This window comes from Brevundimonas sp. BR2-1 (assembly GCF_037626195.1).
GTDB lineage: Bacteria > Pseudomonadota > Alphaproteobacteria > Caulobacterales > Caulobacteraceae > Brevundimonas.
This window is the reverse complement of the sequence record NZ_JARKMV010000001.1, coordinates 1,224,429-1,444,383: the sequence shown is the minus strand read 5'-3', so window position 1 is coordinate 1,444,383 and position 219,955 is coordinate 1,224,429. Positions and strand designations below refer to the sequence as shown.

The 219,955-nt window shown below is 68.4% G+C and carries 225 protein-coding genes, 3 tRNA genes and 1 other annotated feature (1 of these 229 running past the window's edge); of the genes, 124 read left to right on the top strand and 104 right to left on the bottom strand.

Features of this window, described 5'->3' with window-relative positions:
- Nucleotides 1-111: 111 nt before the first annotated feature.
- On the top strand, nt 112-585 hold the full coding sequence (locus tag BrevBR_RS07200) for a peptidase S1 (protein ID WP_340000444.1): 474 nt from the start codon (nt 112-114) through the stop codon (nt 583-585).
- A gap of 150 nt (nt 586-735) precedes the next feature.
- On the top strand, nt 736-1,353 hold the full coding sequence (locus BrevBR_RS07195; protein ID WP_340000443.1) for a hypothetical protein: 618 nt from the start codon (nt 736-738) through the stop codon (nt 1,351-1,353).
- A 55-nt stretch (nt 1,354-1,408) separates the two neighbouring features.
- On the opposite strand, the gene BrevBR_RS07190 is transcribed toward BrevBR_RS07195, so the two are convergent.
- Nucleotides 1,409-2,743 carry a PQQ-dependent sugar dehydrogenase gene (locus BrevBR_RS07190; protein ID WP_340000442.1) on the bottom strand — a complete coding sequence of 445 codons (1,335 nt, stop codon included), beginning with the start codon at nt 2,741-2,743 and terminating at the stop codon, nt 1,409-1,411.
- A gap of 125 nt (nt 2,744-2,868) precedes the next feature.
- Nucleotides 2,869-3,768 (bottom strand): DUF1206 domain-containing protein, encoded by a 900-nt coding sequence (locus BrevBR_RS07185; protein ID WP_340000441.1) that lies wholly within the window; start codon nt 3,766-3,768, stop codon nt 2,869-2,871.
- Nucleotides 3,769-3,869: 101 nt separating this feature from the next.
- On the opposite strand from BrevBR_RS07185, the gene BrevBR_RS07180 reads away from it, so the two are divergent.
- From BrevBR_RS07180 to BrevBR_RS07170, 3 genes are all read left to right on the top strand, one after another.
- Complete coding sequence (locus tag BrevBR_RS07180; RefSeq protein ID WP_340000440.1) at nt 3,870-4,826, top strand: ABC transporter ATP-binding protein; 957 nt, start codon at nt 3,870-3,872, stop codon at nt 4,824-4,826.
- A 2-nt stretch (nt 4,827-4,828) separates the two neighbouring features.
- Nucleotides 4,829-5,596 carry an ABC transporter permease gene (locus BrevBR_RS07175; RefSeq protein ID WP_332640709.1) on the top strand — a complete coding sequence of 256 codons (768 nt, stop codon included), beginning with the start codon at nt 4,829-4,831 and terminating at the stop codon, nt 5,594-5,596.
- 98 nt (nt 5,597-5,694) lie between these two features.
- Entirely contained in the window at nt 5,695-6,645 is a 951-nt protein-coding gene (locus BrevBR_RS07170; protein ID WP_340000439.1) for a hypothetical protein, read from the top strand.
- A gap of 27 nt (nt 6,646-6,672) precedes the next feature.
- Here BrevBR_RS07170 and BrevBR_RS07165 read toward each other — a convergent pair whose 3' ends face one another.
- Entirely contained in the window at nt 6,673-7,050 is a 378-nt protein-coding gene (locus BrevBR_RS07165) for a hypothetical protein (RefSeq protein ID WP_332641118.1), read from the bottom strand.
- A 108-nt stretch (nt 7,051-7,158) separates the two neighbouring features.
- Here BrevBR_RS07165 and BrevBR_RS07160 point away from each other — a divergent pair, with 108 nt between their 5' ends.
- The 5 genes from BrevBR_RS07160 to BrevBR_RS07140 are packed head-to-tail and all read left to right on the top strand — an operon-like array spanning nt 7,159 to nt 9,776.
- On the top strand, nt 7,159-7,506 hold the full coding sequence (locus tag BrevBR_RS07160) for an ArsR/SmtB family transcription factor (RefSeq protein ID WP_332641119.1): 348 nt from the start codon (nt 7,159-7,161) through the stop codon (nt 7,504-7,506).
- A complete protein-coding gene (locus BrevBR_RS07155; RefSeq protein WP_332641120.1) occupies nt 7,503-7,994 on the top strand; it encodes an SRPBCC family protein in 492 nt (163 codons plus the stop codon). The genes BrevBR_RS07160 and BrevBR_RS07155 overlap by 4 nt, the downstream gene beginning before the upstream one ends.
- The gene (locus BrevBR_RS07150; protein ID WP_340000438.1) at nt 7,991-8,653 is read left to right on the top strand and encodes a dihydrofolate reductase family protein; all 663 of its coding nucleotides are present in this window, start codon (nt 7,991-7,993) and stop codon (nt 8,651-8,653) included. The genes BrevBR_RS07155 and BrevBR_RS07150 overlap by 4 nt, the downstream gene beginning before the upstream one ends.
- Complete coding sequence (locus BrevBR_RS07145; protein WP_340000437.1) at nt 8,650-9,120, top strand: SRPBCC family protein; 471 nt, start codon at nt 8,650-8,652, stop codon at nt 9,118-9,120. Before BrevBR_RS07150 ends, BrevBR_RS07145 begins: the two co-directional genes overlap by 4 nt.
- On the top strand, nt 9,117-9,776 hold the full coding sequence (locus BrevBR_RS07140) for a glutathione S-transferase family protein (RefSeq protein WP_340000436.1): 660 nt from the start codon (nt 9,117-9,119) through the stop codon (nt 9,774-9,776). Before BrevBR_RS07145 ends, BrevBR_RS07140 begins: the two co-directional genes overlap by 4 nt.
- Nucleotides 9,777-9,779: 3 nt before the next feature.
- On the opposite strand, the gene BrevBR_RS07135 is transcribed toward BrevBR_RS07140, so the two are convergent.
- Both BrevBR_RS07135 and BrevBR_RS07130 read right to left on the bottom strand, forming a co-directional pair.
- Entirely contained in the window at nt 9,780-10,019 is a 240-nt protein-coding gene (locus BrevBR_RS07135) for a zinc-finger domain-containing protein (protein WP_340000435.1), read from the bottom strand.
- A 173-nt stretch (nt 10,020-10,192) separates the two neighbouring features.
- On the bottom strand, nt 10,193-10,447 hold the full coding sequence (locus tag BrevBR_RS07130) for a hypothetical protein (protein WP_332641125.1): 255 nt from the start codon (nt 10,445-10,447) through the stop codon (nt 10,193-10,195).
- A 164-nt stretch (nt 10,448-10,611) separates the two neighbouring features.
- On the opposite strand from BrevBR_RS07130, the gene BrevBR_RS07125 reads away from it, so the two are divergent.
- A complete protein-coding gene (locus BrevBR_RS07125) occupies nt 10,612-11,586 on the top strand; it encodes an ABC transporter ATP-binding protein (RefSeq protein WP_340000434.1) in 975 nt (324 codons plus the stop codon).
- Here the strand turns inward: BrevBR_RS07125 and BrevBR_RS07120 are convergent.
- From BrevBR_RS07120 to BrevBR_RS07105, 4 genes are read right to left on the bottom strand one after another with little or no spacing between them, the layout of a single operon-like run.
- Nucleotides 11,583-11,957 carry a Tat pathway signal protein gene (locus tag BrevBR_RS07120; RefSeq protein ID WP_340000433.1) on the bottom strand — a complete coding sequence of 125 codons (375 nt, stop codon included), beginning with the start codon at nt 11,955-11,957 and terminating at the stop codon, nt 11,583-11,585. The two genes, BrevBR_RS07125 and BrevBR_RS07120, sit on opposite strands and share 4 nt — an antisense overlap.
- 34 nt (nt 11,958-11,991) lie before the next feature.
- Nucleotides 11,992-12,984, bottom strand: coding sequence for a biotin synthase BioB (bioB, locus tag BrevBR_RS07115; protein ID WP_340000432.1), 993 nt, complete (start codon nt 12,982-12,984; stop codon nt 11,992-11,994).
- 42 nt (nt 12,985-13,026) lie between these two features.
- Entirely contained in the window at nt 13,027-14,352 is a 1,326-nt protein-coding gene (locus tag BrevBR_RS07110; RefSeq protein ID WP_340000431.1) for an amidohydrolase family protein, read from the bottom strand.
- Nucleotides 14,353-14,395: 43 nt separating this feature from the next.
- On the bottom strand, nt 14,396-15,319 hold the full coding sequence (locus BrevBR_RS07105; RefSeq protein WP_340000430.1) for an aspartyl protease family protein: 924 nt from the start codon (nt 15,317-15,319) through the stop codon (nt 14,396-14,398).
- A 144-nt stretch (nt 15,320-15,463) separates the two neighbouring features.
- Here BrevBR_RS07105 and ahcY point away from each other — a divergent pair, with 144 nt between their 5' ends.
- The 3 genes from ahcY to BrevBR_RS07090 all read left to right on the top strand — a co-directional run bounded on the left by ahcY (nt 15,464) and on the right by BrevBR_RS07090 (nt 17,751).
- Nucleotides 15,464-16,855 carry an adenosylhomocysteinase gene (gene ahcY, locus BrevBR_RS07100; RefSeq protein ID WP_340000429.1) on the top strand — a complete coding sequence of 464 codons (1,392 nt, stop codon included), beginning with the start codon at nt 15,464-15,466 and terminating at the stop codon, nt 16,853-16,855.
- A 111-nt stretch (nt 16,856-16,966) separates the two neighbouring features.
- On the top strand, nt 16,967-17,173 hold the full coding sequence (locus BrevBR_RS07095) for a twin transmembrane helix small protein (RefSeq protein WP_332641132.1): 207 nt from the start codon (nt 16,967-16,969) through the stop codon (nt 17,171-17,173).
- Between the two features lie 5 nt (nt 17,174-17,178).
- Nucleotides 17,179-17,751: a cob(I)yrinic acid a,c-diamide adenosyltransferase gene (locus BrevBR_RS07090; RefSeq protein ID WP_340000769.1), complete on the top strand. Its 573-nt coding sequence runs from the start codon at nt 17,179-17,181 to the stop codon at nt 17,749-17,751.
- A gap of 274 nt (nt 17,752-18,025) precedes the next feature.
- Here the strand turns inward: BrevBR_RS07090 and BrevBR_RS07085 are convergent, their stop codons facing one another.
- Nucleotides 18,026-18,358 (bottom strand): hypothetical protein, encoded by a 333-nt coding sequence (locus BrevBR_RS07085; RefSeq protein WP_332641133.1) that lies wholly within the window; start codon nt 18,356-18,358, stop codon nt 18,026-18,028.
- A 122-nt stretch (nt 18,359-18,480) separates the two neighbouring features.
- On the opposite strand from BrevBR_RS07085, the gene BrevBR_RS07080 reads away from it, so the two are divergent.
- The 8 genes from BrevBR_RS07080 to arfB all read left to right on the top strand — a co-directional run bounded on the left by BrevBR_RS07080 (nt 18,481) and on the right by arfB (nt 24,761).
- Nucleotides 18,481-19,245 (top strand): electron transfer flavoprotein subunit beta/FixA family protein, encoded by a 765-nt coding sequence (locus tag BrevBR_RS07080; RefSeq protein WP_332641134.1) that lies wholly within the window; start codon nt 18,481-18,483, stop codon nt 19,243-19,245.
- Nucleotides 19,245-20,174, top strand: a complete 930-nt coding sequence (locus BrevBR_RS07075) for an electron transfer flavoprotein subunit alpha/FixB family protein (RefSeq protein WP_340000428.1) — start codon at nt 19,245-19,247, stop codon at nt 20,172-20,174. Before BrevBR_RS07080 ends, BrevBR_RS07075 begins: the two co-directional genes overlap by 1 nt.
- A gap of 25 nt (nt 20,175-20,199) precedes the next feature.
- On the top strand, nt 20,200-20,493 hold the full coding sequence (locus BrevBR_RS07070; protein ID WP_332641136.1) for a hypothetical protein: 294 nt from the start codon (nt 20,200-20,202) through the stop codon (nt 20,491-20,493).
- Nucleotides 20,465-20,773: a DUF167 domain-containing protein gene (locus BrevBR_RS07065; protein ID WP_340000427.1), complete on the top strand. Its 309-nt coding sequence runs from the start codon at nt 20,465-20,467 to the stop codon at nt 20,771-20,773. Before BrevBR_RS07070 ends, BrevBR_RS07065 begins: the two co-directional genes overlap by 29 nt.
- A 94-nt stretch (nt 20,774-20,867) precedes the next feature.
- The gene (locus BrevBR_RS07060) at nt 20,868-22,364 is read left to right on the top strand and encodes an amidohydrolase (RefSeq protein WP_340000426.1); all 1,497 of its coding nucleotides are present in this window, start codon (nt 20,868-20,870) and stop codon (nt 22,362-22,364) included.
- Nucleotides 22,364-23,719 (top strand): amidohydrolase family protein, encoded by a 1,356-nt coding sequence (locus BrevBR_RS07055; protein ID WP_340000425.1) that lies wholly within the window; start codon nt 22,364-22,366, stop codon nt 23,717-23,719. The genes BrevBR_RS07060 and BrevBR_RS07055 overlap by 1 nt, the downstream gene beginning before the upstream one ends.
- A 164-nt stretch (nt 23,720-23,883) precedes the next feature.
- The gene (locus tag BrevBR_RS07050) at nt 23,884-24,360 is read left to right on the top strand and encodes a YaiI/YqxD family protein (protein WP_340000424.1); all 477 of its coding nucleotides are present in this window, start codon (nt 23,884-23,886) and stop codon (nt 24,358-24,360) included.
- On the top strand, nt 24,357-24,761 hold the full coding sequence (arfB, locus tag BrevBR_RS07045) for an alternative ribosome rescue aminoacyl-tRNA hydrolase ArfB (RefSeq protein ID WP_340000423.1): 405 nt from the start codon (nt 24,357-24,359) through the stop codon (nt 24,759-24,761). The genes BrevBR_RS07050 and arfB overlap by 4 nt, the downstream gene beginning before the upstream one ends.
- A gap of 2 nt (nt 24,762-24,763) precedes the next feature.
- Here arfB and BrevBR_RS07040 read toward each other — a convergent pair whose 3' ends face one another.
- The 4 genes from BrevBR_RS07040 to BrevBR_RS07025 form a co-directional block, all read right to left on the bottom strand.
- Nucleotides 24,764-25,234, bottom strand: coding sequence for a hypothetical protein (locus BrevBR_RS07040; RefSeq protein ID WP_340000422.1), 471 nt, complete (start codon nt 25,232-25,234; stop codon nt 24,764-24,766).
- A 22-nt stretch (nt 25,235-25,256) separates the two neighbouring features.
- Nucleotides 25,257-26,855 carry a 2-polyprenylphenol 6-hydroxylase gene (ubiB, locus tag BrevBR_RS07035; protein ID WP_340000421.1) on the bottom strand — a complete coding sequence of 533 codons (1,599 nt, stop codon included), beginning with the start codon at nt 26,853-26,855 and terminating at the stop codon, nt 25,257-25,259.
- Nucleotides 26,843-27,631, bottom strand: a complete 789-nt coding sequence (locus tag BrevBR_RS07030) for a class I SAM-dependent methyltransferase (RefSeq protein WP_340000420.1) — start codon at nt 27,629-27,631, stop codon at nt 26,843-26,845. Before BrevBR_RS07030 ends, ubiB begins: the two co-directional genes overlap by 13 nt.
- Nucleotides 27,632-27,699: 68 nt before the next feature.
- Nucleotides 27,700-28,410 (bottom strand): Crp/Fnr family transcriptional regulator, encoded by a 711-nt coding sequence (locus tag BrevBR_RS07025; RefSeq protein WP_332641145.1) that lies wholly within the window; start codon nt 28,408-28,410, stop codon nt 27,700-27,702.
- A 117-nt stretch (nt 28,411-28,527) separates the two neighbouring features.
- Between BrevBR_RS07025 and BrevBR_RS07020 the strand changes: the two genes are divergently transcribed.
- Nucleotides 28,528-28,827, top strand: a complete 300-nt coding sequence (locus tag BrevBR_RS07020) for a 4a-hydroxytetrahydrobiopterin dehydratase (protein ID WP_340000419.1) — start codon at nt 28,528-28,530, stop codon at nt 28,825-28,827.
- Nucleotides 28,827-29,624 (top strand): SDR family oxidoreductase, encoded by a 798-nt coding sequence (locus BrevBR_RS07015; RefSeq protein WP_340000418.1) that lies wholly within the window; start codon nt 28,827-28,829, stop codon nt 29,622-29,624. The genes BrevBR_RS07020 and BrevBR_RS07015 overlap by 1 nt, the downstream gene beginning before the upstream one ends.
- A gap of 7 nt (nt 29,625-29,631) precedes the next feature.
- Here the strand turns inward: BrevBR_RS07015 and BrevBR_RS07010 are convergent, their stop codons facing one another.
- Nucleotides 29,632-30,090, bottom strand: coding sequence for a cytochrome c (locus tag BrevBR_RS07010; protein WP_340000417.1), 459 nt, complete (start codon nt 30,088-30,090; stop codon nt 29,632-29,634).
- Between the two features lie 143 nt (nt 30,091-30,233).
- On the opposite strand from BrevBR_RS07010, the gene BrevBR_RS07005 reads away from it, so the two are divergent.
- A complete protein-coding gene (locus BrevBR_RS07005) occupies nt 30,234-32,288 on the top strand; it encodes an OPT family oligopeptide transporter (RefSeq protein WP_340000416.1) in 2,055 nt (684 codons plus the stop codon).
- On the opposite strand, the gene BrevBR_RS07000 is transcribed toward BrevBR_RS07005, so the two are convergent.
- A complete protein-coding gene (locus tag BrevBR_RS07000; RefSeq protein ID WP_340000415.1) occupies nt 32,285-33,295 on the bottom strand; it encodes a glycosyltransferase family 2 protein in 1,011 nt (336 codons plus the stop codon). The two genes, BrevBR_RS07005 and BrevBR_RS07000, sit on opposite strands and share 4 nt — an antisense overlap.
- 217 nt (nt 33,296-33,512) lie before the next feature.
- Between BrevBR_RS07000 and typA the strand changes: the two genes are divergently transcribed.
- On the top strand, nt 33,513-35,342 hold the full coding sequence (typA, locus tag BrevBR_RS06995) for a translational GTPase TypA (RefSeq protein WP_332641150.1): 1,830 nt from the start codon (nt 33,513-33,515) through the stop codon (nt 35,340-35,342).
- A gap of 46 nt (nt 35,343-35,388) precedes the next feature.
- Here the strand turns inward: typA and BrevBR_RS06990 are convergent, their stop codons facing one another.
- Complete coding sequence (locus BrevBR_RS06990) at nt 35,389-35,865, bottom strand: hypothetical protein (RefSeq protein WP_332641151.1); 477 nt, start codon at nt 35,863-35,865, stop codon at nt 35,389-35,391.
- Between the two features lie 104 nt (nt 35,866-35,969).
- Between BrevBR_RS06990 and pgi the strand changes: the two genes are divergently transcribed.
- Complete coding sequence (pgi, locus tag BrevBR_RS06985; protein ID WP_340000414.1) at nt 35,970-37,595, top strand: glucose-6-phosphate isomerase; 1,626 nt, start codon at nt 35,970-35,972, stop codon at nt 37,593-37,595.
- Between the two features lie 79 nt (nt 37,596-37,674).
- On the opposite strand, the gene BrevBR_RS06980 is transcribed toward pgi, so the two are convergent.
- On the bottom strand, nt 37,675-38,109 hold the full coding sequence (locus BrevBR_RS06980; RefSeq protein WP_340000413.1) for a hypothetical protein: 435 nt from the start codon (nt 38,107-38,109) through the stop codon (nt 37,675-37,677).
- A 251-nt stretch (nt 38,110-38,360) separates the two neighbouring features.
- Between BrevBR_RS06980 and groES the strand changes: the two genes are divergently transcribed.
- Both groES and groL read left to right on the top strand, forming a co-directional pair.
- The gene (gene groES, locus BrevBR_RS06975) at nt 38,361-38,648 is read left to right on the top strand and encodes a co-chaperone GroES (RefSeq protein WP_332641154.1); all 288 of its coding nucleotides are present in this window, start codon (nt 38,361-38,363) and stop codon (nt 38,646-38,648) included.
- 50 nt (nt 38,649-38,698) lie between these two features.
- Entirely contained in the window at nt 38,699-40,351 is a 1,653-nt protein-coding gene (gene groL / locus BrevBR_RS06970) for a chaperonin GroEL (RefSeq protein WP_340000411.1), read from the top strand.
- A 123-nt stretch (nt 40,352-40,474) separates the two neighbouring features.
- Here the strand turns inward: groL and BrevBR_RS06965 are convergent, their stop codons facing one another.
- The 3 genes from BrevBR_RS06965 to BrevBR_RS06955 all read right to left on the bottom strand — a co-directional run bounded on the left by BrevBR_RS06965 (nt 40,475) and on the right by BrevBR_RS06955 (nt 44,466).
- A complete protein-coding gene (locus BrevBR_RS06965; RefSeq protein ID WP_340000410.1) occupies nt 40,475-41,860 on the bottom strand; it encodes a hypothetical protein in 1,386 nt (461 codons plus the stop codon).
- 39 nt (nt 41,861-41,899) lie between these two features.
- Nucleotides 41,900-43,159, bottom strand: a complete 1,260-nt coding sequence (locus BrevBR_RS06960; protein WP_340000409.1) for a DUF4062 domain-containing protein — start codon at nt 43,157-43,159, stop codon at nt 41,900-41,902.
- Between the two features lie 209 nt (nt 43,160-43,368).
- Nucleotides 43,369-44,466, bottom strand: coding sequence for a hypothetical protein (locus tag BrevBR_RS06955; RefSeq protein WP_340000408.1), 1,098 nt, complete (start codon nt 44,464-44,466; stop codon nt 43,369-43,371).
- Between the two features lie 755 nt (nt 44,467-45,221).
- Between BrevBR_RS06955 and BrevBR_RS06950 the strand changes: the two genes are divergently transcribed.
- The gene (locus BrevBR_RS06950; RefSeq protein ID WP_340000407.1) at nt 45,222-45,860 is read left to right on the top strand and encodes a hypothetical protein; all 639 of its coding nucleotides are present in this window, start codon (nt 45,222-45,224) and stop codon (nt 45,858-45,860) included.
- Nucleotides 45,861-45,946: 86 nt separating this feature from the next.
- The gene (locus BrevBR_RS06945; protein ID WP_340000406.1) at nt 45,947-47,293 is read left to right on the top strand and encodes a phage terminase large subunit family protein; all 1,347 of its coding nucleotides are present in this window, start codon (nt 45,947-45,949) and stop codon (nt 47,291-47,293) included.
- A 10-nt stretch (nt 47,294-47,303) separates the two neighbouring features.
- Here the strand turns inward: BrevBR_RS06945 and BrevBR_RS06940 are convergent, their stop codons facing one another.
- Together BrevBR_RS06940 and greA are read right to left on the bottom strand one after the other, a co-directional pair.
- On the bottom strand, nt 47,304-47,453 hold the full coding sequence (locus BrevBR_RS06940; RefSeq protein ID WP_332641165.1) for a hypothetical protein: 150 nt from the start codon (nt 47,451-47,453) through the stop codon (nt 47,304-47,306).
- Between the two features lie 151 nt (nt 47,454-47,604).
- On the bottom strand, nt 47,605-48,081 hold the full coding sequence (greA, locus tag BrevBR_RS06935) for a transcription elongation factor GreA (RefSeq protein ID WP_332641166.1): 477 nt from the start codon (nt 48,079-48,081) through the stop codon (nt 47,605-47,607).
- Between the two features lie 49 nt (nt 48,082-48,130).
- On the opposite strand from greA, the gene BrevBR_RS06930 reads away from it, so the two are divergent.
- On the top strand, nt 48,131-49,336 hold the full coding sequence (locus BrevBR_RS06930) for a TIGR03862 family flavoprotein (RefSeq protein WP_340000405.1): 1,206 nt from the start codon (nt 48,131-48,133) through the stop codon (nt 49,334-49,336).
- A 58-nt stretch (nt 49,337-49,394) separates the two neighbouring features.
- On the opposite strand, the gene BrevBR_RS06925 is transcribed toward BrevBR_RS06930, so the two are convergent.
- Together BrevBR_RS06925 and BrevBR_RS06920 are read right to left on the bottom strand one after the other, a co-directional pair.
- Nucleotides 49,395-50,609 carry a serine hydrolase domain-containing protein gene (locus BrevBR_RS06925; RefSeq protein ID WP_340000404.1) on the bottom strand — a complete coding sequence of 405 codons (1,215 nt, stop codon included), beginning with the start codon at nt 50,607-50,609 and terminating at the stop codon, nt 49,395-49,397.
- A 110-nt stretch (nt 50,610-50,719) separates the two neighbouring features.
- Entirely contained in the window at nt 50,720-51,568 is an 849-nt protein-coding gene (locus tag BrevBR_RS06920; RefSeq protein WP_340000403.1) for a LytTR family DNA-binding domain-containing protein, read from the bottom strand.
- Between the two features lie 408 nt (nt 51,569-51,976).
- On the opposite strand from BrevBR_RS06920, the gene BrevBR_RS06915 reads away from it, so the two are divergent.
- Nucleotides 51,977-53,611 (top strand): M28 family metallopeptidase, encoded by a 1,635-nt coding sequence (locus tag BrevBR_RS06915; protein ID WP_340000402.1) that lies wholly within the window; start codon nt 51,977-51,979, stop codon nt 53,609-53,611.
- Nucleotides 53,612-53,617: 6 nt separating this feature from the next.
- On the opposite strand, the gene BrevBR_RS06910 is transcribed toward BrevBR_RS06915, so the two are convergent.
- Complete coding sequence (locus tag BrevBR_RS06910; RefSeq protein WP_340000401.1) at nt 53,618-54,319, bottom strand: SIMPL domain-containing protein; 702 nt, start codon at nt 54,317-54,319, stop codon at nt 53,618-53,620.
- Nucleotides 54,320-54,470: 151 nt separating this feature from the next.
- Between BrevBR_RS06910 and BrevBR_RS06905 the strand changes: the two genes are divergently transcribed.
- Nucleotides 54,471-54,935 carry a hypothetical protein gene (locus tag BrevBR_RS06905; RefSeq protein ID WP_332641172.1) on the top strand — a complete coding sequence of 155 codons (465 nt, stop codon included), beginning with the start codon at nt 54,471-54,473 and terminating at the stop codon, nt 54,933-54,935.
- A 59-nt stretch (nt 54,936-54,994) separates the two neighbouring features.
- On the opposite strand, the gene BrevBR_RS06900 is transcribed toward BrevBR_RS06905, so the two are convergent.
- Complete coding sequence (locus BrevBR_RS06900; protein ID WP_332641173.1) at nt 54,995-55,216, bottom strand: hypothetical protein; 222 nt, start codon at nt 55,214-55,216, stop codon at nt 54,995-54,997.
- A 131-nt stretch (nt 55,217-55,347) separates the two neighbouring features.
- On the opposite strand from BrevBR_RS06900, the gene BrevBR_RS06895 reads away from it, so the two are divergent.
- On the top strand, nt 55,348-56,493 hold the full coding sequence (locus tag BrevBR_RS06895; RefSeq protein WP_340000400.1) for a serine hydrolase domain-containing protein: 1,146 nt from the start codon (nt 55,348-55,350) through the stop codon (nt 56,491-56,493).
- 207 nt (nt 56,494-56,700) lie between these two features.
- On the opposite strand, the gene BrevBR_RS06890 is transcribed toward BrevBR_RS06895, so the two are convergent.
- The 4 genes from BrevBR_RS06890 to BrevBR_RS06875 all read right to left on the bottom strand — a co-directional run bounded on the left by BrevBR_RS06890 (nt 56,701) and on the right by BrevBR_RS06875 (nt 61,410).
- A complete protein-coding gene (locus tag BrevBR_RS06890) occupies nt 56,701-58,158 on the bottom strand; it encodes an MFS transporter (RefSeq protein ID WP_340000399.1) in 1,458 nt (485 codons plus the stop codon).
- A 24-nt stretch (nt 58,159-58,182) separates the two neighbouring features.
- Nucleotides 58,183-59,103: an EamA family transporter RarD gene (gene rarD / locus BrevBR_RS06885; RefSeq protein ID WP_340000398.1), complete on the bottom strand. Its 921-nt coding sequence runs from the start codon at nt 59,101-59,103 to the stop codon at nt 58,183-58,185.
- Between the two features lie 174 nt (nt 59,104-59,277).
- Complete coding sequence (locus tag BrevBR_RS06880; protein ID WP_340000397.1) at nt 59,278-60,324, bottom strand: aspartate-semialdehyde dehydrogenase; 1,047 nt, start codon at nt 60,322-60,324, stop codon at nt 59,278-59,280.
- A gap of 162 nt (nt 60,325-60,486) precedes the next feature.
- Nucleotides 60,487-61,410: a hypothetical protein gene (locus BrevBR_RS06875; protein ID WP_340000396.1), complete on the bottom strand. Its 924-nt coding sequence runs from the start codon at nt 61,408-61,410 to the stop codon at nt 60,487-60,489.
- Between the two features lie 64 nt (nt 61,411-61,474).
- On the opposite strand from BrevBR_RS06875, the gene zapE reads away from it, so the two are divergent.
- A complete protein-coding gene (zapE, locus tag BrevBR_RS06870; RefSeq protein WP_340000395.1) occupies nt 61,475-62,587 on the top strand; it encodes a cell division protein ZapE in 1,113 nt (370 codons plus the stop codon).
- 61 nt (nt 62,588-62,648) lie between these two features.
- Nucleotides 62,649-63,173 carry a YbjN domain-containing protein gene (locus tag BrevBR_RS06865; RefSeq protein ID WP_340000393.1) on the top strand — a complete coding sequence of 175 codons (525 nt, stop codon included), beginning with the start codon at nt 62,649-62,651 and terminating at the stop codon, nt 63,171-63,173.
- A 48-nt stretch (nt 63,174-63,221) separates the two neighbouring features.
- On the opposite strand, the gene BrevBR_RS06860 is transcribed toward BrevBR_RS06865, so the two are convergent.
- The 3 genes from BrevBR_RS06860 to mdh form a co-directional block, all read right to left on the bottom strand.
- Nucleotides 63,222-63,695: an SRPBCC family protein gene (locus BrevBR_RS06860; RefSeq protein WP_340000391.1), complete on the bottom strand. Its 474-nt coding sequence runs from the start codon at nt 63,693-63,695 to the stop codon at nt 63,222-63,224.
- Nucleotides 63,695-64,036 carry an ArsR/SmtB family transcription factor gene (locus BrevBR_RS06855; RefSeq protein ID WP_340000390.1) on the bottom strand — a complete coding sequence of 114 codons (342 nt, stop codon included), beginning with the start codon at nt 64,034-64,036 and terminating at the stop codon, nt 63,695-63,697. Before BrevBR_RS06855 ends, BrevBR_RS06860 begins: the two co-directional genes overlap by 1 nt.
- Before the next feature lie 108 nt (nt 64,037-64,144).
- Nucleotides 64,145-65,107 (bottom strand): malate dehydrogenase, encoded by a 963-nt coding sequence (mdh, locus tag BrevBR_RS06850; protein WP_340000389.1) that lies wholly within the window; start codon nt 65,105-65,107, stop codon nt 64,145-64,147.
- 176 nt (nt 65,108-65,283) lie between these two features.
- On the opposite strand from mdh, the gene BrevBR_RS06845 reads away from it, so the two are divergent.
- Nucleotides 65,284-66,063, top strand: coding sequence for an EcsC family protein (locus BrevBR_RS06845; RefSeq protein ID WP_340000388.1), 780 nt, complete (start codon nt 65,284-65,286; stop codon nt 66,061-66,063).
- On the opposite strand, the gene BrevBR_RS06840 is transcribed toward BrevBR_RS06845, so the two are convergent.
- Together BrevBR_RS06840 and BrevBR_RS06835 are read right to left on the bottom strand one after the other, a co-directional pair.
- Nucleotides 66,060-67,274, bottom strand: coding sequence for a glycosyltransferase (locus tag BrevBR_RS06840; protein ID WP_340000387.1), 1,215 nt, complete (start codon nt 67,272-67,274; stop codon nt 66,060-66,062). The two genes, BrevBR_RS06845 and BrevBR_RS06840, sit on opposite strands and share 4 nt — an antisense overlap.
- A gap of 100 nt (nt 67,275-67,374) precedes the next feature.
- On the bottom strand, nt 67,375-70,818 hold the full coding sequence (locus BrevBR_RS06835; protein WP_340000386.1) for a DUF2339 domain-containing protein: 3,444 nt from the start codon (nt 70,816-70,818) through the stop codon (nt 67,375-67,377).
- Between the two features lie 220 nt (nt 70,819-71,038).
- On the opposite strand from BrevBR_RS06835, the gene katG reads away from it, so the two are divergent.
- The 3 genes from katG to BrevBR_RS06820 all read left to right on the top strand — a co-directional run bounded on the left by katG (nt 71,039) and on the right by BrevBR_RS06820 (nt 77,169).
- On the top strand, nt 71,039-73,282 hold the full coding sequence (katG, locus tag BrevBR_RS06830; RefSeq protein WP_340000385.1) for a catalase/peroxidase HPI: 2,244 nt from the start codon (nt 71,039-71,041) through the stop codon (nt 73,280-73,282).
- A gap of 64 nt (nt 73,283-73,346) precedes the next feature.
- Nucleotides 73,347-74,234, top strand: a complete 888-nt coding sequence (locus BrevBR_RS06825; RefSeq protein WP_332641356.1) for a hydrogen peroxide-inducible genes activator — start codon at nt 73,347-73,349, stop codon at nt 74,232-74,234.
- A gap of 91 nt (nt 74,235-74,325) precedes the next feature.
- The gene (locus BrevBR_RS06820; RefSeq protein WP_340000384.1) at nt 74,326-77,169 is read left to right on the top strand and encodes a M16 family metallopeptidase; all 2,844 of its coding nucleotides are present in this window, start codon (nt 74,326-74,328) and stop codon (nt 77,167-77,169) included.
- On the opposite strand, the gene BrevBR_RS06815 is transcribed toward BrevBR_RS06820, so the two are convergent.
- The 4 genes from BrevBR_RS06815 to BrevBR_RS06800 all read right to left on the bottom strand — a co-directional run bounded on the left by BrevBR_RS06815 (nt 77,170) and on the right by BrevBR_RS06800 (nt 80,359).
- Nucleotides 77,170-78,000, bottom strand: a complete 831-nt coding sequence (locus tag BrevBR_RS06815) for a S1 family peptidase (protein WP_332641190.1) — start codon at nt 77,998-78,000, stop codon at nt 77,170-77,172.
- Nucleotides 78,001-78,004: 4 nt separating this feature from the next.
- Nucleotides 78,005-78,448 (bottom strand): DUF350 domain-containing protein, encoded by a 444-nt coding sequence (locus BrevBR_RS06810; RefSeq protein ID WP_332641191.1) that lies wholly within the window; start codon nt 78,446-78,448, stop codon nt 78,005-78,007.
- 109 nt (nt 78,449-78,557) lie between these two features.
- On the bottom strand, nt 78,558-79,751 hold the full coding sequence (rlmN, locus tag BrevBR_RS06805) for a 23S rRNA (adenine(2503)-C(2))-methyltransferase RlmN (protein WP_340000383.1): 1,194 nt from the start codon (nt 79,749-79,751) through the stop codon (nt 78,558-78,560).
- A 200-nt stretch (nt 79,752-79,951) separates the two neighbouring features.
- Complete coding sequence (locus BrevBR_RS06800) at nt 79,952-80,359, bottom strand: metallopeptidase family protein (protein WP_340000382.1); 408 nt, start codon at nt 80,357-80,359, stop codon at nt 79,952-79,954.
- 140 nt (nt 80,360-80,499) lie between these two features.
- Here BrevBR_RS06800 and BrevBR_RS06795 point away from each other — a divergent pair, with 140 nt between their 5' ends.
- The 7 genes from BrevBR_RS06795 to BrevBR_RS06765 all read left to right on the top strand — a co-directional run bounded on the left by BrevBR_RS06795 (nt 80,500) and on the right by BrevBR_RS06765 (nt 87,508).
- Nucleotides 80,500-82,824 carry a PAS domain-containing sensor histidine kinase gene (locus BrevBR_RS06795; RefSeq protein ID WP_332641194.1) on the top strand — a complete coding sequence of 775 codons (2,325 nt, stop codon included), beginning with the start codon at nt 80,500-80,502 and terminating at the stop codon, nt 82,822-82,824.
- Nucleotides 82,825-82,861: 37 nt separating this feature from the next.
- Nucleotides 82,862-83,716 carry an HAD family hydrolase gene (locus BrevBR_RS06790; protein WP_332641195.1) on the top strand — a complete coding sequence of 285 codons (855 nt, stop codon included), beginning with the start codon at nt 82,862-82,864 and terminating at the stop codon, nt 83,714-83,716.
- Nucleotides 83,717-83,853: 137 nt separating this feature from the next.
- Nucleotides 83,854-84,135: a hypothetical protein gene (locus BrevBR_RS06785; protein ID WP_340000381.1), complete on the top strand. Its 282-nt coding sequence runs from the start codon at nt 83,854-83,856 to the stop codon at nt 84,133-84,135.
- A 169-nt stretch (nt 84,136-84,304) separates the two neighbouring features.
- On the top strand, nt 84,305-84,574 hold the full coding sequence (locus tag BrevBR_RS06780; protein WP_292098468.1) for a hypothetical protein: 270 nt from the start codon (nt 84,305-84,307) through the stop codon (nt 84,572-84,574).
- Nucleotides 84,575-84,775: 201 nt separating this feature from the next.
- Complete coding sequence (locus BrevBR_RS06775; RefSeq protein ID WP_332641197.1) at nt 84,776-85,138, top strand: hypothetical protein; 363 nt, start codon at nt 84,776-84,778, stop codon at nt 85,136-85,138.
- 101 nt (nt 85,139-85,239) lie between these two features.
- Nucleotides 85,240-87,051, top strand: coding sequence for an FAD-dependent 5-carboxymethylaminomethyl-2-thiouridine(34) oxidoreductase MnmC (mnmC, locus tag BrevBR_RS06770; protein ID WP_340000380.1), 1,812 nt, complete (start codon nt 85,240-85,242; stop codon nt 87,049-87,051).
- 34 nt (nt 87,052-87,085) lie between these two features.
- Nucleotides 87,086-87,508, top strand: coding sequence for a DUF6491 family protein (locus BrevBR_RS06765; protein WP_340000379.1), 423 nt, complete (start codon nt 87,086-87,088; stop codon nt 87,506-87,508).
- A 3-nt stretch (nt 87,509-87,511) separates the two neighbouring features.
- Here BrevBR_RS06765 and scpA read toward each other — a convergent pair whose 3' ends face one another.
- Together scpA and BrevBR_RS06755 are read right to left on the bottom strand one after the other, a co-directional pair.
- On the bottom strand, nt 87,512-89,659 hold the full coding sequence (gene scpA, locus BrevBR_RS06760; RefSeq protein WP_445214746.1) for a methylmalonyl-CoA mutase: 2,148 nt from the start codon (nt 89,657-89,659) through the stop codon (nt 87,512-87,514).
- Nucleotides 89,656-91,056 carry a methylmalonyl-CoA mutase family protein gene (locus BrevBR_RS06755; RefSeq protein ID WP_340000378.1) on the bottom strand — a complete coding sequence of 467 codons (1,401 nt, stop codon included), beginning with the start codon at nt 91,054-91,056 and terminating at the stop codon, nt 89,656-89,658. The genes scpA and BrevBR_RS06755 overlap by 4 nt, the downstream gene beginning before the upstream one ends.
- 125 nt (nt 91,057-91,181) lie before the next feature.
- On the opposite strand from BrevBR_RS06755, the gene BrevBR_RS06750 reads away from it, so the two are divergent.
- Nucleotides 91,182-91,883 (top strand): glutathione S-transferase N-terminal domain-containing protein, encoded by a 702-nt coding sequence (locus BrevBR_RS06750; protein ID WP_332641201.1) that lies wholly within the window; start codon nt 91,182-91,184, stop codon nt 91,881-91,883.
- Between the two features lie 6 nt (nt 91,884-91,889).
- Here the strand turns inward: BrevBR_RS06750 and BrevBR_RS06745 are convergent, their stop codons facing one another.
- The 5 genes from BrevBR_RS06745 to cpdR form a co-directional block, all read right to left on the bottom strand.
- Entirely contained in the window at nt 91,890-92,660 is a 771-nt protein-coding gene (locus BrevBR_RS06745; protein ID WP_340000766.1) for a DoxX family membrane protein, read from the bottom strand.
- Nucleotides 92,661-92,808: 148 nt separating this feature from the next.
- The gene (locus BrevBR_RS06740; protein WP_332641202.1) at nt 92,809-93,237 is read right to left on the bottom strand and encodes a hypothetical protein; all 429 of its coding nucleotides are present in this window, start codon (nt 93,235-93,237) and stop codon (nt 92,809-92,811) included.
- 42 nt (nt 93,238-93,279) lie between these two features.
- Nucleotides 93,280-93,522 carry a hypothetical protein gene (locus BrevBR_RS06735; RefSeq protein ID WP_332641203.1) on the bottom strand — a complete coding sequence of 81 codons (243 nt, stop codon included), beginning with the start codon at nt 93,520-93,522 and terminating at the stop codon, nt 93,280-93,282.
- Nucleotides 93,523-93,610: 88 nt separating this feature from the next.
- Nucleotides 93,611-93,685, bottom strand: a tRNA-Val gene (locus BrevBR_RS06730).
- A gap of 91 nt (nt 93,686-93,776) precedes the next feature.
- Nucleotides 93,777-94,136, bottom strand: coding sequence for a cell cycle two-component system response regulator CpdR (cpdR, locus tag BrevBR_RS06725; protein WP_055826880.1), 360 nt, complete (start codon nt 94,134-94,136; stop codon nt 93,777-93,779).
- A gap of 125 nt (nt 94,137-94,261) precedes the next feature.
- On the opposite strand from cpdR, the gene BrevBR_RS06720 reads away from it, so the two are divergent.
- On the top strand, nt 94,262-95,110 hold the full coding sequence (locus BrevBR_RS06720) for an N-formylglutamate amidohydrolase (protein ID WP_340000377.1): 849 nt from the start codon (nt 94,262-94,264) through the stop codon (nt 95,108-95,110).
- A 246-nt stretch (nt 95,111-95,356) separates the two neighbouring features.
- Here the strand turns inward: BrevBR_RS06720 and BrevBR_RS06715 are convergent, their stop codons facing one another.
- Nucleotides 95,357-96,040, bottom strand: a complete 684-nt coding sequence (locus BrevBR_RS06715) for a DUF599 domain-containing protein (protein ID WP_332641205.1) — start codon at nt 96,038-96,040, stop codon at nt 95,357-95,359.
- A gap of 143 nt (nt 96,041-96,183) precedes the next feature.
- Between BrevBR_RS06715 and ppa the strand changes: the two genes are divergently transcribed.
- From ppa to BrevBR_RS06700, 3 genes are all read left to right on the top strand, one after another.
- Nucleotides 96,184-96,750 (top strand): inorganic diphosphatase, encoded by a 567-nt coding sequence (gene ppa / locus BrevBR_RS06710; protein WP_056616489.1) that lies wholly within the window; start codon nt 96,184-96,186, stop codon nt 96,748-96,750.
- An 87-nt stretch (nt 96,751-96,837) separates the two neighbouring features.
- Complete coding sequence (gene cobT / locus BrevBR_RS06705; protein ID WP_340000376.1) at nt 96,838-98,709, top strand: cobaltochelatase subunit CobT; 1,872 nt, start codon at nt 96,838-96,840, stop codon at nt 98,707-98,709.
- Complete coding sequence (locus tag BrevBR_RS06700; RefSeq protein WP_340000375.1) at nt 98,706-99,677, top strand: esterase-like activity of phytase family protein; 972 nt, start codon at nt 98,706-98,708, stop codon at nt 99,675-99,677. Before cobT ends, BrevBR_RS06700 begins: the two co-directional genes overlap by 4 nt.
- A 5-nt stretch (nt 99,678-99,682) precedes the next feature.
- Here BrevBR_RS06700 and BrevBR_RS06695 read toward each other — a convergent pair whose 3' ends face one another.
- The 4 genes from BrevBR_RS06695 to BrevBR_RS06680 all read right to left on the bottom strand — a co-directional run bounded on the left by BrevBR_RS06695 (nt 99,683) and on the right by BrevBR_RS06680 (nt 101,826).
- Nucleotides 99,683-100,009, bottom strand: a complete 327-nt coding sequence (locus BrevBR_RS06695; RefSeq protein ID WP_340000374.1) for a hypothetical protein — start codon at nt 100,007-100,009, stop codon at nt 99,683-99,685.
- 70 nt (nt 100,010-100,079) lie between these two features.
- Complete coding sequence (locus BrevBR_RS06690; protein WP_332641210.1) at nt 100,080-100,688, bottom strand: demethoxyubiquinone hydroxylase family protein; 609 nt, start codon at nt 100,686-100,688, stop codon at nt 100,080-100,082.
- A complete protein-coding gene (locus tag BrevBR_RS06685; protein WP_332641211.1) occupies nt 100,666-101,199 on the bottom strand; it encodes a disulfide bond formation protein B in 534 nt (177 codons plus the stop codon). The genes BrevBR_RS06690 and BrevBR_RS06685 overlap by 23 nt, the downstream gene beginning before the upstream one ends.
- Before the next feature lie 51 nt (nt 101,200-101,250).
- Nucleotides 101,251-101,826: a YqaA family protein gene (locus tag BrevBR_RS06680; RefSeq protein WP_332641212.1), complete on the bottom strand. Its 576-nt coding sequence runs from the start codon at nt 101,824-101,826 to the stop codon at nt 101,251-101,253.
- 146 nt (nt 101,827-101,972) lie between these two features.
- Between BrevBR_RS06680 and BrevBR_RS06675 the strand changes: the two genes are divergently transcribed.
- The 4 genes from BrevBR_RS06675 to BrevBR_RS06660 all read left to right on the top strand — a co-directional run bounded on the left by BrevBR_RS06675 (nt 101,973) and on the right by BrevBR_RS06660 (nt 105,367).
- On the top strand, nt 101,973-102,413 hold the full coding sequence (locus BrevBR_RS06675) for a VOC family protein (RefSeq protein ID WP_340000373.1): 441 nt from the start codon (nt 101,973-101,975) through the stop codon (nt 102,411-102,413).
- Between the two features lie 2 nt (nt 102,414-102,415).
- On the top strand, nt 102,416-103,027 hold the full coding sequence (locus BrevBR_RS06670) for a DUF6655 family protein (RefSeq protein ID WP_340000372.1): 612 nt from the start codon (nt 102,416-102,418) through the stop codon (nt 103,025-103,027).
- Nucleotides 103,028-103,091: 64 nt separating this feature from the next.
- Nucleotides 103,092-104,942, top strand: coding sequence for a DUF885 domain-containing protein (locus BrevBR_RS06665; RefSeq protein ID WP_340000371.1), 1,851 nt, complete (start codon nt 103,092-103,094; stop codon nt 104,940-104,942).
- 83 nt (nt 104,943-105,025) lie between these two features.
- A complete protein-coding gene (locus tag BrevBR_RS06660; RefSeq protein WP_340000370.1) occupies nt 105,026-105,367 on the top strand; it encodes a TFIIB-type zinc ribbon-containing protein in 342 nt (113 codons plus the stop codon).
- Between the two features lie 3 nt (nt 105,368-105,370).
- Here the strand turns inward: BrevBR_RS06660 and BrevBR_RS06655 are convergent, their stop codons facing one another.
- The gene (locus BrevBR_RS06655) at nt 105,371-107,089 is read right to left on the bottom strand and encodes a hypothetical protein (protein ID WP_332641218.1); all 1,719 of its coding nucleotides are present in this window, start codon (nt 107,087-107,089) and stop codon (nt 105,371-105,373) included.
- A 207-nt stretch (nt 107,090-107,296) separates the two neighbouring features.
- On the opposite strand from BrevBR_RS06655, the gene BrevBR_RS06650 reads away from it, so the two are divergent.
- From BrevBR_RS06650 to BrevBR_RS06630, 5 genes are all read left to right on the top strand, one after another.
- Nucleotides 107,297-108,001 (top strand): response regulator transcription factor, encoded by a 705-nt coding sequence (locus BrevBR_RS06650; protein WP_332641219.1) that lies wholly within the window; start codon nt 107,297-107,299, stop codon nt 107,999-108,001.
- Nucleotides 107,970-109,610 carry an ATP-binding protein gene (locus tag BrevBR_RS06645; RefSeq protein ID WP_340000369.1) on the top strand — a complete coding sequence of 547 codons (1,641 nt, stop codon included), beginning with the start codon at nt 107,970-107,972 and terminating at the stop codon, nt 109,608-109,610. The genes BrevBR_RS06650 and BrevBR_RS06645 overlap by 32 nt, the downstream gene beginning before the upstream one ends.
- The gene (locus tag BrevBR_RS06640; protein WP_340000368.1) at nt 109,607-110,035 is read left to right on the top strand and encodes an HPr kinase/phosphorylase; all 429 of its coding nucleotides are present in this window, start codon (nt 109,607-109,609) and stop codon (nt 110,033-110,035) included. Before BrevBR_RS06645 ends, BrevBR_RS06640 begins: the two co-directional genes overlap by 4 nt.
- A gap of 86 nt (nt 110,036-110,121) precedes the next feature.
- On the top strand, nt 110,122-110,526 hold the full coding sequence (locus tag BrevBR_RS06635; RefSeq protein WP_056616976.1) for a PTS sugar transporter subunit IIA: 405 nt from the start codon (nt 110,122-110,124) through the stop codon (nt 110,524-110,526).
- Nucleotides 110,523-110,795 carry an HPr family phosphocarrier protein gene (locus BrevBR_RS06630; RefSeq protein ID WP_332641222.1) on the top strand — a complete coding sequence of 91 codons (273 nt, stop codon included), beginning with the start codon at nt 110,523-110,525 and terminating at the stop codon, nt 110,793-110,795. Before BrevBR_RS06635 ends, BrevBR_RS06630 begins: the two co-directional genes overlap by 4 nt.
- A gap of 1 nt (nt 110,796) precedes the next feature.
- Here the strand turns inward: BrevBR_RS06630 and trhO are convergent, their stop codons facing one another.
- Both trhO and BrevBR_RS06620 read right to left on the bottom strand, forming a co-directional pair.
- Nucleotides 110,797-111,768, bottom strand: a complete 972-nt coding sequence (trhO, locus tag BrevBR_RS06625; RefSeq protein WP_340000367.1) for an oxygen-dependent tRNA uridine(34) hydroxylase TrhO — start codon at nt 111,766-111,768, stop codon at nt 110,797-110,799.
- Nucleotides 111,769-111,786: 18 nt separating this feature from the next.
- Nucleotides 111,787-111,862, bottom strand: a tRNA-Ala gene (locus BrevBR_RS06620).
- 152 nt (nt 111,863-112,014) lie between these two features.
- On the opposite strand from BrevBR_RS06620, the gene BrevBR_RS06615 reads away from it, so the two are divergent.
- From BrevBR_RS06615 to hisS, 5 genes are all read left to right on the top strand, one after another.
- On the top strand, nt 112,015-112,320 hold the full coding sequence (locus tag BrevBR_RS06615; RefSeq protein ID WP_332641224.1) for a YggT family protein: 306 nt from the start codon (nt 112,015-112,017) through the stop codon (nt 112,318-112,320).
- Nucleotides 112,321-112,446: 126 nt separating this feature from the next.
- Nucleotides 112,447-113,325, top strand: coding sequence for a 3-hydroxybutyryl-CoA dehydrogenase (locus BrevBR_RS06610; RefSeq protein WP_332641225.1), 879 nt, complete (start codon nt 112,447-112,449; stop codon nt 113,323-113,325).
- Complete coding sequence (locus tag BrevBR_RS06605) at nt 113,322-113,891, top strand: phthalate transporter (protein WP_332641226.1); 570 nt, start codon at nt 113,322-113,324, stop codon at nt 113,889-113,891. The genes BrevBR_RS06610 and BrevBR_RS06605 overlap by 4 nt, the downstream gene beginning before the upstream one ends.
- Nucleotides 113,892-113,970: 79 nt before the next feature.
- A complete protein-coding gene (locus BrevBR_RS06600) occupies nt 113,971-115,239 on the top strand; it encodes a DUF418 domain-containing protein (protein WP_340000366.1) in 1,269 nt (422 codons plus the stop codon).
- A 51-nt stretch (nt 115,240-115,290) separates the two neighbouring features.
- Nucleotides 115,291-116,784, top strand: coding sequence for a histidine--tRNA ligase (hisS, locus tag BrevBR_RS06595; protein WP_340000365.1), 1,494 nt, complete (start codon nt 115,291-115,293; stop codon nt 116,782-116,784).
- A 485-nt stretch (nt 116,785-117,269) separates the two neighbouring features.
- On the opposite strand, the gene BrevBR_RS06590 is transcribed toward hisS, so the two are convergent.
- Complete coding sequence (locus BrevBR_RS06590) at nt 117,270-119,396, bottom strand: M13 family metallopeptidase (RefSeq protein ID WP_332641229.1); 2,127 nt, start codon at nt 119,394-119,396, stop codon at nt 117,270-117,272.
- A 150-nt stretch (nt 119,397-119,546) separates the two neighbouring features.
- Between BrevBR_RS06590 and BrevBR_RS06585 the strand changes: the two genes are divergently transcribed.
- A complete protein-coding gene (locus BrevBR_RS06585) occupies nt 119,547-121,379 on the top strand; it encodes a cation:proton antiporter domain-containing protein (RefSeq protein ID WP_340000364.1) in 1,833 nt (610 codons plus the stop codon).
- A gap of 231 nt (nt 121,380-121,610) precedes the next feature.
- Nucleotides 121,611-122,261: a TetR/AcrR family transcriptional regulator gene (locus BrevBR_RS06580; RefSeq protein WP_332641231.1), complete on the top strand. Its 651-nt coding sequence runs from the start codon at nt 121,611-121,613 to the stop codon at nt 122,259-122,261.
- Nucleotides 122,262-122,379: 118 nt separating this feature from the next.
- Here BrevBR_RS06580 and BrevBR_RS06575 read toward each other — a convergent pair whose 3' ends face one another.
- Complete coding sequence (locus tag BrevBR_RS06575; protein WP_340000363.1) at nt 122,380-123,501, bottom strand: aromatic ring-hydroxylating dioxygenase subunit alpha; 1,122 nt, start codon at nt 123,499-123,501, stop codon at nt 122,380-122,382.
- Between the two features lie 117 nt (nt 123,502-123,618).
- On the opposite strand from BrevBR_RS06575, the gene BrevBR_RS06570 reads away from it, so the two are divergent.
- Nucleotides 123,619-124,575 carry an alpha/beta fold hydrolase gene (locus BrevBR_RS06570; protein ID WP_340000362.1) on the top strand — a complete coding sequence of 319 codons (957 nt, stop codon included), beginning with the start codon at nt 123,619-123,621 and terminating at the stop codon, nt 124,573-124,575.
- A 117-nt stretch (nt 124,576-124,692) separates the two neighbouring features.
- Nucleotides 124,693-126,798 carry a transglycosylase domain-containing protein gene (locus tag BrevBR_RS06565; protein WP_332641234.1) on the top strand — a complete coding sequence of 702 codons (2,106 nt, stop codon included), beginning with the start codon at nt 124,693-124,695 and terminating at the stop codon, nt 126,796-126,798.
- A 198-nt stretch (nt 126,799-126,996) separates the two neighbouring features.
- On the opposite strand, the gene BrevBR_RS06560 is transcribed toward BrevBR_RS06565, so the two are convergent.
- Together BrevBR_RS06560 and BrevBR_RS06555 are read right to left on the bottom strand one after the other, a co-directional pair.
- A complete protein-coding gene (locus tag BrevBR_RS06560; protein WP_340000361.1) occupies nt 126,997-127,722 on the bottom strand; it encodes a M48 family metallopeptidase in 726 nt (241 codons plus the stop codon).
- Nucleotides 127,688-128,968, bottom strand: a complete 1,281-nt coding sequence (locus tag BrevBR_RS06555; protein WP_340000360.1) for a polyhydroxyalkanoate depolymerase — start codon at nt 128,966-128,968, stop codon at nt 127,688-127,690. Before BrevBR_RS06555 ends, BrevBR_RS06560 begins: the two co-directional genes overlap by 35 nt.
- 183 nt (nt 128,969-129,151) lie before the next feature.
- Here BrevBR_RS06555 and BrevBR_RS06550 point away from each other — a divergent pair, with 183 nt between their 5' ends.
- Nucleotides 129,152-129,706 (top strand): RNA polymerase sigma factor, encoded by a 555-nt coding sequence (locus BrevBR_RS06550; protein WP_340000359.1) that lies wholly within the window; start codon nt 129,152-129,154, stop codon nt 129,704-129,706.
- On the top strand, nt 129,703-130,071 hold the full coding sequence (locus tag BrevBR_RS06545) for a DUF6768 family protein (RefSeq protein ID WP_340000358.1): 369 nt from the start codon (nt 129,703-129,705) through the stop codon (nt 130,069-130,071). Before BrevBR_RS06550 ends, BrevBR_RS06545 begins: the two co-directional genes overlap by 4 nt.
- Before the next feature lie 23 nt (nt 130,072-130,094).
- Here the strand turns inward: BrevBR_RS06545 and BrevBR_RS06540 are convergent, their stop codons facing one another.
- A complete protein-coding gene (locus tag BrevBR_RS06540; protein ID WP_340000357.1) occupies nt 130,095-130,715 on the bottom strand; it encodes an SCO family protein in 621 nt (206 codons plus the stop codon).
- A gap of 53 nt (nt 130,716-130,768) precedes the next feature.
- Here BrevBR_RS06540 and BrevBR_RS06535 point away from each other — a divergent pair, with 53 nt between their 5' ends.
- Together BrevBR_RS06535 and BrevBR_RS06530 are read left to right on the top strand one after the other, a co-directional pair.
- The gene (locus tag BrevBR_RS06535; RefSeq protein WP_340000356.1) at nt 130,769-132,241 is read left to right on the top strand and encodes an ActS/PrrB/RegB family redox-sensitive histidine kinase; all 1,473 of its coding nucleotides are present in this window, start codon (nt 130,769-130,771) and stop codon (nt 132,239-132,241) included.
- Between the two features lie 69 nt (nt 132,242-132,310).
- Nucleotides 132,311-132,865, top strand: a complete 555-nt coding sequence (locus BrevBR_RS06530) for an ActR/PrrA/RegA family redox response regulator transcription factor (RefSeq protein ID WP_332641241.1) — start codon at nt 132,311-132,313, stop codon at nt 132,863-132,865.
- On the opposite strand, the gene BrevBR_RS06525 is transcribed toward BrevBR_RS06530, so the two are convergent.
- Complete coding sequence (locus tag BrevBR_RS06525; RefSeq protein WP_340000355.1) at nt 132,862-134,361, bottom strand: phosphomannomutase/phosphoglucomutase; 1,500 nt, start codon at nt 134,359-134,361, stop codon at nt 132,862-132,864. The genes BrevBR_RS06530 and BrevBR_RS06525 overlap by 4 nt on opposite strands.
- Nucleotides 134,362-134,604: 243 nt before the next feature.
- On the opposite strand from BrevBR_RS06525, the gene gpmA reads away from it, so the two are divergent.
- The 3 genes from gpmA to BrevBR_RS06510 all read left to right on the top strand — a co-directional run bounded on the left by gpmA (nt 134,605) and on the right by BrevBR_RS06510 (nt 137,326).
- A complete protein-coding gene (gpmA, locus tag BrevBR_RS06520) occupies nt 134,605-135,321 on the top strand; it encodes a 2,3-diphosphoglycerate-dependent phosphoglycerate mutase (protein ID WP_340000354.1) in 717 nt (238 codons plus the stop codon).
- On the top strand, nt 135,318-135,956 hold the full coding sequence (ribD, locus tag BrevBR_RS06515; protein WP_332641244.1) for a bifunctional diaminohydroxyphosphoribosylaminopyrimidine deaminase/5-amino-6-(5-phosphoribosylamino)uracil reductase RibD: 639 nt from the start codon (nt 135,318-135,320) through the stop codon (nt 135,954-135,956). The genes gpmA and ribD overlap by 4 nt, the downstream gene beginning before the upstream one ends.
- Nucleotides 135,957-136,051: 95 nt before the next feature.
- Nucleotides 136,052-137,326 (top strand): pentapeptide repeat-containing protein, encoded by a 1,275-nt coding sequence (locus BrevBR_RS06510; RefSeq protein WP_332641245.1) that lies wholly within the window; start codon nt 136,052-136,054, stop codon nt 137,324-137,326.
- A 166-nt stretch (nt 137,327-137,492) separates the two neighbouring features.
- On the opposite strand, the gene BrevBR_RS06505 is transcribed toward BrevBR_RS06510, so the two are convergent.
- The gene (locus BrevBR_RS06505; RefSeq protein WP_332641246.1) at nt 137,493-137,960 is read right to left on the bottom strand and encodes an Hsp20 family protein; all 468 of its coding nucleotides are present in this window, start codon (nt 137,958-137,960) and stop codon (nt 137,493-137,495) included.
- A 258-nt stretch (nt 137,961-138,218) separates the two neighbouring features.
- Here BrevBR_RS06505 and BrevBR_RS06500 point away from each other — a divergent pair, with 258 nt between their 5' ends.
- The 3 genes from BrevBR_RS06500 (at nt 138,219) to BrevBR_RS06490 (ending at nt 141,113) form a co-directional block, all read left to right on the top strand.
- Nucleotides 138,219-139,046 (top strand): class I SAM-dependent methyltransferase, encoded by an 828-nt coding sequence (locus BrevBR_RS06500; RefSeq protein ID WP_332641247.1) that lies wholly within the window; start codon nt 138,219-138,221, stop codon nt 139,044-139,046.
- A gap of 106 nt (nt 139,047-139,152) precedes the next feature.
- Complete coding sequence (locus tag BrevBR_RS06495) at nt 139,153-140,076, top strand: class I SAM-dependent methyltransferase (RefSeq protein WP_332641248.1); 924 nt, start codon at nt 139,153-139,155, stop codon at nt 140,074-140,076.
- A complete protein-coding gene (locus BrevBR_RS06490) occupies nt 140,073-141,113 on the top strand; it encodes an alpha/beta hydrolase (RefSeq protein ID WP_332641249.1) in 1,041 nt (346 codons plus the stop codon). The genes BrevBR_RS06495 and BrevBR_RS06490 overlap by 4 nt, the downstream gene beginning before the upstream one ends.
- Here BrevBR_RS06490 and hisN read toward each other — a convergent pair.
- Nucleotides 141,110-141,895: a histidinol-phosphatase gene (gene hisN / locus BrevBR_RS06485; RefSeq protein WP_332641250.1), complete on the bottom strand. Its 786-nt coding sequence runs from the start codon at nt 141,893-141,895 to the stop codon at nt 141,110-141,112. The two genes, BrevBR_RS06490 and hisN, sit on opposite strands and share 4 nt — an antisense overlap.
- Nucleotides 141,896-141,939: 44 nt before the next feature.
- Entirely contained in the window at nt 141,940-142,317 is a 378-nt protein-coding gene (locus BrevBR_RS06480) for a helix-turn-helix domain-containing protein (RefSeq protein ID WP_442880919.1), read from the bottom strand.
- A 184-nt stretch (nt 142,318-142,501) separates the two neighbouring features.
- Between BrevBR_RS06480 and BrevBR_RS06475 the strand changes: the two genes are divergently transcribed.
- Together BrevBR_RS06475 and BrevBR_RS06470 are read left to right on the top strand one after the other, a co-directional pair.
- Nucleotides 142,502-142,756 (top strand): GlsB/YeaQ/YmgE family stress response membrane protein, encoded by a 255-nt coding sequence (locus BrevBR_RS06475; protein ID WP_340000353.1) that lies wholly within the window; start codon nt 142,502-142,504, stop codon nt 142,754-142,756.
- Nucleotides 142,757-142,921: 165 nt separating this feature from the next.
- Nucleotides 142,922-142,982: a sequence feature (sul1 is cis-regulatory element that is thought to sense ions involved in sulfur or methionine metabolism; They are found in Alphaproteobacteria), on the top strand.
- Between the two features lie 33 nt (nt 142,983-143,015).
- On the top strand, nt 143,016-144,503 hold the full coding sequence (locus tag BrevBR_RS06470; protein WP_445214745.1) for a SulP family inorganic anion transporter: 1,488 nt from the start codon (nt 143,016-143,018) through the stop codon (nt 144,501-144,503).
- Nucleotides 144,504-144,600: 97 nt separating this feature from the next.
- Here BrevBR_RS06470 and BrevBR_RS06465 read toward each other — a convergent pair whose 3' ends face one another.
- From BrevBR_RS06465 to BrevBR_RS06450, 4 genes are all read right to left on the bottom strand, one after another.
- Nucleotides 144,601-145,218, bottom strand: a complete 618-nt coding sequence (locus BrevBR_RS06465; protein ID WP_340000352.1) for a superoxide dismutase — start codon at nt 145,216-145,218, stop codon at nt 144,601-144,603.
- A gap of 149 nt (nt 145,219-145,367) precedes the next feature.
- Nucleotides 145,368-147,542 (bottom strand): protein-disulfide reductase DsbD family protein, encoded by a 2,175-nt coding sequence (locus BrevBR_RS06460; protein ID WP_340000351.1) that lies wholly within the window; start codon nt 147,540-147,542, stop codon nt 145,368-145,370.
- A 58-nt stretch (nt 147,543-147,600) separates the two neighbouring features.
- Nucleotides 147,601-148,044: an OmpA family protein gene (locus BrevBR_RS06455; RefSeq protein ID WP_332641255.1), complete on the bottom strand. Its 444-nt coding sequence runs from the start codon at nt 148,042-148,044 to the stop codon at nt 147,601-147,603.
- Between the two features lie 77 nt (nt 148,045-148,121).
- On the bottom strand, nt 148,122-148,463 hold the full coding sequence (locus tag BrevBR_RS06450) for a YMGG-like glycine zipper-containing protein (RefSeq protein WP_332641256.1): 342 nt from the start codon (nt 148,461-148,463) through the stop codon (nt 148,122-148,124).
- Between the two features lie 159 nt (nt 148,464-148,622).
- On the opposite strand from BrevBR_RS06450, the gene BrevBR_RS06445 reads away from it, so the two are divergent.
- Genes BrevBR_RS06445 through BrevBR_RS06435 form a run of 3 tightly spaced genes read left to right on the top strand, consistent with a single transcriptional unit; the run spans nt 148,623 to nt 150,842 of the window.
- A complete protein-coding gene (locus tag BrevBR_RS06445; protein WP_332641257.1) occupies nt 148,623-148,964 on the top strand; it encodes a hypothetical protein in 342 nt (113 codons plus the stop codon).
- Between the two features lie 55 nt (nt 148,965-149,019).
- On the top strand, nt 149,020-149,991 hold the full coding sequence (locus BrevBR_RS06440) for a diacylglycerol/lipid kinase family protein (RefSeq protein WP_332641258.1): 972 nt from the start codon (nt 149,020-149,022) through the stop codon (nt 149,989-149,991).
- Nucleotides 149,991-150,842 carry a metallophosphoesterase family protein gene (locus BrevBR_RS06435; protein WP_332641259.1) on the top strand — a complete coding sequence of 284 codons (852 nt, stop codon included), beginning with the start codon at nt 149,991-149,993 and terminating at the stop codon, nt 150,840-150,842. Before BrevBR_RS06440 ends, BrevBR_RS06435 begins: the two co-directional genes overlap by 1 nt.
- 51 nt (nt 150,843-150,893) lie before the next feature.
- On the opposite strand, the gene BrevBR_RS06430 is transcribed toward BrevBR_RS06435, so the two are convergent.
- From BrevBR_RS06430 to BrevBR_RS06420, 3 genes are all read right to left on the bottom strand, one after another.
- Complete coding sequence (locus BrevBR_RS06430; RefSeq protein ID WP_332641260.1) at nt 150,894-151,058, bottom strand: DUF1328 family protein; 165 nt, start codon at nt 151,056-151,058, stop codon at nt 150,894-150,896.
- A gap of 85 nt (nt 151,059-151,143) precedes the next feature.
- Nucleotides 151,144-151,536, bottom strand: a complete 393-nt coding sequence (locus BrevBR_RS06425; RefSeq protein ID WP_340000348.1) for a hypothetical protein — start codon at nt 151,534-151,536, stop codon at nt 151,144-151,146.
- Between the two features lie 14 nt (nt 151,537-151,550).
- On the bottom strand, nt 151,551-151,931 hold the full coding sequence (locus BrevBR_RS06420; RefSeq protein WP_332641262.1) for a glycine zipper domain-containing protein: 381 nt from the start codon (nt 151,929-151,931) through the stop codon (nt 151,551-151,553).
- A 136-nt stretch (nt 151,932-152,067) separates the two neighbouring features.
- On the opposite strand from BrevBR_RS06420, the gene BrevBR_RS06415 reads away from it, so the two are divergent.
- Together BrevBR_RS06415 and maiA are read left to right on the top strand one after the other, a co-directional pair.
- Nucleotides 152,068-152,721: a fumarylacetoacetate hydrolase family protein gene (locus tag BrevBR_RS06415; RefSeq protein ID WP_340000347.1), complete on the top strand. Its 654-nt coding sequence runs from the start codon at nt 152,068-152,070 to the stop codon at nt 152,719-152,721.
- Complete coding sequence (maiA, locus tag BrevBR_RS06410; protein WP_332641264.1) at nt 152,718-153,365, top strand: maleylacetoacetate isomerase; 648 nt, start codon at nt 152,718-152,720, stop codon at nt 153,363-153,365. The genes BrevBR_RS06415 and maiA overlap by 4 nt, the downstream gene beginning before the upstream one ends.
- Before the next feature lie 9 nt (nt 153,366-153,374).
- Here maiA and BrevBR_RS06405 read toward each other — a convergent pair whose 3' ends face one another.
- Complete coding sequence (locus BrevBR_RS06405) at nt 153,375-154,265, bottom strand: alpha/beta fold hydrolase (protein ID WP_340000346.1); 891 nt, start codon at nt 154,263-154,265, stop codon at nt 153,375-153,377.
- Between the two features lie 75 nt (nt 154,266-154,340).
- Nucleotides 154,341-155,687 (bottom strand): M23 family metallopeptidase, encoded by a 1,347-nt coding sequence (locus BrevBR_RS06400; protein ID WP_340000345.1) that lies wholly within the window; start codon nt 155,685-155,687, stop codon nt 154,341-154,343.
- A 424-nt stretch (nt 155,688-156,111) separates the two neighbouring features.
- Between BrevBR_RS06400 and BrevBR_RS06395 the strand changes: the two genes are divergently transcribed.
- From BrevBR_RS06395 to BrevBR_RS06360, 8 genes are all read left to right on the top strand, one after another.
- On the top strand, nt 156,112-159,297 hold the full coding sequence (locus BrevBR_RS06395; protein WP_340000344.1) for an intermembrane phospholipid transport protein YdbH family protein: 3,186 nt from the start codon (nt 156,112-156,114) through the stop codon (nt 159,295-159,297).
- 83 nt (nt 159,298-159,380) lie between these two features.
- A complete protein-coding gene (locus tag BrevBR_RS06390; RefSeq protein ID WP_340000343.1) occupies nt 159,381-159,569 on the top strand; it encodes a YnbE family lipoprotein in 189 nt (62 codons plus the stop codon).
- Nucleotides 159,570-159,586: 17 nt separating this feature from the next.
- Nucleotides 159,587-159,949 (top strand): YdbL family protein, encoded by a 363-nt coding sequence (locus tag BrevBR_RS06385; RefSeq protein ID WP_332641359.1) that lies wholly within the window; start codon nt 159,587-159,589, stop codon nt 159,947-159,949.
- Between the two features lie 76 nt (nt 159,950-160,025).
- Nucleotides 160,026-160,211, top strand: coding sequence for a hypothetical protein (locus BrevBR_RS06380; protein ID WP_332641269.1), 186 nt, complete (start codon nt 160,026-160,028; stop codon nt 160,209-160,211).
- 30 nt (nt 160,212-160,241) lie between these two features.
- On the top strand, nt 160,242-161,336 hold the full coding sequence (locus BrevBR_RS06375; protein ID WP_340000342.1) for a sensor histidine kinase: 1,095 nt from the start codon (nt 160,242-160,244) through the stop codon (nt 161,334-161,336).
- A gap of 43 nt (nt 161,337-161,379) precedes the next feature.
- The gene (locus BrevBR_RS06370) at nt 161,380-161,643 is read left to right on the top strand and encodes a hypothetical protein (protein ID WP_332641271.1); all 264 of its coding nucleotides are present in this window, start codon (nt 161,380-161,382) and stop codon (nt 161,641-161,643) included.
- Nucleotides 161,644-161,674: 31 nt separating this feature from the next.
- Nucleotides 161,675-162,484, top strand: coding sequence for a tryptophan 2,3-dioxygenase (locus tag BrevBR_RS06365; RefSeq protein WP_340000341.1), 810 nt, complete (start codon nt 161,675-161,677; stop codon nt 162,482-162,484).
- A 73-nt stretch (nt 162,485-162,557) separates the two neighbouring features.
- Nucleotides 162,558-163,043 carry a PA2169 family four-helix-bundle protein gene (locus BrevBR_RS06360; protein WP_332641273.1) on the top strand — a complete coding sequence of 162 codons (486 nt, stop codon included), beginning with the start codon at nt 162,558-162,560 and terminating at the stop codon, nt 163,041-163,043.
- A 70-nt stretch (nt 163,044-163,113) separates the two neighbouring features.
- On the opposite strand, the gene BrevBR_RS06355 is transcribed toward BrevBR_RS06360, so the two are convergent.
- The gene (locus BrevBR_RS06355; RefSeq protein WP_340000339.1) at nt 163,114-165,447 is read right to left on the bottom strand and encodes a TonB-dependent receptor plug domain-containing protein; all 2,334 of its coding nucleotides are present in this window, start codon (nt 165,445-165,447) and stop codon (nt 163,114-163,116) included.
- 247 nt (nt 165,448-165,694) lie between these two features.
- Between BrevBR_RS06355 and BrevBR_RS06350 the strand changes: the two genes are divergently transcribed.
- From BrevBR_RS06350 to BrevBR_RS06335, 4 genes are all read left to right on the top strand, one after another.
- Complete coding sequence (locus tag BrevBR_RS06350; RefSeq protein ID WP_340000338.1) at nt 165,695-166,789, top strand: phytase; 1,095 nt, start codon at nt 165,695-165,697, stop codon at nt 166,787-166,789.
- 142 nt (nt 166,790-166,931) lie between these two features.
- On the top strand, nt 166,932-167,333 hold the full coding sequence (locus BrevBR_RS06345; RefSeq protein WP_332641276.1) for a DUF6766 family protein: 402 nt from the start codon (nt 166,932-166,934) through the stop codon (nt 167,331-167,333).
- Between the two features lie 116 nt (nt 167,334-167,449).
- Nucleotides 167,450-167,746 carry a hypothetical protein gene (locus BrevBR_RS06340; protein WP_340000337.1) on the top strand — a complete coding sequence of 99 codons (297 nt, stop codon included), beginning with the start codon at nt 167,450-167,452 and terminating at the stop codon, nt 167,744-167,746.
- Nucleotides 167,743-168,330: a DUF4142 domain-containing protein gene (locus BrevBR_RS06335; RefSeq protein WP_332641278.1), complete on the top strand. Its 588-nt coding sequence runs from the start codon at nt 167,743-167,745 to the stop codon at nt 168,328-168,330. The genes BrevBR_RS06340 and BrevBR_RS06335 overlap by 4 nt, the downstream gene beginning before the upstream one ends.
- Before the next feature lie 76 nt (nt 168,331-168,406).
- Here the strand turns inward: BrevBR_RS06335 and rplS are convergent, their stop codons facing one another.
- The 4 genes from rplS to BrevBR_RS06315 are packed head-to-tail and all read right to left on the bottom strand — an operon-like array spanning nt 168,407 to nt 171,479.
- Complete coding sequence (gene rplS / locus BrevBR_RS06330) at nt 168,407-168,835, bottom strand: 50S ribosomal protein L19 (protein WP_332641279.1); 429 nt, start codon at nt 168,833-168,835, stop codon at nt 168,407-168,409.
- Nucleotide 168,836: 1 nt separating this feature from the next.
- Entirely contained in the window at nt 168,837-169,589 is a 753-nt protein-coding gene (gene trmD, locus BrevBR_RS06325) for a tRNA (guanosine(37)-N1)-methyltransferase TrmD (RefSeq protein ID WP_332641280.1), read from the bottom strand.
- Nucleotides 169,590-169,599: 10 nt separating this feature from the next.
- A complete protein-coding gene (locus tag BrevBR_RS06320) occupies nt 169,600-170,820 on the bottom strand; it encodes an NAD(P)/FAD-dependent oxidoreductase (RefSeq protein ID WP_340000336.1) in 1,221 nt (406 codons plus the stop codon).
- Between the two features lie 41 nt (nt 170,821-170,861).
- On the bottom strand, nt 170,862-171,479 hold the full coding sequence (locus BrevBR_RS06315; RefSeq protein WP_340000335.1) for a hypothetical protein: 618 nt from the start codon (nt 171,477-171,479) through the stop codon (nt 170,862-170,864).
- A 454-nt stretch (nt 171,480-171,933) separates the two neighbouring features.
- On the opposite strand from BrevBR_RS06315, the gene BrevBR_RS06310 reads away from it, so the two are divergent.
- Complete coding sequence (locus tag BrevBR_RS06310) at nt 171,934-172,122, top strand: hypothetical protein (RefSeq protein WP_340000334.1); 189 nt, start codon at nt 171,934-171,936, stop codon at nt 172,120-172,122.
- Between the two features lie 29 nt (nt 172,123-172,151).
- On the opposite strand, the gene BrevBR_RS06305 is transcribed toward BrevBR_RS06310, so the two are convergent.
- Both BrevBR_RS06305 and BrevBR_RS06300 read right to left on the bottom strand, forming a co-directional pair.
- On the bottom strand, nt 172,152-173,549 hold the full coding sequence (locus BrevBR_RS06305) for a CBASS cGAMP synthase (RefSeq protein WP_340000333.1): 1,398 nt from the start codon (nt 173,547-173,549) through the stop codon (nt 172,152-172,154).
- A gap of 5 nt (nt 173,550-173,554) precedes the next feature.
- Nucleotides 173,555-174,541 (bottom strand): CBASS cGAMP-activated phospholipase, encoded by a 987-nt coding sequence (locus BrevBR_RS06300; RefSeq protein WP_340000332.1) that lies wholly within the window; start codon nt 174,539-174,541, stop codon nt 173,555-173,557.
- A 159-nt stretch (nt 174,542-174,700) separates the two neighbouring features.
- On the opposite strand from BrevBR_RS06300, the gene BrevBR_RS06295 reads away from it, so the two are divergent.
- Nucleotides 174,701-175,636 (top strand): pPIWI-associating nuclease domain-containing protein, encoded by a 936-nt coding sequence (locus BrevBR_RS06295; RefSeq protein ID WP_340000331.1) that lies wholly within the window; start codon nt 174,701-174,703, stop codon nt 175,634-175,636.
- A gap of 16 nt (nt 175,637-175,652) precedes the next feature.
- Here BrevBR_RS06295 and polA read toward each other — a convergent pair whose 3' ends face one another.
- The 3 genes from polA to BrevBR_RS06280 are packed head-to-tail and all read right to left on the bottom strand — an operon-like array spanning nt 175,653 to nt 180,723.
- A complete protein-coding gene (gene polA, locus BrevBR_RS06290) occupies nt 175,653-178,559 on the bottom strand; it encodes a DNA polymerase I (RefSeq protein ID WP_340000329.1) in 2,907 nt (968 codons plus the stop codon).
- A gap of 59 nt (nt 178,560-178,618) precedes the next feature.
- Nucleotides 178,619-179,053, bottom strand: coding sequence for a hypothetical protein (locus BrevBR_RS06285; protein WP_340000328.1), 435 nt, complete (start codon nt 179,051-179,053; stop codon nt 178,619-178,621).
- 11 nt (nt 179,054-179,064) lie between these two features.
- Nucleotides 179,065-180,723, bottom strand: coding sequence for a thiamine pyrophosphate-binding protein (locus BrevBR_RS06280; protein ID WP_340000327.1), 1,659 nt, complete (start codon nt 180,721-180,723; stop codon nt 179,065-179,067).
- Between the two features lie 99 nt (nt 180,724-180,822).
- Here BrevBR_RS06280 and BrevBR_RS06275 point away from each other — a divergent pair, with 99 nt between their 5' ends.
- Nucleotides 180,823-180,960, top strand: coding sequence for an entericidin A/B family lipoprotein (locus tag BrevBR_RS06275; protein WP_332641289.1), 138 nt, complete (start codon nt 180,823-180,825; stop codon nt 180,958-180,960).
- Between the two features lie 55 nt (nt 180,961-181,015).
- Here the strand turns inward: BrevBR_RS06275 and truA are convergent, their stop codons facing one another.
- The 5 genes from truA to BrevBR_RS06250 form a co-directional block, all read right to left on the bottom strand.
- Nucleotides 181,016-181,753, bottom strand: coding sequence for a tRNA pseudouridine(38-40) synthase TruA (truA, locus tag BrevBR_RS06270; RefSeq protein WP_340000326.1), 738 nt, complete (start codon nt 181,751-181,753; stop codon nt 181,016-181,018).
- 11 nt (nt 181,754-181,764) lie between these two features.
- Nucleotides 181,765-182,724 (bottom strand): methionyl-tRNA formyltransferase, encoded by a 960-nt coding sequence (fmt, locus tag BrevBR_RS06265; protein WP_340000325.1) that lies wholly within the window; start codon nt 182,722-182,724, stop codon nt 181,765-181,767.
- Between the two features lie 69 nt (nt 182,725-182,793).
- Complete coding sequence (locus BrevBR_RS06260; protein WP_332641292.1) at nt 182,794-183,021, bottom strand: hypothetical protein; 228 nt, start codon at nt 183,019-183,021, stop codon at nt 182,794-182,796.
- Complete coding sequence (locus BrevBR_RS06255; RefSeq protein WP_340000324.1) at nt 183,021-183,626, bottom strand: peptide deformylase; 606 nt, start codon at nt 183,624-183,626, stop codon at nt 183,021-183,023. The genes BrevBR_RS06260 and BrevBR_RS06255 overlap by 1 nt, the downstream gene beginning before the upstream one ends.
- A gap of 57 nt (nt 183,627-183,683) precedes the next feature.
- Complete coding sequence (locus tag BrevBR_RS06250; RefSeq protein ID WP_332641360.1) at nt 183,684-184,031, bottom strand: acyl-CoA thioesterase; 348 nt, start codon at nt 184,029-184,031, stop codon at nt 183,684-183,686.
- Between the two features lie 182 nt (nt 184,032-184,213).
- On the opposite strand from BrevBR_RS06250, the gene BrevBR_RS06245 reads away from it, so the two are divergent.
- On the top strand, nt 184,214-184,810 hold the full coding sequence (locus BrevBR_RS06245; RefSeq protein ID WP_340000322.1) for a hypothetical protein: 597 nt from the start codon (nt 184,214-184,216) through the stop codon (nt 184,808-184,810).
- Between the two features lie 305 nt (nt 184,811-185,115).
- Here the strand turns inward: BrevBR_RS06245 and BrevBR_RS06240 are convergent, their stop codons facing one another.
- Together BrevBR_RS06240 and BrevBR_RS06235 are read right to left on the bottom strand one after the other, a co-directional pair.
- A complete protein-coding gene (locus BrevBR_RS06240; RefSeq protein WP_340000321.1) occupies nt 185,116-185,670 on the bottom strand; it encodes a hypothetical protein in 555 nt (184 codons plus the stop codon).
- Nucleotides 185,671-186,926: 1,256 nt separating this feature from the next.
- Nucleotides 186,927-188,468: an SH3 domain-containing protein gene (locus BrevBR_RS06235; RefSeq protein WP_340000320.1), complete on the bottom strand. Its 1,542-nt coding sequence runs from the start codon at nt 188,466-188,468 to the stop codon at nt 186,927-186,929.
- Between the two features lie 101 nt (nt 188,469-188,569).
- Here BrevBR_RS06235 and BrevBR_RS06230 point away from each other — a divergent pair, with 101 nt between their 5' ends.
- The 3 genes from BrevBR_RS06230 to BrevBR_RS06220 all read left to right on the top strand — a co-directional run bounded on the left by BrevBR_RS06230 (nt 188,570) and on the right by BrevBR_RS06220 (nt 193,505).
- Nucleotides 188,570-189,937: a hypothetical protein gene (locus BrevBR_RS06230; RefSeq protein ID WP_340000319.1), complete on the top strand. Its 1,368-nt coding sequence runs from the start codon at nt 188,570-188,572 to the stop codon at nt 189,935-189,937.
- On the top strand, nt 189,930-192,641 hold the full coding sequence (locus BrevBR_RS06225; protein WP_340000318.1) for a hypothetical protein: 2,712 nt from the start codon (nt 189,930-189,932) through the stop codon (nt 192,639-192,641). Before BrevBR_RS06230 ends, BrevBR_RS06225 begins: the two co-directional genes overlap by 8 nt.
- Nucleotides 192,642-192,734: 93 nt before the next feature.
- Nucleotides 192,735-193,505 carry a hypothetical protein gene (locus tag BrevBR_RS06220; RefSeq protein ID WP_340000317.1) on the top strand — a complete coding sequence of 257 codons (771 nt, stop codon included), beginning with the start codon at nt 192,735-192,737 and terminating at the stop codon, nt 193,503-193,505.
- On the opposite strand, the gene BrevBR_RS06215 is transcribed toward BrevBR_RS06220, so the two are convergent.
- From BrevBR_RS06215 to BrevBR_RS06205, 3 genes are read right to left on the bottom strand one after another with little or no spacing between them, the layout of a single operon-like run.
- On the bottom strand, nt 193,457-193,807 hold the full coding sequence (locus BrevBR_RS06215) for a hypothetical protein (RefSeq protein WP_340000316.1): 351 nt from the start codon (nt 193,805-193,807) through the stop codon (nt 193,457-193,459). The genes BrevBR_RS06220 and BrevBR_RS06215 overlap by 49 nt on opposite strands.
- Nucleotides 193,808-193,867: 60 nt before the next feature.
- A complete protein-coding gene (locus tag BrevBR_RS06210) occupies nt 193,868-194,158 on the bottom strand; it encodes a hypothetical protein (protein WP_340000315.1) in 291 nt (96 codons plus the stop codon).
- Nucleotides 194,159-194,175: 17 nt separating this feature from the next.
- Nucleotides 194,176-194,646, bottom strand: a complete 471-nt coding sequence (locus BrevBR_RS06205; protein WP_340000314.1) for a hypothetical protein — start codon at nt 194,644-194,646, stop codon at nt 194,176-194,178.
- A 57-nt stretch (nt 194,647-194,703) separates the two neighbouring features.
- On the opposite strand from BrevBR_RS06205, the gene BrevBR_RS06200 reads away from it, so the two are divergent.
- On the top strand, nt 194,704-195,408 hold the full coding sequence (locus tag BrevBR_RS06200) for a GIY-YIG nuclease family protein (RefSeq protein WP_340000313.1): 705 nt from the start codon (nt 194,704-194,706) through the stop codon (nt 195,406-195,408).
- Nucleotides 195,409-196,357: 949 nt separating this feature from the next.
- Here the strand turns inward: BrevBR_RS06200 and BrevBR_RS06195 are convergent.
- From BrevBR_RS06195 to BrevBR_RS06185, 3 genes are all read right to left on the bottom strand, one after another.
- The gene (locus BrevBR_RS06195; RefSeq protein ID WP_135062348.1) at nt 196,358-196,678 is read right to left on the bottom strand and encodes a HigA family addiction module antitoxin; all 321 of its coding nucleotides are present in this window, start codon (nt 196,676-196,678) and stop codon (nt 196,358-196,360) included.
- Between the two features lie 54 nt (nt 196,679-196,732).
- Complete coding sequence (locus tag BrevBR_RS06190) at nt 196,733-197,014, bottom strand: type II toxin-antitoxin system RelE/ParE family toxin (protein ID WP_135062347.1); 282 nt, start codon at nt 197,012-197,014, stop codon at nt 196,733-196,735.
- Between the two features lie 120 nt (nt 197,015-197,134).
- Nucleotides 197,135-197,371, bottom strand: a complete 237-nt coding sequence (locus tag BrevBR_RS06185; RefSeq protein WP_340000312.1) for a helix-turn-helix domain-containing protein — start codon at nt 197,369-197,371, stop codon at nt 197,135-197,137.
- A 239-nt stretch (nt 197,372-197,610) separates the two neighbouring features.
- On the opposite strand from BrevBR_RS06185, the gene BrevBR_RS06180 reads away from it, so the two are divergent.
- From BrevBR_RS06180 to BrevBR_RS06165, 4 genes are all read left to right on the top strand, one after another.
- A complete protein-coding gene (locus BrevBR_RS06180) occupies nt 197,611-197,976 on the top strand; it encodes a hypothetical protein (RefSeq protein WP_340000311.1) in 366 nt (121 codons plus the stop codon).
- Complete coding sequence (locus tag BrevBR_RS06175) at nt 197,973-198,245, top strand: RNA polymerase sigma factor (RefSeq protein WP_340000310.1); 273 nt, start codon at nt 197,973-197,975, stop codon at nt 198,243-198,245. The genes BrevBR_RS06180 and BrevBR_RS06175 overlap by 4 nt, the downstream gene beginning before the upstream one ends.
- A gap of 264 nt (nt 198,246-198,509) precedes the next feature.
- The gene (locus BrevBR_RS06170; protein WP_340000309.1) at nt 198,510-198,722 is read left to right on the top strand and encodes a hypothetical protein; all 213 of its coding nucleotides are present in this window, start codon (nt 198,510-198,512) and stop codon (nt 198,720-198,722) included.
- 12 nt (nt 198,723-198,734) lie between these two features.
- Nucleotides 198,735-200,402 (top strand): recombinase family protein, encoded by a 1,668-nt coding sequence (locus tag BrevBR_RS06165; protein WP_340000308.1) that lies wholly within the window; start codon nt 198,735-198,737, stop codon nt 200,400-200,402.
- On the opposite strand, the gene BrevBR_RS06160 is transcribed toward BrevBR_RS06165, so the two are convergent.
- Nucleotides 200,373-200,449, bottom strand: a tRNA-Arg gene (locus tag BrevBR_RS06160). The two genes, BrevBR_RS06165 and BrevBR_RS06160, sit on opposite strands and share 30 nt — an antisense overlap.
- 163 nt (nt 200,450-200,612) lie before the next feature.
- Between BrevBR_RS06160 and BrevBR_RS06155 the strand changes: the two genes are divergently transcribed.
- From BrevBR_RS06155 to BrevBR_RS06130, 6 genes are all read left to right on the top strand, one after another.
- Nucleotides 200,613-201,902: a hypothetical protein gene (locus tag BrevBR_RS06155; RefSeq protein WP_340000307.1), complete on the top strand. Its 1,290-nt coding sequence runs from the start codon at nt 200,613-200,615 to the stop codon at nt 201,900-201,902.
- A 3-nt stretch (nt 201,903-201,905) separates the two neighbouring features.
- Nucleotides 201,906-202,769 (top strand): bifunctional DNA-formamidopyrimidine glycosylase/DNA-(apurinic or apyrimidinic site) lyase, encoded by an 864-nt coding sequence (mutM, locus tag BrevBR_RS06150; RefSeq protein WP_332641295.1) that lies wholly within the window; start codon nt 201,906-201,908, stop codon nt 202,767-202,769.
- Nucleotides 202,770-202,781: 12 nt separating this feature from the next.
- The gene (locus BrevBR_RS06145; protein WP_340000306.1) at nt 202,782-203,336 is read left to right on the top strand and encodes a DUF1697 domain-containing protein; all 555 of its coding nucleotides are present in this window, start codon (nt 202,782-202,784) and stop codon (nt 203,334-203,336) included.
- On the top strand, nt 203,333-203,887 hold the full coding sequence (locus BrevBR_RS06140) for a DUF1697 domain-containing protein (protein ID WP_332641297.1): 555 nt from the start codon (nt 203,333-203,335) through the stop codon (nt 203,885-203,887). The genes BrevBR_RS06145 and BrevBR_RS06140 overlap by 4 nt, the downstream gene beginning before the upstream one ends.
- Entirely contained in the window at nt 203,884-204,333 is a 450-nt protein-coding gene (locus BrevBR_RS06135) for a hypothetical protein (RefSeq protein WP_340000305.1), read from the top strand. Before BrevBR_RS06140 ends, BrevBR_RS06135 begins: the two co-directional genes overlap by 4 nt.
- A gap of 143 nt (nt 204,334-204,476) precedes the next feature.
- Nucleotides 204,477-205,265 (top strand): enoyl-CoA hydratase-related protein, encoded by a 789-nt coding sequence (locus BrevBR_RS06130; RefSeq protein ID WP_340000304.1) that lies wholly within the window; start codon nt 204,477-204,479, stop codon nt 205,263-205,265.
- A 6-nt stretch (nt 205,266-205,271) separates the two neighbouring features.
- Here BrevBR_RS06130 and BrevBR_RS06125 read toward each other — a convergent pair whose 3' ends face one another.
- Both BrevBR_RS06125 and BrevBR_RS06120 read right to left on the bottom strand, forming a co-directional pair.
- Nucleotides 205,272-207,161 carry a M56 family metallopeptidase gene (locus BrevBR_RS06125; protein ID WP_340000303.1) on the bottom strand — a complete coding sequence of 630 codons (1,890 nt, stop codon included), beginning with the start codon at nt 207,159-207,161 and terminating at the stop codon, nt 205,272-205,274.
- Entirely contained in the window at nt 207,161-207,547 is a 387-nt protein-coding gene (locus tag BrevBR_RS06120) for a BlaI/MecI/CopY family transcriptional regulator (RefSeq protein WP_332641301.1), read from the bottom strand. Before BrevBR_RS06120 ends, BrevBR_RS06125 begins: the two co-directional genes overlap by 1 nt.
- 211 nt (nt 207,548-207,758) lie before the next feature.
- On the opposite strand from BrevBR_RS06120, the gene rpsT reads away from it, so the two are divergent.
- The 5 genes from rpsT (at nt 207,759) to gyrB (ending at nt 215,073) form a co-directional block, all read left to right on the top strand.
- The gene (gene rpsT, locus BrevBR_RS06115; protein ID WP_055827132.1) at nt 207,759-208,028 is read left to right on the top strand and encodes a 30S ribosomal protein S20; all 270 of its coding nucleotides are present in this window, start codon (nt 207,759-207,761) and stop codon (nt 208,026-208,028) included.
- 462 nt (nt 208,029-208,490) lie between these two features.
- On the top strand, nt 208,491-209,936 hold the full coding sequence (gene dnaA / locus BrevBR_RS06110; RefSeq protein WP_340000302.1) for a chromosomal replication initiator protein DnaA: 1,446 nt from the start codon (nt 208,491-208,493) through the stop codon (nt 209,934-209,936).
- 117 nt (nt 209,937-210,053) lie between these two features.
- Nucleotides 210,054-211,172 carry a DNA polymerase III subunit beta gene (gene dnaN, locus BrevBR_RS06105; RefSeq protein WP_332641304.1) on the top strand — a complete coding sequence of 373 codons (1,119 nt, stop codon included), beginning with the start codon at nt 210,054-210,056 and terminating at the stop codon, nt 211,170-211,172.
- Nucleotides 211,173-211,302: 130 nt separating this feature from the next.
- Entirely contained in the window at nt 211,303-212,433 is a 1,131-nt protein-coding gene (gene recF, locus BrevBR_RS06100; RefSeq protein WP_340000301.1) for a DNA replication/repair protein RecF, read from the top strand.
- A gap of 189 nt (nt 212,434-212,622) precedes the next feature.
- Nucleotides 212,623-215,073, top strand: coding sequence for a DNA topoisomerase (ATP-hydrolyzing) subunit B (gene gyrB / locus BrevBR_RS06095; RefSeq protein WP_340000300.1), 2,451 nt, complete (start codon nt 212,623-212,625; stop codon nt 215,071-215,073).
- 6 nt (nt 215,074-215,079) lie between these two features.
- On the opposite strand, the gene BrevBR_RS06090 is transcribed toward gyrB, so the two are convergent.
- The 5 genes from BrevBR_RS06090 to BrevBR_RS06070 form a co-directional block, all read right to left on the bottom strand.
- Nucleotides 215,080-215,517, bottom strand: coding sequence for a surface-adhesin E family protein (locus BrevBR_RS06090; protein WP_332641307.1), 438 nt, complete (start codon nt 215,515-215,517; stop codon nt 215,080-215,082).
- A gap of 70 nt (nt 215,518-215,587) precedes the next feature.
- Complete coding sequence (locus tag BrevBR_RS06085) at nt 215,588-216,763, bottom strand: DNA cytosine methyltransferase (protein WP_340000299.1); 1,176 nt, start codon at nt 216,761-216,763, stop codon at nt 215,588-215,590.
- Between the two features lie 53 nt (nt 216,764-216,816).
- A complete protein-coding gene (locus BrevBR_RS06080) occupies nt 216,817-217,098 on the bottom strand; it encodes a DUF5985 family protein (RefSeq protein WP_332641309.1) in 282 nt (93 codons plus the stop codon).
- On the bottom strand, nt 217,095-217,367 hold the full coding sequence (locus tag BrevBR_RS06075; RefSeq protein ID WP_332641310.1) for a DUF5985 family protein: 273 nt from the start codon (nt 217,365-217,367) through the stop codon (nt 217,095-217,097). Before BrevBR_RS06075 ends, BrevBR_RS06080 begins: the two co-directional genes overlap by 4 nt.
- Nucleotides 217,364-217,720 carry a hypothetical protein gene (locus BrevBR_RS06070; RefSeq protein ID WP_332641311.1) on the bottom strand — a complete coding sequence of 119 codons (357 nt, stop codon included), beginning with the start codon at nt 217,718-217,720 and terminating at the stop codon, nt 217,364-217,366. Before BrevBR_RS06070 ends, BrevBR_RS06075 begins: the two co-directional genes overlap by 4 nt.
- A 285-nt stretch (nt 217,721-218,005) precedes the next feature.
- Between BrevBR_RS06070 and BrevBR_RS06065 the strand changes: the two genes are divergently transcribed.
- Nucleotides 218,006-219,955, top strand: the start of a protein-coding gene (locus tag BrevBR_RS06065) for a HAMP domain-containing protein (RefSeq protein ID WP_340000298.1). It continues 3,855 nt past the right edge of the window; only the first 1,950 of its 5,805 coding nucleotides appear in the window; the start codon lies at nt 218,006-218,008; the stop codon falls past the right edge of the window.

The following is a 219,955-nucleotide window of genomic DNA, read 5'->3' as shown; positions in this document are numbered from 1 at the left end:
GTCAGCGTTCTGAATTGAGACGCCCGCTTGAAGATTGCCGAAAGCTTGGGCTTAATCGGCGAACAGGGGTTGGCGGCGTGGGGCCGTGGGGGCCCCGGGGGGACTTGAACCATGCGACTTCTCATCGCCGCCACGGCTTGCGCCTTCACTCTGGCCGCGGCCGTCACAGGGGCCGCGTCGGCCCAGGACTACAACGCCGATCCCAACTACGGCGACATCACCCTGGCGCCGGGCTTCACGCCCGATCCGCATCTGGTCAGCCTGCGGGCCGGCGGCAGCGTCAGCGCCACCAATGCCGGCAGCGGCTGCTCGGGCTACATCACCAGCTCCCCCGACTTCCGCCTGAACTGGAACGGCAAGGGGTCGCTGAACATCAAGATTTCGGTCCTGTCGAAGGCCGACACCACCCTGGTGGTCAACGGTCCGAACGGCGAATGGTACTGTGACGACGACACCGGCGAGGACAACAACCCGCTCATCACCCTTGGTTCGATAGCCGGACGGTATGAAATCTGGGTCGGGACCTATTCGAGCGGCGATCCTCAGCCCGCCGTCCTGTCGATTTCAGAACTCAACAACTTCTGACGCTCTGACGCCAAGTAAAGCGCCGACCTGACAGCTTCGCCGTTGTCGCCGTAATTGTGGCGACAACGGTGTTTCTTCGCGGCCGCAACAAGATCGCGGAACCGTGGTCTGACAAGACTGTTCCTTATCCACCTATTTGGAGGAACAGACATGACCGTGACTTATCCTGCCGACCCGTTGAAGCCCTATGGCGACCGCGTCGAGGTAAAGCCGCTGCCGGGCGACCGGATGGACGTGAATCCGCGCCTCGGGACCGCCGAAGAGCCCTTCGTTCCCGTCTACGCCCGCCGCGGCAAGGCGGCGCGCGGCGCCAACAACGGAAAGATCAAGACCTGGATGATCCTGGCGCCTCTTGGCGTGATCGTTCTCGGCGGGATCGTCGCCATGACGATGCTGGACACGGGGGGCGATACGGCCGCGCCGCTCGCCGAACCGGCCGCGACCGCCCCGGTCGTCTCCGCCACGCCCCTCATTGAGGCTGCTCCGGCGACCAGCGCCTCGACGCCGGCTCCGGTGCAGGCCGCCCCGGCCCCGGCCCCCGCTGCGGTCCTGCGTGAGGCGACTCCGGTCCGCAGGGCGGCGACGCCGACGGCTCCGCGCGCCGCGACCACCACAGTCGCCCCGCGTACGGCCACTCCCGCTCCGACCTCGCCCGCGACTTCGACGCTGAACACCGCGCCCACGACGCCGGCTCCGGCCCCGGCGATCACGCCGGCCCAGGAGCCCGCGCCCCCGGCCCCGGTCATCGTGGTCGAACCGCTCAACTGATCGGGCGCGCAGAACCGAAAGCCCCGGCGGAGCGATCCGCCGGGGCTTTTGTCTGTCAGAGGACCGGCTGGGCGGGCGACACCCGCCAGATGACATTGCCCACGTCGTCGGCGACCAGCAGGGCCCCCAGACGGTCGAACTGCACCCCGACCGGCCGGCCCATGGCCTGGTCCTGGTCGTTGAGGAAGCCGGTCAGTATGTCCTGCGGCGGCCCCGCAGGCGCGCCGTTGGCGAACGGCACGAAGATCACGCGATAGCCGTTGCGCGGTTTGCGGTTCCACGATCCGTGCTGGCCCACGAAGGCCCCGTCGCGATACTGCGCCGGGAACAGCGGCCCCTCGCCGAACGTCAACCCCAGCGAGGCGGTGTGTGCGCCCAGCGCATAGTCGGGCTTCAGCGCCCGGGCCACCATGCCGGGGTTGGCCGGTTCGACCCGGGTGTCGACGATCTGGCCATAGTAGCTCCATGGCCAGCCGTAGAAGCCGCCGGGCGTGACCGAGGTCATGTAGTCGGGCACCAGATCGTTGCCGAGCTCGTCCCGTTCATTGACCGAGACCCACAGCTTGCCGCTGTCCGGCTGCCAGGCCATGCCGACCGGATTGCGCAGGCCTGAAGCGTAGATGCGGTGCGTCCCCGTCGCCGGATCGATCTCCCACACCGCCGCACGGCCCTGCTCCTCGTCCAGTCCGTTCTCGCCGATATTGGAGTTGGACCCGACGCCGACGTACAGCCGCGACCCGTCCGCGCTGGCGACCATGCTCTTGGTCCAGTGGTGGTTTCGCTGTGCGGGCAGATCGGCGATCTTGCGCGGCGCGGCGGTGATCTGCGTCTGGCCGGTCTGATAGGGGAAGGCGACCACCGCGTCGGCGTTGGCGACATAGAGGGTGTCGCCGACCAGGGTCATGCCGAAGGGCGACATCAGGTTGGTGAGGAAGGCGGTCTTGGTCTCGGCGGTCCCGTCTCCATCCGCGTCGCGCAGCAGGGTGATGCGGTTGGCGCTGGGGACCCTGGCTCCCGCCTTCTTCATGAACAGGCCCTGGACCCAGCCGCGGAGGCCGCCGCCGGCAGGGGCGTCGAGCCCCTCCGGCTTGGGCGGCGCATTGCTCTCGGCCACCAGGATGTCGCCATTGGGGAGGCGGTACAGCCAGCGCGGATGATCCAGTCCTGTAGCAAAGGCCTGGACCTGGAAGCCCGGCGCGGCGATCGGCGTGCGTCCGGCCGGCCAGCCGACGGCGTCGGCGACGTTGACCGTCGGGAACAACGAACGGCTCGGCGGCGGCAGCGTCGGATCGGGGCCGAAGCCGGCGGAGGGGTCCAGCGCCTCATTGCCCCCGCAGGCGGCGAGGGTCAGGGCGGCGGTTGAGACGGCGAGCAGGGTCAGGCGGGACATGGGACAGCCTTCCGGGTGGAGTCAGGACGCACGGTGCGCGTGGCGAACAGTCTCCGGCAACGGTTGAATAGCCCAGACCGGGCGCGGGTTCCGCGACCCTGTTGGAGATCACGTCGGCGGGGGGCTCAGAGCGACAGGTCGCGGGGCGGTTTGATGCGGCGGAAGCGCGCCTCGATGAAGGAAAAGGCCCCGAAGGCGATGAAGCCCAGCGAGGCCAGCGCCAGGATCCACGGTCCGCCCGGCTGGCGCTCCACCACCTCGAGCGCCGAGCCGAAGGTGGTCACGTCCGACGCCCTGGACCGCAGCCCTGCCAGGATGATCAGCACCGCCAGCGGCACATAGGCCAGGCCGCGCGCCACCACCCCGGTCCGGGCCAGCGGCGCCACGCGGCGGCAGGTCTTCTCCGAGCAGGCCAGATACTCGGTGAAGTCCTCACGCCACGCCCGGCTGACGTTGGCGACGCCGATGCACAGCAGGACCAGACCGGCGCCGGCCAGCAGCCAGTTGCCCCACGGAAGCGCCAGCACCGTTTCCGCCTGATCCCGGCTTCTCGCCACGTCGGCGGCGGCGGGATTCCTCGGTGTGTGCACCAGCAGGGCGAAGGCGCTGAACGCCATCAAGCCGTAGCTCATCCCGCTGAAACCCTGGCTCATCCGGGTCATCAGGCCGTGCCGGCTCGTGCCCTCATGGTCCGCGTCGAACACCGCCTGCAGCACCCGCCACATGACGAAGGCCGACAGGCCCAGACCGACCAGAAGGAGCCACAGCCGTCCGAACGGCCGCAGCGCCATCCAGGCGACGGCGCCCTTGGGCCCGACAGCGTCGCCGATCAGGTCGGCGCTGGCCAGCAGGGTCAGCAGGCCGACCGACAGATAGACGAAGCCCCGCGCGCCGTAGCCGACCCGCGCCGCCAGTTCGAGCAGGTCTTTCATCGGGGGCACGCGGCGCAGCAGCGGCGACTTCTTCCGTCCGAAGTCGCCGGCGCGGGCCAGACGGGATCGGAGGGAGGTCAGAGGGCTGGGCACGGCGACGGTAACTCGCGGCGAGGAATATGGCTCCGCTGGCGCCTGCCGGTCTTGAGGTGCGACGTCCGGACGCATATCTGCGGGCGCCACGGAGGGCGTGCATGCAACCGGTTATCTCGATCCAGGGTCTGACCAAGACCTACAAGTCAGGGCTGCAGGCCCTCAAACCCATCGATCTGACAATCAACAAGGGCGAGATATTCGCCCTTCTGGGTCCCAACGGCGCCGGCAAGACGACCCTGATCTCGGTCGTCTGCGGCATCGTCACGCCCAGCACGGGAACGATCATCGCCGACGGCCACGACATCCAGACGGAGTACCGCGCCGCGCGCTCGAAGATCGGCCTGGTGCCGCAGGAGCTGACCACCGACGCCTTCGAGACCGTGCTGGCGACGGTGTCCTTCAGCCGGGGCCTGTTCGGCAAGGCGCCCAACCCGGCCTTCATCGAACAGGTGCTGCGCGACCTCAGCCTGTGGGACAAGAAGGACGCGAAGATCATGACCCTGTCGGGCGGCATGAAGCGCCGGGTCATGATCGCCAAGGCCCTGAGCCACGAGCCAGACATCCTGTTCCTCGACGAGCCGACGGCCGGTGTGGACGTCGAACTGCGCCGCGACATGTGGAACCTGGTCCGGCGTCTGCGCGAGACCGGCGTCACCATCATCCTGACCACCCACTATATCGAGGAGGCCGAGGAGATGGCCGATCGGGTGGGCGTCATCCTCAAGGGCGAGCTGATCCTGGTCGAGGAGACCTCGGCCCTGATGAAGAAGCTGGGCAAGAAGACCCTGACGTTGAATCTGCAGGAGCCGCTGGCCGCCGTGCCGCCGGAACTGGCCGAATGGTCGCCGTCGCTGAACGACGACGGCAACGAGCTGGAATACGTCTTCGATTCCAATCTCGAGAAGACCGGCGTGCCGTCCCTGCTGCGCAAGCTGTCGGACCTGGGCATCGCCTTCAAGGATCTGCACACGAGCCAGAGCTCGCTGGAGGACATCTTCGTCAGCCTGGTTCACCGCGACAAGGCGGGCGACAAGACGACGGGAGCTGCGGCATGAGCATGACCTTCAACGGCCACGGCGTCTGGGCCATCTACAAATTCGAGATGGCGCGCGCCATCCGCACGGTCTGGCAGTCGGTCGTCACCCCGGTGATCACCACGGCCCTGTATTTCGTCGTCTTCGGCTCGGCCATCGGCAGCCGCATGACCGAGATCGACGGCGTCCCCTACGGCGCCTTCATCGTGCCCGGCCTGATCATGCTGAGCCTGTTCACCCAGTCGATCTTCAACGCCTCGTTCGGCATCTACTTCCCCAAATTCACCGGCACCATCTACGAGCTGCTGTCCGCGCCCGTGTCTCCGCTCGAGATCGTCATCGCCTATGTCGGGGCGGCGGCGACCAAGTCGGCGGTGCTGGGGCTGATCATCCTCGCCACGGCGGCCTTCTTCGTGCCGCTGCAGATCCTGCACCCGATCGAGATGCTGGCCTTCCTGATCCTGATCTCGACGACCTTCAGCGTGTTCGGCTTCATCATCGGCATCTGGGCCAACGGCTTCGAACAGCTGCAGATGATCCCGATGCTGGTGGTCACGCCCCTGACCTTCCTGGGCGGGTCCTTCTATTCGATCGACATGCTGCCGCCGGCCTGGCGGACCGTGACCCTGTTCAATCCGGTGGTCTATCTGATCTCGGGCTTCCGCTGGACCTTCTACGGGTCGGGAGACGTCGGCATCTGGGCCAGTCTGGCGGCGACGCTGGGCTTCCTGGCCGTCTGCCTCGCCATCGTGGGCTGGATGTTCAAAACGGGCTACAGGCTCAAGAACTAGGCCCCGACGCAGCGCGTCACGAAACGGGCCATTTCAGCGGACACCCTGACCGCCGTAAGCGTTTGAAGAAGCGCGCCCGACGGGGCGCGGGAGCCTGAATGTCCACCGAGTCCGACAAGCCCCTGAATGGAACGCCCGAGCCGTTCCGCCGTCCCGTGGTCTGGGGTCGCCCGCCGGCGACCGTGTTCCGCGCCGGCCCCCTGCCGAAGGGCGCCGGCCTGCCGCCGCTGCCGGAGCCCCCGCGCGCGTCGCAGCCCCGTCCCGCTCCCGGCATCTTCAGCGGCTCGATGATCCCCCGCGCCGCGCCCCGGCCCGCTCCCGCCCCCGCCGCGCCGGCGGCGGCGGCGGCGGCGGTCGAGGAAGCTCCCGTTGTCGTCGAGCCCGCCCCCACACCCGCGCCCGACCTTACGGTCCGTCCGCTGCCGCCGGTCGAGCCGGTTGCGGTCCCGCCTGTTCCCGAGCCGCCGCGGACCGCCACTCCCGCAGCCGCGCACACGGTCGCCCCGTCCCCTGTCGCCTTCGAGCCCACGGCTGCCGGCTCGACGCTTCAGCAAGCCAGCGCCTGCGGGAAGTCCTCGGCCCGCACCCTCCTGTACGGCGGCGTCGCGGCCGCCGCGGTCGCGGTCGTCGCCCTGGCCGGCTGGCTGTACACGCGCGCGCCGGCGAACGCGCCGCTCCCCGCCGCCGCGGAGGCGCCGGTCCTCGCCGCCCCGGTCGACGCCGCGCCTGCCTTGCCTGCGGTCGTGACGGCGCCCGCGTCCCCGCCCGAGCCGGTCGCCGCCGCGATCGCGCCGGAAGCTTCGCCTGTCCGGCCTGCGACGCCCGCGCCGACGCCGCCCCGTCCCGCGACCGCCACCCCGCGCCCCGCAGCCACGGCTCCGGCCCGCGCGGCGCCGCCGCCCGCCGCCGCTCCGCCGCCCGCGATCACCACCGCCCCGCTGATCGAGATAGCGCCGGTCGAGCCCGCCGGCCCGCCCCCGACCGAGGCCGAACGGCCGCCGGCCGATCCCGACGCCCCGATCGCGACCCGGCCCCAGCCCGTCGGCTAGGGACCGCGCCTGCGTCGCCGTCCCGCGCTAGCGGATGGCGACGTAGCCGCGCTCGACCATCCGGCGCAGGCCCTCATAGGCCTCGGCCAGTTCCTCATAGGCGATACGCGCCGAGGTCAGGCGGGCGATCTGGTCCGCGGTCGACGGGGCGCCGGATTCCGACTGGCGCAGGCTTTCGGCCACCCATTTGCCCCGCGCCGTCGCCGTCATGATCGCCAGTTTCTGGAAGGTGGGCGCATCCACCTTGGGCAGCATCTGGCCGATGATCTCGCGGTTGGCGATGAAGGCCGAATAGTCGATCTTCTCCAGCAGGCCGCGCACCCGCCGCTGTTCCGCGGGATCGGCGTCCTGGGGCTCGAAATGATCGCGCTGGCGGCGATAGCCGCCGGTCTGGATCGTGGACATGACGCCCTCCGGAAAGGTCTGCAGTCAGCCTGCGCCGCGTCGATTAACGCCCCGTTAGCCCTGTTTCGACCGGCTTGCATCGCCTGCCGGGATTTGATACTTAAGTGAATGCTTCAGCATCAATCCTCGCTCGACATGGCCTTTCAGGCGCTGTCCGACCCCACCCGTCGGGCCATGGTCGAACGCCTGTCGCGGGGCCCGGCCTCGGTCAGCGAACTGGCCGCGCCCTTCCCGATGTCGATGTCGGCCGTGGTGCAGCATCTGAAGATTCTGGAGACGGCCGGCCTGGTCGCTTCCGAGAAGACCGGGCGAGTCCGCACCTGCCGCGTGGACGCCCAGGCCCTCAGCGCCGCCGAACGCTGGATCAACGAACGCCGAAAGTCGGTCGAACGCAGTCTCGATCGGCTCGGCGTCTTTCTGGACGAGACGAAGAACGAAGAGGAGATTCCGAAATGACCGCCGCCGCCCGCCCCTCCGTCGCGCACGGGACCTTCACGATCGAGCGCCGCTACGACGCCTCGCCCGCGCGCGTGTTCCGCGCCCATTCGGACCCCGCCTCCTTCCGCCGCTGGTTCGCCGATGGCGAGGGCTGGACCATTCACGAATGGACCCAGGACTTCCGCGTCGGCGGCGGCCTCACCGGCCGCTTCCGCTTCGGCGACGAGAGCAACGACACCTGGTTCAACGACACCGAATATCTCGACATCGTGCCGGACCAGCGGATCATCCTCTCCTACGTCATGGGCCGTGTGGCGGGCGACGAGAAGCGCCGCGCCTCGGCCTCGCTCGCGACGACCGAGCTGGTCGCCGACGGTTCCGGCACCCGCCTGATCTACACTGAACAGGGGGCATTCCTGGAAGGGGCCGACGACATCGCCGGACGCGAACAGGGCTGCGGCGAGATGCTGGACGCCCTGGGCCGCGAACTGGAGGCGAACGCATGACCGGCAAGGTGCGCGTCGACGCCTATGGCGTCTCGGTCGACGGGTTCGGCGCCGGGCCCGCCCAGAGCCTCGATCATCCTCTCGGCGAGGGGGGCGAGGGCCTGCATCACTGGTTCTACCCGACCGAAACCTTCCGGACGCTCTTCGGCCAGTCCGCCGGCGAGACGGGCGTGGACGACGGTTTCGCGCGCCGCAGCATGGAGGGGATGGGCGCCTGGATCATGGGCCGCAACATGTTCACCCCCGGTCGGGGCGACTGGCCGGACGACGGCTGGAAGGGCTGGTGGGGCCCCAATCCGCCCTATCACGTACCCGTCTTCGTCCTGACCCATCACGCCCGCGACCCGATCGAGATGGAGGGCGGCACGGTTTTCCATTTCGAGACGGGCGGCATAGAGGCGGCGCTGGAGAAGGCGCGAGCCGTGGCGGGCGACAAGGACATCCGCATCGGCGGCGGCGCCGCAACGGTCCGGCAATATCTCAGGGCCGGGCTGATCGACCGGATGCATGTGGCCATTTCCCCCGTGGTTCTGGGCCGGGGCGAGCCGCTGTGGGACGGGCTGGACCTGCCGGCCCTCGGCTATGAGACCGCCTCCAGCACGGCAGGCGAAAGGGCCACCCATCTGATCCTGTCCCGGACGGCGGAGGGGCGGCCATGAGCGAACTGTTCTTCGGCGCCTTCACCGTTGCCCGGCGGTATCCGGCGCGCCCGGCGCGGGTCTTCGCCGCCTTCTCGGATCGCGAGATCAAGCAGCGCTGGATGGGCTGCGAAGAAGTCAGCGCGCCGATGATCGAACGGCTCGACTTCCGTGTCGGCGGCCGCGAGATCAGCCGCGGCGGCGGACAGGACGGCGCCGAACATCTGTTCGAGGGCAGATATCTGGACATCGTCCCCGAGCGCCGGATCGTCGTCGCCTTCGTCATGCACGTCGGCGGCCGCAAGATCTCGGCTTCGCTGGCCACGGTGGAGTTCACACCGGATGGCGCGGGCACGCTTCTGACCTTCAACGAGCAGGGCGTCTATTTCGGCGAGGACGGCTGGGCCGAGCGCGAGGAGGGCACGGCGGCCGGGCTGGATCAACTGGACGCCTGGCTGGCGTCGCAACAAGAGGCTGCCTCCGCATGACCCTGCGTCTCTATTCCCATCCCTACTCCGGCTATGGCCAGAAGGCGGCGACGGCCCTGTACGAACTGGGCCTGCCGTTCGAGCTCAGGCTGATCCAGCACGACGATGAGGCCGTCATGGCCGAATTCCGCGCCGTCTCACCCTTCGCCAAGATGCCGGCGCTGGTCGATACGGAGGCGGACCGGACCCTGTTCGAATCCAGCGTGGTGATCGAATATCTCGACCGGCTGGCAGGCGGCGGTCGATTGATCCCCGTCGACCCGGAGGCGGCGCTGGAGGCGCGCTTCATGGACCGGATCATCGACACCTATGTGGGCGGGCCGATGAACCGGATCGTGCTCAACAAATTCCGCCCCGAGGGTCAGGCCGACGACTACGGCGCGGCGCAGGACGCGGAGGTAGTCGCCACCGCCTGGGATCTGCTGGAAACGCGGCTGGCCGACGGCCGGACCTGGGGCGCGGGCGACAGCTTCACCCTGGCGGACTGCTGCGCGGCGCCGATCCTGACCTACGCCCGGCGGTTGGTCCCGTTCGGCGACCGGCCGCTGCTGAAAGCCTGGCACGGGCGGCTGATGGCGCGGCCGTCGTTCGTCCGGGCGCTGGAAGACGCGGCGCCGTTCGGCGACCTGATGCCTGCGCCGCCCCCCGAGGACTGAGGGTCAGTGCGCCTCGGGCGGCCGGGCGGCGGGGCTGAAGTATTCGTTCTCGGGCTGCGGATGTGCGCTCAGGACGAAGCGGCGGTCGCAATAGGCGCATTCGACGAAGTCTTCGCCGCCCATGTCCATATAGACGAGGGGGTGGCCCAGGGCGCCGCCGCCGCCGTCGCAGGCGACCCGTTTGGTGGGGACCACGATGTCTTCCGGCGGCGGGATGATGGCGTCGGGGTGACGGGGCGGCATGGCGCGATCTCGGAACTGCAGAAGCGGCGGGACCGATTCCCTAGACCATTTTTGCTTCGGATCGAAACGATCCGAATCCAAAAAATGGTCCAGATCAAACTGGAGCGAAATCTGAGCCTTGATGGATGGCGTCCATCAAGGCCGATTTCGCTTCAGCGGACGGGGGTCCGGCGTCAAACCGTCCGGGCGGCTTTGCGGAAGACCCGATCGAACAGCGCCTTGCGCCGTTTGAACAGGGACCAGCCCAGACAGCCTGCGGCGACCCATAGACCGATCTCGCCTGCGACGGCGGCCGGCCCGCCGAAGAGCAGGGTCTCACGCATCTCCAGCTCGCCCATCCGGTTCAGGACGACGATCGCCGTAAAGGCGCCGTAGCCAAGGATACAGACCGCGAAAGCCGTCCAGCCGATCATTTTCGTGCGGGTCATGAAGTTGGTTCCGTCAAGCAAGCTGTTCATAATGACAAGGACACTAGACATTCAAGCACATCGTGTCAAGCGTCATTGACATCAATCGCAGGGACATGGCCCCCGGTCTTGGCGACGGCGGCCGGCGAGCCTACCTAGGCCGGCCAGTCCAACGGAAAGCCTGCATGCCCGAAGCGAACGCCCTGCCCGTCAACGCGATCGAGGTGCGCGGACTGGAAAAGACCTACGCCGGCACGAAGAAGGCTCCGCCGAAGACGGCGCTGCGCGGCGTCGATCTGGTCATTCCCCGCGGTTCGATGTTCGGGCTGCTGGGCCCCAATGGCGCCGGCAAGTCGACCCTGATCAACATCCTCGCGGGAGTGGTGAACAAGACCGGCGGCACGGTCTCGATCTGGGACCGCGATATCGACAAACAGCCGCGCGACGCCCGCGCCGCTCTCGGCGTGGTGCCGCAGGAGATCGTCGCCGACGTCTTCTTCACCCCGCGCGAGGCGCTGGAGGTGCAGGCCGGCTTCTATGGCGTGCCGGCCAACGAGCGACGCTCCGACGAGTTGCTGGCGGCCCTGGGGCTGTCGGACAAGGCGCACGCTTATGTCCGCGCCCTGTCAGGCGGGATGAAGCGGCGTCTGATGGTGGCCAAGGCCCTGGTTCACAATCCGCCGATCCTGATCCTCGACGAGCCGACGGCGGGCGTGGACGTCGAGCTGCGCCGCCAGCTGTGGGACTACGTCCGGCGCATCAACGCCGAGGGCGTAACGGTGCTGCTGACTACCCACTATCTGGAGGAGGCGCAGGAACTCTGCGACACCATCGCCATCATGAACCGCGGCGAGGTGGTGGCCTGCGAGCCGACGCCGCAGCTGCTGCGCCGTCTGGACACCCGCAATGTCGTGGTCACGCCCGAGGGCGAGTTGAACGGCCTGCCCGAGCTCAAGGGGTTCGAGGCCGTGGCGCGCCCGAACGGCGCCTTCGTGGTCACCTACCGCAAGGGCCAGTCGTCGGTGGAACAGGTGCTGGCGGCCGTGCGGGCGGCGGGCGTCACCATCGCCGACATCACCACCGAGGATCCGGATCTGGAGGACGTCTTCCTGGCCCTGACCTATGGTGATGCCAGTCAGGTCAGTCCGACGAAGGACTAGACCACCATCACCGTGCCGATGAGCAGGCGTGCGCCGGCCCGGCCCATGGTGGCGTTGGTCGCCGCCTGAAGCTGGGCGACCAGGCGTTCGACATCGGGCGGGGCGCCGGGCAGCAGCGCCGCGGCTGCCTGCTGCACCACGACGGCGTAGGCGGCGCGCAATCGGGGCGCGGACTGGGCGACGCGGGTTCGCAAGGCGGCGTCGGCGGTGTCGATCCCGGTTTCGACCGTCATCACGCCGCGCCGGCCGCCGGGGCGGATGACGTTGGCGGTGATGGTCGGCAGGCGCAGGTAGCTGGCTTGTGGCGCGCTTGAGCCGCCACTGGTCTTCAGCGTCTGTGACTTCAGTCCGAGGAGGGCGCGGCGTTCCATGCGCCGACCCTGACACAGGCCGCTTAAGGCGTGGTTACGCCGCCTCCACGGCTCTGGGTTCCATCGGCTTCAGGTCCAGCAGGGCGAACAGGGTCGCATCCTCGTCCTGTTCGGGATTGGGCGTGGTCAGGAGCTTGCCGCCGACGAAGATGGAATTGGCTCCTGCGAGGAAGCACAGCGCCTGCATTTCGGCGCTCATCGTCTCGCGGCCCGCGGACAGACGCACCATCGCCCTGGGGCAGACGATGCGCGCCACGGCGACGGTGCGGACGAACTCGATCGGATCGATCTGACCCTCGGCCAGCATCCGCTCGCCCAGCGGCGTGCCCGTCACCGGCACCAGGGCATTGACCGGCAGGCTGTCGGGATGCTCGGGCAGGGTCGCCAGCGCGTGCAGCAGGCTGGCCCGGTCGCGCCGCGCCTCGCCCATGCCGACAATGCCGCCGCAGCAGGTGCTCATGCCCGCGTCCCGGACGTGCTGCAGCGTGTCGAGCCGGTCCTGATAGGTCCGGGTGGTCACGACCTGGGCGTAATACTCCGGACCCGTATCCAGATTGTGATTGTAGAAATCGAGGCCCGCGGCCTTCAGCTGGCGCGCCTGATCCGCGGTCAGCATGCCGAGGGTGGCGCAGGTCTCGAGCCCCAACGCCTTCACCCCCGCGATCATGGTCGCCAGTTTCGGCGTGTCGCGGTCCTTCAGTTCGCGCCAGGCCGCGCCCATGCAGAAACGGCTGGCTCCGCCGGCCCTGGCCGCCATGGCCTCGGCCAGCACGGCGGTCGCGTCCATCAGTTTTTCGGCCTTCAGACCGGTCTGGAAACTGGCCGACTGGGAGCAGTAGCCGCAGTTTTCGGCGCAGCCGCCGGTCTTGATCGACAGCAGTTGGCTCTTCTGCACTTCGGACGGATCGAACCAGCGCCGGTGAACGGTCGCCGCCTCGAACACCAGTTCCATGAAGGGGCGGGCGAACAGGGCCTCGACGTCCTGCAGGGTCCAGTCGTGGCGGGGGATGGCGAGGTCCTGGGTCATGCGAGCCTGCTTAGCCGCGCCCCACGCCCTCGCCAAGCCGCCTTACTCCTCGTCGCGATAGACACGGCCGTCGCGCATGACGAAATCCATCGAGGTCAGGACTGTGACGTCGGTCAGCGGATCGCCGTCAACGGCGATGATGTCGGCCCGCTTGCCCGCCTCCAGGGTGCCAATCTCGGTCGACAGGCCCAGCAGGTCGGCGGCGTTGACGGTGGCGGCCTGGATGGCGCTCATCGGCGTCATGCCATGCTGGACCATCAGGGCGAATTCGTCGGCGTTTCGGCCATGTTTCGACACGCCCGCGTCGGTGCCGAAAGCGATCCTCACACCCGCCGGAACCGCTCTTTGCAGCGACTGGCCGGTGATGGAGATACGCCAGCGGATCTTGGGCAGGACCTCGGGCGAATAGGCGTTCGGATCGGCGGCCAGCCGCTCGATATAGCCGTTCACAGTCGACAGGGTCGGCACATAATAGGCGCCGGACTGCCGGAAGAGGCGGATCGTCTCGTCGTCGAATATGGTGCCGTGCTCGATCGAGTCCGCGCCCATCCGCAGCGCCATGTTGATGCCGTCCGCCCCGTGGGCGTGGACCGCCACCTTGAGGCCGTACAGGTGCGCCGTTTCGACCAGGGCGCGGGCCTCGTCGTCGAACATCTGGGCGCCCAGACCGGCGCCGATGCGGCTGTTCACGCCGCCGGTGGTGGCGATCTTGATGACGTTGGCGCCCCGCCCGACCTGGATGCGCACCGCCTCCCGGCAGCTTTCCGGACCATTGCAGACGTTGTCGTGCGGGATGTCGTCGCGAAGCTCGTCGCTGAAGCCCAGCCGTCCGTCCATGTGGCCCGAAGTGGTCGAGATGCTGTTGCCGGCGTCGATGATGCGCGGGCCGGGCAGGCGATGGGCCGCTGTGGCGTCGCGCAGGGCCAGGGTGACGCCGCCGTCGTCGCCCAGATTCCGCACGGTGGTGAAGCCGGCCATCAGGGTCTTTTCGGCGTTCTCGGCCGCGCGATAGGCATGGGTCGGCAGGTTTTCGGTGATCCCGGACAGGAAGCCCGCCTGGCCGCCGAGGTCCGAGACCAGATGCACATGGCTGTCGATCAGGCCGGGCAGGACGAAACGGTCGCGCTGGTCGATCACCGTGGCGCCGGGGAAGGCCGAGGCGTCGATGAAGCCGTCGCGGATCTCCACGATCCGCCCGTCGCGCACCACCACGGTCGAGGGGCCGCGCGGCGCCTGGCCCGGGCGGTCCAGCAGCCGACCGGCCTGGATCAGGGTGACCGGACCAGCCTGCGCCGAAGCCGCGTCCTGGGCCGCGCCCGCGCCGCCCATCGTCAGCGCCGCGAGGACGCCCGCCATCATCGTCTTCATAAGAACCTCTCCAACACCACCGCCAGATAGACACCAGCCCGGCTCATGGGTCCAGAACCAGCTCGCCTCGCTTCAGGTCGATGATCACGGTCCGGAACAGCCCAAGCAGATCGACCCCCAGAAGGGCGGCCGGCTGATCGGCCAGGCCCCAGATCGCGAAGGTATGGAAATCGCCCACCAGAACGGGAACGCGGGTCAGGCTGACGCCACCCAGCCGAAGCTCGGGCAGCAGCATCGCCTCCGCTACCGCGTCCCGGCCGGTCGGCGACAGGACCCGGCCCAGGGTCGTGCCGTCCGGGAGGGTCAGCGGCTGCGCGCCGGCCTGACGGGCGAGCGCGGTGTTGATGACGGTCATCCTGGCCCCGGTGTCGATGATCACCTTGCAGGGAACCGTCCGGGCCGTGGCGTCGATCATCAACAGGCCATTGAAGCGCTGCTCGCCCGCCGACGCGTTCTGTGCATTCAGCCGCTGGCCGTCGCCGGCATTGTCGCGCCATCGCCGCGGACGCGTAATATCGACCCGGGTCCGCCTCCCGAAATGCAGCACCAGTCTGAGACCGGCCAGCAGGTCCGTGCCCAGCAGGCCATCCAGCCCCAGCAGCCCCTGCCGGCCGGTGACCACCAGCCGGACGTCGCGGGCGTTCAGCGCCCCGGTCCGAACCCGGTCCGCCCGCACGGTCGGCGCGCGTTCGCCGGCGACCAGGGTGTGCATCGTCACTTCTCCCGCGTCGGCCAGCTCCAGGCTGACGGCGAGGTCACGGGCGATGACCGAGGTGTTGGCGGCGCTGTCGATGGCGAAGGCGTAGGGGCCGCGATCGTTGATGGTCACGGGGGCGGTCAGAAGTCCTTGCCGCTGGTCGCTGGTCGAGAAGGACGGTGCGTCCTGCGCCCGCGAAAGTCCCGGGAAGGCCAGACCGAACAGTCCGGCGGCGGCCATCGTGCGGCGGGTCAGCGTCAGGCCAGACATGTTCCGCTCCTTTCCACCGAGGTGGCGCGAAGGGTCCGGCGGACCTTTCACAGGAAACACATAAAGATATCCTTATGTGTTTCTTGCCCCCGGGCCGGGACCGGTCTATAGGCCGCCCAAACAGTCTCCCCGGAAAGCCCTTTCATGACCGACTATATCGTCCGCGACATTTCGCTTGCCCCGTTCGGCAACAAGGAAATCGCCATCGCCGAAACCGAAATGCCCGGCCTGATGGCCCTGCGCGAGGAATTCGGCGGCCAGCAGATCCTGAAGGGCGCCCGCATCGCGGGCAGCCTGCACATGACCATCCAGACCGCCGTGCTGATCCAGACGCTGGAGGCCCTGGGCGCCGAGGTGCGCTGGGCCTCGTGCAATATCTTCTCGACCCAGGATCATGCCGCAGCCGCCATCGCCGCCAACGGCACCCCGGTGTTCGCCACCAAGGGCGAGACGCTGGAGGAGTACTGGGACTACGCCCACAAGATCTTCGAATGGGCCGACGGCGGCTATCCGAACCTGATCCTCGACGACGGCGGCGACGCGACCCTGCTGTGCGTACTCGGCCCCAAGGCCGAGAAGGACCTGTCCCTGCTGGCCAATCCGCAGAACGAGGAAGAGGAGGCCCTCTTCAAGGTCATGAAACGCTACATCGCCGAGAAGCCCGGCTTCTATTCGGCGATCCGCGACGCCATCGGCGGCGTGTCGGAAGAGACGACCACGGGCGTTCACCGCCTGTACGAAATGGCGAAGAAGGGCGATCTGCCGTTCCCCGCCATCAACGTCAACGACAGCGTCACCAAGTCCAAGTTCGACAACCTGTACGGCTGCCGTGAATCGCTGGTCGACGCGATCCGCCGCGGCACCGACGTCATGCTGTCGGGCAAGGTCGCCGTGGTCTGCGGCTATGGCGACGTGGGCAAGGGCTCGGCCGCCTCGCTGCGCCAGGGCGGCGCCCGGGTGAAGGTCACCGAGGTCGATCCGATCTGCGCCCTGCAGGCGGCGATGGAAGGCTATGAGGTCGTGACCGTCGAGGACGTGGCCGGCGAGGCCGACATCTTCGTCACCGCCACGGGCAACAAGGACGTCCTGACGGTCGAGCACATGCGGGCGATGAAGAACAACGCCATCGTCTGCAACATCGGCCACTTCGACTCGGAGATTCAGGTCGCGGGCCTGAAGAACTTCAAGTGGGACGAGATCAAGCCGCAGGTCCACCATGTGGAATTCCCGGACGGCAAGAAGATCATCCTGCTGTCGGAAGGCCGTCTGGTGAACCTGGGCAATGCGACGGGCCACCCCTCGTTCGTGATGTCGGCGTCCTTCACCAACCAGACGCTGGCCCAGATCGAGCTGTGGACCAACGCCAAGTCCTATGAGAACCAAGTCTACACCCTGCCCAAGCATCTCGACGAGAAGGTCGCCATGCTGCACCTGGGCAAGCTGGGCGCGAAGCTGACGACGCTGTCCAAGGAACAGGCCGACTATATCTCGGTCCCGGCCCAAGGCCCGTTCAAGCCGGACCACTACCGCTACTAAAACCGGCAGAATCGAAACACGGGGGCCCGCGCCAACTGGACGCGGGCCCTTTTCGTTGCAGGACGAGCCGGCGCGCTGGCCTCGCCGCCCGGGGTCGCCTAGGTTGCCGCCATGGGCGACGTTCTCAACATCCTGATCCTGCTGGCCATCGCGGCGGTGGCCATCACCCTCGGCTTCGGCATCTATTCGCTGTACCGGGGCGGCGATTTCGCGCGGTCCCATTCCAACAAGCTGATGCGGCTGCGGGTGGCGCTGCAGGCGCTGGCGATCGTGCTGCTGGTCATCGGGATGTGGTGGAAATCCACGCACGGGGCCTAGGCGTCGTGGTCGTCCTGAACCGCATCTATACGAAGACCGGCGACGGCGGCCAGACGCGGCTGGCCTCGGGCGCGACGGTGTCCAAGAGCGATCCGCGGGTCGAGGCCTACGGGGCGGTGGACGAGCTGAACGCCGTCATCGGCGCGGCCCGGCTGCATTCCGGCCAGCACGACCGCATCGACGCCATGCTGGGCCGCATCCAGAACGAGCTGTTCGATCTCGGCGCCGATCTGGCCACGCCGCTGGAGCCGCCGCCCAAATGGGAGGCGCTGCGCATCCTCGACAGCCAGGTCGAGCGGCTGGAGGCCGAGATCGACTGGATGAACGAGAGCCTGAAGCCGCTGGACAGCTTCATCCTGCCGGGCGGATCGCCGCTGTCGGCGCATCTGCATCTGGCCCGCACCGTGGCGCGCCGCGCCGAGCGCGAGGCGGTGCGGCTGGTCGAGGCGGGCGAGACGGTCACGCCGGCCTCGATCCGCTATCTGAACCGGCTGTCCGACCATCTGTTCGTCGCCGCCCGCCGGGCCAACGCCAACGGGGCGGACGACGTGAAGTGGAAGCCCGGCGCGACGCGCTGATTTGCAGTCTTTGCGGCGATGGCGAAAAACACGGTCCGGATAGTCCGGATGGTCCGGATAGCGGGCTCCGACTCCCTGCGATCGCCCCGGAATTCCGGCGGTTGGCCGCGCCCACCTGGCAGTGATTGCCGGATTGGCGGAAAACACCGTCCGGATAGTCCGGATGGTCCGCCTGGAGCGGTTCTGTTTCTTCGTTTTCGATTGTCAAAGACCGGCCTCCCGGAGAGGTCCGGTCAGTAAGGCACGAGCGTGCGTCAGAAACGGACGTAGGCGCCTATTGGGCGGCCAGGGCGGCGCGCTGGCGGTCGGCCTCCGCGTCGCGGGCGTGCTTCTGCGCGGTGAGGGAATCCTCGATCGCCACGAGCTCGCGGTTCTTTGCGTCCGAGGCGGCGGCGCGCTGGCCCGGGAGGGGGCGGCCGGTGATCTCGGCGATGGAGATCGGCTGCGCGCAGGTGCGGCCTTCCGGATCCCACCATTTGCCGCCGGCCTCGCAGCGGTCGCCCGGCGCCACGACCAGGGATTCATAGGCGAACATGCCCGCGATCAGGACGGCGAAGGTCGAGAGAAACAGGATGCTCAGCCGTTTCATGGTCAGGAGGCGGTTCATCTACGGATTCCCGTGGCTTTGAGGTCGACCGATCCCGGTCGTTGACGCGGCGTTACGTTGACAGGCCCGATGCGGCGTACCATTCCCTGACGCAACATTCCGGCGCTTTCGTGGATAGCACAATGAAGGTTCTCGTCCCCGTCAAACGGGTGATCGACTATAACGTCAAGGCTCGCGTCAAGGCGGACCAGACCGGCGTCGATCTGGCCAACGTCAAGATGAGCATGAATCCGTTCGACGAGATCGCCGTCGAGGAAGCCGTCCGCATGAAGGAGGGCAAGGAGCATCACGCCGCCGGGACGGTGAGCGAGATCGTGGTCGTCTCCATCGGCGTCACCCAGGCGCAGGAAACCATCCGCACGGCCCTGGCCATGGGCGCGGACCGGGGCCTGCTGATCCAGTCGGACGCCGATCTGGAGCCGCTGGCCGTGGCCAAGCTGCTGAAGGCGGTGGTTGACGAGGAGAAGCCGGATCTGGTCCTGCTGGGCAAGCAGTCGATCGACGGCGACAACAATGCGGTCGGCCAGATGCTGGCCGCCCTGCTGGACTGGCCCCAGGCCACCTTCGCCGGCAAGATCGTGCTGGCCGACGGCAAGGCGACCGTGACGCGCGAGGTCGACGGCGGCCTGCAGACCCTGTCGGCGACCCTGCCGGCGGTGGTTTCGGTTGACCTGCGCCTGAACACCCCTCGCTACGCCTCCCTGCCCAACATCATGAAGGCCAAGAAGAAGGAGATCGCGGTCAAGGCGGTCGCCGACTACGGCGTCGATACGGCCCCACGCCTGACGGTGAAGAAGGTCACGGCCCCGCCGCAGCGCTCGGCGGGCATCAAGGTGGCCGACGCCGCCGAACTGGTTTCCAAGCTCAAGACCGCGGGGGTCCTGTAATGGCCGTTCTCGTTATCGCCGACCGCGACGGGGATGCCGTCCGCGACACCACCCACAAGACCGTCACCGCCGCCCTGAAGCTGTCGGGCGACGTGGACGTCCTGGTCATCGGCCAGGGCTCGAAGGCCGCGGCCGACGCCGCCGCGAAGATCGCCGGCGTGCGCAAGGTGCTGCTGGCCGAAAGCGCCGGCCTAGGCCACCAGCTGGCCGAGGCCGTCGAGGCGACCGTTCTGGGTCTGGCCGGCGGCTATGACGCCATCCTTTCGCCGGCCACCACCGACGGCAAGAATTTCATGCCGCGCATCGCCGCCAAGCTGGATGTCGCCCCGATCTCGGACATCATCGAGGTCGTGTCGAACGACACCTTCGTGCGCCCGATCTATGCCGGCAATGCGCTGGAGACGATCCAGTCGGGCGACGGCAAGAAGGTCATCACCGTCCGCCCGACCAGCTTCGACGCCGCCGCCGAGGGCGGTTCGGCCAGCGTCGAAACCGTCGCGGGCGCCGACGCCGGCAAGGCGGCCTTCGTCAGCGAGGAGATGGTCAAGTCGGACCGTCCGGAACTGGGCGCGGCGAAGATCGTCGTCTCGGGCGGCCGGGCGCTCGGTTCGGCCGAGGAGTTCCACGCCGTCATGGACCCGCTGGCCGACAAGCTGGGCGCCGCCGTGGGCGCCTCGCGCGCCGCCGTGGACGCCGGCTATGCGCCGAACGACTATCAGGTCGGCCAGACCGGCAAGGTCGTGGCCCCGGCCCTGTACATCGCCATCGGCATCTCGGGCGCCATCCAGCACCTCGCCGGGATGAAAGACTCCAAGGTCATCGTCGCCATCAACAAGGACGCCGACGCGCCGATCTTCCAGGTCGCGGACTACGGCATCGTCGGGGACTACAAGGTGGTGGTGCCGGAGCTGATGAAGGCGCTGGGCTGACGGTTCGCCGATGTTCTGGAGGCCGATGTTCTGGAGACTGGCCGGCGACGTCCGGGCGCGAATTGATCGGGACTTCCGCGATCCGGCCGACCGGAAGGCCGTTCGCGCCCGCCTGGGGTCGTTGTGGGATATGAATCTTACGGTCGGCCCCCAGCAGCTGGCGCGATCGATCCTGATCCTTGCAGAGGGTGACCGGTCCGAGCTGGAGCAGCTGTTCACGAGCGGCTTCCGGGGCGATCCCCGGGATGTGATCATGGCCGCGATGGCGGTCTCGGGGGGGCAGACGGCCTATGGCTCGAAGCCATTCCGGACCCCCTGAGTCCGCCCATCTCCCCGTCCGTCTGACGCCCGGCGCTTCCGCCGACCGCATCGACGGCTGGGACGTGGATTCAGAGGGGCGGCCCGTCCTCAAGGTCCGGGTGCGCGCGCGGCCGGTCGAGGGCGAGGCGAACGAGGCCCTGATCAGGCTGCTGGCGAAGGCGCTGCGCGTGCCGAAATCGGCGGTGTCGATCCCGCGCGGGAGCCAGTCGCGGACCAAGATGATCGATGTCGCCGGCCTGTCGAACGACGAGATGCGAACGCGCCTTACCGGTTTGTAATGTTTCCGGCTTTGACGGATCGCGCCGGAGCCTTTTGTAATCCGCCCCGACGTACGCCCCCGCTTTCGGGTCGGGCGTATCAGGGGAGCGTTCGATGAGACTTCACGCCTTGCGGGGTTCCAGCCTCGCCGTCCTCGCCTGCGTGCTGGCAGGCTCTCTGGCCCTGACGGCCTGCGCCACCACCGGGGGCGACGACACGCCCGCCGCGGACGGTTCGTCCGACGCCGAAGTGCGCGAGCCGTTGGCCCGGGGCCTCGACTATGCGGCCAACCCCGACCCCTTCCCCTCGACCTATCGCGGCCTGCCGCGCGAGAACATGGCCATCGTCGGCGGTACGGTCTTCGACGGCGCGGGGCGCAGGATCGAGAACGGCGTGGTCGTCGTCACCGACGGCAAGGTGGCCGCGGTCGGCGACGCCTCGACCCCGGTCCCCGGCGGTCACCGCGTCGTCGATGCGCGCGGCCGGTTCGTGACCCCGGGCATCATCGACGTGCACAGCCACCTCGGCGTCTATCCCTCGCCCGGCGTGCAGGGGATGAGCGACGGCAATGAGGCGACCAATCCGAACACCGCCCAGGTCTGGGCCGAGCATTCGCTGTGGCCGCAGGACCCCGGTTTCAATCAGGCCCGCGCGGGCGGGGTGACGACGCTCCAGATCCTGCCCGGCTCGGCCAATCTGTTCGGCGGCCGCGGCGTGACGGTGCGCAATGTGCCGTCGGTGACCATGCAGGGCATGAAGATGCCCGGCGCCCCCTACGGCCTGAAGATGGCCTGCGGCGAGAACCCTTCGCGCGTCTATGGCGGCCGCAACACCTCGCCGGCCACGGGCATGGGCAATGTCGCCGGCTATCGCGCCGCCTTCATCGCGGCCCGCGAATACAAGGCCAAATGGGACAAGTGGCGCGAGGACGGCGAGGGCACGCCCCCGACCCGCAACCTGCAGCTGGAAACCCTGGCCGGGGTGCTGGACGGTTCGGTTCTGGTGCAGAACCACTGCTACCGCGCCGACGAGATGGCGGTGATGATCGATATCGCCAAGGAGTTCGGCTACCGGATCACCGCCTTCCACCATGCCATCGAGGCCTACAAGGTCGCGCCGCTGCTGGCTCGCGAGGGCATCTGCGCCGACATGTGGACCGGCTGGTGGGGCTTCAAGATGGAGGCGCTCGACGCGGTCGAGGCCAACGCCGCCCTGGTCGACGCGCCGCAGGGATCGTGCGCGGTCATCCATTCGGACGACGCCGAACTGACCCAGCGCCTCAATCAGGAAGCCGCCGCGGGTCTGGCCGCCGGCCGCCGCATGGGGATGAACATCTCCGAGGAGCGGGCCATCAGCTGGATCACGCTGAACCCGGCCCGTTCGCTGGGCATCGCCGACCAGACCGGATCGCTGGAGGCCGGCAAGCGCGCCGATGTGGTGATCTGGAGCGCCAATCCGTTCAGCGTCTACGCCCGGGCCGATCAGGTCTTCATCGACGGCGGCCTCAGTTTCGACCGCATGAACCCGGCCTATCAGCCGCTGTCCGACTTCGAGCTGGGCCAGCCCGGCTATGGTCTGTCCGCCGCCAACGTCCCGCAGGGAGCCCGCTGATGCGCCTCAGGAACCTCATCCTCGGCGCCGTCTGCGCCGCAGCCCTGACCACCCCCGCTCTCGCCCAGTCCCTGACCGCCATCACCGGCGGACGGGTGCTGACCGGAACCTCGGTCATCGAGAACGGGACGGTGGTGATCCAGAACGGCCGGGTCGTCTCGGTCGGAACCGGCGCCGCCCCCTCGGGCGCGCGCGTCATCGACGCCCGCGGCAAGGTGGTCGCCCCCGGCTTCGTCGCCGTGGACAGCGGCCTCGGCGCCTCGGAAATCTCGTCGGTCGGAGGGTCGGACGACCAGACCAACGGCGCCAATACGATCAGCGCCTCGTTCGACGTCAGCTACGGCCTCGATCCCTGGTCCTTCACCCTGCCGGTCGCGCGTCTGGGCGGCATCACCCGCGCCATCGTCGTGCCCGGTCATCCGGGCGGCGGCGGCGGCAATCACCGGGACGACGGCGACGCGGACTTCGCCGGCGTGGGCGCGGCGGGCCTGCAGGCGCCCAGCCTGTTCGCCGGACAGGCCGCCGTCATCCATCTGGCGCAGGGGACCGACATCCTGGTCAAGCCGCGGGTGGCCATGGTCGCGCCGTTCGGCGAGGCGGGAGCCGGCGTCGCCGGCGGCGCGCGCGGCGCCGAGTTCACCCAGTTCAAGGAAACCCTCGCCGAGGTGCGTCTGTATGCGCGCAACCGGGCCGCCTACGACCGCGCTGGCCTGCGCGAGCTCAGCCTGTCGCGGGCCGATCTGGAGGCGCTGATCCCGGTCGCGAACGGGACCATGCCGCTGATCGTCACCGTGCACCGCGCGGCCGACATCCAGCAGGTGCTGCGGCTGGCGCGCGAGGAGGGGGTGAAGGTGATCCTCGACGGCGCCGAGGAGGGCTGGCTGGTCGCCGACCAGATCGTGGCGGCGGGCGTGCCCGTGCTGCTGAACCCGATCTCCAACCTGCCGGGCAATCTGGAGACTCGCGCCGTGCGGATGGAGAACGCCGCGGCGCTGGACGCCGCCGGCGTGGTGATCGCCATCAAGGGCAATGAGGGCTCGATCCATCGCGCCCGCGAGACCCGCTACAATGCGGGCAACGCCGTTTCGCATGGCCTGCCTTACGAGGCGGCGATCGAGGCGATCACGGTCAATCCGGCGAAGATCTTCGGCATGGCCGGCCAGATCGGCGAACTGCGCGCGGGCGCGGCGGCCGATGTGGTCGTCTGGTCCGGCGATCCGCTGGAGCCGCTGAGCAACGCCGAGGTCATCTTCATCGGCGGGGCCGAACAGGCGCCGACCAGCCGGCAGTTCCTGCTGCGCGACCGGTATCGCGCGGGCGGCGAAGGGGCGATGCCGCCAGCTTATACGCGCTGAATCTTCCTTCTCCCCTCCGGGGGAGAAGGTGGCTCGCGGAGCGAGACGGATGAGGGGGATGCCGATGGCGTCTCCCTCTCCATCGCATTCCAACCTGACAGCCCCCTCATCCGGCCCTGACGGGCCACCTTCTCCCCCGAGGGGAGAAGGGTAAGATGCCGCCCATGAGTCTTCCCCGCATCTTCATCGACGCCGACGCCTGTCCGGTGAAGGACGAGGTCTATCGCGTGGCGGCGCGGTACGGCCTGCATGTGTTCGTGGTGTCGAACACATGGATCAACACGCCGCGTGAAACCTGGATCGAACAGGTCGTGGTCGACGCGGGGCCCGACATCGCCGACGACTGGATCGCCGAGCGGGCCGGGCCGGGCGACATCGTCATCACCGCCGACATTCCGCTGGCCGACCGCTGTCTGAAGGCGGGGGCGCAGGCGCTGAAGTCCAATGGCCAGCCGTTCACCCCGGACTCGATCGGCTCGGCCCTGGCGGGGCGGATGGTGGGCGAGCACCTGCGTTCGATGGGGGTGGCGACCTCGGGTCCGCCGCCGTTCGGGCCGAAGGACCGGTCGGCCTTCCTGCAGGCGCTGGATCAGGCCGTGGTGCGGGCGAAGCGGGTCATTCTGGCGGGGCCGGGGCGTTGACCGTCATCCCCGAGAGCGAGCTGGAGTTCCGCTTCTTCCGCGCCGGCGGGCCGGGCGGGCAGAACGTCAACAAGGTCTCGACCGCGGTGCAGATGCGGTTCGACGCGCGCAATTCGCCATCGCTGACGGAGCCGGTGCGGGCGCGGCTGATGAAGCTGGCGGGCAGCCGGCTGACGCTGGATGGAGTGATCCTGATCACCGCCGTGCGGTATCGCACCCAGGAGCGGAACCGGGCCGACGCCATGGAACGGCTGCAGGACCTGGTCGACAAGGCCTCGGTGGCTCCGGTCTATCGCGTGCCGACGAAGCCGACGCGCGCCTCGAAGGAGCGGCGGCTGGAGGGCAAGGCCAAACGGTCGACGATCAAGAGCGGGCGCGGACGGCCCGGCGCCGACGACTGAGGTCAGGCGGCCGGGCGGAACAGCAGGGCGGCGACCTTGCCGCCTTCGTCGAAGCCGATGATCCACTGGGTCGCGGCGGTGGCGAAGGTGACGGCGAACAGGTCGGCGCCGTCCTGGCTGCCGACGAAGTCCAGGGCCTGGATCGCGCCGAAGCCTCGCAGAAGGGGCAGGACGGTGGCTTCCTGCGCGCGGACCTTGCCGGCGAGGTCGTCGGTCATCAGGGCATAGGGAAGGGTTCCCGCCTGACCGCCGGCGATGATTTCGCGCAGGACTTCCTCGGAGCGGGGATTGGCGGGCGTGGCCGCCAACGCAGGGGCGGGGGTCGCCACGGCCGCCGGGGCGGGTGCGCGGGTCTGCGCGGTCGGCCGGTCGAAGCTGTTGGGCACGGTAGCGGCGGCGACCTGGGCCAGAGCCGCCGTGGGGGCCGCGACGGGGACGAGCAACAGGGCGGCGGCGATCAGAAGCGGCTTCATGGGGTCGTCTCCAGTGCGGACCTCAGACGATGACGGGCCAAAGCGACAGAACGAGGGCGGCCGCCGAGGCCGCCACGGCCAGGGTCATTCCAACGATCACCCAGCCGGGGGTCCGGGTCTCGCGGACAACCAACGTCTGAGGCTGCGGCGGGTTCTGCGCCAGTCTGGCGAGGGCCTTCAGCGTGTCGCGGAGTTCCTCCAGGGCGTCGCGCACCTGGGCGTGGGGGCCCAGTTCGCGGCGGATCCAGCGTTCGACCACGGGCCGGGCCGCCTCCCACAGGTCGTGGTCGGGATTGAGTCGCCGGGCCACGCCCTCGACCGAGACCATGGTCTTCTGCAGCAGGATCAGTTCGGGCCGCAGATGCATGTCGAACAGGGCGGTGATCTCGAACAGCTGGCCCAGCAGCCGGCCCATCGACACCTGAGACGCCTGTTTGCCGATCACCGGCTCGCCGACGGCGCGCAGGGCCTGGGCGAAGGCCTCCACCGAATGTTCGGGCGGCACGTATCCGGCCTCGAAATGCACCCGGCTGATGCGGTCGTAGTCGCGGCTGAGGAAACCCCAGAGGATTTCCGCCAGATAGCGGCGCTCGCCATGGCCCAGCCGGCCGACGATGCCGAAGTCGATGGCGGTCAGTTCGGCGGGGGCGTGGCAGAACAGATTGCCCTCGTGCAGGTCGGCGTGGAAGGTCCCGTAGTCCAGCGCCTGGGTCAGGAAGGCCCGCACCAGATTGTCGGCCAGTCCGTTGCGGTCCAGTCCCGGCTGCTCCGCCGCCGCCGGATCGGTCATGGCCACGCCGGTCGCCCATTCCAGCGTGAGCACCCGCTTGCCGACCCCGTCCCAGACCACGGCGGGGGCGGACATGTGGCCGCCGCCGCCGTCGCGGACCTTGTCCATGATGTCCTTCAGCTCGGAAGCGGCGGCGGCTTCCAGCCGCATGTCGAGTTCGAGCTGAAGCGCGCGGGCGATGGTCTCGACGAAGGCCGAGGGCTCGAGCCTGCGCGCCGGGGCGACGAAGCGGACGGCCAGCCGGGCGGCCAGCCGCATGGAGTCGAGGCCTTGCGCCACGCGGCGCTCGACGCCGGGCCGCAGCACCTTGACCGCCACCTTGCGGCCGTCGGCCAGCCAGGCCGGATGCGCCTGGGCGAGCGAGGCGGCTGCGACCGGCGGGCCAAAATCGGTGAACAGGCTCTCGACCGGACGGCCCAGCGAGCGTTCGATCTCGCGCCGCGCCTGATCGACGGGGAAGGGTTCCAGCGCATCCTTGAGCCGGCCCAGGTCGCGGGCGAATTCGACGCCGAAGATGTCGGCGCGGGTGGCCAGCACCTGACCCAGTTTGATGGCCACGGGCCCCAGATGTTCGAACGCCTTGCCCAGTCGCTGGCCCGGACGGCCCTCGCGGCCTTCCCGCCCGGCGAAGGCGTGCAGAAGATGGGCCAGCCAGCGGATCCAGACCGGCAGCAGGTGGGTGATCTCGCGCGGCGTCAGGGCGTCGTGACGGATCAGCACCCAGCCCCAGCCCATCAGGCGCAGCCAGGCCTCGACCGGATGGCGCACCGGCACGGTCGCCGGCGGGGGCGGCGGGGTCGCGGGATCGATCCGGCTGGTCAGATCGCCCACCCGTGATGGATGGCGGCCACGCCGCCCGACAGATTGGTGACCGTCACCCGGCTGAAGCCGGCCGCTTCAATCATTGATTTGAAGGTCGCCTGGTCCGGAAAGCGGCGGATGCTCTCGACCAGATACTGGTAGCTGTCGCGGTCGCCCGCGACCCAGCCGCCGATGCGCGGGATGGCGTGGAAGGACCAGGCGTCATAGGCCTTGCGGATCGCCGAGGCGGTCGGCCGTGAGAACTCCAGGCACAGGAAGCGGCCGCCCGGCTTCAGCACCCGCCGGGCCTCGGCGAGGGCGACGGGAATATCGGCCACGTTGCGGATGCCGAAGCTGATCGAATATGCGTCGACCGAAGCGTCCGGCAGCGGCAGGGCCATGGCGTCGCCGACGCTCCACGACATCTCGGGCTCGCCGCCCTTGTGGACCCCGGCCATGATCATTTCGGCGTTGTAGTCGAGGACGATCACCGAGGCGTCCTCGCCCCCTCGCCGCTGCTGCGCCGCCCGCGCCATCTTCGCATAGCGCCGCGCCATGTCTCCGGTGCCGCCCGCGACATCGAGGATGGTCTCGCCCGGACGCGGGTTCAGTTTCGCCGCCGCCGCGTCCTTCCACAGCCGGTGCACGCCCGCGCTCATCAGGTCGTTCATCAGGTCGTAGTTCGACGCCACGCTGTCGAACACGCCGCGCACCATCCGCACCTTCTCCTTCGCGTCGACGTCGCGAAAGCCGAAGGACGAGGTCTTGCCTGAAGGATTGTCGGTGGGCGGGGCCGTATCGGTCATGCTGGCGGTCTAGCGCGTCGCCGCGCCGCCGTCACCGGGCCGCGTGGTCGCGGTGCGGGACGCGCGGCTCAGGCGCCGGCTCCGGCCCGGGGGCGGGGCACGCCGAGGTCCTTCATCAACCCGCGCATGGCGCCGTAGCAACCGCAGGCCGCGCGTTCGAGAGCGGCCCGGTCGGTGACCTCGACCCAGCCCCGGCCGCGCCGGATCAGTCCTTTTTCCTCAAGTTCCGCCCCGACCTCGGACACGGTGGCGCGGCGCACGCCGAGCATGCCGGCGATATCGGCCTGGGTCAGGCCGAAGCGGTCGCTGTCGGCGCGGTCGTGGATGGTCAGCAGCCAGCGGGCCAGCCGCTCGTCGAGCCGGTGCTGGGCGTTGCAGGCGGCGGCCTGCTGGACCTGGGCGAACAGGCTTTCGGTGAATTTGGCCAGGGCCGTGCGCATGGACTCGCTCTTGCCCAGTGCGTCGGCGAAGACCTCGGACGGGCAGCAGGCCGAGACGCCGTCGACCTGGGCGATGGCCCGGCTGGCGGCGCGGGCGTTCAGCGGGCCGCAGGTGACGCCGACCAGCCCCTCGCGCCCGATGGCGGCGGTTTCGATCATGCGGTCGCCGTCGAGGATGGTCATCAGCGAGACCACGCCGCTCATCGGGAACCAGACCTCCTGGACCGCCTCTCCGGCGTCATAAAGCATCTGGCCCTGGGCGAAGGGCCGCTCGTTGAGGTGCGGCTCGATCCGTTTGCGGTCCGCGGGATCCAGCGCGGCGATCCACATATTGTCCATGGCGTGCTCCTGTTCCCTCGAATAGCGACGCTCGGTAACGCCGAAGCTTCGCCGTGTGTTCCGCGCCCTTGTGACAGTCCGTCGGGCGGGATAGGCGAAGAGGACGCGGAGGATGAGATGACCGACCGGATTGACGTTGCGGAAGCCCTGAATGGCCTGCCCCTGTGGCGCGAGGACGTCGGCGACAGGCCCGCGATCACACGCAAGCTGGTCTTCGCCGACTTCAACGCCGCCTTCGGTTTCATGACCCGCGTGGCCCTGAAGGCGGACAAGGTCGACCACCATCCGGAATGGTCGAACGTCTACAATCGCGTGGACATCCTGCTGACGACGCATGATGCGGGCGGGGTGACGAACAAGGACGTCGACATGGCGCGGTTCATCGACGAAGCCGCCGCCGCGATGGGAGGCAAGTGATGGCCGGGCGGGTCGCGGGCAAGAAGGCGCTGATCACGGGCGCGGCCGGGGGGCTGGGCGAGGCCATGGCCTGGATGCTGGCGCGCGAGGGGGCGACGGTCGCGGTCACCGACATCGACGGACCACGCGCGCAGGCGCTGGCCGCCGCCATCAACGCCGACCATCCCGGCGCCGCCTTCGCCTTCTCCCACGACGTGGCCGAAGAGGGGCAATGGGTCTCGGTGATCGAGGCCGCCGTCGCCGCGATGGGCGGCCTGTCCATCCTCGTCAACAACGCCGGCGTCGGCGGGCCGCTGGCCTTTGTCGAGGCCGACACGGTCGAGAACTGGCAGCGTCAGTATGACATCAATCTCAAGTCGGTGATGCTGGGGTGCAAGCACGCCATGCCGCATCTACGCGACGGGGCCGCCAAGGGACCGGGCGGGGCCTCGATCATCAACATCTCCTCGATCGCGGGCTTGGCGGCGGCGCCCGGCATGGGGGCCTATAACGCCACCAAGGCGGCGGTTTGGATGTACACCAAGACCATCGCCCTGGAGGCCGCCAAGCAGGACTGGAACGTGCGCTGCAACTCGGTGCATCCGGTCTTCATCAAGACGCCGATCCTCGATCCCTTCATCGCCATGGCGGGCGGGGACGAGGCCAAGGCGCACGAACGGCTGTCGCGCGGCATCCCGCTGAAGCGGATCGGCGAGCCCGACGACGTGGCGTATTGCGTCCTCTACCTGGCCTCGGACGAGTCGAAATTCATCACCGGGACCGAGTTCAGGATCGACGGCGGCATGACGGCCCAATAGGGCGGGTTCAGTCGGCCTTGTAGGTCGTGTGGCAGGCGTTGCAGCTCTGGCGGACCACGGCCCACTGGGCGGCGAAGGCGGCGGCGTCCTCGCCGGCGGCCAGTTCGGCCAGACGGTCGGCGGCGGCGGCGTAGTCGGCGGCCCGGGCCTCGAAGCCGGCGCGGTCGCTCCAGACCTCGGGTTTGGCCTTGGTCGGGACGCCGGCGTCGCCGCCGGCCGGGAACATGCCCGGGACGGCGTGGGCCCAGCGCGCCAGGGCGCGGGTGTTGAAGCGCTGGGAGGCCGGAGCCTGTCCGGCGTCGATGGAAGCCTTGATCGAGCCCATGGCCACGCCCGACAGCATCATCGCCGCCTGACGGCCCCGAATGACGCCCGCCGCGCCGTCTCCCGATCCCTGACCCCGGGCATTGGCCGCGCCGCCGGCGCACAACAGGCCCAGCACCGCCGCCGTGATCCATTTCCGCATCATGGTCCTCCCGTTGCGGCGAAGCTCCGCCGGACGGGGACGGGTGTCAATGGATCGCGGTCGCCGTCCCGTTCCGCACCACGTCCCCCTCGACGACCGGCGCATTTCCGGCTTAGGTCCCGGCAAAGAGGGAGAGGAACCCCATGACCGACACACCCGCGAGCGCGCCCGTCAGCGGCGGCAAGCGTATCGAGTTGACGCTGCGCGCCCTGGTTCTGGGCTGCGTCCTGGCGGTGATCTTCACCGCCGCGAACACCTATCTGGGCTTGCGGGTCGGTCTGACCTTCGCCTCGGCCATCCCGGCGGCGGTCATCTCCATGGCCATACTGAGGGCGTTCAGGACCTCGACCATCTGGGAGAATATGACCGTCCAGACCGTGGCCTCGGTCGGCGGGGCCATGAGTTCGATCATCTTCGTCCTGCCCGGTCTGGTCATGATCGGCTGGTGGCTGGAGTTTCCGATCTGGGAATCGGTGGCGATCTGCGTCCTGGGCGGCGTGCTGGGGGTGACCTTCTCGATCCCGCTGCGCCGGGCCCTGGTGGTCAATGGCGGGCTGCCCTATCCCGAAGGCGTGGCCGCAGCCGAGGTGCTGAAGGTCGGCTCGCGCGGAGCCGAACAGACCGAGAGCGCGGTCCGCGAGAACAAGTCGGGACTGTGGATCGTGGTCCTGGGCTCGATCGTCTCGGGCGGGTTCGCCTATCTGGCCTCGGCGCGGGTGTTCGCGGGCGAGGCCGCGCGGTTCTTCAAGCTTCCTGTCGCCCTCGGCGGCGGCGCGACGGGCCTGGGCTTCGGCATGCAGTTCGCCCTGCTGGGCGCCGGGCATCTGATCGGCCTGACCGTGGGTCTGGCGCAGCTGTTCGGCCTGCTGGTGGCCTGGTTCATCGCCGTGCCGATCATGACCTCGCCGGAATATGTGACCTGGCTGAACGGTTTCGGCATCGACTCCGTCGCAGCCGCCCTGGGCAGCGCGCCGGCTGAGGAACTGGCGACGACGGTGTGGCGCAACGAGGTCCGCTTCATGGGCGCGGGCGTCATCGGCGTGGCCGCGATCTGGACGCTGATGAAGCTGGCCGGACCGCTGATCGGCGGCCTGACCTCGGCCCTGGCCGCCAACCGCCGCCGCAACGCCGGCGAGGTCATGGCTCTGACCGAGCAGGACATTCCCATCAATCTGGTCGCCGGCCTGTCGGTCGCGGCCCTGGTCGGCATCGCCGGCCTGCTGGCCTGGTTCGCCCAGGCTTCGCCGGCCCTGGCCGGCGCGACGCCGATGCTGGTGGCGGGAGGCCTGATCTATGTCGTCCTGATCGGCTTCGCCGTCGCCGCCGTCTGCGGCTACATGGCCGGGCTGATCGGCTCGTCCAACAGTCCTGTGTCGGGCGTGGGCATTCTGGCCATTGTGGCGGCCTCGCTGCTGATGCTGGGCGTCATGGCCGTGGCGGGGGTCCCGGCGGATCCGTCGATCATCGCCTACGCCCTGATCGTGACCGCGGTGGTGTTCGCCGTCGCGGTGATCGCCAACGACAACCTCCAGGACCTGAAGACCGCCCAGCTGGTCGAGGCCACCCCGTGGCGCCAGCAGGCGGCCCTGATCGTCGGCGTCGTCGCCGGCGCCATCGTCATTCCGTTCGTGCTGAACGCCCTGAACCGCGCCTTCGGCTTCGAGGGCGGCCCTCCGGGCATCGCCGCCGAGCCCCTGGCCGCGCCCCAGGCGACCCTGATCTCGGCGCTGGCGCGGGGCGTCATCGGCGGCGACCTGCGCTGGGACCTGATCGGCCTCGGCGCGGTCATCGGCGCCGTGATCATCGTTCTGGACATCGCGCTCAGCACCGCGACCAGGGGGCGGATCAAGCTGCCGCCGCTGGCGGTGGGCATCGGCTTCTACCTGCCGGCGGCGGTGACGACCATGCTGGTGATCGGCGCCGTCTGCGGCTGGCTGTATGAGCGGGGCCTGAAGAAGACCTCCTTCGCCGACGTCGGCCGCCGCATGGGCGTTCTGCTGGCGTCGGGCCTGATCGTCGGCGAGAGCCTGTTCGGCGTGTTCAACGCCGGCGTCATCGGCGCCACAGAGAACGAGGCGCCGTTCGCCCTGCTGCCCGCAGGCTCGACCTGGCCGGCCATGCTGGCGGGGATCGTGGTCTTCGCCGTGGTCACCTTCGCCCTGTACCAGTGGGTCCGGAGCCGGGCCGCAAGGGTCTAGGACGCGCCCAGCAATCGGGAGGGACCGGGCAGGCGTCGCAGCAGGCCCGGTCGTTCCCAGAAAGCGGCCTCGGCGGGATCGGTCATGGCGATCCGGGCGCGGTAGAAGTCGGCGATGGCCTGTTCATCGCCGCCCATGACGACGTCGCGCGCCTGCAGGTGGAAGGGCCCGATGGCGGCGGCGATGTCGTAGCGGTTCCACCAGCGGTCCGGGAACCGTCCCAGCAGGGCATACTTGGCCCTGAAGGTCTCAAGGCCGCAGCAGGCATAATGAAGAACGACCGCCTCCGTGGTGCGCAGATGGCGGGCGCTTCCGTCTGGCCGGTCGAAATCATGCACGCCAAACGGCTGGAGTCCCGGCGCCGCCAGGCGGACGGCCGACTTGCCGTTGGAATACAGGTTGAAGAAGCCCGCCCCGAACCTCGGAGAGCGTCGCAAGACGTCGGCCAGGGCGGAATCGACGGACGCGATCCGGCGCATGTGCTCGACCGGAACCTTGAACAGGGTGACGGCCGCGAACGGGCGATCGGTCGTCTCATGCTCGGGAACCGCTTCCATATTCGGGAAGGCGATGACCTCCACATCCCGCAACAGCAAGGCGTCGAACAGCGCCCGCGCGTTCCCTCCGGGAGCATGAAACAGCTCGTCGATATCGATGTGCAGCAGCCAGTCGAAACCGTCGCGCCGCGCCATGTCCGCGACCAGACTGGCGTTGAGCAACTGGCGGGCCATGACTTCCATCTCGACCGAGGATCCCAGATCGGGGAAGAGCGGGGAACCCCGCCACCGGGCCCGCCAGTCGTCGTCGCAGGCGATCGCCTCAACTCCCGGCAGGCCGACCGCCCGCCCGCGATCGGGATCATCCGGATCGTCGAACACCAGATAGAGCCGCCCGAAACCCGTGGCCGTGTGCCAGGCGATGAAGTCGTCGAGAAACGACCCGGCGCCGCGCAGGGTGGTGACGATCGCTGGCCCGCCGTTCGGCGGTATCGGTGTCCGGTCTTCCATCAGCGATGCTTGTAGCGGCTGCGGCGGCGGGCCGCACGGGTCTGACCGCCTTCGCGCCGCCGTTTTCCTGAGCGATAGAGCGGCGGTTACGCCGGTGCGTGTTCGTCGCGCACTGGCGTTTCCGCGTGCGCCCCTGTATGAGGCGCGCGCTCCCCGCACCGTCGCCAAAATCCAGCGGCCCGCTCTCGCACGGCCGCCTTGCACGTCTGATAGTCAAATGAATCTGCGCAACGTCGCCATCATCGCCCACGTCGACCACGGCAAGACCACGCTGGTGGACCAGCTTCTGGCCCAGTCGGGCGTGTTCCGAGCCAATGAGGCGACGACCGAGCGCGCCATGGACTCCAACGACCAGGAGCGCGAGCGCGGCATCACCATCCTGGCCAAATGCACCAGCGTGCTGTGGAACGGCAAGGCGGGCGAGACCCGCATCAACATCATCGACACGCCCGGCCACGCCGACTTCGGCGGCGAGGTCGAGCGCATCCTGGGCATGGTGGACGGCTGCGTCCTGCTGGTCGACGCCGAGGAAGGCGTCATGCCCCAGACCAAATTCGTGCTGACCAAGGCGCTGAAGATGGGCCTGCGTCCGATCCTGTGCATCAACAAGGTCGACCGCGCCCACGCCGATCCGGACCGGGTGCACAACGCCGCCTTCGACCTGTTCGCCGCCATCGGCGCGACGGACGAGCAGCTGGACTTCCCGCACATCTACGCCTCGGGCCGGGCCGGCTGGGCGACGCTGGACCTGAACCAGCCGTCCGACAATCTGGGCCCGCTGTTCGACCTGATCGTCGACCATGTGCCGCCGCCGAAACAGGTCGAGGCCGCGGACAAGCCGTTCCAGATCCTGAACGTGCTGATCGAGAGCGACCCCTTCCTCGGCCGCCTGCTGACCGGCCGGATCGAGAGCGGCAAGGCCGTTCCCGGCATGGCCATCAAGGCCCTGTCGCGCGACGGCAAGATCCTCGAACAGGGCCGGATCACCAAGGTGCTGGCCTTCCGCGGCCTGAAGCGCCAGCCGGTCGACAGCGCCGAGGCGGGCGACATCGTCGCCATCGCCGGCATGTCCAAGGCCACCGTCGCCGACACCCTGTGCGCCCTGGAAGTCACCGAGGCCCTGCCGGCCCAACCGATCGACCCGCCGACCATCTCCATGACCGTCTCGGTCAACGACAGCCCCCTGGCCGGCCGCGAAGGCGACAAGGTCCAGTCGCGCGTCATCCGCGACCGCCTGCTCAGGGAGGCCGAGGCCAACGTCGCCATCCGCGTCACCGAGACCGGCGGCAAGGACGCCTTCGAGGTCGCCGGCCGCGGCGAACTGCAGCTGGGCGTGCTGATAGAGAACATGCGCCGCGAGGGCTTCGAGCTGTCGATCTCGCGTCCGCGCGTGGTCTATCAGACCGGTGAGAACGGCGAGCGTCTGGAGCCGATCGAGGACGTCGTCATCGACGTCGACGACGAATACACCGGCGTGGTCATCGAGAAGCTGTCGGCCCGCAAGGCCGAGCTGAAGGACATGGGCCCGTCGGGCGCCGGCAAGACGCGCCTGACGCTGAAGTCGCCGTCGCGCTCGCTGATCGGCTACCAGGGCGAGTTCCTGACCGACACGCGCGGTTCGGGCGTGCTGAACCGCGTGTTCAGCCACTATGAGCCGCACAAGGGCGCCATCGAAGGCCGTCTGAAGGGCGTGCTGGTCTCGAACGGCGACGGCGAAACCGCCGCCTTCGCCTTGTGGAACCTCGAGGACCGCGGCGTCATGTTCGTCGGCGGCGGCGAGAAGACCTATCAGGGCATGATCATCGGCGAGAACGCCCGTTGGGACGACCTGGACGTCAATCCGATGAAGGCCAAGCAGCTGAACAACATCCGCGCCGCCGGCAAGGATGAGGCCGTTCGCCTGACCCCGCCGCGCCGTCCCTCGCTGGAACAGGCCATCGCCTACATCGAGGAAGACGAGCTGGTGGAAGTGACGCCGAAGTCGATCCGGCTGCGCAAGGCCGTGCTGAACCCCTCGTTCCGCAAGAAGCGCGTCCGCGAGGAATAGACCGGGCGGGGCTTTCGCCCCGGCCTTTTCCGCTCAGCCTGCGCCGTCAGACCTCGGGCTGCGGCGGGGCGGTGATGACCTCGACATTGTCGTTCAGCAGATAGGCCAGTTCGTCCAGCGCCACGCGGCGCTCGGCGGGGTTTGCGGCGGCTTCGACGGCCGCGACCTTCTTCGGCATGTCTTCCGAAATGCCGCGCAGGATGCATTTCAGATCGCCGTCGGTGCCGCGTTCCTTGAGGATCAGATGGCCCTGCATGTCGCTGGCTGCCAGATCTGCGGCCTGCGCCTTGAAGCCGGCGAAGGCCGGGCTGGCGGCGAAATCGGCCTGATTCATCACCCCGGCCTCGATCCAGCCCTGGACCACGCTCTTCAGCGCGCCCGAGCGGGCCACGATATCGGCGAACAGGGGCTCTGCGGCGACCGAAACAGGCGCGGCGACGGGCGCCGGCGGCTGGGCCGCGGCCAGGGCCACATTGGGATCGGAGAGCAGCAGGGAAACCGCCAGGGCGACGCCGCAGGACATGGCGAACCTCTTTTATATGGGCCGAATCACGGATTCAGCGTTGAACCGGCTTACGCCACACCCGTAAACGGGGACTTACCCCGCCGCTCAGCGAGTCCCGCCGAATGACCGCCCGCTCCCAGGCCCTGAACATGCTCCGCGCCGTGGCGCGCAAGGACGCGGGCGAACGCATCGTGCACCGGTTCGCCACGGATCCCGGCCGGATGGAGCGGATGGGGGTCGAGGCGGCGGGTCTGTATCTGGATCTGTCCAAACAATCCTGGAGCGCCGAAGGGTTTGAGGCTGCGCTGGACCTGGCGCGGACCTGCGACGTCGAGGGCCGCCGCGACGCCCTGTTCGCCGGCGAGGCGGTCAACAACACCGAGGGCCGCGCGGTGCTGCATCCGGCCCTGCGCGCGTCCGAGGGAGCCGACTTCAAGGCCCTGGGGAAGGCGGTTTCGGCCGAGGTCGATCAGACGCGGCAGGCGATGGCGGAGTTCGCCGGCGACATCCGCTCGGGGGCCGAGACCGGCGGGACCAAACAGCCGTTCACCGCCATCGTCCACATCGGCATCGGCGGCTCTGATCTGGGGCCCCGCCTGCTGTGGGACGCCCTGCGGCCGCTTGAACCAGCCATCGACCTGAGATTCGTCGCCAACATCGATCCGCGCGACATGGCCGAGGCCCTGTCCGGGCTGGAGCCCGAGACGACGCTGGTGGTGGTCGTATCCAAGACCTTCACGACGCAGGAGACGCTGGCCAATGCCGATCTGGCCAAGGCCTGGCTGGCCGAAAGCCTGTCGCCTCGCCGTATGACCGGGCACCTGGTCGGCGTCACGGCGGCGCCGGACAAGGCCGAGGCCTGGGGATGCGGCCGCACCTTCGGCTTCCGTGACTGGGTCGGCGGACGGTATTCGCTGTGGTCGGCGGTCAGCCTGTCGGTCGCCGTGGCGCTGGGCTGGGACGTGTTCGAGCGGGTGCTGGACGGCGCCCGGGCGATGGACGAGCATTTCCGCGAGGCGGCGCTGGAGATGAACGCGCCGATCCTGCTGGCCATGGCCCAGGTGTTCAATGTCGAGGGTCTGGGACGTCCGGCGCGGACGGTCGCCCCCTACGCCCACGGCCTGCGCCGGTTGCCGGCCTTCCTGCAGCAGCTGGAGATGGAGTCGAACGGCAAGCGGGTGAAGCGCGACGGTTCGGCCGTCGATACGGCGACAGGGCCGGTGGTGTTCGGCGAGCCCGGCACCAACGGCCAGCACGCCTTCTTCCAGCAGATCCATCAGGGACCGCAGGTGGTGCCGGCCGAGTTCGTGGTCGTGGGCCATACCTCGCAGGGCGCCATGGATGCGCGCGAGGGCGATGCGCCCCTGTGGTCCAACGCCCTGGCCCAGGCCCAGGCGCTGATGATCGGCAAGACGGAGGCCGAGGCGCGGACGGAGCTGCTGGCGGCCGGCGCGAGCGCCGAGGAGGCTGACCGGCTGGCTCCGCACAAGACCTTCCCCGGCGATCGCCCCTCGACCACCATATTGATGGACGCCCTGACGCCCGAGGCGGTCGGCGCCCTGCTGGCCCTCTATGAGCACAAGACCTTCGTGGAGGGCGTGGTCTGGGACATCAACAGCTTCGACCAGTGGGGCGTGGAGCTGGGCAAGGTGCTGGCCAGGGCGATCCTCAAGGATGTCGCTGATGGCGAGCCGTCGCCGGGGCTGGATCCCTCGACCGCCGAGCTGATGAAGCGGCTGATGGTCTGACGCGAAAAAGGCGGGCGTCGAAACGCCCGCCTTCCTCGCCCTCATCCGGCCTTGCTACGCGTCCGGATGAAACCTTTCACTACCAGCGCCGGTCGTAGCGGTAGTCGCGATCGCGATGGTTCTGGTAGCTGCGCCACTGGCCGTGGTTCCGCCAGAAGCGACCGTCACGGTAGTAGCCGCGACCGGCATAGGTCCGGCCTTCCACCCAGGCGCCGTAGCCGTTGTTGTAGCGGTAGCGATCGGTGCGGCTGTTGATGCCGTGCTCGCGTTCCCAGTGGCCCAGGTTCCGGTAACAGCGACCGTCGCGATAGTACTGGCAGTCGGGGCCGCGATAGGTCCCCCGATCATAGTAGCGGCTGTCCTGGGTCGACACGCCCAGAACCGCGCGCACCGCGGCGTCGATCAGCGGGTCGCCGTACGCCTGGGCCGCGGCGGGGCTGGCCGAAGCGAGGCCCATGGCGAGGGCGGCGGCCGCACCCGCGCCGGCGGTCTTCAGCTCAATGAATTTACGCATCGGATTGCTCCTTGCTGCACGCCGATCGGTCGGCATTGGGGGCATTCTGGCAGCGTGCGCCTGTACGGAGCCGGAGCAGGCTGTTCAGCTTCCAGTCAGGTCCGCGCCACGCGGCGGCCGGAATTGGATCGCACCCCGCTTGACGGAACCTTCGCGCAACCCTACTTGCCGCTCGCGTTAGCACTCGGACGTCATGGCTGCCAAACGGCGCCCGCGTCCGGGGTTCAATCGAAGATGTTGGAGACAATCAGATGGCGTTTCGTCCGCTCGGCGACCGCGTGCTCGTGAAGCGCGTGGAAGAGGAATCCAAGACCAAGGGCGGGATCATCATCCCCGACTCGGCCAAGGAAAAGCCCCAGGAAGGCGAAGTCGTCTCGGTCGGGCCGGGCGCCCGCGATGAAGACGGCAAACACATCGCCATGGACCTGAAGGCCGGCGACCGCATCCTGTTCGGAAAATGGTCAGGAACAGAAGTGAAGATCGACGGTAACGATTTGATTATTATGAAGGAATCGGACGTGCTGGGCGTGCTGTCGTAAGCACCCGCGTCTGAATTCCGTTTCCGAAACATCGTTCAAGGAGCTGCCAGATGGCTGCCAAACAAGTTCAATTTTCTACTGAAGCCCGCGAGAAGATGCTGCGCGGGGTCAATATCCTGGCCAATGCGGTCAAGGTGACCCTGGGTCCCAAGGGCCGCAACGTCGTGATCCAGAAGTCCTTCGGCGCCCCGCGCTCGACCAAGGACGGCGTCTCGGTCGCAAAAGAGATCGAGCTGGAAGACGCCTTCGAGAACATGGGCGCCCAGATGATCCGCGAGGTCGCCTCCAAGACCAATGACAAGGCGGGCGACGGCACCACCACCGCCACCGTCCTGGCCCAGTCGATCGTCCAGGAAGGCCTCAAGGCCGTGGCCGCCGGCATGAACCCGATGGATCTGAAGCGCGGCATCGACAAGGCCGTGACCGCGGTTCTGGCCGACATCAAGGCCTCCAGCCGCAAGGTCAGCGCCAACTCCGAGATCGCCCAGGTCGGCACCATCTCGGCCAACGGCGACAGCGAAGTCGGCGACATGATCGCCAAGGCCATGGAAAAGGTCGGCAACGAAGGCGTCATTACAGTTGAGGAAGCGAAAACCGCTGAGACTGAACTTGACGTTGTCGAAGGCATGCAGTTCGACCGGGGTTACCTGAGCCCTTACTTCATCACCAATGCTGACAAGATGGAGGTCCAGCTCGAAGAGCCCCTCATCATGCTGCACGAGAAGAAACTCTCGTCGCTGCAGTCGATGCTGCCGATCCTGGAAGCCGTGGTCCAGTCGGGCCGCCCGCTGGTCATCATCGCCGAGGACATCGAGGGCGAGGCCCTGGCCACCCTGGTCGTCAACAAGCTGCGCGGCGGCCTGCGCGTCGCCGCCGTCAAGGCCCCGGGCTTCGGCGACCGCCGCAAGGCCATGCTGGAGGACATCGCCGTCCTGACCGGCGGCCAGGTCATCTCGGAAGACCTCGGCATCAAGCTGGAAAACGTCACCCTCGACATGCTGGGCAAGGCCAAGAAGGTCACCATCACCAAGGACGACACCACCATCGTGGACGGCGTCGGTGAGAAGGACGCGATCGAGGCCCGCATCGGCCAGATCAAGAAGCAGATCGAGGACACCACCTCGGACTACGACAAGGAGAAGCTGCAGGAACGTCTGGCCAAGCTGGCCGGCGGCGTCGCGGTCATCCGCGTCGGCGGCTCGACCGAGGTCGAGGTCAAGGAGAAGAAGGACCGCGTCGACGACGCCCTGAACGCCACCCGCGCGGCGGTCGAGGAAGGCATCGTCCCCGGCGGCGGCATCGCCCTGCTGAAGGCGACCAAGGCCCTCGAGGGTCTGAAGGGCGACAACGCCGACCAGACGGCCGGCATCGCCATCATCCGCCGCGCCATCCAGGCCCCGATCCGTCAGATCGTCGAGAACGCGGGCGTCGAAGGCTCCATCGTCGTCGGCAAGGTGCTGGAAAACAAATCCGCCACCTGGGGCTTCAACGCCCAGACGGAAGAGTATGTCGACATGATCCAGGCCGGCGTCATCGACCCCGCCAAGGTCGTGCGCACCGCCCTGCAGGACGCCGCCTCGGTGGCCGGCATCCTGATCACGACGGAAGCGGCCGTGGCCGACGCGCCGAAGAAGGCCTCGGCCGGCGGCGCCGGCGGCGGCATGGGCGGCGGCATGGGCGGCATGGGCGACATGGACTTCTGATCCGGAACGGGGCGGGCGCGAGCCCGCCTCGGGACGGCTCCGGCGCGAGCCGGGGTCCGGTCGCTCGGCGGCTCAGCTGAGACAGAAGAGGGCGGGTCCGGAGACGGGCCCGCCCTTTTTTGTTTAACTACCGCTTCGGCCGGGAACGGCTGTGCTCGCTGCGCCCGCATCGCTCAGGATAGCTTCAGCGATGACGTCATCTGGGTCGCGATGCAGCGGATGGGTGATCACCAACTTCGTCCCCTCATCCTCGATGAACTGGACGGTGACGCCGTCAAGCACAGCGCGACGCGGGCCTTCCGTCAGATCGCCAGACACCTCCGCAAAGCGGGTGCCAAAGACCTTCGTCAGAAGCGCTGTTGATGCGTTGCCCAGTGCCTTGATTGAAGCGTCCGGTGTCTCCTCGTCATCCTTGCGAAGGCGATCTGCATAGAACGACAGGACCAGCTGCGTTGCGATCTCATCCGTGCCTGAGATAGAATAGGAGAGCCCGTCTCCGAGCGAGCTTTTCGTCAGCAGGCGCGATTGCGAAAGCGCTGACCATTCGCCGTAGCTTGGATCGTAGGTTCCAGTCTTCAATCCCTGTCCTGACAGGAATTTCGCGGCGCGATACGGCGACCACCCGAACTCGGGGGGCACGTGCGGTTTCAAGAGTTCCCGGCGTCGCGCCGACTTCATCACCAGGACGGCGCGGCGGACGTCTGCGAGCGTTCCTGTTTCGACCTTGAACAACGTCCGGGCCCAACGGCGCATCAATGAGACGTCCAGACCGAACCACAGAAGGAGCCGTCGCTTAACGGACGCCAAAACCTCCGGGTCCTTGATCGGGAACGCGAGGCGTCGGCTGACCTCGCCATATCCATTCCAGACCCCGACGCCGTACATGAAGGGGATGAACAGCAGCGACAGCAGAGCAGGGACTGCGAATTCACGGCCCGTCTCAGGCGTCGCAAAACCCCTCAGATCGCCGAATAGGCGCCAAACCGCATAGGCCAGCAGGCTCAGGCCAATGATCGAGATCAGAGCGCCGAAGAATTTGGCGACGACCTCGTGGCCCTCACGCCCTTGGGCGAACGTGCCCATCAAGACGATGAAACTGGCCATCGGAACTAGGATCAATTCACCCCAGATGTTGAAGGTGTAGGTCTCCGCAAGGAAGGTGACGACGGTCGTCACGCCGAGGATCTCTCGCGCTGCGGCCTTCGCCATATCGCCCGGATCACCTTCCCAGCGCTTGACGTCGAACATCCAACCCAGCGCGAAGGCGACGAACCATATCAACGTCGTCTTCAAGTTGGCGATGTCCCAAAAACCGAGGCGCGCGAGAACCCAAGCTGAGGCGGCAACCCAAAGCGCCATCAGGCCAACGACTGTCAGGAGGAGCGGTTTGAAGAAGGACCGGAACAGGCCCATCAGCGCGCCCCAAGCCTTAGCCTTCCAGATCAGCCAACCGAAAACAGCGATGAACCAGATCAGGGAGGCCTGCTCGCGGGGGTTCAGAATCTCCATGAGGTCCTACATGGGCGTGCAGCGCAGGTTGTTGTCAGATCAACGCGATTTCCACTGTCGCCGAAGCGGGACAAGAATGTCTTCCACCAAAGCTGATGTGTTCAAGCGGAGGGCCGGTCGTGCTTGGTTTATGACTACCGCAACCCTGGCATCAGACTGCCCCATGTGGACAACGCTCGAACCGGAACCTGAAGCCGCCTCGGCTCTGGTCTTCCAGCCCAAATAGTCACCACCGTCGATCCGAGAAGCGATGGCGACCTGAAGGAGGCGTTGGGTAGGATCAACGCGCTCAAGGGCGACGCCCGCAAAAGACAAGGCCACGCCGATCTGGTGTTGAACGACTTCCTCGACCAACGCGGGAAATCCTCCAAACCGATCTTCTGAGGTGGCGGGGTCGCGGAGCGGCAAGCCCAGCAGTATCGATCCGTCCTCATCGATCTGGAAACGAGCGCCTGAATCCTGCTCCAGTACGAATGCGCCACCACGGATTTCCCGCTTAACGCCCTTCGCCCCATCAAAGATGGGGGCGTCACCAAACAGGCCCGCTTGATGGAGGAACGTGTGCAAGTCACTCGCCTCGATCTGGACCGGGCGTAGAACCTTTTGATGGGGACCCCCGGCCAGTGCTACGAAGAGCATGGGGCCGCTGTTGTATCCGCCGTTCCGTTCGGCGGGCGGAAGAAGCGCCTCAGCGCGAGCCCGCATTTCGGCCAAGTCGACCGGAGCCACGGCGGTTGCAAGTTCGTAGTCATGCAGCGCCCGCGTGACGCTCGCCTGGAAACTGGCTGGGTCGGCGAACGACCCCCGGAACAATCCGCCTTCCCAGCCCTGAACCTCTGAAATGAAGTCGGCTTGAGCGGGTTCCGGCGTAATGCCCTGCTGGACAAAAGCGATGACTGGCTTCTTTCCTCGCGCCTCGCGGTATTCCTCATGCGTCGCCGACAAGCCGGAGCCTGATTGAACAGGCCCGTAGGCGTCACCGAGCGCCAGGATAACCAGATCGGCGTCTCTAAGGCCTTGAAGGCAAGCCACCTGTGGAGATCGCGCCGAGGCGCCGAAGTCTTCGGCCATGATTGGCTCGTGGCGCAACGTCTCCACCGCAGTTCGAGCAGCCGACCGGAACGGCTCAAATCCGTAAATAACCGAGCTGACGAACACTTTCACCGGATCACTCCCAGCCAGACCGAACATCTTGGCGATGGCATTCAGGGCACGCGATTGGGAAGAGGGGCTGACGCCGCCTTTCGGCTTCCCGGCGTTCTTCAGCGCTGAGAACGGTGACCTCGAAGCGGTGGCCACAGTTCCGGCAACGATACTGAGCTACGCTTGGCATAGTCATCTCCGGTGAGAACCGAAGGTGAACATATAGCGATTCCCCAAAGTTGAACTAGGCGACCATTGGGGTGACGTGCAGGGACGGCCTGTCCTTGACCCGCGCCGGGACAGACGACCGGGGGCGGGCGTACCGGGCGCGCGGGCGCGCGCCGATGGAGTGCGGTCTTGGAGGGCTAGTACTCCACCAAGGAATACTTGATCAGGTGAGCTGAGGGCAGGATTGAGCACACGGCCGTTGGATAACCGGAAGCAGCGTTGACCTCAAAGCCGTAGGTGAAGCTGAGCGGGGTTATTTGCTCGAAGCTGACACAATGACTGTATTGAGCCTTGCCGATCGTAAACAAGGCAATGGCTCGCGTGGTCGCCGGATCAAAGCGCCAACCCAAAGCTGCGTCCTCCGGAGAAACCATCAGGGGATATGCGGCCACCGCACGCGTACCCGGCCGAGCGAAGGTGAAAATGCGGGCAGGACAGATTTGATTCAGCGCTGCCGTCCACACCTCGACGTCCCCCACGATAGCGGTCGGCGTGTCATGGCACGCGGGGAACAGCGGGTAGTTCTTGTGAGTTTCTGCAATCCGCAGCCGCGGCGGGATATACGCGTCTGCGCCGCCTTGGTCCGAGCTGATCGTGATCGTCGCGTCTGATCTCGCATCCGCAAGCCGAATCTGGATTGGGCAAGAGACGTTCGTCTCGAATTTGAAGCCGCGACGCGTGCAGCGCGGGCGGCCCAGTATCTCACCCCCGGTCACCAAAACCACCTCGGTCAGTTTGGCTTCGGTCACATTCGTCGCGCCGTTGCGCCAGACAATGGAAATGGTCGCGCTGGTGGCGCTGTCCCGTCGCGCTGTCACGGCGAAGTGGCCAACCTGGCTCGCCGTGCACGCGGACCAGGCGGACAGGATCCCGGGATCGCCTGAGATCGTGGCGAAGTCGGTTTCGCTGCCGGTGGAAACCTGTCCCTCCAGCGTGTGGCGAACCGCAGATTGTCTGGATTCGAACTCAGACCTTGAGTAGTCACCGCGCCCGAAAATCAGTTGGGCGTAGTTCCCTGCGCCGCTAGCGCTGCTCTGGTCCTGGGCCTGCTCCCACGTCATTCTTGAAAACTCGCGGAACACGAAGAGCTTGTAATACTCGGAGCGGTTATAGGTCGTGGTTCTCAGCGTGCCGTCGCGAAGTACGTCGGAACATTCGCTGGCCGAGGAGGGACCTGCGACACAGAAGACGGCCAAGAAGAGCAGGCCGACAAGCACAGCTTCGAACTGTTTCATGACCTTCTCCGGAGCAGTCGAATTTGCTTTGAGGCGCGGCCTCACTGCCAGAACGCCGTTTGCTGAGTGTATCGCAGCGCGACCGAAGACTTGCAAGCAAAACGAGAATCGTTCGCCTGCGCACCCAGAGCTTGGTGAACGGCCGCCGGAGACGGGGCTGACGTCGGTCGAGGCTGGACAGGACCGGGTCCCGGCCTTGGCTGCTGCGCGCCGCCCTTCGCGTCGCCAGGATGAGCGGTCAGGGATTGGGGGGACTGACGAAGCGGGGCCACCCGCCCCGGCGCGCCTCAAGGACGCTGCGCGCCGCTCGCGCGGCAGGCCGGGACGGCCTGTCCTTGACCCGCGCCGGGTCGGGCGACCGGGGCTGGGCGTGTCGGGCGCGCGGCACGCGCCGACTTTATGGAAGAGGGTGGGGCTGTGCGGGCGTTGGCCCCCTCCACCACGCTGCGCGTGGTCCCGTCGTCCGGTCGTCTCCGACGACCGTTCCTCCACCCCCGATGGGGGAGGATTGCGGTCTTCGCCGTCCCGCCCTCTCCCCGAACCGCCGACCGCATGAACCGCAACGGCCCGACCGCACTCCGCGCCGTCGCCGCCGTCCTGGCTGAAATGCTGACAGTTCGCCGCCAGCCAGACGATTGCGGCGGCGCAAGCCGCTGACGGGGAAGGGCTTCCCGGCGCGGGCAGCGTCATTTTCAAGCCGCAGGAGCGGATGGCGCCAGACTCTGGGGTCCATGAAGGGGATCAGGAGCGGCAAGGTGACGGACGAAATCAGGGGCGGGATCGGGAACGGGGCGGACGACGGGGTCGTGCGGCGGCCGCGGCTGCGGGGGCATGTGAAGCTGGGGACGCGGATGTGGGCGCGGATCCAGCGGGAGTTCGCGGCGGGGGCCTCGGTCCCATGGCTGTCGGCGCGGTACGGGGCGGGCGAGCGGACCATCGCCATGCGGGCGAAGACGGAGGGCTGGCGGCGCAAGGACCTGGCCGAGGCGGCCGACGCCGAGCTGGAGGCGGCCGAGGCGCGCGGGGATGCGGACCCGGTCGCGGGGCCGGCGATCGGGGCGGGACTGGGGCTGGACGGCTCGGCGCGGAAGGAGGCCGAGGCGTTCGAGGCGGCGCTGGCCGGGGTGGACCAAGAGGCGCGGGATGGGGCGGCGCGCGAGGCGATGAACCGGGCGGTGGCCTGCATGCGGCGCGAGGATGCGCCGGCGGCGATGGGCTGGGCGAAGCTGGCGGCGGCGCTGGACGGGATGGGGCGGACGGACGGGGCGGCGGACGAGGGCGCGGATGAGGCGATGCAGGATGCGGCGATGGCGGTGCTGTGCGAGCGGCTCGGGCTTTCCCCTTCTCCGTGCACCCCGGCGACTGCCGGGGTCCAGATCACGGGCGCCGATTGATGGGGTCGGGCGCGGGGGAGTCTGATCCGGGCGCCGAGCCATCCCATCTGGATCCCATTCGCCGGGATGCACGGCGGTTGGTGGGGATGCTGGGGCGGGACCGGCGGGCGGCGCTGATGTGGCGGGTCGTGGCGCATGAGGGCCAGCTGCCGGAGACCGACGACTGGCGCACCTGGGTCTTCCTCGGCGGGCGCGGGGCGGGGAAGACGCGGGCGGGGGCCGAATGGGTGTGGGAGACGGCGCAGAGGCTGGGGGCGGGCGGACGCATCGCCCTGGTCGGGCCGACGATCCGGGATGCGCGGACGGTGATGGTAGAGGGGCCGTCAGGGGTGCTGAACCTGCCGTTCCGGACGGGGGCTGCGTTCGCCTCGTCGCTGCGACAGGTGACGTTTCCGGGCGGGGCCGTGGGGCTGCTGTTCTCGGCCGAGGAGCCGGAGCGGCTGCGCGGGCCGCAGTTCCATGCGGCGTGGGGAGATGAGTTCTGCGCCTGGGGGCGGGCGGAAGAGACGCTCGCCATGTTGAGGCTGGGGCTAAGGCTTTCTTGTGGGGCCGCGGTCGTCGGCCCTTCGGGACCTCCCGACCCGACGCGGCCTGGCGCTTCGCGCGACGACTGGACTCCCAAGCTGGTGCTGACCTCGACGCCGAAGCCGGGGCGGGTGTTGCGCGGGGTGCTGGCGGAGGACGGGTGTGAGCGCACGGATGCGCCGACGGCGGCCAATGCGCAGAACCTCGCGCCGGGATTCCTGGCGGCGATGGAGGGGCTGTACGGCGGGACGCGACGGGCGGCGCAGGAGCTGGAAGGACGGGTGCTGGAGGGGGACGGGGCGCTTTTCACTCTCGCGGAGATCGCGAAAGCGAAAAGCTTGTTTGAAGGGCGCTACCGCCCTTCGGGCTACTTGAGCGCGGAGGGGGTGTTGCTGCCTTGGGAAAGGGTCGTCGTCGCCGTCGATCCGCCGGCGGGGACGCTGTCGGGGCGGGCGCGGGATGCGTGCGGGATCGTGGTCGCGGGCCGGCGCGGGGACCGGGTCGCGGTGCTGGCGGACTGGACGGCGAGGGGGCTGTCGCCGGAAGGCTGGGCGGAGCGGGTCAGGCGGGCGGTGGAGGCGTATGGGGCCCAGCGGGTGGTGGTCGAGAGCAACAACGGCGGGGCGATGGCGCAGGCGGTGCTGAAGGCCTCGGGCCTGTCGGTTCCGGTCAGGCGGGTGCACGCCTCGGTCGGCAAGGTCGCGCGGGCGGAGCCGGTGGCGGCGCTGTACGAACAGGGGCGGGTGGCGCACGCGCCGGGGCTGGAGGCGCTGGAGGAGGAGCTGATGGGGCTGGGCGGCGAGGATGCGGGCGGGACCAGCCCGGACCGGGCGGACGCGCTGGTCTGGGCGGTGACGGAGCTGGCGCCGGCGCCGGGGACGCGGGGGCCGCGGGTGACCCGGCTGTGACCCGCCGGCCTCAGTCTTCGAGCGGAGGCAGGCCGGCTTCCTTGCGGGCGGCGGCGGCGGCCTTCTTTTCGGCCTTGGCGGCGGCCTTTTCGGCGGCCTTCTTGGCGTCGGCGCGCTCGCGTTCCTGACGCTCGAAACTGTAGTTGGGCTTACGGGCCATGAGGGGCTTCTTTCTCTTTTCTTGGCGCTATCGCGCTTCGCTCTGCCTGAGCGCAGGAATTGTCAGCGCCGCCTGGGCGCAGAAAGCGCCGCGGGAGCGCCTTGTGTTCCCCAAGGTGGGGCAAGCGGGGGGCCGGGGCAACCGCTGACGGTCAATCGACGGCGACGATCTCCACCGTCTGGCCGGCGACGACGGCCTCGTCGCCGACGGTCTTGCCGATCAGGGCGACGGCGAGCGGCGAGACGTGGCTGACCGAACCGGCGGCGGGATCGGCCTCGTCCTCGCCGGTGATGCGCCAGGTCTGGCGGCGGCCGTCCTCGCGCTCGATGGCGACCGAGCCGCCGAAGCGGACGCGGCCGTCGGCCCCGGTCTCGACCAGCTGGGCGGTGGCCCGGCGGGCGGACCAGTAGCGCAGGTCGCGGGTGGCGCGGGCCATGGCGGTGCGGTCGGCCTCGATGTCGCCCTTCGACTGGGCGGCGGACCAGGCGGCGCGGGCCGAGGCCAGGGCGGCCTCGATCGCGGCCAGGCCGGAGGGCGTGACGAGGTTCGGGTGCGGGGAGATCGGACGGTCGGGAAGATCGGCGGCCGTGGCCTCCAGATCCTCCTCGCGGGTGAAGGCGACGCTCATGGGGGATGAGCGTATGGCGGCTTGCGGCGTTCCGGTCCATCAGGGAGCGATGAGCGACGTGAAGACAGTCCATGTGATCGGGGCCGGACCGGCCGGGCTGACGGCGGCCGAGCGGCTGGCGCAGGCCGGGGTGAAGGTGGTGGTCCATGAGGCCATGCCGTCGGTCGCGCGCAAATTCCTGATGGCCGGGCGCGGCGGGCTGAATCTGACCCATTCGGAGGGGATGGAGGGGTTCGTCGGGCGGTACGGCCCTGCCGGCGCGACGGTCGCGGCCTGGCTGGAGCGGTTCTCGCCGACGCATCTGATCGGCTGGGCCGAGGGGCTGGGACAGGCGACGTTCACGGGGTCGTCGGGGCGGGTGTTCCCGCGGGCGATGAAGGCCTCGCCGCTGCTGCGGGCCTGGCTGGCGCGGCTGAACGACCTCGGGGTCGAGGTGCGGACGCGGTCGCGCTGGGCGGGACGGAAGGACGGGGCCTGGGTGTTCGATACGCCGGAGGGTGAAGTCCTCGAGCGGCCCGATGCGGTGGTGCTGGCCATGGGCGGGGCCAGCTGGCCGCGGCTGGGGTCGGACGGGGCGTGGGCCGGGAAGCTCGAGGGGGTGGAGACGGCGCCGTTCCGGCCTTCGAACGTCGGCTTCGACGTGAGCTGGTCCGGGGTGTTCGCGGAGCGGTTCGCGGGACAGCCGCTCAAGCCGGTGGCCATGACGTTCGATGGCCAGACGGTGCGCGGCGAGGCCATGCTGACCCGCTACGGGATCGAGGGCGGGGCGGTCTATGCGCTGTCGGCGGGGCTGAGGAACGCGATCGGGCGGGACGGGTCGGCGGTGCTGACCGTGGACCTGCGGCCCGATCTGTCGGTCGAGGCGCTGGCGGGGCGGCTGGCCAGACCGCGCGGCAAGGACAGCGTGACGAACTGGCTGCGCAAGGCGGGCGGGCTGTCGGCGCCGGCCGTCGGGCTGTTGCGCGAGATACCGGGCGAGCTGCCGGCGGGGGCGGACAAGCTGGCGAAACGGATCAAGGCGGTGCGGCTGACCCTGACCGGCGTACAGGGACTGGCGCGGGCGATCTCATCCGCGGGCGGAGTGAAGCTGGACCAGCTGGACGAGGGACTGATGCTGAAGGCCATGCCGGGCGTTTTCGCGGCGGGCGAGATGCTGGACTGGGAGGCGCCGACGGGCGGCTATCTGTTGCAGGCGTCGATGGCGTCGGGGGTGGTCGCGGCTGACGGCGTGACGAGGTGGCTGGCGGGGCGGTGAGGCTCGACAGCGGCGGCGGGGCGGGTCGCCCCCGTAGGCGCGTCTCCCAAACCCGCCGTCAGGGCCGTCGTGCGTTGGCCAGCCACCGCCGGTACTCTCCGAGGAATGGCGACCCCGGGTCGATCTGCTCGATGAGCTCCGGCATGGCGGCGAGCGCCCTCGCGTTCGGAGCGTTCAGGAAGATGATGACGCCAGACCGCGAAGGCGTCTCGATGTAGCCAAGGCTGACTTCGGACCAGTCCGCCCCCCCGTGTTCGAGGATCACGGCGTCGCCGAACCTGAGAACGTTGAATCCCAGGCCGTAGCCCTGCTGATCGGGACAGAGGGCGGACGACAGCGAGGCGCAGTCGACGATCGCCTGATCGCCCTTGTCGGTCTGGACCCGATCGCGATCCGCGACCATTGCGGCGCCGTATCCGTCGCCGACAGCCACGGCCCCCAGGAACAAGGCGTAGTCGCGAACCGTGGTGACCATGTCGTCGGCTGCGGCATAGCTATCCTCAGCGCGGCAGCCGCCCCCCTGCTCCGCCGGCCGGCAATAGTATCCGGGAAAGCGGCCGGCCTCATCGACCGGCCGGGCGATGGAAGTCGCAGCTTCTCCGCGTTGGGCGACAAGGCTCGTATCGGTCATCCCGACAGGTCCGAGAACAACCGCCTGGACGAGGTCGGGGAACGGCTGGTCGAGCTTCCGCTCCGCAAACCGCGCCAGATACTCGATGCCCTCACCGGAATAGCTGTAGCGTTCCCCCGGCGCCGACTGGAACGCCAGCCGTCCGCCGGGCAGGAAGAAGCGCCAGTTGGGAAAGCCGGTCGAGTGGTTAAGCGCTGTCCGCGGCGTCAGGGCGAGCCGGCGGGGATCATCGGCGATGTCGGGGTCCAGCCAATGCCCGACCATCGGCTCATCGAGCGACAGCCGCCCCTGGCCGGCCAGCCGCAGAACCGTCTCGGCCGTCACGGTCTTGGTGATGGAGGCTACGTTGAACCGCGTCCCCGGCCCCGCCGCGACCCCGGGGGACTGTTCCCCCAGATAGCGTTCCCAGACCAACTCCCCGTCCCGAATGACGCCGAAGCCCGCCGTGACAACACCGTGCCGTCGAACGATCTCCGCGAGGGCCGCCTCCGCGGCCCGATCGGGAACGTCTGTTCGACTGGCGACCGGCGCCTGGGCGGTGACGGCGGGATGGGGCGGCGTCGCGCAGGCGGCCATCCCGAATGGCAGCATGCTGCCGATGGCGAGCGCGACGCCCCGCGCCATGATGTTCCGTTGCTTCACCTTGCACTCCGCTTTCCGACCGACTGCGAAGAGACTAGCCTCAGTGATCGGGCGGGGAGAAAAATCCCGTGAACCGACGCCGCGCCGGGATCGATCGACACCTGGCGGCCCTAGACGGCGAGGTCTCGCAGCCGTCGGGCCCCCGCCCGGCTGGTCATGATCGACGCCCCATCGCTCATGACCAGAAGGAGGCGGGCGTTGCCGGCGGGCTCGACGTGATCGATCGCGGTGAGACGGACGATGTGGGAGCGGTGGGCTCGCACGAACTGGTCTTGCGGCAGGATGTCATCGAAGCGCGCCAAAGGCGTCGTGGAAAGAATGCTTCGGGTGGTCGTGACGATTTCGGAATAACCGTCGGCCCCGGCGATTCTGACAAGGTCCGACATCGAGACCGGCACCATCTCCTTGTCGCAGCGGACCATCAGGGAGGCTGGCGGGGTTCCCGGCGCGATCGGAACCGCGCCTGGCCCGGGCGAAGGCTCCGGCCCCGAATTCGAAACGCCGACCGCGTGTCGCCAATAGACGAACAGGGCGAACGCGCCGTAGACGGTGACGCCCTGAAAAAGCTGCCAGCTCAGCGCGATCGGACCGAACGGAGCGACCGTGAACCCCTCGTTCGGCCAATTCGGCGACAGGGCGAACCCGGCCAGGGTGCAGAAGTACCACGCGACCGAGAAGGTGGCGGCGAGCAGCGGATGAACGAGTATGGCGAGCGGGGCGCGGGCGCCTGCGGCGAGCCGGTACACCACTGGACGAAACAACAGTGCGGGAACGCAGACGGACAGGGTGTTGATCGCGGCAAAGCCGACCGAGGCGATCAGGGGCTGGTTCAGCGTGGTCGCGAACGCTGTCAGATATCCGGCGAACAGTATGCCGAGACCGAACAGAAGCGGACCCGCGTCCCTGGGCGCCCTCGGGGGCGATGGTCTCGCCACACCGGAAATTGCGATCTGATTCATCGACGCCCCACGCTCCGCATAGAGTCGAAGCAAAGCGCATGTGCGAGGTCGCGGCCATGGCTCTCAGGATTTCAAATTGTTCATACGGAAAGCCCCTCTCCGGCAAGTTTCCGGGAGCGGCCCCTCGAACAGCCCCACGCGTTGGGCTTCGGCCTTTCAGGGGAGGTCGCGGATGCGCCAGGAATGCGTTACGCGTCCCGGGCCGATGAGCCGGTCTGGTTCTGGCTGCATGTTAGCGGGCACATTGCGCTGTTGATCTTCATGTGCTGGCTCGCGTTTCCGGTCGCCACATCCTGGCCGGTAACCGAAGTCCGCTTCCCATCCATAGCGGACCTGCGCGACCGCCCGCTGGACGGAGGCGTGCGGTCAAGGGTGACGGTCTTTTCGGGAAAGGGCTAGAACAGCGGCATGACCCAGCACCGCATCCTCCTCGCCGCCGCCGTCGCGGCCCTCCTGACCGCCTCGCCCGCGCTGGCGCAGCAGGCCGACGCCGCGCGGCTGAATGAACATGTGCGGGTGCTCGCCTCCGATGAATTCGAGGGGCGCGGGGTGGCGACGCCGGGCGAGCAGAAGACGGTCGACTATGTGGTCAGTCAGTTCCAGGCGCTGGGGCTGGAGCCCGGCGGGCCGGACGGGTCCTGGGTGCAGGCGGCGCAGCTGGGGCGCACGCGGCAGGAGGGGCCGGCGACGATCACGGTGTCGAGCGGCGGGCGGACGCGGGCGCTGGAACGGGGGCCGGACGTGCTGGTTTCCAGCGACCGGCCGGTGAACCGCATCACGGTGACGGACGCCCCGGTGGTCTTCGCCGGCTATGGCGTCGATGCGCCCGAGCGGCAGTGGGACGACTTCAAGGGCATGGACCTGAAGGGCAAGGTCCTGCTGGTCATCGTCAACGACCCGGACTTCGGCGCGCCCGAGGGGCATCCGGTGGCCGGCAGGTTCGACGGCAATGCGATGACCTTCTACGGCCGCTGGACCTACAAATTCCAGGAGGCGGCGCGGCAGGGGGCGGCGGCGGTGCTGGTGATCCACGACACGGCGGGCGCCGGCTATGGCTGGAGCGTGCTGGAAGGGTCGTCGACGGCGCCGAAATTCGACATCGTCCGGGCCAATCCGGACGCCGAGCGGGTTCCGGCCCAGGGGTGGATACAGGGGCCGGTCGCGGAGCAGCTGTTCGCCGATGCGGGGCTGGACTACGCCGCCCTGCGCGAGGCGGCGCGGACGCCGGAGTTCAGTCCCGTGACGCTGGACGGGGTGACGATGTCGATCGACTTCGGCCAGACCGCCGACCGGATCGAGAGCCGCAACATCCTGGCGCGGATTCCGGGCGCGGTGCATCCGGAAGAGACGGTGCTGTACGGCGCCCACTGGGACGCCTTCGGCCGGGCGACGCCGGTGGGGGACGACGACATCTATAACGGGGCCGTCGACAATGCGACCGGGGTGGCCGGGCTGATCGAGCTGGCGCGGCTGTTCAAGGCGGGAACGCCGCCCGAGCGGTCGGTGGTGTTCGCGGCCTGGACGGCCGAGGAGGCCGGACTGCTGGGGGCCGAATACTACGCCGCCAACCCGGTCTGGCCGCTGGAGACGACGGTGGCCAACATCAATATGGACAGTTTCCTGCCGGGGACCGAGGTGTCGCCGCAGATCGTGGTCATGGGGGCGGGCAAGAGCCAGACCGACGCCTGGCTGGAGCGGCGGGCGACGGAACAGGGCCGAACCCTGATCCCCGATCCGGCCCCGCAGGCGGGCGGCTTCTACCGCTCGGACCATTTCCCGCTGGCCAAGAAGGGCGTGCCGGCCCTGTTCGGGGCGGCGGGCTTCACGGGACATAACGCGGCCAGCCGCGACTATGTGGCCAACCGCTATCACAAGCCGTCCGACGAATGGACGCCGGACTGGGTGATGGACGCGGCGGCGACGGACGTGGACCTGCTGTACGCCGTGGGCCGCGATCTGGCCGACAGCGGCGACTGGCCGGAGTGGAACCCGGGGGCGGAGTTCGAGGCGGCGCGGCAGGCGTCGGCGGCGCGGCGGCAGTAGCCGCCCTCATTCACGCGCGAGGGCGAAGTCCGCATGGACCTGCACCTCATAGGTACTGGCTCCTGCATGGACAGGCGGAGGCGGGGCCGCCGCCTGGGCCACGGCGCCCCGCGCGTCGCCTGCATACCAGGGAACCGGCGGCTGGCCCGAGCCGTCGCGGATGGCGATGACCCGTTCCACCTTGAGGCCGGCGGCCGTGGCGTAGGCCTCGGCGCGGGCGCGGGCGGCCTTGTAGGCGGCGGCGTAGGCGGCGTTCTTCGCCCGCTCGGGATCGGAGGCGTGCAGGTCGGGGCCTGACACCACATTGCCGCCCGCCTCGGTCGCGGCGGAGATGGCGGGGCCGGCCTGACGGACGTCGCGGATGCGCACCTCGACCATGTTCTCGGCGCGGTAGCCGCCGCGGCCGGGGCCGTAGTCGACACGGCCCAGGGTGACGGAGCGGGTCTGGATGTCGTCCGGCTTGACGCCGAGCCGCGTCAGGGCGGCCGAGACCCGCGCCATGGCGGCGTTGTTGCCGGCGCTGGCGGCGGCGGCGGACGGCGCGTTGGTCGAGACGCCAACGGTCAGCCGGGCCTCGTCCGGCCGGGCGTCGGCGCGACCGGTGGCGGCGACCTGAAGCAGCACTTCGCCGGGGTGCACGCCGCGGGGGTCGGGCGGCTGGGTGCAGCCCGCCGCCAGCAACAGAAACACCAGTCCGATCCGCTTCATGACCCGTCTCGCAAAGCGCCCCGGAGAGAAGAGAGGCCGCGAAAGTGGCGGACCCGTGGCCGGCCAGCGGACAAGGAGGCCGGAAGCCCGCAGGAACCCTGGGGGAAGCCGGGTCGTTCCCGCTTCGTGGCCAGGCTGTGGAGTTCAGACCATGAGGCGACCCGGACCCGCCCTTCTGATCCTGCTCCTGGGGCTGGCGGCCTGCGAACCAGGGCCTGCAGTCGTCCCGACGCCTGTCGAGGCCCGGTCTGAGCCCGCGCCCTCGACGGTCGAACCGTCGGCGCAGGTCAGGAGTCTGGCCGGGGCATGGCGGGTCGCGGGGATCGACGGCCGCTCGCTCGACGAGCCGGTCGGATTGTCGCTGACGGGCGACGAACAGCAGCTCTGGTGGGAGCCGCGATGCGCCGGCGTGGCGCGCGCCTATCGCATCGAGGGCCAACGCATCACTTTCGCCTCGCGGCCGGGCGCGGGCGGACCCGTGTGCGAGATCGGCCAGCCGCCGCGTCTCGACGAGGTGGTCCGCGCGCTGGACGGCGCGGACAGTGTTTCCCGGACCCCGAACAACGGCGTGCTGATTTCAGGGCCGGATCACAGCGTCCTGCTGTTCTCGCAGTAGGTCCGCTATCCGCGATCACGCGGAGGTCCGCTCACGACCCGTTGCGGACGTTGAGACGGTCAGCTCTTCTTCCGTCCGCGAAGCAGAAGCACCGCGCCACCAACCAGGGCTGTGATCAGTCCGATGGAGATCGCGTGGACTTCCCAACCTGTCCGGGGGTCTCCCCATGGGTCTCCATCGTCAGCCAGCTTCGTCCCGGCGGGATCAACCATGGACAGAATCTCGACGAGACCAAGAGCCGTGGCGAGCAGCAGCAGGAGGATGGCGGAAGCGATCTTCATGGACGCCCCGATAAACGGTCACGCGGATGGGTATCGGGCGCCGGACGCGCCATGCCAAGGCCCGCTTTCACCCATAGCAGGCTGAGGCGGCGGCAGGTGACGGGCCGGCCCTTGGCCGGTAGGACAACCCCATGACCCTCCTCCCCAACATCCATGGCGTCTGCCCGCCGCGTTTCGCCGCCGTGAAGGACGCCTTCGCCGCCAATTTCACCGATGCGCCCGAGGGGCTGAACGAACAGGCGGCGCGGTTCAGCGTCTGCGTCGGCGGCGAGACGGTGGTCGATCTGTGGGCCGGATGGGCGGATGCGGCCAGGACGGTTCCGTATGGCGCGCGCACGCTGACGCCGGTGTTCTCGACCGGCAAGGCGGTGATGGCCCTGCTGATCGCGACCTGCGTCGAGCGCGGGCTGCTGGACTATGAGCGGCCGGTCGCCAGCTACTGGCCGGCGTTCGGGCAGGCAGGCAAGGCGGTGATCACCGTCGGCCAGATGATGAGCCATCAGGCGGGTCTGCCCGGCTTTTCGGAGACGGTCGATCCGGCCATCTGGTTCGATCGCGAGGCGGTGCTGGAGCGGCTGTGCGCCCAGGCGCCGATGTGGCCGCCGGGGACGGCGTCGGGCTATCACCCGATCACCATCGGCTTTCTGGCGGGGGAGCTGTTCCGGCTGGTCGACGGGCGCAGCATGGGCGCGGCCCTGCGCGAGGACTTCGCCGCCCCGTTCGGCCTCGACCTGTGGATCGGTCTGCCCGAGGCCGAGCACGGCCGGGTGGCGGCCTTGCGCAAACCGGCCTCGGCGCCCGATCTGGGGACCATAGACGCGATCAAGACCTCGGCCTTCCTCGACAAGGGATCGGCGCCGGGCGGGCGCGGTTCGACCGAGTGGCGGACGATGGAGATGCCCTCGGCCAATCTGCACGGGACGGCGCTGGATCTGGCGCGGATCATGGGGGTGCTGGCCAATGGCGGCGCGCTGGAGGGCCGGACCGTGTTGTCGCCGGGGGTGCGGGCGGAGATGCTGCGCGAGCGGATTCACGGCCGCGACAAGGTGGTGCCGTTCGACGTCAGCTGGGCGGCGGGGCTGATGCGCAACGAGGGTCTGCACATCTTCGGCCCCAATCCGACGGCGGTCGGACATTGCGGCTGGGGCGGCAGCTGCGCCTTCGCCGATGCGGACGCGGGGGTGTCAGGGGCCTATGTGATGACGCGGCAGTCGCCGTATCTGGTCGGCGACCCGCGGGCGCAACGGTTGATCGGGGCGTTGTACGGGGGACTGTAAGGGGAGTGAGTGGTGGCTAGTGGCTAGTGGCTAGTGGCTGGCCGCCGCCTGAGTGGCCGCGCTGACCGCGTCGCCCCTCCGCCGTCAGTGAAGCTACAATCACTAGCCACTAGCCACTAGCCACTAGCCACTAGCCACTGGCCACTAGCCACTGGCCACCAGCCACCAGCCACCAGCCACCAGCCACCAGCCACCAGCCACCAGCCACTAGCCACCAGCCACGCGCTTCGGCGCGGTCAGGCCGCCGATGATCCCGGCCAGCACGGCCAGCGCCGCGCAGGTCAGGATGACCACGCGGAAGGCGGCGTGGAAGGCGTCCGCCGCGGCGGCCTCGAGATCGGCGCCGGCCATGACCCGGCCCAGCAGCTCGCGGGCGCCGGGACTGTCGGTCTGGCTCACGAAGACGGCCGACAGGACGGCTCCCAGCAGGGCGACGGCCAGCAGACCGGCGACGCGGGCGACGGCGTTGTTGACGCCCGAGGCTATGCCCGTGTGGCCGGACGGAACCGCGCCCATGACGGCGGCGGTCAGGGGGCCGACGGCCAGGGTCATGCCGATCGCCATCACCGTCATCCCGGCCAGCGGCCCGTCGACATAGCCGGCGCCGGGATCGGGCAAGGCCAGCAGGGCGAGGCCGATCCCGGCCAGGATCGGTCCGACGCTCAGCGACAGCCGGGCTCCGAAACGGTCGGCCAGTTTGCCCGCGTAGCCCGAGAACAGGCCCATGACGAAGGCGAAGGGCAGCATGGCGGCGCCGGCCATGGTGGCGCTGAATCCCTGCACCCGGATCAGGTCGTAGGGCAGGAAGAACATCGCCCCGCCGAGCGCGAAATAGAGCAGCAGCGTCAACAGGTTGATTCCGCTGAACACGGACGATCGGAACAGGCCGAGCGGCATCATCGGATGCCGCTCGCGCGCCTCGGCCCACAGGAAGGCGGCGAGGCCGAGAGCGCCGGCGATCAGGCCGCCGAGAACGCCCGGATGGCCCCAGCCGAGGTCGGGCGCGGCGGTCAGACTCCAGGTCAGGGCGCCAAGGCCGGTCATGGCGAGCAGGGCGCCCGGCCAGTCGAGGCCGCGGGCGTCGTCGTCGCGGCTTTCGGGCACGGCCCTGAGGGTGACGATGACCGTGAGGATGGCCAGCGGGACGTTGATCCAGAAGATGAAGCGCCAGTCGGCCTGATCCGCCAGCCAGCCGCCGACCAGCGGCCCGACCATGCCGAAGACGGCCCCCGCCCCGGCCCAGGTCCCGAAGGCCTTGCCGCGTTCGTCGGGCGGGAAGGCGGCGCCGATGACGGCCAGGGCCCCGGGCGTCAGCATGGCGGCGCCGATCCCTTGAACCGCCCGGCCGGCGATCAGCAGTTCGACCGTCGGGGCCAGACCGCAGGCGATGGAGGCGACGGCGAAGACGGCGACGCCGATCAGGAAGACCCGCCGCCGCCCGAACCGGTCGCCCGCCGCCCCGCCGATCAGGACCAGGGCGCCGAGGGTGAGAAGATAGGCGTTGGAAACCCACTGGACCGCAGCGGGTCCGGCGCCGAGGTCCTTCTGGATCGAGGGCAGGGCCACGCCCAGCGCCGAGCCGTCGATGAAGGTCAGGCTGGAGCCGAGGACGGTGGCGGCCAGGATCCAGCGTTTGCGGGCGGGCGATAATGATTGACCGGCCATGGCGCGCTCCGTGGGAGCGTGACGCTAGGCTGGTTCAGCGGCCCGCTTCAAGGCCTCGCGCGCGGCGCGGTGGCGGAAGAAGGCCGCGGCCGCGAACACCCCGGCGCCGCCCCAGATGAAGGCGAAGCTGATCACGCGCAGGGGCGTCAGCGCCTCGCCGGCCCAGACGCCGACAGCGAACTGGAGCGTGGGGGCGAGGAACTGGATGAAGCCGATGGTCGACAGCGGCAGACGGCGCGCCGACCAGGCGAACAGGGCCAGGGGCAGGACCGTGGCCGGGCCGTTGGCGAGGGCCCACAGGGTGTTGACCGGACTGTCGAAGGCCACGCCGGCGCCCGTGTGCTGGAGCCACAGGACCCAGGCGAGGCCGAACGGGACCAGCAGCAGGCATTCGACCAGCAGGCCGGCCTGGGCGTCGATGGGGACGCGCTTGCGGATGACGCCATAGCTGGCGAAGCTGAGGGCCAGGACGATGGAGATCCACGGCGGACGGCCGAGCGCCGCGGTCTGGAAGCCCACGCCGATCGCGGCCAGGCCGATGGCGACCCAGCCCCATTTGTCGATCTTCTCGCGGAACAGCCACAGGCCCACGACCATGTTGAGCAGCGGGTTGATATAGTAGCCGAGGCTGGCCTCCAGCGTCGCCTCATGGGTGGTGGCCCAGACGTAGAGGCCCCAGTTGACCCCGATCAGCAGGGTCGAGACGGTCAGCCAGCCGAGGGTCTTCGGCGAGGCGAAGACGGCGCGCACCTGACCGCCCTGCCCCGCCAGGAAGACCAGCAGCCCCGCGACCGCCACGGCCCACAGGGCGCGGTGAGCGAGGATCTCCATCGCGTCGAAATGCAGATCGCCCTGGGCCATGAACAGCAGGGGCATGAAGCCCCACATGACATAGCAGCCGAAGGCGGAGAACAGGGCGGCGCGTGAACTGTCGGACGGGGTCATGGCGACGCTTCTGTTTCCTTCTCCCTATGGGAGACGGTGGCCCGGAGGGCCGGATGAGGGTCGGGTGGTGAAGCGGCGAAGCCGCCCCGGGGCGGCCACCCGTCACCCTTGAGCGCAAGGACGACGGCTTCGCCGCCGTGCGCTCAAGCCCTCTCCCGTCGGGAGAGGGGAGTCCTAGACGGTGATCGTGCGATACCCCGACGTCGGCTTGATCATGCCCGTCTCGTCCAGCAGCTGGGCGATCTGGACGGCGTTGAGGGCGGCGCCCTTGCGCAGGTTGTCGGAGACCACCCACAGCGACAGGCCGTTCTCGACGGTCGGATCCTTGCGGATGCGCGAGACGTAGACGGCGTGTTCACCGGCGGCGTCGACGGGGGTGATGTAGCCGTCGTGCTCCTGCTTATCGATGACCATGACGCCGGGAGCGTCGCGCAGGATGGCGCGGGCCTCGTCGGGCGAGATGGGACGGTCGAACTCGAGGTTCACCGACTCGGAATGGCCGACGAAGACGGGCACGCGCACGCAGGTGACGGTGAGCCTGATGGAGGGGTCCATGATCTTGTGGACCTCGTTCCACATCTTGGCTTCCTCGTCGGTGTAGCCGTCGTCGAGGAAGGACCCGATGAAGGGGATGACGTTGAAGGCGATCTGTTTGGGGAAGAGCTTGGGCCGCGCGTCGCCGAGGCCGTAGATGGCCTTGGTCTGGTTCCACAGCTCGTCCATGCCCGCCTTGCCGGCCCCCGAGACCGATTGATAGGTCGAGACCACGGCGCGCCTGATCTTCGCCGCGTCATGCAGCGGCTTGAGGGCCACGACCAGCTGGGCGGTCGAGCAGTTGGGGTTGGCGATGATGTTCTTCTTCGTCGCCAGCTTGATGGCGTCCGGGTTCACCTCGGGCACGATCAGCGGCACGTCCGGGTCCATGCGGAAGGCGGACGAATTGTCGATGACGATGGGGCCGGCCTTGCCGATCTTCTCGGACCAGGCGCGCGAGGCGTCGCCGCCGGCGCTCATCAGCACCAGGTCGACGGTCGAGAAATCGAACAGTTCGATGTCCTCGCATTTGATGGTCCTGTCGCCCCAGGACACCTCGACGCCCTTGGACTTGCGCGAGGCGACGGCGTGCATGGTCTCGACGGGGAAGTTGAGCTCCTCGAGGATGTTCAGCATTTCCCGGCCGACGTTGCCGGTGGCGCCTACGACGGCGACGCGATAGCCCATTTTGGTTAGTCCTGTTCCTGAGTCCGGCGCCGCGCTTCGCGCAACTCGGGCGCGGATTTATGGCGAGCCCCTATGTGGGGGTTCCCGGCGGCGAAGCAATCGCTTTTCCGCTCTCCGGACGCCGCCCGACCCGAGATCGGACGGCGCACCCATTTGCGGCGCTTATGGCCGGGGCGTCAGAACCTGCGTCGCGATCAACCGCGTCTCTCTCCGCGAACTCTCCTCGCCGGCGACGAATTCGACGACCGTCAGACAGTCGACCTTCTCGGCCAGGCCCGTCGCGATATCGATCGTGAAGTCGCAGTTGCGATTGTTCGTCAGCGTCGCATTCGTCAGGGAGGCCCGGATCTTGGCCTCCAGGTCGGCGCTGTCGTCCTGCTTGGCCTTGTCCGCGACTATTCCGTCGATCATGGCGGGAATGGCCGCCATGAGGGAGTCGGGATCGATATCCTGCGACCAGTGAAGCCGCGCCTTTCCGGCGGCGGGATCGACCTCAACGAGCCGGTAGGTTCCAACCATGATGATGTCAGCCCCGCCCCATGGAAGCCGGCCTGCCGCCTCGTAGGAATTGTCCTCTCCCAGGAACAGGTCCGTCCCCTGCCCGGTGGCGATCATCCCCGCGTCGGCCGTGAAGAGGGGAGCCGCCGTTTCCGGCGTCAGACTGGCGAGCATGCGCAGGGCGCTCCCACCCGCTTCCTCGTCACCCGACTGCTCGAGCCGCCGGCGCGTCGCCGCAATGATTTCGGCGAGGTTGTCCAGGGAGACCGGTGTCAGCGTTTCGTCGACGGTCATCCTGATGTCGGGGCTGGGCGAAGACTCGGGCGTCACGTCTTCACCGTCGACATGGGTGAGGCGCCAGACGACCTCGCGACGGCCGGTGTCTTCCCGGGCCTTCGAAAGGGTGACGTCGTAGGTGAAGGCGGCTCGCTGTTCCGGCTCGGCGTCCCTGCGGTCCGTCTTCGTGATATGCAGTCGGATATGCGCCGGGCCTTCGATGCGGACCGGCAGGGGCACCGTGTCCTGCGCGGAGGCCGGTGTGGCGAGTCCCAGCGCAATACAAAACGCCGCGCCTGTCAGAAATCGCATGTGTCGCTCCCCTGCGCGGCAACCTAGCTAGGCGGCGGGCGCGAGGAAAGGCTATGACGCCTTCATGCCGTCCCGAACCAGTCGCGCCTATCAGAATCGGATCCAGGACGGCCGGCTGACCCCCGATCCGTCGCAGCTTGTGGTGGTCGAGGCCCTGTCGCGGCTGGAAAAGGACCTGCGCGCAAAGGCCCCGCTGGGCGGGCTGTTCGGCCGGAACCCGGTGCGCGGCGTCTATCTCTGGGGACCGCCGGGGCGGGGCAAATCCATTCTCATGGATCTTTTTTACGCCTGCGCGCCCGAGAGGCGGAAGACGCGGGCCCATTTCCACGCCTTCATGGCGCGGGTGCACGACCTGATACGGCAGTGGCGCGAGGGCGACGCCGCCGCACGCCGGACGCGGTTCGGCCGGTGGAGGGGCGACGATCCGATCAAGCCGGTGGCGCAGTTGATCGCGTCCGAGGCGCGGCTGCTGTGTTTCGACGAGCTGCAGGTCACCGACATCGCCGACGCCCTGATCCTGGGCCGGCTGTTCGAGGCCCTGTTCGAGGAGAATGTGGTGCTGGCGGTGACGTCAAACCGGGCGCCGGATCAGCTGTATCTGAACGGGATCAACCGCGAACTGTTCGTCCCCTTCATCGACCTGATCGAGGAAAAATGCGTCGTGGTCAGCGTTACGGGCGCGCACGACTGGCGGCTGGACCGGTTGATGGGGGACAAGGTGTGGTTCGCGCCCCCGGATGAGGCCTGCCGCGCGGCCTTCGAGACGCTGTGGTCCGACCTGAAGGGCGATCAGGAGGAATGCCCGGCGCATCTGAAGGTGCAGGGCCGCGACGTGGTCATCGAGCGCACCGACGGCGGGCTGGCGCGGGCGACGTTCGCGCAGCTGTGCGGGACCGCGCTGGGGCCGCAGGACTATCTGGCCATCGCCGAGCGGTTCCACACCCTGTTCATCGAGGACCTGCCCGTGCTGGGTCCGGCCAACCATCACGAGGCGCGGCGGTTCGTGACCCTGATCGACGCCCTCTATGAGGCGGGGACGCGGCTGGTGGTCCTGGCCGAGGCGGCGCCCGAGGTCCTGTATCGGAAGGGCGTCGGCGCCTTCGAATTCGAGCGGACGGTGTCGCGCCTCAAAGAAATGTCGGGCGCGGAGTGGCTGGCGCGCGAAAGAACGTCATAAGGTGATCGCCACAATTCCGCTGGGGCCGCCGGTCCACAGTTCGCGAAACCGGAGATTTCCCATGCGCCTGTCCGTTCTTTTCGCCGTCCTGGCCTTCGGCGCCGCCTCGCCGGCCCTGGCCCAGACGCCCGCCCCCGCCGCGTCCGTGGCCGCGAGCAAGGGGGTGGTCGTCGCCGACGCCCGGACCTGGCTGATCGGCCTCGGCGGTTCGGTGGCCGAGCCGACGGCAGCCGAGGGGGCGCAGGTCCTGACGGTCGCCGATCAGCCGCTGCCCTGGACCCTGACCTTCTACAACTGCGCGGCGGCGAGCCTGTGCGACGACGTGCAGTACAGCGCCGTCTTCTCAGGTCCGATCACGGTCGAGCAGATCAACGAATGGAACCGCGGCAACCGCTACCTGAAGGCCTTCTTCGTGCCGGGGGCCACGCCTGATGCGGCCGGGGCGGTGGCCCAGTACGACGTCGTGCTGACCTCGACCGGGACGGAACAGCTGCAGGAGCCGACGGTGATCTGGCTGCAGATGCTGCGCCAGTTCGCCCAGACGCTCGCCCAGGCGGCGGCTCCGGGGACACCGCCGGCGAATTAAGCACCGCTTCATCCCGGCTTTCGCCGGGAGGAACGGAATGGAGGGGCTTCAGGCCTGCGCGGTCAGGCGGGCGAGCAGTTCGTCCAGCTGCCCGAACTGTTCGGCCAACCCTTCCTCCGCCCCGTGGCCGGCCTCGAAGGCCTCCTTCGAGGGGTAGAGTTCGTGCACGGTCAGGAACGTCTTGCCGTCCCGTCCTTCGAAGGTGACCGTAGTCACGGCGCCGTCCTGGTCTTCCTCATTCGTCCAGACGAGACGCGAGGGCGGCGTCACCTCGATGTATTTGCCGTAGAAGGCGAAGGCCGAGGCTTCGTCCTGACCGAAGGCGAGCCGGTAGCCTCCCCCGGTGCGGACATCCATCTCGCACGACAGCAGGGGCACGCCCATCGACCGGGGCGCCCACCACTGTTTCATCAGTTCGGGCGTGGTCCAGGCCTCGAACACGATGCGCGGCGGTCCGTCGAAGGTGCGGGTGACGACCAGCTCGCGGTCGGATGTCCGTTTGATCGTGGTGGGGTTAGTCATCAGTTTTCCCTGAGTTTCAAATTCTCAACCACCTGATCCAGCGCATCGAAGCGCGCGGCCCAGACCTGGCGGTAGTTTTCGATCCATGCGGCCTCTTCCTCGAGCCGGCGCCGGCCCAGCCGACACCGCCGCACGCGGCCGATCTTTTCGGTCGTCACGAACCCCGCATGTTCGAGGACGCCGACGTGCTTCTTCATGCCCGTCAGGGTCATATGGAATTTGTCGGCCAGCTCGGTGATCGACGCGTCCGACCGTCCCAGCTGCTCCAGAACGCCACGCCGGGTGACGTCGGACAGGGCGGAGAAGGAGGCGTCGAGGCGGGCTTGTGAATACTGAACCATGTGGATCAGTATTGGTCCGGAAGGCGGCGGCGTCAAGGGACGGCGTGCGACCAAACGAAAAGGCCCCGGATCGCTCCGGGGCCTTTTGTCTGGTTACGCCGGGGAGCCTCAGGCGAGACTGCCGTCGATGTCCTTGCAGGCCTGGATCAGGCCGTTCACCGACTCGACCGACTTGGCGAACATGGCCTTTTCTTCGTCGTTGGTGGTGAACTCGACCACCTTCTCGACGCCGGCGGCGCCGATCATCGCCGGCACGCCGACGTAGAGGTCTTTCAGGCCGTATTCGCCCGACAGCCAGACGGCGCAGGGCAGGACGCGCTTCTGGTCCAGCAGGTAGCTCCTGGCCATGGCGATGGCCGATTCAGCCGGGGCGTAGAAGGCCGAGCCGGTCTTCAGCAGGGCGACGATCTCGCCGCCGCCCTTGCGGGTGCGGTCGACGATGGCGTCCAGCTCGGCCTGGCTCAGGAAGCCGGCCTTGACCGCGTCGGGCAGGGGCAGGCCGCCGATGGTCGAGTGGCGCACCATCGGCACCATGTCGTCGCCGTGACCGCCCAGGGTCCAGGCGTGGATGTCCTGCACCGAGACGCCGGTCTTCTCGGCGAGGAAATACGCGAAGCGGGCCGAGTCGAGCACGCCGGCCATGCCGACGACCTTCTCTTTCGGGAGGCCCGAGAATTTCTGCAGGGCCCAGACCATGGCGTCCAGCGGGTTGGTGATGCAGATGACGAAGGCGTTCGGGGCGTGTTGTTTGATGCCCTCGCCGACGGCCTTCATGACTTTCAGATTGATGCCGATCAGGTCGTCGCGGCTCATGCCCGGCTTGCGCGGCACGCCGGCGGTGACGATGCAGACGTCGGCGCCCGCGATCTCGGCGTAATCGTTGGCGCCCTTCAGCGAGACGTCGGTCCCGATGACGGCGGTGGCCTCGGCGATGTCCAGCGCCTTGCCCTGGGGCGTGCCTTCGGCGATGTCGAACAGGATGACGTCGCCCAGCGCCTCACGCGCCGCCACATGGGCCAGGGTGCCGCCGATCATGCCGGCGCCGATAAGGGCGATCTTCGCGCGAGCCATATACATCTCCTTGGGCCTACCGCGCTTGGCGCTACTTGAGGCCGTTTGCTTGGGGCCTGTCCCGCTCACGCGCGACTTGGGGCCGGTCTGTTAGGGTGGGGAGGGAAAGCGTTGGCGGCGGTCTAGACCCGCTCGCTTTCGCCTGCAACCGTAACGCCGCGTCACCCGGAGCCGTCATGGCCAGCCTGCCCGAAATCGTCGCCGCCGAAGAGACGCCCGCCGACCTGATCACAGTCGTGGACGAGACGACGGTGCGCGCCGAGGTCGAGGCGTGGCGGGCCAGGGTGCTGAAGCGGCCGGGACTGTGGGATCGGGCGACCCGCGGCGCGCAGGAGCGGATCAACCGGATCATCCCCAAGCGGGTCCACGCCGTCATCACCGCCGGCGTCGAGGCGATGACGAAGGGGATATTGTTCGGCTCGGACCTGATTCAGACCCGGCCGCGGGCCGAGGGCTCGCTGGCCGCACGGGAGCTGAGGGCGCGGGCCATGATCCGGACGTACCGCACCACCGCCGGGGTCGAGGGCGGGGTCGCGGGCGCGGGCGGCTTCGTGCTGGCGGCCGCAGATTTTCCGGCCCTGATGGCGATCAAGGTGCGGATGCTCGGCGACGTGGTCGGCGCCTACGGCTGGGGCGGGGATACGGTCCGCGACCGGCTGTTCGTGCTGCACATCTTCCATCTGGCCTTCGCAAGCGCCAGGCGGCGGCCCGAGGCGCTGGCCGAGCTGGAACGGTGGATCGCCGGCGTGGACCAGCCGCAGGCGATCACCGAGTACGACTGGCGCAAGTTCCAGATCGAGTACCGCGACTACATCGACCTGGCCAAGATGGCCCAGCTGATCCCCGTCGTCGGAGCGCCGATCGGTGCGGTGGTCAACTGGCGGCTGGTCGACCGGCTGGGCGAGACGGCGATGATGGCTTGCCGGATGCGGTGGATGGCGGAGACGGCGGGCTAGAGCGCGTCGAGCAGCAGCCCGGCGGCGGTCGTCGCCCCATCGGCGCGGATGGTCGGCGCGACGGCGGCCGCCCGGTCGCGCATCCCGGGCTTGAGCGCCGTCGCGAGGGCGGCGGACAGGGACTCAAGCGTCGGGGTCGCGCCGTCGTGCGCCACGCCGACGCCCAGTCCGGCGACGCGGGCGGCCCAGAAGGGCTGATCGACGATCTGGGGGACGATGACCTGCGGAGCGCCCGCGCGGGTGGCCGTGGTGGTGGTGCCCGCGCCGCCGTGGTGGACGACGGCGGCCATGCGGGGGAAGAGAGCCTGCTGGTTGACGTCGCCGGTCAGGAAGACGTCGGCTCCGTCGTCGAGCGGCGCCGCCTCGACCCAGCCGCGGGCCAGAACCACGCGGCGGCCGTGCGCCCGGGCGGCCTCGATCGCGACGCGGGCGGCCTCCCGCGTGGACGGCAGGGCGATGCTGCCGAAGCCGACATAGACGGGCGGGGCGCCGGCCTCGATGAAGGCTTCCAGATCCGCGGGCAGGGGACGGCGGTCGGGCAGGATCCAGGCGCCGGTCTGGACGGCGTCGGTGAGGTCGGTCGGCGCCCACGGCCACAGGACGGGGTCCGAGGCCAGCAGCGGACGGTCGGTGAAGACGTGGTCGCGGACGTTGTCCGTCGCCGGCAGGCCGACGGCGGCGCGCTGGCCGTTCACCGCCGTGCCGAACAGGCCGTTCATGGCCGCGATGTTCAGCGTCCAGAGGTCGCGGGGGTCGGTCGTCTCCGGCGGGTGCGGATAGCCCGGATAGGGGAAGGGCCGGTGGTGTTCCGAGGGCAGGAACAGCGGGCAGAAGGTCACGTGCCGGTACGGAAGACCCCGCTTTTCGGCGACGCACTGCGCGGCGGCGGCCGAGGGCATCAGGCCGGTGGCCACGATGGCGTCGCAGCCTTCGGCGGCCGCGCCGATCGCCTCATACTGCGCGCCGATCATCCGGGCCGCATACTGGGGGATGCCGTCCGCAGGCCGCGCCTTCGCCGACTCGATCCATTCGCGAACCGGGGTGAAGGCCGGGGCCAGGGGGACGCCGGCGCGGGCCAGCAGGTCGACGAACTCCTGATCCGGCGGGGCGGACACGACCGCCTCGGCGCCGAGCGCCTTGAGCTGGATGGCCAGTCCGACCAGGGGTTCGACATCGCCGCGGGACCCGTAGGTCGACAACAGGATACGCATGGGGCAGCCCTCCGTGCTTCAAGGGCTCCGCAGTCTGCGCATAAAAACGCGTTCGACCATTCTTGAACGAAACTGTTTTGACCCCAACTCCAGTCTGACCTTACGGCGTATCGGCGTCCCCGCGCGTCGAGGCCCGGGTGTTCAGGCGGCGTGCGGCGATCGCCCCCGCCAGGAACAGGGCGCCCACGGCGAGGAAGGAGGCGGCGCGAATGACGCCTTCAAGCCGCGCGAGGTCGAACAGCATGACCTTGGCCGCCGTGAACAGCAGCACCGCCAGACCCGCCCAGCGCAGGGCGACGTCGCGGCGGGCGGAGCCGAGGCTCAGGACCGCGAGGCCGAACACCGCCCACAGGGCCGAGAAGGTCCAGGTCTCCAGCCCGCCGCCGGGCGTCGAGACGCTCATGACCCCGCCATGGAAGACCCAGCGGATCAGCAGCGTCATCAGGGCGAACAGGATGCCGACGGTTCCGGCCGTCGCGGCCTTGCCCATGGCCCCTTGCGCAGGCTGCAGGCTGGCCATGGCAGCGGCGCCGAGGGCATAGAGGCCAAAAAGCAGGACGGCGGCCGGTATGGAGGCGAGGGGCTCGGTCAGCGGACCCCACCACGGGCTGGCGTAGAGGCCGAACACCAGGGCGGCCAGACCCATGGCGGCCCAGGTCAGGGCGGGCGCGGCGCGTCTCAGCCATTCGGTGCGGGCGGAGGCGGCCATGATCCGGTCGGTCAGCAGCAGGCGGGCGGTGGCGAGGCCGACGACGGCGTAGGCGGCGGCTTCCGCCCGTCCCAACTCTCCCAAGGCCATGGCCGGGCCGTGGAAGGCCCAGCGGATCAGGTGGAGCAGAAGGACCAGCGCGACGCCGAAGGCGACGGCGAGGGCGGCCTTGCCCAGGGCTATGGACTTGCGACTGACGGCCCAGGCCAGCACCGCGCCGACGGCGTAGAGGCCGAAGACCGGCGCGCCCTCTCCGATCGACAGCGGCGTCTGCGACAGGCCCCACCACGGACTGGCCAGCAGGCCGAACATCAGACCGGCGAAGATCAGGGCGACCCAGCCGACGGGCGGCGCGGCATGGCGCAGCCAGACCGCCAGCGGGTTGTTGAACCGGTCCTGGGCGAAGGCGCGCACGGTGGCGAGCAGGAGGACGGCGTAGGCGCAACCCTCGGCGCGGCCGATTCCAGCCTCGCCCATGTCCGCGCCCTGGAACAGGTGACGCACGGCCAGCACGGCCCAGAGGAAGGCGAACAGGGCGCCCGTCGCGGCCCAGAGCTGCGCCCACCGGTCCGTCGGCCGGCGGCGCGCGGCGCAGACGGCCAGAAGGGCGGCGGGGGCCAGGAAGGCGACGATCAGGGTGTTGAGCACGGGCAGGCCGACCGGCGGCGCGCCGAGGCCCCACCACGGATTCCAGACCAGGCCCTGGATGAACAGGCCGTGGACGGCTCCGAGGCAGACCACGATCACCGAGCGCCAGCGGGCGATGGGGCCGTCGTCCGTGCGCTGGCGCACCACCAGCAGAAGCCCGGCGGCGAGCAACAGAAGGGTGCGCAGGGAGGCTTCGAACAGGCCGCCCGATGCGGCGTCCGGATCGGCGCCGGTCAGGATGACGTGCAGGCCGATGAACAGGCCGGTCAGCAGAACCATGAGGGCGGCCGTGGTCTGGGCCTCGACCTCGTTGCGGTTTGGCGCGCGCGCATTTGGCGTCATCCGGGCGGCGAAATAGAGCAGCGCCGCGGCGCCGGCGGAGGCGGCGAGGGTGAAGGGCAGGGACAGCCGTCCTTCCAGCGCCGCGCCCATGAATTCGGGGCGGAACATGGTCGCGAGGGTGAACAGGCCGGCCGCCACGCCGGCCTGGGCCAGACCCGCCCATGACAGGCGGCGCGCGGCGAGCGCCAGAAGCACGGCCGAGACGGCGAAGGCCGGCGGTTCGAACTGCGGAAGGATCGCCGCATGGATCGACAGGAAGGCCAGCTCGGCGGCGGCGGCGAGCCACAGGACCAGCCCCCGGTCGCGCAGGACGTCCTCGACCCGTCGGGCGATCAGGGCGGCGGTGGCGAACAGGGCGACGCTGAGGATCGCCGCCAGCAGCCAGGCGAGCTGGAACCCGGCCACATCCAGCAGGGGCCAGGCGAGGTTGGCGAGGACGGCGACGCCGACGCCGCCAATGGCCAGCAGGGTGGTGCGCGCGGCGGGCGGCGAACGCAGGGCTGCGGCGAGGGCGGCGACCGGGATCAGGGCGGTCAGGCCGTGAATCCACGGCAGGCAGGCGCCGAAGGCGGGATGGCGTCCGTCGAGGGCGAGGGTCGCCAGCGTCGCGAATACGGCCACGGCGACGGGCGCCGCGAAGATTCCCGCCGGCGCCAGGCCCGGCCCGACGATCACGGCCCCCAGCGCCACGAGCGCGCCCGAGATCAGGACGGCCGCCGGCAGATGCGCGACGCCGCCCGGATCGCCCGTCCATAGCTGGGCCGAGAACAGACTGGCCATGAGCAGGGCGGCGGCGGGCTGCTGGAAGAAGACTTTCGATTGCGGGTCGGCGGGGTCGTCCCGCCGGTTGGCGCGGCGCCAGAACACGGCGCAGGCCGGACCGGCCGCGGCCAGAAGCAGCAGCGGGGCCGCGCCGCCGCCGAACGCCTCGGAAAGGCTCCAGAGCAGCAAGCCCCCCAGGGTCACGAAGCCGGCCCGGCCCCACAGGCGGGCGGCGCTGACGACGAAGCCGGTGACGCCGATGAGCACCGCGTAAGCGAGAAGCACGGCGGGCGACCAGACCGATATGCCGGTGACCCAGGGCGTGATCACGGCCCCGAAAATCGCCAGCAGGGCCAGGGCCTCGCCATGACGGAGCGCAAGACCGAGAAGGCCCAGGGATATGGCGCCCGCCAGCAGGGCGGCGGCCGGGAAGGGGATCAGGCCGTACAGGGAATAGGCGGCGCAGACGGCGCCATAAAGGGTGACCGCGCCCGCGCCGGCCGCGACGGCGGCGGCCAGCAGATGCCGTCCGCCCGGCGCCTGTTTCTGGCGCAGGATCCATTCGCTGGCCGCGATCATCAGCCCGCCCAGGCCGACGGCGGCGAAGATGCGCAGGGGCGGGGTGAAGACGCCCTGCTGGGCGGCGTAGACGACGAGCAGCAGGCCGCCGAGCGCCAGGCCGCCGCCGCCGATCCAGGCCAGGCCGTTCTCCGCCAGCCAGGTCGAGACCGAGGCCCATTTCACCGGGTTCGACGGGGGCGGAGCGGGGCGCGGCGCGGGGGTGGGTCGAGGTTCCGGCGGCCGCGGCGGTGCAGCGGAACGGCTGAATTCGGTCACCCGGGGTGGCGGAGGCGGAGCCGGTGTTACAGGCGTGCTGACCCTTGCGGCGGGGTGAACCTCCGCGACGCTGGCCGCCGGTCTCGCGGCGGGGGTCGCCACGGGCGGCGCCGCGGGCCGCCCGGGATCGGGCAGGGCGTCGCGGGATCCGAGCGCCTTGCCGAGCAGGGCTTCGAGCCGTTTGAGCGCCTCGCCCTGACGGTAGACGATCACCGCCAGCACGATGATCACAAGCCAATGCAGCATGGCGGCCCCCTCGACACGCGCGACCCGAAACCCCGGCCCGCCCGTCACGGCTATCGTGGATTGTGGTACAACACCTTAAGCGCGACACGCCATGGCCGCCCGGCGCGGGACGTGTTTGTCGATAACTTCAGCTGTTCCTGACGACAAAGTTTATCGATTTTCCTTGCTGCACAGTCAGGCATAGGCTCACGTCCAATCGCGCTCGACGCAGGAGGAAACCATGGACGGAAACGCTGGCGGCCCCACCCCCCTGAACGATCCGAAGAAGGAGCCCGCGGCGCTGCGGAGCCTGCTGGGGCGAACCAACCGCGACTGGTGGCCCAACCAGCTGGCCATCGACATCCTGCACCAGAAGGGGCGGACCGGCGACCCGATGGGCGACGGCTTCAACTACGCCAGGGCCTTCAAGTCGCTGGACTATGCGGCGGTGAAGCGCGACCTGACCGCCCTGATGACCGACAGCCAGCCGTGGTGGCCGGCGGACTACGGCCACTACGGCCCGTTCTTCATCCGCATGGCCTGGCATTCGGCCGGGACATACAGGACGGGGGACGGCCGGGGCGGCGCCGGCTCGGGACAGCAGCGGTTCGCCCCGCTGAACAGCTGGCCGGACAACGGCAACCTCGACAAGGCGCGGCGCCTGCTGTGGCCGATCAAGCAGAAATACGGGGCCAGCCTGTCGTGGGCCGATCTGATGATCCTGGCCGGCAATGTCGCCATCGAGAGCATGGGCGGGCCGGTGTTCGGCTTCGGCGGCGGCCGCGCCGACGTCTGGGAGCCCGAGAAGGACGTCTACTGGGGCACCGAGGAACACTGGGTCGGCGAGGAGGGCAATGAGACCCGTATCCAGCCCGAGAAGGAGATGGCGCTGGAGAGCCCGCTGGCGGCGATCCAGATGGGCCTGATCTATGTGAACCCCGAGGGGCCCGGCGGCGTGCCGGACGCCCTGCAGTCGGCCCGCGACATCCGCGAGACCTTCGCCCGCATGGGGATGAACGACGAGGAGACGGCGGCCCTGACGGCGGGCGGCCACACCTTCGGCAAGGCCCACGGAGCGGGCGATGCGAAGAAGGTGGGGGTCAGTCCCGAGGGCGCCGACATCGCCCAGCAGGGCCTCGGCTGGATCTCCGGCCACGAGAGCGGCATGGGCGATCACACCATCACCTCGGGCATCGAGGGCGCCTGGACGCCGACGCCCATCAAATGGGACATGACCTATTTCGACATGCTGCTGGACCACGACTACGAGCTGACCCGCAGCCCGGCCGGCGCCAAACAGTGGCATCCGGTCGGCGACCCGTCGGACACCCTGGCCCCCGCCGCCCATACGCCGGGCAAGCGCGTGCCGACGATGATGACCACCGCCGACATGGCGTTCAAATTCGATCCTGCGTACCGCCCGATCATGGAAAGGTTCCGCGCCGATCCGGCCTATTTCGCCGACGCCTTCGCCCGCGCCTGGTTCAAGCTGTGCCACCGGGACATGGGGCCCAAGGTCCGCTACCTCGGACCCGAGGTTCCGGCCGAGGACCTGATCTGGCAGGACCCGATTCCGGCGCATCAGGGACCGGTCCTTGGCGAGGCTGACATCAAGGCCTTGAAGGACCGGATCGCGGCCTCGGGCCTGTCGGTGGCCGAACTAGTCCGGACGGCCTGGGCGGCGGCGGCGACCTATCGCGGCTCGGATCATCGCGGCGGGGCCAACGGCGGCCGCCTGCGGCTGGAGCCGCAGCGCAGCTGGGACGTCAACGAACCGGCGAAACTGTCCCGGGTGCTGCAGGTCTATGAGCAGATCAAGGCCGGTTCGGGCCTGAACGTCTCGATCGCCGATCTGATCGTGCTGGGCGGGTCCGTCGGGATCGAGCAGGCGGCGAAGGCCGGCGGCCATCCGATCGAGGTTCCGTTCACGCCCGGACGCACCGACGCCAGCCAGGAACAGACGGACGTCGAGGGCTTCGCCGTGCTGGAGCCCAGGGCCGACGGTTTCCGCAACTATCTGCAGGTCCGTTTCAACGTGCCCACCGAGGAGTTGCTGATCGACCGGGCCCAACTTCTGGGCCTGGCCGCGCCGGAGATGACGGTGCTGGTCGGCGGCCTGCGGGTGCTGGGGGTCAACCACGGCGCGTCGAAGCATGGCGTGTTCACCGACCGGCCGGGACAGTTGACCAACGACTTCTTCGTCAATCTGCTGGACATGCGGACGGCGTGGAAACAGGTCGACGACAGCGGCGACGAGACCTTTATCGGCTCCGACCGGATCAGCGGCGAACAGCGGTGGACGGCGACCCGCACCGATCTGGTGTTCGGCTCCAACTCGCAGCTGCGGGCGCTGTCCGAGGTCTACGCCTCGGCGGACGCCGGCCAGAAGTTCGTGAAGGACTTCGTGGCCGCCTGGACGAAGGTGATGAACGCCGACCGGTTCGACATAACCCTGAACGAGGAGTTCGGCGCGGCGGCGGCGTAACGGCGCCGCATAGGGCAGGTCGATAACCATGGCTTTCGACATAGCGAACGCCTATGTCGCTCGCATGCTTCCGACCCTGCGACAGCTCCAGTATCTCAAGCTTCTGGCCGAGCACGCCTCGTTCAGCCGGGCGGCGGAGGCGGCGCATGTCAGCCAGCCGGCGCTGTCGGCCGGTGTGCAGGAGCTGGAGAAGATCCTGGGCGCCCCGGTGGTCGAGCGCACGCGCGGCAATGTCCAGCTGACGGCCGTCGGCGCCGAGGCCGTGCGGCGCGCCGAGGACGTGCTGGCCCGCACCGAGGATCTGGTCGAGGCGGCGAAGAATGCGGGCAAGCCGCTGTCGGGCCGGTTCCGGCTGGGCGTCATTCCAACGGTGGCTCCCTTCCTGCTGCCGACCAAGTTGCCCGGGATCAAGCTGGCCTATCCGGGCCTGCGGCTGTTCATCCGCGAGGACCTGACGCCGCGGCTGATCGCCGGGCTGAAGGCGGGCCATCTGGACGCGGCGGTGATCGCCCTGCCCTACAGCTCCAGCGGCGTGGACCATGCCCGCATCGGCGATGACGAAATCCTGGCGGCGGCCCCGCTGGGTCACGCGCTGGCCGGCACGGGGCCGATCCCGGCCGGCTCGTTGAAGGCCGAGGATCTGATCCTGCTGGAGGACGGCCACTGCCTGCGCGACCAGGCGCTGGCGGCCTTCGATATCGATCCGCCCAAGGGAGACGACGTGTTCGCCGCCACCTCCCTGCATACGCTGGTGCAGATGGTGTCAGCGGGGCTGGGCGTGAGTTTCCTGCCCGAGATGGCGGTGCGGGCGGGCCTCGCCGACATGCCCGGCGTCGTCGTGCGGCCGATCGCGGCCAGGGCCCCGCGCCGCGAGATCGTGGTGGCCTGGCGGACGGGCTCCAGCCGCGCCGCCGAGGCGAAGCTGCTGGCCGAGGCGCTGACGCTGGACTGAGGGGCCACATTACGACTCCGTAAGGTGCGCCCGGGCGGGCCGCTGATAGGGTCCGCGGGCCCGCGTGCGCCGGGCGTTCGGAGCCCTTTCCATGAAGTCCCGCCTGATCCTGACCGCCGCAGCCTCGGCCCTGCTGTTCGGCCTGCCCGCGGTCGCCCCCGCCGTCGCCCAGACCGCGCCGGCCGCAACGATCGCCGTGCCGCCGCTGGGCTTTGTGGAGCGCACCCTGCCGAACGGGCTGAAGGTCTATACGGCGCGGGACGCGTCGACGGCCAATGTGACGGTGCAGGTCTGGTACAAGGTCGGGTCCAAGGACGATCCGGCCGGGCGTTCGGGCTTCGCCCACCTGTTCGAACATCTGATGTTCAAGGCGACCCGGAATTTCCCCGACGAGACCTTCGACCGCCTGACCGAGGACGTGGGCGGCAACAACAACGCCTTCACCTCGGACGATGTGACGGCCTATCACGAGACCATCCCGGCCAACCACCTGCAGCGCCTGCTGTTCGCCGAGGCTGACCGGATGAGCTCGCTGGTCGTGGGCGAGGAGGTGTTCCGCTCGGAGCGCGCCGTGGTGCAGGAAGAGTACCGGCAGGGCATTCTGGCCAGCCCGTACGGCCGCCTGTTCGGCTTGTTCGAACCGGCCACCGTCTATCAGGAAAGCCCCTATCGCCGAACCACCATCGGCTCAATCGAGGATCTGGATGCGGCGACCCTGGAGGACGTGCGGCGCTTTCACGCCACCTACTACCGGCCCGACAACGCCTATCTGATCGTGGCGGGGAATTTCGACCAGGCGCAGCTGGACGCGTGGATCGACCGGTATTTCGCGCCGATCGACAATCCCGAGCGCCCGCTGCCGGCCAACAATGTGGTCGAGCCGGAACCCGCCGGTCCGCGCGACGTGACCTTCCATGCGCCCAACGTGCCTCTGCCCGCCGTGATGCTGGCCTGGCCGACGGTGAAGTATGCCGATCCGGACCGGGCCGCCCTGACGGTGCTGGACGGCATCCTGTCCACGGGCGAGAGCTCGCGGCTGTACCGGTCGATGGTCTATGAGCAGGAGATCGCGGCCCAGATCGGCAGCTCGCCCGACATGAAGCAGCAGGCCGGTCACCTGACCGCCTACGCCATCATGGCCGACGGCCATACGGCGGACGAGGGCGTCGCCGCCCTGAACGCCGAGATCGCCCGTTTCCGCGACGAGCCCGTCACCGAGGCCGAACTGGCCGAGGCCAGGAACGAGCTGGTCGCCAACGCCCTGCGCAGCCGCGAGACCATCGACGACCGCGCCAATGTGCTGGGCTCGGCCCTGATCGGGACGAACGGCGACGCCTCGGCCGCGGACCGCGAGATCGCCGACATCCAGGCCGTGACCGCCGCAGACGTGCAGCGCGTGGCGCGCCGCTATCTGACCCCGCAGCGCGCGGCGACGATCCGCTATCTCGCCGCCGACGAGGCCCATCCGACGACGGAACAGAACACCGCCGTCGACGCGCCCGTGCGGGTCGCCGACCTGGCGCCCGTCGGCGAGATCTTCACCCTGCTGCCCGAGGCCGAGCGCGCCCGCATGCCCGAACCGGGCGCGGCGGTGTCGCCCTCGACCCCGGCCATCGCCGACTTCCGTCTGGACAACGGCCTGCGCGTGCTGGTGGCGCCCAAGAGCGGCCTGCCGCTGGTCTCGGCGCGTCTGAGCTTCGACGCCGGTGCGGCCGACGAGGCGGCGGGCAAGGCCGGCGCGGCAAGCCTGACCGCCAATCTGCTGACCCAGGGGACGGCGACGCGCTCGGCGCCGCAGATCGCCACCGAGATCGAACAGCTGGGCGCCAATGTCGGCGCCGGGGCCGGTCCGGACTTCACCAACGTCTTCGCCAACGCCCCCGCCAACGTCTTCCCGCAGACGGTCGCCCTGATGGCCGATCTGGTGCGCAATCCGGCCTTCGCCGAGGAAGAGCTGGATCGCCAGCGGACCCAGACCCTGGACGGTCTGAAGGTGGCGCTGAGCACGCCCGGTCAGGTGCTGAGCCAGGCCGTCGGCCGGGTCGTCTACGGCAATGCGCCCTATGGCTCGCCGGGCGTCGGCACGGTGACGTCCCTGCCGTCGATCACGCGCGACGACATCGTCGCCTTCCACGCCTCGCGCTACCGGCCGGAGGCCGCCACCCTGGTGTTCTCGGGCGACATCACCGAGGCGCAGGCCCGGGCGCTGGCGCAGTCGGCGTTCGGCGACTGGAACCCGGCCGGGGCTGCGGCCGCGCCCACCGCATCGCCGGCCGGCCAGACCGTGGCGCCGCGCGTCATCGTCATCGACCAGCCTGGCGCCGGTCAGGCGGCGGTGGCTGTGGCCATGCGCAGCGTGCCCCGCGCGACGCCGGACTATTTCCCGCTGACCCTCGGCAACACCCTGCTGGGCGGCAGCTTCACCTCGCGGCTCAATCAGGAGATCCGCATCAAGCGCGGCCTGAGCTACGGCACGCGGTCCTCACTGGGCGTCCGGCGCGACACAGGCGCCTTCGTCGCCTCGGCCCAGACGCGCAACGACGCCGCGCCCGAGGTCGCCGACCTGATCCTCGCCGAGGTGGCCCGTCTGGGCTCGACCGCGCCGACCGAACAGGAGATCACCACCCGCCGCGCCATCCTGACCGGCGCCTTCAGCGACTCGCTCGAGACGGTGGACGGACTGGGCGGACTGGTCGCCGGGCTGGCCCTCTACGACCTGCCGATGAGCGAACTGGCGGCCTATGTGAACAATGTCGAGGGTGTCGACGCCCCCGAGGTCCAGGCGGCCTTCGCGCGCAACGTCCCGGCCGATCGGGCCAGCGTGGTGGTGGTCGGGGATGCGTCGAAATTCCTCGAGGCCCTGCGCGCCAGACACCCGAACGTCGAGGTCATCCCGCTGTCGAGCCTGAACCTCGACAGCGCGGCGCTGCGGTAGTCAGGCGGACAGGCAGACGACCTGCGCCACCCGCAGTTCGCGGCGCAGGTCGTCGGCGACGAGGCCGTAGTTGTCGATGGTGACCCTGCGGCCGGTCAGCGGTTCGTCGGCTGACTGCACGCCCCGGATGGCGGGACCGAAGGTGTCGGGCGAGGTGGTGTAGATCCGGCCGCGGCGCGGGCTCTCGGCGATGGTGACGCCGATGGCGCGGCCCTGACGGTCCAGCACGGGCGCGCCCGACAGGCCCGCGAGCGTGCCGCCCAGTCCCTCCGTGCGGCCGACCTCGGCCCAGGCGAGGATGGGCTCTTCCCGCTGGCCGCGGCCGCGGACTTTCAGGGTTTCGCGGCCCAGAAGGCGCGAGGTCACCTCGCCCGCCCGGGCTTGCGGAAAGCCGGGATGGAAGGCGCGCTGGCCGGCGCGCAATCCTTGCACGCTCGAGACCGGCACGGCGTCGGCGCCGCCCTGGGTCAGCAGCAAGGCGATGTCGGCCCGCGGGGCGAGGCGAACGTCGGCCGCTACCGCGCGTCCGCCGCCGACGAGGATGGCGGGGCGGCGGCAGCCCTCGACGACATGGCGCGCCGTCACCCAGCGGCCGTCGCGGGAAATCGAGAAGGCGGTGCCGGATGCCGGCTGGAAGGGAATGTCGGGAGCGTGGACCGTGACCGCGGGATCGAAGGGCGTGACCGGACCCAGCAGGGCGCCCTCGATCTCGTCGGGCGGCGGCGGCGCGGGCGGCGCGTCGGCGTTCTCACGCCGTTGCAGCGAGAGGAACAGGAGCGCGCCGAGAACCGCCGAATAGATCAGCCAGTCGGGGGGGCGCGGGAAGGCCATGGCGTCAGCCCGTCAGGGCGGCGGCGAGGATCAGGGCGGTCGACAGCTTGGCCCCGACCAGCAGGACGGCGGCGGCGACCTCGCCCTCGCGGATGCGCTGGGGCAGACCGGTGAGCAGCATGTCGACCAGGCGGAACGAGAGCAGCTGGATCACCACCGTGGCGACGCCCCACAGGGCGATGTCCTTGATCGACGTCGAGACACTGAGGCTGACCGCCAGCGGAATGGCCAGGCCGACCAGCACGCCGGAGAAGGCCACGGCCGCGGCGGCGTTGCCCTGACGGATCAGGGTGATCTCCTTCCACGGGGTGAACAGGGCGTAGATGATCGCGCCGCCGACCATCAGGACGAGGGTCACGCCCAGATGCGCCATGGTGGTCGGGAAGCCGGTCGCAAAGGCCTGGACCTCGGCGCTTTCGAGCACGGTGGAAAGGGACGAGGAGTCCATGTTGATCCGAAGGTCAGAGGGTCCCTGACGATTGCCCGGTTTTCGCCCCAATCCGCAAGTCCGGCGGCGCCACACCCGGTCACGAATCTTGTCGCCTTGTAACCTGCGGTCAGGCGGCCTCGACCGCGCCTTCAACAGCGGCCTGCTCAGCCTTGCGCAGGGCGGAGGCCCGGACCTTCTCGCTTTCGGACTTCAGCTGGCCGCAGGCGGCCAGGATGTCGCGGCCGCGCGGGGTGCGGATCGGCGAGGCGTAGCCGGCCTTGTTGAGGATGGCCGCGAACCGCTCGATCGTCTTCCAGTCCGAGCACTCATAGTCGGTGCCGGGCCAGGGGTTGAACGGAATCAGGTTCACCTTGGCCGGAATGCCCTCGATCAGCTTCAGCAGCGCCCGGGCTTCCTCGGGGCTGTCGTTGACGCCTTTCAGCATCACATATTCGAACGTCACCCGCCGGGCGTTGGAGAGGCCCGGATAGGCGCGGATGCCGGCCATCAGCTGCTCGAGATCGTATTTCTTGTTCAGCGGCACCAGGACGTCGCGCAGGGCGTCGTTGGTGGCGTGCAGGCTGATCGCCAGCATGGCCTGGGTGCGGGTTCCCAGCGCATCCAGCTGGGGCACGACGCCCGAGGTCGAGACGGTGATCCGGCGGCGCGACAGGGCGATGCCCTCATTGTCCGAGATGATGTCGATGGCGTCGGCGACGTGGTCCAGATTGTAGAGCGGCTCGCCCATGCCCATGAAGACGATGTTCGACAGGCGGCGGTCTTCCTTGGGCGACGGCCACTCTTCCAGATCGTCGCGCGCGACCTGGACCTGGGCCACGATCTCGGCGGCGGTCAGGTTGCGGACCAGCTTCTGGGTGCCGGTGTGGCAGAAGGTGCAGTTCAGGGTGCAGCCGACCTGGGACGAGACGCACAGGGCGCCGGCCCGGCCGACGTCCGGGATGTAGACGGTCTCGATCTCGATGCCGGGCGCGGTGCGGATCAGCCATTTGCGGGTGCCGTCCTTCGACACCTGACGCTCGACGATCTCGGGGCGGGCGAGGGTGAAGGCCTCGGCCAGTTTGACCTGGGTGTCCTTGCCGATGTTGCTCATCGCCGCGAAATCGGTGACGCCGTAGTGGTGGATCCAGCTCCACACCTGACTGGCGCGCATCTTCGCCTTCTCGGGCGGGCAGATGTCGGCGTCGATCAGCGCCTGACGCAGCCCCGCGCGCGTCAAACCGGAGAGGTTGACGGGAGCCGCCGGCTTTGCGGCCGCGCCCAAGGCGTTTGGCGTGCGCGAAAGGTCGAGCGTGAGGCTCAAGGGGTCAGTCCTGCAGGAGAGGGAGGCGGGGCTTATACCACAGATCGGGAAGGATTTAAGGCGGGGTGAGGAAGTGGCTGGTGGCTGGTGGCTGGTGGCTGGCCAACTTCGGTGCGGCTGCACAGTCCGCGCCGCCCTTCCGCTGGCGGTGACGTCGCGATCCACTAGCCACTAGCCACCAGCCACCAGCCACCAGCCACTCAGTCCGCCGCGTCCTCGATGTGGTGGATCCGGTCGTCGTCGAGGCCGAAATGGTGGCCGATCTCGTGGATCAGGACGTGGGCGATGATCTCGCTGAGGCCGACGTCGCCGCGCTCGCACCATTCATCGAGGATGGGGCGACGGTAAAGAAAGATGCGGCTGGCCTCGGCGGCCGGACCCATCTGGTCGCGCAGGCCGATGTCGACGCCGTGGTAGAGGCCCGTCAGTTCGAACGGATCCTCGATCTCCATCAGGTCGAGGGTTTCCTCGTCGGCGAAATCGTCGACGCGGATGACCACCTCCCCCGCCAGCGAGCGGAACGGATCGGGCAGGGCGTCGAAGGCTTCACGGGCCAGCCGGGCGAAGTCGTCGAGGGAGGGGGCGGTCTGGTCGGTCCAGTCGGTCATCGGGCCCATATCGGGCGTTCGACGCCCGCTCGCAAATCCGGCGACGCGGGTTATGGTTACCGAATCAGATTCTGGTCGGGCCCCATGCGCTTTGCGCTGCTTGAGGCCCGGGGGCGTGGGGCTCCGAAGCAGGGACGGGAATGGCCGAGGCCGATATCGCCTATGTCGCGACCGCGGGCGCCGCGGGGCTGGCGCTGGCGCTCAGCGCCTGGGCGGCGCGGCTGCGCCGGCGGCTGGCGGCGCGCCACCGGCTGGCGGAGGCCGATCTGGTCCGCGCGCGCGCCGATCTGGCCGATTGCGACGGGGCTCTCGCCGCTTTCGAAGACGTCAGACTGGCGCTGGCGCCCGACGGGCGGACCCGGCGACTGGGCGCGCCGGACGCATGGGACGCGGTGGTCTGCGATCTGGCGCCGCAGGGCGAAGAGGACGGTGATCCGGCCCTGATCGTGCTGGATGCGGTGCGCGAGGCGGCCGGCGTGCGGCTGGACGCCCTGATCGACCAGGGCGAGGCCTTCGACACCGTGCTGGAAGGCGCGGCCGGGGCCTGGTCGGTCGAGGGCCGGTCGTCGGCGGGGGCGGCCTGGCTGAAGGTCTCGCGACTAGGACTGGTCGGGACGGCGACCGAGAGCGGGCTGGCCCTGCTGGCCGACGCCTATCCGGCCCCGACATGGATCACCGACGCGGCGGGCCGACTGGCCTGGGCCAACAAGGCGTGGCTGACCGAGATGAAGGCCGACAGCGTCGAGGCGGCGCGAGAGAAGGGGCTGAGCTTCGACCGCGGGGCCGACGCCATCGTCGCGGAAGCGGGACGCGCCCATCAGCGTCAGGACGGTTTCCGCTGGACCACGGGCGGCGGTCGGCGCCGGGCATGGCGGATCGTGGCCGAGCCGGTGCAGGGCGGGGCGGGCGCGGTCCTGGCCTTCGCCCTGGACATGACCGAGGCGGAAGAGACGCGTGACACCCTGCGCCGCCACGTCGAGGCCCATGACGAGACGTTGAACCATCTGGCCGACGCGGTGGCCATCTTCGGCCCGTCCAAGCGGCTGGCCTTCCACAACACCGCCTTCCAGTCGCTGTTCAACATCGATCCGGCCTGGCTGGACGAGCGGCCGACCCACGCCGAACTGCTGGACAAGCTGCGCCAGCGCCGGATGCTGCCCGAGGTCATCGACTACGCCGGGTGGAAGGCCAACGAGCTGGACTTCTACGGCGCGTCCGAAGCCGCCCCGGACGACAGCTGGTCCCTGCCGGACGGGCGGACCTTGCGAGTGGTGCGCCAGCCGCACCCGCTGGGCGGGGTGCTGCTGCTGTTCTCGGACATCACCGACGAACTGAAGCTGCGCAGCCGGTTCAACGCCCAGATCCAGGTGCAAACGGCGACGCTCGACAAGCTGAGCGACGCCGTGGCCGTATTCGGGTCCGACGGCCGCATCCGCCTGCACAACGAGGCCTTCGACAGCTTCTGGGGCCTGACGGGCGAGGCGATCGACGGGGCGGGGGATTTCGACGCGGTCGCCGCCCTGTGCCAGTCGACCATGCCCGATCCGGCCCTGTGGCTGGGGCTGAAGGCGCGGGTGGCCGATCCTGATCCCGAAAGCCGGGTGCCGATCGCCGGCGAGGGCCGTACGACCGACGGCCGGATCGCCTCCTGGCTGACGCGGCCGCTGCCGGACGGCGCGACGCTGGTGGCCTTTTCGGACGTGACGGCGCAGCGCGGGCTGGAGCAGGCCCTGGCCGCAAAGGCCCAGGCGCTGGAGGAATCAACGGCCCTGAAGCGCGAGTTCGTGGGCAGCGTCTCCTATGAGCTGCGTACGCCGCTGACGACCATCGTCGGCTATTCCGAACTGCTGGAAATGCAGGCCGACCTGCCCGAACGCAGCCGCCAGCACGCGGGCGCCATCCGGGTCGCGGCCAGCCAGCTGGCGGGATCGATCGACGACGTTCTGGACATGGCCCAGATCGACGCCGGCGAGATGGAGCTGACGCTGGGGGACGTGCGCGTCTGCGACCTGCTGGACGACGCGGCCGGGAAATCGCGGGCCCGGATCGAGGGGCGCGGCGCGACCCTGACGGTGACCTGCCCTGCCAACCTGCGGCCGATCCGCGCCGACGCCCAGAGAGTGGGTCAGGCGCTGGAGCACCTGCTGGACAACGCCGCCCGCTCGGTGTCCGAGGGCGGGGCCGTGACCCTGACCGCCGAAGCCACGACCTCCGAGGTCCGCATCCGCGTCGAGGACAGCGGGCGGGGGATTCCCTATCACCTGCAGGCCCACGTCTTCGACCGTTTCGTGCGGCGCGAGCGGGGCGGGCCGGGCGTCGGACTGGCCCTGGTCAAGGCGCTGGTCGAGCTGCACGGCGGCTGGGCCGAGGTCGAGAGCGAGCCGGGCAAGGGCGCCGCCTTCATCCTGCACCTGCCGCTGGAAGCGGCGGTCGTGGCCGCGGCGCCGGAGTTGCGGCTGGGCTAGATTGGTTTAGAGCGGCGGAGAACGCAGGATTCCGCCGATGGCCAAACGCTTGAAAACCGCCCTGATCTACGACTTCGACGGCACCCTTGCGCGCGGCAACATGCAGGAGGTGACCTTCATCCCGTCGATCGGAATGGGGATCGGCGATTTCTGGGGCGCCGCGGACAAGCTGACGCGCGACGCCGACGCCGACAACATCCTGATGTACATGCAGCTGATGCTGAAACAGGCGCGCGAGAACAACGCGCCGATCACGCGCAAACTGCTGGCCGAGCATGGTCAGGACGTGAAGCTGTTCGACGGTCTGAAGTCCGACCTGACCGGCAAGGGCTGGTTCGACCGCATCAACGAGGTCGGCGAGAAATACGGGCTGGAGATCGAGCACTACATCATCTCCGCGGGGCTGGAGGAGATGATCGACGGCTGTCCGATCCGCGACGAGTTCCGCCACGTCTTCGCGTCGAAATTCGTCTACGACGAACACGGCATCGCCATCTGGCCGGCGGTGGGGGTGAACTACACCACCAAGACCCAGTACCTGTTCCGCATCAACAAGGGCGTGCTGAACCACTGGGACCACGAACAGATCAACCGCTTCATGGCCGACGACGACCGCCCGGTGCCGTTCGAGCGGATGATCTTCCTCGGCGACGGGGACACCGACGTTCCGACCATGAAGATGATGCACACCAAGGGCGGTTTCTCGATCGCGGTCTATGATCCGCGCAACTCCGAGCGCGATCAGAAGAAGATCTACGGCCTGATCTCCGAGGACCGGGTCAATTTCGTCGCCGCCGCCGACTATCGCGAGGGCTCGGCGCTGGATCTGATCGTCAAGGGCCTGATCGGCCGCATCGCGATCACGGCCGGGACGATGCCGGCGGGCGTCTGACGCCGAACGCACGGACGGGTCACGCGGGTTCACCCGTTGTCACGAACCCGGGAACGGCTTTCGCCACCCCCGGTTATACCTGCGACGATCGTGAGGACCGGCGGTCCCTCGCCGCGCGATCGCCCGGAGGTTCACGCATGAAGCTCATCATCACCGCCGCCGCCGGCGCCCTGGTTCTCGCCGGCTGTTCCGGCGAAGACACCGCCCCCAAGGCCGACGCTGCCGCAGAGGCCGCCGCCGACACGGCGGCCACGGCCCCGGCCACCACGCCGGCCCCCGAGGCCACGCCGCCCGCTGACGGAAGCGCCACTGCGCCCGCCCCGCCGTCGGACGGAACCACCCCGCCCGGACAAACGCCGCCGACGCTTCCCATTGAGCCGTCCACAACCTCGCCCGCCACCAGCCCGCCGCCGCAATAGGCCGCGCGAACAGCAGCTTGGGCGGGGCATGGCTCTTCCAGCGGGTCGGTTGCGTTACATCGGTTCACGAATGCGTGAGAATTTCGCTTGCGCAGACGCTCACGATCCCGTTATCTCCGGCATTGCGAGGATTCATGACCTCGTGTGACCCTTCTGAAGGAAGAAAACCATGCGCATCACCGCTCTGATCGCCGCTTCGGCCGCCGCTCTGGCCCTGGCTGCTTGCCAACCCGCCGCCGAAGACAAGGCCGCTGACGCTTCGGCCGACGCCGCTGCCGCCGCCGACACCGCCACGGACGCTGCTGCGACCGCCGACGCCGCCGCCGCCGACGCCACTGCCGCCGCCGCGACCGCCACGGACGCCGCTGCCGCTGCTCCGGCCGCCGACGCCGCCATGGCTCCGGCTGCTCCGGCTGCTGAAGAAAAAGCCGCTCACTAAGAGCGACATCGACACGGGCCCTCGGGCCTTGTTGAACGAAAGGGTCGTCCTCACGGGCGGCCCTTTTTTCTTGCGCCCCGCCCCTTACGTCGGCGGTTGCGGGAACATCGGTCGCCCGACGGGATTTCCCCTGTGCAACAAGCTTGGCGGTCGGCATCCTGATGGTCGGGACTGACCGCCCGCAGCCACAAGGATGAACCGATGAGAACCGCCGCCCTGATCGCCGCCGCCGCCGCGGCCCTCACCCTGTCCGCCTGCAACCGGCCCGCCGGGGATGCGACCGACGCCGCGACCGAAGCGGCCGAAGCCTCGGGCGCCGCTGTCGACACAGCCGCGACCGCCGACGGTTCGACCGCCGGCGGCGCGTCCGCCCGGAGCACGGGCGGTTCCGGCTCGGGATCGACCTCCACGCCCGGCGGCCAGACGATGGCTCCGTCCGGCGGAGCGACGGTCAATGACGGCGCCATGGCTCCGAACGCCCAGCCTCCCGCCGGCGAGGGGACCACAATCACCGAGACCGAGCGCCGTCTGAACCCGCCGCAGAACAACCAGCCCGTCCAGTAGTCGTCGGCATGACCGTCGAAGGGGCCGTCTCTGTCCGGGATTCCGGACCGGAGGCGGTCCTTTCTTCTTGCCCGGAGCCGGGACGCGTATAGGCGGAGGGCATGTCTGAAGACCGCTCGCCCCGCCTGATATGGACCGAAGACGGCGCGCCCCGTTCGGGCCGGTTCGACGACGTCTATTTCTCGCGCGAGGACGGGCTGGCCGAGTCCCGGGCGGTGTTTCTGTCCGGCTGCGACCTGCCGGGGGCTTGGGCGGGTCGTCGGCGCTTCACCGTGGCCGAACTGGGTTTCGGCACGGGGCTGAACATCGCCGCCCTGTTGGATCTGTGGCGGCGGGAGGGGCCGCCGGACGGGCGGCTGCACGTCTTTTCGGTCGAGGGCTTCCCCCTGCAGCGCGATGAGGCGGCGCGCGCCCTGTCGGCCTGGCCCGAACTGGCCGAAGCGGCGCAGGCCCTGCTGGCGGTCTGGCCGGAGCCGACGCCGGGGTTTCACCGGCTGGATCTGCCGGCCTTCAACGCCGTGCTGGATCTGGCCGTCGGCGAGGTCGACCGGGCGCTGGCGCAATGGACGGGACGGGCCGACGCCTGGTTCCTGGACGGGTTCGCCCCCTCGACCAATCCGGCCATGTGGTCGGACGCGGTGATGGACGGGATCGCGGCGCGCTCGGCGCCGGGCGCGCGGGTCGCGACCTTCACCGTGGCGGGATCGGTGCGGAGGGCCTTGGCCGAGCGCGGTTTCGAGGTCGCCAAACGGCCGGGCCACGGGCGCAAGCGCGAGCGGCTGGAGGCCTGGCGGCCCGGGGCGGCGGACGAGGCCGCGGCGCCCTCCGTCGCCATTGTCGGCGCCGGGATCGCTGGCGCGGCGCTGGCCCGGGCCTTCGCCGATCTGGGGCTGAGGGCGACGGTGGTCGAGGCGGATCGTCCCGGCGCCGGAGCCTCGGGATTTCCCGCCGCCCTGGTCACGCCCCGGCTGGACGCCGGGGATGCCGATATCGCGGCCCTGTTCGCCCAGGCGCTGGAGCGGGCGCGCGCCCTCTACGCCGCCGTCCCCGGGGCGATCGCCGCCGAAGGGGTGCTTCAGCTTGAGCAGCAACCCCGCGACGCCGTGCGCTTCGGCAAGGTCGCCGGTCAGTCCGTCTGGCCCCATGGCGCGATGGCGGCTCTTGAGAGCGATGGGGCGAGCGAACGGTTGGGCGAGGCCGTCGGGGGCGGCCTGTTCATGGCCGGGGCTCTCGCCCTGCGGCCCGGGCCGGTGCTGGAGCAATGGCTGGAACGCGCCGAGGCGGTCTCCGCCGATGTCGCGGGCGTCGAACCCCATGGCCAGGGCTGGCGGCTGAGCGACGGCGCCGGACGGACGATCATCGAGGCCGACGTCGTCGTCATCGCCGCGGGCTGGGGCGCGGCCGGTTTGTGGCCCGAGGGGCCGCTGTCGCCGGTGCGGGGACAGGCCGACTGGGTTGAGGGCGTGGAGACGCGGCCGGTGGCCTGGGGCGGCTATGCCATCCCGACCGGCCAGGGCCTGCTGTTCGGGGCCACCCATGACCGGGGCGAGACCGCGAGCGACGTCCGGTCCGCCGACAGCGCCCGCAATCTGGCGGTGCTGGCCGCCCGTCTGCCGGACCTGGCCGGGCGGGTCGAGGCGGCGGGACCGCGGCAGGCGCGCGCCGCCATCCGCGCCACGACGCCCGATCGCCTGCCGCTGGCGGGCGCGGTTCCGCGGAGGCCGGGCCTGTTCGTGCTGGGCGGTCTGGGCTCGCGAGGGTTCTGCGCCGCGCCTCTTCTGGCCGAACATGTCGCCGCCCTCGCCGTCGGCGCCGCATCGCCCCTGCCGCTCGATCTGGCGGCGCGGGTCGACCCGGCGCGATCATCGAAGACGCCGGGCCTTGCGCAACCGATCGGCAAGGCGGACGGTTGAACCCTTGCCGAAGCCTCATCATCCGGAGTTCGCCATGCGCCCCCTGACCGCCAGCGCCGTCGTTTCCGCCCTCGCCCTCGCCGCCTGCGCGCCCACCGAAACGGGCGGTTCGGGCCCGGGCATGGCGGCCAACGACCCGTCGAGCGGCCGCCAGTGTTTCAGCGTCAGTCAGGTCAACAACTACACCAAGGGCAGCCCGGGACAGGTCTTCCTCCGTGTCGGCCGCAGCGCCGTCTACGAGCTGCAGGCGGCGGGCGGCTGTCAGGATCTGGATTTCGCCCAGCAGGTGGCGCTGGTCCCGGACGGGGGGATGGCCGGTTCGCGGCTGTGCACCGACGACTGGGCGCGCGTGATCGTTCCCGGCTCGACCTCGGCGGCGACCGTCTGCCGTGTCCGCATCAGCCGCCAGCTGACCGAGGCGGAGGTTGCGGCGCTTCCGCCGCGCCACAGACCCTGAATTTCAGGCCACCGGGTTCTGGGCGTAACCCAGCCGCTGGTTCAGCTTTTCGATCAGGTCGATGGCCGTGTCGGCGATGACCGAGCCGGGCGGGTAGACGGCGGCCGCGCCCATCTCGATCAGGGTCTGGACGTCCGACGGCGGGATGACGCCCCCCACCACGATCATGATGTCGGGACGGCCCAGTTTCTCCAGCTCGGCCTTCAGCTCGGGCACCAGGGTCAGGTGTCCCGCGGCCAGGGATGAGGCGCCGACGGCGTGGACGTTGCGCTCCACCGCCTCCCTCGCCGCCTCGGACGGGGTCTGGAACAGGGAGCCGGCGGTCGCCTCGAGGCCCAAGTCGCCATAGGCGGTGGCGATGACCTTCTGGCCCCGGTCGTGGCCGTCCTGGCCGAGTTTGGCGATCAGGATGCGCGGCGGGCCGCCGTCGTTGTCGACGAAGGCGGCGACCATGTCGCGGGCGCGGGAGATTTTCGGATCGGCCCCGGCCTCCTTCGCATAGACGCCCGAGACGGTCTTCACGCTGGCGACGTGACGGCCGAAGGCGGCCTCCAGCGCATCGGAAATCTCGCCGACGGTGGCGTAGGCGCGGGCCGCCTGAACCGACAGCTCCAGCAGATTGGCCGTGCCGCGCGCACCCTCTGTCAGGGCGTCCAGCGCCGCCCGGGTCCTGGCCTCGTCGCGTTCGGCGCGGAGGCGTTTCAGCTTGTCGATCTGGGCCGCCAGCACGGCGGCGTTGTCGACCTTCAGCATGGGGATGTCGTCGACGGCGTCGGACAGGTAGCGGTTCACGCCGACCACGGTCTGCTGGCCGGTGTCGATCCGGGCCTGGGTGCGGGCCGAGGCCTCCTCGATCCGCATCTTGGGCACGCCCGCCTCGATGGCCCTGGCCATGCCGCCCAAGGCCTCGACCTCGGCCATCAGGACGCGGGCCCTGTTCGCCAGTTCGTGGGTCAGGCGTTCGACGTAGAAGCTGCCGCCCCACGGGTCGATGACGCGGGTCAGGCCGGTCTCCATCTGCAGCAGCAGCTGGGTGTTGCGCGCGATCCGGGCCGAGAAATCGGTCGGCAGGGCGAGCGCCTCGTCGAGGGCGTTGGTGTGCAGGCTCTGGGTCTGGCCGCCGGCCGCCGCCATGGCCTCGACCATGGTGCGGGGCACGTTGTTGAACACGTCCTGCGCGGCGAGAGACCAGCCCGAGGTCTGGCAGTGGGCGCGCAGGGACAGGGAGCGCGGGTCCTTCGCGCCGAATTTCGCCACCGCTTCGGCCCACAGCAGGCGGCCGGCGCGCAGCTTGGCCACCTCCATGAAATAGTTCATTCCGATGGCCCAGAAGAAGCTCAGGCGCGGCGCGAACCGGTCCACGTCCATGCCCGCCGCGACCCCCGCCTTCAGATATTCGACGCCGTCGGCGAGGGTGTAGGCCAGCTCCAGATCGGCCGAGGCCCCGGCCTCCTGCATGTGGTAGCCGCTGATCGAGATGGAGTTGAATTTCGGCGCCTCGGCCGCGGTCCATGCGAAGATGTCCGACACGATCCGCATCGAGGGTCCGGGCGGATAGATGTAGGTGTTGCGGACCATGAACTCCTTGAGGATGTCGTTCTGGATGGTCCCGGTCAGGGCCGCGTGCGGCACGCCCTGCTCCTCGGCCGCGACGACATAGAGGGCCAGGATCGGCAGGACCGCGCCGTTCATGGTCATGGACACCGACATCTGGTCCAGCGGGATGCCGTCGAACAGGGTCCGCATGTCGTAGATGCTGTCGATGGCCACGCCGGCCATGCCGACGTCGCCCTTCACCCGCGGATGATCGCTGTCGTAGCCCCGGTGGGTGGCCAGGTCGAAGGCGATCGACAGCCCCTTCTGACCGGCGGCCAGGTTGCGGCGGTAGAAGGCGTTGGACGCCTCGGCGGTCGAGAAGCCGGCGTACTGGCGGATGGTCCAGGGGTTGCCCGCATACATGGTCGGATAGGGGCCGCGGACATAGGGGGCGATGCCGGGCAGGCCGTGGATGAAGTCGAGGCCATCGAGGGCGTCGGGGCCGTAGGCGGTCTCGACGGTCAGACCCTCGGGGGTGTTCCACGCGGCGCGCGCGTGACCGGTCCCGGTCGCGCCGGGGTCGAGCGGGATTCTGGTGAAATCGGGAGCGCTCACTGGCCGGCCTCCCAGCTCTGGGTTTCGAATGGTTCGGCGAACCGGACGGGGGTCAGGGGCTCGCAGGCGTCGCCGCCGCTCAGGGCGGCGCGTTCGGGCTCGGCCTCGAACAGCGCGGGACGGGGATCGGGATCAACGAATTTGGTCACGCCGACCAGATGGGCGGATCCTCCGGCGAGGGCCGCCTCGCGCTCGGCGCGGGCGGCGGCGACGCGGTCCTGGATGTCGCCGGTGCGCAGGGCGACGATCAGGCCGCCCTCGCCCTCGATGCGCTGGAACTCGGCCCAGCCCGCCTCGGCCAGATCGCGGGTGCGGGCGTCGAGGAACCACGATCCGGCCGCCGGATCGTCGACACGGCCGAGATGGGCCTCCTCCATCAGCACGGCCTGCGTATTCCGCGCCTGACGCCGGGCGAAGGCGTCGGGGCGGCCGTTGGCGCGCGACAGGCCGTCCAGAACCAGGGCGTCCGCCCCGCCCACGGCGCCGGCGAAGCCCGCCGCCGTCAGCCGCAGCAGATTGGGCCAGGGATCGCGCGCCGACAGCATCCGCCGCGACGAGCGCGCTTCGACGACCGCCGGCGTTTCGGCGCCGAACGCCCTGGAGATGGAGCGCCAGATCAGGCGCAGGGCGCGAATCTTGGCGAGACCGTCGAAATATTCCTGGTCGACCGAGACGCCGAGCACGGTCCCTCCGAGGGCCTGTTCCGCCGTCATCCCGGCCGCGACGGCCGCGCGGATCAGGGCCACGGCGTTGCCGGCGGCGAAGCCCAGCTCCTGGGCGATCGAACCGCCCGCCTCATGCGCGACACGGCCGCTGGCGAGGAAAAAGGAGGCCTCGGGATAGGCGCCGGCATGGCGGGCCGCCGTGTTGGCCGCCAGCGTCAGATGCTCCTCGATCGTGCGCGACGCCGCGCCGGCTTCGGCGAAGGCGGACAGCGGGTCCATATGGAACATCAGTTTCGCGCGCGGCGAGCCCTTGGCCGCGACGGCGAGCGCATTGGCGGCCTCGGGGCCGTCGAGGCCGGCGTCCAGACCGACGGCGGCCAGTTCCAGCGCCACGCCGTCGAGCGCCAGCGACAGAGGCTCGGAGTCCGACAGCACCGCACCCTTCAGCAGAATGGAGGCCGCGCCGCCTTCGAGATCGGCGAGGGCGGCGGCGTTGATCTCACCGGGGTGGTCGCCCTCGATCAGGGTGCGCACGTCCCAGGCGCGGCCGTCGGCGTCCGAGGGCCGCGGGGCCGAGATCGACGTCACGCCGGTCGCGCCCGCATACAGGGGCCGCACGGCCAGACCGTCGGCGTCCAGATGCACCAGGCTTTCCAGGGGCCGGTCCTTCAGCGCCTTTTCGGCCAGCACGCGCCAGTCTGCAGGAGAGGGGGTGGGGAACAGATCGAACATCCGCCTCCAATGCATCGCGGGCGCGCAGCGGTCCAGACCCGGACCGCGTCAGTTCCGCCACTCGATGTGTTGCGGTTTCGGGCGAGGCTTCCAACATGGGAGGCGTCCTCCGAAGGAGTCTCCCCATGAACGATCTGTCCGCCTTCCCGATCACCGGCCGCTGGCCCGCACGGCATCCTGATCGGCTGCAGCTGTATTCGCTGAACACGCCCAACGGCGTGAAGGTCTCGATCATGCTGGAGGAGATCGGCCTGCCGTATGAGGCGCATCTGGTCGATATCGGCGAGAACGAGAGCTGGACGCCCGAATATCTGTCGCTGAACCCGAACGGGAAGATTCCGGCCATCATCGATCCCGACGGTCCGGGCGGCAAGCCGCTGGCCCTGTTCGAGTCGGGCGCCATCCTGATCTATCTGGCCGAAAAGACCGGCAAGCTGCTGTCGGCCGATCCGGCGACCCGATATCAGACCATCCAGTGGGTCATGTTCCAGATGGGCGCCATCGGCCCGATGTTCGGACAGGTGGGCTTCTTCCACAAATTCGCGGGGCGCGAGTACGAGGACAAGCGTCCGCTCGAACGCTACGTCGCGGAATCGAAGCGGCTGCTGGGCGTGCTTGAGACGCGGCTGGAAGGCCGCGACTGGATCATGGACGACTATTCGATCGCCGATATCGCCACCCTGGGCTGGGTGCGCAATCTGATCGGCTTCTACGGCGCGCGCGAACTGGTCGGGTTCGACGAACTGACGAACGTCCCGGCCTGGCTGGAGCGGGGTCTAGGGCGGCCGGCCGTGGAGCGCGGCCTGAATATACCGGCCCGGCCCTGACCCCTGTCAGGGGCCTTCCGCGGCCGGGTCCTTGCGGTCGAGGAAGCCCCACGGCCGCGCCGCCGGGTCCAGCCCGGCGCGGATCGCCCAGGCCGCTCCGCACATCGAGGCGGCGATGCCCAGCATGACCCATTCAATGTGGGCGGCCGGCGCGGCGGCCGCCCTGGGCGCATGCAGAAGCAGGGCGAAACCGGCGTACATGACGGCGAGCAAGGTCGCCGCCAGCCTCGCCTGGACCCCGGACAGGATCGCCAGACCCCCGGCGATGTGGAACACCCCGGTGGCCCAGGCCCAGAACAGCCCGCCCGGCGGAATCCAGGCCGGAACCATCGCGGCGGTGAAGGCCGCATAGGCGAAATGGCTGAAGCCGAAGACCGGCTGGCACAGGCCGAAGGCGATCCGGGCGGTCAGCCGCATCCGCGCCTCGGTGATTCCGGCTGGCAGGGTCAGGGCCGCCAGCGTCAGTCCGCCCGCCGCCATCGCCAGGGTTTCGGCGAATCCGAGCCAGGACACCATTTCCAGCGGTCTGGCGATCAGCGCGGGTGTCTTCAATGCGACCGACCAGAGGCCGTACATGACCGCGAGCGCCAGCGCGCCGAACAGCGCCGATCGCCTCCAGAGCAGGGCCGAGCCCGCCGCCAGCAGCGCCAGGCCGCTGATCGCGGAAAGAGTCTCGCGGGCGGGAACGCCCTGGGGCACGGGCTGCCATTGCAGGGCGAAATCGCCGAACGCGAGTCCTGCAAGCCCGAGGCCGATCGCACCGGCCGCATATATCACCCTGTTCAACCGCATCGCCGCCTCCGTGGAAGATCGGCTCCCCCCGGGGCGGCCGACGGGACAGGGGGCGCGCCTTTTCGCGCGGGCGGCAACGGCCGCGGCGCGAGTATTGCCGACGAAAGCCGATGAATGCGCCGGCGCCGCGGACCTAGCGTTTGCGGAAGCGTTTGGCCTCGGCGGCCATGCCGGCGCCCCAGGGGTCGGGCGTCGCAGCCTCGGGCTGGAACGGCAGCTCGCCCGCGACGCCGCGCATGGCCAGGGCCAGAGGCAGGGCGAAATGGACGAGCATGCGCAAGGGTTTGCGCCGGTCGTCCGTGACGTCCCAGCCCTCGGCCGCGAAGGCGTCGGTCAGGTCGAAGCCTTCCAGATGCTGGATCCCGTCCCAGTCGTCTGGAAGCGCCACCGCTTCAGCGGCCTCGACGGTCAGGCCGAAGGCGGCCCGGGCGGTCGCGTCGATGTCCGGGAATTCGGCGCGCGCTTCCGGATCGGCGTGGCGCGGCTTCATCAGCGCCTTCAGTTCCAGATCGGCGACGCCGGGCAGGTCGAGCAGGCGGCGAAGCTTGGGTCGGGTGTTCATGCGGGGGATTGAGCGCCCGGCCGCACCGATGTCAACGAAGCCCTAGCGCGGGTCGAAGGAGCGGTGTTCGGTCAGGGGCGCCACGAACAGCCGGTCGCAACCGGCCTCGTCGTCATTCAGGGGGAAGGCCTCATAGGCGTCGCCGGAAGCCTCCAGCACTTCAGCCGCGAGGGCGTTGAACTCCGCCTCGTGGCCGGGCCGTCGGAACAGCACCGCGCCATCACGGGCGTCTATGACGCCGTAAGCAGGAGAACCTTCGAGAAGGGTGTCGAGATCGGGGGCCATGGAGGGGCAATCCCCGAACCGGCCAAAGGTTTCCAGCGGCGTCGGGAAATCAGCGGACGCGCAGAAGGCTGGATTGTCAGGGAGAGAATGGTGGACGCGACAGGGATTGAACCTGTGACCCCTTCGATGTCAACGAAGTGCTCTCCCGCTGAGCTACGCGTCCGCCGTGGCGGTTCCGGACGGGTCCGGAACGGGAAGGCGCGGTCTATAACCCGCAGGGCTCGCCGACCGCAAGGCCATTATTGGGCCCTGCGTCAGGCGGCCGCCACCATGCGCTCGACCTCGCCGACCAGGTCGCGAAGGTGGACGGGCTTGGACAGGACCTTGGCCTGCGGGCTGGCCTGGGCGGCGCTGAGAGCCACGGCGGCGAAGCCGGTGATGAACATGATGCGGATGCCCGGCTGGCGGGCGGCGGCGACGCGCGCCACCTCGATGCCGTCGGCGCCGGGCATGACGATGTCGGTCAGCAGCAGGTCCCACGGGCCCTGGTCCAGGGCGTCGATGGCGTCGTCGCCGTTCTCGCAATCGACAACCGAATGGCCGGCGCGCTCCAGGGCGCGGGTCAGGAAGCCGCGCAGGGAGTGGTCGTCTTCGGCCAGAAGGATTCGCGCCATATGATTTTCGCCCCGGTCTTCTTTCACCCGAACCTAGACCGCACTGGTAAACCCGCCATGAAAATCAGCGGGATGTCAAAGCACGCCTCTGTGGATGACGGGTGGAAACAGGCTATGGCTGCGGCATGAACCGAGGGGACGGCGGCGAGGATTGGACGGGTTTCACCGTGGTTGAGGGCGCAGGGCCGGGCCGGTTCGTCTTCGCCTCGCCCCACTCGGGCGACCTGTATCCGGCCGACATGGGCGCCGATCCGGCTCTGACCGAAGCCAGTTTGCGCAGCGCCGAGGACGCCCTGGTCGACCGGCTGATCGCGCCGGGGGCGGCGAGCGGGGCCGTTCTGGTGCTGGGTCGGCTGGGCCGGGCCTATGTCGACCTGAACCGCGATCCCGCCGATCTGGACCCGCTGCTGATAGAGGGGCTGGGCGAGGGGACGGGCTCGGCCCGGACGGCGGCGGGCTATGGCGTCATTCCCCGGCTGAGCGGCGACGGAAAGTCCCTGTACGCGCGCCGGCTGACGCTGGACGAGGCGCGTGAACGGATCGCGCGGGTGCATGCGCCCTATCATGCGGCGCTGGACGAGCGGATGCGGGCGGCGCGGGCGCGGCATGGCGAGGCCGTTCTGGTGGACTGGCATTCGATGCCGGCGCGGGCGACGCAAGGCTCGGGCGGCGCGCGCGGGCCTGACGTCGTCCTCGGCGACCGGCACGGCTCGTCCTGCGCGGCGGAGCTGACACGGCGGCTGCGGCGGGCGTTCGAGGCGCTGGGTTGGCGGGTGGCGCTGAACCAGCCCTATGCGGGGGGATGGACGACCCAGGCCTGGGGCCGGCCCGATGAGGGCTTTCACGCCGTTCAGATCGAACTGAACCGGGCGCTGTATTTCGACGAGGCCGCGCGGACCCCCTCCGCCGGCTGGTCGCGCACGCAGAAGGGGGTCGCGGGGGTCATCGCCGGCCTGCTGGCCAGCGGGACATAAAAAAAGCCGCGCCCGAAGGCGCGGCATAAAAGTCTTTAGGGAGGAAACGCCCAGGAAGGGCATGACGCCCGGAGGCGTCGAAAATCAAGCTAGTGTGCGGTGCACAAACCGTCAAGACAGTATTTCGCACCTGCGTTCACGCCATGTAACGGCACGGTCGTTCCTCGTGATCGCCCTGTAATCGGTTTCCGGGGCAAAATCTGTCCGTGAGCGAGCGCATCTGCGAACGACCTTGGCCGTCGAGCCTCAGGGCTCCAGCAGGCGCCGGGCGCTACGGATGGCCCGGGCGGCCGGAGAACCGGCCTGACGCCAGACCAGCAGGCAGGAGATGGCCGCGACGCCGAGCGCCAGCCACAGGGGCCCGAACAGCCAGGCGGCGGCCGCGAGCGCGAAATAATAGCCGCGCACGCCCTGGCTGAAGGCGCTGAGCGCCGGATTCAGAAGATTGGCCGCCGCGTCGCCCAAGGCGACCCTGTCGGCCTCGGTGTGCACCTCCGGGGCCGCGCCGATCAGGGCGAGCGAATAGTTCAGCTGACGGATCGACCAGATAAAATCCAGCAGGCCACGCGACAGACAGAGCAGCACCAGCGCCAATCTGGCCTCCAGCAATCCGGTCGGCACACCCTCAGCTCCCACGGAGGCGAATCCCTCGATCGCCTGTTCGCCTCCGAACAGGACGCTCGCCACCGCCGCGATCAGCAGCAGGTTGGTCGAGGCGAAGAAGCCGCCGGAATTGATCGTGTGCCCCAGCAGATTGCTGTCGACGAGGCGGATTTCGCGATGGGTCATCGCGGTCATCCAGACGCGGCGCACGATCAGCATGTCGTCGTTCAACGTGCCGCTGCGCCGCGCCAGCAGACTGAGCAGGGGGCCATAGCCCAGCCAGCAGACGAGGAAGAAGCCGAGGGCCAACCAGTCGAAAAGGGTCATGGGATGCTCCTCGTCAGGGCGTCATGGTGACGTGCGCGCGTCCCGCGCTCAAGCAGCGAGTGAGCTCCGCCTTGCTTCGGGCGCCGTGCGCGCCTATCACGCCCGCCACTTTCGTATCGCACTGCACAATAATCGAGCGCGCCATGAATATCGACGCCATCACCGTCGGCCCGAACCCGCCCTGGGACGTCAATGTCATCATCGAGATTCCGCAAGGCGGTCTGCCGGTGAAGTATGAGATGGACAAGGCGTCCGGCGCCCTGTTCGTCGACCGCTTCCTGCACACGGCGATGTACTATCCGGGCAACTACGGCTTCATCCCGCACACCCTCTCGGACGACGGCGACCCCTGCGACGTCATCGTGCTGAACCCGACGCCGGTGGTGCCAGGCTGCATCATCCGCTCGCGTCCGATCGGCGTGCTGAAGATGGAAGACGAGGCCGGCGGCGACGAGAAGATTCTGGCCGTGCCGGTCGACAAGCTGAACCCCTATTACACCGACATCGCCAGCTACCGGCAGCTGCCGGCCATTCTGGTCGAGCAGATCGAGCATTTCTTCACCCGCTACAAGGATCTGGAGAAGAACAAGTCGGTGACCGTGAAGGGTTGGGGCGACGCCGGCGAGGCCGCCGAGCTGATCGCCGCGGGCATGCGCGCGCATCAGGACAAGCTGAAGGCCGCCGCCGGCAAGGCCGCAAACGCGGCGTAATCTGTCTCCTCCCTGTCGCGCAGCGATGGGGAGGAGACTGGTGGTGCGCGCCTTCTCCCGGCGAGACAGAACAGCTATCTGAACCGTATGGCCGCCGCCGAAACCCCCGCTGACATCTTCAAGCGCGCCCTCGCCCATGCGGCGCGGGCTCTGGCCGAACAGTCCGAGCTTGAGGTCACATTCGGCTCGGACGGGCCGAAGCTGTCGAACGGCGTCCTGACCCTGCCCCACCCGGCGCGCGATCCCGGCGCCGCCGGCAATGCGGCGCTGCGCGGACAGGCCGACCGGCTGGCCCTGCGCCTCGCCAACCATGACGAGGGGGTGCACGCCCGGCTGCGGCCCGCGGATCAGCGCGCCGCCGACGTGTTCGAGGCCGTCGAACAGGCCCGGGTCGAGGCCGTGGGCTCGACGTCCCTGGCGGGCGTCCGGGCCAATATGAATGCGGCCCTGTTGACCCGTCTTGAGAAGATGGGCGCCCTGCGCGCCGATGCCGAACGGGTGCCGCTGCCCGAGGCCGTGGCCCTGCTGGTGCGCGAGCGGCTGACCGGCCAGCGCGCGCCCGACGGCGCGGGGGCCATGCTGGATCTCGTCCGCACGGCTCTGGAGGACAAGGCGGGCGACAAGCTCAACGCCCTGACCGATGTGGCGGGGGACCAGACCGCCTTCGCCGAACGGCTGAAGGACGTCCTGCGTGCGTTGGACCTCGATCCCGGCGACGGGCGCGGCGACGACGCTTCGGACGACCAGGGCGACGAGGAGCCCGATCCGCAGGACCCGGACGCGGCCGACGATCAGGACGAGGAAGACGACGCCGGCGGCGGCGAGGGCCAGTCGATGGACGGCTCGACCGACGACAAGGACCAGGGCGAGGACCGCGACAGCCGTCCTGACGGGTCGCCGGGCGACCCCGACGGCGAGGCCTCGGACGACGGTCCGGACGTCAACGAGGGCTCCCTGCCCAACCGCCAGCAGACCGTGGACGACGGCCGCGCCGTCGACGCCTACCGCGTCTTCACGACAGCCTTCGACGAGGTGGTGGACGCCGCGGACCTGTGCGACCCGAACGAGCTGGAGCGGCTGCGCGCCCTGCTGGACCAGCAGCTGACGGCCCTGTCGTCGGTGGTGTCGCGTCTGGCCAACAAGCTGCAGCGCCGCCTGATGGCGCAGCAGAACCGCAGCTGGCATTTCGATCTGGAAGAAGGGGTGCTGGACACCGCCCGCCTGACCCGGATCATCACCGACCCGACCAGTCCGCTGAGCTTCAAGGCCGAGAGCGAGAGCCCGTTCCGCGACACGGTGGTGACCCTGCTGCTGGACAATTCCGGCTCGATGCGCGGGCGGCCGATCATGGTGGCCGCGGTCTGCGCCGACATTCTGGCGCGGACGCTGGAGCGCTGCGGCGTCAAGGTCGAGATCCTCGGCTTCACCACCCGGGCGTGGAAGGGCGGCCAGTCGCGCGAGGCGTGGATCACGGCCGGCAAGCCCGCCAATCCGGGCCGTCTGAACGACCTGCGCCACATCATCTACAAGTCGGCCGATTCCCCCTGGCGGCGGTCCAGGAAGAGCCTCGGCCTGATGATGCGCGAGGGGCTGCTGAAGGAAAACATCGACGGCGAGGCCCTGACCTGGGCCCACGAGCGGCTGCTGGCCCGCACGGAGTCGCGGCGCATCCTGATGGTCATTTCGGACGGCTCGCCGGTCGACGATTCCACCCAGTCGGCCAATGCCGCCCTGTACCTGGACAAGCATCTTCGGCAGGTGATCGCCGAGATCGAGACCCGATCGCCGGTGGAGCTGATGGCCATCGGCATCGGCCACGACGTGACCCGCTGGTACCGCCGGGCGGTCACCATCGTCGATGTCGAACAGCTGGCGGGGGCCATGGTCGAGAATCTGGCCGCCCTGTTCGACGCCGAGCCCAAGGCGGTCGCCTCGGGCCGCCGCCGGAAGGCCGCGTGAGGCGGCTCGCCGCCGTCTGCCTGACACTGCTGCTGGGCGCCTGCGCGGGCGCGGGCGTCGTCTCCGAACCGTGGCGGGGCGCCGAGGGCGGCTGGACGCCGGTCGCGGCCGAAATCCGCGCCATCGGCCTGGGCGTGCCCGGCGGCGTCAGACTGGCTCCGGGCGTGCGTTTCGCCGGCGGGGTCCGGATCATCGCGCCGCGGGGCGACCGGCTGCACGGCCTGTCGGACCTGAAGCTGGCGGATGGCGATCTGGTCGCGGTCACCGATGGGGGCGATCTTGTGCGCGGGCGCCCGGCGTTCGACCGGCGCGGCCGGCTGGCGGGACTGTCCGGCCTGCGTCTGCGCGGGCTGACGGCCGGGGACGGGCGCGCCTTCCCCACAAAGTCGGACGGCGACGCAGAAAGTCTGGCGATCACAGCAGACGGCGACCTTGTGGTCGGCTTCGAACAGTCGCCGCGCCTGTGGTCCTACGGGGCGCTCGGCGCCCTGAGGGACAGGCCGTCGCCGCTGGCGGTTCCCCCGATCGCGCCCGGCAACGACGGTCTGGAAGCGTTGGCGGCCGCGCCGGGAGGTCTGCGCGCCGCGGCGGAAGCCGGCGGCGTGTGGGATTGCGCGCCCGCGCGCTGCACCGAGGTCATGCCGCCGCCGGCGATCCCTCCGGCGGTCTCCGACTGGCGGGTCACCGGCATGGACCGCGACCCGGCGGGCGAGGGCTGGTTCGTGGTCGAACGCCTGTACCGCGAGCCCTTCGACATGCGCGCGCGTCTGCGCCGTATGGATGCGTCAGGCGGCCTGGGGCCCATCCTCGTGATCCTCAGCCTGCCCTCGACGACCGATAATTTCGAGGGCGTGGCGGCCGTGGCCGGTCGATCGGGGACGCGCCTCTACATCCTGTCGGACGACAACGACAATCCGCGGCAGCGGACCCTGCTGCTGGCCTTTGACCTGAAGTCGACGGAACCCTGAGAGGGTCAGCCGCCGTCCGGCATGCGCGCACCCTGCATGCGGCGCAGCATTTCGCGGCTCTGCGCCGCTTCCTCGGCGGTCTGGACCGTGCTGCGGCAGACGCGGCGGCCGAAGCGCGATCCGGTCACAGCCTCGGTCCGGCAGGTCTGGGTCGGCTGGGCGGGCGTGGCGGCCACATTCACAGGCGGCAGGCCGACGACCTGACCGGTCTCAGCCGGCGCCGGGGCGGTCGCGGGCGCGGCGGTCTGGGTGGCGGTCTGGGCGGCGGTCTGGGCGGCAGGGGGAGCCTGCTGCAGGAACAGGGCGGAAGCGAACAGGACGGGGAGGAACACCAGGAACTCCTGTGGAACTTTGATCAGGCATAATGCCAGCCGGGCCGCGGATCGCAACCCGGGCGTGCGATCAGACTTTTTCGCTGATCTTTATGGCCGCACGGCAACCGGCCTTGATGACCGCGCTGAGCAGATCATAGCCGGGCGCTTCGCGGGCGCCGTGTTCGACCGCGTGGTCGTGATGGGCCAGTTCCTCGTCGCGGAACACCGACAATTCCGCCGCCAGCGCCGGATCGCGGTCGCCCAGCTCGGCGATCTGATCCGCGTAGTGTTCCTCGATGACGCTCTCGACCGCCTCGGTGCAGGCGTGGGCCGCCTTCTCACCCATCAGGGCGGTGCCGGTCCCCAGCGCCATGGCCGCCAGCCGCCAGACCGGCGTCATGATCGTCGGCCGCACCCGTTCGGCGTTCAGCAGGGCGTCGAAACGGGCCAGATGCACCGCCTCCTGGTCCTTCATCTCGCCCATGTCGGCGGCCAGGGCCGTCTTGCCGGCGCGACCGTCGAAGACGGCCTTCTGGGCGCGGTAGATGTGGACGGCGGCGTATTCGCCCGCGTGGTCGACGCGCAGGATCTCGGCCCGGCGCCGCTTGCTGGCGCCACGCCCCGGCCGGGCCAGCGGAATGCGCCGCTCGGCCTTCAGACCGGCTGCGGAGCGCTCAGGTTCTAGGGGCTCTGGCATCCTTGGGCCTCTTGGCGGCGAGAAGGCTGAATACGGCGAGGGCCGCCGAGATCAGGGCGTTCCATCCTGCCATGGACAGGCCGAGGAACTGCCATGCCACCGCGTCGCAGAAGACGGGTTTTTCGATCGGGCCGGTTCCGAGGGCCAGGGCGGCCAGACCCTCGAGATTGACCTCGCCTCCGCCCGAACAGGTCGCGGGCAGCTCCCACCACTTCAATTCGCCGCCCATGTGGAAGACGGCGGTGATGGTTCCCGTGGCGAAGACGACGGCCAGCAGGAAGGCGGCGATCCGGGGCGTTCCGCGGCTTCCGCGGCTGATCAGGTGCCACAGGGTGGCGGTCAGGGCGATGGCTGCGGCGCCCCAATAGACCTCGCGCTGCTTGAGGCAGAGGTTGCAGGGCGCCAGACCGCCGAACCGTTCGAACGCATGCGCCGCGCCCAGCATCGCCAGCGAGGCGGCGAGGGCGAAGGCGGTCCACCACCGCGTCAGGAGTCGATAAAAGCCTCTCATCGGACGATGTTCTAGCCGGGCCTGACCGCCGCGTCGATGCGGCTCGCCGGATCAGAGAAGCTTCACCGCCGCTATGGCGCCGATCAGCACCACCAGACCGATGACGCTCCACATCGCCAGCCGCTTTTCGACCATTTCCAGCATGGCGGGACCCCAGCGTTTGAGGATGAAGGCCTCGGCGAAGAAACGCGCACCGCGGGTCACGACGCACAGGGCGACAAACAGGGCGAAATTGAACTGGAAGATGCCCGAGGCGATGGTGATCAGCTTGAACGGGATGGGAGTCAGGCCCTTGATCAGGATCACCCACGCGCCGTGCTGCTGGAACAGGGCCTTGGAGGCCTCGAATGTGTCGGCCTTCCCCAGCCAGGTCAGGATCATCATCCCCGCGTCGGTCAGGAAATAGCCGATGGCGTAGCCCAGAACGCCGCCCAGCACCGACGCCAGGGTGCAGACGCCGGCGTAGAAATACGCCCGCTCCGGCCGCGCCAGGATCATCGGCGCCAGCATCACATCGGGCGGAATGGGGAAGAAGGAACTCTCGGCGAACGAGACCGCGGCCATCGCAGGCGTGGCGTGTTTGCTGCGGGCCAGGGCGAAGACCCAGTCGTAGAGCTTGCGAAGCATTTGATCCCTTGGGCGAAAGCCGAGCGATCGCGTCTAGCAGGCGGCGCGGGCGGGCGCATCCACCGAAACAGGCCGTTATTCGCGATCGCGGCGAACGGTCGCTATAAGGCCGCCTTCCCGCCTCCTCCCAAGGACGGACGTTCCGCATGCGCTATCTGCACACCATGGTCCGGGTGACCGACCTGGACGCCTCCCTGCATTTCTACCGGGACCTGCTGGGTCTGGTGGAGACGCGCCGCGCCGGGAATGAGGATGGCCGCTATACGCTGGTCTTCCTCGCCGCGCCGTCGGACCGGCCCCGGGCCGAGGCCGAACGCTCGCCCGAGGTGGAACTCACCTTCAACTGGGACCCCCAGCCGTATGACGGTGGGCGCAATTTCGGCCATCTGGCCTACAAGGTCGACGACATCTACGCGGTTTGCCGGCGGTTGATGGACGGCGGGGTCGTGATCAACCGTCCGCCGCGCGACGGCAACATGGCCTTCGTCCGGTCGCCGGACGGCATTTCCATCGAACTGTTGCAGGAAGGTGCGCCGCTGCCCCCCGCCGAGCCCTGGGCCTCCATGCCCAATACCGGGAGCTGGTGAGCGTGCGGACCCCGATCGTCCTTATCGCCGCGGCCGGCGTGCTGGGGGCCTGCGCCTCCACCTCCGAGACCTATCCGTCGCGCACGGCGACCGAGCAGTTGTTGGTCGCCCGCGCCGCCGACCGCGCGGTCGAGGGCCTGACGCTGCCCATTCCCGCCGGTTCGCGGGTGTTCGTGGACGACGCCTTCTTCCGGGCCGAAAACGCGCCCTATGCCATCAGCGCCATCCGGGCGGCCCTTTCCGAAGCGGGTTACGCCCTGGCGCCGTCGAAGTCGGACGCCGACGCGGTGTTCGAGCTGCGGGCCGGGGCCCTGTCGCTGGAGCAGATGCGCCGCGTCTTCGGCCTGCCCGACATGCGGGTGCCGATCAACGACACCTTCAACGTCGTCTCGGTGCCGGAACTGTCGGTCTACAGCCGCCGCGACCGGATCGGTGTGGCCGAGTTCTCCGGGTTCCTCTACGAACCGAGGACCGGGGCGCCGCTGGGCGCCGTCATCCCCATGACCGGCGAGTTCCGCATCCGCAGTCACAAGCTGCTGATGATCGTCGCCTGGGGCCAGCAGACCGTCGACCCCGGCGAACGCGACCCGGGCGACAGCTGGCGGCAGTTCTAGGCCGAGGCTTGCACCCCGGTCCCCGACCGGGGATGGTCGCGTCTCACAGTTTCCGGGGGTTCCCATGCGCCGTCTGCTCGTCTCGTCCGCCGCCGCCGTCGCCCTGCTGGCGTGCGCCCCTGCCGTTGCGGCGGCCCAGACCCCTGAGCCGGCGGCCGCTCCGGCCCAAAGCGAGGACGCTCGGCTGGCGGCCTTCTTCGAGCAGGCGTTTCAGGAACGGATCGCGCTCAGCCCGCAGTCGATGACCTCGCTGGGGCTCAAGACCGACTACGACAGGCTGGACGACGCCACCGACGCCGCCTCGGACCGGGCGCTGGCCCTCGCCGAACGCCAGCTGGCGCAGCTGAACGACCAGTTCAATCCGCAGACCCTCAGCGCCGACAGCCGGATGTCGTGGCGGCTGTTCGAATACGGCGTGCAACAGGCGCGGCTGTCGAACCGCTGGCGCGACTGGGGCTATCAGTTCGCCGCCAACGGCAATCCGACGACCGGCCTGCCCGTCTTCATGATCAACAACCACCGTGTCGGCAGCGTCTCCGACGCCGAGGCCTACGTCTCGCGGCTGCGCGACGCCGAGCGTGTCATGGGTGAGATCGCGGCAGAGCTGCGCGACCGGGCGTCGAAGGGGATCATCTCGCCCCATTTCGTGTTCGAGCCCTCGATCGCCAACACCCGCAACATCATCGCCGGCGCGCCCTTCGACAGCGGCGCCGACAATCCGGTCTGGGCCGACTTCCAGAAGAAGGTCGCGGCCCTGGAAGCCGATCAGGCGACGAAGGACCGGCTGCTGGCGGAAGGGCGCGCAGCCCTGACCGGTGAATGGAAGCGCGGCTATGAGGGCGTGCTGGCCGCCCTGTCCGAGGTCCAGGCGCTGGCCGCGGCCATGCCCGACCGCGACGGCGGCGTCTGGCGGCTGCCGGACGGCGAGGCCTTCTACAACGCCCGGCTCCAGCTCTCGACCACCACCGACCTGACGGCGGACCAGATCCATGAGACCGGCCTGTCCGAGGTGGCGCGCATCCAGGCCGAGATGGAGGTCATCAAGGCCGCCGTCGGCTTCACCGGCTCGCTGCAGGACTTCTTCGCCTTCATCAAGACGGACCCGCGGTTCCAGTATCCGAACACGCCCGAGGGCAAGGAACAGTATCTGACCGACTCGCGCGCCTTCATCGCCCGGGTGATGACGGACGCCCCGCGCTATTTCCACGACCTGCCCGAAGCGGCGCTGGAGGTGCGGTCGGTCGAGCCCTGGCGCGAGGCGACGGCCTCGGTCGCCTTCTACAACTCGCCGGCGCCGGACGGGTCGCGGCCCGGCATCTACTACGTCAACCTGTCCGACATGACCCAGGTTCTGAAGCCCCAGATCGAGGCCATCAGCTATCACGAGGGCGCGCCGGGCCACCATTTCCAGATCGCCTATGCGCAGGAAATCGAGGGCATGCCGCGCTTCCGGCGCTTCGGCGGCTATGGCGCCTACGCCGAGGGCTGGGGCCTGTACGCCGAGCGGCTGGGCAAGGAGATGGGCTATTATCCGGATCCGTATTCGGACTTCGGCCGGCTGTCGCTCGAGCTGTGGCGGGCGGTCCGGCTTGTCACCGACACCGGCCTGCACGCCAAACGCTGGAGCCGGGAACAGGCCATCGAATATTTCCAGCGCAACTCGCTGCTCAGCGAGCGCGACATTGTGAAAGAGGTCGAGCGCTACATCACCAACCCCGGTCAGGCGACCAGCTACAAGATCGGCGAGCTGAAAATCCGCGAACTTCGCGCCCGGGCCGAGGCCGCGCTGGGGCCGCGCTTCGACGTCCGCGACTTCCACTCCGTCGTGCTGGGCTCGGGCTCGGTGCCGCTGGAGGTTCTGGAGGACCAGGTCGACGCCTGGATCGCGGCGGGCGGCGGCGCGCCGACGAGCTGAGACCGGCGCGGCCCTTCGCCGCGTTGGCGGAACTCCAGGCCCGCCCTAGCTCTACGGGTGGACCCCTTTGACTGGAGACGCCCATGCCGCTCTTGATGTGCCCGAACGACAACGCCGCCATGCAGACGCTGGAACGCGGCGGGGTGCAATTCGACATGTGCCCCAGCTGCCGCGGCGTCTGGCTGGACCGGGGCGAGCTGGAAAAGCTGATGGCTTCCGCGACCGAGGAAGGCCGCGCCTCCGCGCCCCAGGCCGCGCCGCCGCAGCAACCGTATCCGCCGCAGCAGGCGCCGCAGCAGCAGGCGCCGCAGCAGCCCTGGGGATCGCAGCCGGCCTATCGCGACGAACGCTACCGCAGCCGCGACGACGACGACTACCGCTACAAAAAGAAGAAGCGCGACAGCATCTTCGATATTTTTGATTGAGACCTAGGCGGCCAGGCCGGCGGCCCTCATCAGCCCCTTGAGCGGGGCGAGGGCTTCCGGCGCGGCGGACAGGGCGGCACGGGATTCCGGGGCGCGGAACAGTTTGATCGCCTCGATCCTGGCCCGGTCGGCGGCGGGTCCCATGGGCGCGGTCTCGCCGGCGGCCATGCGCAACAGCACCGACAGCTTCTGCGGCAGGGGCGCGGGCGAGCGCGCCAGCATCATCACGATCCTGGCCTCGTTCTCGACCGCCCCGCCGACGGTGCCGATAGCGGCCGAAATCTCGGTATCGTCACGCTCTGTCAGGCCGCAGCCGTGCACCGCGCGCTGCAGACTGGCCAGCACGCCCAGCTTCTGGGCGGCGGTCTGGCCGACGGCGTTGGCGCGCATTTCGGTCTCGAACCGCAGCGAGCCGACGCAGGCCGACAGCCAGCGGGCCGCCGATCGCTTGTTGGCCGTGCCGGTGACGTTCTCGCACAGCCTGGTCAGGGCCTCGGCCTCGCACAGCACGGTGGTGCAGGTCTTGGCGTAGGCGGCGACGAAATCGGCGGTGACGATGGCCTTGGACCGCTCGTTGAAGGCGTTCTGGACCTCTTCCAGCGTCAACAGGCGGCCGGCGGTGACCGTCAGCGCCATGGCCAGGGTGCGCAGGATGTCGATCTCGCCGGCGGCGTCGTTGGGGCGCAGACGCCGCGGGCTCATCAGCTCGCGCAGCACCATCCGCGCCAGGGCCGAGGCCAGCAGGGGGAATTCGCCCGCCTCAAGCCGCGCCCCCAGCCGGGCGGCGGGGCCGTCGACATTGGGCATCTGCAGCGCCATCCGGGCGTCCTGCCGGATCAGGGCGGCGATCTCATTGGGCGCCACCATCCGCACCACGGCGGCCAGCGAAGCCCCCTGATCCAGCGCGGGCCCCAGGATGTCGGTCAGATTGGTGCGCGCCGCCAGCATTTCGCACAGCAGCTGTTCGATCGGCACCAGCACCATGGCGCGCGGCGGGCCGTCCATGGGCGCGCGATCGGCCAGATCCATCAGCCTGTCCAGCCTCACGCGGCCGCCGCGCAGCCCGGTCAGGGCGCACGAAATCACCCCGCCCATGATGAAGGCGCGGTCGGCCTGGCCCGACAGCCGGTGCGCCAGATCGGCGAGCGAATGGTTTTCCAGATCGGGAAACTGGCCGCGCCGGCCCGCCGCGATGACCCGTTCGACGGCCCTGTCGGCCAGTTTCTGATAGTGGCGGACCAGATCGTGGACCGGCTGGCCCACGGCCTGACTTTCGGGCACGGCCACCTTCTGGATGGCGTGCTGCAGCTCGACGCCCGAGGCCTCCAGCTTTTCGGCCAGGTCGGGGCGATGCAGCAGTTCGAAGGCGGTCACCCCCTGACGCGCCAGCCAGTCCTCCAGCACCCGGCCGATCAACTCGCGGGCCTGGGGCGTATAGAAGTCCTGCGGTCCGTTGCAGCGGGGACCGCTCTCGGACTCAGGCACCACCCGTTTGTGCCGCACCTCGGGCGCGCCGCGGGTCAGGACCGTCGAACTGGCGAACTCCATGGTGTCGGGATCGAGGGTTTCCTTGGTCACCCGCACCGCCGCCGCCCGGTTGTCCGCCAGCATGTCCTCGGCCGTCTGGATCGCCACGGTGCGGTCTTCCGTCGCCATCTGGAGTGCCCAGGGCGCGGGAGCCGTCTTCCGGATGTAAACCTCGTAGTGGACGGAGCCGGCCATCAAAACGCTCTAACTGTTCCCGCCCATGATGGCGCCAAGGCTTTAAGGCGGGGTTTCGTTGTCAATTGTGGCGATGCGGCCCATCTAGGGGCCTTGCCGTCCGGGTTTTCAGTCGACCGGCCCCGGACAATGATGGATTAGAACGGTAACGCTTGCCGTGCGTTGAGACTGCGAACGACGAACGAAAAGCCTGCAAGGAGACCGCCTTTGGCCAACATCACCCTGGTCGACGACGACGAGAACATCGTCGCCTCCGTCTCGCTGGCGCTGGAAAGCCACGGCCACAAGATCACGGCGTACCACGACGGGGCTGCGGGCCTCGAGGCGCTGGAGGCCAGTCCGCCGGATCTGGCCATCCTGGACGTGAAGATGCCACGCATGGACGGGATGGAGGTGCTGCGCCGCCTGCGCCAGACCTCGCAGATCCCGGTCATCATGCTGACCTCGCGCGACGAGGAGATCGACGAAATCCTGGGCTTCAACCTGGGCGCCGACGACTATATCCACAAACCCTTCAGCCAGCGTCTGCTGATCGAGCGGGTCAAGGCGCTGCTGCGCCGGACCGGCGCCGACGGCGGCGAGCCGGAGCCGTCGGGCGAGAATTCCTCAAAGGCCATCAAGCGCGGCAAGTTGTCGATGGACCCCGCCCGCCATGAGAGCACCTGGGACGGCAAGCCGGTCAAGCTGACCGTCACCGAATTCCTGCTGCTGCAGGCCCTGGCGCAGCGTCCGGGCTTCGTGAAGAGCCGCGACAACCTGATGGACGCCGCCTACGACGATCAGGTCTATGTCGACGACCGCACCATCGACAGCCACGTCAAGCGGATGCGGAAGAAGTTCCGGGTTGTCGACCCCGAGTTCGACGCCATCGAGACCCTGTATGGCGTTGGATACCGCTATCGCGAAAGCTGATCCGCTCCCGCCGGGAGACGACGAACCGCGCCGCCCGTCGCTGAAACGCTTCGGGGGGTCGCGGCTCGGCGGCCTGATCCTGGCCCTGAACCTGCTCAGCCTGCTGATCCTTTTCGTCGGGGCGCTGGCGCTGAACGAATGGCGGCGCGGCCTGATCGAGGCCCGGCAGGAGACGCTGATCGCCCAGGCCGAGCTGCTGGCCAATGTGCTGGCCGACAAGGAATATACGGTCGGCGAGCCCAATCCGCAGTTCAACGTCGAGAAGGCTCCCCTGCTGCTGCGGGACAATTTCATCCCCGCAGGTCAGCGGGCGCGGCTGTTCGACCTCGACGGCCTGCTGGTCGCCGACAGCTATGCGGTGACCGAAATCATTCCCGGACAGGCGCTGCCGCCCGCCCGCCCCGCCGGCACCCCGCCGATCCAGGTCGAACCGGGGCTCGCAAGCCGCAACGAGGCCGCCGTCGAACGGGCCCGCTCCGCCCTGGCCGCCGAGGTCGAGGCGGCGCTGGACGGCGAGGCCCAGGCCGGGCTGCGCCGGTCCGAAAGCGGCGACCGGGTGGTCTCGGTCTCCATCCCCGTGCGCCACGTGCAGCAGGTTCTGGGCGTGCTGACGCTCGAGGCCGGCGACGTCGACGAGACCCTGGCGGCCCAGCGACGCGCCCTGATGCCCTTCGCCCTGGTCGCCCTGTTCGTGAACCTGCTCGGCTCGCTGCTGATGCACCTGTTCGTGGCCCGGCCGGTGATGCGGCTGTCGGCGGCGGCGGACGAGGTCCGGCTCCAGCGCGCCCGCGCCATCTCCCTGCCCGATCTTGAGGGCCGCAGGGACGAGATCGGCGATCTGGCCCGCTCGCTGGAGACCATGACCGAGACACTGTCGGACCGGATGGACGCCATCGAACGGTTCGCCGCCGACGTCTCGCACGAGATCAAGAACCCCCTGACCTCGATCCGCTCGGCGCTGGAGACCCTGCCGCTGGTCAGGACCGAGGCCCAGCGCGAGAAGCTGACGGCCCTGTTGCAGCAGGACGTGAGACGGCTGGATCGGCTGATCACCGACATCTCCAACGCCTCGCGGCTGGACGCCGAACTGGCCCGCGACCGGCCCCGCACCATCGACCTGACCACCCTGCTGACCGAAATCGTCGGCGTCTATGAGGCGGGGCGCAAGCCGGGCGAGCCGCGCATCGCCTTCGAGCCGCCGGCGGGGGACCATATCCTCGTCCTCGGCCGCGACGGGCCGCTGGGGCAGGTGTTCCGCAACCTGATCGACAACGCCCGCTCGTTCAGCCCGCCCGGCGGCCTGGTGCGGGCCACCCTGTTGCTCGACGCGACCGATCCGGATCGCCCCGCCCACGTCCGGATCGACGACGACGGCCCCGGCATTCCGCCCGAAAACCTCGAGACGGTTTTCCAGCGGTTCTACACCTCCCGGCCCAAGGGCACGGCCTTCGGGGCCAACTCCGGCCTCGGCCTGTCCATCGCCCGCCAGATCGTCGAGGCTCACGGCGGGGCCATCCGGGCGGAAAACCGGACAGACGAGCAGGGCGCGGTCGTCGGAGCCCGCTTCGAGGTCGCCCTGCCGCCGGCCGGCCTCGGGCGCCGCGGATGAGCGACCAGCCCCTGCACGGCACGGTCGCGGCGCGCTGGACGCCCGCCCGCGGCTGGCGCGGCGTCCTGATCACCGGCCCGTCCGGCGCCGGCAAGAGCGACCTGGCCCTGCGGCTGATCGGACAGGGCTGGCGGCTGGTCGCGGACGACTACGCCCATGTGTTCGCCTCGGGCGGCGCACTCTATGCGACCTGTCCGGCCACCATCGCCGGCCGTATCGAGGCGCGCGGGGTCGGCGTTGTTCCGGCCTGCGCCCTGGATCTGGTCCGGCTGGTGCTGGCGGTCGAGCTGTCGGCGGACCCTGTCGAGCGCCTGCCGGACCCCGCCGAAACCGTTATCGCGGGCGTCCCGTTGCCGCTGGTGCGGCTGTGCGGATTCGAACCCTCGGCGGTCGAAAAGGTCACACTGCTGACCAGCCCGCTTTAACCCGGCGCTGACTTGGGCTATTCCGCCCGGCTTGCGGCGAGCTCAAGGGCCGCCGGACGCGGGGCGTGAGCTTTGGTTATACCGTCATGATCGGGCTGGTTATCGTCACCCACGGGGGGCTGGCCTCTGAGTTTCTGGCGGCCATGGAGCACGTCGTGGGCCCCCAGCGGGGGGTCGCGGCCATCTGCATCGGCCCCGAGGACGACATGGAGCGCCGTCGGCGCGACATCGTCGACGCCGCCAACGCCGTGAACGACGGAGACGGCGTCATCCTGCTGACCGACATGTTCGGCGGCACCCCCTCAAACCTGGCCATTTCGGTAATGGAGGAGACCCATGCCGAGGTCATCGCCGGGCTGAACCTGCCCATGCTGATCAAGCTGGCCAGCGTGCGCGGCCGCGAGCCGCTGGAATCCTGCGTGGCCCACGCCCAGGACGCCGGCCGCAAATACATCTCCGTCGCCAGCTGGGTGCTTCAGGGCGAAAAATGACCGTCACGGCCACGGCGAACATCTGCAACACCCGGGGCCTGCATGCCCGAGCCTCGGCCAAATTCGTCAAACTGGCCTCCGGCTTCGACGCCGAGATCCACGTCACCCGCGACGGGGTGACGGTCAACGCCCTGTCGATCATGGGCCTGCTGATGCTGGGCGCCGGCAACGGCTGCGGCATCGAGATCAGGGGCGAGGGCCCCGAGGCCGAGGCCGCGGTGGCCGCCCTGGCCGATCTGGTCGAACGCAAATTCGACGAGGACCAGTAGGTCAGTCCTCCGGCGGCGGCTGAACCGCGCCGATGTGCGCCACGCCGCGCCGTTCCGCCATCTCCACCTGTTTCGCCCGCTCCAGATAGCGCGCCCGGTCCGCCTCGGTCCGGGTATCGGCGCAGCGGTCGCAGGCCACGCCCTCGACATGGCGCGGCGACTTCCGCCCCGCCTCGCTGACCGGCATGCGGCAGCCCCGGCACAGGCTGTGGCTGCCCGGGCTCAGGCCGTGGCCGACCGCGACCCGCTCGTCGAAGACAAAGCATTCGCCCCGCCACAGGCTGTCGGCCTCGGGCGTGGTCTCCAGATAACGCAGGACGCCGCCCTCCAGATGGAAGACGTCCTGCACGCCCTCGGCCCTGAGGAAGGCCGTGGCCTTTTCGCAGCGGATGCCGCCGGTGCAGTACATGGCCACCTTCGGCGGGTTCGGCCGATCCAGCAGGGCGCGGCCCTCGGTGCGGAACCAGTCGGAGAAGTCGCGAAAAGCCCGCGTATTGGGCTGGATCGCCCCCTCGAAGGCGCCGACCGCGGCCTCATAGTCGTTGCGGGTGTCGATCACGATGGTCCCGGGGTCGGAGATCAGGGCGTTCCAGTCGGCGGGGGCGACATAGGTTCCGGCGTCCAGGGGGTCCAGGTCCGGCTGGCCCATGGTGACGATCTCGGGCTTGATCCGCACCTTCAGCCGGTGGAACGGCAGGGCTTCCGCCCGGGCGTATTTGACGTCCAGCCCTGCGAACCCTGGCAGCGCCCGAATGCCCGCCAGCACCCGTTCGACCGCCTCGGCCGGGCCGGCGATCGTCCCATTCATTCCTTCATGGGCGATCAGCAGGGTGCCGCGCACCTCGGGGCGGCACAGCGCCTCCAGCCGGTCGCGCACCGCCACGCAATCCGCAACGGCGGCGAACCGGTACAGGGCCGCGACGGTCACCGGCCCGGGGGAACGCGCTGCGGCTGGACTGGCGGTCTGGGTCATGGCGGTCGTGAGGGTGCCTGGTGGAGCCGAGGGGAGTCGAACCCCTGACCTCGTCATTGCGAACGACGCGCTCTACCAACTGAGCTACGGCCCCGTTTCCGGGTGCAGGCGAGGGCGCGACATACGAGGGGCGGGGCGGGAGTGTCAACGGGCTTGAGCCCTCCCGCCGTCGCAGCGCCGGAATCCTTGGACCTGGGGCGCGGCCACGCTAGAAGCGGGGCTCAATCGGTTTCCGGAGTCCCTTCCATGGGTTACGCCATCGTCTGGCTGGTCAATACGATCCTGTCGCTCATGACCTGGGCGATCATCCTTTCGGCCATCTTCAGCTGGCTGTTCGCCTTCGACGTGATCAACCGCCGCAACCGGTTCGTCAGCCAGCTGGCTGACTTCCTGGACCGGATCACCACGCCGATCCTGGCGCCGTTCCGCAGCATCATCCCGCCGCTCGGCGGCATCGACATCTCGCCGATCGTCGTCCTGCTCCTGATCAATTTCCTCAGGATCCTGTTCAACCGCCTGACCGCGCCGATCCTGATCCAGATGCTGGGATAAACGCGACCGCTGCGACACGCCGCAGCCCCTTCGCAATCGTCCCGCGCTTACGGCCTTGCGCCGTCCGGCGAGGGTCCTAAGGTGCCGCTCCGACCGGGCTCCCCGCCCGCCAGCCAACCGGACCAAATGACCACGATCCGATCCGTCGCCGTCATCGGCGCAGGCCAGATGGGCGCAGGCATCGCCCAGGCCGTGGCCGTGGGCGGCTATCAGGTGTTGCTGTACGACGCCGCCGGCGACCGCGTGCCCCAGGCGCAGGGCGCCATCGCCGCCAGCCTCGCCCGCCAGGTCGGGCGCGGCCTGCTCGATCAGGCCGCCGCTGACGCGGCCCTGTCGCGCATCTCCTCCGCCGCCTCCCTCGCCGCCGCCGCCAAGGCCGATCTGGTCATCGAGGCCGCGATCGAGGACGAGGCGGTCAAGAAATCCATCCTCGCCGACCTGGCGCCGCATCTGGGCGAGAACACCCTGCTGGCCTCCAACACCTCGTCCATCTCCATCACCCGGCTGGCCTCGGCGACGGACCGGCCCGAGCGGTTCATCGGCCTGCATTTCATGAAGCCGGCGCCGGTGATGAAACTGGTCGAGATCATCCGCGGCATCGCCACCTCGGCCCAGACCTATGACGCCGCCGTCGCCTTCGCGGAATCGCTGGGCAAGACGACGACCAATTCCGAGGACTTCCCCGCCTTCATCGTCAACCGCATCCTGGTGCCGATGATCAACGAGGCCGTCTATGTCCTGTACGAGGGCGTCGGCAATGTCGCCTCGATCGACAAGGCGCTGAAACTGGGCGCCAACCATCCGATGGGGCCGCTGGAGCTGGCGGACTTCATGGGCCTGGACGTGGTGCTGGCCATCATGAACGTGCTCTACGACGGCCTGGCCGACAGCAAATACCGGCCCTGTCCGCTGCTCGTGAAATACGTCGAGGCCGGCTGGCTGGGGCGCAAGTCCGGGCGCGGCTTCTATGACTATTCCGGCCCGGAACCGGCGCCGACCCGATGATCCCCGTGCTGGAAAAGCCGGAAGACTTTCCGGGTCAGCAGCGCGTCGCCTGGCGGCGCGATCCCCAGCGCATCGTGCTGGCGGCGCTGGCCGGGGCCCTGTGGCCCCCGCTGGTCGTCACCCTGATCGTCTGGCCGCCCCGGAACTGGCTGCCCAGCCTTGAGATGGACTGGCGGCTGGTCGTGCTGGTGATCGGCCTCGCGGCCGCGCCGGGCGGTCTGTGGCTGCTGGCGCGCGAGCGCGACCTGACCGGCCGTCCCGCGACCCGGCTCGGCGTGGTCTGGCGCTTCATGTTCTACGGCGGCCTGCTGGCGGCGGGCCTTCAGGGCGCGCTGGCGCTGATCGTGTCGGTGGTCGGCTGGTTCGAGGCAGGGGGCATCGCCCAGGCCGCGGGCGCAACCGAGACCACCCTGCTGATCTACGGCGTCGGCGGCCTGCCCATCGCCGTGCTTCTGGGCGTCAGCTACGCCCTGTGGGCTGGTTTGTGCGCCGCCTTCATCGCCTTCATGCCCCAGCCCGAGGTCCGCGACCGTCTGGGCGTCATGCGCGACCGCGCCCCGGACTGACCCGCCGGTTACGGCGAATTCAGTTTCCAGACTCCGCCGCTTCCGCCACTCTGAGGCTCGCCAGGATGGGGGGAAGATCATGGCCGCTGTCGAAATCGAATCCGCGCCGCGGGTCGCACCCGCGCTCGAGCCCGTCCGGCCGAAAGACCGCATCTACAATCTGGATGTGCTGCGCGGCTGGGCCATCCTGGGCATTCTGGCCGTCAACGCCATCGCCTTCGCCTGGCCGTTCCAGTTGACCATGTCCGAGGCGCCGCCGCCCGGCGTGCTGACCCAGGCCGACCACATCGGCATGTGGGCCACAGACGTCTTCTTCTCCGACAAGATGCGGACGCTGTTCACCATGCTGTTCGGCGTGTCGGTCTTTCTGGTCGGCGGCGAACGCTCCGACGAGGCGCGCGGAAAGCTGCTGCGCCGGCGCCTGCTGTGGCTGGGCCTGATCGGCGTGATCCACGGCGCCCTCTTCTGGTACGGCGACATCCTGTTCCACTACGCCTACTGCGGCCTGCTGGTCATGCTGATGCGCTCGTGGAGCGCGCGCAGGCTGCTGTGGGTGGGCGGGTCGATCACCCTGCTGTGGGGCCTCGTCGCCACCGCCGGCTACTGGGGCATGGCCAATATGCCGGCCGAGTTCGCGGCGAAGATGGAGGCCGGCATGCCGGTCGCCGACCCGGCCGCCATCCAGGCCACGATCGACCTCTACCGCGCCGGCTGGCCCTCCGGCCTGCTGCAGAACCTTGAGACCTGGGCGACATTCCAGCTGATGGCCAGCCCGTTCCTGATCCCTGTCACCGTGCCGCTGATGCTGCTGGGCCTGGGCCTGTTCAAGTCGGGGTATTTCTCGGGCCGGTCGCCGCTGTGGACCTATCTGCTGGTCATCGCGATCGGCGGCGCCAATCTGGCGGCCTTCGCCTGGTTCGGCTGGCAGGAGGCGATGGCGCCCGAGGGTACGGACCCGACGAATGGTCTGGCCGCCGCCGCCGGCGGCATGGCCTTCCTGATCACCCTGTTCTACGCCAGCGTCCTGATCCTGATAAACCGGTTCGGACTGAGGCTCCTGACCGCGATATTCGCCCCGGTCGGGCGGATGGCCTTCACCAACTATCTGACCCAGACCCTGATCATGGTCACCCTCTACTATGCGCCATGGGGGCCCATGTGGTTCGGCTCGCACAGCCCGGCGGAGATGTGGACGGTGGTGATCGCCGTCTGGGCCGCCCAGCTGATCTGGTCGCCGCTGTGGCTGTCGGTGTTCAGCATGGGGCCGCTGGAATGGGTGTGGCGCTGCCTGACCTACGGACGGATGGTGGCGATCCGCAAACCCGCCGCGGCCTCAGTCGCCCTCTGAGCGTTGCCCTGAACGTTGCCCGGGGGCGGGTGATGGCTTAAGCGGCGCGGCATGAGCACAGATGCGCCGACCCGCCCCGAAGCCCGCAATCCCCGCGGATTCGCCGACCGCCGCGGCGCGGACCTGACTGCCGAGCGCCGCCTGGTGGCGCGCGTGTCCGAGGTCTATGAGCGCTGGGGCTTCGAGCCGCTGGAAACCGGCGCGTTCGAATACGCCGACGCTCTCGGCAAATTCCTCCCCGACGCCGACCGTCCGAACGAGGGCGTCTTCGCCCTGCAGGACGACGACGAGCAGTGGATGGCCCTGCGCTACGATCTGACCGCCCCCCTGGCCCGCTTTGCCGCCCAGGGGTGGGAGACGCTGCCCAAGCCATTCCGCCGCTACGCCTTCGGCCCCGTCTGGCGCAACGAAAAGCCCGGCCCCGGCCGCTTCCGCGAATTCGTCCAGTGCGACGCCGACACCGTGGGTTCCGACCGGCCCGAGGCCGACGCCGAGATCATCGCCATGGCCTGCGAGGGCCTGCGCGCGGCCGGATTGGATGCGGATCAGGCCGTGGTCCGGGTCTCGAACCGCAAACTGTTCGACGGCCTGTTCGAGGCGGGCGGCGTCACCGACCCGGGCCAGCGCCTGACCGCCCTGCGCGCCATCGACAAGTTCGACCGTCTGGGCTGGGAGGGGGTATCGGCCCTGCTGGGCGAGGGCCGGCTGGACGAATCCGGCGACTACACCAGGGGCGCCAACCTGCCGATCGGCGTGGCCGCAACGATCGAGGCCTTTCTGGCCTCGGCGGGCGACGCGGCCCTGTCGCGGGCGGCGACGCTCGAGGCCGTGGCGCGCGCCGGCGGTCTCGGCGCGATCGGCGAGGCGGCTCTCGAGGAACTGGCGGCCATAGACCGGGCCCTGACCTCGATGAAGGTCAGCGAGGACGCCGTGCGCTTCGACCCCACCATCGTGCGCGGGCTGGAATATTACACCGGCGCCGTGTTCGAGGCCGAACTGCTGCTGGACACCACCGACGACAGGGGCCGGGCCGTGCGCTTCGGCTCCATCGGGGGCGGCGGCCGCTATGACGATCTGGTCGCCCGCTTCACGGGCGAGCGGTTGCCGGCCACGGGCTTTTCCTTCGGCGTCTCGCGCCTGGCCTCGGCGCTCAAGGCGGCCGGCCGGGGCGCGGCGGAGGGGGTGCGGGGCCCGGTCGTGGTCATCGTCTTCTCCGACGCCGACATGCAGCACTATCTCGACGCCGTGTCCGAGCTGCGCAACGCCGGGATCGCCGCCGAACTCTACCTCGGCCGGGCGGGCATGAAGGCGCAGATGAAATACGCCGACCGCCGCGGCGCCCCCGCCGCCGTCATCCTCGGCGGGGACGAGATCGCGGCCGGACAGGTCACGGTCAAGGACCTCGACGCGGGCCGGATCCTCGCCGCCGGGGTCACCGACAACGAGGCCTGGAAATCCGAACGGCCGGGCCAGCGGGTGGTCCCCCGCGGCGACCTTGTGGCCACCGTCCGCGCCATCGTCGCGGGCGCACACACAGGTTCGTGAGTTATCGGCGATAACCCAGGAATTCCTGACGGTTCCCTTAGGGCATTCATTGACTTGAAGCCTGAAATGTCGTCTTTCTGACGCACTCGAGAAGCGCAGCGTTTCGACGCAGCAGCGGCTCGGAGGCGTTTCGGGGAGGAAACGTCCGCTCGTCAAAGAGCGAAAAGAAGCCCGCCGCGATGTATCCCCCGCGGCGGGCTTTTTTGCGTCTGGGGCTTGGGCGCTATCGTTCGCCGCCGCCGCTCGCCGCTCGAGCGCGGGTGGCTCTCCCTCCTCGCAAGCATCACCGTGCACCCCGGGGAATGCCGGGGTCCAGATGGCGAGCGCGACAGCTTGATCAGGGATCGCGGCGCCAATCCCTGCCGACCCGGTCCGTGATCTGGACCCCGGCATTCGCCGGGGTGCACGGTGGAGGGCAGGCCAACCGCAAGGAAAAAGGGCCGGAACGTCGCCGCTCCGGCCCTCTTCAGTTCGCGCTTCGCGCCCTACCAGATACGCACCCGGTCTTCCGGGGCCAGGTAGTATTTCGAGCCCGGCTGGACGTCGAACGCTTCGTACCAGGCGTCGACGTTGCGCACGGGTCCGATGACGCGGAACTCGGCCGGGCTGTGCGGGTCGGTGGCGATCTGGTTGCGCAGGGCGTCGTCGCGCATCTTCGACTGCCAGACCTGGGCCCAGCCGTAGAAGAAGCGCTGGTCCCCGGTGGTGCCGTCCAGAATGGGCGCCGGCTGGCCGTTCAGCGACAGGTGATAGGCCTCGAGGCCCACCGCATTGCCGGCGGCGTCGCCGATGTTCTCGCCCATGGTCAGGCCGCCCTGGACCTTGAAGCCGGGGATCGGCTCGAACTGGTCGTACTGGGCGCCGAGACGCGCGGTCAGCCCGTCGAAATTGGCCCGGTCCTCGGGGGTCCACCAGCTGCGCAGCACGCCGTCGCCGTCGGACTTGGAGCCCTGGTCGTCGAAGCCGTGGCCGATCTCGTGGCCGATGACGCCGCCGATGCCGCCGTAGTTGACGGCCGGGTCCGCGTCGGGATCGAAGAACGGCGGCTGCAGGATGGCGGCCGGGAAGACGATCTCGTTGTTGGTCGAGTTGTAATAGGCGTTCACCGTCTGCGGCGTCATGCCCCATTCGGTCTTGTCGACCGGATCGTTCAGGCGGTTCAGCTGGTAGTTCCACTGGAAGAGGCCGGCGCGCTCGGCGTTCCCGAAGAGGTCGTCGGGCCGGACCTCCAGCGCCGAATAGTCACGCCACTTGTTCGGATAGCCGATCTTGACGGTGAACTTGTTCAGCTTCTCCTCCGCGGCCGCGCGGGTCGCGGCGCTCATCCAGCTGTAGGTCTGGATGCGGTTGCCCAGGGCCGTGCGCAGATTGGCGACCAGGGCCTCCATCTTGGCCTTGGACTCGGCCGGGAAGTATTCGGCCACATACTGGCGGCCGACGGCCTCGCCCAGCATGCCCTCGGCGAAGCTGATGCCGCGCTTGTCGCGGGGGCGCTGCATCGGCTGGCCGTTCAGGTCGCGCGAGCGGAACTCCCACTGGGCGTCGGAGAACCGGCGCGACAGGCGCGGCGCGGCGTCATCCACGGTGTGGAAGGCCTGCCAGGCCTGGATGACCTCGATCGGCGTCTCGGCGTAGATGGCCGCGATCTTCGGCATGGCCGTGTCCTGCCGGACGATCAGGCGCGGAACCTCGCCCACGCCGACGGCGGTGTAATAGTCCTGCCACGGGAAGCCGGGAGCCTCCGCGGCCAGCTGGGCGATGGTGTATTCGTTGTAGGTCTCGTCACGGTTGCGGTTCTGGATCGGCGTCCAGTGCGCCTCGGCGATACGGGTCTCGAAGGCCACGATGGCCTCCGCCGAAGCGGTCGGGTTCTCCCAGCCGATCATCTCCAGCATGCGGGCGACATAGGCCTGGTACAGGGCCTTCTTCTCGGCCCAGCGCTGCTCGAGATAGTAGTCGCGGTTGGGCAGGCCCAGTCCCGACTGGCCGGTCGAGACCACATAGCGGGTCGGCGCCTTCTGGTCGGTGGTGATCCCGGTGCCGAAGATCGAACCGCCGATCCGGCCCTGGGTGTCGCCCATATAGACGGCGGCCAGGTCATGGGTGTTGGCGGCGCGGATGGCGGCCAGATAGGGCTGCAGCGGCTGGGCGTCCAGCGCCTCGATGCGCGCCTCGTCCATATAGGAGCGGTAGGCGTCGGCGATCTTCTGCTCGTCCGAGCCGGCGGTCAGGTCGGTGCGCGCCGTCAGGCCCTCGATCATCGCCTTGACGCGGTTGTCGGACAGTTCGCGCAGCAGGGCGAACGAGCCGTAGCTGGTGCGGTCAGACGGGATCTGCATCCGGTCCAGCGCGGCGCCGTTGGCGTAGCGCATGAAGCTGTCGCCGGGGCTCACCGAGGTGTCGCGGCCGGCCAGGTCGAAGCCCCAGGTCCCGTATTTCGGCGCTTCGGTTCCCTGATAGCCCAGCACCGTCGCGCCTTCCTGCGGGGTCTGGAACAGTTCGTACACGGTGCAGGCTTCGTCGATGCAGCCGTGTTCATGGTCCTGTGCGGCCGCCACGGAGGCGGGCAACAGCAGCGCGCCGAATGCGGCGCCGATCAGCAGTTTTTTCATGGGGTCCCTCGACTTCGTATCTCTATGGACGGCGTCGGCGGGGACCCTACGACGCGGTTCCCGGCTGTCGCCTGAATTTTTTGTCATGTGCGACGGAAACCCGGACAGGACGGCGTTTCAGCCTGTAGGCTGAACGTCATCGGGGGTTGAATGACGATTCACGGCGGCGGCGGCGAATACAAGGACCTGGTTGTGTTTCTGGCGGCGGCGGGCGTCGTCGTGCCGCTGTTCAATCGTTTCAAGATCAGTCCGGTCCTGGGCTTTCTGGCCGCCGGCGTGCTTCTGGGGCCTTACGGTCTGGCCCGGATGGCGGACAGCGCCCCCTGGCTGGCGTGGCTGACGATTTCCGACGCCGGGCAGATTCGCTCCCTGTCGGAGCTCGGGGTCGCCTTCCTGTTGTTCATGATCGGGCTCGAGCTGTCGTGGGAGCGGCTGAAGGCCATGCGCCGCCTCGTGTTCGGCCTCGGCGTCACCCAGGTCGTGGTCTGCACCGTCGCGCTCTGCGCCGTCTTCATGCTGATGGGCCAGCCGCTGGTTTCCGCGGCGGTCCTGGGCATGGGTCTGGCCCTGTCCTCGACCGCCGTCGTCATGCCTGTGATGGCCGAGCGCGGCCGCATCTCCACCACTTCCGGACGCGCCACCTTCGCCATCCTGCTGGCCCAGGATCTGGCCGTGGCGCCCATCCTGATCACGGTCACGGTCCTGGCCGCCATGGCGCAAGGGGCGATGCCCGCAGGCGAGTTCGACCCGTCGGTGCTGAGGCCCGCCCTGCTGACCCTGATCCCCGCCGCGATCGGCCTGGGCCTCCTGGTCATCCTCGGCCGGCTGGTCCTGCGGCCCCTGTTCCGCTCGGTCGCAAAGGCCAAGGCGAGGGGGCAGGGGCAGGAAATGTTCATCGCCGCCAGCCTGCTGGTGGTGGTGGGCGCGGGGGTGGCGGCCCAGGCCGCCGGCCTGTCGATGAGTCTGGGCGCCCTGGTCGCGGGCCTGCTTCTGGCCGAGACCGAGTTCCGGCGCGAGGTCGAGGTGTCGATCGAGCCGTTCAAGGGCCTTTTGCTCGGCGTCTTCTTCGTCGGCGTCGGCATCGGTCTGGATGTGAACGCCGTGGCCGCCGACCCGGTCGCCGTTTTCGGCCTCGCCGCCGTGATGACCCTGCTGAAGGCCGGCCTGATCTACGCGGCCGCGCGGGCCTGGAAGCTGGGCAACCGCGTCGCCATCGAGACGGCCCTGGTGCTGGGGCCGGCCGGCGAATTCGCCTTCGTCATCCTGGGGGCCGGCCTGGTCGAGGGTATCGCCTCGCCCGCCTTCACCCAGACGGTTCTGCTTGCCGCCACCATCAGCATCTTCAGCATTCCGCTGATGGCCCTGATCGCGTCCCGTCTGGTGAAGAGCGTCGAGGCGGGCCGCCCCGACCTGCCGGACGAGGCGCTTGAGCCCACCGCCGAGGAGGGTCAGGTCCTGATCGTCGGCTTCGGTCGCGTCGGCCGGTTGGTCGGCGAAATCCTTCAGACCCACGACCAGCGGTTCCTTGCCATCGACGCCGACCCCTCCACGGTTGGCAAGGGTCGCGCCGAGGGAGCCAACGTCTTCTACGGCGACGCCGCCCGCGAGGAGATGCTGGCCCTGTGCGGCATCGGGACCGCGCGGGCCGTGGTCGTGACCATGGACGCCCCGACCAAGGTCGACGAGGTCGTCAGGGCGGTGCGGGCTGTCCGACCGGATATCGTCCTGATCGCCCGCGCTCGCGACGACAAGCATGCGGCGCGCCTCTACAGCCTCGGCGTCACCGACGCCGTGCCCGAAACCACCGAGGCCAGTCTTCAGCTGGCCGAAAATACCCTGATCGACCTGGGCGTACCCATGGGGCTGGTCCTGGCCTCGATCCACGAGCGGCGCGACCAGTTCCGCAAGGTGTTCCAGGCGGCCATGCCCGACGGCGAGGCGCCCCGACGCGCTCGCGCCCTGAGATCCACTCTGCGTCGCTGAGACGCAGGCGACGGAATCGGCGCCCCTGCCGCGTTAACCCCCAAGCTAACCGCTCCGTTAATCCCACTACCCCAATTTGGTCATCGTTGCGTGATGACTGCCCATCCTCGCCGTTTGGGCGATTTTGCGCGTTGTTCGCGCCCCGTTAAGACCCAACGCTTCCGCGTTCAGTTTTTACCGGCGGATGTCAGCCGCCGCTTCTTGAGTAGTCGTTTCATGCGAGATACCGCCTTGGCTTCCTCCCCCCCCGCCAACGCCGCCGAGGGGGAAACTCCCCGGCTGAACCGCCGCCAGACGGCCAAGGTCCGCACCCGCCAGAAGGTGCTGGACGCGGCTCGCCAGCTGTTCGGCGAGCGCGGCTACGAGCCCGCCACCATCCGCGACATCGCCAAGGGCGCGGGCATGTCGACCGGCGCCGTCTTCGCCAATTTCCAGGACAAGGCCGAACTGTTCGAGGCCGTTCTGGCCACGGACATGGTCAAGCTGGCCGATACGCTGAAGACCGCCGCCGCCGCCGAAACCACCGTGCGGGGCCGACTGCTGGCCGCCCTGACCGCCGGCTACCACGGCTCGCTGGAGCAGCTGCCGCTGGTTCAGGCCGTCGTCGCCCGCTCCTGGTTCCAGCCGGTCGCCGCCGAAATGCGCTCGCGCGAGGCCGTCAAGCCGCTGGTCTCGGTCGTCACCGACGCCCTCCAGGCCGGGGTGGCCGACCGCGAACTACGCCAGGACGCCGACGTGCGCCTGCTTGGCGAGATGATCTACGACGCCTGGCTGTCGAACTACCGCCGCGCCGCCTACGACGGCTGGACCATCCAGCAGCTGACGGCCCAGATCGGCAAACAGATCGACGTCATCCTGGCCGGCGCGCTCAGCCGCCAGTAAGGCCGCCGGCGCCGCAGAATGCTTCGAAGGCCGCGACCCCGTCGCGGCCTTCAGCTTTTCCAGCGCCTGCGCTCAAGCAGCGAGCGACCGCGTCGCGAGCGTAGCGCCCTGAAGAGCCTCAGCTCTTCCAGCGTAATGTCGCGGGTTTGACCGGGTTCACGAAGGCCCGTCCCTCGGCGCGGCTTTTGATCCATTCGCGCTTCAGCTGCTGGTACCATTTCGCCTGTTTGTCGGCGTCGTCGATCCAGATCAGCGCCGGGTCGTAGCGCAGCCCCTCGTTCTGCAGGTTCACCATGCCGCCGTCCTGTTTCAGGAAGGCGACCACCCCCATCCGCAGGAAGGGTTTGGCGATCCCGAACACCCAGTGGTCGGACCAGAAGATCTGGGTGATGGTCGTCCGCGTCTCCGACCGGGGCGTCAGACAGGTCAGGGCCAGCACCTGCCGTTCCCCCACCTGGATATGCTCCCAGCGATAGCCCGGCAGGCGGAAGGTGATCTCGGTCGCCGGCGCCCCGCCCAGGATTTTATAGGCGCGGCTGTTCGACGACGGCGCGTGCCGCACCATGGCGAAACCCTGTTCGCGCGGTTCGAAGGCCTTGGCCTTTTCGTGCATCGAATGTTCGGACCGCCACCACCACTGCTGATGCACATAGGGGCCGTGGGCGGGATCCATCAGGCCGACGACCGCGTGGTCGATGTGGGCGTCGAAATCCATCCACTCGACCAGTTTGGCCTCGCCGCCGACCACGCCCGGGAACTGCGGCGGCTCGTGATCCGGCCCGGCCGGATTGCGCGGGTCCGAGGCGACCCAGACGAAGACCATCCCCTGGCTCTCGCGCACCGGATAGGACCGCACCCGGATCCGGTCGGCCTCATAGGCCTGGTCCTCGACCAGCGACGGAATGGCCGCGCACACCCCGTCCGGACGGAAGCGCCAGCCGTGATAGCAGCACTCGATCGTCTCGCCCTCGCCCGGCTTCTCGACCAGCCGTCCGGCCGACAGGGGCGCGGCGCGGTGGGGGCAGATGTCGCGCATCGCATAGACCTGGCCCGCCCGCGTCCGGCCGATCAGCACCGGCTCGCCCAGCAACTCGTGCCGCTTCAGCGAGGCCGGGGCCACGTCGCGCGACAGGGCGACGAAATACCAGGCGTCCAGCACGAACCCCTTGCCGAACGCGGTCGGCGGCGCCTTGGCCTCGGGCGGGTTGGCGGAAACGGGGGCGCTGTCGGCTGGGCTCATGGCGTCAGTTTAGCGGGCCCGATGCGGGAAGTCTTGACCGGCCGCATCCGTTCGCGCCCTCTGCGGCGACTAGTGGACAGAAGCGGGCGCGTCGCCCGTTCATTCCGGGGATCCGCCATGAAGACCATGACCGCCGCCGCCGCCCTCGCCGGGGCCTTCTGCCTGATCGCCGCGCCGGCCATGGCGCAGGACCACCAGCATCATCAGCCTGCCCAGGCGCCCGCCCCGGCGCACGCCCACGGCCACGCCCACGCCGATTTCGAGTCCGGCCGCTTCCACGTCCGCGTCGACGGGCCCGAGCATCCGGTCGGCGACGTCATCCTGATCCCCGGTCTGTCCTCGTCGCCCGAGGTCTGGGACGGCCTGACGGAACAGCTGAAGGGCCGCTATCGCGTCCATCGCATCCACGTCCAGGGCTTCGCCGGCGCCCCCGCCGAGGACAACGCCACGGGCCCCGTCTCCGCGCCCGTCGCCGAGGATCTGGCCCGCTACATCGCCGAGAGGGGCCTGAACAAGGCGGCGGTCATCGGCCATTCCATGGGCGGGACCATCGGCATGATGCTGGCCGCCCGCCATCCCGACAGCGTCGGCAAGCTGATGGTCGTCGACATGGTGCCCTTCATGGGGGCCATGTTCGGCGCGCCGGGCGCCACGGCCGAAAGCGTCACCCCGACGGCGGACCAGATCTACGCCGCCATGGCCAACGGACCCGAGGAATCCTACCGCCAGCAGGCCGCCGCCTCGGTCACCGGAATGATCAATACGGAATCCCTGCGCGCCGGCCCGCTCGAGGACGCCGCGAACAGCGACCGCGCCGTCTCCGCCTCGGCCTTCCGCGAGCTGATCGTCACCGACCTGCGCCCTGAACTGCCGCGCATCACGGCGCCGACCACCGTGCTCTACGTCAAATTCAACGACCCGCGCATGACCAATGAAATGGTCGACGGCATCTACGGCGCGTCGTTCGCCACCCTCCCGTCCGCTGAACTGAAGCGTATCGACGACAGCGCCCACTTCATCATGCTGGACCAGCCCGCCGTGTTCGCCGCCGAGGTGAACGCGTTTTTAGAATAGACCCCTTAAGCGTCATGGTTTCGGCGGAAACGCCCCTCACAGTCTCGTGACTGAAGCGGGGGCGTTTCCGTTCGCGGCCTGATCGGCTAGGACCGGTCAGGGTCAGATGAGGTTTTCATGGCGGGTTCCGGCTTCAGCTTCGGACGCGGCGGCGACGCCGGCGGTCCCCGGCCCGCGCGCACGCCGGTACAGCGACTGATCTACTGGGCCGCCGTCCTGGCCGTCTGGGGCCTGATCTTCCTGGTGGTCTTCTTCGCGGTGTTCGCGCGCGACCTGCCCGACACCTCGACCCTGTACAATGTCGATCGCCAGCCCTCGATCACCTATCTGGACCGCAACGGCGCCCTGATCGCCACCCGCGGCACCCAGCAGGCCCCGCCGGCCGATCTCGCCGCCCTGCCGGACTATGTTCCGGCCGCCTTCATCGCCATCGAGGACCGCCGCTTCTACCACCACCCGGGCTTCGACCCCGTCGGCATGACCCGCGCCATGGCCGCCAACATGCGCGCCGGCCGCGTCGTCCAGGGCGGCTCGACCCTGACCCAGCAGCTGGCCAAGAACCTGTTCCTGTCCCCGGACCAGAACATGAAGCGCAAGGTCCAGGAGCTGATGCTGGCCGTCTGGCTGGAGATGAAATTCTCCAAGGAAGAAATCCTCGCCCTCTATCTGAACCGCGTCTATTTCGGCGCCGGCGCCTATGGCATCGAGGCCGCCTCGCAACGCTATTTCGACAAGAGCGCCAAACAGCTGACCGTCGGCGAGGCCGCCCTTCTGGCCGGCCTGCTCAAGGCCCCGTCGCGCTATTCGCCGGTGTCCGAAAGCGAGCGGGCCGGCGTCCGCGCCACCGTGGTGCTGAACGAAATGGTCGACGCCGGAGTCATCACCCCGGAACAGCGCGCCGAGGCGGCCGCCTCGCCCGTCCGCGTCTCGCGCACCCTGTCCAGCCAGCACGCCCAGTATTTCGTCGACTGGCTCGACAAGCAGATCCGCGAACTGGTCGGCGAACCGACCGAGGACATGATCGTCGAGACGACCCTGGACCTGACGCTCCAGACCCAGGCCGAGCGGGCGGTGCACCGCATCCTCGTGCGCGACAAGTCCCGGGGCGTGCAGCAGGCCGCCCTCGTGGCGCTGGACGGCGACGGCCGGGTCCGCGCCATGATCGGCGGCGCCTCCTACGCCGACAGCCAGTTCAACCGCGCCACGGATGCGCGCCGTCAGGCCGGCTCGGCGTTCAAGCCCTTCGTCTATCTGACCGCGCTGGAAAGCGGCTACACGCCGGAGACGCGGGTCAACGACGCTCCGATCCGCATCGGCAACTGGTCGCCGCGCAACTATTCGGGGACCTTCGCCGGCGAGATGAGCCTGTCCAACGCCGTCGCCCAGTCGGTGAACACGGTCGCCGCCGGCCTCGCCGACCAGATCGGCCGCGACAACGTCGCCCGCACCGCCCGCCGCCTCGGCATCACCAGCCGCATCGGGCTTGAGCCCGCCATGGCCCTCGGCGCCGTCGAGGTCTCGCCCCTCGAAATGGCCCAGGCCTATGACGCCTTCGCCAACGGGGGCAAACGCGTCCGCGCCTATGGCATCAGCCGCATCCGCACGCCGCAGGGCCGGGTGATCTACCAGCGCTCGGCCCGGGCGGACGGCGGCTCGGTCCAGGCCATTTCCAACCCCTTCCTCTACTACCAGAACCAGATGCTGCGCGGCGTCATGACCGGCGGCACGGGCCGGTCAGCGGCCATCGCCGGCCGCGACGTGGCGGGCAAGACGGGCACCACCTCGGACTACAAGGACGCCTGGTTCGTCGGCTACACGGGCGGCTTCGTCACCGCCGTCTGGGTCGGCAAGGACGACAACACCCCGATGCGCGGCGTCACCGGCGGCTCGTCCCCGGCGGCCATCTGGCGCGGCTTCATGGAGGCGGCCCTGCCGCGCCTGAACGCCCCGGCCATCCCCAACGGCCCGGCCATGCCCGAGGGCTGGCAACCGCCCAATCCGGTCGAGAACCTGATCGGCGAGATCGGCGACCTGTTCGGCGATGCGCCCCCGGCCGACGAGGCCATCCCGCCCGAGGACCAGCCGACGCTGGAGCCGCGCCGTCCGGAACCGGGTCCCGCCGTCGTCCGCCCGACCGCGCCCCAGCCCCAGCGCGACGCCCCGGACCAGCGGCCCGAGCCCGCGCCGCCGCCGGAGAAGAAGGCCGACCCGCTGTTCTTCTGACGGGGGCCGGTCCGCGCCGTCATCCTGCCTGCCTTCCTGCTTTCCTGCCGTCGTCCTCGGGCTTGACCCGGGGATCAGAGGCGGCGGCGGGCTGGGCGGCGAAGACGGCCCGATGACCGCGCCCGAGCTCCCATCACCGAGCACCGGATGGTCTGATCCTCGGGTCAAGCCCGAGGATGACGGCGTGAACGAGCGCGCCTAACGCCCCACCGCATGCAGCGCCGGTCCGTTATCCCTCAGCCATTTGCGGAACGGCCGGTGGTCGCCCACCAGTCTCTGCACCACCGACCAGTAGGCCGGGCTGTGATCCGCGTGGACCAGATGCGCCACCTCGTGAGCGGCCAGATAGTCGGCCACCGCCGGCGGGGCCATGATCACGCGCCAGCTGTAGCGGATCGACCGGTTGTGCGGACTGCAGGAACCCCAGCGTGACCTGGTGTCGGCGATCGAGACCTTCACCGGGCGCTGGCCGAGGGTCCGCAGATGGTGCTCGGTGCGTTCGACCAGCACCTGCCGCGCCAGTCGCTTGAACAGGTTCTCGACGCGGCGGGCGAAGGCCTCGCCCTCGCCGCCGGACTGGATGAGCGGCCCGTCGGCGCTGTCGATCAGGCGCGCCGCCCCGGCGCCGCTGACGGCCACCAGCCGCGTCGGTTTTCCAAACAGATCAATGATCGCGCCCGGCTCCAGCGGCGTCCCGTGCGGACGCTCGGCCAGACGCTCGCGCATCCACGACGCCTTGGTGCGGGCGAAGGCGACGACGTCGGCCAGCTTTCGCTCGGACGGGGCGATCAGCACCGCCTCGCCGGCGCGCCCGTCGATGCGGATCGACAACCGCCGCGCGCGCGGATTGACCGACAGCCTCGCGGCGACGCCGAGCCGTTCAGGGCCTTCAGGCGGCAGCCGCTGGCCGTTCCGGTACTGCACAAATGGCCTCGTTCTTCGCGATGAAGTCGCGCACCGCCGGATAGATGTCGTCGCGGAACCGCCGCCCGTTGAACACGCCGTAGTGGCCGACCTCGGGATGGACATACAGCTTGCGCAGCTCGTCCGGCAGGCTGCCGCACAGCGTATGCGCCGCCTGGGTCTGGCCCACGCCCGAGATGTCGTCCCTGGCGCCCTCGACGGTCATCAGGCCGATGTCCCTGATGCTGGTCAGGTCGACCCGGCGCCTGCGGTGCTCCAGCAGGCCGCGCGGCAGCAGATGCTGCTGGAAGACGATGTCGATGGTCTGGAGATAGAACTCCTCCGTCAGGTCCAGCACCGACAGATACTCGTCGTAGAATTCCTCGTGCTTGGACGCGCCGTCGCCGTCGCCCGACACCAGGTCCTCGAAATAGCGGCGGTGAGCGTCGACGTGCTTGTCCTCGTTCATCGACATGAAGCTGTAGAGCTGGACGAACCCCGGATAGACCCGCCGTCCAAAGCCCGGATAGGGCCAGGGCGCGGTGTGGATCATGTTCGATTTGAACCAGGTGAAGGGCTTTTCCTCCGCCAGCTGATTGGTCACCGTCGGCGACAGGCGTGCGTCGATCGGCGAACCCATGAAGGTCATGGACGCGGGCCGGTTCGGATCCTTGTCCTCGGCCATCAGGGCGCAGGCGGCCAGCACCGGCGGTCCGGGCTGGCAGACGCCGACGACGTGGGCGCGCGGCCCGATGACGCCCAGCATGGTCCGGACGTGGTCGATATAGTCGAAAAAGTCGAACCGGCCTTCCAGCATCGGAACCTGACGGGCGTTGGCCCAGTCGGTCACATAGACGTCGTGGTCCTGCAGAAAGCCCTCGACCGTCCCGCGCAGCAGGGTGGCGTAGTGGCCCGACAGCGGGGCGACGATCAGCACCGCCGGGGCCGTGGTCGGCTTCTTCGCCCGTTTCAGATCGCCGAGGTGACGCGCGAACCGCACCAGTTTGCACCAGGGCGAGGACCAGATGACCTGTTCGGTGGTCCGGACGTCCTTGCCATCGATCTGGATGGTTTCCAGGCCCCAGGCGGGCTTGCCGTAACGGCGCGTCACGCTCTCGAACAGCTCGGCCGAGGCGAAGGCCGTGCGGCCGAGCGCCGTGTCCGAGGCCGGGTTGAACGGAGAACTCCAGAACTGACGGGCCAGCTGGGCCCCGAACCGGAACGGCGTCGCCGAGTGATAGGCGAGCTCGTGAAGCGAATAGAGCATGGAATCCTTGATACGGCCCCCGCCGTTACGCGGCAGAGCACCATAGAACGCATCGCACTGCAAAAAGATTTAATCCTCCGCCACCCAGGGCGAAAGATCTGGGCCGTCGACCGGATTGTACGATTTCATTGAACCGGTCGGCGAACAGGCGGCACCTCTTCTCCGACGGGAAACGAGGGTGCGATGGATCGGACGAGGGAGCAGCTTCTTGACGAGTATCTGGTCGCGTCCGCGCGCATCGGGGATCGCAAGGCGTTCGAGCTGCTGGCGCGGCGGTGGCGGAAAAAGCTCCTGGCCCACGCCTGGCGGCTGACCGGGGATACGGAACTGGCGCGTGAGGCTGCGCAGGACGGCTGGATCGAGATCGTCCGTGGACTGGGCCGGCTTCGTGACGAGCGGGCCTTTCCGGCCTGGGCCTTTCAGATCGTCTCCCGCCGCTGCGCCCGGCTGGTCGGGCGGGCTCAGCATGATCGGGCGCTGGCGTCCGCCGTAGCTGCGGAACCCGTTGGCGAGCCGGAGTTCCCTGACGAAGCCGACCCCGGCGCGGAAACGCGGCTGCGCGCGGCTCTCGCCCGTCTTCCGCCCGCCCAGCGGGCCGCGGTGGGCCTGTTCTATCTCGAGGATCTGGGTGTCGCGGGAACCGCGGCGGCCCTGAACGTGCCGGCGGGCACGGTGAAGACCCGTCTCATGCATGCCCGGCGCGCCCTGCGCGCCGTTCTGGAAGGAGAAGAGCGATGAAGGATATCGATCGGATGATCGAAGAGGCGCTGGACGGCGAGGAGCAGGCCCTGTTCCGGGAAACCGCCCGCGAGCCGGACTTTTTCACCCAGGCGTTCGGCCTGCTCGGTGGCCGCAACGGCTGGGTGAACGGGTTGATCGTGGCCATCCAGGCGGCGCTGTTCGTCAGCGGCCTGTGGGCGGGTTGGCGCTTCTATGAGGCCGAGACGGCCTTGTCCGCCCTGCACTGGGGGCTGCCGGCGGCGGTCCTGCTGCTGATGTCCCTGATCATCAAACTGGGCATGATGCCGGAACTGCAGGCCAATCGGCTGATCCGCGAATTGAAGCGGCTTGAGCTCCAGCTTGCCGTCAGCCGCAAGGCCTGAGATCTGAACGGGCCATGGCGCTCCTAGCCCCGCGCCATGGTCCGTTCGATCACCTGCGCGGCCCGCTGTGGCCCCAGATCGTGGGCGAGGGCGGTGCGGAACTTCCCGTCCGGCCCCATCAGATAGATCGTCAGAGAATGGTTCATGGTGTAGCCCTCGCCTTCGCCGACCTTCCGGTAGTAGGCGCGCCAGGCGTCCGCCGCCGCCTTCACCTGATCCGGCGTGCCCGTCAGGCCGATCACCCCCCGGGGAAACCCTTCGGACGACAGATAGTCCTTCAGCGCCTGCGGCGTGTCCCGCTCCGGATCGACCGAGACGAAGACGATCTGCAGGTCCTTCGCCCCGTCGCCCATCTGCTGTTTCGTCGCCTCCAGCATGGTCAGCGTCGTGGGGCAGAAATCCGGGCAGTAGGTGAAGCCGAAGAAGACCAGCGACCACTTGCCGTCCAGCATCGTCTGGTCGACCGCCTGTCCGTCCTGGTTGACCAGCTGGAAAGGTCCGCCGACGGCCGCCTGACCGGTCGAGGTCTCCAGCGGCGGGATCGCCCCCTCGCGCTGGTTGACCACCACGATGGTCGTGATCGCCAGGGCGGCCGCGATGGCGACGCAGACGCCGGCGAACAGCAGGATGGAACGGCGCGGCATCAGGGCCTCCTCGAAAACGCGCACCCCGCGCGCGTCCGGTCTATAGAAGAGGCGTGAGCCTGTCCCAAGAGCCCCCCTTGCCGCAGCCGGCGCCCGATGACGCCGGGCGTTTCCCCGGCTGGCGCAACATGCCGCGCCGCAGCCGGGGGCTTTCCCTACGCACCCTCGTCATCCTGCGCTGGATGGCCATCGCGGGGCAGACGGCCACGGTGGCCGTCGCCACCTTCTATTTCCATTTCGACCTGCCGCTGTGGGGCTGTCTGGCCGTGATCGCGGCCAGCGTGGCGATGAACCTGAACGCCACCGCCCGGCTCAAGCGCACCGACGGCTCCCTGCCCGACGGGCGGATGACGGCGGCGCATCTGGGCTTCGACATCCTGCAGCTGTCGATCCTGCTGGCCCTGACCGGCGGCCTGCAGAACCCCTTCTGCCTGCTTCTGGTCGCCCCCGTGACCGTCGCCGCCGCCTCCCTGCCGGGCCGTCAGGCGGCCTTCATGGGCTTTCTGGTGCTGGTCGCCACCACCACCCTGTTCTTCTTCTCCATGCCCCTGCCGTGGCAGGCCGGGACCGAGCTGAACCTGCCGCCCCTCTACCGCTTCGGCATCGGACTGGCCCTGTTCACCGGCGTCATCTTCACCTCGGCCTATGCCTGGCGCGTCGCCGCCGACGCCGAGAAGCTGGAACTGGCCCTGGCCACGACCCAGGACGTGCTCCAGCGCGAACAACGGCTGGCGGCCCTGGGCGGTCTCGCCGCCGCCGCTGCGCACGAGCTGGGGACGCCGCTGGCGACGATCCAGGTCGTCGCCCGGGAGCTTCTGCGCGCGTCGGCCAAGGGCGGGGGCGCGGCCGAGGACGCCGCCCTGATCCTGCAGCAGGCCGAACGCTGCCGCGACATCCTCAAACGCCTGTCCCAGCAGCCGGAAGAGGGCGACGCCGCCTTCGCCGTGGTCGGCCTCGAGGCCTTGCTGGAAGAGGTGATCGAGCCCCACCGCGGCTTCGACCTGGTCTTTACGGTCGAGGTCCGCACGGGCTCGGGCGAGCCCGCCCCCCGCGTCCGCCGCCTGCCCGAGGTGATCCACGGCCTGTCGACCCTGGTCGAGAACGCCGCCGACTTCGCGACCTCCAGGGTCCGCGTCCGCGCCGTCGTCGACGCCGGCTTCATCGAGATCGAGGTGGTCGACGACGGCCCCGGCTTCCCCGCCGACATCCTGCCCCGTCTCGGCGAGCCCTATGTGACCAGCCGCCCGCAGGGCAAGGCGCGCCGCGCCCTGGCCGCCCAGATCGCCGCCTCCGTCGCCGCCGCCACGCCGGGCCGCAAGGCCAGGAAGGGCGTCCCGGCCCCCGAGCCCGAGGCCATCGCGCCCAGCCAGGGCGGCATGGGTCTGGGCTTCTTCATCGCCCGCACCCTGCTGGAGCGCACGGGCGGCAAGGTGTTCGTCGGGGCGGGGGACGGCGGCAAAGGCCAGCCGAAAGGCGCGCGCGTGGCCGTGCGCTGGGCCCGTCCGGCCCTGGAGGTGTCGTCGTGATGTCGCACCCTCGCGCTGAACCTTGACCGCAGCTTCGCCGTTACCGATGTGACCCCGCAGGAGACCAGGATGTCCGACGCCGAAGACCGTATCGCCGCCCTCGCCGACAAGACCCTGCTGGTGCTCGACGACGACAACGCCCTGCGCACCCGTCTGGGCCGCGCGCTCGAAAGCCGGGGCTTCGAGGTCACCCTCGCCGCCTCCCTGGCTGAGGCCAATGAGGCGCTGAAGACCTCGGTTCCCGCCTTCGCGGTGCTGGACATGCGGCTCGAGGACGGCAACGGCCTCAAGATCGTCGAGGCCATCCGCGACCGCCGCGAGGACGCCCGCATCGTCATGCTGACCGGCTACGGCGCCATCGCCACCGCCGTGGCGGCGGTCAAGGCCGGCGCGGTCGACTATCTGCAGAAGCCCGCCGACGCCGACGACGTGGTCAAGGCCCTGCTCTCCACCGGCGAGGCCCCCGAGCCGCCCGACAATCCGATGAGCGCCGACCGTGTCCGCTGGGAGCATATCCAGCGCGTCTACGAGCTGTGCGACCACAATGTCTCGGAAACCGCGCGTCGTCTGGGCATGCACAGACGGACGCTGCAGCGCATCCTGGCCAAGCGCGCGCCGCGCTAGATCTCCTGATTATACGCGCCGATCTCGGCGTATTTCGCCAGCCGCGGCTTCACCTCTTCGTGGAACAGCGCCCGCATGTCGTCGGCCGAGCGCATGCTCTCGACCACCACCACCAGCTCGGGCTTGTTGGACGAGGCGCGCACCAGCACCCATGAGCCATCCTCGAGATGCACCCGCACGCCGTTGACGGTGATGGCCTCGACGATCTTGCGGCCCAGGATCGACCCGCCGGAGTCGGCCAGCGCCTGATACTCGGCCACGATCCGCTCCAGCACCTCGTATTTCAGCTCGTCGTCGCAATGCGGCGACATCGTCAGCGACGTCCAGGCGTCGGGCAGGGCGGCCTTCAGCTCGCTGAGTTTCCTGCCGGGATTGCGGTCCAGCATGGCCAGCACCGCCCCGGCCGCGACGATGCCGTCGTCATAGCCGTGGCCCAGCGGGGCGTTGAAGAAGAAGTGGCCCGACTTCTCGAACCCGGCCAGCGCGCCCAGTTCGGCGGTCTTGCGCTTGATATAGCTGTGGCCCGTCTTCCAGTAGACGGTCTGCGCCCCGTTCGACTTCAGCACCTCGTCGGTCTTGTACAGGCCGGTCGATTTCACATCGACGACGAAGGTGGCGTTGGGGTGCAGCGCGCTCAGATCACGCCCCAGCATCAGACCGATCTTGTCGGCGAAGATCTCCTCGCCCGTGTCGTCCACCACGCCGCAACGGTCGCCGTCGCCGTCGAAGCCCAGGGCCAGATCGGCGCCCGTTTCGCGCACCTTGGCCGCCATCTGCACCAGCATGGCGTGGTCTTCCGGGTTCGGATTGTATTTGGGGAAGGTGTAGTCCAGCTCGGTGTCCATCTCGATCACCTCGGCCCCCATCCGGCGCAGGGCCTCGGGCGCGAAGGCGCCTGCCGTGCCGTTGCCGCAGGCGGCCACGACCTTGATCGGCCGGGTCAGTTTCACCTTGGAGACGATGTCGGCCAGATAGGCCTCGCGGAAGCCCTCGACGCGTGTCAGCGACCCGCCCTTCCGGCTGACGCCCTCGCCGTTCAGGACGATGTCCTTCAGCCGGCCGATCTCGTCGGGGCCGAAGGTCAGCGGCGGCTGGGCCCCCATCTTGACGCCCGTCCAGCCATTCTCGTTGTGGCTGGCCGTGACCATGGCCACGCAGGGCGCGTCCAGCTCGAACTGGGCGAAATAGGCCGTTGGCGACAGGGCCAGGCCGATGTCCAGCACCTCCATCCCGCCTTCCAGCAGGCCCAGCGTCAGGGCCTGTTTCACCGACAGGGAGTAGGAGCGGTAGTCATGGCCGACCACGATGCGCGGGGTCTGGCCGATCTCGTGGACATAGGTCGCCAGCCCGAGGCCCAGCGCCTGTATGCCCAGCAGATTGATCTCCTTCTCCAGGATCCAGCGCGCGTCGTATTCGCGGAACCCCGTGGGCTTCACCAGCGGCACGGTCTCATAGTCGGCCGTGTTGGGGCGAAGGTCCTGGCGGGGCTTGATCATGGTCGGGTCCTGTCCGAGAGCGGCGCCCGGTATAGCAGTCGCCTCCGGGGTCACAACAACGCCGGTTCCCGCCCTTGGCTGCAACGGCGGCGTTGGCGCGGACGGCAGTTTGCGGATTGCCGTTCATGCGGTCCCGCGTAACGGCGGTCCTTGCCGCCCGCCTCGTGCGGTCATGGCGCTGTTACATCGGCTTGACCCACGCCGCCGCCGGTCCTACCCCCGCAGGACTGTTCGGAGACGTGAATGCCCCGCCTGATCCTGCTGCGCCATGGCCAGAGCCAGTGGAACCTCGAGAACCGATTCACCGGCTGGGTCGACGTCGACCTGACCGCCGAGGGCGAGGCCCAGGCGCGGCGCGGCGGCGAACTGATCCGGGACGCGGGCTTCCACCCCGCCGTCATGTTCACCTCGGTGCTGACCCGCGCGAAACGCACCGGCGCCCTGGCTCTGGATTCCGCCGGGCTGAAGGACGTGCCGGTGATCGAGGACTGGAGGCTGAACGAGCGCCACTACGGCGGCCTGACCGGTCTGGACAAGGCCGAGACCGCCGCCCTGCACGGCGACGCCCAGGTGAAGATCTGGCGCCGCAGCTACGACATTCCGCCGCCGCCGCTGGCCCCGGGGGGCGAATGGGATTTCAGCGCCGATCCCCGCTACGCCGGCCAGACCATCCCCGATACGGAAAGCCTGAAGACCACCCTCGACCGCGTCCTGCCCTATTGGGACTCCGCCATCGCCCCGCGCCTGCGGGCCGGCGACGACGTGCTGATCGCCGCCCACGGCAACTCGCTGCGGGCCATCGTCAAACACCTGTTCGCCGTGCCGGACGACCAGATCGTCGGCGTCGAGATCCCGACCGGCAATCCGCTCGAGATCGATCTTGACGCGAACCTCAAGCCGGTCGCCGCCCACTATCTGGACGCCGGACGGGCGACCGACCTGCCGAAGGTGAGCGAATGACCACCGCGAAACAGGCCTCGGACGACATTCGCTTCATGGGCCGGGCCATCGAACTGGCCAAGGCGCGTATGGGGCAGACCTGGCCCAACCCGGCCGTCGGCTGCGTTATCGTCAAGGACGGCGAGGTCCTCTCCGAGGAGGCGACCGCCCCCGGCGGCCGCCCTCACGCCGAGGAACAGGCCGTTCCCGCCGCCGGCGACAGGGCCCGCGGCGCCACCGCCTATGTGACCATGGAGCCCTGCGGCGCCCGCTCCTCGGGGCGCACCTCCTGCTCCAACTTCCTGATGGACGCCGGCGTCGCCCGCGTCGTCGTCGCCGCCGTCGATCCCTCGCCCTTCGCTGCGGGGCGAGGCGTCGAGCGGCTGAAGAAGGCGGGGCTCGAGGTCGAGACCGGCCTGCTGGCCCAGGAAGCGGCGGTTCTCTACGAAGGCTATCTTCACCGCGTGGAGACCGGTCGGCCCATGGTGCGCGTCAGCGAGGACGGCGCCGGTTATGACGCCCGTTTCGCCGCCTCGGCCAAGGCCGACCTGACCACCGAGCTCCAGCGCCTCGGCGAGGCCGGCTACACCCGGCTCTGGGTCGGGCCCGGCGAACTGGCCGACGCGCTTCAGGCGCAGGGTTTGCTTACCGCCTGACCCCGAACGGTTCAGCATGTCCCGTAAGGCGGGAACAAGGTTCGCTCAGTAACCATTTCAGCCTTCCTTAAGCGCCGCCGTGCCAGAACGGGATAATGTCCCCCGTGCCCACCACCTCTTCCAGCGCCAGAAGGCGCATCGACCAGACCGAGCTGGACGCGATCTGCGCCCGGCACGACAGGCTGTGGCAGGCGAAACCCGGCGGCGCCCGGGCCGTATTCGCCTGGATGGATCTGTCCGGCCTCAGCCTCGCGGGCCGCAATCTGGCGGACGCGGATTTCGCCGCCGCCTGGATGCACGGGACCGATCTGAGCGGCGCCAAACTCGACAACGCCACCTTCTTCGGCGCCGACATGCAGGACTGCATCCTGACCGACGCCAGCATGCGCCGGGCCGATCTGCGCGGCGCCTGTCTGCGCGGCGCCGACCTCTCGGGCGCCGACCTGTTCGAGGCCGACCTGCGCGAAGGCACGATCGCCGCCGCCGATTCCAAACTGGGCTTCCGCGTGGTCGAGGCCAAGTCCCGTCAGGACACCCAGGCCCAGGGCGCCTGTCTGGTGGGCGCCAATCTTGAGCGGTCCAAGCTGACGGGCGTGGTCGCCGTCGCGGCCGACTTCTCCGACGCCATCATGAAGGACTGCAAACTGGTCCGGGCCAACCTCAAACAGGCCAGCTTCCGCGGCGCGGACCTGGCCGGGGCCGACCTGTCGGGCGCCGATCTGTCGGGCGCGGACCTGCGCGACGCCGTGCTGGTCGGAGTCAAGATGGCCATGTGGCGGACCGACGGGGCCAATATGGCCGGCGCCCTTACCGACGACCGCTCGTCGGGCGCGCCGGTCGGCAAGATGCCCGCCGCCGAAATGCTGGCTGAACACGCCCAGTGGTGCGAGTCCGGCGGCGCCCGGGGCCGGCCCTCGGTCTTCGACGGCGTCGACCTGCGGGCCCTGCGCTCGATCCACGGCTACAATCTGACCGCCCTGTCAGCCAAGGGCGCGGTCTTCTACGGCCTCGACATGGAGGGGGTTCAGCTTCAGGGCGCCCACCTCGAGGAGGCCGATCTGCGCTCGGTCAATCTGAAGGGCGCCGACCTGCGCGGCGCACGGCTGGGCCGGGCGCGGCTGAACGGCGCCGACCTGCGCGGCGCCAAACTGGGGCCGCTGCTGATCGCCGCCGACCGTCTGCTCCCTGCCGACCTGACTGACGCGATCCTGCGCGGGACCGATCTGTCGGGCGCCGACCTGAACCGCGCGGTCCTGAAGGGGGCCGATCTCAGCCGGGCCAGGCTGCATGGCGCGGTCATGACCCAGACGGACCTGACCGACACGATCGTCGTCGGCGTACGGGGCATGGAACCGGCGCCCCAGCTCTGACGCACGAAAAAAGGGCGACGCGAACGCCGCCCTATAAATCCTCCCCCTCCGGGGGAGGGGAACCGCGAAGCGGTGGAGGGGGCTAACCGCATCCACCGGCGTTGGGGTCACCCCCTCCACCATCCTTCGGATGGTCCCCCTCCCCCAAAGGGGAGGAGCAGAGGCGTCAGGCCGCCTTGGCCTTCTTGCCCTCGATCAGCCGTTGACCGGTGTTGATCTCGATCTGACGGGGCTTCAGCGCCTCCGGCAGTTCGCGGTTCAGTTCGATCGACAGCAGACCGTTGGTCAGGTCGGCTCCCTTCACGACCACATAGTCGGCCAGCTGGAACCGGCGCTCGAAATCGCGCTCGGCCAGGCCGCGATGCAGATAGGTGCGCCCTGCGCCCGTATCGTCGTTGGCGGTCTTGCGGCCGGTCACGGTCAGCAGGTTCTCCTTGACCTCCAGGGTCAGTTCTTCGGGCTTGAAGCCGGCGACCGCGATCTCGATCCGATAGGCGTTCTCGCCGGTCGTCTCGATATTGTAGGGCGGCCAGCCGTTCTCCTGGCTGGAGCGCGCGGCGCTTTCCAGCAGGTTCGCCAGACGGTCGAAACCGACGGCGGAACGGTACAGCGGGGTGAAATCATAGGTACGCATGGTCATCCTCCTGAGGATCAGCAAGGTTGAACCGCCCCAGCGTTTTTGGCCCGGGACGGCGGTGGGAGTTCAGCCCCGACGGTCCGAAATATCGGCCCCGTCCGGTCTGGAGGCCCCGGAACCGGCGGCCTCGCATCCGATGTGGGAAGCGATCTTCCGGCGTCAAGACCGCGCCAATCTGTCGCCGCAGACGACGAAGGCTTGCCCCCGCGCGCGCAGGCCGTAGGGTTCGCCCGCACCCTTTTGTGGAGACCTCCGATGCGTCTGCTGGCCCTCGCCGTGACCACCGCCCTCGCTCTGCCGTCCGTCGCCGCCGCCCAGGCCCTGCCGGCGCTCCCGACCCTGAACGAGACAGCAGCCCAGCGTTCGGTGCGCCGCGCCGCCATGACGCCCCCGGTGCTGCAGGAGGACGCCGCCCTTCAGGCGGCCGTGGGTTCCGACGCCCGCCCCGCCGCCGACATCGCCCGCGACGTCTACCGCCATCCGTTCGAGACCCTGACCTTCTGGGGCCTGACCCCCGGCTCGACCGTGGTCGAGATCGAGCCCGGCCGCGCGGGCTGGTGGCGCAACATTCTCGAACCCTACGCCGCCGCCACGGGCGGGACCTATGTGGCCGTCAATCGTCCGGTCGAAAGCATGGGCGTGCCGGACGGGACCGCCGACCTGGTCGTCGTCGCCCGCGCCCTGCACAACTGGCACCGGTCCGACCGCACCGGCCCCTATATGCAGGCCTTCTTCAAGGCCCTGAAGCCGGGCGGGATTCTGGCCATCGAACAGCACCGCGGCGCCGAGGGCCTGAACGCCGACGCCACTGCGCCCTACGGCTACGTCTCCGAAAGCTACGTCATCCACGCCGCCCAGGCGGCCGGCTTCGTTCTGGAGGGGCGCAGCGAACTGAACGCCAATCCGAAGGACGACCGCGATCATCCCTACGGCGTCTGGACCCTGCCGCCCGTCCGCACCAGCGCGCCGCGCGAGGGCAACGCCAACGACCGCCCCACGCCCCTGACCGAGGCCGAGCGCGCCGAGTATGACGCGATCGGCGAAAGCGACCGCATGACCTTGCGATTCCGCAAGCCCGCGTGACCCCGGATCACGCCGGAAACCGTTTTGACGGACATGGGGAACACGGTTAAGCCCTGTTTGCCGGGGCGGATCCTGATCGGACAGGACCGCTCTGCGGGGAATGTGCATGGCTGATATCGTCGAACGCCGCCAAGGCCCCCGGTCGCGCCGCCTGTCGCGCCGCGGCCTGCTGTCGGGCGTCGCCGGTCTCGCCGTCGCGGGTCTGGCCGGCTGCGGTCGCGAGGAAAAGACCGCCGAACCGCCCGCCACCCCCGACGGCCCGCCCAAGGGTTCGCTGGAATGGGCCGTCGCCGGTCCCTGGCGCGCCCAGGACAAGGCCCGCGACGCCGCGCGCCATCCAATGGAGACGCTGCGCTTCTTCGGCCTCCAGCCGCGCATGACGGTCGTCGAATTCTGGCCCGGCAGCGGCTGGTACACCGAAATCCTCGCCCCCTATCTGGCCGAGGGCGCGGGCAAATACGTCGCCGCCGGCTTCCAGACCGGCCCCGGCGCCGACCCTTCCCAGGTCCAGCTGGCTGCCGCTTTCCAGCAGCGTTTCACCACCGATAAACGCCTGTACGGCGAGATCGAGCTCAGCGCCTTCGGCCCCACCTCGGGCCCCGTCACCGCCGCCGGCACGGCCGACATGGTGCTGTTCATGCGCAACATCCACGCCTGGATGGCCGCCGGCATCGCCGAAAAGGCCTTCGCCGACGCCTGGGCCGCCCTGCGTCCGGGCGGGATTCTGGGCGTCGAACAGCACCGTCTGGGCCCTGAGGAAGATCAGGACCCCGCGGCGGCGAACGGATACGTCCAGGAAGCGTTCGTCAAACAGCTGGCGGCCGAGGCGGGCTTCGCCTTTGTCGCGGCGTCGGAAATCAACGCGAATGAAAGGGATACCAAGGATCATCCGTTCGGGGTCGAAACCCTGCCGCCGACGTCGCTGACCGCCCCGCGCGGATCGCCGCCGAACCCGGCCTTCGACCGGTCGAAATACGACCGGATCGGAGAGAGTGACCGCATGACCTTGAGATTCAGGAAGCCAGAGTGAACCGAGCCGTCGCCTATGCCGCCAATGCGCCCCTGATGGGGGTCCCGGGCGCCTCCGCGCCTCCGGGCGGGATCGGCGAGTGGTTCCGCGGCGCCGGCGGCCTGCGCCTGCGCGCCGCCTTCTGGACGCCCTCGGCCCTGATCGCGAAGAAGCCCCGCGGCACGGTGATCGTCAGCCCCGGCCGCACCGAGCCGATCGAGAAATACTATGAGGTGATCGGCAATTTCCTCGCCCGCGGCTGGTGCGTCCTGGCCCATGACTGGCGCGGCCAGGGCCTGTCGGCCCGCCTGCTGCCGGACCGGCTGAAGGGCCATGCCCGGGCCGTCGAGGAATTCCTCGACGACTACGCCCGCCTGCTGGACACATGGGAAGCGCGCGCGCCCAAGCCCTGGGTCATGGTCGGCCATTCCATGGGCGGCGTCCTCAACCTGATGACGCTGGAAGGCGGCGAAAGCCGGTTCTCGGGCGCCGTCCTGTCCAGCCCCATGCTGCGCATCAAGACCGGCAAGCGGTCGATGTGGTCGGTCAAGCTGGCGGTGCGCTGGAACCTGCGTCACGGCAAGGCGGGCGACTATGTGCTGGACGACGCCGACGACCCCTTCGACCACACCTTCGAAAAGGACGCCCTGACGTCCGACGAGAGCCGTTACGAACAGTGGCGTCAACAGCTCTACGCCTGCCCGCACCTGGCCGTCGGCGGCCCGACCTGGGGCTGGCTGGCCGTCGGTCTCGACGCCGGCGAACGCGCCCTCAAGCCCAAGGCCCTGAAGTCGGTGCAGATCCCCGTGGCCATCGTCCAGGCCGGCGAGGACGACCGGGTCTGGAAACAGACCAGCAAATGGGCCGCCAAACGGCTGGGCCGCGGCCGTTATGTCGAGGTGCCGGGGTCGAAGCACGAGGTCATCATGGAGACCGACGACCTGCGCGGGGTCTTCCTCGAGGAGTTCGACGCCATGGCCGCCTATGTCTCGCCCGTCGAGGACCTGTCGCCGCTGCCGGCCGCCGCGCCCGTTCCGGAACCGACCGAAGCGGCCTAGGCCGCCGCCCGCCTCAGCGTCACCAGCGCCTGCTCCCTTATCCCGGCGTCGCCGACGGCCAGAATCTGTCCGGACCCGTCCGGCGCCTCGCCGCGCCAGTTGCTGACCGCGCCGCCCGCCGCTTCGATCACCGGAACCAGCGCCGCCCAGTCCCAGACCTTCAGGGCGCTTTCGGCGACCAGATCGATCCGCCCCGCCGCCAGCATGGCGTAGGCATAGGCGTCGCAGCCCAGCCGGGCCAGACGCGCGGCGGCCCGCACCTGCGTCCAGGCCCCAAGCTCCGCGCCGGTGAACAGGTCGGGATCGGTGGTGGCGATGACGGCGTCGTTCAGGCTGGCGCAGCGGCGCACGCCCAGCGGCGTCTCCGACCCGCCCTTCAGCAGCCGCGCGCCCGAAGGCCCGCCGAGGAAGATCTCATCCAGATACGGCTGGCCGATCACGCCCACGGTCGGCCGCCCTTCAGTCCTCATGGCGATCAGATTGGTCCACAGCGGCAGGCCCGCGATGAAGGCCCGGGTGCCGTCGATCGGGTCCAGGATCCAGACATGGTCGGCGTCCGGCCGGTCCTCGCCATACTCCTCGCCGATCACGCCGTGGTCGGGGTAGCGGGCCGCGATCAGCCTGCGGATCGCCGCCTCGGCCTCGCGGTCGGCCTGGGTGACGGGATCGAACGCCCCCGGTCCCCCCTTGTCGCTCTCTTCGCAGGCGCCCCGGAAATACGGCAGGGACACGCGCGCGGCCTCGCGGGCCAGGTCGATGGCGAACAGTTCGTACTCGGTCATGACAGGCGGGATACTGAAGCCCCGCCGTCATGTCACCGGATAACTCAGGCCGCGTCGGCCTCGACGTGCAGCGACTTGGCCAGGTCCAGCAGGCGCCGGCGCGGCTTCTCGTCCAGCTGATAGTAGGCCTGGATCAGGTCGAGCGTTTCCTTGCGGGAAAACATTTCCCCGCCCTGGTTGGCGGCCTCGCGACGTTCGATGGCTTCTTCCAGACCGTCGTAGAAATAGCTGACCGGCGATTCCAGCGCCTCGGCCAGCTGCCACAGGCGGGCGGCCGAGATGCGGTTGGCGCCGCATTCGTATTTCTGGATCTGCTGGAAGCGGATGCCGACCTGATTGGCCAGCTGTTGCTGCGTCAGGCCCAGCAGACGCCGGCGGCGGCGCAGGCGGCGTCCCAGGTGCAGGTCGATGTCGGTGGCCATGGCCCCAATTCCCCGTATTGCACGCTGTCCCGAAGCGGGACGGCTCGCCCCTCACGCGGCAAGCACCATGCCGCGCTCGCGTGACGGGGGATTGTCGACGAGCGGCGTTCTGCGGTCCGGGCGCAACCGTTACGGTTCAAGCGCATTAACGGCCCAGAGCATTGGGCTTCACGGGAGATACAAGATGGGTTTGGGAATCATTGGCTGGATCGTCATCGGCATCGTCGCCGGCTGGCTGGCTGAAAAAGTCATGGGCCGCAGCCACGGCCTGCTGACCAACCTGATCGTCGGCGTCGTCGGCGCTCTGCTGGGCGGCTTCATCGCCGGCAATCTGCTGGGCATTCCGGTGGGCGGCTTCAACCTGATCACGCTGCTGGTCGCCTTCCTCGGCGCCTGCCTGCTGCTGTTCCTGGTGGGCCTGGTCAAGCGACGCACATAGGCGTAACGCCTTGGCGACGGCGAAGGGCGGCTCCGCAAGGAGCCGCCCTTTTTCTTGTGCCGGGTGCGGGCGGCCGATGCGCCCTGAAGCGGTTTCGGGTTCGGACCCGTCGGGGACATCCGCTGTTGCTTCCACAGCGGCTTGCAGGCATGAGGCCAACTTCGCTTCGGACCCGCCTGCTGCGCAGGAAGGGTGGCTATCCTGACCGCCTATCCGTCAGGAAATCGAGCCTCGTGCGGCTCACCCGGTTGAAACCAGAATGTCCATAATCGCCTCGGCGCGTCAGCAATGGCTCGCCAACCCACGCCGCGACCTGCTGGCCGGAACTGTCGTCGCGCTGGCCCTCATTCCCGAGGCCATCGCCTTCTCGATCATCGCCGGTGTCGACCCCGCCGTCGGCCTCTACGCCAGCGTCGTCATCGCCGTGACCATCGCCTTCGTCGGTGGACGGCCCGCGATGATATCGGCGGCCACGGGCGCGATGGCCTTGCTGATGGTCGCGCTCGTCCGCGACCACGGCATCGAATACCTGTTCGCGGCGTCGCTCCTGACCGGGGTCTTTCAGATCGCCGTCGGCCTTCTACGGCTGGGCAGGTATATCAAATTCGTTTCGCGTTCGGTCATGACCGGGTTCGTGAACTCGCTGGCGATCCTGATCTTCCTCGCCCAGATGCCGGAATTGATCGGTGCGAACTGGCAAACCTTCGCCCTCGTCGCAGCGGCCCTCGCCATCATCTACGGACTGCCCCGTCTGACGAAGGCGGTTCCTTCCGCGCTGGTCGCCATCGTGCTTCTCAGCGGGTTCGTCATCTGGACGGGTCTGGACGTGCGAACGGTCGGCGACATGGGCCAGATGCCCTCGAGCCTGCCGATGTTCCATATCCCGAACGTCCCCCTGAACTGGCAGACCCTGACCATCATCGCGCCCATCTCCGCGACCCTCGCCTTTGTCGGTCTGCTGGAAAGCCTGCTCACCGCCAACCTCCTCGACGACATCACCGACACCCCTTCCGACAAGGACCGGGAAACGCGAGGCCAGGGCATCGCCAACATCGCGGCCTCGCTATTCGGCGGCATGGCGGGCTGCGCCATGATCGGCCAGTCTATCATCAACGTGACCTCCGGGGCGCGGGGGCGGCTCTCGACGCTATGGGCCGGATTGTTCCTGCTTTTCCTGATGCTCGTCCTTCAGAAATGGGTCGCCCAGATCCCCATGGCGGCTCTGGTCGCCGTCATGATCATGGTCTCGGTCGGCACCTTCGACTGGGGTTCGGTGATGAAGCTGCGGTCCACGCCGATCCAGTCCTCGATCGTGATGGTGGCGACCACGGCCACCGTCGTCGCCACCCACGACCTGTCCAAAGGCGTCGTGCTGGGCGTACTTCTCTCTGCGGTCTTCTTCATGCGCAAGGTCGGCAAGACGGTCGTCGTGGAGGAGGTGCCCACGCCGGAGACCGGGGTCCTGCGCTATCGTGTGACAGGCCAGCTCTTCTTCGCTTCAGCCGACATATTCGCCGCCGCCTTCGAGCATCACGGACATCCGACCCGCGTCGAGATCGACATGACAGACGCCCATCTGTGGGACCTTACCGGGGTCGCCGCCGTGGACAAGGTCGTCTTCCGTTATCGCCGCCAGGGTGCGGAGGTCACGGTCATCGGTATGAACGAGGCCGGGCAATCGCTGATCGACCGGGTCGGGAAACACGACAAGGACCATCTGCCAGCGGGCGCGACGCATCAGCATTGACCCCGACCAGCCGGTCGACCCGGCACACCCTTCCCGAAACAACGAAGGGCGGCTCCATCCGGAGCCGCCCTTTTTACTCTACGCTTCGATCCGGAGATCAGGCGCCGGGCTTGTCCGGCTTCTGACCTTCGCCCGGCGCGGGCGTCGCGCCGGTGTGGCCCGAATGATCCGGGCTCGCGGGGGTAGCCGGACTGGCCGGTGTCGCCGGCGTGGCCGGAGTGGCTGGCGTGGCCGGGCTCACGCCCGGGTCAGCCGGCGTGGCGGGGGTCGCAGGCGTGGCCGGCGTGGCCGGTTCGGCGGGCTCGGCAGCGTCATCCGATTCAGCCGCCGGCTCGTCGACCGGGGTCGCCGCGTCGTCGATCGGGGTGGCGGCGGAGAACTGGGCGCTGGTCCAGCCCACGGCGACGCCGGTTCCATCCTGACGCACGCCGCCGGACACCGGAACGCCGCGCAAGGCGCCATCGGCGCCGCGGACGGTCAGTTCCTGGCCGGATTCGGTGTTGCGGGCGCCTTCAAGCTTGCCCAGCACCGCCCCGTCGGAACCCTTGACGTCGGATCCGGGCTGCAACGTCAGGCTCTGGGGCTGTTCGGCCGCGGGCGGGGCCGCTGTTGCGGGCGCCGGCGGGGTTTGCGGGGCCGTGCTGTCCTGGGCGAACGCGGGAGCGGTCATGAGGAACAGGCCGGCGACGCCAGTGAGGAGCGCGGTCTTTCGCATGATGTCTGCCTTGTCAAAGCGAGCGGGGAGGGCTCGCACCGTTTGGCTAACACGGTCGGTGACGGTTTGTTTCGACCGCCCCGAAATGACCTTGAGCCTGCCTGGATTGGCCGATTCCTGCTCGCCGAGCGCCATAACCCTGGCGGCCATCAGTCCCTGGTCGTCGTCAGGGCTTCGACCACGACGCCCTCGGTCAGCAGCTGGGGCAGGATGCGGGGCCCGGCGGATCCCGGCGAATAGACCAGATACAGCGGCACGCCCGACCGGCCGTGGCGCTGCAGTTCGGCGGTGATGGCGTCGTCGCGGCGGGTCCAGTCGCCCACCAGATATACGGCGCCGGACTGTTCCATGGCCGCCGCGACGCGCGGCGAGGTCAGGGCCGTCCGCTCGTTGATCTTGCAGGTCACGCACCAGTCGGCGGTGAAATTGACCAGCACCGGCCGCCCCTCGGCCAGGGCGGCCTCGACGGCGGCGGGCGACCACGGCGCGCTGGCGGGTCCCGCCCGCCCGGTCTCGGTCGCACCGCCGGCCTGCGCCGGCATGCGGGCGGCCATGACCATCGTCCCGACCGCCAGCAGCAACACCAGGACCGCGGCCGCAAGGTGCAGCACGCCGCGCCGTCCCGCCATCCGTTCGGACTGTCCCTGACCCGTCAGCCACAGTCCCAGCGCCATGAGCACCCCGGCCCCGAACAGCAGTCCCAGCGGGTCGGCGCCTGTCTGACGGCCGAACACCCAGGCCAGCCACAGGGCCGTCGCATACAGGGGGAAGGCCAGCAGCCCCTTCAACCGCTCCATCCACGGTCCGGGCTTCGGCAGGCGGGCCAGCAGCCCCGGCGTCAGGCTGACGGCGACATAGGGCAGGGCCAGTCCCAGTCCGAGGCCCAGGAAGACCATCAGCGCCATCGGCCACGGCATCACCAGCGCCGCGCCCAGCGCAAAGGCCATGAAGGGGGCGGTGCAGGGCGCCGCCACAACCACCGCCAGCATGCCGGTCAGGAAGGCGCCGGCCCCGCCGGGCAGCCGCGCCAACGGCCCCGAGCCGGCGCCCTGCAACCCGGCGCCGACGTGGAAGACCCCCGACAGGTTCAGGGCCACGGCCAGCATCAGCAGCGCCAGTCCCGCCATCACCGGCGGCGACTGCAGCTGGAAGCCCCAACCCACCGCCTCGCCCGCCGCCCGCAGCGTCAGCAGCGCGCCCGCCAGCAGCAGGAAGGTCGTCAGCACCCCGGCCAGAAACGCCAGCCCGTCGCGTCGCGCATGGCGTGTGTCATGGGCCGAGGCCGCCAGCGCGGCCGCCTTCATGGCCAGTATGGGGAAGACGCAGGGCATCAGGTTCAGGATCAGCCCGCCCAGCACCGCGAACAGCATCGCCTGCGCGAACACCGCCAGACCGCCCCCTTCGGCCGCCGCGCCGTCCGCCGCCGCGCCGGCGTCGGGGGCCGCGGCCAGATCGCCCGATCCCGAAGTCCCGGCCAGCGCCGCTCCCTGTTCCGCCCGGATCTCGAAGGCTCCGTGGGCCGTGGCCAGCACACCCGCGACCGGTCCCGTCAGGCCGTCCGACCGGGTCGTCCCGCCCGGGGCCAGCCGCAGGGTCAGCCCCTGCGGACCCCAGCCGCCGGTCTGGGCCGCCGCATGGTCGATGACGCCGCCTTCGAAAGGGAAGAAATAGGCTGGACCGGGATCGCCTCCCGCCAGCGGCCCGCCCGCCGCGCTCAGCACCAGGGCGCCGTTCTCCATGACGATGCGCGCCTCGATCCCCGCCGGGCGCGGCGCCGTCTCCAGCACGCGCTCGATCGCCGCGCCGTGGCGGGGGTCCGGCGGCGCGGCGCCCTCGCGCACCGGCAGGTCCAGGCTCAGGGTCAGTTCGTCGGGCACGCACATCTCGTCGCTGCAGACGAAGAACAGCGCCTTGACGGTCAGCGGCAGGGAGGTTCCCGCCCGGGCCGTCGCCGGTATGGCGACCGGGACCGGCAGATAGACCTCGCCGGAATAGCCGTAGTTCATCAGTCCCGACAGCCGCTGACGCTCGGGCAGGGGCCAGACGATCTCGCCCGCCTCGACCCCCGGCGGCGTCGTCCAGGTCAGGGCCGTCGGCCCGCCGGAATCGCCGGGATTGCGCCAGTAGGTGTGCCAGCCGGGCTGGATGGTCTGTTTTACTGCAATGACCGCCGTCGAGCCGGGCGCGGCCCAGGCCGACATGGCTGCCAGTTCGGCCTCGATCCGCTCGGTCCGCTGCGGCTGCGCGACGGCGGCGCTCCCTGTCCCGACGACGGCGGCGAGCCACAGCGCGGCGGCGATCAGGATTCGGGCGAACAGGGACACGCGGGCTCCACGAGAGACGTCAGGCCGACCCTAGCCGTCCCGACCCCGCCGCGTCACCTCAGCTGCGGGGCGCCGCGTCAATAAGCACCTCGGTGCGTCGGCGCATCGGTTCCTGCGCGCCGCTGCCGGCCACGGCCGCCGTCTCTCCCGCCGCCTCGACCTCGAACACGGGCGCCGGCCATCCGGCCGCCGTCAGCGCCTCGGCGACCGCCATCGCGCGCCGTTCGGACAGGCTCTGGTTGGCCGCCGCCCCGCCGCGCGCGTCCGCCAGCCCCAGGACCTGGACCTTGCGGATCTCGCAGCCCTGCAGCTGCGCCGCCGTCATGCCGATCGCCTGCCGCGCCGGCTCCGTCAGCCGCGCCTCGCTGTCGGCGAAATAGACTTCGAACCGCTTTTCCGTGCAGGCCGAGGGCTCCACCACCAGATCGCTCCGGTTCTTGAACCCCGGCGTCGAACAGCCCGCCATGGCCGCCAGCCCCAGCAGCAATATCGATCGCTTCATCTCAGCCCTCCGTACCCGTGAAAAGGGCGGCCCGCCATTCGACGAACCGCCCTGATATTCAAGCGAAAAACCCGCGCCTAGTAGCGGCGCTGGCCGTTCTCCCAGTAGCATTCGTCCTGGCGGCCGTCGTAGCAATAGTAGTACCGGTTCTGACTGTCCCGGTAACGTTGCTGGTTGGCGCGGTCCTGCTGCGAACCGCGGATGGCGCCCGCAGCGCCGCCGACGACAGCGCCAATGGCTGCGCCGGTTCCGGCGTTGCCGCTGCCGACGTTGTTGCCGATGATGGCGCCGGCGACTGCGCCGAGGCCGGCGCCGATCGCGCCCTGACGGGTCGTTTCATTGACGCCGCCGTAGCCGTCGCTGGCGCAGGCGCTGGCCAGCAGACCGGTGGCTGCGATCGCGATGATTGCCTTGTTCATGGATATGTCCTTCATCCCTCGGGTTCGCCCCTACGGTGAGAACGCTGGATAAGCGTTGCGGTTCCCCCGCTATTATGGGGGTCGGGCCTGTGTCAGGGTCGAACGGCGCCGCGAGAGCCGCGCGCGCCGATGCTTCATGAGAAGAGACGGGGGTCTTGTATGCGTTTTTCTGAACCGGTCCGCATGGCGGACGATGGCGAGCACAGCCCTGTGTGGGCGCGTTCGAAACGCCGCGGCGGCAATCCACTTGTGGGGATCATCGTGACCCTTCTGGCGCTGTTCGGCGTGCTGACGGCCGTACTGGGGATCAAGGAGCGCTCGCTGGCCGAGGGCGGAGCCGTCGTGGACGGCTGGATCGCCAAGGGCGTGGAGACGGTTAAGGGCAAGGCGCCCGAGGCCGCCGACAAGGCCGCCGACGCGACTGTCGCGGCGGCTGAAAAGGCTGGCGACGCCGCCCAGGCCGGGGCCGCAGCCGCTTCGGACGAGTTGAAGAAACAATAGCTGCGCTTCGGCGCGCGCGGCCGGAACATCGTCCTGGCCGGGGCGTTCGGGCGGCATGACAGACGCCTTGATTCCGGCCGAGGATCCGACGGCCGCGCCGACCGAAGCGGCCGTCGAACCGCGCGTGCTGACGCCCCACATCGCGCTGGGGCGGGTCATCATGCTGGTCAACCCGGCCTCGGGCAGCGTGGGCCCGACGGCGGCGGCCGAGGCCGAGGCGATCCTGTCCGAGTACGCCTGCGAGGCGTCCGTCGTCTCGCTGGAGTCCAGCGGCTTCGACGGCCAGATCCAGGCCGCTCTTGATGCGAAGCCCGACGTGCTGTTTGTCCTGGCCGGGGACGGAACGGCGGGGACGATCGCCTCGCGCGCGGGCCCCGACGGTCCCTTGGTCGCGCCCCTGCCGGGCGGCACGATGAACATGCTGCCCCGGGCGCTGTACGGAACCGCCGACTGGAAGGCTGCTCTCCGGCTGGCGCTCGAGGAGGGCGCGCCCCAGTGCGTCGCCGGCGGCGAGGTCTCGGACGGCCAGACCTCCGCCGTCTTCTATTGCGCCGCCATCCTCGGCTCGCCTGCCCTGTGGGCTCCCGCGCGGGAGGCCATGCGCGGGGGCAGGCTGAGGCTGGCATGGATGTATTCCCGACGCGCCCTGCGGCGGGCATTCTCGGGCAAGATGCGTTTCTCGCTCGACGGCAGGGCGCCGCGCCGCGCCGAGGCCCTGGTCCTGATCAGCCCGATGATCTCGAAAGCGATGGACGAGAACACCGGCCTCGAGGCCGCCGCCATGAACCCGTCCGACGCCGCCGAAGCCTTCCGCCTGGCCGCACATGCCGTATTCAGCGACTGGCGTCAGGATCCGGCGGTGACCACGCGGGCCATCCAGCGCGCCACGGTCAGCGCCCGGTCCCGCATCCCCGCCGTGATCGACGGCGAACCCATCCTGCTGTCCCATGAGGCGAAGGTGAAATTCATACGCAACGCCTTCCAGGCGCTCGCCCCCAATCCGCCCGCCGCCGAGGACAGCGTCTAGTGGGGCGGATTCTCCAGTTCTCGGACATTCATTTCGGGGTCGAGCACAAACACGCCTGCGCCGCCGCGCTGGAATACGCCCACGCGAACAAACCCGACCTGGTCCTGATCACGGGCGACATCACCCAGCAGGGCTTCCGCGACGAGTTCGAGGCGGCCGGACGCTGGATCAACCAGATGCCGGACCCGCGCTTCGTCATCGTCGGCAATCACGACGTGCCCTACTGGAGCCTGTTCGCTCGCCTGTTCGCGCCATGGAAGGCGTTCGAAAAGGCCACCGGGCACCCGGCCCACGACCACCAGTTCCTCAGCCCCACGGTCATGGTGCGCGGCGTGGTCACCGCGCGCGGCTGGCAGGCCCGGATGAACTGGTCCAAGGGCGTCATCGACCTGATGCAGACGCGCAAGGCCGCCGAGGCCCTGCGTCAGGCCCCCGTCGGGGCCCTGCGGATTCTCGCCTGCCACCACCCCCTGGTCGAGATGATCGGCACGCCGATGACGGGCGACGTCAAACGCGGCGACGCGGCCGCCCTGATCTTCGCCGAGGCCGGGGTGGACATCATCGCCACCGGCCACGTCCATGTGCCCTTCGCCCTGCCCATCAGCCTGGGCGACCACTGCTCGTACGCGGTCGGCTGCGGGACCCTGTCCCATCGCGAGCGGGGATCTCCGCCCAGCTTCAACCAGATCGAATGGGACGCGCACCAGATCACGGTGACCGCCATCTCCTGGGACGGCGAACGGTTCGAACCCGGCCAGATCTGGAAGCTGCCGCGCCGTCAGGACACCCGCAGGATCGCCACCGCGCCCGACCCGAACGTGGCCGGAGAAAAGGAAAAGGCCGCGGTCTGATCAACCGCGGCCCCCTTCTTCAGACATCCGGTCTTCAGGCGGTTGGCCTGTCTAGATTCGTCGTCCCCTGCCCGTGATGAAATGCACGACCAGCAGGATCAGGAAGACGACGAACAGCACATAGGCGATATTCATCGACAGACCGGCTACGCCCCCGGCGCCCAAGGCGCCGGCGACCAGCGCCAGTACGAGAAAGATAAGGGCCCAACGAAGCATAAGCGTTCCTTCCAGAGCGGTTGATCCAGGAGCGACAACCGCCGCGCCTGTAGGATCAACGTTCCGACTTCTGCGACGTTCCGCCTCAGCGGCGGCGACTGCGTCCGTGCGGCTTCTCGGTGAAGGCGGCCGCGACCATGGTCGCCAGGGCCGGGTTCCTGAGGAAGATCCAGCCCCCGGCCAGCGCCGCCACCGTGCCGAGGATCGGCCGCTGCTTGAACAGGCTGTAGGCGCGCGCGCCCAGACCGGACGACTCTTCCTCGTACTCTTCTTCGTCTTCGCTACGAGCGAGGAAGACCATGGCCACCACCGCGGCCACGATGGCGAACAGCAGGAAGGTGATCGCGGCGGCGGCGAGCGGCACGACGACCAGCTGCAGGGCGAAGAAGATCGTCGCCCCCAGCGCCAGAATGGCCACGAAGCCGGCGCCCGCCACGACCGAAGCCGCGACGGCTTTCCTGACCAGATTCCTGGCCAACCCCCCGCCGAACATCAGCGGCGACGGCCGGCGAGCAGCAGGCCCAGCACGACGCCGACTCCCAGCGCGATGGCGGTCGATTGCACCGGACGCTCCTGGACCCGCTCGGTGATGTAGCGCTGGGCTTCGTCGAAGCGCTCCTGCGCCTCGTCGTAATATTCCTGACCGCGCACGCGGGCGGTGTCGTAATAGCCGCGCGCGCGCTCGCGGAGGACTTCCGACTGTTCGCGCAGACGGGCCTCGGTCTCGGCGGCCTTGGCGCGCATGCGGGTTTCCGCAGCCGTCGCCTTCTCGCGCAGGCGCGCTTTTTCCTCGGCGCCGAGGACCTTCAGGTCGTCCTTCAGCGTATTGAGATCGTTCTTCACGGCAGTCCGTGCCGCCTTGGTGGTAGCCATGATGCGCGCTCCGATGTGCAAGCTTTGCTGTTAGATAGAGAATTCAAAGCCGGAACGCCACCGCACGGCACAGGTTCCCGCGCTGCACCATTTGCGATGGGTGGCGAAGCGCCGCATCCGGGCATAGACAGGCGACATGACCGACTGGCTGTTTGACCCCGCCCCGACGCCCTCCCTGCCGATCCGCGGAAGCGCACAACGCTTCCCCGTGCGGCGCATCCTCTGCGTCGGCCAGAACTACGCCGCCCACGCCAGGGAGATGGGCCACGAGCGGGCCGAGCCCTTCTTCTTCACCAAGCCTGCCGACGCCGTGGTGGTCGACGGCGTCGACCCCGTCTTTCCCGGGGCCACCGCCAATCTGCACCACGAGGTCGAACTGGTCTGCGCCGTCGGCGCGGACGGAGAAATCGCCGGCTGGGCCGTCGGCTGCGACCTGACCCGCCGCGACCTCCAGGCCGCGGCCAAGGACAAGGGCCGCCCCTGGGATGCGGCCAAGGGTTTCGACCAGTCGGCTCCTTGCGGTCCGATCACTCTCGGCGCCCTGCCGGACCCGGCCGCCCCCATCGCCCTGTCGGTCAACGGCGAGGCGCGCCAGTCGGGCCGGCTGGACGACATGGTCTGGAATCCCGAGGAAATCCTCGCCAAGGCGCGCACCCTCTGGGACGTGCGGGCCGGCGACCTGATCTTCACCGGCACGCCCGAGGGCGTCGGCCCGCTGCAGCCCGGCGACCGCGTCGAGGCCTCCATCGGCGGCCTGCAGCCCCTCGTCTTCACGGTGACGCCGCGATGATCCTGCACGGCTACTGGCGCTCGGGCGCGGCCTACCGCACCCGCATCGCCCTGAACCTCAAGGGCCTGACCTACGATCAGCAGGGCGTCGACCTGCGCATCGGCGCCCAGCGCTCCGAGGCCTTCGTCGCCCTGAATCCGCAGGGCATGGTCCCCGCCCTGGAAGTCGACGGCGCCGTCCTGACCCAGAGTCCGGCCATCCTCGAATGGCTGGAGGAAGCCCATCCGAAGCCGCCGCTGCTCCCCGCCGATCGGGTCGCCCGCGCCCACGTCCGCGCCATGGCCGCGCTGATCGGTTGCGACATCCATCCGCTCAACAATCTGCGCGTCGGCAAGGCCCTGCGCGAAACCTTCGGCGCCGATCAGGCGGCCGTCGACGCCTGGGCCGCGCGCTGGATCGCGCCCGGCTTTACCGCCCTGGAGGCGCTGGTGGCGCAGCACGGCAAGGGCTGGTGCTTCGGCGGCGCCCCGACCCTGGCGGACTGCTATCTGATCCCGCAGATCTACTCGGCCCGGCGGTTCAACGTCGCCCTCGACGCCTTCCCGCGTTTGCTGGCAATCGACGAGGCGGCGAAACAGCATCCGGCCTTCGCCGCCGCCCACCCGGATGCCCAGCCTGACGCCGACCAGAGCGAAACCGGTTGAGTTGATGGTCTAGGCCAGGAACCGCTCTACCGCCGCCAGGAACCGCCTCGGCCGGTCGATCATCACCATATGCTCGGCGCCCTCGATACGCTCGAAGGTCGCGGGCCGGCGCAGGCGGGCGTAGGCGCCGCGGAACAGGCTGTCGGCCCGGGCGCGCGGCGAGTTCTGGTCCGAGCTCCAGCCGTAGACCACTGTCACGGGCGCCACGATGTCGGGCAGGCGGCGGCGCAGATCGACCGTCATCACCTCGTACAGCGACTGGGCCAGCACCCGGCGGTCGCCGCCCTGCCAACCCATGGATCCGAACACGGCGTCGGCGGCTCCGCCCAGCTCCAGTCCCATCGACCGCCCCCGCGTCTTCAGCGCCTCGTCGCCGAGGAACTGGATCGCCTGATAGGCCAGCTGGGCGATCGGTTCGACGTCGCGGACCGTCGCCGCCGGACTGATCAGGGCCGCGAAGAAGGGAGAGGAATCCACAGCCATGACCCGGCCCACCCGGCCGCCGGCGTCGGCGGCGATGCGGATGCCGACCTGGCCGCCCATCGAATGGCCGATGATCGCGGGCCGCTCCAGCCGCTGCTCGGCCATGTAGCGGCGCACCTCGTTCGCCACCCCGGGCATGACCGAGCCGTCGGCATTGCCCTGGGCCGCCAGATCGCCGAAGCCGCGCACCGAGACCAGATGCAGCCGCCGCCGGCCTTCCAGCTGGCTGGCCAGGCCGCGCCACACCTCGGCGGTCGAGGCCAGGCCGGGGATGAGGATGACGTCCGGCCCGCGCCCGCGCGTCGTGACCGTGATCCGCGACGAGCGGAAAGCCGTCTGGGCCCATGCGCCGGACCCGGCGCTCCACAGGGCCGCGCCGGCCGCCAGCCCTCTCAATATCCGTCGTCTGTCCTGCATGCCGCCTTCACGTCGCGTCCCTGGCCCCGAACGATGTTGGTTCGGGATTGCGGCACGACGATGAAGACCCGCCGGCTAGCCCCGGGCGGGACGCAGAGCCGCCGGGGCGGCCGGAGCGGCGGCGACGGCGCGCTGACCGCCTACCGGGCGCCGCTCGCCGCCGGCCGCGCGGATGCGGTCGATACGCGCCTTCTCGGCCTTGAACGCGGCCAGATCGGCGCCGGCGAGGATGGTGCCCTCGGTGGTGCGAACGCCCGCCGGATTGATCCGCTGGCCCCGGCGCCACAGCTCATAGTGCAGGTGCGGACCGGTGGAGGCGCCGGTCGAGCCGACATAGGCGACGATCTGACCCTGACGGACCCGCTGGCCGGCGCGGACGCCCGAGGCGTAGCGCGACAGGTGGCCGTAGCCGCTGTCCAGACCGTTGGCGTGGCGGATGCGCAGCCAATTGCCGTAACCGCCCCAGCGGCGGGCCTCGACGACCACGCCGTCGGCCGGCGCCACGACTGGCGTCCCCATGCCCGCGGCGAAGTCGATGCCCTGGTGCATCTTGCGATAGCCGGCGATCGGGTGACGGCGGAAGCCGAACGAGGACGAGACCCGGAAGCCCCGCTCCAGCGGCGTGCGCATGAAGGCCGAGCGCGTGTTCTTGCCCGTGGCGTCGAAATACTGGGCTTCCTTCGCGCCGGCAGGCTGGAAGCGATAGAAGGCCACGCCCTTCAGCTCGGCGTACAGCAGGCCCTCGGTGCCGATGGTGCGGCCGTTCTCCGTCACCGTGCGGCCGAAGACATAGGTGAATTCGTCATTCGCCTGGATATCGCGGTCCATGTCGAACTTGTGCGAGAACAGGCGGCCGGCGACCCGGGCCACGTCGGCCGGAGCGCCTTCGCGGCGCGCCGTGCGCGACAGGGAGCCTTCGACCTTGCCGGTCAGGACCACGGTCTCGTGCGTCACCTTCTCTTCCAGCGCGCGCAGGCGCAGGGCGCCGTCGAAGCTGCGCGAGACGGTCAGCTGGGTCGCCGGCCCCGTGCGCATCGTCAGGCCGATCAGGCGCGGATTGCCCCGGCCGCCGCGCGGCTGGGAAATGGCCGTCTCGAAGCGCTGGCCCGCGCGCATCGACGTCACGTCCATGGCGTTCGACAGGGTGGCGGCGACGGCCGAGGCTTCTTCCGGCGCGATGCCGGTGCGGCGCACGGCCTGCTCGAAGGTCTCGCCGCGGCGAATCTGGACGGGAATGGCTTCCGGCGTGGTCAGGCCGGCGGGCGTGCCCGCCGCGGCGAACGCCTGGTCGGCCAGGGCCGAAATCTGGAAGGGTGTCAGAGGCGGAGCCTCTTCCGCTTTCGCGGGTTGGTATACGCGGCCTGCAAGAAGAGCCACCGAGATCGCCGCCACCGCCGTGAGGGCATGCGGTGCGATACGCATCGGTTGGCGACGTGGATCGAACTGAGCCATCGGTCCCCGAAAAACGACGACGCCGTTCGGCGCCAAGCAACTGAAAGCAAGGATCGCGCCGGAGCCACCCCCCTCGCGAGACAGGCCATATAGCCGGTCAGTCCCATGATGGGAAGACGGATCGTTACAGACCGTTAACCGGAGCCGTTATCCTCGGTAAAGCTTGCGTGAACCATGAGAATATCGTGCGAGTTGAACAGTGTATTCGCGACCCCGCGCGAACAGGAGTCGCTCTGAACGTGTACGACCCATCTCGAAGCGATGATCGATGCATTCAAAGTGGCCGATCCGCCACTCAACTGTGCTTCGACAGACACGCCTGTAGTATTCGCTGCGTTTCCGGTTTTGTTCAGCGGGCTTCCCGCGCGGGCCTCCATCCGGCTATGACCCCCGTATGAGCGCTGACGCCTCGCCCGCCCCCCCGCCCCGGCGTCCCCCCCGCGGTCGCCGTCTCCTGATCGTCGCCGGAGCCGTGTTCGGCGTCCTGCTGATCCTGTTCGCCCTGTTGTGGCTCAACCGCCGGGCCGCCACCCGTCAGGTCCTGATCGGCTGGCTGGAGCAGCAGGGCGTCGACGCCGACATGGACATCGAACGGCTCGAGATGGACGGCCTGGTCGCCCGCATCCGCATCGGCGACCCGGCCAATCCCGACGTCACGATCGAACGGGTCGAGGTCGACTACGGCATTGGCGCGCCCTGGTCGAAGGGCGGCCTCGGCGTCACCCCGACCCGCATCCGTCTGGTCCGCCCCGTGGTGCGCGCCAGCGTGCGCGGCGGCAAGCTGACCTTCGGCTCGCTGGATCCCCTGGTCGAGAAATTCACCGGCCGCCCGCCGCGGCCCGACAGCCGGTCGCCGCTGGTCATCGTCGAGCGCGCCCGGGTGCGCCTCGACACCGACTATGGCCCCGCCAATATCCTCGGCGACGCCCGGGTCGACAACGGCAAGCTGATGCGCCTGGTCGCCCACATGCCGGCGACGGCCTTCAAGAGCGGCGAGGCCGAGGCGCGGGGCCTCAGCGCCGCCGTCGACCTGACCACCACCGGCGACCGTATAGCCGTCCGCCTCGACGCCGCCGCCGAACACGCGACGATGGAGGGTCTGACGGGCGATACGGCCCAACTCGTCGTCACCGGAAACCTGCCTTATCCCGATCTGAAGGGCCGCCGGGGCGACGGCCGCGCCGCCGTCAACGCCGCCTTCACCGCGGCCGGGCTGTCGTCGGGCGGAACCACGGCCCGGGGCGCCGACGCCCGCCTCGGCTTCACCGGCCAGACGACGGGCTGGATTGAAACCTTCCGCATCGCGGGCGACGGCGACCTCGACGTCCGCGCCGCGCGCGTGGACGGTCCCGGAACCGCGGCCTCGGGCGCCCGTCTGCGGCTCGACCGCGCCCGCGCGACCTTCAGCCGCGACGCCGACGGCTTCGGCTGGCGACTCGAAGGCCCAGCGACCGTCACCGCCGCCCGCGCCTCCGGCGCCGGCCTCGACGGGACGGGCGTGGCCCTGCGCTCGGCCAGCCTCACCCTCGGCGGCCGCAACGCCGCGCTTGAAGCCGAGGGGCCGATGGCCGTCTCGGCGACGCGTCTGGCCTGGGGCGACCTGACCCTGAACGGCGTGAACGGCGGCGGCCGCCTCGACCTCGTCGTCGACAGCGGCCTGCGCGCCTCCGCGAACGGATCGCTGACGGCCGCGCGCGGCAGCTGGCCCCTGTTCGGTCCCGCCGGCCGCGACGACGTGCCCGAACTGGCCGGGATGAAACAGGCTCTGTCCGCATTCGCCGTCGACATCCCCGCCTTCGGCCTGACCGCCGGTCCGTCCGGCGCCCGCGTTGTCCTGACCCGGCCCGCGACCCTGCGCCCCGCCAACGGCGGCGTTCTGACCCTGAACCCCGCCGCCGGACCCGTCTTCTCCGCCGCCCGTGGCCGGCTCGGCGGCGGCGCCCTCAGCCTGACCGCGACCCGGGGCAGGGGTCTGCCAGAGGCGGCCTTCGCCATTCCCGACTGGCGCCTGACTCCGACCGGCTTCACCGCGGCGCTGGATGGCCGCGCCGCCCTCGACTTCGGCCTCGCCAGGGGGATCACGGTCCAGACCCGCGGCCAGTTGACCTCTTCGAACGGCCGCGTGAGCTATGTCGCCGCCGACTGCGCGCCCGTCACGGTCGAGCGGCTGGAACTGGACGAGAGCGACGTCACCGAACTGGCCGGCCAGATCTGCCCAGCCGCCCGTCCGTTGGCCAGCATCGCCGACGGCGGCTGGCGCTCTGACGGAACCCTGCGCGGCTTCAGCGCTGACGCTCCCTTCCTGGCCCTGCATTTCCGCGACATCCAGGGCGGCTTCACCGCCATCGGCGGCCCCCGGGGCATCACCCTCGATGCCGGCGTGACCGAGGCGACGGTCTCGGACGCCACCACCCCCCTGCGCTTCAATCCGCTGGGCGCATCCGGCTCGGCCCGGATGACGGGCGACGACTGGACGGGGGCCTTCGACCTGACCCGCAACGGCGCCGCGCTGGGGCGGCTGACCCTGTCCCATGACGGCGGCGCCGGCGCCGGCGGAATCGTCATCGACGCTCCGTCCATCGTCTTCGCCGAGGGCGGCCTCCAGCCAGGGGATCTCAGCCCGCTCGCCGGGGACTTCGTCGGCTCTCCCGCCACCGGTTCGGTCAGTTTCAACGGCCGCATCGACTGGCGCGCCGAGGCCGAGGGGACCAGTTCCGGACGCCTGACCATTCCCGGCCTCGATTTCGTCAGCCCGGCCGGACCGGTGAAGAGGCTGCGCGGAACCGTCGACTTCATCAACCTGGCCCCCCTGACCGCCGCCCCGGGTCAGCGATTGACGGCGGACCAGCTGGAGTCCTTCGCCCCCCTGACCGACATCCAGCTGACCTTCGGCCTCGACAAGGCGGCGGTGACCATCCAGGGCGGAGACCTCGCCGTCGCCGGCGGCCGCGTCAGCATCGAGCCTTTCGCCGTGCCGCTGGACCCGACCCAGCCCATCACCGGCGTCATCGTTCTCGACAAGGTCCAGCTGGGCGAGGTCATCGCGGGCTCGGGCTTCGGCGACAAGGTCAGGCTGGACGCCCTCGTCTCGGGCCGCCTGCCCTTCACCTCCACCCGCGAAGGCGGCGTCCGCATCACCGGCGGCTCTCTCGCCGCCGTCCAGCCCGGCCGTCTGTCCATCGCCCGCGAGGCCCTCACCGGGCTCGAAGCGGGGGGAGGCGGGGACGCCGTGCCGCCCAACACCATCCAGGATCTCGCCTATCAGGCCATGGAGAACCTGTCGTTCGACCTGCTCTCGGCCGAGGTGAACAGCCTCGACGAGGGCCGGATCGGGGTCCTGTTCCGCATCCGCGGCCGCCACGACCCGCCGCAGAAGCAGGAGTTGCGCATCTCGATCGCCGACTTCATCAGCCGCGAATTCCTGAACCGCGAACTGCCCCTGCCGTCGGGCACCGGCATCGACCTGACGCTGGACACCACGCTCAATCTCAACCAACTGGTCGGCGACCTTCTGGAACTCAACCGCGCCCGCAACGGGCAATCCACGCCCGTCCCGACCCCGGCTCCGACGACGCCCTGATCCCGCCGCCTTCGCCGTTCAGAACCCGTTCACCCCGCAGGGCGTTAGATCACCGTCGATCGAAGACCGGAGACCACCGCATCATGACCCGGACGCGCACACGCCTCGCCGTTCTCGGCCTTATCGCCGCCCTAGGCGCCGGCGCCTGCACGCCCACTGTCCGGCTGCAGGTCGATCCGATCCAGATTTACGCCAAACTCGACGCCGATGTTCGCGTGCGTCTCGACAAGGAGCTTCAGGACCTCCTCGTCGAAAACCCCAACCTGTTCTGACGCGAAAGTTGACCCAGATGTCTTTCCGCAAGTTCTTCGTCGTCGCCGCCGCCATTGCGGCTCTTGGCGTCGCCGCGGGCGCGGCCTTCGCCCAGACCTCCGCCCAGAAGTCCATGATCGACGCCGCCAAGGCGCAGGGGACCGTGGGTGAACAGGCCGACGGCTACCTCGGCTTCCGCGTCCCCGCCTCCGACCCGGCCCTGACCCAGGCGGTCCAGGTGACCAACGCCGCCCGCCGCGAAGCCTACGCCCGCAGCGCCCAGGCCGCGGGCACCACGCCTGACGTCGCCGGCGCCCGGATGTTCGAAGGTCAGCTCCTGCCGCGCATCAGCTCGGGCCAGTGGTACCGCAATGCCCAGGGCCAGTGGGTCCAGCGCTAAGCGCCGCCATACGGACCCTTCGGAGTCCAGCCAGGTTCCCTGTGCAGCCGGATGTCCCGGCCTGACGGAACCGAACATGCGAACCGCTCCGCAATGCAGGGCCATGGCCGCACGAATGGACCGCCGCGCCGCCCGTGACGCCGCGCCCGTGGTGAGCGCCGCATGGGTGAGCATGGCCGTGTATTGGCGGGATCTGGCGCGTCAGGCCGACTGGCAGGACCGCTACGCCGCCGGGCTCGTCCCGGTCGGCGCGCCAACCTAATTTCCCACGGCGTCGTTTTTGCGCGTACAGATGTCGGGCTGGCCGCGCTTCCGCGCGCCAGAGCTGGACGACCTCTCCGCCATGTCGACGACGATCCCCGGGATCGAGGACGCCCAGACGCTCGCCCAGGCGATCGTCGACACCATCCATGAGCCCTTGCTGGTCCTCGACGGCGACCTGACGGTCCTGGCCGCCAGCCGCGCCTTCTACGAGATATTCAAGGTCGATCCCGACCGCACCATGGGGCGGCTGCTGTACGACCTCGGCGACGGCCAGTGGAACATCCCGGCCCTGCGCCTGCTGCTCGAGACCATCATTCCCGAGAAGACCGCCATGGACGGGTTCGAGGTCGATCACGACTTCCCGGGCGTCGGCCGCCGCAGCATGCTGTTGAACGCGCGCAAGGTGATCTACGAAACCGGTCCCAACAGCACCATCCTGCTGGCCTTCACCGACGTCACCGCGCGCCGGGCCGTCGAGCGCGAACTGGCCGACCTGCTCGAACACACCGAAGAGCTTCTGCGTCAGAAGCAGATCCTGCTGCAGGAGATGCAGCACCGCGTCGCCAACAGCCTGCAGATCATCGCCAGCATCCTGCTGATCAAGGCCCGCGCCGTGACGTCCGAGGAAACCCGCCTGCACCTCAAGGACGCGCACCAGCGCGTGCTCTCCGTCGCCGAGGTCCAGTCCCATCTCCACGCCTCAGGCGATCTCGACCAGATCGAGGTCGGCCCCTATCTGACCAAGCTGTGCGACAGCCTCGCCGCCTCCATGGTCGGCGAAACCCAGCCCATCGCCATCCGCGTCGAGGCCGACCACGGCTTCATCGGCTCGGACAAGGCCGTCAGCATGGGGCTGATGGTCACCGAACTGGTCATCAACGCCATCAAATACGCCTTCCCCGCCGACCGCGCGGACGCCCTGATCCTTGTCACATATGAGAGCGAGGGCGACAGCTGGGTTCTGGTCGTCTGCGACAACGGCGTGGGCGCCGTCGACACCGTCCCTTCGGCCCACGGCGGCCTCGGCACGGCCATCGTCGAAGCCCTGGTCAAACAGCTGGACGCGCGCCTGACCCTGACGACCAGTCCCGGCATGACCGTATCGGTCACTCACCGGGCCTGACCGGCGGCTCGCATCCGCCGTCCGGCGCCCCTACATGCCGTCCATGGTCCTCCGCCTCCTGCGAAATCTGCTCATCGCCGCCGTCGTCTCGGCCGCGGCCACCGGCCTGATCGGCCTGTTCTGGAAGGCGATCGGCGGCGGCGATCTGCCGCTGCACGGCTGGATCGCCCTGTCGCTGGGGGTGCTGGGGACGGTCGTTCTCGCCTGGGTGCTGATGGGGCTGGCCTTCAAGTCCAGCCGCGAGGGCTGGGACGACCAGGTCGACAACACCCTGGATCCGGGCCGCGACGACGCCGACCGCTCTTGAGCCGGGACCCCGCCCGCGCGATAGGTCGCGCATGACCGACACGCCCGCCCCTCCGTCCGACATCACCTACGCCGGCTATCTGGCCCTGGACGATTTGCTGGCCGCCCAGCATCCGATCTCCAGCGAACATGACGAGATGCTGTTCGTCGTCATCCACCAGACCAAGGAGCTGTGGCTCAAGCAGATCCTGCACGAAGTCACCCTGGCCCAGTCGCTGGTCCGCGCCGGCGATCTGGTCCCCGCCTACAAGAGTCTGGCCCGCGTCAGCCGCATCCAGGCCGTCATGACCATGAGCTGGGACATCCTGGCCACCATGACGCCCGCCGACTATCTGCGCTTCCGCGGCGTGCTGGGCTCGTCGTCCGGCTTCCAGAGCGACCAGTTCCGCCGCTTCGAATACATGCTGGGCCTCAAGGACGAGCGCTTCCTGCGCTTCCACGAGGAACGCCCTGACGCCCACGCCGCCCTGCGCGCCGCCCTGGCCGCGCCCAGCCTCTATGACGACGCCCTGCATCAGCTGGCCGCCGCCGGCCTGCCGGTCCCGTCCGAGGTCCTGCACCGCGACGTCAGCAAGCCGTGGGAGGCCTCCGAGGCCGTCGAGGCCGCCTGGCTGGAGGTCTATCGCGACACTGCCCGTTGGTGGCCCTTCTACCAGCTGGCCGAAAAACTGGTCGACCTGGACGACGCCCTGCTGACCTGGCGGCACAAGCATGTGGTCACCGTCGAGCGCATCATCGGCCGTCGCCGCGGCACCGGCGGCACCGAGGGCGTCGCCTATCTCACCGAGACGCTCCAGCGGCGCTGCTTCCCCGAGCTCTGGTCGCTGCGCACGAAATTGTAGAACGGCGAAGCTGAAACCTTTTCAACGCGGTGCGCGCTTTGGGGGCATCTCCCCACAGCAAAGGCCGATCGCCATGAGCAGCCCCAACCACCATGACATCCATGTCCTGAACAGCCTGATCGAAACCACGATCGACAGCGCCGACGGCTATCGCGAGGCTGCGAAGGAAACCGACAAGGAAGGCTTCCGCACCCTGTTCGAGGCCCGCAGCTTCGAACGCCGGCAGGTCGCTTCCGAACTTCAGGGCGCGGTGCGCACCCTCGGCGGCGACCCCGAGGACGACGGCACCATCCTGGCCAAGGCCCACCGCGCCTTCCTGGACGTCAAACACGCCCTCCTCCGCGACGAGCAGGCCGTGGTGAACTCGGTCGAGAACGGCGAGGACTTCATCAAGGCCAAGTTCGAGACCGCGCTCGAGGACTCGGCCGTCTCGGCCACCACTCGCGAGACCATCCGCCGGGCCTGGACGACGGTGAAGGATGGCCACGACCAGATGCGCGACCTCAAGCACAGTCTCGAGGGCCAGAAGGACGCCGACAACCGGCTGTATCCGAATTAATCCATCGTCCGTGACGTGAAAAAGGCCCCGGCGTTCGCGCCGGGGCCTTCCTCGTTTTCAGTGCCCCGTCCTAGAAGGCGACGCGCATCACCGCCTGATAGACCGGGCCCGCGGTCTCGGTTTCCAGCTCATATTCGTCGTAGTCACGGTCGATCTGGTCCTGAATGGTGTCGAACTTGTCGAAGACCTCGTCCTTGGACGAGTCGAGCAGGTTCGAGCCCGTCAGGCGAACGACGATGTTGCGCGCCACCCGCTTCTCGACGAACACTTCCAGATCGGCGCCGTAGGTGGTCACCACCTCTTCGCCGACGATCCGGCCTTCCGCGTCGCCCTGTTTGCGATAGGTGGCGCCGAAGGCGGCGCCCCACGACGGGATGTCATGGGTGAAGCCGGCGTTGAAGACATATTCCGCCTGGGAGTTGAAGCGGCGTTCGCCCATGAAGTCGTCCACCGAACTGTCCAGCCAGGAGTAGTTCAGGAAGACCCCGGTATCGGGCATGCCGATAAAGTCCAGCGGCGTCGACAGGTCGAACTCGACACCCCAGACCTGGCCGTCGCCGACGTTCTCCGCCGTCAGGACGAAGGACGTCAGTTCCGCCTCATAGGCGGCCTGGGCCTCGGCTGGTGTGTCGCCGTCGGCGAGGGCCTCGTCCCGCGCGTCCTCGGCGTTGCCGATGGCCTCGTCGGAGTAGTCGCCGGTGTTGGTCAGCTCGATCAGGTCGGTCACGTCGCGGTAGAACAGGTTGATCCCCACCACGCCGCGTCGGCCCAGCCGCCGCTCGAAGCCCAGGTCGGCGCCCCAGGCGGTTTCCGGTTCGAGGTCCGGATTGCCGAGGAAGTCGTTGTCCCCGTATTCACCTTCCAGCAGCGCCGGCGAGATGAAGTCGAAGTTGGGGCGGCGAACGGTGCGGGCGGCCGACAGGATGACCCGGTCGCTGTCGGACAGGCGGAACCTCAGGCTGGCCGACGGCAGGAACAGGCCGTAGTCCTGCTCGTTGACCCGATCGGCCGGATCGACGGTCTCGTCGGTGAGGGCCACATCCGTGGTCTCGTAACGGAGGCCGGCCTCCCATTTCAGCGGGCCGTTCTCGCCCGACAGCATGACATAAGGGTCGATCCGGGTTTCCTCGATCGTGCTGATCCCGCCCGGAACCGCTTCCGCGTCATCGAATTCCGTCGGGTCAAGCAGACGGAAAGCCGTCTCGTTGTCGGCCTCGCCCTCGGCGAACAGGATACGGGTGTCGCGGGTCTTCTCCCCATACTGGACTCCAAACTCCAGCGTCATGGCGCCGAGATCAATCTGGTGTTCCAGCGCGGCCTGCAGTTCGTCGTCGGTGATCTGCGTGTCGGTGATCTCGTCGCCGATTTCCTCGTCCGCGACGTCGAACTCGGTTTCGCGTTCGAACTGCGCGTCGTCGATCGAGGCGAAGCCCAGTTTCACCGTCGTCTCGCCGCCCAGCATCTCGCGCCGGTAGCGGCCGTTCAGCGACCAGTTGTCGGTTCGGATGTCCAGCGGGTTGGCGTTGATGGTTTCCAGATTGGCGGCCGTCTCCACGCCACCCGCGTACTCCAGCGAGTCTTCCAGCTGGACGCGGTCTGTGCGCACGAAGACGCCGTCCAGCGACAGTTCGCCGCCCGCCAGGTCGACGATGTAGGACGCGTTGGCCGAATAGTCCGTACCGTCGCGCACATCGGTCTGAACCTCGGTGTTGTCCAGATCGCCGCCGGGCTCGTCAAAGCGCTGGCTGTATTTGGCCTTGGGGTTGCGGCGGTCCTGGATATTGCCGCCGACCAGCAGCCGACCCGGCCCCGCCTGACCGCCCCAGACCGCGCCATACGTCCCGCCCCAGGCCCCGGCGTCGCTGTCCGGGAAGTTGAGCGCGCCCAGCCGCAGATAGCCGCCGTCCAGCGACAGGGCGTCGCGCAGAACGATGTTGACGGCGCCCGCCAACGCGTCGCCGGACCGGTTGGCCGAGGACGAGCGCACCACCTCAACCCGCTCGATCAGTTCGGCCGGGATGCGGTCGACGAAGAAGCTGCGGTCCAGATTGGCGCCGGGCACGCGTTCGCCGTTGATGAGGATCTGGGTATAGGCCGAGTCCAGACCGCGAATGCGCACGCCGTCGGATTCAAGAATGTCCGACAGGAAGGCGACCGAGGGCACGCGCTTCAGGGCGTCGCCGGCCGTCAGCGGCTCGAAGCGCTGGAAATATTCGAGGTCGTACGACAGCGTCGGCACGACGTCGTCGGTCCGGTTGCGCATGACGGGCTCGCCGGTCACGATCACTTCTTCAAGCGACGACACCGGTCCTTGCGGGTCGGCGGCGGGGCCCGACTGGGCCAGGGCCGGCATCGCGAAGGCGAGCGGCGCAATGGCTGCGCCGAGCAGAAGCATGGTCTTCATCGGAAATCCCCGGTTACCCGCGCGCCCCCCGAGGACGCCGGTTTCGGGACCCCGAGCTAGGGCCGAGTGACAACGCCAGCGCGACAGTTCCGCCACGCTGGCTTGGCGGTTCGTTGACGCCTCAATGACCGTTGCTCTGGCGCCGGATCGCCTTTCACCGATGCGTCGCCGGACTGTCATCGATGCAATCTTGACCGCCGGCGGAACGCATGGTCAGGCCGGACCCTCCGCCCACAAGGACGCCGCCATGACTCTCCGCCTGCTGATGGCCGCCGCCGCCGCCGCCCTGCTCGCCGGCTGCGCCACGACCGAGGTTGACTATCAGGGCGAGGGCGCGGGCTTCGTCGGCGAAGGCGCCGCGGTCCAGGCGCGGCTGGAAACTCCCTCGGTCGGCACGGGCGGCGGCGAGGATGCGGCCGACGATCCGGCCATCTGGGCCTCCGCCGCCCCCGTGACGGTGAACGGCCGCGCCAGCCCCGGCTTTGTCGCCGGCACGGACAAGAAGGCCGGACTTTATATCTACGGCTTCGACGGCCAGGTGCTGCAGTTCCTGCCCGAGGGCCTGCTCAACAATGTCGACGCCGTCGAAGGTCTGACCATCGATGGCCGCGCGCAGGTGGTGCTGGGCGCCAGCGATCGCACCCCGGGCCGCACCGGCATTTCCCTTTACGCCTTCGATCCCGCGGGACCCGGCGCCAACGGCGTCCGTCCATGGGGCTACATCTCCACTGATGTCGTCGAGCCCTACGGCTTCTGCTTCGCTCGCCGCGGGGCCGAGGTCCACGCCGTCCTGGTCGGTCACGAGGGCGAGCTTCGCCAGTATGTCCTGACCGCAGACGCCGTCGGCCGCCCGGCCGCGCGCGAGGTTCGCCGCGCCGACATCGGCACGATTTCCGAAGGCTGCGCCGCCGATGAGGCCACCGACGCCCTCTATATCAACGAGGAGAACGTCGGCCTGTGGCGCTACGGCCTCGACCCGGCGTCCGGCGACCGACGCACCCTGATCCAGCCCGCGGCGCCCGACCGGCTCGTGGCGGACGCGGAAGGCCTGACCATTCTCGCCGACGGGGACGCCCGCTATCTGATCGCATCCAGCCAAGGCGACTCCACCTTCCCGGTCTGGCGGATCGACGGCGCGGCGCACGTCTGGGTCGGCCGGTTCAAGGTGACGGACGGTCCGGTCGACGGCGTGACCGGCACCGATGGACTCGCGGCCCTGGGCGGCGCCGTCGGCTCGTTCCCCGAAGGCGTCGTCGTCGTTCAGGACGACGTCAACGACGTCGGAACCCAGAATTTCAAATACATCGACTGGCGCGACATCAAGGCGGCGCTGGGTCTGTAAAAAGAGCCCCTTCGGCCGGGACCTTCGCGGGGTCCAGGGCAAGCCCGGGCAATGTCGTCCTCCCGACTTTGGAACGGCGCGAGAACCTCTGCCGTTTTTGACGGGGTCGCGAGGGCGAGCCCCGCGCGGATGGAGGATCGCGATGAAGAAATACGCCTATGGCTGGATCACCCTGGCCTTCTTTCTGATCTCGATGGGCCTGCACTGGGCCTTCGGCTGGTTCGCATTCGCGGACGAGGCGCGAGAGCACGGCGAGACCGCGCAACTGGTCCCGTATCTGACCGAGATGGGCCGGGACACCTTCGAGAACTGGCAGTCCGAGTTCCTGCAACTGCTGTGGCAGGTCGTCGGCCTGGCCTATTTCCTCTACGTCGGCTCGCCCTCCTCGAAGGAAAACGACGACCGGATGGAGGCCAAGATCGACGCCCTGCTGGAGCTGGTCGGCAAGGAGAAGGGCCTGAAGCTGATCGAGGCGATCGACGAAAGCCATCTGCGTCACCACGGCCACGCCCAGGTGCACGGAGGCAAGGTGACCCCCGAATGACGCGGACCTGATCGCCGCGCTGGCCAGCCCCCCACCACGCGAGGCGCCTCTGTCGTCAAGCGAACACAGGAACCACAGCCTTCGGCGAGCTGTTGTTGACCTGTCACAGGGGAGAGTTGCGCGTCGTGCCCGTGTATCAGCTGAACTATCTGTCCCGGCCCGGCGCGCACGAGATCGTCGACGTCGAAGGACCCGATGAAGCCGAGGACATGGCCCGCCGCAGGTTGCTCTTCAGCGAGCCGGGTTTTGCGATCGCCATCGTGTTCGAAGGTGTCGAGCTCAACCGGGTCACCCAGCGCTCCAAGGCGCCGCGCACGCGATCTTTCCTGTCTGATCGCGCCGGGCGATCGCCCGGCGGCCCCGTCACGCCCTCCCTCGACGCCGCACCTCAACTTTCGGAACAACACCCATGATGAAACCGCTTCTCGCAGGCGCCGCCTGCCTCGCCCTTCTCGCCGCCTGCAACGAGCGCGGCGCCTCCCCGGCCGTCGACAAGGCCCAGGACATGGCCGCCGCCCCCGTGGGTCAGGTCTCCGCCGCCACCCTCGGCTCCAATACGGTCGACGCCTATGTGCCAAACGCCGCCATGGGCGACATGTATGAGATCACGGCCGCGGACATCGCGATGGAGCGGTCGCAGAACGCCGACGTCAAACGGCTCGCGACCATGATCAAGACCGACCACACCGACGCCTCGAACAAACTCAAGGGGATCATCGGCGGCATGAATCCGCCGATGCAGCCGCCCGCTGCCCTCGACCAGCGCCGTCAGGGCCTGATCGACAACCTGCGTTCGGCTGGGGCCGCGGACTTCGACGACGTGTGGCTCGACCAGCAGATCGCGGCCCATAACGAGGCCCTGACCCTGCATCGCGGCTTCGCCGACAATACGGACGCGAACGCCGCCCCGCTCGCGGCCCACGCCCGCTCGGTGGTCCCGAAGATCGAGGGCCACCTGCGTCAGGCCGAACAGCTCAAGGCCGGCGCCGGAACCTGATCCGCAGCGGCTTCCGCCCGTGAAAAAGGCCCCGGCGTTTCCGCCGGGGCCTTCGTCATTCTGGCTGCAAGGCGGCCTATGCCTCGGCGTCGGCGGCCGTTTCGGCCTTGCCGGTTTCCGGCACGACGACGCCCTTGACCGGACGCACGGTCTGCTTCTCGGCGATCCGGGCCGACTTGCCGCGGCGATCACGCAGGTAATAGAGCTTGGCGCGCCGCACGACGCCCCGGCGCTTGACCTCGATGGCGTCGATGTTCGGCGACATCAGCGGGAAGACGCGCTCGACGCCCTCGCCGAAGCTGATCTTGCGCACGGTGAAATTCTCGTTGATCCCGCCGCCGGCGCGGGCGATGCAGACGCCCTCGAAGGCCTGGATGCGTTCGCGCTCGCCTTCCTTGATCTTGACCATGACGCGCAGGGTGTCGCCCGGCTGGAAGTCGGGGATGGCGCGCTTGTCGACCAGGCGGGCTTTTTCTTCGGCTGCGATGGTCTGCAGGATGTTCATGTCATTCTCCTCGAGCTTTTGCGCTCTTTACCTGTGATTTGGCGGGCTCAAGTCCCGCATTTGTCTTGTCCAGATGCGCCGTCCAGAGGTCTGGCCGCCGTTCCCGGGTCGTCTCTCGCCGCTGCTCTTCGCGCCATGCGGCGACCTTTTTATGGTCGCCCGACAGAAGCACCTCGGGTATCTCCAGCCCCTCGAACGTCCGCGGTCGCGTGTACTGCGGATGCTCCAGAAGACCGTCCTCGAAGCTTTCCGAACTCAGGCTTTCGGCCTGGCCCAGCACCCCGGGGATCAATCGCACGCACGCCTCGATCACCACCATGGCTGCCGCCTCGCCGCCGGCGAGAACCGCGTCTCCGACGGAGACCTCCTCGAACCCGCGCGCGTCCAGCACGCGCTGATCCACCCCCTCGAACCGGCCGCAGAGGACGGTGATCCCGTCCGCCTTCGCCCATTCCTTCACGCGCGCCTGGGTCAGGGGCCGACCCCGGGCGCTCATGTACAAAAGCGGCCGCGCCGGACCGGATACGCTGTCGAGCGCCCGGGCCACCACGTCCGCCTTGAGCACGGCTCCCGGGCCGCCACCCGCGGGGGTGTCGTCCAGGAAGCCGCGCGTATCTGTGGAAAAGGCCCGAATGTCAACCGTTTCAAGGCTCCATAAGCCCCTCTCGCGCCACGCCGTGCCGATCAGCGACACGCCGAGCGGCCCCGGAAACGCCTCGGGAAACATGGTCAGGACGGTGGCGGTGAAGGGCATGGCGGGTCTCCTAGCACACCTGCCCGGCGGCCCAACCCGAGGACCAGGCCCACTGGAAATTGTAGCCGCCGAGCCAGCCCGTGACGTCGACCGCCTCGCCGATGACGTACAGCCCCGGCACCGACTTCGCCGCCATGGTCTGCTGATCCAGCTGGTCCGTCGCGATCCCGCCCAGCGTCACCTCGGCCGTCCGGTACCCCTCCGACCCCACCGGCTTGACCGTCCAGGCGTTCACGGCCGCGTCCAGCCGGCGCAGGGTCCTGTCCCCGACCTCGGCCAGCTTGCCCTTCACCCCCTCGCGCTCGCAGACGCTCTCGGCCAGCCGGCGCGGCACGATGTGGCCCAGGGCCGTGTGCACCATCTGCTTGCCGTTCTCCTCCTTCGCCGCCTTCAGCGCCGCGTGGACGTCCACATCCGGCGCCATCGCCACCGTCACGGCCTCGCCCTCGCGCCAGTAGCTGCTGATCTGCAGGATCGACGGGCCCGACAGGCCGCGATGGGTGAACAGCAGGCCCTCGGCGAACCGGGTTTCGCCCGCCGGACGCCCCGGCGCCCCCCGGTCCGCCGGGACGCGATGGCTGACCACCGCATCCACCGCCACCCCCGCCAGCGGCGTCAGCTGTTCCAGCAGCCCCGCCTCGAACGTCAGCGGCGCCAGCGCCGGCCGCGTCTCCGTGACCCTCAGCCCGAACCCCCGCGCGGCGTCATAGGCCCAGCCCGTCGCCCCCATCTTCGGGATCGACTTGCCCCCGGTCGCCAGCACCAGCGATCGCGCCTTCACCACCGACCCGTCCGACAGCGCCGCCTCAAACCCGTCGCCCACGCGCTCCACCCGCTCCACCGACGTCCCCAGCGACAGCACTGCGCCCGCCGCCCGCATGTCGTCGGTCAGCATGCGGATGATCTGTTTCGCGGAGTCGTCGCAGAACAGCTGACCCAGGGTCTTCTCGTGCCAGGCGATCCCCGCCTGATCCACGCGCTTGATGAAGTCATGCTGGCTGAACCGCTTCAGGGCCGAGGTCGCGAACCGCGGGTTCTCGCCGAGGAAATTCCCCGGCCCGGTCCCCAGGTTGGTGAAGTTGCACCGCCCCCCGCCCGAGATGCGGATCTTCTCGCCCGGCGCCCGCGCATGGTCGAGGATGCGCACGCTGCGCCCGCGCCGCCCGGCCTCGATGGCGCACATCATCCCGGCCGCGCCGGCGCCGACGATCAGGACATCCACGGTTTGCATCGCCGGCCTCTACCACACCCCCCGCCCGGGCGGCGAGATCGTCATCCCGGCCAACGCCGGGACGCGCGGCGCGCGCGTTCGCCGGCGTCAAGCCGCTGCTTCAGCGCGAACAGGTCCTCCAGCACCTTCCACTGCCGGTACAGGGTCTGGACGTCGTCATGGCGCTCGTCGTGTATGGCCCGCTCGATCGTCTCCGTCAGCGACCAGAAGGTCCGGACCGGATTGTCCAGGTCCGCATCGAACGCCATCTCCGGCCGCCGCGGCGCCGGGGTCAGATGCGGCGGCGTCACCCCCCGCGCCTTGGCCTGCGAACAGATGGTGGCGTGCTCCACCCCGAACACCTCGGCCAGCAGGCTGCCGCGCACCCCCTTCGCCCGCAGCGCCATCACCCTCAGCCAGTCCCGTTCGTCCAGCAGGCTCTTGGGATGCCGATAGTCCCCCGTCCGCTCGCCGAAGGCCGGCACCCGCCGCCGCCGCGGATCGTCCGCCGGCAGGTCCCCGATCCGCATCCCCAGCCGCTTCGCATTGGCCGTCCATGTGTCGTGCGACACCCCCGACTCGGCCCTCAGCGCCGGCGCTTTTTCTCCCGCGTGCCAGCGCCTGAACAGCCCCCGCCACGTCGCGTCGTCATGCTTCGCGTTGAAATGCTTCTTCTCCATGGGCGGAGTCTAACCCCGCCCCTTCCTGCGGCGCGCAAACCCGCTCCCGCGCCCCGCAAACCGCCACGCCCACAGGAATCCCGGCGCCAGCAAAAAAGTTCTGCCGCGACGACACGTCTGCCGCCGCTCCCTCTTCCTGTCGTCATTCCGGGCGGAGAGGCGCGCAGCGGCTCGGAGACCCGGAACCCGGCGGCGCCGCGACGGCGGCGAACCACCGCCGAGGCAATCGGCCACAAACACTCAGCCGTGCTCCCGACAGGGTCGCGCTCACGCGCGCCGCTGGGTTCCGGGTCTACGCTGCGCTTCGCCCGGAATGACGACAGGAAGACGATGCTCACACCCCTCCACACAAAAAAGAACAAACCGGCAACATTCCCGTTGCGCGCCCCTTACCGGAATGCTTTCCCTCTCCCCGGGTCGGTCTTCACATCCCTCCAGCCAGAGAGCCCCAGCCATGACGCCCGAAGACCCGACCGCCCGCCTCCTCGCCGTCCTCCAGGGCCTCGACCTGACCAGCGCCGACGGCCGCGCCGGCATCGGCAGCCTGCTCTCCGAGATCGAGCGCCTCGCCCCCGGCGCCGTCCTGCAACAGGCGGCCCGGATCGAGCGGCGGGCGCTGGGGTGGCGCAGGGATACAGTGTGAGTCGGAATGCTTCCGACCTTCCGATCGAGTTAGCGTCTCTTTGATCGGAACTTGCCGTAGGTGGGGCGAGCACGCGCTCGCTGGGTCGGCCAACCCATCCCTGTCACCTCAACGGGAATTCTTCTTCGTCCGATAAGGCTGCCATTCACCTTGACCGCAACATCAACGAAATGCCGGCCCCGGTAGGCAGAAGTCTCTTTTCGTGAATATCCGGTGCCGCCGCTATGACCGAGATCGTTCTCTTTTTCAGCCTCATTGCCCGAATTTCTGATCGTCCAAGAGACCTCTGCTCCGGGAGGTAGTTCCAGCACATTGGTAAGCGCGAACTCTAATTCGCAGCCCTTGGGAATCGGACCAATCTCGTTTTCGCCCTTCCAGAAACGCTGCCCGTCTTTGGATTTCGCAGTCACAGCAACTTGTGGATTGAAGGACACCGCTGGAAGCGCGTTGGCCTTTTCCATCAATACGTCCTCGTCTTCCTCATCCGGGATTTCGAAGAAGTGCTGAAAAATTTCCGCCCAAACTTCGGCGCTTGCGGCCTTACTCGTGCAGGCAACCGCTCGCTGCGCTGTAGCTACGAACGTATCCAGTCGTTCTTTCACGCTGGCGAATGACTCGGCGCTAAGGCGATTGAGATTCTCCGCCTTGTTAACAGGATTTGCTACCGATGAATCCCTGTGGAGGCGACGGGATATCTCAGCTGCAAGCCCAGCGAGGAGTTCATCGTCACCAGTAAATTCGTCCGGATTTATCGCGTTGTAAGCGTCGCCGGCCAAGATTGTTAACATGATGGAAGAGGGACGATCGCCATCGGGGAACGCCAGTGCACCCCACATCTTCAGGTAGCGAACTGACCTTCGGACTCGAGGACGGGCAGCACCGTCAAAAGTATCCTTCCACCATTTGTATATGGCCTTGGGATCGCTATCTTCCCAAGTGTCGTCTGATGTCGCCAGCGAACGCGCATCCCGGTCGCTATCAAGGTGGTAGCCTGGGATATCGATGTGAAAATCATCCGCGAAATGGATGCGGGAACAGCGAGGCTTGGGTTCACTAACGCCCTCAGCATCATTGCCGGGGTCCTCCGCATATGTTTCCAAACTGCCTTGGATCAGATCTTTCAAATCGACGGGTGTGTGCGCGCCGTCCGTAGGCTGTCCGCTCCAACGGAAATAGACGCCCAGATCAATGTCGAACTCTTGCCCCGCCGACGCAGGACGTATTTGGGTTCCAAATTTATAAGAGCCTTGAAGCCAAGAATACATTGGACAGCCCGACTTTTCAGAAAGGTCTGCTAGCAGAACCTCCCTCAGATCATTCCAGCGTTCTTCTTGCGATCTGTATTGCTCATCACTGGGGCGAATTCTGTAGTCCAACGATTTTTGGGGATCGTTGGTAGAGTAAAATAAACCAGCTGCAACGCCCATCGTTTCTATCCCAAATTGAAAAATGTCGGTGTTGGCGCTGTGTGCTTCAGAAAGGTGGACAGCGCGGGTCGACCGAGATGTTCGCGTACCGATGCCTCCGCCAAGGCCAACAGGTCGAGCTTCGCAGCGTCACTCGCGACGTCTAGCGCGAGAGATTTTTCCTGTTCTCTTGACTGAGTGTGATCAATCCTAAGGTATCGCTCGCCGAGTCGGTGCCGCAGCATGAAATCCGCGTTGACCTGATTGGCCGCAATCATAACGTTGGGAAGGCGTTGGTCCTCCATCCAGCCCATCCAACCCAAATCCGTGCCGACTGAGTTCGAAAATGAGAAGCTGGATGTGGTGGTCCCGATGCTGAGCATTCTAATGTCAGCTAGATTCTGCCCCAAAAAGTGCTCAGCTTCGTGCAACGCAAGATGATCAGGGGCATTCGCATAGAGGCCTCCGTCTGCATACAATTCGCCTCCTATTCTATGTAGAGGAAAGAAGGTCGGGGCGGCTGACGTTGCTAATGCCACATCTACCACTCTTAATCTTAAGTCTCTTGAAAAGGTCGGATGGTGTGAAGTTTTGAAGACCTGAGGGCTTCCTTTGGTCAGATTAACTGTCGGAACCATCACTCTATGATTCAGGTGACGAACTAGAGTGTCGCTGCCTACAATCGCCTCGATGGTGCGAGCCAACGGCGCCGCAGAGTAAAGGGGCTTAGTCGCATTCTTGAAGAGCGCCGCCTTCTTAGCTAGCCCGTTCTGAGGCGGCGGTTTGGTAGAGAAGATGCTTGCTCCATTGGAGAGAAATGCATCCCGGATTTCGCTAGCGGGAGTTCGGTGAGCAAGCCCCAGGGCGATAATCCCGCCTACTGATGTGCCAGCGATTAGATCGAAGCAGTCAGCGATCCGGCAGTCCTGCTGTTCCTCGAGGGATGCGAGAACAGCAGCGGTGTAGAGGCCCATAAAGCCCCCGCCAGACAAGGATAGGATCTGAAAAGCCAAGACATCGGTCTCCGTGAAGCGCGACGGTAGGCACAAGCTTGACGGGAGTCGAATCCTGCTAAGATAGTAGCCTGTCTCAAAGCTTGCTTACCGTAAACCGCGCCGTATGATAGAACGAAACATAAACATTTTCTGTGGAGGACTTCAGTGGTCCGGAGAGTGTCCCCAAGTGAGTACCAGCGACTTGTTCGAGAAGCCCAAAGAAAACAAAAGGCTGCAATTGACGCCTATAATCGCGAGGTAAACCGATACAATAGTCAGCTCCGCCAGAATGTGGCGGCGGTTAATCGTGAAATAAGCAGACACAACCAAGCGGTTCGTCAGGACGAGCAAAAAAGAAAGACCGCAATTTCCAACTACAATAGGGAAGTTCGGGCACACAATAGTCGCGTGGAGGCCAATCGTAGGCAGATTGCGAGAGAGCTAACTCGAATTCACAGCCATCCTACACCTGATACTTATCAGGCGGTCCGTAGGTCATCGATAGACCTAAATGCGGCATACGAGCGGGTTTCATCCGGCGCGCAAACTTATTCGAACGATGTCGAGGAATTTCTCGTTTCGGAAATGCCCGCGCGCGAGAATGCGAACAGTCTGGCGCTTGCCAACGCCCTATCTGACTCTGAGCCGGTAGTTGCAGAGGACGAAGGCACGGCAACCGCCATCACTGATGAGTTGTCGAAGATTTCCCCGGATCTCGATGCGCGATGGAAGGGCGCATTGTTCTCGCTAAACCCACAAAATCCTGACGCGGCGCGCCATTTTTGTACAAGCGCAAGAGAGATAATCACAAAGATCCTAGAAGCAAAAGCTCCGGATGATGTCGTCGAAGTAGACGATCCCTCTTGTCAGAGGACACCTCAAGGAAAGCCTACGCGACGATCCAAGATCGCTTTCCTATTGAAAAGGTCCGGCATTATTAACGACGCTCTCAACGATTTTGTAGATGAAGACATGGCAAACGTTGTTCAGCTATTCGATGTGTTCAATAGCGCAACCCATGGAGACGCAGGAAAATATAGTCTAGCTCGCCTCGGTGCCATCAAGCAGCGTGTAGAAGGTGGCATATTCTTTCTCACTAAGATCGCCGCTTAGGGACGCTCGCTTCCCCTCAGTGCGCCTCGTCCCAGTTCCCCGCCGCCCGCGCATCCACCACCAGCGGCACGGTCAGGGCCACGGCCGGTTCCGCCGCCCCCTCCATCGTCCGCTTGATCACCGCAATCGCGCGCTCGGCCTCGGCTTCCGGGGCCTCGAAGACCAGTTCGTCGTGGACCTGCAAAAGCATGCGGGTTGAAAGGCCCTCCGCCTCCAGCGCCCCCGGCATGCGGATCATGGCCCGGCGGATGATGTCGGCGGCGGCGCCCTGGATGGGGGCGTTGATGGCGGCGCGCTCGCCGAACTGGCGCTCGGCCCCCGACTTGGAGTGGATGGCGGGAATGTGGATGCGGCGGCCGAAGACGGTCTCGACCCGGCCCGTCTCGCGCACCCGGGCCTTCATCGCGTCCATATAGGCGCGGATGCCGGGGAAGCGCTCGAAATAGGTCTTGATATAGGCCCCGGCCTCGCCCTGGTCGATGTTCAGCTGATTGGCCAGGCCGAAGGCCGAGATGCCGTAGACGATGCCGAAATTGATCGCCTTGGCGCGGCGGCGGGTCTCGGGGTCCATCTGGTCGACGGGGACGCCGAACATCTCGGAGGCCGTGGCGGTGTGGATGTCGATGCCGGCGGCGAAGGCGCGCTTGAGTTCCGGGATGTCGCCGATGTGGGCCAGCAGGCGCAGCTCGATCTGGCTGTAGTCGGCGCTGATCAGGACGTGGCCGGGGGCGGCGATGAAGGCCTGGCGGATCTGGCGGCCGGTCTCGGTGCGGATCGGGATGTTCTGCAGATTGGGGTCGCTGGAGGCCAGGCGGCCGGTGGTGGCGGCGGCCAGCTGGTACGAGGTGTGGACGCGGTCGGTGGTCTTGTCGGCGGCCTCGATCAGGGCGTCGGTATAGGTGCCCTTGAGCTTTGACAGCTGGCGCCAGTCCAGCAGGACGCGCGGCAGGTCGTGGGTCAGGGCCAGGGTCTCGAGGGTGGCGGCGCCGGTCTCCCACTGGCCCGAGGCGGTCTTCTTGCCGCCGGTCAGGTTCATCTCGCCGAACAGGATGTCGCCGATCTGGCGCGGGCTGCCGACGTTGAACGGGCGGCCGGCCAGTTCGTGGGCCTGCTGTTCCAGCTCGGCCATGCGCAGGCCGAACTCCGAGGACAGGCGTTTGAGCCGGTCGGGGTCGACGCGGATGCCGGCCCGCTCCATGCCGGCCAGCACCTCGGGCATGCCGCGCTCCAGCGTCTCATAGACGGTGGTCAGCCGCTCCTCGGCCAGCCGCGGCTTGAGGATCCGCCACAGGCGCAGGGTCACGTCGGCGTCCTCGGCGGCGTAGCAGGTGGCCGGTTTCAGCTCGACGTGTTTGAACGACTTCTGGGACTTGCCCGTGCCCGCGACCTGTTTGAACGGGATGGGGTCGTGGCCGAGGTGCAGCCGCGCCAGCTCGTCCATCCCGTGGCCGTGCAGGCCGCCCTCCAGCACGTAGGAGATCAGCATGGTGTCGTCGATCGGTGCGATCCGTATGCCCCGCTGCGCCATGACGGCGATGTCGTATTTGCCGTTCTGGACGACCTTCAGGACCGCCGGGTTCTCCAGCAGCACCTTGAGCCGGGCCAGGGCGGTCGGCTTGTCGATCTGGGTGAGGGGTTCGCGCTGGTCGCTCTCCCCCCCGAAATCCAGCCCCCCGGCATTGGCCGCCGGCTCATGCTCATGCGTCAGCGGCACATAGCAGGCCTCGTTCGGGCCGACCGCCAGCGACACCCCGCACAGCCCCGCATGCGTCGCGCTGAGTGCGTCGGTCTCGGTGTCGAACCCGACGACGCCCGCCTCGGTCGCCCGGGCGATCCAGGCGTCCAGTTCGTCGACGGTCTGGATGCAGCGGTAGGCCTCGATGTCGACCTTCTGCGCCTCGGCCGGGCCGGTCGGGACCTGGCCGTAGCGGGGCGTGGCGACGGGGGCGACGGGCGGCCTGGCGCGGGCGACGAAGGCCGTGCCGTCCTTGGCGGGGGCCTTGCCGTCGCCGACGCGGTTGCGCAGGCTGCGGAACTCCATCCGGTCGAGGAACTCGCCCAGCTTTTCGGGATCGGGGTGACGGACCACGAAGTCGTCGATCGGCTCGGGCGCGGGGGCGTCGCAGGTCAGGCGCACCAGTTCGCGGCTGAGCAGGATCTGGTCGCGGAAATTCTGCAGGGTCTCGCGGCGCTTGGGCTGTTTGATCTCGCCGGCGCGTTCCAGCAGGGTGTCCAGATCGCCGTATTCGTCCAGCAGCTGGGCCGCCGTCTTGGGGCCGATGCCGGGGGCGCCGGGGACGTTGTCGACGCTGTCGCCGATCAGGGCCTGAAGGTCGACCATCTTCCCGGGCAGGACGCCGAACTTCTCCATGACGGCGTCCTCGGCCAGCCGCCGGTCCTTCATCGGATCCCACATGACCACGCCGCCGCCGATCAGCTGCATCAGGTCCTTGTCGGAGGAGACGATCACGGCCTCGCCGCCGGCGTCGCGCGCCTTGCAGGCATAGGTGGCGATCAGGTCGTCGGCCTCGTAGCCGGGCAGCTCCAGACAGGCGACGCCGAAGGCCGCCGTGGCCTCGCGCACCAGCGGGAACTGCGGGATCAGGTCCTCGGGCGGGGCCGAGCGGTTGGCCTTGTACTGGTCGTACAGGTCGTTGCGGAACGTCTTCTCGGAATGATCGAAGATGGCCACCAGATGGGTCGGGCCGTCGCTGCCCTTCATGTCCTGCAGCAGCTTCCACAGCATGTTGCAGTAGCCCTGGATCGCGCCCACCGGCAGGCCGTCGGACTTGCGGGTGAGGGGCGGCAGGGCGTGATAGGCGCGGAAGATGTAGGCCGAGGCGTCGATCATCCACAGCCGCAGGGCGGGGCCGTCCTGGGTGAGGGGGCGGTCGGTGGTTTCGGGCGCGGCGGTGTCGGTCATTGGCGGAACATAGGCGGGCCGGGGCCGCCCGTCACCGCCGCCTGATCAGGATTCGGCGGTCAGCTGACCCAGGTGGCGCGGCATTCGCTGACGGTCCAGCCCGCGAAGCCGGACCGGACGCGGCATTCCGAGCCCTGTCCGGCCAGAGGCCCGTGCATGACGCCGACCTTGATCAGAGCGCCCTGGCCGTCATAGCGGGGCCGCTCGAAACTGACCCAACGCCTGCCGCCACTGGATTCGGGCGCGTCCCGGTCATAGGGGGTGAAGGCGAGACCGTAGCGGCTCCAGTCGCACCGCGGAGCATAGCCTCCCATGAACCGGACCGGCGGCGGCGGATTGTCCGGGCCGAAGCGGAAATGCTCCCTGGCCACGGCCGCGATGACGGCGCAGTCGTCGCCGTCCTGCGCCGCCGGCGGGCCATCAGGCGCAGGCTCCACCGGCGTGGCGCAACCGGTCAGAAGGACGGAGGCGATCAGGGCGGGAACGGGACGCATGCGGGCTCCTGTCAGGAACGAAGGCCGGTGATCGTGCGGTTGGGCGCGATGTCCTCAGCCGAGGTCAGCAGGTGAACGAGGGCGGGACGGCCCGCGTTCCGCGCGGCCTCGAAGGCGGCGGGGAAGTCCCCGGTCCGTTCGCAGCGCACGCCGAAGGCGCCGAAGGCCTCGGCGTATTTGACGAAGTCGGGGTTCTTCAGATCGGTGGCGATGACCCGGTCAGCCCCCGGATAGTGGCCTTCCTGGTGCATGCGGATAGTGCCGTAGGTTCCGTTGTCCACGACGACCACGACGACGTTGATCCCGTACTGGACCGCCGTGGCGATCTCCTGCCCGGTCATCAGATAGTCGCCATCGCCGGCGATGCAGATGACGTCGCGGTCGGGGTGAACCGACTTTGCGGCGATGGCCGCGGGGTAGCCGTAGCCCATGGCGCCCGAGGTCGGCGCCAACTGGGTGCGCCGGGCCCGGTGCTTGTGGAAGCGATGCAGCCAGGCGGCGAAATTGCCGGCGCCGTTGGTCAGGATGGCGTCGGCGGGCAGCACCTCGCCCAGATGCCGGATCACCTCGCTCATGTTCACCGCGCCGGTCACCGGGACCGGCCGGATGAAGGCCTCGAAGTCGGCGTGGGCGGTCCCGGCCTGCGCCTTCCAGTCCCGGCCCGGGTCGATCGTCGACAACGCCAGCGCCGCCAGCGAACAGTCGGCGGAGGCGCCCAGCAGCGTCGGCCAGACCCGCCCCAGCTCCTCGGGGCCGGGGTGGATGTGGATCAGGGTCTTCGCCGTGCCTGCGCGGTCCAGCATGGTGTAGCCTTGGGTCGGGTTCTCGCCCAGCCGTGCGCCGATGGTCAGGATCAGGTCGGCGTCCTTGACCCGCTGCACCAGCTTCGGATTCGGCCCAAGCCCGAGATCGCCGGCGTAGTTGGACCGGTCGTTGGAGATCAGATCCTTGCGGCGGAAAGACAGGGCGACGGGCAGGCCGATCCGCTCCGACCAGTCGGCGATGGCGGTGGTCGCCGCGTCGCTCCAGCCCGAGCCGCCCAGCACCAGCAGCGGACGTTCGGCCTTGGCCAGCTTCTCGCGAACCTGTTCCACGAAGGCCGGGTCCAGCGCCGCCCGCGCCGGCGTCACCGGCCGGATCGGCGCCGGGCCGCCGTCGGCGTGCAGAATGTCTTCGGGCAGGGCGATGACCACGGGACCCATCCGGCCCTGAAGGGCGGTGGCGAAGGCGCGCTCGACCACCTCGACCGTGCGTTCCGGGCTTTCGATCTCGGTGGCCCATTTGGCCAGACCGCCGAAGACCTCGCGGTAATCGACCTCCTGAAAGGCGCCGCGCCCGCGGTCGGTCAGGGCGATCTGGCCGACGAACAGGATCATGGGCGTGGAGTCCTGATGCGCCGTATGCACCCCGATCGAGGCATGGGTCGCGCCCGGCCCGCGCGTGGCCATGCAGACGCCGGGCCTGCCGGTCAGCTTGCCGTAAGCCTCGGCCATGTTGGCGGCGCCCGCCTCGTGGCGGCAGGCGATGACCTGAATCCTCTCCCGCACGTCGGCCAGCGCATCCAGCACCGCCAGATAGCTTTCACCCGGCACGCAGAACACGCGGTCGACGCCATTCATGACGAGGGTTTCGACGAGGCGGCGGGCGGCGGTGTTGGGGGGCTGGGTCATGTCCAGCGGTTAGCAGATCGACCCCCGGCCTGGCTATGCAACCCGACGGCCACGCTTGCGTTTATGGCCAAGGTTCTACCCCTCCCAAGGATATCCGACATGAAGAAGATCGTAGCCCTCGCCCTCGTCGCCGCCGCCCTGGCGGTCTCGGCCTGCAACACCATCTCGGGTGTCGGCCGCGACGTCTCGGCCGCCGGCAACGCCGTCAGCTCGGGTGCGGAAGAAGCGAAGAACTAGGCTTCGGCCCCAGGCTGAAGGAAGGGCCCGCCGGTCTCCGGCGGGCCTTTTCGCGTCAGTAGTCCACGCACGTCAGATACAGGCCGTCCGACGGCGCCACGGGCCCGCAGGCCGCGCGGTCGCGCGCCGCCAGCGCCGCCGCGACGTCCTCGACCCCCCAGCGGCCCTGACCCACTTCCGCCAGGGTGCCCGTCATGGAGCGCACCTGCCGGTGCAGGAAGCTGCGCGCCTCGAACTGCAGACAGATCTCGTCGCCGTTACGGAACACGCGAGCGACGTCCAGGGTCTTTTCCGGCGATTTCGACTGGCAGTTCACATCGCGGAAGGTGGTGAAGTCATGCAGGCCCACAAGGGCCTGCGCGGCTTCATGCATGGCCTCTTCGTCCATCCGCTTGCGGATGTGCCAGACCCTGCCCTTGTCCAGCGCCGGCGGACCGCGACGGTTGAGGATACGGTACAGGTAGCGCCGCCCCGTCGCCGAGAAGCGGGCGTGAAATTCGTCGTCCACCGACACGCAATCCAGCACCGACACGGCCTCGCCGACCAGATGGGCGTTCAGGGCGTTCATCACCGTCCGCTCGGGCCACGCCCTGTCGAGGTCGAAGCTGATGACCTGGCCGGTTGCGTGAACGCCCGTGTCCGTCCGCCCGGCCGCTGCAATGCGCACCGTCTGGCCGCAGAAGGCGGTGATGGCCGTCTCGACGGCGCCCTGCACGGTCGGCTGGCCGGGCTGGGTCTGAAAGCCGTTATAACCCGAGCCGTCATATTCGAGCGTCAGCCGATAGCGGGGCATGCGTGTTCCTCCTACCGCTCGCCCCGCGGGGGCTCGCTGCCTGAGGAGGGAAGGATCGTCCCGGCGGGCAGGGCGAACCCGCGCAGCATCTCGTCCGGAGTCTGCGCCGCCTTGCCGGCGCGCTGCACCCGCAGCAGCCGCACGACGCCGTCGCCCGTGGCGATGCGCAGGTCGCCGTCCAGAACCTCGCCCGGCCGGCCCGCGCCGCGCAGCGAAAGCCGCGACATCAGCGCCTTGATCCGCACCGGGCCTTCGGGGCCGGGGGCCTCGAACCAGGCGCCGGGGGCGGGCGACAGGCCGCGGATGCGCGCGTCGATCTCGGCCGCGGAGCGGGTCCAGTCTATGCGCGCCTCGGCCGGCGTGATCTTCCTCGCATAGGTGGGTTCCCCGACCTGTTCGGTTCCCTCGACCTGACCGCGCTCGATGGCGGCAAGCGCCCGGGGCCACAGGCTGGCGCCCGTGTGCGACATGCGTTCGGACAGGCTCGCAGCCGTATCGTCGGGCCGGATGTCCAGCACCTCGGACAGCAGGATCGGGCCTTCGTCCAGGCCTTCGGACATGCGCATGATCTGCACGCCCGTCTGGCGGTCGCCGGCCATGATCGCCCGCTGGATCGGGGCCGCCCCACGCCAGCGTGGAAGCAGCGAGCCATGCAGGTTGAAACAGCCGAGGCGCGGCGCCTCCAGCACCTCGCGCTTCAGGATCTGGCCGTAGGCGACCACGCAGGCGGCGTCGACCTCGAGGCTGCGGAAGGTCTCGATGGCCTCGGGCGACTTCATCGAGTCCGGCGTGAACACGGGCAGGCCCATGGTCTCGGCGAAGGCGTGGACGGGCGACGGCGTCAGCTTCTGACCACGGCCCTTCGGCCGGGGCGGCTGCGAATACACCGCCGCGACCTCATGCCCGGAAGCGATGAGTTCGGCCAGGGACGGCACGGCGAAATCAGGGGTACCCATGAAGGCGAGGCGCATCGGTGGTTCCGGAAGCAGCAATCCGCGCTCAAGTAGCGCGAAGCGAGGCGGCGCCAAACAAAAAGCGGGCTATTCCCAGCGGGTCGAGACGCCGCCGCCCTCATCCCATTCGCCGCCCGCGTCCAGCGCGTCGTCGAAATCGAGCAGCCGGTCCAGGATCACCCCGGCGATCACCCCGACGGCGGCGACGCCGATCAGGGTCGCGAGGCTGGCCACGCCGACCTTCTCGTTGCGAGTCAGGCGGCGGCGTCCGGCGGGATCGATGATGCGGTCGCGCGACCGTTTCAGGCGGGCCATCAGGCGGCCAGCCTTGCGTTCTTCCTGACCTTGGCGACGGCGCGGTCGCGCTTCAGACGCGACAGGTGGTCGATGAACAGCACGCCCTCGAGATGGTCCATCTCGTGCTGGATGCAGACGGCGTACAGGCCCTCGGCCTCTTCCTCGACGGTCTGTCCTTCGTAGTTCAGGTATTTCAGCCGCACGCGCGCCGGGCGTTCGACGGAGTCGAAATACTCGGGCACCGACAAGCAGCCTTCCTCGTAGGTGAACAGTTCGTCGGACGCCCAGACGATCTCGGGATTGACGAAGAAGCGCGGGTTGCGGCGCTCCGCATCCCGTTTCGCGCGCTCCTCGTCGCTCATTTCAGCGGGGTCGACGTCGTCGGCGGCGCCGTCCCCATCCTTCCCGGGCTTGTCGCCCAGGTCCATGACGATGACCCGGCGCGTGTCGCCGATCTGCACGGCCGCCAGGCCGATGCCGGGCGCGGCGTACATGGTCTCCAGCATGTCATCCATCAGACGGCGCAGCTCGTCGGTCACCGGCCCTTCGACCGGGGTGGAGACCTGTTTCAGCACGGCCAGGTCGGCGGCGTTGTCGATGGTGAGGATGCGACGTACGGACATGCCCGCGAGGTAGGCGCGGCGGGCCCAAAGGTCAAGATTTCCCAGCGCCCTGCTGGGTTATGCCGCAGGGTCGGGCAGGGCCCTCGGCTTGCGATCGTCGTCAATGGCCACATAGGTGAAGACGCCCTCGGTGACCCGCACCGAGGCGGCCTGGGCGTGATTGCGGGGCCGTTTCCACGCCTCGACATGCACCCGGATCGAGGTGCGGCCGGTCTTCAGGACCCGGGCGTAGATCGACACCTCGTCGCCGACCGAGACTGGCTGGTGAAACACCATTCCGTCCAGGGCGATGGTCACGCAACGGCCCTGGGCAAGCTCGAAGGCGGGCGTCGCCCCCGCCAGATCCATATGCGCCAGCAGCCAGCCGCCGAAGATGTCGCCTTCGGGATTGGTGTCCGCCGGCATGGCGATGACCCGCCCGACGGGCTGGCCGGTCGGCTGGGTCGGCAGGGCGTCGGTCACGGGGCGCTCCGTTTCGGGGGTTTGGACAGCGTACCAGTGCTTGGCGGATGGAATAGGTCCGAATTCCGAGATGGCCACACAAACTCCACCGTGGCAGCGTGGTTCACGACGATGGGGTGAGCCTTATGCCAGAGACGAAATCGAAACTCAGCAAAGCAACCGCCTGGCTTCTGGTGCTTGTGATGGCCCCGGTGGTGATCCTGGGCTTCGCATCCCCTATGCCCACGGGTGCCAGTGACTATGCAGCGTGGGCTCAAGGACTGGGCACTGTGCTGGCGATCGTGGCTGCAATCATCATCGATATGGGCGCCGCAAGGCGTTCAGAGCGCCAGATTGAAGCCGCACGACAAGATCTCGTAACCGCCCACGCTGAAAGGGTCGGTGACTGGCAAAGAGCCTTCGCAGACGCACTGAAAATTATGGGCAATGCGCGTCGCCTCGCGGAATACCCAATAGACGGAATTGACGGAGCGCGCCTGTCTCGGCTGTTGCGCAATACGGCCGGCATGCTGGACACCTACCTGGCCCAGCCACCTCCCAATCCAAGCCTCTCATTTCTGCTGATTGCAGCCCGCACGGAATTCGACATGCCACGTCCGGCGCTCGAATCTTTCCAAGAGAGCAAGTCCGACACCTCGGCCAAACGCCTCCGGGCGACATTGGATCGTTCGCTTCAGATTCTCACTGATCTGGACGAGGAATATCGGCACGGCCTCATCTGAGCTGCAAAACGTCTACTCTGAACGGGCTCCCGAGCCTGCATAGGCCTGCAGCCTCAAGACAGAAGTCTGAACCAGAGGAAAATGGCGCGCCGCCGTGGATGAAGCGGAGAACTATTGTGCGTGCGTGACCTTGGCCAGCTGATTGTGGAGAGGCGCAGGCTGGCGTCCGTTAGGCCCTCACGTTAGCCGAGCGGCAACGGCAGCAAGACGATCTGGATCAGGCTCCAAAAGGTGAAAGCGAGAGCGACCGATGCGTCCAGCGCCAAAGCGGTAGCCCTAATGCTGGGATGAGATCGGCATTGGCGCTACCGGCCGAAGAACTGAGGGCAGCGACCGTACCCTGGAACGGTACCTTGGGAGGAGTATCCTTCCGACACCAAGAACGTAGCAGAGACACAGTTCAACTGGCTCGACAGTGCGAAGAAATCCCGCCCGGACAGCCAAAACTCGTCATTCCCGATTTCCTCAAAGCGGAAAACGTGAAGTATTTGCGGGGTTCGTCCGTCCTCGGCAAGAAGTCTGACTCTCCGCCCACGGACAGTGACTTGGCTCTGGCCAAGGGACTCAGCCCAGCGTTGGTCCATCTCATCGAAAGCCGGACCGAAATCATGCGGAGCGGTTGTGAAGTAAGGGTCGCGCTCATCGATCCGCCAGAAGCCGAAGCTTGTTGGGAACGGCAGAGTGATCGGCCGGCCGCGCTCCAGCGCCACCCCCTGACTTAAAATCCGGGGATCGTTCAATATCTGGGTAGGGTCGTTCACGGGACCGTACAGCGGTCGCAATGCTGCAGCCCATCGGTACCTGACAAAACTGTTTTCGAATGTAGCCCCATCTACGATACCCGGCAGCAAGAGGATCACGCCGAGCGCCCCCCCCTGGTAGAGATGGTCTAGGACAGTTAGCCCTTGGCCGCCCAGCTCGTCGTCCTCCCGCTCAGAAATCAGATCGCTGCTTTTGCGGGCGGTGACACATAGACGCCGAAGAATTTCGTTTGCGGAGTTTGAGATTGGCTCGATGGTTATGCGCTCAGAGCTTTCCGTCAGATAGAGTGACCATCCCCTAATTACGGAGTGACCGGACTGGCATCCGACCGCTCCGAACTCTGGTTCGGTCCGAGTCCCTGGCTCCGCCACGAACAAGAATGCTCTGGGCTCCCCGCGAGGGCCGGCGAACTGAGCTTGGCGACTATCGACGTAGTAAACGCTCCCTCCCATGCTCGGGATCAGGCCGCCTCCCGCCCCCACGACCTGCTGCTGAAATGAAAGCAACGACGCCCCTAGGCGGTTACGCAGCGGGTTCGGCTCTGGTGCTTCATAGACCACGGTACCGGCGGTTATTCCGTCCACCTGGCCGATCGATGTTACCGACGACGGAGGATCTGAGGTGCGCGGGGTGCTTTGCGCCCATGCAGAGGCGGCTAGGCCCACTTGGCTCAAGGCGAAGCTGAGGGCAAGCGCGGCTAGTCTCACTTGGGTTGCTCCATATGGACCACTCCCGCCGTCACGCCGCCAGTTTGCCCATAGGATTGAACTCTTCCGACCTCGGCCGAATAGGTGTTGCCGGCAGTGGCGTCTGGAACGTCTGGGGCTGATGACGTCTCCCCGACTTCTACGGGAACCGGATCTCGAGAAATTCTATCCTCTTGATGGTACACTGGAATCGGGACGGGGGGTGGTGCCTCATTTGAGACCTCTTCCGCCCCCAGCGTGGACGAGCTCAGTGGCTGGTTATGGCCTGTGGCATCCGAAAAACGGCGCTCCCTTTCGGGCTGGGGCGAACGCGGATACTGCCAAGCTAGAATGGCTATTACGGGCACCGCGATCGCGGCGATCAGGCTGGCAATCTTCAAACTGCGCTTATTCAGGATAGACGACTTAGCCATGTCCACCTCGCCGCCGCACCTCTACCATACGTAGCGCTGATATTCCAAATGGGCCTCCCGCCAAGGTCCCCCGAGGCGCGCTGAAAGAGCTACGATGCCTGCCGAGTAGGCGCACCGAAACTCTGGCGAGGACTCCACCGGATCAAGCCGAAACCATTCATCGTTGGTTGGAGGGGCTGGCCAGTGCCTACGGGGCGCTGTGTGTCCGAGCTGGGCTCGCTGGTCATAAGGCTGTTAAGGTGCCCTCAAACGAGACTGCGGCAGCCAACCGATCGTCGCACCGTCAGACCGGTAATCGACCACCTTCACCTTCGCCCAGTCACCATCCACTTCTAGCACTTGGATGAGCTCGTCTGTGAAGACGAGGCGAATGACCTGCGCCCTGGAATCGGGGTCAGTGCGCAGGTTGGTTTTCTGGGAAACGCTGCGGTCGTCGCGAGCCGCGCGCGCATCAGCGCGGTTCTGTTCCAATAGCTCGCGGATCTTGACCAGCTCCGCGTGGGCGGCCTCTGTAGCCGCACTCATTTCGCGTTCGTGGCTCTTATCTAAGAACTCGACGGTCTGCAGGGCCGCAGAATAGGCAGGAATGAGCAATAGCAGCAGGCCGGCCGTCGCATTGCGCTGCGCCGTGGTCAAATGTCCCCACCGCGCCAGACCGTATTTTATGGTCTGGCTCAGACGCGCCCAGAAATCGTCGGGCGTTGTCTCGTCGGCATCCAACTCATGAAGGTCGCCTAGTGCGTGCGCCAGCAGAACATCTGAGGGCAGGGCGATGTCGTAGTTGGTGAGCACGGCTGCGCCGGCGCTCCGTGGGCCGCGACCGGTCAACACCGCTTCCGCCGTGTAGAACCAACCCGGCCGCAGCAGGCTGGCCGTGGCCTCGCTGATTGATGATCCACGACCGACGCTGGCCAAGTCTCCGATCGACGCTAAGGCCGCGCGGGACAAGTTCAGACTTAACAATTGGTCGATGTCGCGCGCCCAGTTTGGCTGCACCAGCGATTGCGCTATCACATCCCAATGTCGGCCAAACTCGCGCATTTCGTCGAGAGGGCCGAAGGCGGCTTTGAACAGAGCGTCTTGCCGGTTCAGTCCTGCGATCAAATCCTGAACCTGGTTGTCGCGCTGCAGGAGTCGTTCCGATGCGCTGGAGACGGCCGTCAGACCAAGCACCTCATCCCTGAGCCTCCTCGACGCTGAAAGGCCCATCAGTTCATCCAAGCGTGCGTGGGAAGACGTCAAATGCTCCAGTTCCCGGCGATGGCGCATTACGCTTTCAAACGGATCGGTCACGGCTTGAATTCGCTCGGCCTCCCGATCAACGGCGAGCTTTTGATCCTGGAGTTTTCTCTGGACGATACGGAACAGACGATCGGCTGGGGTTTCACCGGGAGTTGACGCAAGAGCCGCATCAGCATCGGCTTCCGCTATCTTGCTGATCTTGCCCCGCGCGCCGCGCTCCAAGCGCGGTCGCCAGAAGCCCATAGCCGACCGGACTAGGCCCTCGGCGAAGGCATGCAGGACTTCATCAGCCAGGCCCGGGATGTCGTCGGGCGTCAGCATAAGCGGCATCGTATCCGGGTCTTCCGAGGCATCAGCCGGCGTTCGCCCCCGCTCAGAGAGTAGATCTCGGACGAAACCAAGCCCGTCGGTCCAACGCTTTCGCCGCAAACCCTCGTCGGCCCAGTCGTCGAAGTTGCGCGACCCCGCATCAATGGTGACAAGGCCCCTTTCGGGGAGGTCGACATCTACGAAGGCGATCCGGTGCAGGTTCATAAATCGCGAGCCTATAGCAGCTCGATCACCGAGCCCATGTCACCAAGGTATCGTCCTAAAGCGGTGGCTTCCCAACGCAGGCGAATTGGGCTGCAAGAGGGTTGAGCTTTTTTCATGGCGTCCTGAAGGATGATGGTGGCCTGATGCCCGCGTCTCAGACCACCGCCGTGGGGGGCAGCGACAGCCAGCATCTGGTCTGGACTATGGACCGTCCAACCCGAGCGTTCTCGATCAAGGTTGTTGAACCGGCCGAGTACCGTCCAGCGGATCACGGTGCGCTCTTCATGAAGGTGGTCAGCGAGCTGATCGCTCCGACTCCGGCGGCTCTGGCAGGGCGGGAGCACGAGGCGCAATTATATGGCAGCCGACACGACAGATTTGACCTGACAACCTTTCCGGAGGCCTTTGTTGACGCTCACACCCTGCTCGTGGTGTTGCGAGCTGCGGCGAAGCTGGCGGATATGGGCTGTATTCATGTTGGCCTTCGAGCGACTGACGATCCGGAACGGCACCTGTTCTCTCTTGAGCAACTCCGGGATTTTCTGGGCCAGCTTCGCGAGGTGGGGAACCTTGTTCTGGAGGATCTCGTATCATTTGAAGGATGGCTTGGCCGCCAGTCCGGCGGAATGTTCAATGTGGGCTGCCTGTTCGCGGTGGACACGAAGGGCCTCCGCATTTGCCTGCATCCGAAAATGGTCCGCTCGCAGTTCGAAGCCCATGTCCTTTCCGAACATCACATGGTCGAGGCCAACCTCGTCAGCCTGGTGACGATCCTGCCCGTCGATCCAGCCCTGATGTCGATCACTTTGCAGCCGCTGCTGTGTTCTGACGCATTGGATCTCCCCACGGATCGACCGGGCGGCGGTCCGATGAAGCGGCTCAACCACCACGTGGCCGCATTTGATCGTCCGCCTGACCATGTCGATGTCGTTTCGGTAGCGACCTGCACGCCGCAACCCCCAGGCGCCATATCGAAAGGAGGGTCTCGCTATCGTCAGTGGCACGATCAATTCGAAAAGTGCTTTGTGGACTTGGCCCAAGGTGCCGACTTTTCACGGCATCATCAGGCGGCGATGGTCCTGTCGAACTTTCGCGAGATATCCGAGAAGGAGGGCGGGGGTCTCTCCGGAGCCTTCCTTCCTGTACCACCGCCTCCCGGCTTGGATCAGCCCCAGTTGACAGTTTCCTGCTACGGCAAGGACAGAGAGCGGGGCGGCGCCAATCGATGGTCCGTCCCGTCGGATGAAGCCTTGGAGAGATGGCGCACTCGGGGCTACGTCGTTGGCCTGAATCCGTTTGCGCTGCCTGACAATGCGCCGGTCAAGGTTTTCAGCTTCACCCTGCAGCGATTGCTTCGGGACACCTCCCGATGGCGAACGGACCCTGTTTTCAGCCAAGCCTTCATCGACGCCGGTTACGTCGATGAAGATCGCATCGTCTTCTCAGCCTTGGGTAAAACGCATGTCTGATACCGATGACATCAGGGCTAAGTCGTTCCAGGGAAATGTGTTCCTGTGGCTGGCGGTTCGCCATTTCCTGTCCGCGAGCTATCTCCGGGAACTCTGCGCCGCAGCTGTCGTCTTTGGTTCCGGCGGCGTGGTGTCGCTCGACGACCTGTTTGACTCCGTCGAAACGACCGGACCGGATCCTCTGCGATCTTGGGCGCTTCGACCGAACGCGGTCGATGGGGAGTTGGACACCCGGCTTCAAGACTTCGTGCGCGCCATCGTTTGGCAGGGCGACAGCAGTCGATCAACCCATGACATCAAGGTCGATACTGCTGCCGCAGACAGGCTTCGCGATCTGTGGTGGGCTGTCGATGTCGGACGTTTCGATCTTGCGAGCGTGGACCAGACGCCACGCGAGGGTGCTCCGCCAGAGCCGGTATCTTGCCTTCTCCGAGCGATGCGGGCGTTGGCCGCCAGCGAAGACCTGACGCGTTTTATCAAGACGGACCCCGAGTTCCAGCTTCTGGCGGCCATCTCTTTTCCACTGAACGCCATCCTCACGAAGCATCTGGGTGACCTGTGCGTGGACGCGGATGAATGGGTCGCGGCGTCGGCGCTATATCGCGAGGCCGCCGACATGCTTGGCGCGATGTCGGAGCCGGGGTGGGATGAGTTGACGAACGCCCTGGCGGCGATTGTGAAGCAATCCCAAGCCATGGTTCTTCGGCAGCTGGACGGTCCGCAAAGCGCGCTGGGCGTATTGTCGCAACTTCAGACGGGGGACCTTTCAACAAACGCCTTGGCCCAGATCAACAGCGCGACCGACCTGAACCGCGCAGCCTGGGAAGCCCGCACCGCCAAGTTCTATTCGGACAGGCGGACCGCCATCGTCGCTACTCCGCAGTTGGGGTCTGTCCAGCGCCACCTCGGACATGCCTACCAGCAATTGTCTGACCTACGGTTCACCGACGCAAGCCGATGGTTCTGGGCAGGCCTGCGCCGGCAGACGGCCCTTGGATCCTATACAGAGAGCCTCATGGCCAAGGCTGAGTTTGGTCGCGCTCTCATCGAACAGTTCAATGATGGCCGCGCACAGCGCCCTCCTCGGGATTCCTTCTGGCTTGGCGTCCGCCTCATGATCGAGGGAGGAAACGCCCGGAGCGCCGAGTTGGCTTCCTGGTCGGATGATGCCGTGAGAACCCATGTCGATCTGCCGATGATTCGACGCGCCATCGACCACTCAAAAAGATCACCCGCTGTGATCGCGGAGCGATCCTCGGTCGTCATCGAGTTGTTCCGGGAATGGTTGCTTCGGCTCCCACGGACCCGAACCGACGAGGCGCGGGAGATGCTGGGCTGCCTCGCAGACTTTGCCGGGGCTCACAATAAACCGGGCGGTCACGACAAGAACCTGATGTCGAAAAGCCAGAAGGCTCTGAAAGAAGTCGCCAAGACGAAGCCCGATTTCCGAGGGTTGGTCGCAGAGCGCTTGGCTGATCTCGCGTTGGCGCGCGTTCAGGAAGGTTACTCTTTCATGGCGTCGGAGGTCCTGTCGGTCGCCCTTGAGTATGCCGAAAGTCTTGAGGATGGGCGTCTTCGCCGATTGATAGACGGCATGCTGACCCAAGCGGAGGCGCTTGACCCGGACAAGCGGGAAAGCCAGCACATTAACCGCATCCTTGTATTGGTGGAGGGCAGCGCAGCGCGGCGGTTGCGCAAGGGAGACCCCAAGTTGGATGAGCGCGTGACGGCCTTCGAGCTCGGCGTCGCGGTTGCACGGCAGACCGAACCCAGGAACGTCTTCTTCCTCCTGACCCAGTTGCCTGATCAGTTGATCAAGGCGAACGTTGACGCTGGCTTCATTGAGACGTTAGTCGACCAGACCCGGAAGCGCGCGGGCCAGATAAACTCCAGTGACGCTCACGACAGCATCGCCGCGCTGCTTTCGGCTCCGGGCATCTCCGGCGACGCGGGTGTTCGCGACGCCCTCCAGGCGTTGAAGCGCATTCTCGAGACGGCTGTGGAGGGCGACCCGGCGCTGTCGTTTGGTCCTTCCTACGAAGTCCTCCTGATGCTTGCCGACGACCATCAGGAAGTTGGCAAAGAGATCACTGACCCGGGTTTCGCAGAAAATAACCTGATAGAGGAAATCTGGAGCTTGCTCCTACGTGTCTGGGGGGCTGCCGTCGAGACGCCTGAGATGTTCAACGGCTTCATGCTACCCCCTCCTACAGACCCCAACCCTGTCTATGTACACAACTGGGCGTTCGCCTCTGCGCGATTGGGCAAGCGGTTAGGGCGAGAGGTCGAGATGCTTGCGGCGCTGGAACAGGCGGGAACCAACGCGAAGCTCACCAGCCAGATCGCGGTCGGACGACGCATCGCGATGTTGCCGACCGTGTTGGCGTCAGTCGAAAAGCGCGAGGTGGAAAGCGAAGGCGCTGATGCCTTCTACGCCATGCTTGGACACAGACTTGTTCTGATGGCTGCTGCCGACCCTGCCGAGAGGGGCGAGGCCTTGGGCGTTCTGTTGGATGGCTGTATTCGGGTCGGGCCGAATGGGATGGATGCAGCGATCTTTACGGCCGCGCTGGAAGCGAGCTTGCGACTCCCATCCTCGGCGTCACAAATCGCGATCTATGAGCAACGACTTGAGGCTGAGAAATCCCTCCGGCTGACCCTTGGACCCCTCTTCTATGCTGTGGCCAAGACAGAGCAACGGTAGCGAGCGCGATGACAGATGGGCCCAACTACTCCTTTGGCGTGATGCGCTCGTCGCCGACCCGCTAAGCTGCGTTCCATCAAGAGGAGACCGGAATTGGGGGCGTTCCCAAAGGCATTCGACGACCTTGTCGCCGGACAGGACTTCCTCCGGGCGCGCTCAATCGAGGCTATCGAGGCGTCCGAGGCACTCAGCGCACATGCCGATCTGATCAAGGCTGCCCTCGACGTCATTCACCATTTCATCCTCGGCCGCCTCTCTGAGGAGCAAGATGTCCTTACAGTCCAACACCTCGGCATCCGGTTGTTCAACGGAATCGCCGTAGCTATGAACTCGACCCTCACTGGATACTATCAAGCATCCGCCGGTCAGCAGCGCGACCTTCTCGAAACCACCTTCCTCCTTGACCTTTTCAGCCGCGACCGCAGCCTGATCGCTCTTTGGCGGACGCTGGATAAGAAGGGGCGGTGGGCGCGGTTCAAGCCCGTGAAGGTGAGGACCGAGTTGGACGCCATGGACGGCTTCAACTCGCTAAAACGCGCCGAAGCCTACGAGCTTCTCAGCGACCTCGCCGGGCATCCGTCAGTCGTCGGCTTCCAGATGCTTCAGGCCGGGGAGCACGGTGCTCACTGCGGGCCATTTTTTGAGGTCACCGCGATGGACGCCGTGCTGTCGGAACTCGCCAAACTGGCTTTGCAGGCGGGAAGCGCTTTCTCCGGTCTCTTTGACCCAATGGGCACCACTGACCTGCTCAGGAAGCTCGATTTTCTCGAAGCCCGAGGGAAATGGCTTGAGCGGTTCTTTGCGACGCCCTTCGATCAGGGCGAGATCGACGAGTTGAGAGCAACGTTGGTGGCGACCACCTGATTCAGGCTCAGCGACATGATCAGTGCAAATTCGGTGTCCGGTCCAGGATGGCGCATGAACGGCGGACGGATGGTCAGCGGAGTCGGATCGACCAGGCATCCGTCCGGCAGAACGACGACGGAGTGAGCGTCAAATACGCCGCCGCTGACCAGCCAGCCCCGGACAACGCGACAGCCGGGATGATGCTTGGAATAGGCGGCGGCGTTCTCATGGCATTTGCTCGGTCTGGGCTCCGGATCACCGGGAACCATCACCACGGCCGAAACGGATTGGCTTTTGCCTCGGTGTTGAAATAGCCGCACCGCTAGCTCCTCATAAGATAGGAACCCTGCGGGCGATGTCGTGCCAGAGGTCGAGTCCATCTAACGGCCGATGATCTCGCGCGACCGGGGCGGCTGGTTAAGCCCGAAGCGCCAGATATGCGCGCCTTTCCCTATGGCGGCCCGTTCCAGGTAGGGGTGACGATCCAGACGAGCGACGATCACCGAGTCATCTTCGGCATCGAAGGGTATGTCGCCCGGCTCGGCGCCAGCCATTTCTTCGATGCCCGACTTGAAGTCCGCAAGCTCGAAAACACCTCTCCCGTTGAGCACGCGGGCGTCGATGAAGGTGTCCAGATGTTGCAGCATTCCGACCTGAAGCTCAGGCGACATAGGCCAATTTCCGCTAGCTAGTGGTTGTCGAAATCGTTGTACGGCGTCTGGAGCACCACGGCGACGTAGACCTCCAAGAGACACTGGCGCACCGAGTCTCTCTCTTCCACCCATCTGAAGTCCATAGCCCGGATCCGAGCCTTCGCGTCCCGGAACGATTCGCTGAAGACAGGATCAATGGCCAAAGCGTCCCGACTGCCCTCGCCGGCGCGGTAGGTGGCCTTCAAATTGCCGGTGGCCTCGCGGGCGAGGCGGAAGGCGAACGCCGCCATGCGGTGCGAGGCGCCCGGATCGCAGTGGCGACCGTATCGGCCTCTGAAATCGTTCGTGCGCCCGACATACAGGTCACGGCCGCCTTCGCTGAAGAGATAGACCCCTCGGACTTTCTCCCGCGGCCAACGATACCCTTCCTCCATCGGCATTGAGGCAAGCAGGCGCTCATAGGAGCCGTGGAGTGACTCGGCGACGGCGGAGAACCGAGGGTGCATCAGGCGATCCGTTTCTCTGCCTAGGCGGCAGCCGGGGCGCATCCTAAGGTCCGGATTGTGAAAGAACAGATTCTCTCTGAGATCAGACGGCTCGCTGAATCGGGCGGCGGCGTTCCCCCGGGCCGGTCGGCCTTTGCGCGGCAAACCGGCATCGCCGACTCTATTTGGGCCGGCCGGATATGGGCGCGCTGGGGAGACGCCGTTACCGAAGCGGGCTTCACCCCGAATGAGCGGAAGGCTCGGGTGTCTGAAGGGGAGGTGCTGGAGAACGTGGCCTCGGCCTGCCGGCATTTCGGCCGCCTACCGACGGCACAAGAGCTGAAGCTATACCGACGCCAGCAAGAGGCCTCGTTTCCCTCTTACGATGTGATCCAGGCCCGATTCGGGAGCATGGTCGAACTGACAGCGCGCCTGAGCGAATGGGCAGGTGCCCGTGCTGACATGGCGGATATCACCACGATGTTGCCGGTTGCGTCGGAAAGGACGGTGCCACTGACCGGCCAGAGGGAGGGGCTAGTCTATCTCCTTCGCTCCGGTCCCCACTTCAAGATTGGGCGGAGTGACGAGGTCGAGCGGCGCGTGAAGCAAATCAGCGTGGCACTTCCGGAGGCCGTCGACCTCATTCACGCCATCCGCACCGACGACCCGCCAGGGATCGAGGCCTATTGGCACCGGAGGTTCGCTGATCGGCGCGCCAACGGAGAATGGTTCAAGCTCTCACCGAACGACGTTGCGGCTTTCAAGAGGCGCAAGTTTCAATGAGCCGCTAGCGCGGCTGCCGGGGGCGTCCCACAACGTGGATGGCCGAAGGGATTATCGAGACCAGCCCCTTCAGGCGTTCCTCGGCAACCACATCATTCGGGCGGTCCGCCAACCATCGCTCGACCGACAAGCAGACCCATTCGACGAACTGCTCCAGCCCCACATTCAGAGTCCGGGTGCCCACGCTGTAGCCGAACGCGGCCGGAGAGGGCGGCCCCAAGAATCGGATGCGGTGCAGAACCGTGCCGCCCCCTTCGACATTGTCGGTCCCGGAGTGGAGGTAGGCGCACGCAGGGCATAGGCCCCGATGCCTGGGAAGTATGTGAAGGGTTCCCATTTGGGCTCCTCGTCCGCGTCTGGCCGGACCCAGTAGCGAGGCGCCATGTATGCATCCCACCACTCTACGTATCGCTTCTTCGACTTGCCTGCGCCGGGGTCATCTACCGCACCGCAGATGTCTGGAAGCGTTAGCGCTAGAGGGAGGGCGGCAAACCAGTTGTCGTCTTCGGCCGCGCGTCTGGCGGCGGAGACAAAGTCGTTCAGGTTACCAAGGCGGTTGAGCCGATCGTTCAAGATTGTCTCGCGCTCATCGTTCCGCTCCACGAATCGGCATTGGCTAGGTTATGATCGAGCCCCAGCGATACCCTTGCTTCACTTGTGGCGGCACGTTCCGTTTCGGGCCGCACACCTATGAGGGGCATCACATCGACGCCTACAAGATCAACGTCTGCTCGGTTTGCTGGAATGGCAACTGGGACGGATGGGTGCCGCACTATGAGCGGAAGATTCTAGCCCATCTGGCCGCAAACCAGCTGCCGGTTCCAGCTAGAAACCCCGCCGGCTACTTGCCTCGCAGCCCGTAGACCAAAGCCAATCCGCGATTCGATTCATCAGCGTAGCATGTCCGCTCATGCCGCTAGGCGGAGGTCCACGCCATTTCCACGCACACTCAAGCCGGCGCGTGCAACTGTTCGATCCGCTCCAACTCGCCGCGCCCCTCAATCGCGGCCTTGGACAGGTCGTGCGTGGTCTGGAGGTTGATCCAGTACTGAGGAGACGTGCCGAAGACTTTGGCCAAGCGCAGCGCCGTATCGGCCGTGATGGACTGCTTCTCCCGCACCAGGCGCTCGATACGGGCCCGGTCCTTCAGACCCATCGCCTTGGCGAGGGCGCCGGCGCTGAGATCGTAGGCGGGCAGGTAGTCTTCCCGAAGGTGCTCGCCAGGGTGCGGCGCGGGGGCCGCGAAGTTGGCGAAGTCATGCGTCGCCATCGGCGGACTTCTCTCTTTCTGGCCCGATCCCGGGCCGCTCCACTGAGCCTCCGCTCAGTGGTAATCCACGAACTCGACGTCCTCCGGACCCTGATCGGTCCATCGGAAGCAGATGCGGAACTGGTCGTTCACGCTGATCGACCACTGCCCCGCCCGATCCTCCTGGAGGCGGTGCAGGCGGTTTCCCGGCGGATGTTTGAGATCATCGAGCCGCGTCGCCGCATCCAGCTGGAAGAGGCTGCGCCGTACCCGCTTGAAGAGGTCCGCCGGGAAACCCTTGGGGCAGTTGCCCTCAAAGACCTCCCTGGCTTGCTTGCCCTTCCAACTGAGGATCACGGCGAGAGCCTTCCACGCGCAGCTTGTAGCGAGACGTGCTACATTAGTCAAGCTATTGTAGCGCGATTCGCTACGTTGATGAGCGGTGAGACGGCCTGCCGCTACAGCACAGCGGTCGCGTCAGGCCTTTAGTCGAACGCCCGGACCGCCTGCTACGTCGGCCGGAATGAAGATCACGCCTGCAGCTTCGAGGCACCTTTGCACCTTGTCCAATGTGCGGGACTGCATGTCTCCTCGCCCGGACTCAAAACGCTGGATAGTGGATGGAGCGACGTCGGCCGCTTCCGCGAGTTCTCTCACTCCCAGCCCAACTGCGGTTCGCGCCAGCTTGACCTGCAAAGGCGTGATAGTCGGCACGACGTGCTCCTATGTGAGTACACCGTGTTGACTTTGTCGGGTCGGTGTGATCATCTTCGCGCACCTCGTGCTGAAACGCCAGCGGACACTGTCCGACTCCGTGCCGCTTCGTCGCGACGAAGGAGCCGCGCGTGCCTGGCGACCAGCACATGTTTTCCCAACCGCGAAAGTGGAGGTCATGTCCCCCCGAGCAAAGTCTGGCTGTCGCCTTGGTTCGTAATGCCCGGACTTTCCATGCCATGGCTTGGACCGCGACCGACCGCTCAGGGGCGAGTTCGGCATATGCCACCGCTATCGCCATCGAACTCGGCTTGAAGGCTTATCTCCTCCATCGCGGGTTCTCCGACGACTGGAACCGCATCCATCTGCGTCATGATCTGAAGAAGGCTCTCCGGTGCGCCCGGCTGGCCGGACTGCGAGACTTGCCGGTTGGGTTAGCCGAACTCGCCGCAGTTCTTGGACCGCTCTACGCCTCAGGGGCCTTGCGATCCGGTGCGGTCGAGCCCGAGCCAACGGTCTCGCCCGAGGCCGCCGACAGGGTGATCAGCCGCCTCCTGGATGTCGTCGAGGCCGCCATCCTGACGGAGGGAGGGGCAAGGTCATGAACCTTGGCTGGTTCCGAGGCTGGAGAGGGTTCTGGCGGGCCGCAGAACCGTACGGGCGTCGTGTTCTGGCGCGAGCGATCCGGCAACTGCCATCCGACTGCCGCGACGTCTTCGCCCTGCATCGCTTCGCGAACATGCCGCTGGACGAGATCGCAGCACATCTGTGGATCGACCGCGCAGTGGCTGAAGCGCGCTTGGCCGAGGCGCTGGTTCAGCTGTGCCGAGCGGTCGATGAGGCCGAAGCGCGGCAGTCTTCTGAACGCCCGTGAGGGTCGAGGGCAGGATAGGCTTTGCGCCGGCATTGTCTGACAAGCGTTGCCGTATCGACCCTCAAAGCGCGGTGTGGAGCGGAGCCGTCCGATCGCCTCAAACCCGCTTCGCGCCCTGCGGGCTGCGGCTGGCGCCGCAGGCGTTGACCCGTTCGTCCGGCCCCGCTGGGGCTCGGCAAGGATCGATGGATCGATCCGCCTTGTGAGAAGGCGGCGGCAGAAGATCTGCGATGGAGAGCTTACGAATATGCGCCGGGTTCTTGAGTGGCCAGCTTGGCGGCCATGTACGTCCAGCCGTCATCCGAGCCGCAGAGGCGGCCGCGCCGGACTCCGCCAGCCCGGCGAGTCGAGGTATGCTCACCCATACGCATCACCGACACCTGGCCCGACGACCTGCCGATCACCACGGCCGAGGTGCGGGCGGTGGAGGCCTGGCTTGGCGAGGTGCTGGACGAGGTCTTCGGTCCGCGCCTCTGAGAGGATGAGGACATGACGGACACGGCTCGCCACGCAGGGGTCCAGACCCGCGCCGCTCTCTATCTCCGCGTCTCGACCGGCCGGCAGGCGACCAACGACCTGTCGATCCCGGACCAGCGCCGCCAGCTTGAGGCCTACTGCGAGGCCAAGGGCTGGGAAGCGGCGGTCGAGTATGTGGAGCCGGGCAACACCGCCACCGACGACCGGCGTCCCTCATTCCAGTCGATGATCGAGGCGGCCCTGATCAAGCCGCCCGCCTTCGACGTGATCGTGGTGCACAGCTTCTCGCGCTTCTTCCGCGACCAGTTCCAGTTCGAGTTCTACGTCCGCAAGCTGGCCAAGAACGGCGTGCGTCTGGTCTCCATCACCCAGGAGCTGGGCGACGATCCGATGAGCATGATGATGCGGCAGATCATGTCGCTCTTCGACGAGTATCAGTCCCGGGAGAACGCCAAGCACACGTTGCGAGCCATGAAGGAGAATGCCCGGCAGGGCTTCTGGAACGGCGCCCGGCCGCCCATCGGCTATCGCATCGTCGCCGCCGAACAGCGCGGGTCCAAGATCAAGAAGACGCTGGAGATCGACCCGCTTCAGGCCGAGGTCATTCGCACCATCTACCGGTGGGCGCTGACCGGTGACGGGGAGCGCGGCCCGATGGGGCTGAAGACCATCGCCACGCGGCTGAACGACCAGAACATCCGGACCCGCGACGGGGGACGGTGGGGGATCAGCGCGGTGCATCAGATTCTGACCCGGTCGACCTACATGGGCGAGCACCGCTTCAACACCCGCGACTACCTGACCAAGAAGCCGAAGCCGGAGTCCGATCATGCCATCATGGCGGTGCCGCCGATCGTATCGAAAGCGGACTACGACGCGGTCAGGGCTCACCTCACGTCCCGGAACCCGAAGTGGACGCCGCCGCGCGTCAGCAGCGGGCCGAACCTGCTCACCGGCATCTGCTTCTGCGGCGCCTGCGGCGGTGCGATGACTCTCAGGACGGGGAAGGGGAGCGCGGGCGGCCGGTACCGCTACTACGCCTGTTCGACCAGGGCCCGGATCGGCTCAACCGGATGCACGGGCATGTCGGTCCCGATGGACAAACTGGACGACGCCGTCGTCGCACACCTCGAAACCCGCCTGCTCGATCCAGAGCGCCTGACCCTGTTGATGGAGCAGCTTCTGGATCGCCGGGAGGAGTGGGCCGATCAGCGGCGAGGGCATGTCGCCGAGATGCGCAAGCGCGCCACCGAGGCCGAGGCCAAGCTCAATCGGCTCTACGAGGCCATCGAGAATGGCATGTTGGCGCCTGACGACGCCTCTCTGAAAGGCCGGGTCGCCGAGCTTTCCAGCATTCGCGACCAGGCCCAAGCCGACGCCGAGCGGATCAGCGCGTCAGTCGACAGGCTGGCGCCGACGATCACCGCCGAGTCGCTCAATCGATTCGCTACCGCTGCGCGCCGCAAGCTCCACGACCGCACCAGCGGCTACCGGCGCGACCACCTTCGGGCGCTGACGCAGCGGGTGGAGGTCATCAGCAAGACCGAGGCGCGCATAATCGGGTCGCGAACCGAGCTGTTGCGAACCTTGGCGTCCAGTGATGGTGGGAATTACGCCGCCGTTGGCGGAGTTCGCGGTTTTGAACCGCGATGGCGCACCCGACACGATTCGAACGTGTGACCTTTGCCTTCGGAGGGCAACGCTCTATCCAGCTGAGCTACGGGTGCGTCTGTCGGCGAAACGCCGGACGAAGGGCCTTACAGCAGGACCGCGCCGCCCTCAATCCCGAATGCGCGCTCCCGCGAACCAAAGCCGTCGCGGACGATTTACACGGTTCCGGCCCGGCGCGTCGTGATCTAGCGTGCGCCCGCTTCGCCTGTGGAGGTCCCGATGCGCGCCTTTCTGTTTGGACTGCTGATGCTGGTGGGCGCCTGCGCCACGGCGCCGACCCCGGCCCCCGACGCGTCGGGCGACAGTCTGGACGCCATCGCCCGGGACTATGTCGCCCTGATCCTCGAGATCGGCGAACGCGAGCCCGGCTATGTGGACGCCTACTATGGCCCGGCGGAATGGCAGGAGGCTGCAAAGGCCAACCCGCGCACCGTGCCCCAGCTGATCCAGGGCGCCGCGACCCTGACCGATCGCCTGAACGCCGTGCCGACCCGGGGCGCCGCGCCTGTCGTGATCCAGCGCCGCAAATATCTGCTGGCCCATGTCTCCGCCGCCGCCGCCCGCCTGCGCATGCTGTCGGGCGAAAAGCTGAGCTTCGCCGACGAGGCCGAGGCCCTGTTCGGCATCCGCCCCGAACTCCTGCCCCTGTCCGCCTATGACCCGATCCTGGCGGAGATCGACGCCCTGATCCCCGGTCCGGGCTCCCTGACCGACCGGGTCACCGCCTTCAAGTCCCACTATGTGATCCCCAGGGACCGGCTTCAGCCCGTCATGGACGCCGCCATCGCAGAGTGCCGCCGGCGCACCGTCCGCCACATCGACCTGCCGGCCAATGAGCGGTTCACCCTCAGCTTCGTCGGCGACAAGCCGTGGTCGGGGTACAACTACTACCTCGGCGAGGCCGCCAGCCGGATCGAGATCAACGCCGACTTTCCCATCTACACCGAGCGGGCCATCGACCTGGGCTGCCACGAGGGCTACCCGGGCCACCACGTCTACAACGCCCTGCTGGAGAAGACCTTCGTGCGCGACCGCGACTGGGTCGAGATGAGCGTCTATCCGCTGTTCAGCCCCATGTCCTTCGTGGCCGAGGGCAGCGCCAACTACGGCATCGATCTGGCCTTCCCCGGCGACGAGGCCACGGCCTTCGAGCGCGATGTCCTCTTCCCCCTCGCCGGTCTGGACCCGTCGACGGCGGAGAAGAAGGCGCAGCTGGGCGCGCTGCAGCGCCGTCTCGCGCGGGCCGAATACACGATCGCCGACGACTGGCTGTCGGGCCGCGTGGGACGCGAAGAGACCATCGCCCGCCTGTCGAAATACGGCCTCGCCGATCCGGCCAAGGCGGCCCAGCGCCTGCGCTTCATCGACACATACCGCAGCTACATCATCAACTACGGCCTCGGCCGGGACGTGGTCCAGGCCTGGGTCGAGCGCCAGGGCCCGAACCGCTGGGACGGCATGGAGACCCTGCTCTCGAGCCAGATCCTGCCGGTCGACCTGCTGCCTTAGACCATGCCGGAACTTCCCGAGGTCGAAACCGTCCGGCGCGGCCTTGAACCGGTCCTGACCGGGGCGCGGCTGACGCGCGTGCGTCAGAACCGGCCGGACCTGCGCTTTCCCTTTCCCGAGCGGTTCGTGGACCGGCTGGAGGGGGCGACGGTCGAGCGCATCGACCGCCGCGCCAAATATCTGCTGATGCCGCTGTCGACCGGCGAGACCTGGGTCACCCATCTGGGCATGACCGGCCGCTTCACCCTGGACGGCGAACAGCTCGGCGAGTTCGAGGAGCCGGCCCCGATCGCGGGCAAGCACGAACACGTCAGCCTGTGCGCGGTGAAGGGAAAGACGACGACCCGGCTCGGCTTCGCCGACGCCCGCCGCTTCGGCTTCATGGGCCTGATTCCCACGGGCGAGGTCGAGGCCCATCCGTGGTTCGCCGGCCTCGGCCCCGAGCCGCTGGGCAACGGCTTCTCGGGCGCTCACCTCGCCGAGGCCTTCGCGGGCAAGAAGCAGAACATAAAGGTCAGCCTGCTGGACCAGCGCATCGTCGCCGGTCTGGGCAACATCTATGTGTGCGAGGCCCTGTACCGCGCCCGCATCTCGCCGCTGACGGCGGCGGGCAAACTCACGAGGCCGCGCCTTGAAACCCTCGCCGCCGTGGTCCGCGACGTGCTCAACGACGCCATCGCCGCCGGCGGCTCGACGCTGAGGGATTTCGCCAACGCCGACGGCGGACAGGGCTATTTCCAGCACCGGTTCGACGTCTACGGCCGGGAGGGCAAGCCATGCCCGGGAGACGGCTGCACGGGCGTGGTCAAACGCCTCGTCCAGGCCGGCCGCTCGACCTTCTACTGTCCGTCCTGCCAGAAGCGCTGAGGAGCCGACGCCTTGCCGATCCGCATCGCCCTGCTGCGCAGCGTCGTGATCAACGGCCGCCGGGTGAAGGGCGAGGAGGCGAGGGGACTCGCCGCGGTCGTCGGCGGGACGGACGTCCGCTCGGTCGGCGCCACCGGCAATCTGCTGTTCCGCTCGCGCAAGTCCCCGGCCACGCTCGAGCGCGAACTCGAGGCCGCCTGCGCCGCCCTGTACGGCAGACCCACCGAGATGATCGTCAAGACCGCCGGCCAGTGGCGCGCCCTGATGAAGGTCAATCCCTTTGCGGAGCGGTCGGAGACCTCGCCCGCCCGCGTCCTCGTCTGGGCCATGCGCCACCCCTTGCCCGACAGCGGCCTCGCCCAGCTGCGCCGCCGTGCGGCCGCCGACGAGGCGGTGGAACGTACGCAATCCGGCGACATCTATATGTGGTTCGGCGGCGCGGATCCGAACGCCTCGAAACTCCCCGCCGGCTTCGCCCTGAAATCGCTGGGCGCTGTCGGAACGAACCGCAACTGGAACACCGCGCAGAAAATCACCGCTGCGCTCGACGAGATGGAGGCCGCATGACCCACCGCATCATCCTGTTCCGCGGCATGAACACCGGCGGCGTCCGCGCCCCCGTCGGCGAGCAGCGGGCCATGGCGGAGGCCATGGGGCTGAAGAACCCGCGCACCCTCGCGGCCAGCGGCAATCTGGTCGTCGAGAGCGGCAAGGCCGCCGCCGCCCTCGAAACGGATATCGAAACCGCCATGGAGAAGACCTTTGGCCTCAAGGTCGCCGCCATGGTCCGCACTCCCGAGCAGTGGGCCAGGCTGATCGCCGCCAACCCCTTTCCGAAGGAGGCCGCGGCCCACCCCGCCAAGGTCGTCGCCATGGTGATGAAGGAGGGGATCAAGCCCGGCGCGCTCGAAGCCTGCCGGGCCCTGACGGAAGGCGGCGAGGCGGTCGAGGCCGTCGACGGGGTGCTCTATTTCTGGTTCCCGAACGGGCAGGGCGAATCCGCCATCTTCAAGAAGGCCACGCCGCGCATGCTGGGCATGGGAACCGGCCGCAACTGGAACACAGTGCTCAAGCTCGCGGACATGGCCGGGGCGAAGGGACAGGAAGGCAGCACATGAGCCATCGCCGGACCCATCTGTGGATCAGCCTCATCGTCGGCCTCGCCGTCTGGGGCGCCTATTTCGGCCACTTCCTGCAGCAGATGCGCCGCGGCGACACCGGAGGCCTGGCCCTGTGGTTCCTCGGCGCCCTCGCCGTCATCGTTGTCGTCGAGACCGTGGCGACGGGCCTGATCGCCTGGCTGTTCCGCCGCCGCGCCCGCGAGCTCGATGACGGCCCTACGCTGCAGGCCGCGCTCAAGGCCAGCCATGTCGCCCTGATGCTGCTCATCGTCATGGCCCTGACCGCCGCGGCCGTCCTCGCCTTCGCCTCCCTGTTCGGCTGGAGCCTGGACCTTTCCGCCGCGCGCGGTCAGGTCGTAGCCGCCAACGCCCTGCTGGCCATGGTGGTGATCGCCGAACTCCTTCGCGCCGCCCTGACCCTGGCCCTGATCCCGCGGCGGTGAACCTGAGTGGCTGGTGGCCGGTGGCTAGTGGCTGGTGAAGCCTGTTGGTCCCCGGTCGCGGATGTCGGATTCCCGGCCGGGTCCGTTGCGTCCCGAACCACTAGCTACTAGCCACTAGCCACCAGCCACTTCGGAAGCCCGCCATGTCTGACACCTGGTCCACCCTGCTCATCGAACGCCACGCCGACGGCTATGCGGTCGTGACCCTGAACCGGCCCGAGGCGCTGAACGCGCTGAACTCGCAGCTGTTCAGGGATCTGGCCGCCTTCCTCGACGCGGTCGAGCATGACGACGGCGTGCGCTGCCTGATCCTGACCGGCTCGGGCGACAAGGCCTTCGCCGCCGGCGCCGACATCAAGGAGATGTCGGACCAGACCTATGCCGACATGTACAAGGTCAATTTCTTCGCCCTCGGCCACGACCGCATCGTCCGCTTCCGCAAGCCGATCATCGCCGCGGTCAACGGCTTCGCTTTGGGCGGCGGCTGCGAGCTGGCCATGCTGTGCGACTTCATCGTCGCCAGTGACAAGGCGAAATTCGGCCAGCCCGAGATCAACCTCGGCGTCGCCCCCGGCATCGGCGGCAGCCAGCGCCTGACCCGTCTGGTGGGCAAATCAAAAGCGATGGACATGGTGCTGACCGCCCGCATGATGGACGCCGCCGAGGCCGAGCGCGCCGGCCTCGCCAGCCGCGTCGTGCCGCACGAAACCCTGCTCGACGAGGTCCGCAAGATCGCCGCCCGCATCGCCGCGCAAAGCCCGTTGGCCGTCATGGCCAACAAGGAGATGGTCAACGCCGCCCTGGAGACGACCCTGACGCAGGGCGTCCAGTTCGAACGCCGCCTGTTCCACTCGCTCTTTGCGTTTGAGGATCAGAAGGAAGGGATGGCGGCGTTCGTGGAGAAGCGGAAGCCGGTGTTTACGGGGCGGTAGGGGCTATCAGGCCGGGCGGAAACTCAGCGTGGGCCGTAAGTCCACATGGCGCGCGCCGGGGGCCAGACGGATGGTCACCGGGTCGGCGACGTAGCGCAGCGTCCGGCCCGGTCCGCGAATTTCGCCGGTGAGCGTGTAGGTCCGGGTCGACTCGCCGAAACCCGGGAAATCCTCGGCGGCGATCGCCATGCCGAGCGGACCGAGAGGACCGGACGCGCGTTTCCCGGGGTTCAAAGTACCGAAGGTGTTCATCACGGCCCCGTTCTCGTCGGTCAGCACAACCCGCAGGGATTCGTCTCCCCGCACGGATAGCGGTCGGCCCTCGATGTCTGCCGTGACGGTCAGCGGCACCGACGACTGCATCCGGGCGACCTCGGCCTGGAGCGCCTCGGGTTCCATCCGGGCTGTCTCGCACGGATAGGCCTGCTTCAGAGCTCGCTGCGCGAATTCATACGCGCCCTCGCCGGCATTGGGGCGCATCCCGGCGATTTCCCGCTTTCCACTATCGACGAAGGCGCTCAGCTCCGGGCCGCTCGCACCGGGAGCGGCCACCGCCCCCGGGGCGCAGAAGCCGTTCTGCGGCGCTTGCACGAGCACACCGAACATCACCCCGCTGCAGAAGCCGACGTCGGCCGGCTCCGCCGAGGCGCAAATCGTCTGGTACTGACGAGCCGACGCATTGCGATAGCGCGCCTCCTGCTCGGGCGTCAGCCTTGACTGCGTGGTCTCGACCGCTGGGGACGCCGGCCTGTCAGTCGGAGCGTCTACCACAGAGCTTGAGGCGCCCCCGTCTCTCTCGACGGAGCTGGACTGTTCGCCAATCGGCTCCCGCGCCGGCGTCGGCTCGGGGGCTGGCGCGGCCATGCGGATCACGGCCTCCCGCTCCCCGGCCACCGCCAGCGATCCGGCGCCGCCCAGCAGGGCGATCAGACCGGCGAGGCCCAGCGCCATCAAGCGAGGGCCGCGACCGGCGGCCGGGGCGGGGTTCATCACGGCTTTCAGACGATGCATGGCGGTGGTCCTCCCCGCGCCGGTGAAGGTCAGGGCGGGCAGGCCGCCGGAGGCCGGCGGAGCGGCGCGGCTCCGCAACGCCTCGATCAGGGAGCGGGCATAGGCCCGGCGGGCGTCCGGCGCGGCTCCGGCCAGGGCGAGGGCGTCGCACGCCTCCTCGCGCGCGGCGGCGCGATGGGCGCGCAGCATCGCCATCAGGGGATTGACGGCCAGTAGCGCCAGCAAGGCCTCCTCCAGCCACAGGGCGCGGTGATCGCCGCGCTTCAGATGGGACAGTTCGTGGGCGATCACGGCGCGGGCCGCCGCCAGGTCTGTCGACGGGGTCGCCAAACCGGCGGGCAGGATCAGCTGCGCCCGCCCCAGCCCGGCCAGCAGCGCCTCTGGCGCGGCGGCGCTGATCCCGACGAGGGGCGGATGGATGGCGAGATCGCGGGCGACGTCCTCGACCATCGCCGTGACGGCCGGGGCCGGCGTCTGCGCCTGAGCGATGATCCGCAGCAGGCGTCGGGCGCGCAGCGCCAGCGCCGTCAACCGTCCGACGGCCAACAGGATCGCCACGCCCAGCACAATCCAGGCGAACAGGTTTGAATCAAGGACAGGGCCGGTCGGCGGCGCGACAGCTGCGACTCCGGCCGGCGCCATGACGACGTCGATCGGCAGACCGATGGGCGCTGCCGCGATCTCCCGCACCGGCGCGGGCGTCAGCAGCATCAACCCGAGCGCCACGGGCGGCAGGGCGGGCAGGATCAGGGCCGCAGCCCAGACCCGGTCCCTCAGCCGCGGATCGGCGCTCAGTCGCTCTACCCCCCGACCGCCGACCCAGCCCAGGGCCGCCACGACCACCGACAGACCCAGCGACAGGGCCAGAAGCTCCGGCGCGCCCATCAGCGGTCCTCCCCATTGACGTCCGGCGTAGCCAAGGCCGCTTCCAGTTCGGCGATGTCGTCCGCGTCGAGGATCTGGCTGCCCGAGAAGGCGGCGGCGGGCAGGGGGCCGTCGAGGTCCAGCAGGGCGCCCAGTCGTCTCATCAGGCCGCCGATCACCGCCACCTTGGGCTGGGCGGTCGAATAGACGGCCATGCCGTGCACATCGCGCCGGGTCAGCAAACCCTTGCCCCGCATCCGCTCCAACACCGTCCGCGTGGTGGACGAGGTCCAGCCCAGGTCGGCCGCGATCCGGCTCTGCACCTCGCGCGCCGACAGGTCGCCATCGCGCCAGAAGCATTTGAGGACGTCCAGTTCGGACTCGCTGGGAGCTGTGGGTTCGGTCATGATACAGGTCTCACGATCAATGTCGCGCAGACGCTACAATTGTAACCTAACGGCGTCAACCGTCGCTAACGTCGGTCGGCCAAAGGGCGGCGAAAGCGGCGTCCAGACTCGCGTTGACCCCTCAACCCCTTTCCGCTATAGCCGCGCGCTCTTCGAGATTTCCCCGCCGTGGACCGTGCTCCGCGGCGTTTCCGTTCGTAAGGTTTGACTGATGGCCAACAATGCCGGCGCCAAGAAAGCGATCCGCAAGATCGCTGCCCGCACCGAAGTGAACAAGGCGCGCCGCACGCGCGTCCGCACCTTCCTGCGCAAGTTCCAGGAAGCCGTCACCGGCGGCGACGCCGGCGCTGCGAAGACCGCCTTCGTCGAGGCTCAGTCCGAGCTGATGCGCGCCGTCTCCAAGGGCGTGGTTCACAAGAACACGGGCTCGCGCAAGGTCGGCCGTCTGGCCGCCCAGCTGAAGAAAATGTCGGCTGCCTGACATAGGGGCCTGCTGACGGCCTTTCACAGGCCTGTCATGGTAAATTCCAACGATATCAACGGCGAGGGCGCGAACGCTTCCTCGCCGTTTGCACGTGTGCGTCTAACCGTTCGGGCCTGAATTGGCGCTCGCGCCTGTGGCGAAATACGGTTTTTCGTTGACTGCGTTTGGCTTTAGCGGAGTCAACAATTTTAAGTGCGAATCGACTCGCGAATCAGCGTTGACGCCCCCCTCGCCGGGCGTAAGTTTGGGGCGCTGACGCACTTCCATCCCCACACGGATGAAGACGGCGCGGAACCTGTTTTCGTGTCGGCGTGAGACGCCTGTTCAAGAGTTCGACCCCACCCGCGCGGCGCCATCGCCACGCGGGACAGGAGAAGTCGTCCCGGATTTCAGGCTGTCTCGAAGGTCGTCGGCAGTGATGGACTGAACGGGTGGCTGATGTTTACGGGGAGTGCGGGAATGGCGGGGATGACGGATCCGGATCGTATCTGGACCGAGGCGGCGGGCCGTCTTCGCACGGAAATCGGCGAGGGGCCGTTCAGCTCCTATATCGCCCCCTCGGCCGTCCGCGCCGACGGGTCGGGCCAGCTGATCCTGGTCACCCCGACCGCCTACGCCCGCGACTGGGTGCGCAAGAACGCCCTGCGTCGCATGAATGAGCTGTGGCTGGGCCTGGACGGCCTGTCGCGCCGTCTGGACGTGCGCTGCCGCGCCGAAATGGGCTCGACCCCCTCGGCCTCGCAGGTCGCCGCCGGCCGCGCCGAGGGCGCCAATGTCGTGCCGCTGGCCCAGTCCCATGCGATGCCCCAACAGATGCCCCTGGCCACCGTGCCTCCGGTCGCCGACGGCGCCCGGGCCGTGCGCGCCGCCGGCCTGCAGGAGCGCCTGACCTTCGACAGCTTCGTGGAAGGGCAGGGCAACGCCTTCGCCCTGGCCATCGCCCGTCAGGCCGCGGCCTGGGCCGACGGCCATTTCAACCCGATCTTCTTCTGCGGCCCGTATGGCTACGGCAAGACCCACCTGCTGAACGCCATCGCGTGGGAGGCCCAGCGCCTGCGTCCGGACGCGAAGGTCGTCTATCTGACCGCCGAACGCTTCCTGTCGACCTTCGTGCGGGCCACCCAGGACCGCACCATGGCCGCCTTCAAGGACAGCCTGCGCGGCGCCGACATGCTGCTGATCGACGACGTCCAGTTCGTCGGCGGCAAGGCCGGCACCCAGGAAGAACTGCTGTCGACGCTGACCGCCCTGATCGAGGACGGCAAGAAGATCGTCATCTCGGCCGACCGCCCGCCCATGGCCCTGACCGAGGTCGAGCCGCGCCTGCGCAGTCATCTGGCCTCGGGCCTCACCTGCCCGGTCGAGCCCGCCGACCGCGCCCTGAAACTGGCCGTGGCCCGCAACCGCATCCAGGCCCTGGCCCAGCTGGGCGTCGTCTCGGGCGAGGCCCAGGCCGAGGTGCTGGAGCATCTGGTCGACCGCACGCCCGGCTCGATGCGCGAACTGGAAGGCGCCGTGAACACCCTGGCCGCCGTCGCCGGCGCCCGGCTGTCGTCCCTGACCGTCGACGAGACCCAGGGCCTGCTGGGTTCCGCCCTGCGCGGCGGCCCCGAGCGCCGCATCACCGTCGACGAGATCCAGAAGACGGTCGCCGACCACTTCAGCCTCAAACAGGCCGACCTGCTCAGCGAGCGTCGCACGCGCGCCGTGGCCCGTCCGCGCCAGATCGCCATGTGGCTGTGCAAACAGCATACGACCCGCTCCTATCCCGACATCGGCCGCCGCTTCGGCGGGCGGGATCACACCACGGTCCTGCACGGCGTGCGCAAGATCGAGGAGCTGATGGGTCTGGACGACCAGATCGCGCGGGACGTCGAGACGCTGACGCGCAAACTCAGGGGCTGACTGTGGACAGCGGGGACGGCTTCGCCGTCCCCCGTTGCCCCGCGCCGTCAATCCGCTAGTGTCCAAGGCCCTCTATGTCGCGGTGACGCCTGAGTCGCCGCATCCGGGCGAGACGACATGCAACTGACCATCGAACGATCCGCGCTTCTGAAGGCCCTGGGCCACGTTCAGAGCGTCGTCGAGCGCCGCAACACCATTCCGATCCTGTCCAACGTCCTGCTCAGCGCGGGCCGCGACAAGCTCAGCTTCGCCGCGACCGATCTGGACATGGAGATGGTCGACGAGGCCGAGGCCCAGGTGAATGTCGAGGGCCAGATCACCGCCCCGGCCCACACCCTGTACGAGATTGTCCGCAAGCTGCCCGACGGCGCCGAGGTCTCGCTGAGCTACAACGGCGACGACCCCCGTCTGGTGGTCCAGGCCGGGCGTTCGAAATTCAACCTGCCGGTCCTGCCGGCCGGCGACTTCCCGGTCATGTCGACCGACACCTCGGGCACGCGCTTCACCCTGCCCAAGGAAGACCTGGCCCGGCTGATCGACAAGACCCGGTTCGCGGTCTCGACCGAGGAGACGCGCTACTATCTGAACGGCCTGTATCTGCACACCGTGGCCGAGGCCGGCATTCCGCTGCTGCGCGCCGTGGCCACCGACGGCCACCGCCTGGCCCTGGCCGAGACCCCGGCCCCCGAGGGCGCCGCCGGCGGTCCCGGCGTCATCGTTCCGCGCAAGACGGTGGATCAGGTCCGCCGCCTGCTCGACGACGGCTCCGGCCCGGTCGAGGTCATGGTCTCGCCGCAGAAGATTCGCTTCGAATTCGGCCAAGCCTCCCTGACCTCCAAGGTCATCGACGGCGCCTTCCCCGACTATATGCGCGTCATCCCCAAGGGGAACGACAAACAGGCCGATATCGACAACGCCCTGTTCGCCCAGGCCGTCGACCGCGTCGCCACCATTTCCGCTGAAAAGAGCCGGTCGGTGAAACTGGCCTTCGAGCTGGATCGCGTGACCCTGACGGTGCGCAACATGGAGGCCGGGCAGGGGGTCGAGGAGGTCGAGATCGGCTATTCCGAAGAGCCCTTCGAGATCGGCTTCAACGCCCGCTACCTGCTGGACGTCGCCGGCCAGATCACCGGCGAGACCGCCCACTTCAAATTCGCCGACCCGGCCAGCCCGACGCTGGTGCTCGATCCGGGCGATCCGGGCGTGCAGTATGTGCTGATGCCGCTGAGAGTCTGATGCGCTCAATCCTCCCCCATCGGGGGAGGGGGACCATGCGCAGCATGGTGGAGGGGGCCGAACCCGCGCTGCGCTCAAGCCCCCTCAGTCCGCTTCGCGGACAACGCCCCCAAAAGGGGAGCACTTAGCGATGATCACCGCCCTCACCCTCACCGACTTCCGCTCCTATGCGAGCGCCACCCTGCCCATTGCGGCGGGGTCGGTGGTGCTCCACGGGCCGAACGGGGCGGGCAAGACCAATCTGCTGGAGGCGCTCAGCCTGTTCACGCCCGGAAAGGGGCTGCGCGGGGCTGCGGCGCCGGAAATGGGCCGCCGCGAACCGGGCGAGGCCGGCGGCCGGGCATGGGCCGTCGCGGCCGTCCTGACCGACGGCGAGGGCGAGACCAGGCTGGGCACCGGCGTTCAGTCCGCGGGCGCCGCCCGCCGCATCGTGCGCATCGACGGCGAGACGGCCCAGCCCGGCCGCCTGCTCGACCATCTGCGCCCCGTCTGGGCCACGCCCGAACAGGACCGGCTGTTCTCCGACGCCCGCGCCGCGCGCCTGCGCTTCTTCGACCGGCTGGTCTTCGCCGCCGAGCCGTCGCACGCCGCCTCGGTCTCGGCCTATGAAAAGGCCCTGCGCGAGCGGCTGCGCCTGCTGACCGAGGGCGCCGAGGGGCGCGCCGCCGATCCGCTGTGGCTCGACGCCCTGGAGATCCGGCTGGGGGAGGCCGGCGCCGCCGCCGCCCTCGCCCGCGCCGCCGCCCTGACCACCCTCCAGTCCGCCATCGACGCCCGCTCCGACCGGCCCTTCCCCCAGGCCGACCTCGGCCTGACCGGCGAGGCCGAGACCCTCGCCAGCGAAGGCGCCGACGAGATCGCTATCGCCGTTGTCATCCGCGACGGCATGGTCCGCTCCCGCGCCCGCGACGCCGCCGCCGGCCGGTCGCTCTATGGCCCGCACCGATCCGACCTGACCGCCCTGCACCGCGAGAAGAACCGTCCCGCCGCCGAGGGCTCGTCCGGCGAGCAGAAGGCGCTGGTCCTGAACCTGATCCTCGCCCAGATCACGCGTCTGGCCGACCAGCCGGCGCCGCCGGTGCTGCTGCTGGACGAAGCCCCCGCCCACCTCGACACGGCCCGCCGCGCCGCCCTGTTCGACGAGATCGAGGCGCTGGGGCTGCAGGCCTTCATGACCGGCACGGAGGCTGAACTGTTCGCGCCGCTGCGCGGGCGGGCGCAGTTCGTGCGGGTGGCTGACGGCGGGTTCTCGAACGACTGAATCCGGCGCGGCTCCGGCCTCTGCGCGCGGCCTTTTCCAGCGTCGCTTTTTCTCGCAATTTCGCCCTGAATCCCTATATGTTGCGGGTATCGGCGCGGATCGGATTCGCGCCCTGAAAACAGCCCGTTCAAGGTGGTTCAACCGCCGCCTTCAGAGGCCCTCGAAGAGGGCGTTTCACCGACCGAATATATGACCGACAACACCGAGACCGCGCGCAACGTCGACACCGCCGAAGAGGCCGCCTACGGCGCCGATTCCATCAAGGTCCTGAAGGGCCTGGACGCGGTTCGCAAACGGCCCGGCATGTATATCGGCGACACCGACGACGGCTCGGGCCTGCACCACATGGTCTATGAGGTGGTCGACAACGCCATCGACGAGGCCCTGGCCGGCCACGCCGACCTGGTCCAGGTGATCCTCAACGCCGACGGCTCGGTCACCGTCACCGACAACGGCCGCGGCATCCCCACCGACATCCACGAGGGCGAGGGCGTCTCGGCGGCCGAGGTCATCATGACCCAGCTGCACGCCGGCGGTAAGTTCGACCAGAATTCCTACAAGGTCTCCGGCGGCCTGCACGGCGTCGGCGTCTCCGTCGTCAACGCCCTGTCCGACTGGCTGAAGCTGGTCATCTATCGCAACGGCAAGCGCCACGAGATGAAGTTCGCCCGCGGCGACACGGTCGAGAGCCTGCGGGTCACCGGCGACGCCCCGATCCGCACCGAGGGCGCGCGCGCCGGCCAGCCCCTGTCGGGCACCGAGGTCACCTTCTACCCGTCGGTCACCACCTTCGCCCACATCGACTTCGACCTGAAGACGCTGGAGCATCGGCTGCGCGAGCTGGCCTTCCTGAACTCGGGCGTGGTCATCAAGCTGCGCGACGACCGCCACGCCGAGAAGTTCGAGGAAATCCTGCACTACGAAGGGGGCGTCGAGGCCTTTGTGCGCCATCTGGACAAGTCCAAGACGCCGATCCTCAAGGACGTCATCGTCATCCGCGGCAAGAAGGAGGGGATCGAGCTCGATCTCGCCCTGTGGTGGAACGACAGCTACCACGAGACCATGCTGTGCTTCACCAACAACATCCCCCAGCGGGATGGAGGCACCCACCTGTCCGCCTTCCGCGCCAGTCTGACGCGCGTCATGGGCGGCTATATCGACGCCGCCGGCGCGGCGAAAAAGGAGAAGGTTTCGGTCTCGGGCGAGGACGCCCGCGAAGGCCTGACCTGCGTCCTGTCGGTCAAGGTTCCGGATCCGAAATTCAGCTCCCAGACGAAAGACAAGCTGGTCTCGTCGGAGGTGCGGCCGGCTGTCGAGGGCCTGTGTTCCGAAGGCCTGTCGACCTGGTTCGAGGAGCATCCGGTTGAGGCGAAGCAGGTCGTCGCCAAGATCATCGAGGCCGCCGCCGCCCGCGAGGCCGCGCGCAAGGCCCGCGACCTGACGCGCCGCAAGACCTCGATGGACATGGCTTCCCTGCCCGGCAAGCTGGCCGACTGTCAGGAACGCGACCCGGCCAAGTCCGAACTGTTCATCGTCGAGGGCGATTCCGCCGGCGGCTCGGCCAAACAGGCCCGCAACCGCGAAAACCAGGCCGTCCTGCCCCTGCGCGGCAAGATCCTCAACGTCGAGCGCGCCCGTTTCGACCGCATGCTGTCATCCGAACTGATCGGGACGCTGATCATGGCGCTGGGCACCGGCATCGGCCGCGACGACTTCAACGCCGACAAGCTGCGCTATCACAAGATCATCCTGATGGCCGACGCCGACGTCGACGGCGCCCACATCCGGACCCTTCTGCTGACATTCTTCTACCGCCAGATGCCCGAGCTGATCGAGCGCGGGCACGTCTATATCGCCCAGCCGCCGCTCTACAAGGTCGCCAAGGGCAAGCAGTCCCGCTACCTCAAGGACCAGGCCGAGATGGACGCCTATCTGATCGAGGAAGGCTCGTCCGAGGCCGAGCTGGACCTGCCGGGCGGCGAACGGCGCACCGGCCGCGATCTGCAGTCCCTCGTGCGCGAGGCCAAGGCCTTCAAGGCCGGGGTCGACCGCCTGTCGCAGCGCGCCCCGGCCTTCGCGATCGAACAGTCAGCCCTGGCCGGCCTGTTCGACGAGGACGCGGCGGATCCGGCCAAGGCCGCCGCCCGCCTGAACCTCTACGCCGAGGAAGGCGACGGCGACTGGACCGGCGCGCCGGGCGCCCAGGGGGCCGTGGCCTTCGAACGCGTGCGCCGGGCCGTGACCGAACGCATCGTGCTGGAAGAGGCCCTGATCCGCTCGCTGGACGCCCGCCGTCTGGCCGAACGCTCGGCCGCCTTCGAAGGCGTGTTCGACAAGCCGGCCATCTTCCGCCGCAAGGACAAGACGGTCACCGTGCGCGGCCCGCTGGACCTGCTCGAGGCGGTCCTCGACGCCGGCAAGAAGGGCATCGCCATCCAGCGCTACAAGGGCCTGGGCGAGATGAACCCCGAACAGCTGTGGGAGACCACCCTGGACGTCAACGCCCGCACCCTGCTGAAGGTGCAGGTCGAGCATCAGGAGGACGCGTCGGACCTGTTCGCCAAGCTGATGGGCGACGTGGTCGAGCCGCGCCGCGAGTTCATCCAGGCCAACGCCCTGGACGCCGCCGTCGACGCCTGACCCCGGTCAGGGGCGGCCGGCGTCGACGAAGTCCTTGATCGTGGCCCAGACCGGCGGCTGGGCGCGCGAACCCTCGCAGACGATACTGCTGAGAAAGGCGGGCGACGTGTTCGGGCGCACCGGCTCGAAGGGCGATCCCTCCTCGGGATAGCGCCCGGCCTCCGCGCCGTCAGGACCGTATTCGACCACCCCCGCGGTGCGCCAGGTGCTCGCGCCGCAGTCGATCTCATAGGTCTCGATCGAATGGCTGTAGTCGCCCGCCTCGCCGCGGCGCGGAGCCGTGACGACCCGCACCGATTTGACGGCGCCATTGTCCACGATGCTGTCGACGTCAGCCATGAAGACGTTGTTCGGACTGCGCGAAAACGGATGCCAGCTCTCTGCGGCAGCCGGAGTCGCGGCTCCGGCCACCAGAACGGCAAGGCTCAGTGCAAGATATTTCACGATGATCTCCCCAGACCCCTGCGCCATGATGCTCCGCTGTGCGGCTTTGGCAAGAGGGCGGTTCCGGGGATCAGGCCGCGCGGCGGGTCCGCCTCGCCGCTTCCACGATCGGCTCGAACAGCCATTCCGCCAGATGGCGGACGACGGGCACGGCGACGCCGTCACCGGTCAGCCGCCAGGCGGCGCTGTCGGAGGCCGGCAGCCGGTAGTCGTCGGCCAGGCCCATCAGCCGCGCCGTCTCCCGCGCCGACATCAGCCGCGAACGGACCACCCCCCGGTCGACGACCAGCACGGTCTGACGGCTGGATCCTCCCGCCGGCGTGCGCAGGCAGCCGGCGATGTCGAACCGCACCTCGGCCCGTTGCAGCTTGCCGCCGTCTGCGTCCCGACGGGTCCGCCGGTAGAGGGCCCCGACGCATCGCCCGCCGTCCCGGCGCGCCTGTTCGACCTTGGCCAGATTGACCGGGGACATCAGGGCCAGCAGCCGCGCCGTCCGCTCCGGCGGGCTCCAGGGCGCATCGGCCGGGTCGTCATCGATGATCGCCGCCAGAGCCGCCGGGCGGACGTCCGGTTCGGGCAGCCGCCACCAGGCCATCCGGGCGCGCAACGCCTCGGGCAGCCGGCCGACGGCGCGGCGAAGGGCGGCCGGGTGAAACGGCTCCAGCGGACCCGGGGCGGTCAGGCCGGACGGCGTCGCCAGATCGCCCCGGACGCCGATCACGAACAGACGCGGCCGCGACTGGGGCAGGAACCGGTCCGCGTTGATGATCAGGCCCCCCCAGCGATAGCCGGCGTCGACATAGGTCTGGCAGACGACCTCGAAATCCCGTCCGCCCCGCGAGGTCAGCGTGCCGCAGACATTCTCGACCGCCACGATCGCCGGCGCCCTTCCGTCGGCGGCCAGGCCGCGAGCCACGTCCCAGAAGGCGTGAAACGTCCCCGACCGGCGCCCGCCCAGTCCGGCGCCGGCGCCGGCAAGCGAAAGGTCCTGACACGGAAACGAGCCCCACATCAGCTCCGCCTCGCCGGGCAGATCGCCCGCCGTCACGGAGCCGATATCGCCCGGATGGAAGTCGCCCTCGCCCCAGTTGGCGCGATAGGCCTGACCCTTTCCCGGATCGATGTCATTGGCGAACAGGCAGCGCCAGCCCTCGCCCAGCCCGGCCCGGACCATGCCGCCGCCGGCGAAGAATTCGTAGAAGCCGGGCCGCCCGTCGTCGGGCGGGTTGGCGGGCGATTCGCTCATCCCCCGACGCTGACGCCCCGGCGCCGCCAAGTCCAATGAAAGCGCTCAGCGATCTATTCGGGCGGCTGCCCCTTCGGCCCGGGACGGGACTTTGCGACGATGGCGCAGATGATGATCAGGAACGCGATCAGGCGGATCAGATAGAAGGGACTCTGCTCCTCGCGCGGCACCTGCATCAGGGTCGTCAGCAGCGGCACGAGACCCATCAGCAGAAAGGCTGCGGCGAACGCCAGGAACAGGCGGTCGCCCGTCCGGCGCCAGAATTTGACGAAGAAGAGGGCCGCGATGACATGGCCCATGATCACCGCGCCGTTGGCCAGCGCCATCGCGCTCATCGATCGACCTCCCAGATGAAGCCGTAAAGCAGGACCCCCACGGCGAGGAGGGCGGTCACCACGCGCGTTGGTCCGAGATCGATTTCCCGCAGAATCAGCCGGTCCAGGAACAGAAGCAGGTTGTTGACCGCCAGCAGACTGAAGCAGGACGCGCTCCACAGGAGCAGGGGCTGGCGTGAACGTCGCCAGGATCGCACCAGCAGCACGGCGCAGATCGCGCTGGTCGCGACACAGAGGCCGTACACCAGCTGAGGCATCCAGTCGGTCATCCCTTCCATCCCCCCAGCCGAAACGAGTCGGCGAACCCCTTCAGCGGATCTGACCTGCGGGTCGTGATCATGTTGACGACGGCTACGGGCCGTTCGCGCCAGGCATTCTGCAACGCGTCCGCCAGGGCCGCCAGCGCCGGCGAAGCAGGCGCATACCGGACGGAACCCGATTGCTCGATGACCAGGCCGGCGCGCTGCAGAACACTTATGCAGTCGGTCACCAGCGTCGTGCTGGCGCGCATTTCCGCGACCAGATCGTCGCTCGCCCATGCGATTTCAGGATCCCGCTTCAGAACGAGCAGGGCCTCAAGCGCCCACACCGATGGAATGGCCGCCTCGACAAAGGCCGCCAACCCGGGATCCACGCCGCCTTGCCCTGCAGCGCTCACGTCCCGAACGCCCGATCTGGCCCCGTGTGCATGGCGCGGGAAGCTAGCTCCTGAATCCCGATTGGCAACGTCAAAAATCTTCGGGGTGATCCGGAACCCATACCAATCCTCGCGGTTTTCAGCAGTTGGTTCGGGGGGACGTGTGGGCGTGGCCGGGGGGCATGGCGAACGCGAAGAGCGGGACGCATCCTTACCGACAAACGACTGGCGGAGCCTTCGGATGCGCTGCTTCTGAGCTGAAGGTGAATGATGTCGCTTGCCACCGTCGTTGAACCCACCCTCGACAATCGCCAGCTTCTCACGGCCCTGAGGGCTTTCCGACGGGGCGATTTCTCGGTCCGCCTGCCCGGCGGTCTGACCGGCCTGGACGGCGAACTGGCCGAGGCCTTCAACGATGTCGTCGAGCTGAACGACCGGATGAGCCGCGAATTCAGCCGTCTGGGCGAGGCCGTGGGCCGTCAGGGCAAGATCAACAACCGCGCCCGCGTGCCCTCCGCGACGGGGGCCTGGGCGGACAGCGTCGACGCCGTCAACACCCTGATCGCCGACATGGTGCACCCGACCGCCGAAATGGCCCGCGTGATTGGCGCCGTGGCCAAGGGCGACCTCAGCCAGACCATGGACCTGGAGAACGAGGAACAGCCCCTGCGCGGCGAATTCCTGCGCATCGGCCGGGTCGTGAACACCATGGTGGGCCAGTTGGGCTCGTTCGCTTCCGAGGTGACCCGGGTGGCGCGCGAAGTGGGCACGGAAGGCAAGCTGGGCGGTCAGGCCAATGTGAAGGGCGTGGCCGGCACCTGGAAGGACCTGACCGACAATGTGAACTTCATGGCCGCCAACCTGACCGGTCAGGTGCGAAACATCGCCGAAGTGACCACCGCCGTGGCCAACGGCGACCTCAGCCGCAAGATCACCGTGGACGTGAAGGGCGAGGTGCTGGAGCTCAAGAACACCATCAACACCATGGTGGACCAGCTGAACTCCTTCGCTTCGGAAGTGACCCGAATGGCCCGCGAGGTGGGCACCGAGGGCAAGCTGGGCGGCCAGGCGAACGTCAAGGGCGTGGCGGGCACCTGGAAGGACCTGACCGACAATGTGAACTTCATGGCGGCCAACCTGACGGGTCAGGTGCGGAACATCGCCGAGGTGACGACCGCGGTGGCCAAGGGCGACCTGTCGAAGAAGATCACCGTCGACGTGAAGGGCGAAATCCTCGAGCTCAAATCCACCATCAACACCATGGTGGACCAGCTGAACGCCTTTGCGTCGGAAGTGACCCGGGTGGCGCGCGAGGTGGGCACGGAAGGCAAGCTGGGCGGTCAGGCGCGCGTGGAAGGCGTCGGCGGCACCTGGAAGGACCTGACCGACAACGTGAACCTGATGGCCGACAACCTCACGGGCCAGGTGCGCAACATCGCCGAGGTCACCACCGCCGTGGCCAAGGGCGACCTGTCCAAGAAGATCACCGTGCAGGTCCGCGGGGAGGTGCTGGAGCTCAAGAACACCATCAACGTCATGGTGGACCAGCTGAACGCCTTCGCTTCGGAAGTGACGCGCGTGGCCAAGGAGGTCGGCACCGACGGCAAGCTGGGCGGTCAGGCCCAGGTGGAGGGCGTCACCGGCGCCTGGAAGGACCTGACCGACAATGTGAACCTGATGGCCGACAACCTGACCGGTCAGGTGCGCAACATCGCCGAGGTGACCACCGCCGTGGCCAACGGCGACCTTTCGAAGAAGATCACCGTCGACGTGAAGGGCGAGATTCTCGAGCTGAAGTCGACCATCAACGTCATGGTGGACCAGCTGAACTCCTTCGCCTCGGAAGTGTCGCGCGTGGCCCGCGAGGTCGGCACCGAGGGCAAGCTGGGCGGGCAGGCGAATGTGAAGGGCGTCGGCGGGGCCTGGAAGGACCTGACCGACAACGTCAACTTCATGGCCGCAAACCTGACGGGCCAGGTGCGGAACATCGCCGAGGTGACCACCGCCGTGGCCAACGGCGACCTGTCCAAGAAGATCACCGTCGACGTGAAGGGCGAAATTCTCGAGCTGAAGTCGACCATCAACGTCATGGTGGACCAGCTGAACGCCTTCGCCTCGGAAGTGACGCGTGTGGCCCGCGAGGTCGGCACGGAAGGCAATCTGGGCGGTCAGGCGCAGGTGACCGGCGTCACCGGCACGTGGAAGGACCTTACCGACAAC

Coding starts and splice junctions, on each gene's coding strand:
- BrevBR_RS07200 (WP_340000444.1), top strand. CDS start 112: ATGCGACTTCTCATCGCCGCCACGGCTTGCGCCTTCACTCTGGCCGCG.
- BrevBR_RS07195 (WP_340000443.1), top strand. CDS start 736: ATGACCGTGACTTATCCTGCCGACCCGTTGAAGCCCTATGGCGACCGC.
- BrevBR_RS07190 (WP_340000442.1), bottom strand. CDS start 2,743: ATGTCCCGCCTGACCCTGCTCGCCGTCTCAACCGCCGCCCTGACCCTC.
- BrevBR_RS07180 (WP_340000440.1), top strand. CDS start 3,870: ATGCAACCGGTTATCTCGATCCAGGGTCTGACCAAGACCTACAAGTCA.
- BrevBR_RS07175 (WP_332640709.1), top strand. CDS start 4,829: ATGACCTTCAACGGCCACGGCGTCTGGGCCATCTACAAATTCGAGATG.
- BrevBR_RS07170 (WP_340000439.1), top strand. CDS start 5,695: ATGTCCACCGAGTCCGACAAGCCCCTGAATGGAACGCCCGAGCCGTTC.
- BrevBR_RS07165 (WP_332641118.1), bottom strand. CDS start 7,050: ATGTCCACGATCCAGACCGGCGGCTATCGCCGCCAGCGCGATCATTTC.
- BrevBR_RS07160 (WP_332641119.1), top strand. CDS start 7,159: ATGCTTCAGCATCAATCCTCGCTCGACATGGCCTTTCAGGCGCTGTCC.
- BrevBR_RS07155 (WP_332641120.1), top strand. CDS start 7,503: ATGACCGCCGCCGCCCGCCCCTCCGTCGCGCACGGGACCTTCACGATC.
- BrevBR_RS07150 (WP_340000438.1), top strand. CDS start 7,991: ATGACCGGCAAGGTGCGCGTCGACGCCTATGGCGTCTCGGTCGACGGG.
- BrevBR_RS07145 (WP_340000437.1), top strand. CDS start 8,650: ATGAGCGAACTGTTCTTCGGCGCCTTCACCGTTGCCCGGCGGTATCCG.
- BrevBR_RS07140 (WP_340000436.1), top strand. CDS start 9,117: ATGACCCTGCGTCTCTATTCCCATCCCTACTCCGGCTATGGCCAGAAG.
- BrevBR_RS07135 (WP_340000435.1), bottom strand. CDS start 10,019: ATGCCGCCCCGTCACCCCGACGCCATCATCCCGCCGCCGGAAGACATC.
- BrevBR_RS07130 (WP_332641125.1), bottom strand. CDS start 10,447: ATGACCCGCACGAAAATGATCGGCTGGACGGCTTTCGCGGTCTGTATC.
- BrevBR_RS07125 (WP_340000434.1), top strand. CDS start 10,612: ATGCCCGAAGCGAACGCCCTGCCCGTCAACGCGATCGAGGTGCGCGGA.
- BrevBR_RS07120 (WP_340000433.1), bottom strand. CDS start 11,957: ATGGAACGCCGCGCCCTCCTCGGACTGAAGTCACAGACGCTGAAGACC.
- bioB (WP_340000432.1), bottom strand. CDS start 12,984: ATGACCCAGGACCTCGCCATCCCCCGCCACGACTGGACCCTGCAGGAC.
- BrevBR_RS07110 (WP_340000431.1), bottom strand. CDS start 14,352: ATGAAGACGATGATGGCGGGCGTCCTCGCGGCGCTGACGATGGGCGGC.
- BrevBR_RS07105 (WP_340000430.1), bottom strand. CDS start 15,319: ATGTCTGGCCTGACGCTGACCCGCCGCACGATGGCCGCCGCCGGACTG.
- ahcY (WP_340000429.1), top strand. CDS start 15,464: ATGACCGACTATATCGTCCGCGACATTTCGCTTGCCCCGTTCGGCAAC.
- BrevBR_RS07095 (WP_332641132.1), top strand. CDS start 16,967: ATGGGCGACGTTCTCAACATCCTGATCCTGCTGGCCATCGCGGCGGTG.
- BrevBR_RS07085 (WP_332641133.1), bottom strand. CDS start 18,358: ATGAACCGCCTCCTGACCATGAAACGGCTGAGCATCCTGTTTCTCTCG.
- BrevBR_RS07080 (WP_332641134.1), top strand. CDS start 18,481: ATGAAGGTTCTCGTCCCCGTCAAACGGGTGATCGACTATAACGTCAAG.
- BrevBR_RS07075 (WP_340000428.1), top strand. CDS start 19,245: ATGGCCGTTCTCGTTATCGCCGACCGCGACGGGGATGCCGTCCGCGAC.
- BrevBR_RS07070 (WP_332641136.1), top strand. CDS start 20,200: ATGTTCTGGAGACTGGCCGGCGACGTCCGGGCGCGAATTGATCGGGAC.
- BrevBR_RS07065 (WP_340000427.1), top strand. CDS start 20,465: ATGGCTCGAAGCCATTCCGGACCCCCTGAGTCCGCCCATCTCCCCGTC.
- BrevBR_RS07060 (WP_340000426.1), top strand. CDS start 20,868: ATGAGACTTCACGCCTTGCGGGGTTCCAGCCTCGCCGTCCTCGCCTGC.
- BrevBR_RS07055 (WP_340000425.1), top strand. CDS start 22,364: ATGCGCCTCAGGAACCTCATCCTCGGCGCCGTCTGCGCCGCAGCCCTG.
- BrevBR_RS07050 (WP_340000424.1), top strand. CDS start 23,884: ATGAGTCTTCCCCGCATCTTCATCGACGCCGACGCCTGTCCGGTGAAG.
- BrevBR_RS07040 (WP_340000422.1), bottom strand. CDS start 25,234: ATGAAGCCGCTTCTGATCGCCGCCGCCCTGTTGCTCGTCCCCGTCGCG.
- BrevBR_RS07030 (WP_340000420.1), bottom strand. CDS start 27,631: ATGACCGATACGGCCCCGCCCACCGACAATCCTTCAGGCAAGACCTCG.
- BrevBR_RS07025 (WP_332641145.1), bottom strand. CDS start 28,410: ATGGACAATATGTGGATCGCCGCGCTGGATCCCGCGGACCGCAAACGG.
- BrevBR_RS07020 (WP_340000419.1), top strand. CDS start 28,528: ATGACCGACCGGATTGACGTTGCGGAAGCCCTGAATGGCCTGCCCCTG.
- BrevBR_RS07015 (WP_340000418.1), top strand. CDS start 28,827: ATGGCCGGGCGGGTCGCGGGCAAGAAGGCGCTGATCACGGGCGCGGCC.
- BrevBR_RS07010 (WP_340000417.1), bottom strand. CDS start 30,090: ATGCGGAAATGGATCACGGCGGCGGTGCTGGGCCTGTTGTGCGCCGGC.
- BrevBR_RS07005 (WP_340000416.1), top strand. CDS start 30,234: ATGACCGACACACCCGCGAGCGCGCCCGTCAGCGGCGGCAAGCGTATC.
- BrevBR_RS07000 (WP_340000415.1), bottom strand. CDS start 33,295: ATGGAAGACCGGACACCGATACCGCCGAACGGCGGGCCAGCGATCGTC.
- typA (WP_332641150.1), top strand. CDS start 33,513: ATGAATCTGCGCAACGTCGCCATCATCGCCCACGTCGACCACGGCAAG.
- BrevBR_RS06990 (WP_332641151.1), bottom strand. CDS start 35,865: ATGTCCTGCGGCGTCGCCCTGGCGGTTTCCCTGCTGCTCTCCGATCCC.
- pgi (WP_340000414.1), top strand. CDS start 35,970: ATGACCGCCCGCTCCCAGGCCCTGAACATGCTCCGCGCCGTGGCGCGC.
- BrevBR_RS06980 (WP_340000413.1), bottom strand. CDS start 38,109: ATGCGTAAATTCATTGAGCTGAAGACCGCCGGCGCGGGTGCGGCCGCC.
- groES (WP_332641154.1), top strand. CDS start 38,361: ATGGCGTTTCGTCCGCTCGGCGACCGCGTGCTCGTGAAGCGCGTGGAA.
- groL (WP_340000411.1), top strand. CDS start 38,699: ATGGCTGCCAAACAAGTTCAATTTTCTACTGAAGCCCGCGAGAAGATG.
- BrevBR_RS06965 (WP_340000410.1), bottom strand. CDS start 41,860: ATGGAGATTCTGAACCCCCGCGAGCAGGCCTCCCTGATCTGGTTCATC.
- BrevBR_RS06955 (WP_340000408.1), bottom strand. CDS start 44,466: ATGAAACAGTTCGAAGCTGTGCTTGTCGGCCTGCTCTTCTTGGCCGTC.
- BrevBR_RS06945 (WP_340000406.1), top strand. CDS start 45,947: ATGCTGGGGCGGGACCGGCGGGCGGCGCTGATGTGGCGGGTCGTGGCG.
- BrevBR_RS06940 (WP_332641165.1), bottom strand. CDS start 47,453: ATGGCCCGTAAGCCCAACTACAGTTTCGAGCGTCAGGAACGCGAGCGC.
- greA (WP_332641166.1), bottom strand. CDS start 48,081: ATGAGCGTCGCCTTCACCCGCGAGGAGGATCTGGAGGCCACGGCCGCC.
- BrevBR_RS06930 (WP_340000405.1), top strand. CDS start 48,131: ATGAGCGACGTGAAGACAGTCCATGTGATCGGGGCCGGACCGGCCGGG.
- BrevBR_RS06920 (WP_340000403.1), bottom strand. CDS start 51,568: ATGAATCAGATCGCAATTTCCGGTGTGGCGAGACCATCGCCCCCGAGG.
- BrevBR_RS06915 (WP_340000402.1), top strand. CDS start 51,977: ATGACCCAGCACCGCATCCTCCTCGCCGCCGCCGTCGCGGCCCTCCTG.
- BrevBR_RS06910 (WP_340000401.1), bottom strand. CDS start 54,319: ATGAAGCGGATCGGACTGGTGTTTCTGTTGCTGGCGGCGGGCTGCACC.
- BrevBR_RS06905 (WP_332641172.1), top strand. CDS start 54,471: ATGAGGCGACCCGGACCCGCCCTTCTGATCCTGCTCCTGGGGCTGGCG.
- BrevBR_RS06900 (WP_332641173.1), bottom strand. CDS start 55,216: ATGAAGATCGCTTCCGCCATCCTCCTGCTGCTGCTCGCCACGGCTCTT.
- BrevBR_RS06895 (WP_340000400.1), top strand. CDS start 55,348: ATGACCCTCCTCCCCAACATCCATGGCGTCTGCCCGCCGCGTTTCGCC.
- BrevBR_RS06890 (WP_340000399.1), bottom strand. CDS start 58,158: ATGGCCGGTCAATCATTATCGCCCGCCCGCAAACGCTGGATCCTGGCC.
- rarD (WP_340000398.1), bottom strand. CDS start 59,103: ATGACCCCGTCCGACAGTTCACGCGCCGCCCTGTTCTCCGCCTTCGGC.
- BrevBR_RS06880 (WP_340000397.1), bottom strand. CDS start 60,324: ATGGGCTATCGCGTCGCCGTCGTAGGCGCCACCGGCAACGTCGGCCGG.
- BrevBR_RS06875 (WP_340000396.1), bottom strand. CDS start 61,410: ATGCGATTTCTGACAGGCGCGGCGTTTTGTATTGCGCTGGGACTCGCC.
- zapE (WP_340000395.1), top strand. CDS start 61,475: ATGCCGTCCCGAACCAGTCGCGCCTATCAGAATCGGATCCAGGACGGC.
- BrevBR_RS06865 (WP_340000393.1), top strand. CDS start 62,649: ATGCGCCTGTCCGTTCTTTTCGCCGTCCTGGCCTTCGGCGCCGCCTCG.
- BrevBR_RS06860 (WP_340000391.1), bottom strand. CDS start 63,695: ATGACTAACCCCACCACGATCAAACGGACATCCGACCGCGAGCTGGTC.
- BrevBR_RS06855 (WP_340000390.1), bottom strand. CDS start 64,036: ATGGTTCAGTATTCACAAGCCCGCCTCGACGCCTCCTTCTCCGCCCTG.
- mdh (WP_340000389.1), bottom strand. CDS start 65,107: ATGGCTCGCGCGAAGATCGCCCTTATCGGCGCCGGCATGATCGGCGGC.
- BrevBR_RS06845 (WP_340000388.1), top strand. CDS start 65,284: ATGGCCAGCCTGCCCGAAATCGTCGCCGCCGAAGAGACGCCCGCCGAC.
- BrevBR_RS06840 (WP_340000387.1), bottom strand. CDS start 67,274: ATGCGTATCCTGTTGTCGACCTACGGGTCCCGCGGCGATGTCGAACCC.
- BrevBR_RS06835 (WP_340000386.1), bottom strand. CDS start 70,818: ATGCTGCATTGGCTTGTGATCATCGTGCTGGCGGTGATCGTCTACCGT.
- katG (WP_340000385.1), top strand. CDS start 71,039: ATGGACGGAAACGCTGGCGGCCCCACCCCCCTGAACGATCCGAAGAAG.
- BrevBR_RS06825 (WP_332641356.1), top strand. CDS start 73,347: ATGCTTCCGACCCTGCGACAGCTCCAGTATCTCAAGCTTCTGGCCGAG.
- BrevBR_RS06820 (WP_340000384.1), top strand. CDS start 74,326: ATGAAGTCCCGCCTGATCCTGACCGCCGCAGCCTCGGCCCTGCTGTTC.
- BrevBR_RS06815 (WP_332641190.1), bottom strand. CDS start 78,000: ATGGCCTTCCCGCGCCCCCCCGACTGGCTGATCTATTCGGCGGTTCTC.
- BrevBR_RS06810 (WP_332641191.1), bottom strand. CDS start 78,448: ATGGACTCCTCGTCCCTTTCCACCGTGCTCGAAAGCGCCGAGGTCCAG.
- BrevBR_RS06800 (WP_340000382.1), bottom strand. CDS start 80,359: ATGACCGACTGGACCGACCAGACCGCCCCCTCCCTCGACGACTTCGCC.
- BrevBR_RS06795 (WP_332641194.1), top strand. CDS start 80,500: ATGGCCGAGGCCGATATCGCCTATGTCGCGACCGCGGGCGCCGCGGGG.
- BrevBR_RS06790 (WP_332641195.1), top strand. CDS start 82,862: ATGGCCAAACGCTTGAAAACCGCCCTGATCTACGACTTCGACGGCACC.
- BrevBR_RS06785 (WP_340000381.1), top strand. CDS start 83,854: ATGAAGCTCATCATCACCGCCGCCGCCGGCGCCCTGGTTCTCGCCGGC.
- BrevBR_RS06780 (WP_292098468.1), top strand. CDS start 84,305: ATGCGCATCACCGCTCTGATCGCCGCTTCGGCCGCCGCTCTGGCCCTG.
- BrevBR_RS06775 (WP_332641197.1), top strand. CDS start 84,776: ATGAGAACCGCCGCCCTGATCGCCGCCGCCGCCGCGGCCCTCACCCTG.
- mnmC (WP_340000380.1), top strand. CDS start 85,240: ATGTCTGAAGACCGCTCGCCCCGCCTGATATGGACCGAAGACGGCGCG.
- BrevBR_RS06765 (WP_340000379.1), top strand. CDS start 87,086: ATGCGCCCCCTGACCGCCAGCGCCGTCGTTTCCGCCCTCGCCCTCGCC.
- BrevBR_RS06755 (WP_340000378.1), bottom strand. CDS start 91,056: ATGTTCGATCTGTTCCCCACCCCCTCTCCTGCAGACTGGCGCGTGCTG.
- BrevBR_RS06750 (WP_332641201.1), top strand. CDS start 91,182: ATGAACGATCTGTCCGCCTTCCCGATCACCGGCCGCTGGCCCGCACGG.
- BrevBR_RS06740 (WP_332641202.1), bottom strand. CDS start 93,237: ATGAACACCCGACCCAAGCTTCGCCGCCTGCTCGACCTGCCCGGCGTC.
- BrevBR_RS06735 (WP_332641203.1), bottom strand. CDS start 93,522: ATGGCCCCCGATCTCGACACCCTTCTCGAAGGTTCTCCTGCTTACGGC.
- cpdR (WP_055826880.1), bottom strand. CDS start 94,136: ATGGCGCGAATCCTTCTGGCCGAAGACGACCACTCCCTGCGCGGCTTC.
- BrevBR_RS06720 (WP_340000377.1), top strand. CDS start 94,262: ATGAACCGAGGGGACGGCGGCGAGGATTGGACGGGTTTCACCGTGGTT.
- BrevBR_RS06715 (WP_332641205.1), bottom strand. CDS start 96,040: ATGACCCTTTTCGACTGGTTGGCCCTCGGCTTCTTCCTCGTCTGCTGG.
- ppa (WP_056616489.1), top strand. CDS start 96,184: ATGAATATCGACGCCATCACCGTCGGCCCGAACCCGCCCTGGGACGTC.
- cobT (WP_340000376.1), top strand. CDS start 96,838: ATGGCCGCCGCCGAAACCCCCGCTGACATCTTCAAGCGCGCCCTCGCC.
- BrevBR_RS06690 (WP_332641210.1), bottom strand. CDS start 100,688: ATGCCAGAGCCCCTAGAACCTGAGCGCTCCGCAGCCGGTCTGAAGGCC.
- BrevBR_RS06685 (WP_332641211.1), bottom strand. CDS start 101,199: ATGAGAGGCTTTTATCGACTCCTGACGCGGTGGTGGACCGCCTTCGCC.
- BrevBR_RS06680 (WP_332641212.1), bottom strand. CDS start 101,826: ATGCTTCGCAAGCTCTACGACTGGGTCTTCGCCCTGGCCCGCAGCAAA.
- BrevBR_RS06675 (WP_340000373.1), top strand. CDS start 101,973: ATGCGCTATCTGCACACCATGGTCCGGGTGACCGACCTGGACGCCTCC.
- BrevBR_RS06665 (WP_340000371.1), top strand. CDS start 103,092: ATGCGCCGTCTGCTCGTCTCGTCCGCCGCCGCCGTCGCCCTGCTGGCG.
- BrevBR_RS06660 (WP_340000370.1), top strand. CDS start 105,026: ATGCCGCTCTTGATGTGCCCGAACGACAACGCCGCCATGCAGACGCTG.
- BrevBR_RS06655 (WP_332641218.1), bottom strand. CDS start 107,089: ATGGCCGGCTCCGTCCACTACGAGGTTTACATCCGGAAGACGGCTCCC.
- BrevBR_RS06645 (WP_340000369.1), top strand. CDS start 107,970: ATGGCGTTGGATACCGCTATCGCGAAAGCTGATCCGCTCCCGCCGGGA.
- BrevBR_RS06640 (WP_340000368.1), top strand. CDS start 109,607: ATGAGCGACCAGCCCCTGCACGGCACGGTCGCGGCGCGCTGGACGCCC.
- BrevBR_RS06635 (WP_056616976.1), top strand. CDS start 110,122: ATGATCGGGCTGGTTATCGTCACCCACGGGGGGCTGGCCTCTGAGTTT.
- BrevBR_RS06630 (WP_332641222.1), top strand. CDS start 110,523: ATGACCGTCACGGCCACGGCGAACATCTGCAACACCCGGGGCCTGCAT.
- trhO (WP_340000367.1), bottom strand. CDS start 111,768: ATGACCCAGACCGCCAGTCCAGCCGCAGCGCGTTCCCCCGGGCCGGTG.
- BrevBR_RS06615 (WP_332641224.1), top strand. CDS start 112,015: ATGGGTTACGCCATCGTCTGGCTGGTCAATACGATCCTGTCGCTCATG.
- BrevBR_RS06610 (WP_332641225.1), top strand. CDS start 112,447: ATGACCACGATCCGATCCGTCGCCGTCATCGGCGCAGGCCAGATGGGC.
- BrevBR_RS06605 (WP_332641226.1), top strand. CDS start 113,322: ATGATCCCCGTGCTGGAAAAGCCGGAAGACTTTCCGGGTCAGCAGCGC.
- BrevBR_RS06600 (WP_340000366.1), top strand. CDS start 113,971: ATGGCCGCTGTCGAAATCGAATCCGCGCCGCGGGTCGCACCCGCGCTC.
- hisS (WP_340000365.1), top strand. CDS start 115,291: ATGAGCACAGATGCGCCGACCCGCCCCGAAGCCCGCAATCCCCGCGGA.
- BrevBR_RS06590 (WP_332641229.1), bottom strand. CDS start 119,396: ATGAAAAAACTGCTGATCGGCGCCGCATTCGGCGCGCTGCTGTTGCCC.
- BrevBR_RS06585 (WP_340000364.1), top strand. CDS start 119,547: ATGACGATTCACGGCGGCGGCGGCGAATACAAGGACCTGGTTGTGTTT.
- BrevBR_RS06575 (WP_340000363.1), bottom strand. CDS start 123,501: ATGAGCCCAGCCGACAGCGCCCCCGTTTCCGCCAACCCGCCCGAGGCC.
- BrevBR_RS06570 (WP_340000362.1), top strand. CDS start 123,619: ATGAAGACCATGACCGCCGCCGCCGCCCTCGCCGGGGCCTTCTGCCTG.
- BrevBR_RS06565 (WP_332641234.1), top strand. CDS start 124,693: ATGGCGGGTTCCGGCTTCAGCTTCGGACGCGGCGGCGACGCCGGCGGT.
- BrevBR_RS06555 (WP_340000360.1), bottom strand. CDS start 128,968: ATGCTCTATTCGCTTCACGAGCTCGCCTATCACTCGGCGACGCCGTTC.
- BrevBR_RS06550 (WP_340000359.1), top strand. CDS start 129,152: ATGGATCGGACGAGGGAGCAGCTTCTTGACGAGTATCTGGTCGCGTCC.
- BrevBR_RS06545 (WP_340000358.1), top strand. CDS start 129,703: ATGAAGGATATCGATCGGATGATCGAAGAGGCGCTGGACGGCGAGGAG.
- BrevBR_RS06540 (WP_340000357.1), bottom strand. CDS start 130,715: ATGCCGCGCCGTTCCATCCTGCTGTTCGCCGGCGTCTGCGTCGCCATC.
- BrevBR_RS06530 (WP_332641241.1), top strand. CDS start 132,311: ATGTCCGACGCCGAAGACCGTATCGCCGCCCTCGCCGACAAGACCCTG.
- BrevBR_RS06525 (WP_340000355.1), bottom strand. CDS start 134,361: ATGATCAAGCCCCGCCAGGACCTTCGCCCCAACACGGCCGACTATGAG.
- gpmA (WP_340000354.1), top strand. CDS start 134,605: ATGCCCCGCCTGATCCTGCTGCGCCATGGCCAGAGCCAGTGGAACCTC.
- ribD (WP_332641244.1), top strand. CDS start 135,318: ATGACCACCGCGAAACAGGCCTCGGACGACATTCGCTTCATGGGCCGG.
- BrevBR_RS06510 (WP_332641245.1), top strand. CDS start 136,052: ATGTCCCCCGTGCCCACCACCTCTTCCAGCGCCAGAAGGCGCATCGAC.
- BrevBR_RS06505 (WP_332641246.1), bottom strand. CDS start 137,960: ATGCGTACCTATGATTTCACCCCGCTGTACCGTTCCGCCGTCGGTTTC.
- BrevBR_RS06500 (WP_332641247.1), top strand. CDS start 138,219: ATGCGTCTGCTGGCCCTCGCCGTGACCACCGCCCTCGCTCTGCCGTCC.
- BrevBR_RS06495 (WP_332641248.1), top strand. CDS start 139,153: ATGGCTGATATCGTCGAACGCCGCCAAGGCCCCCGGTCGCGCCGCCTG.
- hisN (WP_332641250.1), bottom strand. CDS start 141,895: ATGACCGAGTACGAACTGTTCGCCATCGACCTGGCCCGCGAGGCCGCG.
- BrevBR_RS06480 (WP_442880919.1), bottom strand. CDS start 142,317: ATGGCCACCGACATCGACCTGCACCTGGGACGCCGCCTGCGCCGCCGC.
- BrevBR_RS06475 (WP_340000353.1), top strand. CDS start 142,502: ATGGGTTTGGGAATCATTGGCTGGATCGTCATCGGCATCGTCGCCGGC.
- BrevBR_RS06470 (WP_445214745.1), top strand. CDS start 143,016: ATGTCCATAATCGCCTCGGCGCGTCAGCAATGGCTCGCCAACCCACGC.
- BrevBR_RS06465 (WP_340000352.1), bottom strand. CDS start 145,218: ATGCGAAAGACCGCGCTCCTCACTGGCGTCGCCGGCCTGTTCCTCATG.
- BrevBR_RS06455 (WP_332641255.1), bottom strand. CDS start 148,044: ATGAAGCGATCGATATTGCTGCTGGGGCTGGCGGCCATGGCGGGCTGT.
- BrevBR_RS06450 (WP_332641256.1), bottom strand. CDS start 148,463: ATGAACAAGGCAATCATCGCGATCGCAGCCACCGGTCTGCTGGCCAGC.
- BrevBR_RS06445 (WP_332641257.1), top strand. CDS start 148,623: ATGCGTTTTTCTGAACCGGTCCGCATGGCGGACGATGGCGAGCACAGC.
- BrevBR_RS06440 (WP_332641258.1), top strand. CDS start 149,020: ATGACAGACGCCTTGATTCCGGCCGAGGATCCGACGGCCGCGCCGACC.
- BrevBR_RS06430 (WP_332641260.1), bottom strand. CDS start 151,058: ATGCTTCGTTGGGCCCTTATCTTTCTCGTACTGGCGCTGGTCGCCGGC.
- BrevBR_RS06420 (WP_332641262.1), bottom strand. CDS start 151,931: ATGGCTACCACCAAGGCGGCACGGACTGCCGTGAAGAACGATCTCAAT.
- BrevBR_RS06415 (WP_340000347.1), top strand. CDS start 152,068: ATGACCGACTGGCTGTTTGACCCCGCCCCGACGCCCTCCCTGCCGATC.
- maiA (WP_332641264.1), top strand. CDS start 152,718: ATGATCCTGCACGGCTACTGGCGCTCGGGCGCGGCCTACCGCACCCGC.
- BrevBR_RS06405 (WP_340000346.1), bottom strand. CDS start 154,265: ATGCAGGACAGACGACGGATATTGAGAGGGCTGGCGGCCGGCGCGGCC.
- BrevBR_RS06400 (WP_340000345.1), bottom strand. CDS start 155,687: ATGCGTATCGCACCGCATGCCCTCACGGCGGTGGCGGCGATCTCGGTG.
- BrevBR_RS06395 (WP_340000344.1), top strand. CDS start 156,112: ATGAGCGCTGACGCCTCGCCCGCCCCCCCGCCCCGGCGTCCCCCCCGC.
- BrevBR_RS06390 (WP_340000343.1), top strand. CDS start 159,381: ATGACCCGGACGCGCACACGCCTCGCCGTTCTCGGCCTTATCGCCGCC.
- BrevBR_RS06385 (WP_332641359.1), top strand. CDS start 159,587: ATGTCTTTCCGCAAGTTCTTCGTCGTCGCCGCCGCCATTGCGGCTCTT.
- BrevBR_RS06380 (WP_332641269.1), top strand. CDS start 160,026: ATGCGAACCGCTCCGCAATGCAGGGCCATGGCCGCACGAATGGACCGC.
- BrevBR_RS06375 (WP_340000342.1), top strand. CDS start 160,242: ATGTCGGGCTGGCCGCGCTTCCGCGCGCCAGAGCTGGACGACCTCTCC.
- BrevBR_RS06370 (WP_332641271.1), top strand. CDS start 161,380: ATGGTCCTCCGCCTCCTGCGAAATCTGCTCATCGCCGCCGTCGTCTCG.
- BrevBR_RS06365 (WP_340000341.1), top strand. CDS start 161,675: ATGACCGACACGCCCGCCCCTCCGTCCGACATCACCTACGCCGGCTAT.
- BrevBR_RS06360 (WP_332641273.1), top strand. CDS start 162,558: ATGAGCAGCCCCAACCACCATGACATCCATGTCCTGAACAGCCTGATC.
- BrevBR_RS06355 (WP_340000339.1), bottom strand. CDS start 165,447: ATGAAGACCATGCTTCTGCTCGGCGCAGCCATTGCGCCGCTCGCCTTC.
- BrevBR_RS06350 (WP_340000338.1), top strand. CDS start 165,695: ATGACTCTCCGCCTGCTGATGGCCGCCGCCGCCGCCGCCCTGCTCGCC.
- BrevBR_RS06345 (WP_332641276.1), top strand. CDS start 166,932: ATGAAGAAATACGCCTATGGCTGGATCACCCTGGCCTTCTTTCTGATC.
- BrevBR_RS06335 (WP_332641278.1), top strand. CDS start 167,743: ATGATGAAACCGCTTCTCGCAGGCGCCGCCTGCCTCGCCCTTCTCGCC.
- rplS (WP_332641279.1), bottom strand. CDS start 168,835: ATGAACATCCTGCAGACCATCGCAGCCGAAGAAAAAGCCCGCCTGGTC.
- trmD (WP_332641280.1), bottom strand. CDS start 169,589: ATGCCCTTCACCGCCACCGTCCTGACCATGTTTCCCGAGGCGTTTCCG.
- BrevBR_RS06320 (WP_340000336.1), bottom strand. CDS start 170,820: ATGCAAACCGTGGATGTCCTGATCGTCGGCGCCGGCGCGGCCGGGATG.
- BrevBR_RS06315 (WP_340000335.1), bottom strand. CDS start 171,479: ATGGAGAAGAAGCATTTCAACGCGAAGCATGACGACGCGACGTGGCGG.
- BrevBR_RS06310 (WP_340000334.1), top strand. CDS start 171,934: ATGACGCCCGAAGACCCGACCGCCCGCCTCCTCGCCGTCCTCCAGGGC.
- BrevBR_RS06305 (WP_340000333.1), bottom strand. CDS start 173,549: ATGGGCGTTGCAGCTGGTTTATTTTACTCTACCAACGATCCCCAAAAA.
- polA (WP_340000329.1), bottom strand. CDS start 178,559: ATGACCGACACCGCCGCGCCCGAAACCACCGACCGCCCCCTCACCCAG.
- BrevBR_RS06285 (WP_340000328.1), bottom strand. CDS start 179,053: ATGCGTCCCGTTCCCGCCCTGATCGCCTCCGTCCTTCTGACCGGTTGC.
- BrevBR_RS06280 (WP_340000327.1), bottom strand. CDS start 180,723: ATGACCCAGCCCCCCAACACCGCCGCCCGCCGCCTCGTCGAAACCCTC.
- BrevBR_RS06275 (WP_332641289.1), top strand. CDS start 180,823: ATGAAGAAGATCGTAGCCCTCGCCCTCGTCGCCGCCGCCCTGGCGGTC.
- truA (WP_340000326.1), bottom strand. CDS start 181,753: ATGCCCCGCTATCGGCTGACGCTCGAATATGACGGCTCGGGTTATAAC.
- fmt (WP_340000325.1), bottom strand. CDS start 182,724: ATGCGCCTCGCCTTCATGGGTACCCCTGATTTCGCCGTGCCGTCCCTG.
- BrevBR_RS06260 (WP_332641292.1), bottom strand. CDS start 183,021: ATGGCCCGCCTGAAACGGTCGCGCGACCGCATCATCGATCCCGCCGGA.
- BrevBR_RS06255 (WP_340000324.1), bottom strand. CDS start 183,626: ATGTCCGTACGTCGCATCCTCACCATCGACAACGCCGCCGACCTGGCC.
- BrevBR_RS06250 (WP_332641360.1), bottom strand. CDS start 184,031: ATGCCGGCGGACACCAATCCCGAAGGCGACATCTTCGGCGGCTGGCTG.
- BrevBR_RS06245 (WP_340000322.1), top strand. CDS start 184,214: ATGCCAGAGACGAAATCGAAACTCAGCAAAGCAACCGCCTGGCTTCTG.
- BrevBR_RS06235 (WP_340000320.1), bottom strand. CDS start 188,468: ATGAACCTGCACCGGATCGCCTTCGTAGATGTCGACCTCCCCGAAAGG.
- BrevBR_RS06225 (WP_340000318.1), top strand. CDS start 189,930: ATGTCTGATACCGATGACATCAGGGCTAAGTCGTTCCAGGGAAATGTG.
- BrevBR_RS06210 (WP_340000315.1), bottom strand. CDS start 194,158: ATGTCGCCTGAGCTTCAGGTCGGAATGCTGCAACATCTGGACACCTTC.
- BrevBR_RS06205 (WP_340000314.1), bottom strand. CDS start 194,646: ATGCACCCTCGGTTCTCCGCCGTCGCCGAGTCACTCCACGGCTCCTAT.
- BrevBR_RS06195 (WP_135062348.1), bottom strand. CDS start 196,678: ATGGCGACGCATGACTTCGCCAACTTCGCGGCCCCCGCGCCGCACCCT.
- BrevBR_RS06180 (WP_340000311.1), top strand. CDS start 197,611: ATGGCTTGGACCGCGACCGACCGCTCAGGGGCGAGTTCGGCATATGCC.
- BrevBR_RS06175 (WP_340000310.1), top strand. CDS start 197,973: ATGAACCTTGGCTGGTTCCGAGGCTGGAGAGGGTTCTGGCGGGCCGCA.
- BrevBR_RS06165 (WP_340000308.1), top strand. CDS start 198,735: ATGACGGACACGGCTCGCCACGCAGGGGTCCAGACCCGCGCCGCTCTC.
- BrevBR_RS06155 (WP_340000307.1), top strand. CDS start 200,613: ATGCGCGCCTTTCTGTTTGGACTGCTGATGCTGGTGGGCGCCTGCGCC.
- mutM (WP_332641295.1), top strand. CDS start 201,906: ATGCCGGAACTTCCCGAGGTCGAAACCGTCCGGCGCGGCCTTGAACCG.
- BrevBR_RS06140 (WP_332641297.1), top strand. CDS start 203,333: ATGACCCACCGCATCATCCTGTTCCGCGGCATGAACACCGGCGGCGTC.
- BrevBR_RS06135 (WP_340000305.1), top strand. CDS start 203,884: ATGAGCCATCGCCGGACCCATCTGTGGATCAGCCTCATCGTCGGCCTC.
- BrevBR_RS06130 (WP_340000304.1), top strand. CDS start 204,477: ATGTCTGACACCTGGTCCACCCTGCTCATCGAACGCCACGCCGACGGC.
- BrevBR_RS06125 (WP_340000303.1), bottom strand. CDS start 207,161: ATGGGCGCGCCGGAGCTTCTGGCCCTGTCGCTGGGTCTGTCGGTGGTC.
- BrevBR_RS06120 (WP_332641301.1), bottom strand. CDS start 207,547: ATGACCGAACCCACAGCTCCCAGCGAGTCCGAACTGGACGTCCTCAAA.
- rpsT (WP_055827132.1), top strand. CDS start 207,759: ATGGCCAACAATGCCGGCGCCAAGAAAGCGATCCGCAAGATCGCTGCC.
- dnaA (WP_340000302.1), top strand. CDS start 208,491: ATGGCGGGGATGACGGATCCGGATCGTATCTGGACCGAGGCGGCGGGC.
- dnaN (WP_332641304.1), top strand. CDS start 210,054: ATGCAACTGACCATCGAACGATCCGCGCTTCTGAAGGCCCTGGGCCAC.
- recF (WP_340000301.1), top strand. CDS start 211,303: ATGATCACCGCCCTCACCCTCACCGACTTCCGCTCCTATGCGAGCGCC.
- gyrB (WP_340000300.1), top strand. CDS start 212,623: ATGACCGACAACACCGAGACCGCGCGCAACGTCGACACCGCCGAAGAG.
- BrevBR_RS06085 (WP_340000299.1), bottom strand. CDS start 216,763: ATGAGCGAATCGCCCGCCAACCCGCCCGACGACGGGCGGCCCGGCTTC.
- BrevBR_RS06080 (WP_332641309.1), bottom strand. CDS start 217,098: ATGAGCGCGATGGCGCTGGCCAACGGCGCGGTGATCATGGGCCATGTC.
- BrevBR_RS06075 (WP_332641310.1), bottom strand. CDS start 217,367: ATGACCGACTGGATGCCTCAGCTGGTGTACGGCCTCTGTGTCGCGACC.